Source organism: Nocardia sp. NPDC006630 (assembly GCF_040611495.1).
GTDB lineage: Bacteria > Actinomycetota > Actinomycetes > Mycobacteriales > Mycobacteriaceae > Nocardia.
Genome location: NZ_JBEXOK010000006.1, coordinates 1 through 230,686, shown reverse-complemented (window position 1 = coordinate 230,686; position 230,686 = coordinate 1). Strand labels below are relative to the sequence as shown.

General features: G+C 67.0%; 204 protein-coding genes, 1 tRNA gene and 1 pseudogene (1 of these 206 cut by a window edge). 89 read left to right on the top strand and 117 right to left on the bottom strand.

Features of this window, described 5'->3' with window-relative positions; translation table 11 throughout:
* Both lon and ABZX86_RS19310 read left to right on the top strand, forming a co-directional pair.
* Positions 1-2,054, top strand: partial view of an endopeptidase La gene (lon, locus tag ABZX86_RS19315; protein ID WP_355125216.1) — the 3' portion only. The gene continues 415 nt to the left of window position 1, outside the view; the window shows 2,054 of its 2,469 coding nt (coding positions 416-2,469); its start codon lies beyond the left edge, outside the window; its stop codon occupies positions 2,052-2,054.
* Positions 2,055-2,157: 103 nt separating this feature from the next.
* Positions 2,158-2,859 carry an endonuclease/exonuclease/phosphatase family protein gene (locus ABZX86_RS19310; RefSeq protein WP_355125214.1) on the top strand — a complete coding sequence of 234 codons (702 nt, stop codon included), beginning with the start codon at positions 2,158-2,160 and terminating at the stop codon, positions 2,857-2,859.
* Here ABZX86_RS19310 and ABZX86_RS19305 read toward each other — a convergent pair.
* Complete coding sequence (locus tag ABZX86_RS19305) at positions 2,856-3,848, bottom strand: acryloyl-CoA reductase (protein ID WP_355125212.1); 993 nt, start codon at positions 3,846-3,848, stop codon at positions 2,856-2,858. The genes ABZX86_RS19310 and ABZX86_RS19305 overlap by 4 nt on opposite strands.
* A gap of 154 nt (positions 3,849-4,002) precedes the next feature.
* Between ABZX86_RS19305 and ABZX86_RS19300 the strand changes: the two genes are divergently transcribed.
* The gene (locus ABZX86_RS19300; RefSeq protein WP_355125210.1) at positions 4,003-4,824 is read left to right on the top strand and encodes an alpha/beta hydrolase; all 822 of its coding nucleotides are present in this window, start codon (positions 4,003-4,005) and stop codon (positions 4,822-4,824) included.
* A gap of 19 nt (positions 4,825-4,843) precedes the next feature.
* On the opposite strand, the gene ABZX86_RS19295 is transcribed toward ABZX86_RS19300, so the two are convergent.
* From ABZX86_RS19295 to ABZX86_RS19275, 5 genes are all read right to left on the bottom strand, one after another.
* Positions 4,844-5,626 (bottom strand): enoyl-CoA hydratase-related protein, encoded by a 783-nt coding sequence (locus ABZX86_RS19295; protein WP_355125208.1) that lies wholly within the window; start codon positions 5,624-5,626, stop codon positions 4,844-4,846.
* A gap of 90 nt (positions 5,627-5,716) precedes the next feature.
* On the bottom strand, positions 5,717-6,787 hold the full coding sequence (locus ABZX86_RS19290; protein ID WP_355125206.1) for a DNA polymerase IV: 1,071 nt from the start codon (positions 6,785-6,787) through the stop codon (positions 5,717-5,719).
* A gap of 21 nt (positions 6,788-6,808) precedes the next feature.
* A complete protein-coding gene (locus tag ABZX86_RS19285; RefSeq protein WP_355125204.1) occupies positions 6,809-7,297 on the bottom strand; it encodes a hypothetical protein in 489 nt (162 codons plus the stop codon).
* Between the two features lie 257 nt (positions 7,298-7,554).
* Positions 7,555-8,538: a methyltransferase gene (locus tag ABZX86_RS19280; RefSeq protein ID WP_355125202.1), complete on the bottom strand. Its 984-nt coding sequence runs from the start codon at positions 8,536-8,538 to the stop codon at positions 7,555-7,557.
* Between the two features lie 124 nt (positions 8,539-8,662).
* Complete coding sequence (locus ABZX86_RS19275) at positions 8,663-10,543, bottom strand: ABC transporter ATP-binding protein (RefSeq protein ID WP_355125200.1); 1,881 nt, start codon at positions 10,541-10,543, stop codon at positions 8,663-8,665.
* A 438-nt stretch (positions 10,544-10,981) separates the two neighbouring features.
* Between ABZX86_RS19275 and ABZX86_RS19270 the strand changes: the two genes are divergently transcribed.
* Entirely contained in the window at positions 10,982-13,966 is a 2,985-nt protein-coding gene (locus tag ABZX86_RS19270; RefSeq protein ID WP_355125199.1) for an FAD-binding and (Fe-S)-binding domain-containing protein, read from the top strand.
* Entirely contained in the window at positions 13,963-15,003 is a 1,041-nt protein-coding gene (locus ABZX86_RS19265) for a DNA-3-methyladenine glycosylase 2 family protein (protein ID WP_355125197.1), read from the top strand. The genes ABZX86_RS19270 and ABZX86_RS19265 overlap by 4 nt, the downstream gene beginning before the upstream one ends.
* A 1-nt stretch (position 15,004) precedes the next feature.
* Here ABZX86_RS19265 and ABZX86_RS19260 read toward each other — a convergent pair whose 3' ends face one another.
* Genes ABZX86_RS19260 through ABZX86_RS19250 form a run of 3 tightly spaced genes read right to left on the bottom strand, consistent with a single transcriptional unit; the run spans position 15,005 to position 17,971 of the window.
* Complete coding sequence (locus ABZX86_RS19260) at positions 15,005-16,285, bottom strand: sugar ABC transporter substrate-binding protein (protein ID WP_355125195.1); 1,281 nt, start codon at positions 16,283-16,285, stop codon at positions 15,005-15,007.
* Entirely contained in the window at positions 16,282-17,115 is an 834-nt protein-coding gene (locus ABZX86_RS19255; RefSeq protein ID WP_355125193.1) for a carbohydrate ABC transporter permease, read from the bottom strand. The genes ABZX86_RS19260 and ABZX86_RS19255 overlap by 4 nt, the downstream gene beginning before the upstream one ends.
* Complete coding sequence (locus tag ABZX86_RS19250; protein ID WP_355125191.1) at positions 17,105-17,971, bottom strand: sugar ABC transporter permease; 867 nt, start codon at positions 17,969-17,971, stop codon at positions 17,105-17,107. Before ABZX86_RS19250 ends, ABZX86_RS19255 begins: the two co-directional genes overlap by 11 nt.
* A gap of 199 nt (positions 17,972-18,170) precedes the next feature.
* Between ABZX86_RS19250 and ABZX86_RS19245 the strand changes: the two genes are divergently transcribed.
* From ABZX86_RS19245 to ABZX86_RS19230, 4 genes are read left to right on the top strand one after another with little or no spacing between them, the layout of a single operon-like run.
* Positions 18,171-20,048 (top strand): SCO2524 family protein, encoded by a 1,878-nt coding sequence (locus ABZX86_RS19245; protein WP_355125189.1) that lies wholly within the window; start codon positions 18,171-18,173, stop codon positions 20,046-20,048.
* Between the two features lies 1 nt (position 20,049).
* Positions 20,050-20,973: an SCO2523 family variant P-loop protein gene (locus ABZX86_RS19240; protein WP_297610640.1), complete on the top strand. Its 924-nt coding sequence runs from the start codon at positions 20,050-20,052 to the stop codon at positions 20,971-20,973.
* On the top strand, positions 20,970-21,986 hold the full coding sequence (locus ABZX86_RS19235) for an SCO2522 family protein (protein ID WP_355125187.1): 1,017 nt from the start codon (positions 20,970-20,972) through the stop codon (positions 21,984-21,986). The genes ABZX86_RS19240 and ABZX86_RS19235 overlap by 4 nt, the downstream gene beginning before the upstream one ends.
* A gap of 10 nt (positions 21,987-21,996) precedes the next feature.
* Positions 21,997-22,980, top strand: coding sequence for an SCO2521 family protein (locus ABZX86_RS19230; RefSeq protein WP_355125185.1), 984 nt, complete (start codon positions 21,997-21,999; stop codon positions 22,978-22,980).
* A gap of 9 nt (positions 22,981-22,989) precedes the next feature.
* Here ABZX86_RS19230 and ABZX86_RS19225 read toward each other — a convergent pair whose 3' ends face one another.
* From ABZX86_RS19225 to ABZX86_RS19215, 3 genes are all read right to left on the bottom strand, one after another.
* A complete protein-coding gene (locus tag ABZX86_RS19225; RefSeq protein ID WP_355125183.1) occupies positions 22,990-23,856 on the bottom strand; it encodes a hypothetical protein in 867 nt (288 codons plus the stop codon).
* Complete coding sequence (locus ABZX86_RS19220) at positions 23,853-24,275, bottom strand: GNAT family N-acetyltransferase (protein WP_355125181.1); 423 nt, start codon at positions 24,273-24,275, stop codon at positions 23,853-23,855. Before ABZX86_RS19220 ends, ABZX86_RS19225 begins: the two co-directional genes overlap by 4 nt.
* A gap of 363 nt (positions 24,276-24,638) precedes the next feature.
* Positions 24,639-24,842, bottom strand: coding sequence for a hypothetical protein (locus tag ABZX86_RS19215; RefSeq protein ID WP_355125179.1), 204 nt, complete (start codon positions 24,840-24,842; stop codon positions 24,639-24,641).
* A gap of 391 nt (positions 24,843-25,233) precedes the next feature.
* Between ABZX86_RS19215 and ABZX86_RS19210 the strand changes: the two genes are divergently transcribed.
* The 3 genes from ABZX86_RS19210 (at position 25,234) to ABZX86_RS19200 (ending at position 26,640) form a co-directional block, all read left to right on the top strand.
* Positions 25,234-26,121 carry a helix-turn-helix transcriptional regulator gene (locus ABZX86_RS19210; RefSeq protein ID WP_355125177.1) on the top strand — a complete coding sequence of 296 codons (888 nt, stop codon included), beginning with the start codon at positions 25,234-25,236 and terminating at the stop codon, positions 26,119-26,121.
* Positions 26,118-26,324, top strand: a complete 207-nt coding sequence (locus ABZX86_RS19205; RefSeq protein WP_355125175.1) for a DUF397 domain-containing protein — start codon at positions 26,118-26,120, stop codon at positions 26,322-26,324. Before ABZX86_RS19210 ends, ABZX86_RS19205 begins: the two co-directional genes overlap by 4 nt.
* Before the next feature lie 178 nt (positions 26,325-26,502).
* Positions 26,503-26,640 carry a hypothetical protein gene (locus ABZX86_RS19200; RefSeq protein WP_355125173.1) on the top strand — a complete coding sequence of 46 codons (138 nt, stop codon included), beginning with the start codon at positions 26,503-26,505 and terminating at the stop codon, positions 26,638-26,640.
* Between the two features lie 105 nt (positions 26,641-26,745).
* Here the strand turns inward: ABZX86_RS19200 and ABZX86_RS19195 are convergent, their stop codons facing one another.
* From ABZX86_RS19195 to ABZX86_RS19185, 3 genes are read right to left on the bottom strand one after another with little or no spacing between them, the layout of a single operon-like run.
* The gene (locus ABZX86_RS19195; RefSeq protein WP_355125171.1) at positions 26,746-27,492 is read right to left on the bottom strand and encodes a succinate dehydrogenase/fumarate reductase iron-sulfur subunit; all 747 of its coding nucleotides are present in this window, start codon (positions 27,490-27,492) and stop codon (positions 26,746-26,748) included.
* 2 nt (positions 27,493-27,494) lie between these two features.
* Positions 27,495-29,423 (bottom strand): fumarate reductase/succinate dehydrogenase flavoprotein subunit, encoded by a 1,929-nt coding sequence (locus ABZX86_RS19190; RefSeq protein ID WP_355125169.1) that lies wholly within the window; start codon positions 29,421-29,423, stop codon positions 27,495-27,497.
* A 48-nt stretch (positions 29,424-29,471) separates the two neighbouring features.
* Positions 29,472-30,305, bottom strand: a complete 834-nt coding sequence (locus ABZX86_RS19185) for a hypothetical protein (RefSeq protein ID WP_355125165.1) — start codon at positions 30,303-30,305, stop codon at positions 29,472-29,474.
* A 245-nt stretch (positions 30,306-30,550) separates the two neighbouring features.
* Between ABZX86_RS19185 and ABZX86_RS19180 the strand changes: the two genes are divergently transcribed.
* Together ABZX86_RS19180 and ABZX86_RS19175 are read left to right on the top strand one after the other, a co-directional pair.
* Complete coding sequence (locus ABZX86_RS19180) at positions 30,551-31,990, top strand: acetyl-CoA acetyltransferase (protein WP_355125163.1); 1,440 nt, start codon at positions 30,551-30,553, stop codon at positions 31,988-31,990.
* A 744-nt stretch (positions 31,991-32,734) separates the two neighbouring features.
* On the top strand, positions 32,735-33,769 hold the full coding sequence (locus tag ABZX86_RS19175; protein WP_355125161.1) for an alpha/beta hydrolase family protein: 1,035 nt from the start codon (positions 32,735-32,737) through the stop codon (positions 33,767-33,769).
* Positions 33,770-33,817: 48 nt separating this feature from the next.
* On the opposite strand, the gene ABZX86_RS19170 is transcribed toward ABZX86_RS19175, so the two are convergent.
* The 5 genes from ABZX86_RS19170 to ABZX86_RS19150 all read right to left on the bottom strand — a co-directional run bounded on the left by ABZX86_RS19170 (position 33,818) and on the right by ABZX86_RS19150 (position 40,399).
* Positions 33,818-35,236 (bottom strand): wax ester/triacylglycerol synthase family O-acyltransferase, encoded by a 1,419-nt coding sequence (locus tag ABZX86_RS19170; protein WP_355125159.1) that lies wholly within the window; start codon positions 35,234-35,236, stop codon positions 33,818-33,820.
* Positions 35,237-35,398: 162 nt separating this feature from the next.
* Positions 35,399-35,689, bottom strand: coding sequence for a hypothetical protein (locus ABZX86_RS19165; RefSeq protein WP_327142866.1), 291 nt, complete (start codon positions 35,687-35,689; stop codon positions 35,399-35,401).
* Positions 35,690-35,813: 124 nt separating this feature from the next.
* Positions 35,814-36,809, bottom strand: a complete 996-nt coding sequence (locus ABZX86_RS19160; RefSeq protein WP_355125157.1) for an alpha/beta hydrolase — start codon at positions 36,807-36,809, stop codon at positions 35,814-35,816.
* A gap of 300 nt (positions 36,810-37,109) precedes the next feature.
* Positions 37,110-39,065, bottom strand: a complete 1,956-nt coding sequence (locus tag ABZX86_RS19155) for an acyl-CoA dehydrogenase family protein (protein WP_355125155.1) — start codon at positions 39,063-39,065, stop codon at positions 37,110-37,112.
* 149 nt (positions 39,066-39,214) lie between these two features.
* Positions 39,215-40,399, bottom strand: a complete 1,185-nt coding sequence (locus ABZX86_RS19150; protein WP_327142863.1) for an AAA family ATPase — start codon at positions 40,397-40,399, stop codon at positions 39,215-39,217.
* 188 nt (positions 40,400-40,587) lie between these two features.
* Here ABZX86_RS19150 and ABZX86_RS19145 point away from each other — a divergent pair, with 188 nt between their 5' ends.
* The 3 genes from ABZX86_RS19145 to ABZX86_RS19135 all read left to right on the top strand — a co-directional run bounded on the left by ABZX86_RS19145 (position 40,588) and on the right by ABZX86_RS19135 (position 42,217).
* A complete protein-coding gene (locus ABZX86_RS19145; RefSeq protein WP_327142862.1) occupies positions 40,588-40,839 on the top strand; it encodes a hypothetical protein in 252 nt (83 codons plus the stop codon).
* Between the two features lie 372 nt (positions 40,840-41,211).
* Positions 41,212-41,808 carry an NlpC/P60 family protein gene (locus ABZX86_RS19140; protein WP_327142861.1) on the top strand — a complete coding sequence of 199 codons (597 nt, stop codon included), beginning with the start codon at positions 41,212-41,214 and terminating at the stop codon, positions 41,806-41,808.
* A gap of 16 nt (positions 41,809-41,824) precedes the next feature.
* Positions 41,825-42,217 carry an RNA-binding S4 domain-containing protein gene (locus tag ABZX86_RS19135; RefSeq protein WP_355125152.1) on the top strand — a complete coding sequence of 131 codons (393 nt, stop codon included), beginning with the start codon at positions 41,825-41,827 and terminating at the stop codon, positions 42,215-42,217.
* Here the strand turns inward: ABZX86_RS19135 and ABZX86_RS19130 are convergent.
* From ABZX86_RS19130 to ABZX86_RS19120, 3 genes are read right to left on the bottom strand one after another with little or no spacing between them, the layout of a single operon-like run.
* Positions 42,214-43,437 (bottom strand): cation:proton antiporter, encoded by a 1,224-nt coding sequence (locus tag ABZX86_RS19130; RefSeq protein ID WP_355125150.1) that lies wholly within the window; start codon positions 43,435-43,437, stop codon positions 42,214-42,216. The two genes, ABZX86_RS19135 and ABZX86_RS19130, sit on opposite strands and share 4 nt — an antisense overlap.
* Positions 43,434-43,811: a hypothetical protein gene (locus ABZX86_RS19125; protein WP_355125844.1), complete on the bottom strand. Its 378-nt coding sequence runs from the start codon at positions 43,809-43,811 to the stop codon at positions 43,434-43,436. Before ABZX86_RS19125 ends, ABZX86_RS19130 begins: the two co-directional genes overlap by 4 nt.
* Positions 43,812-43,841: 30 nt before the next feature.
* Positions 43,842-46,661, bottom strand: a complete 2,820-nt coding sequence (locus tag ABZX86_RS19120; RefSeq protein WP_355125148.1) for an acyltransferase domain-containing protein — start codon at positions 46,659-46,661, stop codon at positions 43,842-43,844.
* A gap of 119 nt (positions 46,662-46,780) precedes the next feature.
* On the opposite strand from ABZX86_RS19120, the gene ABZX86_RS19115 reads away from it, so the two are divergent.
* A complete protein-coding gene (locus ABZX86_RS19115; protein WP_355125146.1) occupies positions 46,781-47,758 on the top strand; it encodes an MBL fold metallo-hydrolase in 978 nt (325 codons plus the stop codon).
* Here the strand turns inward: ABZX86_RS19115 and ABZX86_RS19110 are convergent.
* Positions 47,731-47,904: a type II toxin-antitoxin system VapB family antitoxin gene (locus ABZX86_RS19110; RefSeq protein ID WP_327142856.1), complete on the bottom strand. Its 174-nt coding sequence runs from the start codon at positions 47,902-47,904 to the stop codon at positions 47,731-47,733. The two genes, ABZX86_RS19115 and ABZX86_RS19110, sit on opposite strands and share 28 nt — an antisense overlap.
* 236 nt (positions 47,905-48,140) lie before the next feature.
* Positions 48,141-49,112, bottom strand: coding sequence for a nitronate monooxygenase family protein (locus ABZX86_RS19105; protein WP_355125144.1), 972 nt, complete (start codon positions 49,110-49,112; stop codon positions 48,141-48,143).
* 326 nt (positions 49,113-49,438) lie between these two features.
* On the opposite strand from ABZX86_RS19105, the gene fadD5 reads away from it, so the two are divergent.
* Positions 49,439-50,998, top strand: a complete 1,560-nt coding sequence (fadD5, locus tag ABZX86_RS19100) for a fatty-acid--CoA ligase FadD5 (protein ID WP_355125142.1) — start codon at positions 49,439-49,441, stop codon at positions 50,996-50,998.
* 3 nt (positions 50,999-51,001) lie between these two features.
* On the opposite strand, the gene ABZX86_RS19095 is transcribed toward fadD5, so the two are convergent.
* On the bottom strand, positions 51,002-53,500 hold the full coding sequence (locus ABZX86_RS19095; protein ID WP_355125140.1) for a lysylphosphatidylglycerol synthase transmembrane domain-containing protein: 2,499 nt from the start codon (positions 53,498-53,500) through the stop codon (positions 51,002-51,004).
* 194 nt (positions 53,501-53,694) lie between these two features.
* Between ABZX86_RS19095 and ABZX86_RS19090 the strand changes: the two genes are divergently transcribed.
* A complete protein-coding gene (locus ABZX86_RS19090) occupies positions 53,695-54,321 on the top strand; it encodes a GDSL-type esterase/lipase family protein (protein ID WP_355125138.1) in 627 nt (208 codons plus the stop codon).
* Here the strand turns inward: ABZX86_RS19090 and ABZX86_RS19085 are convergent.
* Positions 54,298-55,755 carry a threonine/serine exporter family protein gene (locus ABZX86_RS19085; RefSeq protein ID WP_355125136.1) on the bottom strand — a complete coding sequence of 486 codons (1,458 nt, stop codon included), beginning with the start codon at positions 55,753-55,755 and terminating at the stop codon, positions 54,298-54,300. The genes ABZX86_RS19090 and ABZX86_RS19085 overlap by 24 nt on opposite strands.
* A gap of 278 nt (positions 55,756-56,033) precedes the next feature.
* Here ABZX86_RS19085 and ABZX86_RS19080 point away from each other — a divergent pair, with 278 nt between their 5' ends.
* Together ABZX86_RS19080 and ABZX86_RS19075 are read left to right on the top strand one after the other, a co-directional pair.
* The gene (locus ABZX86_RS19080) at positions 56,034-56,954 is read left to right on the top strand and encodes a LysR family transcriptional regulator (protein WP_297614043.1); all 921 of its coding nucleotides are present in this window, start codon (positions 56,034-56,036) and stop codon (positions 56,952-56,954) included.
* Between the two features lie 15 nt (positions 56,955-56,969).
* On the top strand, positions 56,970-57,878 hold the full coding sequence (locus ABZX86_RS19075) for a LysR family transcriptional regulator (RefSeq protein ID WP_355125134.1): 909 nt from the start codon (positions 56,970-56,972) through the stop codon (positions 57,876-57,878).
* Positions 57,879-57,884: 6 nt separating this feature from the next.
* Here the strand turns inward: ABZX86_RS19075 and ABZX86_RS19070 are convergent, their stop codons facing one another.
* The 5 genes from ABZX86_RS19070 to ABZX86_RS19050 all read right to left on the bottom strand — a co-directional run bounded on the left by ABZX86_RS19070 (position 57,885) and on the right by ABZX86_RS19050 (position 64,748).
* Positions 57,885-59,480 carry an NAD(P)/FAD-dependent oxidoreductase gene (locus tag ABZX86_RS19070; RefSeq protein ID WP_355125132.1) on the bottom strand — a complete coding sequence of 532 codons (1,596 nt, stop codon included), beginning with the start codon at positions 59,478-59,480 and terminating at the stop codon, positions 57,885-57,887.
* Between the two features lie 106 nt (positions 59,481-59,586).
* Positions 59,587-61,122, bottom strand: coding sequence for an FAD-binding protein (locus tag ABZX86_RS19065; protein ID WP_355125130.1), 1,536 nt, complete (start codon positions 61,120-61,122; stop codon positions 59,587-59,589).
* Positions 61,123-61,209: 87 nt separating this feature from the next.
* The gene (locus tag ABZX86_RS19060) at positions 61,210-62,112 is read right to left on the bottom strand and encodes an NADP-dependent oxidoreductase (protein WP_355125128.1); all 903 of its coding nucleotides are present in this window, start codon (positions 62,110-62,112) and stop codon (positions 61,210-61,212) included.
* A gap of 67 nt (positions 62,113-62,179) precedes the next feature.
* Positions 62,180-62,818, bottom strand: a complete 639-nt coding sequence (locus ABZX86_RS19055; protein ID WP_355125126.1) for a class I SAM-dependent methyltransferase — start codon at positions 62,816-62,818, stop codon at positions 62,180-62,182.
* Positions 62,819-62,840: 22 nt separating this feature from the next.
* Positions 62,841-64,748 carry a DUF6301 family protein gene (locus ABZX86_RS19050; RefSeq protein ID WP_355125124.1) on the bottom strand — a complete coding sequence of 636 codons (1,908 nt, stop codon included), beginning with the start codon at positions 64,746-64,748 and terminating at the stop codon, positions 62,841-62,843.
* Between the two features lie 120 nt (positions 64,749-64,868).
* Here ABZX86_RS19050 and ABZX86_RS19045 point away from each other — a divergent pair, with 120 nt between their 5' ends.
* Both ABZX86_RS19045 and ABZX86_RS19040 read left to right on the top strand, forming a co-directional pair.
* On the top strand, positions 64,869-66,617 hold the full coding sequence (locus ABZX86_RS19045; protein ID WP_355125122.1) for a penicillin-binding transpeptidase domain-containing protein: 1,749 nt from the start codon (positions 64,869-64,871) through the stop codon (positions 66,615-66,617).
* A gap of 278 nt (positions 66,618-66,895) precedes the next feature.
* Entirely contained in the window at positions 66,896-67,885 is a 990-nt protein-coding gene (locus ABZX86_RS19040; RefSeq protein WP_355125120.1) for an alpha/beta hydrolase family protein, read from the top strand.
* Positions 67,886-67,891: 6 nt separating this feature from the next.
* Here ABZX86_RS19040 and ABZX86_RS19035 read toward each other — a convergent pair whose 3' ends face one another.
* From ABZX86_RS19035 to rpsF, 7 genes are all read right to left on the bottom strand, one after another.
* Positions 67,892-68,509: an isochorismatase family protein gene (locus tag ABZX86_RS19035; protein ID WP_355125118.1), complete on the bottom strand. Its 618-nt coding sequence runs from the start codon at positions 68,507-68,509 to the stop codon at positions 67,892-67,894.
* A gap of 85 nt (positions 68,510-68,594) precedes the next feature.
* Positions 68,595-69,587: a helix-turn-helix domain-containing protein gene (locus ABZX86_RS19030; protein ID WP_355125116.1), complete on the bottom strand. Its 993-nt coding sequence runs from the start codon at positions 69,585-69,587 to the stop codon at positions 68,595-68,597.
* A 127-nt stretch (positions 69,588-69,714) separates the two neighbouring features.
* Positions 69,715-71,109, bottom strand: a complete 1,395-nt coding sequence (gene dnaB, locus ABZX86_RS19025) for a replicative DNA helicase (protein WP_327142836.1) — start codon at positions 71,107-71,109, stop codon at positions 69,715-69,717.
* A gap of 621 nt (positions 71,110-71,730) precedes the next feature.
* On the bottom strand, positions 71,731-72,186 hold the full coding sequence (gene rplI, locus ABZX86_RS19020) for a 50S ribosomal protein L9 (RefSeq protein WP_327142835.1): 456 nt from the start codon (positions 72,184-72,186) through the stop codon (positions 71,731-71,733).
* A gap of 17 nt (positions 72,187-72,203) precedes the next feature.
* Positions 72,204-72,455, bottom strand: a complete 252-nt coding sequence (gene rpsR / locus ABZX86_RS19015) for a 30S ribosomal protein S18 (RefSeq protein ID WP_297614015.1) — start codon at positions 72,453-72,455, stop codon at positions 72,204-72,206.
* A gap of 54 nt (positions 72,456-72,509) precedes the next feature.
* Positions 72,510-73,091, bottom strand: coding sequence for a single-stranded DNA-binding protein (locus ABZX86_RS19010; protein ID WP_327142834.1), 582 nt, complete (start codon positions 73,089-73,091; stop codon positions 72,510-72,512).
* 107 nt (positions 73,092-73,198) lie between these two features.
* Positions 73,199-73,489 (bottom strand): 30S ribosomal protein S6, encoded by a 291-nt coding sequence (gene rpsF, locus ABZX86_RS19005; protein ID WP_297614012.1) that lies wholly within the window; start codon positions 73,487-73,489, stop codon positions 73,199-73,201.
* Between the two features lie 169 nt (positions 73,490-73,658).
* On the opposite strand from rpsF, the gene ABZX86_RS19000 reads away from it, so the two are divergent.
* On the top strand, positions 73,659-75,077 hold the full coding sequence (locus ABZX86_RS19000) for a hypothetical protein (RefSeq protein WP_355125113.1): 1,419 nt from the start codon (positions 73,659-73,661) through the stop codon (positions 75,075-75,077).
* Here the strand turns inward: ABZX86_RS19000 and ABZX86_RS18995 are convergent.
* Positions 75,074-75,631 carry an ABATE domain-containing protein gene (locus tag ABZX86_RS18995; RefSeq protein ID WP_355125111.1) on the bottom strand — a complete coding sequence of 186 codons (558 nt, stop codon included), beginning with the start codon at positions 75,629-75,631 and terminating at the stop codon, positions 75,074-75,076. The genes ABZX86_RS19000 and ABZX86_RS18995 overlap by 4 nt on opposite strands.
* A gap of 83 nt (positions 75,632-75,714) precedes the next feature.
* On the opposite strand from ABZX86_RS18995, the gene ABZX86_RS18990 reads away from it, so the two are divergent.
* On the top strand, positions 75,715-76,704 hold the full coding sequence (locus tag ABZX86_RS18990; protein ID WP_355125109.1) for a DMT family transporter: 990 nt from the start codon (positions 75,715-75,717) through the stop codon (positions 76,702-76,704).
* 97 nt (positions 76,705-76,801) lie between these two features.
* The gene (locus ABZX86_RS18985; RefSeq protein WP_355125107.1) at positions 76,802-77,764 is read left to right on the top strand and encodes a DUF389 domain-containing protein; all 963 of its coding nucleotides are present in this window, start codon (positions 76,802-76,804) and stop codon (positions 77,762-77,764) included.
* A 21-nt stretch (positions 77,765-77,785) separates the two neighbouring features.
* Here the strand turns inward: ABZX86_RS18985 and ABZX86_RS18980 are convergent, their stop codons facing one another.
* Both ABZX86_RS18980 and ABZX86_RS18975 read right to left on the bottom strand, forming a co-directional pair.
* A complete protein-coding gene (locus tag ABZX86_RS18980) occupies positions 77,786-78,895 on the bottom strand; it encodes a DUF475 domain-containing protein (RefSeq protein WP_355125105.1) in 1,110 nt (369 codons plus the stop codon).
* Between the two features lie 109 nt (positions 78,896-79,004).
* On the bottom strand, positions 79,005-79,580 hold the full coding sequence (locus ABZX86_RS18975) for a TerD family protein (protein WP_327142829.1): 576 nt from the start codon (positions 79,578-79,580) through the stop codon (positions 79,005-79,007).
* Positions 79,581-79,803: 223 nt separating this feature from the next.
* Here ABZX86_RS18975 and ABZX86_RS18970 point away from each other — a divergent pair, with 223 nt between their 5' ends.
* From ABZX86_RS18970 to ABZX86_RS18955, 4 genes are all read left to right on the top strand, one after another.
* Positions 79,804-81,006, top strand: coding sequence for a hypothetical protein (locus ABZX86_RS18970; protein ID WP_355125103.1), 1,203 nt, complete (start codon positions 79,804-79,806; stop codon positions 81,004-81,006).
* A 93-nt stretch (positions 81,007-81,099) separates the two neighbouring features.
* Positions 81,100-82,257 carry an HpcH/HpaI aldolase/citrate lyase family protein gene (locus ABZX86_RS18965; RefSeq protein WP_355125842.1) on the top strand — a complete coding sequence of 386 codons (1,158 nt, stop codon included), beginning with the start codon at positions 81,100-81,102 and terminating at the stop codon, positions 82,255-82,257.
* The gene (locus ABZX86_RS18960) at positions 82,254-84,977 is read left to right on the top strand and encodes a phosphoribosyltransferase domain-containing protein (protein ID WP_355125101.1); all 2,724 of its coding nucleotides are present in this window, start codon (positions 82,254-82,256) and stop codon (positions 84,975-84,977) included. Before ABZX86_RS18965 ends, ABZX86_RS18960 begins: the two co-directional genes overlap by 4 nt.
* A 59-nt stretch (positions 84,978-85,036) precedes the next feature.
* Positions 85,037-85,816, top strand: coding sequence for an HAD family hydrolase (locus ABZX86_RS18955; protein ID WP_355125840.1), 780 nt, complete (start codon positions 85,037-85,039; stop codon positions 85,814-85,816).
* 91 nt (positions 85,817-85,907) lie between these two features.
* Here ABZX86_RS18955 and ABZX86_RS18950 read toward each other — a convergent pair whose 3' ends face one another.
* Positions 85,908-86,399: an isoprenylcysteine carboxylmethyltransferase family protein gene (locus ABZX86_RS18950; protein WP_355125099.1), complete on the bottom strand. Its 492-nt coding sequence runs from the start codon at positions 86,397-86,399 to the stop codon at positions 85,908-85,910.
* A 98-nt stretch (positions 86,400-86,497) separates the two neighbouring features.
* On the opposite strand from ABZX86_RS18950, the gene ABZX86_RS18945 reads away from it, so the two are divergent.
* The gene (locus tag ABZX86_RS18945; protein WP_355125097.1) at positions 86,498-86,959 is read left to right on the top strand and encodes a MarR family winged helix-turn-helix transcriptional regulator; all 462 of its coding nucleotides are present in this window, start codon (positions 86,498-86,500) and stop codon (positions 86,957-86,959) included.
* A 65-nt stretch (positions 86,960-87,024) separates the two neighbouring features.
* On the opposite strand, the gene ABZX86_RS18940 is transcribed toward ABZX86_RS18945, so the two are convergent.
* From ABZX86_RS18940 to ABZX86_RS18920, 5 genes are all read right to left on the bottom strand, one after another.
* Positions 87,025-87,777 carry an isocitrate lyase/phosphoenolpyruvate mutase family protein gene (locus ABZX86_RS18940; RefSeq protein WP_355125095.1) on the bottom strand — a complete coding sequence of 251 codons (753 nt, stop codon included), beginning with the start codon at positions 87,775-87,777 and terminating at the stop codon, positions 87,025-87,027.
* A 131-nt stretch (positions 87,778-87,908) separates the two neighbouring features.
* A complete protein-coding gene (gene dhaM / locus ABZX86_RS18935) occupies positions 87,909-88,649 on the bottom strand; it encodes a dihydroxyacetone kinase phosphoryl donor subunit DhaM (RefSeq protein WP_355125093.1) in 741 nt (246 codons plus the stop codon).
* On the bottom strand, positions 88,646-89,263 hold the full coding sequence (gene dhaL, locus ABZX86_RS18930) for a dihydroxyacetone kinase subunit DhaL (protein WP_355125838.1): 618 nt from the start codon (positions 89,261-89,263) through the stop codon (positions 88,646-88,648). Before dhaL ends, dhaM begins: the two co-directional genes overlap by 4 nt.
* A complete protein-coding gene (dhaK, locus tag ABZX86_RS18925; RefSeq protein WP_355125091.1) occupies positions 89,263-90,264 on the bottom strand; it encodes a dihydroxyacetone kinase subunit DhaK in 1,002 nt (333 codons plus the stop codon). Before dhaK ends, dhaL begins: the two co-directional genes overlap by 1 nt.
* Positions 90,265-90,379: 115 nt before the next feature.
* Positions 90,380-91,114, bottom strand: a complete 735-nt coding sequence (locus ABZX86_RS18920; protein ID WP_355125089.1) for a hypothetical protein — start codon at positions 91,112-91,114, stop codon at positions 90,380-90,382.
* Positions 91,115-91,403: 289 nt separating this feature from the next.
* Between ABZX86_RS18920 and ABZX86_RS18915 the strand changes: the two genes are divergently transcribed.
* Entirely contained in the window at positions 91,404-91,568 is a 165-nt protein-coding gene (locus ABZX86_RS18915; RefSeq protein ID WP_355125087.1) for a hypothetical protein, read from the top strand.
* Between the two features lie 37 nt (positions 91,569-91,605).
* Positions 91,606-93,045, top strand: a complete 1,440-nt coding sequence (locus ABZX86_RS18910) for a TerD family protein (protein ID WP_355125085.1) — start codon at positions 91,606-91,608, stop codon at positions 93,043-93,045.
* Between the two features lie 67 nt (positions 93,046-93,112).
* On the opposite strand, the gene ABZX86_RS18905 is transcribed toward ABZX86_RS18910, so the two are convergent.
* From ABZX86_RS18905 to ABZX86_RS18895, 3 genes are all read right to left on the bottom strand, one after another.
* Complete coding sequence (locus ABZX86_RS18905) at positions 93,113-94,690, bottom strand: glycosyltransferase 87 family protein (protein WP_355125836.1); 1,578 nt, start codon at positions 94,688-94,690, stop codon at positions 93,113-93,115.
* Positions 94,691-94,762: 72 nt separating this feature from the next.
* A complete protein-coding gene (locus tag ABZX86_RS18900; RefSeq protein ID WP_355125834.1) occupies positions 94,763-96,955 on the bottom strand; it encodes a transglycosylase domain-containing protein in 2,193 nt (730 codons plus the stop codon).
* Between the two features lie 737 nt (positions 96,956-97,692).
* Positions 97,693-98,112 (bottom strand): DUF5318 domain-containing protein, encoded by a 420-nt coding sequence (locus ABZX86_RS18895; protein WP_327146323.1) that lies wholly within the window; start codon positions 98,110-98,112, stop codon positions 97,693-97,695.
* A 165-nt stretch (positions 98,113-98,277) separates the two neighbouring features.
* Here ABZX86_RS18895 and ABZX86_RS18890 point away from each other — a divergent pair, with 165 nt between their 5' ends.
* A complete protein-coding gene (locus ABZX86_RS18890; protein ID WP_327142815.1) occupies positions 98,278-98,835 on the top strand; it encodes a PadR family transcriptional regulator in 558 nt (185 codons plus the stop codon).
* Positions 98,828-99,928 carry an inositol-3-phosphate synthase gene (locus ABZX86_RS18885; protein WP_355125083.1) on the top strand — a complete coding sequence of 367 codons (1,101 nt, stop codon included), beginning with the start codon at positions 98,828-98,830 and terminating at the stop codon, positions 99,926-99,928. Before ABZX86_RS18890 ends, ABZX86_RS18885 begins: the two co-directional genes overlap by 8 nt.
* 251 nt (positions 99,929-100,179) lie before the next feature.
* On the opposite strand, the gene ABZX86_RS18880 is transcribed toward ABZX86_RS18885, so the two are convergent.
* The 6 genes from ABZX86_RS18880 to ABZX86_RS18855 all read right to left on the bottom strand — a co-directional run bounded on the left by ABZX86_RS18880 (position 100,180) and on the right by ABZX86_RS18855 (position 106,841).
* Positions 100,180-100,605: a GyrI-like domain-containing protein gene (locus tag ABZX86_RS18880; RefSeq protein ID WP_355125081.1), complete on the bottom strand. Its 426-nt coding sequence runs from the start codon at positions 100,603-100,605 to the stop codon at positions 100,180-100,182.
* Positions 100,606-100,610: 5 nt separating this feature from the next.
* The gene (locus ABZX86_RS18875) at positions 100,611-101,066 is read right to left on the bottom strand and encodes a GyrI-like domain-containing protein (RefSeq protein ID WP_355125079.1); all 456 of its coding nucleotides are present in this window, start codon (positions 101,064-101,066) and stop codon (positions 100,611-100,613) included.
* Between the two features lie 165 nt (positions 101,067-101,231).
* On the bottom strand, positions 101,232-103,451 hold the full coding sequence (locus tag ABZX86_RS18870; protein ID WP_355125077.1) for a transglycosylase domain-containing protein: 2,220 nt from the start codon (positions 103,449-103,451) through the stop codon (positions 101,232-101,234).
* 109 nt (positions 103,452-103,560) lie between these two features.
* Entirely contained in the window at positions 103,561-104,460 is a 900-nt protein-coding gene (locus ABZX86_RS18865) for a carbohydrate ABC transporter permease (protein ID WP_355125075.1), read from the bottom strand.
* Positions 104,460-105,395, bottom strand: coding sequence for a sugar ABC transporter permease (locus ABZX86_RS18860; RefSeq protein WP_355125832.1), 936 nt, complete (start codon positions 105,393-105,395; stop codon positions 104,460-104,462). Before ABZX86_RS18860 ends, ABZX86_RS18865 begins: the two co-directional genes overlap by 1 nt.
* A 144-nt stretch (positions 105,396-105,539) precedes the next feature.
* Positions 105,540-106,841 carry an ABC transporter substrate-binding protein gene (locus ABZX86_RS18855; RefSeq protein ID WP_355125073.1) on the bottom strand — a complete coding sequence of 434 codons (1,302 nt, stop codon included), beginning with the start codon at positions 106,839-106,841 and terminating at the stop codon, positions 105,540-105,542.
* A gap of 147 nt (positions 106,842-106,988) precedes the next feature.
* Here ABZX86_RS18855 and ABZX86_RS18850 point away from each other — a divergent pair, with 147 nt between their 5' ends.
* A complete protein-coding gene (locus ABZX86_RS18850) occupies positions 106,989-107,819 on the top strand; it encodes a DUF2786 domain-containing protein (RefSeq protein WP_355125072.1) in 831 nt (276 codons plus the stop codon).
* 111 nt (positions 107,820-107,930) lie between these two features.
* A complete protein-coding gene (locus tag ABZX86_RS18845; protein WP_355125070.1) occupies positions 107,931-108,437 on the top strand; it encodes a TIGR04338 family metallohydrolase in 507 nt (168 codons plus the stop codon).
* Positions 108,438-108,454: 17 nt separating this feature from the next.
* On the opposite strand, the gene ABZX86_RS18840 is transcribed toward ABZX86_RS18845, so the two are convergent.
* Positions 108,455-109,438 (bottom strand): o-succinylbenzoate synthase, encoded by a 984-nt coding sequence (locus ABZX86_RS18840; RefSeq protein ID WP_355125068.1) that lies wholly within the window; start codon positions 109,436-109,438, stop codon positions 108,455-108,457.
* A 558-nt stretch (positions 109,439-109,996) separates the two neighbouring features.
* On the opposite strand from ABZX86_RS18840, the gene ABZX86_RS18835 reads away from it, so the two are divergent.
* A complete protein-coding gene (locus ABZX86_RS18835; RefSeq protein WP_355125066.1) occupies positions 109,997-110,503 on the top strand; it encodes a hypothetical protein in 507 nt (168 codons plus the stop codon).
* A gap of 60 nt (positions 110,504-110,563) precedes the next feature.
* Positions 110,564-110,899 (top strand): hypothetical protein, encoded by a 336-nt coding sequence (locus ABZX86_RS18830; RefSeq protein ID WP_355125064.1) that lies wholly within the window; start codon positions 110,564-110,566, stop codon positions 110,897-110,899.
* A gap of 26 nt (positions 110,900-110,925) precedes the next feature.
* Here the strand turns inward: ABZX86_RS18830 and ABZX86_RS18825 are convergent, their stop codons facing one another.
* Positions 110,926-112,095 (bottom strand): thiolase family protein, encoded by a 1,170-nt coding sequence (locus tag ABZX86_RS18825; RefSeq protein ID WP_355125062.1) that lies wholly within the window; start codon positions 112,093-112,095, stop codon positions 110,926-110,928.
* Positions 112,096-112,191: 96 nt separating this feature from the next.
* Here ABZX86_RS18825 and ABZX86_RS18820 point away from each other — a divergent pair, with 96 nt between their 5' ends.
* Entirely contained in the window at positions 112,192-112,683 is a 492-nt protein-coding gene (locus ABZX86_RS18820; RefSeq protein WP_355125060.1) for a helix-turn-helix domain-containing protein, read from the top strand.
* Between the two features lie 31 nt (positions 112,684-112,714).
* Here the strand turns inward: ABZX86_RS18820 and ugpC are convergent, their stop codons facing one another.
* Complete coding sequence (gene ugpC / locus ABZX86_RS18815; RefSeq protein ID WP_355125058.1) at positions 112,715-113,785, bottom strand: sn-glycerol-3-phosphate ABC transporter ATP-binding protein UgpC; 1,071 nt, start codon at positions 113,783-113,785, stop codon at positions 112,715-112,717.
* Between the two features lie 242 nt (positions 113,786-114,027).
* On the opposite strand from ugpC, the gene ABZX86_RS18810 reads away from it, so the two are divergent.
* The 3 genes from ABZX86_RS18810 (at position 114,028) to ABZX86_RS18800 (ending at position 117,452) form a co-directional block, all read left to right on the top strand.
* The gene (locus tag ABZX86_RS18810; protein WP_355125056.1) at positions 114,028-114,801 is read left to right on the top strand and encodes an LLM class F420-dependent oxidoreductase; all 774 of its coding nucleotides are present in this window, start codon (positions 114,028-114,030) and stop codon (positions 114,799-114,801) included.
* Between the two features lie 147 nt (positions 114,802-114,948).
* Complete coding sequence (locus tag ABZX86_RS18805; protein WP_355125054.1) at positions 114,949-116,730, top strand: ABC transporter substrate-binding protein/permease; 1,782 nt, start codon at positions 114,949-114,951, stop codon at positions 116,728-116,730.
* On the top strand, positions 116,727-117,452 hold the full coding sequence (locus tag ABZX86_RS18800) for an amino acid ABC transporter ATP-binding protein (RefSeq protein ID WP_355125052.1): 726 nt from the start codon (positions 116,727-116,729) through the stop codon (positions 117,450-117,452). Before ABZX86_RS18805 ends, ABZX86_RS18800 begins: the two co-directional genes overlap by 4 nt.
* A gap of 4 nt (positions 117,453-117,456) precedes the next feature.
* Here the strand turns inward: ABZX86_RS18800 and ABZX86_RS18795 are convergent, their stop codons facing one another.
* Positions 117,457-118,125: a glycoside hydrolase family 25 protein gene (locus ABZX86_RS18795; RefSeq protein ID WP_327146320.1), complete on the bottom strand. Its 669-nt coding sequence runs from the start codon at positions 118,123-118,125 to the stop codon at positions 117,457-117,459.
* A 139-nt stretch (positions 118,126-118,264) separates the two neighbouring features.
* Entirely contained in the window at positions 118,265-119,605 is a 1,341-nt protein-coding gene (locus ABZX86_RS18790) for a glycogen debranching protein (RefSeq protein WP_355125050.1), read from the bottom strand.
* Positions 119,606-119,813: 208 nt separating this feature from the next.
* Between ABZX86_RS18790 and ABZX86_RS18785 the strand changes: the two genes are divergently transcribed.
* The 3 genes from ABZX86_RS18785 (at position 119,814) to ABZX86_RS18775 (ending at position 122,293) form a co-directional block, all read left to right on the top strand.
* Positions 119,814-120,518: an SDR family oxidoreductase gene (locus ABZX86_RS18785; RefSeq protein ID WP_355125048.1), complete on the top strand. Its 705-nt coding sequence runs from the start codon at positions 119,814-119,816 to the stop codon at positions 120,516-120,518.
* 135 nt (positions 120,519-120,653) lie between these two features.
* On the top strand, positions 120,654-121,460 hold the full coding sequence (locus tag ABZX86_RS18780; protein ID WP_355125830.1) for a polysaccharide deacetylase family protein: 807 nt from the start codon (positions 120,654-120,656) through the stop codon (positions 121,458-121,460).
* Between the two features lie 38 nt (positions 121,461-121,498).
* Positions 121,499-122,293, top strand: a complete 795-nt coding sequence (locus ABZX86_RS18775; protein WP_355125046.1) for a polysaccharide deacetylase family protein — start codon at positions 121,499-121,501, stop codon at positions 122,291-122,293.
* 110 nt (positions 122,294-122,403) lie between these two features.
* On the opposite strand, the gene leuS is transcribed toward ABZX86_RS18775, so the two are convergent.
* Positions 122,404-125,262 (bottom strand): leucine--tRNA ligase, encoded by a 2,859-nt coding sequence (leuS, locus tag ABZX86_RS18770; protein ID WP_355125828.1) that lies wholly within the window; start codon positions 125,260-125,262, stop codon positions 122,404-122,406.
* Between the two features lie 259 nt (positions 125,263-125,521).
* On the opposite strand from leuS, the gene ABZX86_RS18765 reads away from it, so the two are divergent.
* The gene (locus ABZX86_RS18765; protein WP_355125044.1) at positions 125,522-125,932 is read left to right on the top strand and encodes an SdpI family protein; all 411 of its coding nucleotides are present in this window, start codon (positions 125,522-125,524) and stop codon (positions 125,930-125,932) included.
* A 7-nt stretch (positions 125,933-125,939) separates the two neighbouring features.
* On the opposite strand, the gene ABZX86_RS18760 is transcribed toward ABZX86_RS18765, so the two are convergent.
* The 3 genes from ABZX86_RS18760 to ABZX86_RS18750 all read right to left on the bottom strand — a co-directional run bounded on the left by ABZX86_RS18760 (position 125,940) and on the right by ABZX86_RS18750 (position 127,148).
* Complete coding sequence (locus tag ABZX86_RS18760; RefSeq protein WP_355125042.1) at positions 125,940-126,368, bottom strand: GNAT family N-acetyltransferase; 429 nt, start codon at positions 126,366-126,368, stop codon at positions 125,940-125,942.
* 14 nt (positions 126,369-126,382) lie between these two features.
* Positions 126,383-126,679 carry a hypothetical protein gene (locus ABZX86_RS18755; protein WP_355125040.1) on the bottom strand — a complete coding sequence of 99 codons (297 nt, stop codon included), beginning with the start codon at positions 126,677-126,679 and terminating at the stop codon, positions 126,383-126,385.
* Between the two features lie 73 nt (positions 126,680-126,752).
* Complete coding sequence (locus ABZX86_RS18750; RefSeq protein ID WP_355125038.1) at positions 126,753-127,148, bottom strand: DUF4345 domain-containing protein; 396 nt, start codon at positions 127,146-127,148, stop codon at positions 126,753-126,755.
* Positions 127,149-127,235: 87 nt separating this feature from the next.
* On the opposite strand from ABZX86_RS18750, the gene ABZX86_RS18745 reads away from it, so the two are divergent.
* The gene (locus tag ABZX86_RS18745) at positions 127,236-127,844 is read left to right on the top strand and encodes a helix-turn-helix domain-containing protein (protein ID WP_355125036.1); all 609 of its coding nucleotides are present in this window, start codon (positions 127,236-127,238) and stop codon (positions 127,842-127,844) included.
* Here ABZX86_RS18745 and ABZX86_RS18740 read toward each other — a convergent pair.
* From ABZX86_RS18740 to ABZX86_RS18730, 3 genes are all read right to left on the bottom strand, one after another.
* Positions 127,841-128,113, bottom strand: a complete 273-nt coding sequence (locus tag ABZX86_RS18740) for a hypothetical protein (RefSeq protein WP_355125034.1) — start codon at positions 128,111-128,113, stop codon at positions 127,841-127,843. The genes ABZX86_RS18745 and ABZX86_RS18740 overlap by 4 nt on opposite strands.
* Before the next feature lie 200 nt (positions 128,114-128,313).
* The gene (locus tag ABZX86_RS18735) at positions 128,314-129,183 is read right to left on the bottom strand and encodes a DUF692 domain-containing protein (RefSeq protein WP_355125826.1); all 870 of its coding nucleotides are present in this window, start codon (positions 129,181-129,183) and stop codon (positions 128,314-128,316) included.
* A gap of 284 nt (positions 129,184-129,467) precedes the next feature.
* A complete protein-coding gene (locus tag ABZX86_RS18730) occupies positions 129,468-130,439 on the bottom strand; it encodes a TIGR04222 domain-containing membrane protein (RefSeq protein WP_355125032.1) in 972 nt (323 codons plus the stop codon).
* 121 nt (positions 130,440-130,560) lie between these two features.
* On the opposite strand from ABZX86_RS18730, the gene ABZX86_RS18725 reads away from it, so the two are divergent.
* Complete coding sequence (locus ABZX86_RS18725) at positions 130,561-131,529, top strand: bile acid:sodium symporter family protein (protein ID WP_355125030.1); 969 nt, start codon at positions 130,561-130,563, stop codon at positions 131,527-131,529.
* Here ABZX86_RS18725 and ABZX86_RS18720 read toward each other — a convergent pair.
* The 4 genes from ABZX86_RS18720 to ABZX86_RS18705 are packed head-to-tail and all read right to left on the bottom strand — an operon-like array spanning position 131,483 to position 136,123.
* Positions 131,483-132,583 carry an aminotransferase class I/II-fold pyridoxal phosphate-dependent enzyme gene (locus ABZX86_RS18720; RefSeq protein WP_355125028.1) on the bottom strand — a complete coding sequence of 367 codons (1,101 nt, stop codon included), beginning with the start codon at positions 132,581-132,583 and terminating at the stop codon, positions 131,483-131,485. The genes ABZX86_RS18725 and ABZX86_RS18720 overlap by 47 nt on opposite strands.
* The gene (locus ABZX86_RS18715) at positions 132,580-133,623 is read right to left on the bottom strand and encodes a 3-oxoacyl-[acyl-carrier-protein] synthase III C-terminal domain-containing protein (RefSeq protein ID WP_355125026.1); all 1,044 of its coding nucleotides are present in this window, start codon (positions 133,621-133,623) and stop codon (positions 132,580-132,582) included. The genes ABZX86_RS18720 and ABZX86_RS18715 overlap by 4 nt, the downstream gene beginning before the upstream one ends.
* Before the next feature lie 11 nt (positions 133,624-133,634).
* On the bottom strand, positions 133,635-134,294 hold the full coding sequence (locus ABZX86_RS18710) for an SRPBCC family protein (RefSeq protein ID WP_355125024.1): 660 nt from the start codon (positions 134,292-134,294) through the stop codon (positions 133,635-133,637).
* Positions 134,295-134,296: 2 nt separating this feature from the next.
* Entirely contained in the window at positions 134,297-136,123 is a 1,827-nt protein-coding gene (locus tag ABZX86_RS18705; protein WP_355125022.1) for a thiamine pyrophosphate-binding protein, read from the bottom strand.
* A gap of 187 nt (positions 136,124-136,310) precedes the next feature.
* Between ABZX86_RS18705 and ABZX86_RS18700 the strand changes: the two genes are divergently transcribed.
* The 3 genes from ABZX86_RS18700 to ABZX86_RS18690 all read left to right on the top strand — a co-directional run bounded on the left by ABZX86_RS18700 (position 136,311) and on the right by ABZX86_RS18690 (position 138,693).
* Positions 136,311-136,826 carry an EXLDI protein gene (locus tag ABZX86_RS18700; protein WP_355125020.1) on the top strand — a complete coding sequence of 172 codons (516 nt, stop codon included), beginning with the start codon at positions 136,311-136,313 and terminating at the stop codon, positions 136,824-136,826.
* Between the two features lie 140 nt (positions 136,827-136,966).
* Positions 136,967-137,926 carry an ATP-binding cassette domain-containing protein gene (locus ABZX86_RS18695; RefSeq protein WP_355125018.1) on the top strand — a complete coding sequence of 320 codons (960 nt, stop codon included), beginning with the start codon at positions 136,967-136,969 and terminating at the stop codon, positions 137,924-137,926.
* Complete coding sequence (locus ABZX86_RS18690) at positions 137,923-138,693, top strand: ABC transporter permease (protein WP_355125016.1); 771 nt, start codon at positions 137,923-137,925, stop codon at positions 138,691-138,693. Before ABZX86_RS18695 ends, ABZX86_RS18690 begins: the two co-directional genes overlap by 4 nt.
* A gap of 60 nt (positions 138,694-138,753) precedes the next feature.
* Here ABZX86_RS18690 and ABZX86_RS18685 read toward each other — a convergent pair whose 3' ends face one another.
* Genes ABZX86_RS18685 through ABZX86_RS18675 form a run of 3 tightly spaced genes read right to left on the bottom strand, consistent with a single transcriptional unit; the run spans position 138,754 to position 140,633 of the window.
* Complete coding sequence (locus tag ABZX86_RS18685) at positions 138,754-139,467, bottom strand: zf-HC2 domain-containing protein (protein WP_355125014.1); 714 nt, start codon at positions 139,465-139,467, stop codon at positions 138,754-138,756.
* Complete coding sequence (locus ABZX86_RS18680; RefSeq protein ID WP_327142776.1) at positions 139,464-139,970, bottom strand: sigma-70 family RNA polymerase sigma factor; 507 nt, start codon at positions 139,968-139,970, stop codon at positions 139,464-139,466. Before ABZX86_RS18680 ends, ABZX86_RS18685 begins: the two co-directional genes overlap by 4 nt.
* A 48-nt stretch (positions 139,971-140,018) precedes the next feature.
* On the bottom strand, positions 140,019-140,633 hold the full coding sequence (locus ABZX86_RS18675) for a YqgE/AlgH family protein (RefSeq protein WP_355125012.1): 615 nt from the start codon (positions 140,631-140,633) through the stop codon (positions 140,019-140,021).
* 85 nt (positions 140,634-140,718) lie between these two features.
* Here ABZX86_RS18675 and ABZX86_RS18670 point away from each other — a divergent pair, with 85 nt between their 5' ends.
* On the top strand, positions 140,719-141,480 hold the full coding sequence (locus tag ABZX86_RS18670; protein WP_355125010.1) for a lysophospholipid acyltransferase family protein: 762 nt from the start codon (positions 140,719-140,721) through the stop codon (positions 141,478-141,480).
* Positions 141,481-141,515: 35 nt separating this feature from the next.
* Here ABZX86_RS18670 and ABZX86_RS18665 read toward each other — a convergent pair whose 3' ends face one another.
* Positions 141,516-141,848 carry a GNAT family N-acetyltransferase gene (locus ABZX86_RS18665; protein WP_327142773.1) on the bottom strand — a complete coding sequence of 111 codons (333 nt, stop codon included), beginning with the start codon at positions 141,846-141,848 and terminating at the stop codon, positions 141,516-141,518.
* 97 nt (positions 141,849-141,945) lie between these two features.
* Between ABZX86_RS18665 and ABZX86_RS18660 the strand changes: the two genes are divergently transcribed.
* Complete coding sequence (locus ABZX86_RS18660; protein WP_355125008.1) at positions 141,946-143,070, top strand: glycerate kinase; 1,125 nt, start codon at positions 141,946-141,948, stop codon at positions 143,068-143,070.
* A gap of 22 nt (positions 143,071-143,092) precedes the next feature.
* Here ABZX86_RS18660 and ABZX86_RS18655 read toward each other — a convergent pair whose 3' ends face one another.
* Positions 143,093-143,437 carry a helix-turn-helix domain-containing protein gene (locus ABZX86_RS18655; RefSeq protein ID WP_355125006.1) on the bottom strand — a complete coding sequence of 115 codons (345 nt, stop codon included), beginning with the start codon at positions 143,435-143,437 and terminating at the stop codon, positions 143,093-143,095.
* 138 nt (positions 143,438-143,575) lie between these two features.
* Between ABZX86_RS18655 and ABZX86_RS18650 the strand changes: the two genes are divergently transcribed.
* Entirely contained in the window at positions 143,576-144,445 is an 870-nt protein-coding gene (locus ABZX86_RS18650; RefSeq protein WP_355125004.1) for an NAD(P)-binding domain-containing protein, read from the top strand.
* Positions 144,446-144,456: 11 nt separating this feature from the next.
* On the opposite strand, the gene ABZX86_RS18645 is transcribed toward ABZX86_RS18650, so the two are convergent.
* The 5 genes from ABZX86_RS18645 to ABZX86_RS18625 form a co-directional block, all read right to left on the bottom strand.
* Positions 144,457-144,693 (bottom strand): helix-turn-helix transcriptional regulator, encoded by a 237-nt coding sequence (locus ABZX86_RS18645; RefSeq protein ID WP_355125002.1) that lies wholly within the window; start codon positions 144,691-144,693, stop codon positions 144,457-144,459.
* Positions 144,683-145,534, bottom strand: a complete 852-nt coding sequence (locus ABZX86_RS18640) for an ABC transporter permease (RefSeq protein WP_355125000.1) — start codon at positions 145,532-145,534, stop codon at positions 144,683-144,685. Before ABZX86_RS18640 ends, ABZX86_RS18645 begins: the two co-directional genes overlap by 11 nt.
* Entirely contained in the window at positions 145,531-146,460 is a 930-nt protein-coding gene (locus tag ABZX86_RS18635; protein ID WP_355124997.1) for an ABC transporter ATP-binding protein, read from the bottom strand. Before ABZX86_RS18635 ends, ABZX86_RS18640 begins: the two co-directional genes overlap by 4 nt.
* Positions 146,461-146,599: 139 nt before the next feature.
* Positions 146,600-147,040: a type II 3-dehydroquinate dehydratase gene (aroQ, locus tag ABZX86_RS18630; protein WP_327142767.1), complete on the bottom strand. Its 441-nt coding sequence runs from the start codon at positions 147,038-147,040 to the stop codon at positions 146,600-146,602.
* 78 nt (positions 147,041-147,118) lie between these two features.
* Positions 147,119-147,703 (bottom strand): hypothetical protein, encoded by a 585-nt coding sequence (locus ABZX86_RS18625; protein ID WP_355124995.1) that lies wholly within the window; start codon positions 147,701-147,703, stop codon positions 147,119-147,121.
* A gap of 338 nt (positions 147,704-148,041) precedes the next feature.
* Here ABZX86_RS18625 and ABZX86_RS18620 point away from each other — a divergent pair, with 338 nt between their 5' ends.
* Positions 148,042-149,718, top strand: a complete 1,677-nt coding sequence (locus tag ABZX86_RS18620) for an NTF2-like N-terminal transpeptidase domain-containing protein (protein ID WP_355124993.1) — start codon at positions 148,042-148,044, stop codon at positions 149,716-149,718.
* Between the two features lie 34 nt (positions 149,719-149,752).
* Here ABZX86_RS18620 and ABZX86_RS18615 read toward each other — a convergent pair whose 3' ends face one another.
* The 3 genes from ABZX86_RS18615 to ABZX86_RS18605 form a co-directional block, all read right to left on the bottom strand.
* Positions 149,753-150,136 (bottom strand): DUF3054 domain-containing protein, encoded by a 384-nt coding sequence (locus ABZX86_RS18615; RefSeq protein WP_355124991.1) that lies wholly within the window; start codon positions 150,134-150,136, stop codon positions 149,753-149,755.
* A 76-nt stretch (positions 150,137-150,212) separates the two neighbouring features.
* Entirely contained in the window at positions 150,213-151,349 is a 1,137-nt protein-coding gene (locus ABZX86_RS18610; protein ID WP_355124989.1) for a YbhN family protein, read from the bottom strand.
* A 4-nt stretch (positions 151,350-151,353) separates the two neighbouring features.
* Positions 151,354-152,871 carry an adenylate/guanylate cyclase domain-containing protein gene (locus tag ABZX86_RS18605; protein WP_355125824.1) on the bottom strand — a complete coding sequence of 506 codons (1,518 nt, stop codon included), beginning with the start codon at positions 152,869-152,871 and terminating at the stop codon, positions 151,354-151,356.
* Between the two features lie 433 nt (positions 152,872-153,304).
* Here ABZX86_RS18605 and ABZX86_RS18600 point away from each other — a divergent pair, with 433 nt between their 5' ends.
* The 5 genes from ABZX86_RS18600 (at position 153,305) to ABZX86_RS18580 (ending at position 158,135) form a co-directional block, all read left to right on the top strand.
* Entirely contained in the window at positions 153,305-154,450 is a 1,146-nt protein-coding gene (locus ABZX86_RS18600) for an AI-2E family transporter (RefSeq protein ID WP_355125822.1), read from the top strand.
* Entirely contained in the window at positions 154,434-155,615 is a 1,182-nt protein-coding gene (locus ABZX86_RS18595; RefSeq protein ID WP_355124988.1) for a DUF5931 domain-containing protein, read from the top strand. Before ABZX86_RS18600 ends, ABZX86_RS18595 begins: the two co-directional genes overlap by 17 nt.
* Before the next feature lie 61 nt (positions 155,616-155,676).
* A complete protein-coding gene (locus tag ABZX86_RS18590) occupies positions 155,677-156,348 on the top strand; it encodes a response regulator transcription factor (protein ID WP_355125820.1) in 672 nt (223 codons plus the stop codon).
* A 245-nt stretch (positions 156,349-156,593) separates the two neighbouring features.
* A complete protein-coding gene (locus tag ABZX86_RS18585) occupies positions 156,594-157,256 on the top strand; it encodes a DUF1707 domain-containing protein (protein WP_355125818.1) in 663 nt (220 codons plus the stop codon).
* Positions 157,257-157,313: 57 nt separating this feature from the next.
* Complete coding sequence (locus ABZX86_RS18580) at positions 157,314-158,135, top strand: alpha/beta fold hydrolase (protein ID WP_355124986.1); 822 nt, start codon at positions 157,314-157,316, stop codon at positions 158,133-158,135.
* On the opposite strand, the gene ABZX86_RS18575 is transcribed toward ABZX86_RS18580, so the two are convergent.
* Together ABZX86_RS18575 and ABZX86_RS18570 are read right to left on the bottom strand one after the other, a co-directional pair.
* Positions 158,123-158,542 (bottom strand): PIN domain nuclease, encoded by a 420-nt coding sequence (locus ABZX86_RS18575; protein WP_355124984.1) that lies wholly within the window; start codon positions 158,540-158,542, stop codon positions 158,123-158,125. The genes ABZX86_RS18580 and ABZX86_RS18575 overlap by 13 nt on opposite strands.
* Positions 158,532-158,723 carry a type II toxin-antitoxin system VapB family antitoxin gene (locus ABZX86_RS18570; RefSeq protein WP_355125816.1) on the bottom strand — a complete coding sequence of 64 codons (192 nt, stop codon included), beginning with the start codon at positions 158,721-158,723 and terminating at the stop codon, positions 158,532-158,534. Before ABZX86_RS18570 ends, ABZX86_RS18575 begins: the two co-directional genes overlap by 11 nt.
* 756 nt (positions 158,724-159,479) lie before the next feature.
* On the opposite strand from ABZX86_RS18570, the gene ABZX86_RS18565 reads away from it, so the two are divergent.
* Entirely contained in the window at positions 159,480-161,114 is a 1,635-nt protein-coding gene (locus tag ABZX86_RS18565; protein WP_355124982.1) for a DUF2339 domain-containing protein, read from the top strand.
* A gap of 88 nt (positions 161,115-161,202) precedes the next feature.
* Here the strand turns inward: ABZX86_RS18565 and ABZX86_RS18560 are convergent, their stop codons facing one another.
* From ABZX86_RS18560 to ABZX86_RS18545, 4 genes are read right to left on the bottom strand one after another with little or no spacing between them, the layout of a single operon-like run.
* Entirely contained in the window at positions 161,203-164,310 is a 3,108-nt protein-coding gene (locus tag ABZX86_RS18560) for an MMPL family transporter (RefSeq protein WP_355124980.1), read from the bottom strand.
* Positions 164,310-165,056: an NYN domain-containing protein gene (locus ABZX86_RS18555; RefSeq protein WP_355124978.1), complete on the bottom strand. Its 747-nt coding sequence runs from the start codon at positions 165,054-165,056 to the stop codon at positions 164,310-164,312. The genes ABZX86_RS18560 and ABZX86_RS18555 overlap by 1 nt, the downstream gene beginning before the upstream one ends.
* Positions 165,053-165,907: a tRNA (guanosine(46)-N7)-methyltransferase TrmB gene (gene trmB, locus ABZX86_RS18550; protein WP_355124976.1), complete on the bottom strand. Its 855-nt coding sequence runs from the start codon at positions 165,905-165,907 to the stop codon at positions 165,053-165,055. The genes ABZX86_RS18555 and trmB overlap by 4 nt, the downstream gene beginning before the upstream one ends.
* Positions 165,908-165,966: 59 nt before the next feature.
* Positions 165,967-167,385: a lipase family protein gene (locus tag ABZX86_RS18545; RefSeq protein WP_355124974.1), complete on the bottom strand. Its 1,419-nt coding sequence runs from the start codon at positions 167,383-167,385 to the stop codon at positions 165,967-165,969.
* Between the two features lie 249 nt (positions 167,386-167,634).
* Between ABZX86_RS18545 and ABZX86_RS18540 the strand changes: the two genes are divergently transcribed.
* The 3 genes from ABZX86_RS18540 to ABZX86_RS18530 all read left to right on the top strand — a co-directional run bounded on the left by ABZX86_RS18540 (position 167,635) and on the right by ABZX86_RS18530 (position 172,059).
* Positions 167,635-168,345: a hypothetical protein gene (locus ABZX86_RS18540; RefSeq protein WP_355124972.1), complete on the top strand. Its 711-nt coding sequence runs from the start codon at positions 167,635-167,637 to the stop codon at positions 168,343-168,345.
* Positions 168,346-168,570: 225 nt separating this feature from the next.
* Positions 168,571-170,010, top strand: a complete 1,440-nt coding sequence (locus ABZX86_RS18535; protein WP_355125814.1) for a hypothetical protein — start codon at positions 168,571-168,573, stop codon at positions 170,008-170,010.
* Positions 170,011-170,232: 222 nt separating this feature from the next.
* Positions 170,233-172,059 carry a phosphoenolpyruvate carboxykinase (GTP) gene (locus ABZX86_RS18530; RefSeq protein WP_355124970.1) on the top strand — a complete coding sequence of 609 codons (1,827 nt, stop codon included), beginning with the start codon at positions 170,233-170,235 and terminating at the stop codon, positions 172,057-172,059.
* A 113-nt stretch (positions 172,060-172,172) separates the two neighbouring features.
* Here ABZX86_RS18530 and ABZX86_RS18525 read toward each other — a convergent pair whose 3' ends face one another.
* Positions 172,173-173,606 carry an aldehyde dehydrogenase gene (locus ABZX86_RS18525; RefSeq protein WP_355124968.1) on the bottom strand — a complete coding sequence of 478 codons (1,434 nt, stop codon included), beginning with the start codon at positions 173,604-173,606 and terminating at the stop codon, positions 172,173-172,175.
* Positions 173,607-173,955: 349 nt separating this feature from the next.
* Here ABZX86_RS18525 and ABZX86_RS18520 point away from each other — a divergent pair, with 349 nt between their 5' ends.
* A complete protein-coding gene (locus tag ABZX86_RS18520; protein WP_355124966.1) occupies positions 173,956-174,159 on the top strand; it encodes a hypothetical protein in 204 nt (67 codons plus the stop codon).
* A 203-nt stretch (positions 174,160-174,362) separates the two neighbouring features.
* On the top strand, positions 174,363-174,665 hold the full coding sequence (locus ABZX86_RS18515) for a hypothetical protein (protein ID WP_327142741.1): 303 nt from the start codon (positions 174,363-174,365) through the stop codon (positions 174,663-174,665).
* Here ABZX86_RS18515 and ABZX86_RS18510 read toward each other — a convergent pair.
* Complete coding sequence (locus ABZX86_RS18510) at positions 174,627-175,451, bottom strand: class I SAM-dependent methyltransferase (protein WP_355124964.1); 825 nt, start codon at positions 175,449-175,451, stop codon at positions 174,627-174,629. The genes ABZX86_RS18515 and ABZX86_RS18510 overlap by 39 nt on opposite strands.
* A 330-nt stretch (positions 175,452-175,781) precedes the next feature.
* On the opposite strand from ABZX86_RS18510, the gene ABZX86_RS18505 reads away from it, so the two are divergent.
* Entirely contained in the window at positions 175,782-176,960 is a 1,179-nt protein-coding gene (locus tag ABZX86_RS18505; protein WP_355124962.1) for a glycosyltransferase family 4 protein, read from the top strand.
* A gap of 61 nt (positions 176,961-177,021) precedes the next feature.
* Here the strand turns inward: ABZX86_RS18505 and ABZX86_RS18500 are convergent, their stop codons facing one another.
* The 3 genes from ABZX86_RS18500 to ABZX86_RS18490 all read right to left on the bottom strand — a co-directional run bounded on the left by ABZX86_RS18500 (position 177,022) and on the right by ABZX86_RS18490 (position 182,002).
* A complete protein-coding gene (locus ABZX86_RS18500) occupies positions 177,022-179,082 on the bottom strand; it encodes a hypothetical protein (protein WP_355124960.1) in 2,061 nt (686 codons plus the stop codon).
* A gap of 9 nt (positions 179,083-179,091) precedes the next feature.
* Entirely contained in the window at positions 179,092-180,477 is a 1,386-nt protein-coding gene (locus ABZX86_RS18495; protein WP_355124958.1) for a polysaccharide biosynthesis protein, read from the bottom strand.
* A 304-nt stretch (positions 180,478-180,781) separates the two neighbouring features.
* Positions 180,782-182,002: a DUF3068 domain-containing protein gene (locus ABZX86_RS18490; RefSeq protein ID WP_355124956.1), complete on the bottom strand. Its 1,221-nt coding sequence runs from the start codon at positions 182,000-182,002 to the stop codon at positions 180,782-180,784.
* Between the two features lie 187 nt (positions 182,003-182,189).
* Here ABZX86_RS18490 and ABZX86_RS18485 point away from each other — a divergent pair, with 187 nt between their 5' ends.
* Complete coding sequence (locus tag ABZX86_RS18485; RefSeq protein ID WP_355124954.1) at positions 182,190-183,383, top strand: acyltransferase; 1,194 nt, start codon at positions 182,190-182,192, stop codon at positions 183,381-183,383.
* Between the two features lie 2 nt (positions 183,384-183,385).
* Here the strand turns inward: ABZX86_RS18485 and ABZX86_RS18480 are convergent, their stop codons facing one another.
* From ABZX86_RS18480 to ABZX86_RS18465, 4 genes are all read right to left on the bottom strand, one after another.
* Positions 183,386-188,017 carry an alpha-(1->3)-arabinofuranosyltransferase gene (locus tag ABZX86_RS18480; protein WP_355125812.1) on the bottom strand — a complete coding sequence of 1,544 codons (4,632 nt, stop codon included), beginning with the start codon at positions 188,015-188,017 and terminating at the stop codon, positions 183,386-183,388.
* Positions 188,018-188,084: 67 nt separating this feature from the next.
* The gene (locus ABZX86_RS18475; protein WP_297628719.1) at positions 188,085-188,255 is read right to left on the bottom strand and encodes a DUF2613 domain-containing protein; all 171 of its coding nucleotides are present in this window, start codon (positions 188,253-188,255) and stop codon (positions 188,085-188,087) included.
* A gap of 190 nt (positions 188,256-188,445) precedes the next feature.
* The gene (locus ABZX86_RS18470; protein WP_355124952.1) at positions 188,446-189,537 is read right to left on the bottom strand and encodes an isochorismate synthase; all 1,092 of its coding nucleotides are present in this window, start codon (positions 189,535-189,537) and stop codon (positions 188,446-188,448) included.
* Positions 189,538-189,645: 108 nt separating this feature from the next.
* On the bottom strand, positions 189,646-190,131 hold the full coding sequence (locus ABZX86_RS18465; RefSeq protein ID WP_355124950.1) for a universal stress protein: 486 nt from the start codon (positions 190,129-190,131) through the stop codon (positions 189,646-189,648).
* A 214-nt stretch (positions 190,132-190,345) separates the two neighbouring features.
* On the opposite strand from ABZX86_RS18465, the gene ABZX86_RS18460 reads away from it, so the two are divergent.
* Positions 190,346-190,786, top strand: coding sequence for a hypothetical protein (locus ABZX86_RS18460; RefSeq protein WP_355124948.1), 441 nt, complete (start codon positions 190,346-190,348; stop codon positions 190,784-190,786).
* Between the two features lie 6 nt (positions 190,787-190,792).
* Positions 190,793-191,959: an ADP-ribosylglycohydrolase family protein gene (locus tag ABZX86_RS18455; RefSeq protein WP_355124946.1), complete on the top strand. Its 1,167-nt coding sequence runs from the start codon at positions 190,793-190,795 to the stop codon at positions 191,957-191,959.
* Between the two features lie 129 nt (positions 191,960-192,088).
* Here the strand turns inward: ABZX86_RS18455 and ABZX86_RS18450 are convergent, their stop codons facing one another.
* Entirely contained in the window at positions 192,089-193,432 is a 1,344-nt protein-coding gene (locus ABZX86_RS18450; RefSeq protein WP_355124944.1) for an acetyl-CoA C-acetyltransferase, read from the bottom strand.
* Between the two features lie 192 nt (positions 193,433-193,624).
* On the opposite strand from ABZX86_RS18450, the gene ABZX86_RS18445 reads away from it, so the two are divergent.
* Together ABZX86_RS18445 and ABZX86_RS18440 are read left to right on the top strand one after the other, a co-directional pair.
* On the top strand, positions 193,625-194,983 hold the full coding sequence (locus tag ABZX86_RS18445) for a 3-oxoacyl-ACP reductase (RefSeq protein WP_355124942.1): 1,359 nt from the start codon (positions 193,625-193,627) through the stop codon (positions 194,981-194,983).
* The gene (locus tag ABZX86_RS18440) at positions 194,980-195,849 is read left to right on the top strand and encodes a MaoC/PaaZ C-terminal domain-containing protein (RefSeq protein WP_355124941.1); all 870 of its coding nucleotides are present in this window, start codon (positions 194,980-194,982) and stop codon (positions 195,847-195,849) included. The genes ABZX86_RS18445 and ABZX86_RS18440 overlap by 4 nt, the downstream gene beginning before the upstream one ends.
* A 336-nt stretch (positions 195,850-196,185) precedes the next feature.
* Here the strand turns inward: ABZX86_RS18440 and ABZX86_RS18435 are convergent, their stop codons facing one another.
* The 3 genes from ABZX86_RS18435 to ABZX86_RS18425 form a co-directional block, all read right to left on the bottom strand.
* A complete protein-coding gene (locus tag ABZX86_RS18435) occupies positions 196,186-197,754 on the bottom strand; it encodes a DUF5685 family protein (RefSeq protein ID WP_355124939.1) in 1,569 nt (522 codons plus the stop codon).
* Positions 197,755-197,851: 97 nt separating this feature from the next.
* Positions 197,852-198,460, bottom strand: coding sequence for a TetR/AcrR family transcriptional regulator (locus ABZX86_RS18430; protein ID WP_297623742.1), 609 nt, complete (start codon positions 198,458-198,460; stop codon positions 197,852-197,854).
* Between the two features lie 98 nt (positions 198,461-198,558).
* A complete protein-coding gene (locus ABZX86_RS18425) occupies positions 198,559-199,722 on the bottom strand; it encodes a glycoside hydrolase family 3 N-terminal domain-containing protein (RefSeq protein WP_355124937.1) in 1,164 nt (387 codons plus the stop codon).
* A gap of 190 nt (positions 199,723-199,912) precedes the next feature.
* Between ABZX86_RS18425 and ABZX86_RS18420 the strand changes: the two genes are divergently transcribed.
* The 3 genes from ABZX86_RS18420 (at position 199,913) to ABZX86_RS18410 (ending at position 204,183) form a co-directional block, all read left to right on the top strand.
* Positions 199,913-201,250 carry a lipase family protein gene (locus ABZX86_RS18420; protein WP_355124935.1) on the top strand — a complete coding sequence of 446 codons (1,338 nt, stop codon included), beginning with the start codon at positions 199,913-199,915 and terminating at the stop codon, positions 201,248-201,250.
* Between the two features lie 300 nt (positions 201,251-201,550).
* Positions 201,551-202,855 carry a hypothetical protein gene (locus tag ABZX86_RS18415; RefSeq protein WP_355124933.1) on the top strand — a complete coding sequence of 435 codons (1,305 nt, stop codon included), beginning with the start codon at positions 201,551-201,553 and terminating at the stop codon, positions 202,853-202,855.
* A gap of 2 nt (positions 202,856-202,857) precedes the next feature.
* Positions 202,858-204,183, top strand: a complete 1,326-nt coding sequence (locus ABZX86_RS18410; RefSeq protein WP_355124932.1) for a lipase family protein — start codon at positions 202,858-202,860, stop codon at positions 204,181-204,183.
* Positions 204,184-204,356: 173 nt separating this feature from the next.
* On the opposite strand, the gene gnd is transcribed toward ABZX86_RS18410, so the two are convergent.
* The gene (gene gnd / locus ABZX86_RS18405) at positions 204,357-205,385 is read right to left on the bottom strand and encodes a phosphogluconate dehydrogenase (NAD(+)-dependent, decarboxylating) (protein ID WP_355124930.1); all 1,029 of its coding nucleotides are present in this window, start codon (positions 205,383-205,385) and stop codon (positions 204,357-204,359) included.
* 275 nt (positions 205,386-205,660) lie between these two features.
* Between gnd and ABZX86_RS18400 the strand changes: the two genes are divergently transcribed.
* Positions 205,661-207,325 carry a VanW family protein gene (locus ABZX86_RS18400; protein WP_355124928.1) on the top strand — a complete coding sequence of 555 codons (1,665 nt, stop codon included), beginning with the start codon at positions 205,661-205,663 and terminating at the stop codon, positions 207,323-207,325.
* Between the two features lie 135 nt (positions 207,326-207,460).
* Here the strand turns inward: ABZX86_RS18400 and ABZX86_RS18395 are convergent, their stop codons facing one another.
* On the bottom strand, positions 207,461-209,287 hold the full coding sequence (locus tag ABZX86_RS18395) for an acyl-CoA dehydrogenase (protein WP_355124926.1): 1,827 nt from the start codon (positions 209,285-209,287) through the stop codon (positions 207,461-207,463).
* A gap of 358 nt (positions 209,288-209,645) precedes the next feature.
* On the opposite strand from ABZX86_RS18395, the gene ABZX86_RS18390 reads away from it, so the two are divergent.
* On the top strand, positions 209,646-210,251 hold the full coding sequence (locus ABZX86_RS18390) for an alpha/beta family hydrolase (RefSeq protein WP_355124924.1): 606 nt from the start codon (positions 209,646-209,648) through the stop codon (positions 210,249-210,251).
* Positions 210,252-210,333: 82 nt separating this feature from the next.
* Here ABZX86_RS18390 and ABZX86_RS18385 read toward each other — a convergent pair whose 3' ends face one another.
* The 3 genes from ABZX86_RS18385 to ABZX86_RS18375 form a co-directional block, all read right to left on the bottom strand.
* Positions 210,334-211,035 carry a class I SAM-dependent methyltransferase gene (locus ABZX86_RS18385; RefSeq protein WP_355124922.1) on the bottom strand — a complete coding sequence of 234 codons (702 nt, stop codon included), beginning with the start codon at positions 211,033-211,035 and terminating at the stop codon, positions 210,334-210,336.
* 200 nt (positions 211,036-211,235) lie between these two features.
* Positions 211,236-212,345: a DUF4185 domain-containing protein gene (locus tag ABZX86_RS18380; protein WP_355124920.1), complete on the bottom strand. Its 1,110-nt coding sequence runs from the start codon at positions 212,343-212,345 to the stop codon at positions 211,236-211,238.
* Positions 212,346-212,621: 276 nt separating this feature from the next.
* On the bottom strand, positions 212,622-213,563 hold the full coding sequence (locus ABZX86_RS18375) for a helix-turn-helix domain-containing protein (RefSeq protein ID WP_355124918.1): 942 nt from the start codon (positions 213,561-213,563) through the stop codon (positions 212,622-212,624).
* A gap of 109 nt (positions 213,564-213,672) precedes the next feature.
* On the opposite strand from ABZX86_RS18375, the gene ABZX86_RS18370 reads away from it, so the two are divergent.
* Complete coding sequence (locus ABZX86_RS18370) at positions 213,673-214,596, top strand: NAD-dependent epimerase/dehydratase family protein (RefSeq protein ID WP_355124916.1); 924 nt, start codon at positions 213,673-213,675, stop codon at positions 214,594-214,596.
* A gap of 50 nt (positions 214,597-214,646) precedes the next feature.
* Here the strand turns inward: ABZX86_RS18370 and ABZX86_RS18365 are convergent, their stop codons facing one another.
* Entirely contained in the window at positions 214,647-215,405 is a 759-nt protein-coding gene (locus ABZX86_RS18365) for a crotonase/enoyl-CoA hydratase family protein (RefSeq protein ID WP_355124914.1), read from the bottom strand.
* 54 nt (positions 215,406-215,459) lie between these two features.
* Complete coding sequence (locus ABZX86_RS18360; protein WP_355124912.1) at positions 215,460-216,239, bottom strand: alpha/beta hydrolase; 780 nt, start codon at positions 216,237-216,239, stop codon at positions 215,460-215,462.
* A 123-nt stretch (positions 216,240-216,362) separates the two neighbouring features.
* On the opposite strand from ABZX86_RS18360, the gene ABZX86_RS18355 reads away from it, so the two are divergent.
* The 3 genes from ABZX86_RS18355 (at position 216,363) to ABZX86_RS18345 (ending at position 217,252) form a co-directional block, all read left to right on the top strand.
* Complete coding sequence (locus ABZX86_RS18355; protein WP_355124910.1) at positions 216,363-216,587, top strand: hypothetical protein; 225 nt, start codon at positions 216,363-216,365, stop codon at positions 216,585-216,587.
* The gene (locus ABZX86_RS18350; RefSeq protein ID WP_355124908.1) at positions 216,574-216,870 is read left to right on the top strand and encodes a hypothetical protein; all 297 of its coding nucleotides are present in this window, start codon (positions 216,574-216,576) and stop codon (positions 216,868-216,870) included. The genes ABZX86_RS18355 and ABZX86_RS18350 overlap by 14 nt, the downstream gene beginning before the upstream one ends.
* Positions 216,871-216,940: 70 nt before the next feature.
* Complete coding sequence (locus ABZX86_RS18345; protein WP_355124906.1) at positions 216,941-217,252, top strand: hypothetical protein; 312 nt, start codon at positions 216,941-216,943, stop codon at positions 217,250-217,252.
* A gap of 68 nt (positions 217,253-217,320) precedes the next feature.
* Here the strand turns inward: ABZX86_RS18345 and ABZX86_RS18340 are convergent.
* Positions 217,321-217,394, bottom strand: a tRNA-Gly gene (locus ABZX86_RS18340).
* A 332-nt stretch (positions 217,395-217,726) separates the two neighbouring features.
* Between ABZX86_RS18340 and ctaD the strand changes: the two genes are divergently transcribed.
* Both ctaD and dcd read left to right on the top strand, forming a co-directional pair.
* Positions 217,727-219,508, top strand: coding sequence for a cytochrome c oxidase subunit I (gene ctaD / locus ABZX86_RS18335; RefSeq protein WP_355124904.1), 1,782 nt, complete (start codon positions 217,727-217,729; stop codon positions 219,506-219,508).
* Between the two features lie 90 nt (positions 219,509-219,598).
* Positions 219,599-220,171: a dCTP deaminase gene (dcd, locus tag ABZX86_RS18330; protein WP_355124902.1), complete on the top strand. Its 573-nt coding sequence runs from the start codon at positions 219,599-219,601 to the stop codon at positions 220,169-220,171.
* A 10-nt stretch (positions 220,172-220,181) separates the two neighbouring features.
* Here the strand turns inward: dcd and ABZX86_RS18325 are convergent, their stop codons facing one another.
* On the bottom strand, positions 220,182-220,715 hold the full coding sequence (locus ABZX86_RS18325; RefSeq protein WP_355124900.1) for a YdcF family protein: 534 nt from the start codon (positions 220,713-220,715) through the stop codon (positions 220,182-220,184).
* Positions 220,716-221,054: 339 nt separating this feature from the next.
* Here ABZX86_RS18325 and ABZX86_RS18320 point away from each other — a divergent pair, with 339 nt between their 5' ends.
* Positions 221,055-222,422, top strand: coding sequence for an Hsp70 family protein (locus ABZX86_RS18320; RefSeq protein WP_355124898.1), 1,368 nt, complete (start codon positions 221,055-221,057; stop codon positions 222,420-222,422).
* A 93-nt stretch (positions 222,423-222,515) separates the two neighbouring features.
* Here ABZX86_RS18320 and ABZX86_RS18315 read toward each other — a convergent pair whose 3' ends face one another.
* Entirely contained in the window at positions 222,516-222,965 is a 450-nt protein-coding gene (locus ABZX86_RS18315) for a hypothetical protein (RefSeq protein WP_355124896.1), read from the bottom strand.
* A gap of 151 nt (positions 222,966-223,116) precedes the next feature.
* Here ABZX86_RS18315 and ABZX86_RS18310 point away from each other — a divergent pair, with 151 nt between their 5' ends.
* The 3 genes and pseudogenes from ABZX86_RS18310 to ABZX86_RS18300 form a co-directional block, all read left to right on the top strand.
* On the top strand, positions 223,117-224,619 hold the full coding sequence (locus ABZX86_RS18310; RefSeq protein WP_355125810.1) for a helix-turn-helix transcriptional regulator: 1,503 nt from the start codon (positions 223,117-223,119) through the stop codon (positions 224,617-224,619).
* A gap of 28 nt (positions 224,620-224,647) precedes the next feature.
* Complete coding sequence (locus ABZX86_RS18305; protein WP_327146311.1) at positions 224,648-225,907, top strand: pyridoxal phosphate-dependent aminotransferase; 1,260 nt, start codon at positions 224,648-224,650, stop codon at positions 225,905-225,907.
* Between the two features lie 412 nt (positions 225,908-226,319).
* Positions 226,320-227,567, top strand: a pseudogene (locus ABZX86_RS18300) (YibE/F family protein); the annotation flags it as partial.
* 400 nt (positions 227,568-227,967) lie between these two features.
* On the opposite strand, the gene ABZX86_RS18295 reads toward ABZX86_RS18300, so the two are convergent.
* Positions 227,968-228,732 carry a copper homeostasis protein CutC gene (locus ABZX86_RS18295; RefSeq protein ID WP_355124894.1) on the bottom strand — a complete coding sequence of 255 codons (765 nt, stop codon included), beginning with the start codon at positions 228,730-228,732 and terminating at the stop codon, positions 227,968-227,970.
* Positions 228,733-228,871: 139 nt separating this feature from the next.
* Positions 228,872-230,686 (bottom strand): (Fe-S)-binding protein (locus ABZX86_RS18290; RefSeq protein ID WP_355124892.1); only part of this gene is annotated, 1,815 nt, incomplete at its 5' end.

Here is a 230,686-nt window from a genome sequence, read left to right as displayed (position 1 = left end):
TCGACGCCGTCAATCAGCTGAACGATCCGTCGGCCATTGCCGATGCGGCCGGCTGGGCGACCTACCTGACCAATGAGGACAAGCGCGAACTGCTCGAGACCCTCGATACCGCAACACGTTTGACCAAGCTGATCGGCTGGACCAAGACGCATATCGCGGAGACCGAGGTCAGCGAGAAGATCAGCGAGGAAGTGCGCGAGGGCGTCGAGAAGAGCCAGCGCGAATTCCTGCTTCGCCAGCAGCTCAATGCGATTCGCAAGGAGCTGGGCGAGGGTGAGCCCGACGGCGCGGACGACTACCGCACCCGTGTGGAGACCGCCGACCTGCCGGACAATATCCGTGAGGCCGCGCTGCGCGAGGTGGATCGCCTGGAGCGTTCCAGCGATCAGAGCCCCGAATCGGGTTGGATCCGGACCTGGCTGGACACCGTCCTGGAGCTGCCGTTCAGCGTGAAAACCGCTGACAGCACCGATGTCTCGGCGGCCCGCGCGGTGCTGGACGCCGATCACCACGGCCTGGACGAGGTCAAGGACCGCATGGTCGAGTACCTGGCGGTGCGCGCCCGCCGGGCCGCGCGCGGCCTGGAGGTCGTGGGCGGTCGCGGTTCCGGCGCGGTGCTGGTGCTGGTCGGCCCGCCCGGTGTGGGTAAGACCTCGCTGGGTGAGTCCGTGGCGCGGGCCCTGGGCCGCAAGTTCGTCCGGGTCGCCCTGGGCGGCGTGCGCGACGAGGCCGAGATCCGCGGTCACCGGCGCACCTACGTCGGCGCGCTGCCGGGTCGCATCGTCCGGGCCATGAAGGAGGCGGGTTCGATGAATCCCGTTGTCCTGCTGGACGAGATCGACAAGGTCGGCTCCGATTTCCGCGGTGATCCGGCGGCGGCACTGCTCGAGGTCCTGGACCCCGCGCAGAACCACACCTTCCGCGATCACTACCTGGATCTGGATCTCGACCTGTCCGATGTGCTGTTCATCGCGACCGCGAATGTCATGGACACCATTCCCGGACCGCTGCTGGACCGCATGGAGATCATCACCGTCGACGGTTACACCGAGGACGACAAGGTGGCCATCGCCCGTGACTTCCTGATCCCGCGTCAGCTGGAGCGCAATGCTCTGACCGGCGAGGAGGTCGTGATCACGAACGAGGCGCTGCGTGAGGTCGCCGCCAACTACACCCGGGAAGCCGGTGTGCGGCAGATGGAGCGGCTGATCGCCAAGGCGCTGCGCAAGGCGGCGACCAAGCTGTCGGAGTCGGCTGACCTGAACGCTCCCGAAAGCATCGTCATCGCCGGAGATTTCGTGCCCGACGCGAAGTCGCTCAGCGAGAACGATGGGCTCACAGCAGATTTGGGCTACGGTTCCGAGCTCGGTTACGACAGTGGCCCCGCGCCGCTGGTGATCGGACTCGATGACCTGAAGGAGTACCTGGGCCGTCCGCGCTTCACCCCCGACGGGGTGGAACGCACCGCGGTCCCCGGTGTGGCAACGGGTCTGGCCGTGACCGGCGCCGGTGGCGATGTCCTCTACATCGAGGCCAATGCCGCCGAGGGCGAGCGCTCGCTCACCCTGACCGGTCAGCTGGGTGACGTCATGAAGGAGTCCGCGCAGATCGCCCTGACCTACGTCCGCTCCCACCTGGAGGAGATCGGCATCGAGCCGAAGATGCTGGATCGCAATATCCACATCCACTTCCCGGCGGGCGCGGTCCCGAAGGACGGTCCCTCCGCGGGTGTCACCATGGTCACCGCCCTGGTGTCGCTGGCCCTGGGCCGGCAGGTCCGTTCGGACGTCGGCATGACCGGTGAGGTCACCCTGAACGGCCGGGTGCTGCCCATCGGCGGCGTGAAGCAGAAGCTGCTCGCCGCCCAGCGTGCCGGTTTGAAGACCGTCTTCATCCCGGCACGCAATGAGCCGGACCTCGACGAAGTCCCCGCCGAGGTGCTGGCCGCCCTGGACGTCCGTCCCGTCGCCGACGTGGCAGACATCCTGGCCTACGCCATCGAACCGGTGCTCGAGCCGGCCCTGGACGGCAGGTCGCTGAGCGCCACGGCCTGACCGGCCTGGCCTCATAGTTCAACCGCATAACCGACGGACCGTGCGTGTTTCATGTGAAACGAAACTCGCACGGTCCGTTCGTATCTCGGTAACGTGACTATTCATGATCACTGTAGCTACCTGGAATGTGCTGCACAGGGTCCACGCCGACAACTACGCCAACGAGATTGCCGCGCAGTGGCCGGTGGAGGCCGATCGAATCGCCGCTGTCACCGGCGTGGTGGCCCGGCGATCCGAAAGGGTCATCGCATTGCAGGAGGTCAGTGGCGATCAGCTGGCGAGCCTACGGGCGGCTCTGCCCACCAGTACTTTTCATACCCTCCGCTATCCGCGGATACCGAATCCGCGCCGCATCGCGTCGGTGCTCGCCGAGCGCGCCGAGTACCTCGTACTCATCGTCGACGGCCCGGGTAAGGAGGTCGCCGCCGCGTCCTTCGCGACCGATCCGGGTAAGGGTGCGCTCGCGGTCGAGGTGGAGGGGGTGCTCGTGGTCGCGACCCACGTGACGGGCGATTTCCGCCGCGACGGGCAGTTCGCCGATCTGGCCGCGCTGGCGGCCACCGCACCGGCCGTGCTGCTGGGCGATTTCAATGCCGACCGGGCGACGGTGGGCGCCGCGCTCGGTGCGGCATTCACCGTCGCCGGCCTCGCGCCGGACTCCGAGCCCACGCGGCCGCGCACCGACGGCGCTAAATCCCAGTTCATCGATCACGTGGTGGTCCGCGGCATCGCCGCCCACGATGCGGTCGTCGAGGATGTGGCCGGTACCTCCGACCACAACCTCGTGCGAGCGATCGTCGGTTAGAACTCGCCCGCGACGCCGAGCACGGTGCGCCCGGAGTGGGTGCCCTCCAGCACGGAGTGCAGGACCGCTTCGGCCTCGGTGATCGGGGCATAGTTTTCCAGCAGCGAAAGGTGCTGGGGCTTCAGGTCTTTGGCGAGCCGCGCCCACAATTCGCGGCGGATCGAGATCGGCAGCTGCACGGAGTCGATGCCGAGCAGCGAGACGCCGCGCAGAATGAAGGGCAGTACCGTGGTGGGCAGGTCGCTGCCGCCGGTGAGGCCGGAAACCGCCACCGCGCCACCGTATTTCACGGCCGAGAGAATATGCGCGAGCGAGGATCCGCCGACACTGTCCACTGCGGCGGCCCACTGTGCCTTACCGAGCGGGCGCAGCTTTTCGCCCTCGGCGGGCAGCCGCCCGACCACGGACTTCGCACCGAGTGCGTTGAGCAGTTCCGTCGCCCCGATCTTGCCGGTGGAGGCGATGACCTCGAAGCCGAGCCCGCTCAGAATATCGACGGCCACGCTGCCGACACCGCCTGTCGCCCCGGTGACCAGCACCGGACCGCTTTCGGGGGTGAGACCGTGGTCGAGCAGCGCCTGCACGCTCAGGGCGGCGGTGAATCCGGCGGTGCCCAGGGTCGCCGCCTCGCGCGGGGTGAGACCGTCGAGTTTCACGACCCATTCGGCGGGCACCCGCGCGTATTCGGCGAAGCCGCCGTTGCGGGCGGTGCCGATCTCGTAGCCGTGTGCGACCACCAGGTCGCCGACCGCGAATTCGGGGCTGCCGGAGGCGAAAACCTCACCGGTGATATCGATGCCCGGGACGATCGGATAATCGCGCACCACGCCCCCACCGGGGGTGATGGCCAGTCCGTCCTTGTAGTTGGCACTCGTGAAGTGCACCTTGATCGTCACGTCCCCCGGCCCGAGGAAGTCGTCGCCGACCGTCTCGCGGAGCAGTGAGATCCCGCTGTCCGTCTTGTGTGCCACCATCGCCTGGAACTCCATGGTCCGAGCATAGGCTCCGGCGCTGGTCAGGGCGATCTTCCCGCAATAATCGGCGACTTTACCTCGCGCGTAATCGCTTTCGTTCCCGCAGCGGAGCATCGTTGATCTCAGCAAGCAACAGGCAGAGAGCGAAAGCCCAAGGAGCGCAGCAGATATGCCTTACTTCCAGACCACCACCGACGGCACCACCCTCGCCTACGAGGATTACGGCACCGGCGCGCCGATCGTCTTCGCCGCCGGCTGGGTCCTCAATGCGGATATGTGGGAATACCAGGTGCCGTTCCTCGTCCAGCACGGCTACCGCTGCATTCTGCTGGACCGCCGCGGCCACGGCCGCTCGGATCGCCCGTCCGGTGGCTACGACGTCGACACCCGCGCCGACGATATCGCCGCACTCATCGAGCACCTGGACCTGACCGATGTCACCCTGGTCGGTCACTCGGCCGGCGGCGCCGAGCTGGTGCGCTATCTGGCCAGGCACGGTGAGCGCCGGGTATCGCGAATTGCCCTGCTGGCCCCCGCGATTCCCTTTATGACGCAGACCGAGGACAACCCGGCGGGCGTACCGCCCGAGCTGCTCGAGGCGTCGATGGCGGAGCTGGACGCCGACCGCCCGAAGTGGTTCGCCGCCCGGGCCCAGGGCTACTTCGCCACCCACCTCGGCAACAATGTCTCCGCGGCCGTCATCGACTTCGAGGTACAGCGCTGCCTGTCGGCCTCCCCGTATGCCACCCGTCAGGTGCAACGGGACCTGCTGGCCTCCGATCACCGGCCGGATGTCGCCTGCCTGACCATCCCGTTCCTGCTGCTGCACGGACTGGTCGATCAGTCGATCCCGATCGAGGTCAGCAGCTACCAGGCGATCAAGCTCGCGCCGCATGCGGTGCTCAAGGAGTACCCGACAGCAGGGCACGGCCTCTACATTTCGCATGCGGCGCAGGTGAACTCCGACATCCTCGAGTTCATCGAGCAGTGATCGGCGAAAGCCGCGTTCCTCAGGCGAATTTCGGCGAACGCTTACCGAGGAACGCGGCAATGCCCTCGGCTCCGTCGGCTGATTCGGCCGCGTGCGTAATGAAATTGGCCTCGGTGGCCAGCTGCTCCTCGAGGGTGTGCTGCGACGAGACCAGCAGCAGCTTCTTCACATTCGCATTGGAACCCTTCGGCCCCTGTGCGAACTGCTGGGCCAGCTGCTCCACGGTGTCGGCGAGATCCGCGTCCGGCACCACCTGGTGCAGCAGCCCCCAATCGAGCGCCTCGGCGGCGCTGAGCACGCGGTTGGTGAGCATGAGGTCCTGGGTGCGGCGCACGCCGATCAGGCGCGGCAGGTAGTAGGACGCGCCGCCGTCCGGACTCAGTCCGACCTTGGTGTACGCCATGGTGAACGAGGCCGATTCGCTCGCGACCACCAGATCACCGGCCACCGCGAGACTGAAGCCGGCGCCCGCCGCGGTGCCGTTCACGGCGACGATCAGCAGGGCGTCCATGCGGGCCAGGGAGGACACCGCCTCGTGCAGTGTGCCCGCCAGCTTGGCGATGAACGCACCGGTGTCGTCGCTGCCCGCCATGGCCCGCAGATCGCCGCCCGCGGAGAAGAACTTCCCGGCGCCGGTGAGTACCACCACCTTGATGGCGGGATCCTCCGAGCAGTACAGGGCGGCCTGTGCCAATTCGTCGGCGAGCGCCTGGTCGATGCCGTTCGCGGCCTTCGGCCGGTTCAGCGTAATGCGGGCGATCGGGCCATTGTGCTCGAAGCTGATGTTCTCGTAATTGCTCATCGATGGGTGCCTTCCGTCCGTATGCCTGGTCCCAGCATTGCAAACGTGGTCTTCCCGCTCGACGCTCGGTCACTCACGCCCGGCGCTCGGTCACTCGGCAGGCGGGCCGAATTCCACGCGCACGCCCAGTAACCGGATGGGCCGGTCCAGTTCGAAGCCGTGCAGTACCCGCAGTGCGGTCTGCACGACCTCGTCCACATCGGTGGTGGCCTGCGCGAGTTTCCGCTGTTTGGTGCGGGTGAAGAAGGTGCTGGTGCGGACGGTGACGCCGATGCGCGCCACGCTGCGGCCGCCGGCGAGGGTCTCCTCGGCGACCTGGGTCGCCAGGCGGGTGACAGCGGCGTCGAATTCGGCGCGCTCGGTGAGATCGGCGGGAAAGGTCTCGGATCGACTGTGCCCCACCGGTTCCCGCGGCTCGGCCACCTCGGTATCGCCCGCGCCGTGGCCCAGGACCCACAGGTACGGTCCGGTATTGGGCCCGAATTCCTCGGCGAGCAGTTCCCGATCCGCGGCCGCCAGCTCGGCTATCGTCGTTATCCCCAAGGCGCTCATACGTTTCGCGATGCGCGCACCGACGCCCCACAGCGCGGTGGTGGGCCGGTGCGCCATCAGTTCGGTCCAATTGTCCGCCGTGAGCCGGAAGACGCCCGTTCCGGCATCCCGCTCGGCGGCGGCGTCACCGGACTTTCCGACCGCCTTGGCGAAGCCGGTGGCGAGTTTGGCCCGGGTCTTGTTGTCCCCGATGCCGACCGCGCATGTCAGGCCCAGTCCTTCTATGGCACTGCGGATTTCGCGCGCGAGCTGTTCCGGATCGTCGGTGTCCACCGCCAGAAAGGCCTCGTCGAACCCGAGCACTTCCACCCGTCCGGGGAAAGTGCGCAGCAGCGTCATGATTTCCTCGGACGCCTCCGCGTAGGTAGCCAGATCCTGCGGGAGAAAGACGCCGTTCGGACAAGCGCGCAGTGCCGCCCGCAGCGGCATTCCGGCTCGCACACCGTGTGCCCGTGCCGGGTACGACGCGCAGGAGACCACTTTCCGCGGCTCTTCCGGATCGCCGTTTCCGCCCACGATGACCGGACGGCCCCGCAGCTCCGGATGCCGCCGGAATTCGACCGCGGCCTGGAATTGGTCGAGGTCGACGTGCAGCAGCCAGCGCGTCACCTATCCGTCATACCGCAACTCTCAGCGCGAGCGCCGCAACCACTCCGCCGGAGAACGATGCGCATATCGGGCCCGCAGCACACCCGACTCCACGTGGCCCTGGATCCGAATCAGCGGAGCGCCCGGAAAACGCGGCAGATTGACGCGATTCACCACATGTCCGGTGCCGAACTCCACGGCTTCCAGATCGATCCGCCAGCCGCGCGGCACGATTACCACGATCGCGCCGGAACCCGCCCTGACCTGCATATCGATCTCGCGGCGGGAACAGTACGCCTGCGTGAAATCGACGACCACCTTACCGGTGGTGCACTCCGCCACCAGCTTTTCCGGGACCGTCCACTGTTCCTCGGTCCGGCGGAATTCGCTGGTCACCCGCAATTCCATGGGCGGTATCTCGCGGGCGCGGGACTCCCGTTTTTCCGCGCCTGCGCGCGCGACCTCAGCAAAGCGCTGAATATCATCGAAACCGATGGCGGTTGCCCGCCGCTGCTCCGTCGTACGACTCACCGAAACTCCTCCCCCGGCCTGAAAAAAGGTATGTGAAAGCTGTGCCAGGGAAGTCGAATTATGCCGTACAGCAGGACATTTGCGACCGCCTCGCGCTTAACGGAACGGTCACAGCACGGTGTCGCTCAGACACCGTGCTGCTGTGAATACCGGTGTACTTGCAGACGTGCACTGCGGCTGTGCAAACGCGGCCGCCGAACCGCATTCACCGAATACCGTTGGCGGCGTTGCGGATAGGTTGCCGGTACGGCAATCGGTCAGCGGCGGCCGAGATGAATTGTGGTGGCGCCGAGCATGAAAACGTCATTGCGAGCCGCTATGAAACTGTCGGCGTCAGGATCGAGCAGCGCGTCGATGGTGGCGCGATCCTCGGCGGTGATCTGCTCGTCGATATGACCGCGCAGCGCGTCCAGCCAGGCGGCGACACTGGCGCGGACCTCGGGGCCGGCGGGCGCCGGATGATCGGTGAGGACGCTGAACGAGGTGGCCGCGCTCAGCCCGGCGTTGGTCAGGGCGGTGCTCCAGCCGTAGGGCATGCGGACGGCGCCGGTGATCTCGGCGCGCATACGGCCGAATCCCGTTTCGCGGGCGGCGGCCAGCCGGTCCTGCAGCCCGGGGGCGCCGATACCGAGATCCCATGGGAGACAACGGGTGGTGAGGCCGCCCTCGGCCAGGGCCAGCCAGCCGCCGGGGCGGACCAGGCGGGCCAGGCGATCGGTGCCCGCCTGCTGATCGGGCAGGTGGTGCACCATGCGCGAGGCCCAGACCAGATCGGCGGGCGGGACCGCCGCGACCGCCGCATCATCGGCGGCATCCACCTGGACCGTCTCGATGGTCACCCGATCGTCGCCGCCCCGGGCTGCCTCCGCGGTGGCGCGCGCGGCTTCGATGAGTTCCGGTACCGCATCGGCGATCACCAGCCGGCCGCCGCCGCGGGCCGCGAGGGCCCGTGCGAATGCCGCGCTCTGCCCGCCCGCACCCGCGCCGATATCCAAGACGGTCGGCACGTCGCCGGTATCGGGCAGCAAGCCGATGAGCCGCTCGGCGATCGCCGCCTGCGCCGCGGCCGCCATCGCATCCTCCCGGCGCAGATTGGCGATCTGCGTGGTCCAGTCGATGCCGTCGTGGGTGTGCCCGTGCGAGTGACCGTGGCCGTGGGAGTGGCCGTGCGCGGATGCGGCGCCGTCCTCGGAGGCGGGGTTGCCGTGCTGATGCGCGTGCTCGTGCGTATGTGCTCCCATGGCTACGACGCTATCGACTTTTTCCGATACGCCAACTTTATTTGCCGGTTCGGCAACAGCTCGCCGAACCGGCAACAGCGGACAGTGCGGTCGATAGGCAGCGGCCGTGCGGGTCGATAGCGGATCAGGCGGCGGCCGTCTCGCTGTCGTCCGCGAACTGGGTGCGGTAGAGCTCGGAGTAGCGGCCGTCGGCGGCCAGCAGCTCGGTGTGGGTGCCGCGCTCCACAATGCGGCCGTGCTCCAGGACCAGAATCTGGTCGGCATTGCGGATGGTGGAGAGCCGGTGCGCGATCACCAGGGCGGTGCGGCCCTGCAGCGCCTCGGCGAGCGCCTCCTGCACCGCGGCCTCGGAGGTGGAGTCCAGCGAGGCGGTGGCCTCGTCGAGGATGACCACGCGCGGCTGCTTGAGCAGCAGCCGGGCAATGGTGAGGCGCTGGCGTTCGCCGCCGGAGAGCCGGTAGCCGCGTTCACCCACCACGGTGTCCAGACCGTCGGGCAGTGAGGCGATGAGATCACGTAAACGGGCGCGCTCCAAGGCATCCCACAGTTCCGCCTCGGTGCCCTCGGGACGGGCGAGCAGCAGATTGGTGCGAATGCTGTCGTGGAACAGGTGCCCGTCCTGGGTGACCAGGCCGACGGTGTCCTGAATGGAGCGCCCGGTCAGCTCGCGCACATCGGTGCCGCCCAGCCGCACCGATCCGGAATCCACGTCGTACAACCGCGAAACCAATTGCGCGATGGTGGATTTCCCGGCCCCGGAGGAGCCGACCAGTGCCACCAGCTGCCCGGGTTCCGCTCGCAGCGACACCTCGTGCAGCACCTCGTCCCCGCCCCGGTTGTCCAGCGTCGCCACATCCTCGAGCGAGGCCAGCGATACCTTGTCGGCGGACGGGTAGCCGAAGTTCACCCGGTCCAGCTCCACCGCGATCGGGCCGTCCGGCACCGCGACGGCGTCGGGCGCGTCCTCGATCAGCGGCTTCAGGTCCAGCACCTCGAAGACCCGCTCGAAGCTCACCAGCGCCGACATGACGTCCAACCGGGCACTGGCCAGCGCGGTCAGCGGTGAGTACAGCCGGGCCAGCAGCAGCGAAAGTGCCACCACCGCACCGGGTTCCAGGGTCCCCTTCAGTGCGAAGTACCCGCCCAGTCCGTACACCAGCGCCAGGGCCAGCGCCGACACCAGCGTGAGTGCGGTGACGAAGTAGGTCTGCAGCATGGCGGTCCGCACACCGATATCGCGTACCCGCCCCGCTCGCTCGCCGAATTCGGCGGACTCCTGATGCGGGCGTCCGAACAGCTTGACCAGCGTCGCGCCCGGCGCGGAGAACCGTTCCGTCATCTGCGTGCTCATGGACGCGTTCAGCCCCGCGGCCTCGCGCTGGATCCCGGCGAGCTTGTCGCCCATCCGGCGCGCGGGCAGGACGAACACCGGCAGCAGCACCAGCGCCAGCAGCGTGATCTGCCAGGACAACCGCAGCATGACCGCCAGCGTCAGCGCCAGTGTCACCACATTCGTGACAACTCCGGACAGTGTGGTGCTGAAGGCCCGCTGGGCCCCGATCACATCATTGTTGAGACGGCTGACCAGTGCGCCCGTCCGAGTGCGGGTGAAGAACGCGATCGGCATCTTCTGTACGTGATCGAAGACCGAGGTCCGAAGATCGAAGATCAACCCTTCGCCGATCCGCGCCGACAGCAGCCGAATGACCAGGCCCAAACCCGCGTCCAGCACCGCCACCAGCGCGATGATCGACGCGAGCATGATCACCGTCCGCGGGGCCGACCCCTTGACGATGTCGTTCACGACCTGCCCCGCCAGCACCGGTGTCGCGACGGCCAGCAGCGCCGATCCGACGCTGAACACCAGGAAGGCCACCAGCCGCCGGTGATGCGGACGCGCGAAAGCGAGAATCCGTCGCGCCGTCCCCGCGCGCAACGGCCGCTGCTCCGTGTGCGCGTTCATCCGCCGATACAGCTGATCCCGCGCTACGGCTTCCATACTCATCCCGCACTCCTCACCACACTGGACTTCATCGAACCCCAGACCACCGACAGTAAGACCTCAACAAAGGTTCAGGACAAGCCGATACCCCCGGTTGTCCGCTCACAGCGGAATCAGCCATCGCGTCGAAGCGGCGTCGCTCACCTCGCACCGAACAGCCCGCCGACCGATCGAACATGCCTGATCAGAGCTGTGCTGCTGAGACAAGTGTGTGGCCTCGATCTGGCATGCAGGGTGAACTGCCGGTCGGTGGGTGTTGCAGGTGGGGGTGTTGGCGGCCCGACTCTCACCGAACAGCCTTTCTACCGACTGAACATGCCCTGTGGAGTAATTCGGCTAGAGCATGCGCTGTGTGGTCTCGGGCGGCGTGGTGCGGGGCGGACTGCCGGTAGGTGCCGCGGGTAGGCGGTGCTGCGGAGCGGTGGCTCCTAGGCTGGCGGGGTGAGCGAATCGGTGGTGCGGGGGTTGCGCGGGCGGCTTGCCGGGGAGGTTGATGCCTCGGAGCGGCGGCGGGCCGAGTATTCGTCGGATGCGTCGAACTATCGGGTGGTGCCGGCGGCGGTGGTTTTTCCGCGGACCGAGGCGGATGTGGCCGAGGTGCTGGCGTTCGCGCGGGGCGAGGGACTGGGGGTTACCGCGCGAGGGGCGGGGACTTCGGTGGCGGGCAATGCCATCGGGGCCGGGGTGGTGCTGGATTTCAGCAGGCATATGAATGCGATCGTCGAGGTGGATGCCGAGCAGCGGTGGGCGCGGGTGCAGCCGGGGGTGGTGCTGGGGAATTTGCAGCGGGAGGTTGCGCCGCACGGGTTGCGGTTCGGGCCGGATCCGTCGACGCAGAATCGGTGCACGCTCGGCGGGATGATCGGCAACAATGCCTGCGGGCCGCGGGCGGTCGCCTGGGGGCGCACCTCGGATACCGTGCGAGAGCTGCGAATTCTCGATGGGACAGGTGCCCAGCGACGGCTCGGTAGTGAATTGGCGGTGGTGCCCGGCCTGGCCGAGTTCACCCGCTCGAACCTGGCGCTGATCCGCACCGAACTGGGGCGGTTCGAGCGGCAGGCGTCCGGATATGCGCTGGAACACCTGCTGCCGGAACAGGGTTCGTCGGTAGCGCAGGCTTTTGTCGGGACCGAAGGCACGTGCGGCCTGCTGCTGGAGGCGACGGTCGACCTGGTGCCGATACCCTCGGCCACCGTGCTCGTGGTGCTCGGTTATCCGGATATGCCCACGGCCGCAGACGATATCGCGGCAATCATGGCGGTCCGGCCGATCGCGGTCGAGGGCATGGACGCGCGACTGGTGAATGTGGTCCGCGCGCATACCGGCAGGGTGCCCGACCTGCCGCGTGGCGGCGGCTGGCTGTTCGTGGAGATTGCGGGCGATACCGCCGAGCAGGCCCGAGAACTGGCCGAGCTGCTGTGCGACTCCGCGCACGCACTCGATACCCGTGTGGTGCTCGATCAGCGAGAAGCGCAGGCGCTGTGGGCAATTCGCGCCGACGGCGCCGGTCTGTCGGGTCGTACGCCGGACGGCAATCCGGCCTGGCCGGGATGGGAGGACGCGGCGGTGCCTCCCGAGCGATTGGGTGCGTACCTGCGCGAATTCGAGCGGTTGATGCACGAGCACCGGGTAGATGGTCTGCTCTACGGACATATAGGTGACGGCTGTATCCATGTACGTCTGGATCTGCCGATCAAGGATGCCCCGCAACGGTTCCGGGCCTTCCTGGAGGATGCCGCCCGCCAGGTGGTGAGCTTCGGCGGTTCCCTCTCCGGTGAGCACGGCGACGGCCGCGCCCGCTCGGAACTGTTGCAGTACATGTACTCCCCCGCGGCCCTGGCGGCCTTCGCCGATTTCAAGGCGCTCTTCGACCCCGAAGACGTACTGAATCCCGGTGTCCTCGTCCGCCCGAACCCCCTCGACGCCGATCTGCGCCTCGCCGGTCTGCGCCCGGTCCCGGATGCGGGCGGCTTCGCCTTCCTTGCCGACGGTGATATCGGCACCGCCGTGCATCGCTGTGTCGGCGTCGGCAAATGCCGCGCCGATACCAGCCTCGCCGGCGGCTTCATGTGCCCGTCCTACCAGGCCACCGCCGACGAGAAGGACAGCACCCGAGCCCGCGCCCGAGTCCTGCAGGAGGTGGTGCGTGGCGCACTCGACTGGCGCTCCGACGCGGTAGCCGAATCCCTGGACCTCTGCCTCTCCTGCAAGGCCTGCGCATCCGACTGCCCCGCCGGCGTCGACATGGCCACCTATAAATCCGAAACCCTGCACCGCCGCTACCACCGCCGCCCCCGTCCCCTCGACCACTACTCCCTGGGCCGCCTCCCCCAGTGGCTCGCCATCGCCACCCGATTCCCCCGCGTACTCAACACCTTCGCCGCCACCGGTCCGCTACGCCGAATAGGGCTGCGCGCCGCCGGAATCGACTCCCGCCGACCCGTGCCACCCCTGGCGGCCCGCAGCTTTCGCCGCTCCTGGCGCGACCGTGCGCGATCCGGACCGCCGCCGAATGAAACTGCCCTGCGCGCCACCACCGACGTCACAATCGCGGCGCCGATCACAGAAGGTCACGCTGGCTCGCTCCCCACCGACAGTTCGGGCGCAGCCCGTGCTGTCCGCTCCGACTCCGCCGACGGGGCGGACGTGCAGCTGCCGATCGGCGCAGACGCTGTCTCGCATAGTGATTCGGCATCGGCTCCAGCCGTCCTGTCGACCGGTGTCATGCTGTGGATCGATAGTTTCACCGATGCGTTCGATCCGGAGATCGCTTGGGCTGCCGTGGAATTGATCGAATCACTGGGATATTCGGTCGGCATTCCGGAGCGGCGGGTGTGTTGCGGACTGACCTGGATCACCACGGGGCAATTGGACGGCGCACGGAAGCGGTTGCGGGACACCGTGGATGCGCTGGACGCGCATGTGCGCGGCGGCGGGGTGGTGGTCGGGCTCGAGCCGTCGTGCACTGCCGCGCTGCGCGAGGATCTGCCGCGTCTGCTGCCGGAGGATCCGCGGGCGAGCGCGGTCGCGGGGGCGGTGCGCACCCTGGCCGAGTTCCTCGAGGCGCAGCCGGGCTGGGAGCCGCCGGATCGGCGCGGGCAGACGGTGCTGGTGCAGCCGCACTGCCATGAGCACGCGGTCTCCGGGTTCGCGGCGGATCGGCGGATTCTGGAACGTACCGGTGCTTCGGTACAGGAGATCGCCGGCTGTTGCGGGCTCGCCGGAAACTTCGGAATGCAGCGCGGGCACTATGACGTATCGGTCGCCGTTGCCGAGAACGGACTGCTCCCGGCCGTGCGCGCGGCACAGCCCGATTCGATCTTGATTGCCGACGGATTCTCGTGCCGCACCCAGGCCGAGCAGCTCGCCGGCAAGTCCTTCCGGCACCTCGCCCAATTCCTGTCGGAGCCCAGCGACCAGCCATGACGGCCTTGCCGCCGGGGCAGGCTCCCCCGGCGGCGCCTATGGCCGGGGTCACCACCGGCATGGGCTGGCGGCGGCACGGCTGCGACGAGGCGCAGAATGTCCCGGTGACCACCGCGCCGATCGCCACCGCTCAGACGCGCACGGTGCGGTCCGAGCGTCCGATCGATCTCGCCGCCACCGTCTCGCCGCTGCGGCGCGGGCTCGGCGACCCCTGTCACCGTGAGACCCCGGACGGCGCGCACTGGCACGCCTCCCGCATGCCGGCCGGACCGGTCACCTACCGCCTGCGGCAGCTCGACCGCTGCGGCGTCGATGCCCAGGCGTGGGGGCCCGGCGCGGCGGAATTCCTCGAGCGACTCCCCCACATGCTGTGCCTGGACGAGGACCTCACCGGCTTCTCCCCCGAGCATCCGAAGGTCGCCGAGGCGCACCGTCGCAATCCGGGCCTGCGCATGCTGCGCACCGGCCTGGTGTTCGAGGCCGTGGTCCCGGCGGTGCTGGAGCAGAAGGTGCACACTCGCACCGCGCACGCCTCCTGGCGGAAACTGGTGTGGCGCTACGGGACTGCGGCGCCCGGCCCGGCCCCCGACGGCTTGCGGGTGATGCCGGATGCGGAGACCTGGCGGCACATTCCGTCCTGGGTCTACCACCGTGCGAATGTGGAGCCGCAGCGTTCGAAAACCATTGTGCTGGCAGCCCGTATCGCTCCCAAGCTGGAGGAAGCGGCGGCCTTGAGTCACGCCGATGCGGAAAAGCGACTGCGCACCGTACCGGGGATCGGCGTATGGACGGCGGCCGAAATCGCCCAGCGCGCCTTCGGTGATCCGGATGCCCTGTCGGTAGGGGATTTCCACCTCGCCGCCACGGTCGGCTGGACCCTGCTCGGCCGTCCCATCGACGATGACGCCATGGTCGAGTACCTGGAACCGCTTCGCCCGCACCGCTATCGGGCCGTCCGGCTACTCGGCCTCGCAGGTTTCGCGCACAAACCCAAATTCGGCCCGCGCACCCCGTACACCGACCACAGCCGCATCTGACCTACTGCTGCGCAACAGCGTCATTCGCCGCGGCCTGTGCCCGCTCCAGTCCAGCGCCCACCGGAATTCGACCCGAGAACATCTCGGCGAGAATCGGATCCATCGCTTTCAGCGCGGCCGGAAAACCCGGCCCTCCCCCCGCGGCGAACTGCCCATCGCGCAGCACATCGAAGAAGGCCGACACATCGACACCGTGCCGAGCCCAATAGTCCTGGTACACCTGCCGTTCGGAGACGACGGCCGGAATGGTGGCCCCGTCGACCCCCAGATACCGATCACCCGCCGGACTGCCCAGCCAGGCCAGCACCCGCCGCACCGCCTCCGGATGCTTCGACGCCGCATTGGCCGCGACTCCCACGGAATTATCGGTGCTCAGCCGCCCGACCGGCCCCTGCGGAATGAGTGCCAGCCCCCAGTGGAACCCGGCACTCTGCGCAATGGTCGCGAGATTGAAGCTGCCCGATTGAAACAGCGCCATCTTGCCTTGCAGGAAAGCATTTTTGGCGAAGTCGCCGCTATTGTTGGTATCCGCCGCCGAGGGCGACAACCCGTCGGCGATCAGCCGCACCAGATAACCGAACGCGTTCTGCCCCTGCGGACTTGCGAAGGCGAACTGCTCACCCTGCTGCAATTGCCCGCCGGCGGAACCCAGGTAGGGCAGTTCTATGGACTGGTAGTCCTTGGCGGCGTTGTACGGCCACTGCGACACCGCGTGCAGCCGTCGCAGCAGCGGCCGGAAAGTATCGGTGGCGTCATCGGGATTCCACCGCGCCCCCGCGATCTCGGCGGGATCGACTCCGGCCGCATGCAGCAGATCCCGGTTGTAGAACACCGCCGTCCCGCCGTCCACGAATTGCGGTACCGCCCAGAGCTTTCCATTGCGTGTGAACTGCGAGACAGCGGCCGGATCCCACACCCGCGCGGCATCCGCACCCAGCGCCGCCCCGATATCCACCAGGCGCCCGCTGTCGGCATAGTCCTCGTACAACCCCGTCCAGAACAGATCGTCGGCAGTCCCGCCCGCCACATCCAGCCGCAGCTTCTGCGGATAGGAATCCCACGGCACCAGCGTGATTCGCACCTCGATATCCGGATTGGCCCGCTCGAATTCGTCGAGCGAGGCCCGGTATGCGGCGACGAAGCTCTGATCCCAGATGCGCAGTCGCACCACGGTGCGTCCCGACCCGTCATTGTCGCGCCCCAGCCACAGCGCGGCCGCGATCAGCAGCAGCGCGGCCAGCACGATCCCGAGCAGTGCCCGGGTGGAGTCCTTGACCCTCATTTGAGCCCCGTCCACGCGATGGAGCGCAGCACCTGCCGCTGGAATATCAAGAACAGCACCACCAGTGGCGCGATGGCGAGCGTGGTCGCCGCCATGACGATCGGCCACTGCGAGTTGTACTGGGTCTGCATATTCGCGGTGGCCACGGTGAGCACCTGCCACTTCGTCCCGCTGGCGGCCACCAGCGGCCACATGAAGTTGTTCCACTGCGAGACAATGGTGATCACCGTGAGGGTGGCCAGAATCGGCCGGCTCATCGGCACCACGATATGCACCAGGATATCGAGGGTATTCGCCCCGTCCATCCGCGCCGCATCGACGAGCTCACCGGGTATGGACCGGAAGTACTGCCGCAGCAGGAAGATGGCGTACGGCGAACCGAACACGAACGGCAGCACCAGCGCCCAGAAGGTATTGAGCCAGCCGAGCTTCGCGAACATGAGATACAGCGGTATGAGGGTGACGGCGCCGGGCACCATCATGGTGCCGAGATACACCCAGAAGATCGCTTCCCGCCCGGGAAAACTGGTGCGCGCGAACGCGTATGCCGCCAGGATCGAGATTACGAGCTGTCCGAAGGTGATGCACACCGTCATGAGCGCCGTCACCGCGAGCGCCCGCCCGAGCCCCTGATCGAGCACCGCCCGGAAATTGTCCAGCGTCACCGGATGCGGTGGCGTCAGGGCGGATTCGTTCGTGAACTGCCCGGAGGTCTTCAGCGCGGTGAACGCGCTGAGCACCAGCGGTGCGACCGTCAGCAGCGCCCCCGCGATGAGCACGGCATACGCCGCGACGGAACGCCCTGCCGCCCTGCGGAGTTCAGTACTCATAGCTGGTCCGATCCCGGAAGTACCGATGCTGCGCCAGGGTGATCACGAACATGACCGCGAACACCACCACCGCCATGACCGCCGCCCGCCCGGGGCGCGCCGCGTCGAAGGCCTCCGAATACATGCGCATGGCCACCACATCCGTGTGATGGCCGGGCCCGCCCTTGGTGAGCGCGTACACGGTGTCGAAGGTCTGGAAGACGCTCAGCACTCCGGTGGCCAGTACGAAGAACATGGTCGGTCGCAGCAGCGGCAGGATCAGCCAGCGCACCCGCCGCCAGCCGGTGGCGCCGTCCAGCGCACCGGCGTCGAGGATTTCCGCTGGGATGGCACGTATTCCGGCAACGAAGAACAAAGCCACATAGCCGACATTCATCCAGACGATCACCATTGCCACCGCCGGCAGCGCGAGCGCGGTATCGCTGAGCCATTCGATGCGCCGCCCCAGCAGCGCGTTCAGCGCACCACCGGTGGGCGCGAAAATCCACTGCCACACCACTCCCACCGCCACCGGCGCGCACATCCACGGCAGCGCGTAGACCACCCGCAGCACCGCCGACCCGCGCCCGCGCCGCGCGAGCAGTGCCGCGACGCCGAACCCGAGAGCGGTCTGCGCGGGCACCACCAGCACCGTGAGCGCCAGCGTGACCAGCAGCGAATGTCCGAATTGCCGATCACCCAGCACCGACCGCCAGTTCGCCGATCCGGTGAATCGCATGGGCCCCAGCAGATTCCAGCTGTGCAGACTCAGCCACAGCACCACCCCGATCGGAAGCAGCAGAAAACAGCCGATGCCGAGCAGACTCGGCAGCAGCAGGGCATAACTGGTGGCGACGCGCCGAACCGTCCGGTTCATGATCGGGGACGCTACCGGTCGACCCGCACACGGTGTGCGACCACGCGCCGGATTACCCTTGGGCACTGTCCGATTCGCCCGATCGACCGTTCGAAATACGCATCGGTTCAGCGGGCTCTTTCACCAGGTGTACAGCGTCGGCGCATGATAGTTTTTGCGACCGGCGAGGCGGGCCACGAAACGGCAGGGGACGGCGTCGATGAGAATTCAGCCACGACAGCAGATTCTCGGTGTGTGGCGGTCGCTGCTCACCGCCTGCTACCGGGACGGCGAATGGGTGTGGGGCGGGCGCGACGGCTCCAATTCCATCAGTGATGCCGAACAGCTGCTGTGCCTGCTGTATCCGGCGACCGAGATCGACGGCTTCGGCCTGGACCGGCCGGACGATATCCCCGACGATATTCGCGCGGTGCTCTCACCGATGGGCAATCCGCAGCGCGTGGGAGCCACGCTGGTCCGGGTGCTCGAGGACTATATCGATCGCTACACCGAGGTCGTCGAGACCGAGACGGGGGAGCAGCAGGAGCTGGCGGTCTTCGCGGCGGGCAGCTATCTGACCAGCCTCGACGATATCGATCCCACGGACGAGCAGCGCGGTCTCGATATTGTCGACTCCTACTCCATGTCGCTGACCCTGTGCCTGGCCGCGCTGAAGTTCCTGCGCGGTTTCCAGGGCTTCTTGATGACGCAGACCCGCAGGGAAGCACGGGATCTCGCCGCCCGCATCGACCGGCTCGACACCCGGATCAATACCCGCCTGACCGCCGCCATGGTCGGCCTGGTGCGCAGCTTCGTGGTGAATACCGTGACCCCGGAGTCGCCGGAGGGCCGCGCCATGCTCTCCATGCTCAATCAGACCGGCGCGGCCGACCCGTCGGTGGTGGACGCGGTCTCCCGCCGCCTGGAGCGCGTGCGCATCCGGCTGCGCAATGACCTGACCCTCAGTCAGACGCCGGGTGTGGACCTCTACGACGAGGATCTGCTCTTCGAATGCGGCTGGAGCTGGAGTTTGGTGCGTGATGCCGCCTTCATCGATTTTGTCGATATGCCGATCGCCGGCGCACCGGGGTATGCCATCGCCCGCCCCTACCTGCACTTCACCGTGGTGGCGCTGGACGGAATCAATGACCTGACCTCTGCGCGCACCCGTGAGCTGGACCTGCTCGACAGTGAGCAGCGCCGCCTGGCCGAGGCGCTGCAATTGCGCTGGGATCTGGCGCAGCGCTACTGGTCCGCGGTGGCGCGCTTCGGCTCCGGCCGCTGGCCGCTCGAGGACATTCCCTGGCGCACCTCCGACGGCGAGGAGTCGGACTACTTCAGCCTCACGGTGTCGGCGGTCCTCATGCAGGATCTGCTCAACCGGGAAGCCGATGACGACGATCTCACCAGGGCCGCACCGATTTTCGACGAGCTGGCGCGGCGCGGCCGGATCACCAGCCGCATGACGGCGCACGATCCGGCCCGCGCCATGCACACCCCGGGTGTGCGGCTGCGACTCATCGGCAGCGATGAGGTGTACGGCGGCCCGCTCCTGGTCTGGACCGTATCCGACTACGCCACAGTGCTTTTGAAGCGCATCCTGCAGGCGGCCCGGCTCTCCGGGACCATGGAGGTGCGCGACAAACTGCTGCAGCTGGCCCAGGACACCATGGAGCATCTGGACCGCCGCGCCTTCCGCGAGGGCCGGGTCACCGGTCTCTGGGACGATCCGGGCCGGCTCTTCGGCGGCGACGAAAACCATGAGCCCTCCTGGTATCTCACCGAGCGCGTGGTCGAATGCCTGGTCGCCGCAGCGCGCATGTTCCGGGAGCCGCCGCTGCGCTTCCCCAGCATGGTGGCGCGCGCCATGGAATTGCTGATCGAGGCCGAGCATCTGCTCAACGGCCAGCTGCTGGAGCTCAGCGATACGGACAGTTCCGCACTGCGCACCGCCCTGGCCCTGGCGCAGCGCCGCTTGGAACGAGCGCGGATACTCATAGACGAACGCCCCGGCACCGCACTGAGTTTGGCTTCGCAGGCCCTGCTGGAGCTCGATGAACTCGCCTACGCCCGCTTCGACGCCACCAGGAGCGTGTGACGTGCTCGTTTTCTCCGCCTCCGACAAGGGTGGCACCGGTCGTTCGGTGACCAGCGCCAATATGGCCTACCAGCTGAGCATGGACGGCCTCAAGGTCGCGTATCTGGATTTCGATTTCGGTTCGCCGACCGTGGGCGCGATCTTCGAGATCAGCCGGGCGGACCGGGGTATCACCGGTGACGCCGGACTGCACTCGTACATGCTGGGCGACAATGGTTCCGCGGCCCGCCTGAGCGTGCGCTCGGAAACCGACCGCCCCGAACTGCGGCACTCCCGGCATCCCTCCGGTCGCCTGGTGCTCTTCCCCGGCGATGCCGGCGGCGCGGAATTCGCCTCCGCCGACGAGGCCATGGTGCGCCGCTGCGCCGAACTGCTCGCCACCTGTGAGCAGGAATTCGATGTCACCATCGTCGATTTGAGCGCCGGCCGCTCCATCGCCCTCACCCTGGTGCTGCGCGCCACCGCCATGCCGCAGCTGGCCCAGTCCACGGTGCGGTGGCTGGTGTTCCACCGCTGGACCCGCCAGCACCTGGTGGCCGCCAACGGTCTCGTGCACGGCGAGCACGGGCTGCTGGAGACCGGCGCGGCCTGTGGACACGACGGTGCGCGACTGATGGAATCGGTGCGCTACGTGCGGACCGCGGTGCCCGAATTGAACGAGTCCACCGGCCTGCAGGCGGCGCAGGCGGCGTGGCTGCAGGAACAGAACAACACCCTGAGCCGAGCGGCCGTACGCTATCGATTGGGCACTACCCTGATGCTCGGCGCGACGCCGGTCGAGCCGATGCTGCAGTGGCGCGAGCAGGTGATCCTGGATGTCGATGTTGCCGACCGGATCGCGAACGAGAAGACCGTGGCCGCTTTCCGCGAACTCGCCACCCGGGTCAACACTCAGGCTTTCTGGGAAAGGCTGGAGGGACAGTGAGTTCCATCGACTACAGCGAGGCCGGTGAACGCAACCGGGTGGCCGGTCAGCCGCTCTCGCATGTGTCCATCGAAGCCGGGCACTTCTACATGGACGATCTGGTCAATGGGGTGGACCGCATCAAGGCCCAGCTGCGGCGGGTCGCGCCGCTGGTCGAGGCGCACACCCAGGCGGCCCGGCTGGAATTCGGGCCGGGTGCGCGGGTGAGCACCTGCTTCCTGGTGGACGATTACTTCCGACACGACACCGATCCCCGGACCATTCTGGAGAAGCTGCTGCAGGCCGCCACCGAATGCGGTGTGCGCATCGACTATCTGGCGCGGGAGGCGGGCTGCGCCGAGGTCCCGGTCTTCATCGACGGCGAGGCCATCGGCGAACCCATCCGGCTGGCCGAGATGATGGCGGCCCGCATCGTGCCGGAGCCGGAGGATCTGGGGGCCACCGGCCGCCGCCCGGCCACCACCAGCTCCGGCTGGCTGTGCAATGGCCGCCGCTCCTCCGAACATGATGCGGCGCAGGCCATGCGGGTCGCCCCGTATCGGCCGCCGGTGGAATTCGCCGCGCGCAATCATTCGATCTTCCTGGATGTGCAGCTGTGGAGCCGCTACACCGAGCAGGTGTCGGGCGCCGCGGTCGAGCGCACCCAGTGGTCCTGTCCGTTCCTGGCCTCCATCTGGCAGCTGTTGCGGCTGGGCATGATCCGGCACGACGGCGCGGTGGTGGCCAAGCCGCAGACCTGGGCCGATCCGTGGCCCGCGGACTGGTGGAAGATGCCGACCGTGGTGCAGCTCAATCCGGCCGCCGCGCCCTTCGCCGCCTACCGCACGCTGTCGGTGCTGCCGCACAGCTACCTCGGCATCGAGCACGCCGTGCGGGTGATCCTGGACCATCTCCAGCTCGATGACGAGGTCTACGCCAAACTGGCCGAACGCGGTGCGGCCGAACGAATTCCCGTCGATGTGCCGGCGCGGGTCACGCACCGGGTCAACCATGTATTCCTCGGCGACGTCTGATGGGAACGCCATGACGGATCCGCTGGTTCTGCTGGGGGAGGTGCGCTCGGGGCTGCTGCCCGCCTCGATGGCGCTGCCGTCGGCGGAGGTGGCCGAACTACTCGCGCTGCTGCCCGGACAGCGTGTGCTCACGCGGGAACGCCCGCTGGCACTGGCGATTTCGCCGACCTCCGCGGTCGGCGTGGACTGTCAGCTCGCCACCGTCTCCCGTTCGGAGAGCCGCGTGGTCGGCACCGTCGCCTCGCACGCGGCGCTGGTCGGCGGCCGAGTGGCGCAGAGCTCGTCCGTGGTGCGGGTGGTGCGGGCCGCCGATTCGGCCCGGCGGCCGTGGTCGCACTATCTGACCCAGCTCGGCACCGTCGAACTGATTCCCCGGATCGGTGACGATACCGCTGCCGCGGTCGATCTCAGCGAGGGCTTTCTCGAGGCCTCCAGCTCGACCACCCTGGACCTCGGCTCGATCAGCGAGCGGCTGCTCACCCAGGTGCGCACCGATGCCCGGCTCGATCGCCGCCCGCAGCTGCGCACCACCGCGACCCGGTTGCGCTGGGCCGCGCGGGTGGCGCCGCGGCTGGAGGGCGAGGTGCGCAATCGCACCCTGTTCGCCTTCCGGCTGGAGGACGAGACGACCCGCTCGGTGCGGATCATGGTGCCGACCGTCCGGGATCTCGCAGGCGTGCAACGCTTCTGCGAGGATCTGGCGGTGCACGACTGGCTGCTCACCACACTCGATGCCGCGCTGGCCGACGCCGGTCGCCTCGGACCCGAGCGCGATGCGGTGGCGCTGCTGAGCCCGCTGCTGGAACAGCTTGTGCACCTGTGGATGCCGGGTGCGCACACCCCGCCGCGGCTGCGCGAACTGTGGACCCGCCTGGAGGCCGATCCCGGTTTCTCCCGGCAGTGGACGGCGCAGGTCGGGCAATTGCGCGACCGGCTGGCCGTGGCGACGCTGGAAGCGCTGCGCAGCTCCAAGATCAGTACCGCGCAGTGGTGAGCCGGCCTCTCACAGCCGGAACCAGCGGCGCACCAGCAGTGCGAAGAACACCGACAGCGTGACGGTGCCGAGATAGCACTCGATCACGAAGTAGGCGCGTCCCCCGGCACGCAGGCCCTCGGTGTCTCCGGGTCCGAGCGGATTCACGTAATTGACCATCACCTCGTACACGGTGACGGAGAGCGCCTGATTCGAGACCGTCGCAATCGCGACGACGAATACCAGCAGCTGCACGACGATCCAGCCCAGCATGCGGAACGGGCGATACCCGTAGCCGCACACCAGATCCGGGAAGAGCCCGCCGATGCGCCGCCACGCGACCGGCTGCGCCAGCCGCCGTGCGCGCGACAGGGCCAGACCGCAGCGGTCCTCGGCATCGGTGTCCTCGTCGCCGTGGTAGAGGCCGTTCGCCCGCCGGAAGGCCAGGGCGGCGTGCGCGGGCAGGCCCACCGCGACCAGGCGCCGGCCCAATCGTTCGTAGTTCTCGGCGAGCTGCCGCTTCTGCGTGCGGCTCAGCCGCAGCGGTCCCCGGAACTCCACCTCGGCGGCCAGCAGCGCGGCGAGCAGTTTCACCACCGGCACCGATTGCGCTGCGCCGTCGGGGGATTGGGTCAGGGCCTCGGCGTAGAGGTGCCCGAAGACCAGGCTGTCGCCGATGCGGCGGATGCCCGGCGGATCGTAGGTGCCGACCACCGCCTCCACATGGCGGGTGAAGGTATCGAGCAGGGGTCGTTCGGTCACGGTGCGCCGCAGCCGATGCGGCTGATCGAGGAAGCCGGTGATGTCCTCTGCATAGGCGGCGGCATGCCGCTCGACGCGAGTAGTCATGGCCGCGACGAACGGTGACGAGGGCGAGCTCTTTTCGAGCATGATCAATGGTAAAGCTTGCGCACCAGGACATCTCGCGGCTCGTCCGGTCCGAAGTAGTCCACTTCGTGATCGGCCCAGACGAATCCGACCTCTTTGTACAGGTGGTAGGCGGCGCGGTTGCCCGGGCGCACCGTCACGAATACCTGATCGATATGTTCCGCGCGGCAGCGTTCGAGCGCCGATTCCAGCAGTGCGCGACCGTATCCGCGCCCGCGGCAGTGACCGGCGACCGCGAATCCCATGAACCATGCGGAGCCCCCGCCGCCGAGGGCGGCGAGCACATATCCGCAGACTCGGCCCTCGTTCTCGGCGACGGTCCATTCCGGACCGTGCAGCTCGAAGAGTTGGCGCAGAATGAAATACGGATAGGCGAGGTGCGCGAATTCCGCGACCTCCAGGGCCGCAATGGCATCCAGATCCCCCATGGACGCAGACCGGAAAAGCGGTACCTGCGGTTGTCCGAAGGCTAACAACGATGTCCCCTCCACCGGCGTGGTGCGATGGATTCCAGGGTAGGCGTCGTTGGCGCGAATGGGTGCGGTCCGGCCGCCCGCCGTCTGTGAGCGGGTGGCCGGACCGCGCTGACGCAACGCGACGGGGCTACACCGGGCGCACCGGAGGAGGGTGCGACGGCGATCGAAAGGCGGTGCGGCAGCTGCTATTGCGACCAGGGGCCTTCCCCGAACGACCCTGGCCACGCGAACGCGACCGGTTGAGCGTGCGGCGGAGATCGAGCATCCACCACAGTGCGCGATGCACCGCACGTTCATACCGGCCGGCGCCGGTTGTCATGGCAGTGCGCGCTCGTCGAGCACGCACCGTCCCTCCTCGACCAGCGTCGCACGAGCGCGCCGCCGCACCTTGCAGGTCTGCACCGTGCAGTCGAGGTGCAATTGCATTGCGGCGTGTGCCTGTTCGATGCTCATGATGCCCGGATCCCTGCGACAACGCAGCAAACCGGCGACGTGCATATTGAGAGTTGTCAGTTGCATGTCCCGACCTCCGTGAGAGACCGGTGGTAAGGGGTGACGACTTCGGCCATGACTCCTCGTTCCGCATGGGATACCTGAAGTGCCCGGAGAATTCAGGAAACGAAAGGGGCCTAGCAACACCACTCCGGGCACATATCCAGCACACCATGAGCAGACGCCCGGCGGGCGTTTTTCGAAGATGAGAACGCAAAATTGCGCGAATTCCCAGCAGTGAATCCACTTGGGGGAGGAGGATTCCCCATAGTGGACGAACCCCCCCGCCGATGAACATGTGTCCGGGGAGTGGGTCCGGGCGGGAGCCGGTGTACCGCAAGCCTAACGCACGGTGTTTCAGACCCCTGTGCACCGCTGCCGCCGACCCGGTCCTCCCCGCCCGAGAACGGAGTGCGCTGTGTCCGAGAGCCCTGCGTCATCGACCCTGCCGCGCCGCCAGCTCGGCCGCTACCTGCGGGACTGGCGAATTCAGGCCGGGTTGACCATCGCCGAGGCCGCAAAACTCATGGAGTGGGGCGCGAGCACATTACAGCGCTTGGAGAAGGGCAATGCGGATCGCATCCGCACCATCGACATCCACGAGCTGTGCCGCATCTACGGCATACCGGGCGAAATCGCCGAGGGGCTCAAGGGTTTGGCGCAGCAGGCGGCCGTCAAGAGCTGGTGGCACTCCTACGGCGACCTCATCCCGGAGAATTTCGACATCTACGTGGGGCTGGAAGCATCCGCGCAGCAGTTGTCCTGCTACCAATCGGAATTGGTACCGGGCCTGCTGCAGATCGCCGACTACGCAAGGGCCCTGAACAGTCTCGGATACCCGAACGACGGTGCGGCGGAACTGGATCGGCGAGTTCAGCTGCGGTTGCAGCGGCAGGCGCTCATCACCCGGCGCATGCATCCGGCGACGGTCGCCATGGTGTTGCACGAATCGGTATTGCGGCGCTCCGTGGGAGGTGCAAAGGTGATGGCGGCGCAGGTGCGGCACTTGGCCGACCTGAGTACCCGGCCCAATGTCGTCCTGCGCATTCTGCCCTTCGCAGCCGGTGTCCCCCTGGGACTTTCGACCGGTCCGTTCGTGATTCTCGAGTTCGGGGCCGACAGCAAAGGGCAGCCGGTGGAACCCCCGGTGGTCTACGTGGAGGGGTTCACCGGCGATCTCTATCTCGAAAGACAGGGCGACGTTCAGCGTTATCGCCGGGCACTGGATGCTCTGGAGCGCTGTGCGCTGGATGTCCAGGACAGCAGAATCCTGCTGCGGCAGGTGGCGAAGGAGTATTCGGCATGAGCATCGAAGAATTCGCTGGGGCCCGCTGGTTCAAGAGCAGTCGCAGCGGCGCGGGCAAGGAGTGCGTCGAGGTGGCTTTTCTGACCGGTGATCGGGTCGGCGTGCGGGACAGCAAGAATCCGCACGGTCCCGCCCTGGTATTCGGTGCGGGGGAGTGGGCGGCGTTCACATCTGGTATCGATGGCGGCGCATTCGACAGTTGATCCGCGGCGGGCGGCGAAACTACTGTTCACCGCCCGCTTTCACGGAAGATCACGAATCGGTCGCCGTTATGTCTCGAAAACATGTTTGCCACGGCAAAGCTTGGGTATCCAATATTCCGTGGACCGAGGGCTCAGAAATTCCCGAACCCGGTACCGCAAAGTGGATCCCGGCGACTGGGTGGAACGACTGATCGTCGGGCTGCTCTTCGCGGTATCGGCGATCGGCGTGTACGTACTCACCGGAGCCCTGATCTCGGCGCTGGCGGTGGGCTTGCTCGTCGGCGCCGTTGCGCTCGGCGTCGTCGCAATGCTGTAGTACCGCTCCGAGCTTGTGGAACCGCTCCGTCCTCCCGGTACGTTTTTGGCCGGGACCCACACTGCAACTGTGGATCCCGACCAAAGACGTACGGGGTGACGAGCGCTATCGCCGGAAGAGCTTGTTGCCCAACCAGACCAGCGGATCGTACTTCTGATCGGCCACCCGCTCCTTGAGCGGAATGAGCGCATTGTCGGTGATCTTGATGTGCTCCGGGCAGACCTCGGTGCAGCACTTGGTGATATTGCAGAGCCCGAGCCCGGCCTCGTCCTGCGCGAGCTCGCGCCGATCGGCCACATCCAGCGGATGCATTTCCAATTCCGCGATCCGCATCAGATAGCGCGGTCCGGCGAAGGACTCCTTGTTCTCCTCGTGATCACGCACCACGTGACAGGTGTTCTGGCACAGGAAGCATTCGATGCACTTGCGGAATTCCTGCGACCGCTCCACATCCTGCTGCTGCATCCGGTACTCGCCCGGCTTCAGATCCACCGGAGGCGTGAAAGACGGTATTTCCCGGGCCTTCTGGTAGTTGAAGGACACATCGGTGACCAGATCGCGGATCACCGGGAAGGCGCGCAGCGGCGTCACCGTGATCACGTCCTCGGGCGTGAAGGTGTTCATGCGCGTCATGCACAGCAGTCGCGGGCGGCCGTTCACCTCCGCCGAACACGAACCGCACTTGCCGGCCTTGCAATTCCAGCGCACCGCCAGATCCGGGGTCTGCGTGGCCTGCAGCCGGTGGATGACATCGAGCACCACCTCGCCCTCGTTCACCTGCACGGTGAAGTCGGCCAGCGCGCCACCCTCGATATCGCCGCGCCAGACCTTGAACTTCGCGTCGTAAGCCATGGCTATTCCGCCTCTCCGGCGCCGTCGCGCACGGGCGCGAGGTCGGCAGTGCTGTAGTACTTTTCGAGTTCCGTCAGATCGAACAGCTTCAGGAGATCGACGCGCATGGGCAGCTGATCCTCCGGAGTCACCGTCACCGAGGGCACCGAGAATCCGACCTCGTCCGGATCGATGCGGCAGACCAGCAGCTTATTGCGCCACACCGGATCCATGCCGCGATGATCATCACGGGTGTGGCCGCCGCGGCTCTCGGTGCGCAGCAGTGCGGCCTGGGCGACACATTCGCTGATCAGCAACATATTTCGCAGATCCAGCGCCAGATGCCAGCCCGGATTGAACTGCCGATGCCCCTCGACGGTGACGCTGTCGAAGCGGTCGCGCATCTCCGAGAGCTTCTCGATGGCCTGCTTCAGCTCACCCTCCTTGCGGATGATGCCGACCAGATCGTTCATGGTCTGCTGCAGATCCAGGTGCATGGTGTACGGGTTCTCGCCGGTGCCGCTGGTGGGCGAATCGAACGGCGCCACAGTGGCTTTCGCCGCCGCGGCGATATCGGCGTCGGAAACCTTGGGCCGTCCCGGCAGCTGCTCCACATAGGTGGCCGCGCCCATACCCGCGCGCCGCCCGAACACCAGCAGATCCGAGAGCGAGTTGCCGCCGAGCCGGTTCGAGCCGTGCATACCGCCGGAACACTCACCGGCGGCGAACAATCCGGGCACCGTCGCCGCACCGGTATCGGGATCGACCTCGATACCGCCCATGACGTAGTGGCAGGTCGGGCCGACCTCCATGGGCTCCTTGGTGATATCCACATCCGCCAGTTCCAAGAACTGGTGGTGCATGGACGGCAGCCGCCTCTTGATCTCCGCGGCGGGCATGCGTGAGGCGATATCCAGGTACACGCCGCCGTGCTCGGTGCCGCGCCCGGCCTTGACCTCTTCGTTGATGGCGCGGGCGACCTCGTCGCGGGGGAGCAGATCAGGGGTGCGGCGCGCGGAGTCGTTGTCCTTCAACCACTGATCGGCCTCCTGCTCGGTTTCGGCGTACTGCCCCTTGAAGACCGGGGGTATGTAGTCGAACATGAAGCGCTGGCCGTCGGAGTTCTTGAGGATGCCGCCGTCACCGCGCACGCCCTCGGTGACCAGGATGCCCTTCACGCTGGGCGGCCAGACCATGCCGGTCGGATGGAACTGCAGGAACTCCATATTGATGAGCGTGGCGCCCGCCCGCAGTGCGAGTGCGTGGCCGTCGCCGGTGTACTCCCAGGAGTTCGAGGTCACCTTGTAGGACTTGCCGATACCGCCGGTCGCCAGCACCACCGCGGGCGTCTCGAAGAGGATGAACCGCCCCGATTCGCGCCAGTAGCCGAACGCCCCGGAGATCTTGTCGCCGTCCTTGAGCAGTTCGGTGATGGTGCACTCGGCGAAGATCTTGACGCGGGCCTCGTAATCACCCGTGGCCGCGAAATCTTCCTGCTGCAGCGAAACGATCTTCTGCTGCATGGTGCGGATGAGCTCGAGCCCGGTGCGGTCACCGACGTGTGCCAGGCGCGGGTAGGTGTGCCCGCCGAAGTTGCGCTGGCTGATCCGGCCGTCCTTGGTCCGATCGAACAGCGCCCCATAGGTTTCCAGCTCCCACACCCGGTCGGGGGCCTCCTGGGCGTGCAACTCGGCCATGCGCCAGTTGTTCAGGAACTTGCCGCCGCGCATGGTGTCCTTGAAATGGGTCTGCCAATTGTCCTTCTCATTGGCATTGCCCATGGCGGCCGCGCAGCCGCCCTCGGCCATGACGGTGTGCGCCTTGCCGAACAGCGACTTGCACACCACCGCCACCGACAGGCCGTGTTCGCGGGCTTCGATGACCGCGCGCAGTCCGGCGCCGCCCGCACCGATGACCACGACGTCGTACTTGTGCCGTTCGACTTCAGGCATGGAACCGAATACTCCTGACAGACTTGAGGATTGGAATCAACCGATCGATCAGCCGATGAGCCGCGGATCGGTGATGGTGCCGCTCGAGACCAACATGATGTAGAAATCGGTCAGGACGAGCGTGCCGAGGGTGGTCCAGGCCAGCAGCATGTGCCGGGTGTTCAATGCGGACACCTTGGTCCAGAACCAGTAGCGCACCGGGTGCTTCGAGAAATTCTTGAGCCGCCCGCCCGCAATGTGCCGGCAGGAGTGGCACGACAGCGTGTACGCCCACAGCAGCAGCGCGTTCGCGGTGATGATGAGGGTGCCCAGGCCGATGCCGAAGCCGCCGCCCTTGGCGTGGAAGGAGATCGCCGCGTCGTAGGTGTTGATCACCGCGATGATGGCCGCCACGAAGAAGAAGTAGCGATGTGCGTTCTGGATGATCAGCGGAAGCTTGGTCTCACCGGTGTATTTCGCATGCGGTTCGGCCACCGCGCACGCCGGCGGCGAGAACCACACGGCCCGGTAGTAGGCCTTGCGGTAGTAGTAGCAGGTGAGCCGGAACAGCAACAGGAAGGGCAACACCAGGAAGCCCAGCGGAATCCACATCGGCAGATGGCCGATGGGTGCGCCGAGGTGACTGGAGCCCGCGACGCAGGATGCGCTCAGGCAGGGTGAGTAGAACGGCGTCAGATAGTGGTAGTCGTTCACCCAATATGCTGCGCGCGCAAAGGATCTGATGGTTGCGTAGATGACGAAGGTACCGAGGCCCAGCACGGTGACCAGCGGTGGAACCCACCAGCGATCGGTCCGTAGGGTGCGCGCCGCGATGGCCGCGCGACCCTTGCTGAATACCCCGGTCGTGCTCGATTCAGGTGCCTTGACTGGTGCGGCGCTCACTGCTGGATGCCTCGCTGCTCTACCCCGTGGAACGTCATCGTTACCTCCGGCATCGAATGTGATGGTCAGCACCCTACGACAGGACAGCTATCACTCGAGCTCGCAACCGTGAATTCGTGATCGCGTGATTTGCGCCACAATTCAGAAATTCTGCGGCCTGTCGTTTGCTTAGTGAACAAACGGCAATCGTTGCGGGACGGGCTCGAACGGGTCCGATTCGGGGCGCGGGCACGCTGAGAGCCCGAATGACTCCCCGTTCCGTTCGCGGACCGTCACACGGCAGCAACAAGACTGTGGTGACCTTGCCCCTGAGCAGTACACCGAGCCGGTGCGAGCGTGAAGGGAGCCGGTTGATGAGGAGAGCCGCGATCGTGATGCCTATGCGCACACCCGTCGGCCTGCCGGGAGGTGCGTTGGCGGCGGTCGCGCCGCAGCGCCTGATCTCGACGATATTGGCGGCCGTGGTGGGCCGTTCGGGTATAGACCCCTATCGCATCGAGCAACTCGTCACGGCCGTTCCGGACCACGGTTCGGTGCGCGCGGCCGTCCCGCTGGCCGGATTGCCCTCCGATCTCGGCGAATTCCCCATCGGCAGCGGTCCGGGCGCGGGCCTGCGCGCCCTCATCACCGCCGCCATGATGGTGCAGACCGGTACGGCCGACGTGGTACTGACGCTCGGCGCCGAATATCCCTGCGGCCCAGCATCGACCGGCGGCCTGCGCGGTCCGCTCGGCGCCGGACCGCTGCCGCGCGGTCCCCGCACCTCCGTCCGGCTACCGGGTGGTGAAGCGGCGGGCGTCGACACCGGTGAGCAACTCGCGGTCTGGGGTGCGGCCGAAGCCGCCCGCGGGCCAATGGAATTGAAGGACGCCGAACTGCTCGCCCAGCACTACGGGGTCACCCGGGCGGCGGCGGACGAATACGCCGCGGGCAGTCATCGCCGCGCGGCGCGGGCCCGGCGCCAGGGGATCTTCGGCGCGGAAACCGCGCCCGTGGTGGTGAATGCCGTTCCGGACGACTCGAATTCCGGTGTGGTGCAACTGGTCGACCGCGATGAGGGCCTGCGCGACGATGTCTCGGCCCGCGCCTTCGCCGCCCTGGAACCGTTTGTGCCCGGCGGCGTCACCACCGTCGGCAACAGCAGCACCCGCACCCTCGCCGCCTCGGCCTGCCTGGTGGTGGCCGAGGACCGGCTGGTCGATCTGGGCCTGGCGCCCATGGGCTATCTGGTCGACTGGGCCTGTGCCACCGGCGATCCGGATATCGCGGTGCCCGCCGCCGGACTGGCGGTGGGTAAATCCCTGGCCCGCAGCGGTTTCGGCCTGGACGATCTGGATGTGGTCGAGATCGACGAGACCAGCGCCGCCGAGATCCTGGCGCTCACCCGGCTGTGGGAGCGCGAGGGCTGGACGTTCGATCCGGCCGCGAGCCTGAACGTGCACGGCGCCGCCATCGCGCTGGGTGATCCGGGCGGTGCCGCCGGCCTGCGCATGGTCACCACCCTGCTGCACGAACTGGCCCGCCGCGAAGGCGGTTACGGCCTCGCGGCCCTGCCCACCGGACCCTCGCAGGCCATGGCCGCGGTCTTCGAGAGCGCCTACACCGTCCAGGACGTGCCGACGCCGCGTGGCGCCCGCTTCCACGGCGCCCGCCCGCCTCGTCGTCTGGGCCGTCACCGCTCCTGAAGCGCGGTACGACACGCCGTTCGACACGCCGAGTGTTGCTGCCGAACGGAATCGCTTGGAGAGCTCCGCTAGCACATCGACGGTGGTAGCGGAAGCCACCGCTTTTGGTGAACGCCGCTCCGACGTCAAGTGCCCTGGTCAGGGTGCGCCCCGGAAATGGCTGCCCAGCAGGGGTTTCGATATGTGGTCGTCGGTTCATCCGACGTAAGTGCCGAAAATTTGCTCCATCGATAGTGCGCCTGGCGAAGAATTTTGGGCGATATGCCTTGATCATGAAATGGTCGCTTGCTATGTTGCGTGCGTCACGTTCGATAGGTGAACGTGATCATTCCTCTTTGCGGGCAGGCGCCGTTCGCACGGGGCAATGTCTAACGTGCACAAGGAGATTCACGATGGGTTCGTTGAGCGATCTGCTCGGCTCCATAATTCCGGCCCTCGGGTCCGCCGTCGCGGGCGATGGCCTCTTGGACACCTTCCTCGGCTCGCTGGCGAAATTCCGTCAGTAGCAGGCCATTCGCGACACCTCACACGTACGACTAAGGAGATACACATGGGATCGCTCTGGGATGTCCTCGGCAAGGGCAGCGGCAGTGTCGGCAGTGTCGGAACCACGATTGTGAACGCGCTGATCACGCTCAGCGGCGGCACTCCGGCGGCCGGTAAGTAATTCACCCGCAGTCGAATACGGGGGTGCACCATATCGGTGTGCCCCCTTGGCGATGTTCCAGGGACACAGGCGATTTCATGACTATGCAGCGGTTGCGCGGCACCGCGTTCCAGATGACGCTCCTACTGGCGGCGGCCCTGCTGTGGACCGTGTCCACCCCCGCGGCGCCGGCGGCGCACGCCGCACCGGCCCGGGTGGTGTCGCAGACCGCCGGTGCGGGACGGCTGGTGCAGATCAGCGTCTACTCACCTGCCATGGACCGGAATATCCCGCTCCAGGTGCTCCGGCCCGCGGACACCGGCACCCCGGCGCCCACCCTGTACCTGCTCAACGGTGCGGGCGGTGGCGAGGATGCCGCGAGCTGGGTCGCGCAGACCGATCTGAACGGGTTCTTCGCCGATAAACAGGTGAATATCGTTGTCCCCATGGAGGGGGCCTTCAGCTACTACACCGATTGGCAGCAGGACGACGCCGGTCTGGGCAAGAAGCTCGGCAACAACGGCCGGAACAAGTGGGCCACCTTCCTCACCGAGGAGCTGCCGCCGGTCATCGATCGCGCCTTCGGAACGAACGGCGTGAACGGCCTGGCGGGCATCTCCATGGCCGGCACCTCCGTGCTCGACCTGGCCATTCAGGCGCCCGAGCTGTATCGCGGCGTCGCCGCCTACAGCGGGTGCGCCATGACGAGTGATCCACTGGGACAGTCGGCAATCAATTTCGTCATCAGTCTCGGCGGCGGGCGGGCACAGAATATGTGGGGCCCGCTGGGCGGACCGGAGTGGCGCGAACACGATGTGCTGCTGCACGCGGACCGCCTGCCGAACATTCCCATGTACATCTCCAGCGGCACCGGAATGCCCGGCCCCCACGACGATCTCGCCGATCCGACCGTCCGGCAGAGCGTCACCACCCTCGCCAATCAGATGCTGATCGGCGGCGGCATCGAGGCCACCACGCACTACTGCACCACGCAGCTCGCCGCGCGCACGAATGCCCTGGGCCGCACCGATATCACCTACAGTCTCGACGGTTCCGGAACGCACTCCTGGGGCTACTGGCAGGACGAACTGCACAAATCCTGGCCGATTCTCGGACAGGCATTGGGCGTGTGAAATACTTTGCGCCGCAGCGATGATCGGCGGTAGGCCCGCCGATCACCTTTAGTCCCGGTGTGATTCGAGTGCCTGCCAGGTGTCGTCGAACGATTGCAACAGCAATTCCGCGTAGTGCGCGGTATCCGGCATCATCGCCTTATCGGCGCTGAAGCTGATGATCAGCTCTTCCCCCTGCGAGGTGGTCAGGTGCCGCAGGCCGTCCCCGTCCATGATGGGCAGCGCGCCGAACGCGCTGATCATCGGCGCACCCAGGAACTGCAGCCGCTCGGCAACGGGCGGCACATTGCTGATGGTGGTATTGGACAGCGGCACCGTCGCCACCTCGTCGAATCGCCGTTGCGCCCGGGCCCATCCGGCCAGCCGCAGCAGCCAGGCGGGCGAGGTGTGCACCCGCTCCTCGCGGCGCAGCACCGCGGTATCGGCCCCGCGCTGCTTCTCCCGCCGGATCGATTCGCGGATGGCCCGCAGCCGCTGCACCGGATCCGCGATATCGGTGTGCAGATCGACCGACATCTGGGTGAGCTGATTCGCCGAATTCCACTGGGCGAGACCGCGCATGGAACGGGGCACCATGGCGGCCAGTGCGCCCGCCGGCGTCTCACCGCGCTCGGTCAGATAGGCCGCCAGCGCACCGGACACCACCGTCAGCACCAGGTCGTTGACCGTAATCCGCTCCGGCGCTGCGGCTTTCGCCTGCTGTATCGACGCCATCGGAATGCGCACCAGATCGAAGCCGAAAAGCGGATCCACCTGCCGATTGAATCGGGTGGCGGGCCGCAGTGCGAGCGGTTCGTGAATGGCCTGTGCCGCCACCCGCTCGCGGGCCGTCGCGGCCGCCGCCCGGGTGCGCCGCAAGCCGATCGCGAAGCGCGTCAGTCGATAGGGCAGCACCGCCGCCGCCCGGCCGAAGGCCCGGCGCGCGGACCACTCCCGCGCATCGGCCGATTCCGTGATTGCGGGCAGCTCACTGCCGTCGAACAACTTCAGTTCCAGCTCGCGGGTCGCCACGCCGTCGCCCGCGCTGTGATGAAATCCGAGCAGTACCAGCGTGACCGGAGTATCGGGCGCGCCCGGAAAACCCGTCACCCGATCGAAGATATGTATCCGCCAGGGCGGTCGCGTGAGATCCATTCGGGTGGCGGCGATTTCCGCGATGCGGGGTCGCACGGCCGCCCATTCGCGGAGGGATTCCAGCACGACGTGCCGGTCGATATCGAAGTCCCGGTCCCACACCCAGTAGGGCAGATCCAGATCCAGCGGAACCCGCGCCAGCCGGCGCTGGAACAGGCGGAAATGGCCGAGACGCGCTCGTACCCAGGGGATCACATGCGCCGCATCGGGCGCCGCAGCGCCCGGCGCGGCGGCGTCGAAGGCGTATACCGCGACGATATTCGACGGGTGGCGTTCGAACTCGTCATAGATGAAGACGGCATCTCGCGCCGTCAATTGCTCTGCGGGGCTCACGCATACTCCTGCCCGGGACGGCGCTGTCGCGGCGATCGGTGCACGATCGCAAAAGATATGTGCACGACCGCAACAGATCGGTGCACGACCGCGACAGCGCGATCCCGGGCGGGAGCTTAGCGTCCCCGCACCTCGGCGCGGGGCAGAAGCTACTCGGTGGCGCTACTTGGTGCGCGGACGGGAGTGGAAGCCCAAGCCCTCGTCCTGCGCGCCCATCCACGCCGCTTCGTCCGACTTGCTGTCGGGAACGTAGATGACGTTCGGCTCGCCGGAGCGAGCCACCTGAGCGGGTGGGGCCTGCTCGAATTCATCGGCGTCGATGACGAGCCGTTCCAGATCGTTCTCCAGCCGGCGGACCTCACTGGCCTCACCGTAGTGCGAACGCAACGCGCCGACGCACTGCCGGAGCTGGCCGACCGCGTAGCGGAGTTCCGCAATCTCGCTGCGTGTCATCGAAACCTCCTCGAGCCGTGTGACAGACCACACATTATGATCTACAACACAGTACGTGAAGATATCCGATTGCGCTCGTCAGGTCGATATATGCGCAGGTCAGCGGCCTGTCCCGGCGGGGCGCTCAGCCCGCGATCGCGTACTCCGGACCACAATCCGGGTCGTGCCCGTACGGGCCCGCATCGGGGTCCGACAGGGCCGCGACGGCCCGATTCACCAGTGCCGCAATGGCTCCCGCTACTTCCTCGGCACGCTCCATGATGACGCTGTGCCCGGCGCCGTCCAGGCGCACCAGTTCGACGTCGTCCAGCTGGGAGGCCAGCACCACCGAATGCGCGAACGGGATCACCACGTCGGCCGAGCCGGCCAGCACCAGCGTCGGAATCGTGCCCAGCCGCTGCAGGGTGGCCATCTCGTCGAACCGCATGAGCGATTCCAGGAAGCTCGCCATGGTCAGCAGCGAGGTCTCGTTGAGCATGGCCGTGGCCACCGCCAGCATGCGCGGGCTCACCTTGCGGGTGCCCAGTGCGGCCTCCCGCAGCATCGGCTCGAAGAGATGCCGGGTGAAATGCTTCGACGCCTGCATGGCGCGCGGTGCGCGGCGTACCGCGACCCGCAGCGAGGTCACCGCCGGACCGTTCAGCAGGCGGCCCAGGCCCACCCGGGTGACGCTGTTGGCGGCCCCGGCGAGCAGTCCGACGCCCACGATGCGGGGGCCGATGGCGCCCGGGTGGAGCCGGGCATAGGCCAGGATGGTCATGGCGCCCATCGAATGCCCCACCAGCACAATCGGACCCGTGGGTGCGACGGTCCGCAGTACCGCGTCCAGATCCTGTGCCAGCTGATCGATGGTGTAGGTCGCCGGATCGGCCATGCCCGAATCCCCGTGTCCGCGATGGTCGTAGAAGACCATGTGCACGGCATCGCCCCAGAGCGGCAGCAACTGCTGCCGCAGCAGTGCCCACGATTCGGTGCGCAGGCAGTGACCGTGTGCGAATACCACGGTGAGCGGGGCATCGGCCGGGCCGAACTCGTGGACCGCGATGGGGACACCGTCGTCCGCGGGGACGGTGCGATGAAGGCTGTCGTTATCGGCGGCGCTGCAGATGACGAAGGACATGACGGCTCCTAAAGAGTTCGCCTTTTGCCCGGTTGTCGATGTGAATTGCCACCGCGTTAGCACTTCACACCCGACGTTATGGACAAGTTGTCCAACTGACGCAGGTGATCGACATCAATCGGTCTATCTACAGCAATCTAGTGTTGCTGCTAGAAAGCTATAGATAGCTATGCGAGGTCCTCGACAGCAATCTGCCTCTGTCTAGCTGAATAGCTAGACAGAGGCAGATTCGCCTCGCTTCGCCCCTGTCATCCCGGCATGCTTTTGGCCGGGATCCACGGCGAGGCGGACGACCGCGCTCTACGTGGCCGCCGACGCCTTGGTCGACGGCAGGAAGGTGCGCAGCAGGTTCTGCTCGGTCGAGGGTCCGAACTGCCATTCGGAGATCCACGGCCCCGTGCCTTCGCTCGGATCGAGCGCACCACCCTCCAGCCAGCGGTAGCGGCCGTCGAGAATGCCGCGACTGACGTCGGTATCGGCGTCATCGGTGTTGTCCCACAGGGCATCGAACAACTGCTGCACCCGGATGCGGGACTGCCGGCAGAACACATCGGCCAGCTCCTCGGCGGCCACGCCGTCGGGATCGCCTGCCACGCGCAGGGATTGGGCCTTCACGCAGGCCGCCGCCATGGCGAACAGCTCCGCGCCGATATCGACGATGCGGCCCAGGAAACCCTGCTTGTATTCGAGTTTCGCCTGCCAGCGCGCCATTCCGTACATCAGCGCCCGCGCCTGCTTGCGCGACATCCGCTCCACGAACCGCATATGCCTTGCGAGCGGGCCGAATTCGCCGAAGCCCGTCGGCGCGGTGCCGCTGCCCACGGTGAGCTGCGGGAACCACTTGGCATAGAACCCACCGGCGCCGACCGCCGCCTTGGCCTTGTCCTTGAGTTCGGCATTGCGATCGACCAGCGCCCCGGCCGCCGCCATATGCGCATCGGCCATCTCGCGTGCGACGAGCAGCCGCATGATCTCGCTGGAGCCCTCGAAGATGCGGTTGATGCGCAGATCTCGCACGAGTTGCTCTGCGCCAACGGCACGTTCGCCGCGCGCGGCCAGAGAGGCGGCGGTCTCGTAGCCGCGGCCGCCGCGGATCTGCACCAGTTCGTCCGCGATCTTGCAGGCCATCTCGGAGGCCCACAGCTTGGCCAGCGCCGCTTCGATGCGAATATCGTTGCGGTTCTCGTCGCACATGGTGGCCGACAGATCCAGTACCGCCTCCAGCGCGAATGTTGTTGCGGCGATGAAGGACAGCTTGGACCCCACCGCCGCGTGCTCTCCGACCGGACGACCCCACTGCACCCGGGTGGCGCTCCACTCCCGGGCGATCTTGAGCGACCACTTGGCAGCCCCGGTGCACATGGCCGGAATCGCGAGCCGGCCCGCGTTCAATGTGGTGAGGGCGATCTTGAGCCCGTCACCCTCGCGCCCGACCAGATTCCGCCTGGGCACCCGCACGTTGTACATGCGGGTGACGCCGTTCTCGATGCCGCGCAGGCCCATGAACGAATTGCGGCGCTCCACAGTGATACCCGGGCTGTCCGCCTCCACGATGAAGGCGGAGATGCCGCCGCGATGGCCTTCGCTCTTGGGCACCCGCGCCATCACCACGAGCAGTTCGGCGACCACGCCATTGGTGGTCCACAGCTTCACGCCGTTGATCTCGTACGCCTCGCCGTCCTCGGTGGGGGTGGCGGTGGAGGCCATGCGCGCCGGATCGGAACCCACATCGGGTTCGGTGAGCAGGAAGGCGCTCACCGCGCCTTTGGCGCAGCGCGGCAGGAACTCTCGCTTCTGCTCCGGGGTGCCCGCGAGCTTGAGCGGTTCCGGGACGCCGATGGACTGGTGCGCCGAGAGCAGTACGCCGAGGCTGGCGTGCGCCGAGCCGACCAGCATGAGCGCGCGGTTGTAACCGACCTGGGTGAGGCCGACGCCGCCGTACTCCTCCGGAATCTTGAGGCCGAAGCAGCCGAGTTCGGCCAGCCCGCGCACATATTCGTCCGGAATGCGGCCCTCGGCTTCGATGCGCTGGCCGTCGATGGTCTCGCAGAAGGCATGCAGCCGCGTCAGATAGGCGTCCATCTTGGCCTGATCCGCCGCGCCGGGGTGCGGGAACGGATGGATGAGGTCCAGGCGGAAGCGGCCGAGGAACATCTCCTTCGCGAAGGAGGGTTTGGCCCAGGTGGTTTCGCGAGACTCTTCGACGAGTGCCCGGGCCTGTTCTTCGGTGGCATCGACTTTCGCGGTAGTCGCCATGTGGTCCTCCTCGGACGTGATGGGAATCACATTCGAGTGTAGGAGCCTTTGTTACCCACCGGTAGTCATTGGCAAAGACCGAAACCGCTTGTCGGACAATGATCTTGGTTGAACAGCTAATGTCTCGCTACTGCACGCGTCCGCGATCTCTACTGCACGCCTCGGAGATATCGGCCGAAATGCGGCACCGTGAAACCGATCGTGCCGCGCTCGGCGGAGTAGATCAGGCCCTTCTTGATGAGGCCGTCGCGAGCAGGGGAGAGCGAGGCCGGCTTGCGATCGAGCTCCCGGGCGACGGCGGCCGTGGAGACCGGTCCGTCGTCTCCGGCCAGATCCGCCATGGCGCGCATGTACTCCCGTTCCGCCGGGGTTGCCCGCTCGTACCGGGAGCCGAAGAATCCGACCGCCAGCTCCTCCTCGGCGGTGGGGGCGGCCACGTCCACATCCTCCTCGGTGATCGGGCTCTGGGTGGCCGCGTCCCAGGTGGCCTTGCCGTAGGCCTGGACGAAGTACGGATAGCCGTCGGCCTTGTCGTAGAGCGCGTCCAGGGCGGCCTCGGTGTACTTCACATCCTCGCGCCCGGCCGGGGCGATGAGGGCCTGGTCGGCGGATTCCCGATCGAGGCGATCGATGCGGTGATACGAGAACAGGCGCTCCGAATACGATTTGGAGGCCGAGAGCACGGCCGGCAGATGCGGCAGCCCCGCGCCGACCACGATCAAAGGCGCGGCGTCCTGGCTCAATTCGTGGCAGGCCCCGCAGATGGCCGATATGTCCGCCGGGCCCAGATCCTGCAACTCGTCGATGAACAGCGCGATGCCCACACCGGCGTCGCGGGCGAGTTGCGCGGCCTCCATCAACAGCTCGACAAGATCGATCTCGATATCGCCGGAGTCGGCCCGCCCGGTCACCGCGGGCACGTCGATACCCGGATTCCAGCGCTCCCGCATGCCCTTGTCAGCGGTGGAGCGCAGCGCGAAAGCCTTGAGAATGCCGAGGAAATCGTCCACCTGATCCGGATTGCGATGTGCCACAGCGATCGAGCGCACCGCCATGTGCAGCGCCGAGGAGAGCGGCCGGCGCAGCTCCTGATCGGGTCGTGCCTCGAGTTTGCCGGTACCCCAGCCGCGCGTGCGCGCCGCCGAGCGAAGTTGATTGAGCAGCACGGTCTTCCCGACGCCGCGTAAACCGGTGAGCATGACGCTGCGCTCCGGGCGGGCGCGGGCAATGCGCTCCAGCACGATGTCGAAGGCGTCCAGCTGCCGATCGCGGCCCGCGAGTTCGGGCGGCCGCTGGCCGGCGCCGGGGGCGTACGGGTTTCTTACCGGGTCCACGCGACGACGGTAACGCCAAAATCAAGGATTATCCGGGCATCTACCGAAGCCCCTAGAGACAGCTATCGACCGGCATACGCGGGGGCGTGCGAGCGTGGCGCGACGGGTGTTCGCTTCACACCCCTTGTGGCTCTTCGTCCCTCGCTACCCTTATGACTGGTTCGCTGATGCCCAGGGCAGGAGGGTTCATGTCGGAGGAAGCCCCGTCCACCGTCTCCGAGGTGGTCGAGTCCTGGAACGTACCCGCCGAGGCGGTGGTGGCGGCACGTATTCGCAACAACATTCTGGTGGCCATCGAGCGCGGTTACGACGATCCGCAGTTGGTCGCGGACCTCGCGGTCGGGCCGCTGGTAATGGCGCTGGGGCAGTTGGAGGTCGAGCTCGCCGACGCGCGGCGCCGTATCGAGGACCTCGAGCGCACGATCGAGGCGCGCGGTTGAGAGGGCCCGGCAGACCATCTGGTTTGCAGTTCGGTAACGCTGATGTCGATCAGGTATATCGAGTCGTGATCCATTTTCAGGTACGCGATTTCGCGTGTCCGCCGGGCGTTTTGCGGTGCGTCGCGACACGCGCCGCGTGTGGGGTGGACAACAGGCGCTGGCCATCGTAATCTCTTCGTGACTTAGCGGAGTCTGTCGCTTCATCGGAGAGGCGGCCCGCGACGTTACCGGCTAGACGATGTCGAGCAACATATTCGTCCTCGAATCGGGATGCAGCACAAGATCGGAGATGCGAGCTCGGTGGGTAGACATAGTTTGCAGCGGGAATCTCGGGTACCGAATTCCGTGAAGGGCGCCATTGTGATGGGCGCCATGGCAGCAACGACAACCGGCGCGTTCCCGGCGATCACCGCCTCGGCCGCCACCATCGACGTCCCGGGTATCGGGAACTTCGATGTGCCGGACAATTTTGCACCGCAGGTTCAGCAGTTCAACCAGGCGGTCAAGGACTTTCAGGCGAACCCGGGCGCTGCCATCCAGCAGCTCGGCGCCAATCCCGCCCCGGGCGCCAATGGCTTCCAGCTGCCGGAGCTGTTCCCGCAGCAGCAGAAGCAGCCGAGCGCCCCGGCTCAGATCGCTCTCCAGGCCGCGCAGTCCAAGGTCGGCGCCCAGTACTCCTGGGGTGCCACCGGCCCGTACAGCTTCGACTGCTCGGGTCTGGTCCAGTGGGCCTACAAGCAGGCCGGAGTCGAACTGCCGCGCACCAGCTTCGAGCAGTCCAACGTCGGCGCGCCCGTAGCCTTCGAGGACCTGCAGCCCGGCGATATCGTTGTCACCAACGGCGGCGGCCACGTCGGCATGTACGCCGGTGACGGCAAGCTGCTCAATGCCGTGCAGACCGGTACGCCCGTCTCCTACACCACGCTGCGCCCCAATATGGTGGTCACCGCGCGTCGCATCAGCGCGTAAGCCGTATCGTCAACGCGTGACCTCTGCTCTACCGAGCGAACCAGCCCAGGCCCGAGTCGATTCTTGGGTATGGGCTGTTCGTCTTTTCAAGACCCGGTCGGCGGCGGCCACGGCTTGCCGCGCCGGGCATGTGCGGGTCAACGGTGTGCCGGTGAAGGCTGCCCACGCGCTCAAGCACGGTGATGAGATCCGGGTCCGCGTCGGCGGAGTGGAACGCATTGTCGTTGTCCAGCGCCTACTGACCAAGCGCGTCGGCGCGGCCGTTGCCGCGCTGTGCCTGATCGACAAGAGCCCGCCCCCGCCCGACCCGCTGGTGGTCGCCACCCTGCCGCAGCGCGATCGCGGCACCGGCCGCCCCACCAAACGTGAACGCCGCGAAACGGATCGGCTGCTCGGGCGCGAGCCCTAAGGGGCCGGGCTGCTCTTCTGATCGGGCGACCCGCCACTGTCGCCGTCGGCCGGCCTCGGGTCCTGTGATCCCGGCTGCGCGATCTGCCGGACCGCCGCCCGGTTGGCTGCCACCGCCGTGGCCGCGACCGAGACGAGCGCGCCCAGCATGAGCGCTGCCGGCTCTCCGGGTTTCAGCACATGCAATTGGGTGCCGACCGTGACCGCGGCGACCGGCACCCCGATCTGCGCGGCGGCCATGGTGCCGAAGATGATCGGCTGACCAGTGAGTCGCATGGCGATATGGGTCAGCACCGCCGCACCGCCGAGCGCCAGGCCGAGCAGGATCAGCCACGGATGCTGGTCGAACTCACGGAGATTCAGGCGCGCGCCCAGCCAGACGAAGAACATCGGCGTCAGGAATCCGTCGCCGAGTGCGAACAGCTGTTTGGCGACCCGGCGCGGTTCACCGACGGCGGCGACCGCGAGTCCGAGGGCGAAGCCCGCCAGCATGACCGATACGTGCGTGCTGGTGGCCAGAGCGCACAGCGCGAACAGCAAGGCCAGGCTCACCCGCAGCTCCAGCGCGAACTGCCGCTGCTCGGAGATCTTGTGATAGCGCCGCCGGATACCCGAGGCGCTCAGGTACCGGAGCACGAAGTACGCCGCGGCCGCGGCCGCGGAGACCGCCACCGCGCCGATCGCCGCTCGTCCGGCATTGGCGGGATCGATCACCAGTGGCAGTGCGACCACACATGCGGCGTCGGCGATGGCGACCTGAGCGGTCAACTCCAGCACAGATTTTTGAAAAGGACCCGGCCCGGTCAGGCCTTGCGAATCGAGGATGGGGAGCACCAGCGCGGCCGAGGAAGACGCGATCAGCACCGCGTAGAGCGCGCCGTGTCCGGTATCGAAGATCACGGCCACCGCCTGACCGGCGATCACCGCGAGCAGGCCGACCAGCACGGCGCGCAGCGCACCCTTGCCCAGGGCCGTGCGAATGGTCGCATCGCGCATGGGCACGTGCGTGCCCGCCACGAACATGACCACGGCGAATCCGACATTGGCGAGGAAGGTGAAGGTCGGATCGGCCGGGTTCAGTACCCCGAAACCGGTGGTGCCGAACAGGATTCCGGCCAGCAGCTCACCGAGGATGACCGGGAGGTGCCACTGCGAGCGCCAGGCCAGCACCGGCCCGGCCAGCCCGAGCACGATGATGAGTGCGAGAAGTCCGAATGTCACGGTAGCGCAGCGATTTTCACCGGGATCTCGATATTCTCATCGGTGTAGTGAATGGCGCACACCCGGTGATAGCCGTCGGCGATCTGCGTCGGCACGCCCTTCCGGAAGTCACCACGCACCAGCAGGATCGGGGAGAGGGTCTTGCCCGCCGCGATCTTCGCCAGGTCACGTCGCACATACGGGTTGGACGCGTCCACAAGGTCCAGGCCGGAGGCCCGCAGAATGTCCTTGGCCTTCTTGTGCGCGACCTTCGCGGACCGCAATTCCTCGATGACCGTCTGCACCACATCCGGCGCGCCCAGCAATTCGAGATAGTCGGCTGCTGCCGGATAGTCGTGTTCGTCCGGTTCGTCTTTCCACTTCACCTGCACAATCGGTTCGCCCATCCAGTCATCATGGCCGCATCACCGGCCGGTCGCACCCGACACGCGGGACAGCGGCTGCCAGCCGGAGGTGGAGAACCCGATCGTGAAGTCGGTCGGATCGCTCGCGGTCAGCTCCAGCAGATTCACCGCGGCCGTGCGATCGGGCTCCCGGCCCGCGTGCACCACCCCGCGAATCGGCGAACCGCACTCCCGAATATCGTGTAGCGCCGTCGCCAGATCCGTCCGATCGGCCGCATCGCAGCGCATCACCACGATCCAGTCGTCCATGCCGTCCAGCGGCGGCGGCAGGGCGCGCGGCATACGTGTCAGCACCACCACATCGCGCGCGCCCGCGTCCAGCAGCCACCGCACCGCCACCGCCCCCGAATTCCCGAGCCCGCCCGCCACCACGTACGTCCCCTCGGCCCGAATCGGCACCTCCGGCGGCTGCACCGCCGCACCGTCCACCGAAAGTGTTCGCCGCCAACGCCTTTGCGGCGGTGGTGCGGTCTGCGGTCCCAGTGCGGTCCAGTCGACAGCCCGCCCGTCGAGATGCAATCGCGCGATCGTCCGCAGAAAACTCGCGGCCTCATCCGCCCGCGAGGCCACCGAATACGTGGACTCCCGAAATGCCGCCTGCTCCCGCACGATCGCCGCCAGTACCGGATGCGGCCCGATCTCCACCACCGTCGAAAAACCGTCGGCGGCAGCCTGTTCCAGGGCCGCGCCCAATTCGACCGGCCCTGCCGCATTCTCGCCCCAATACGCGGCATCCATGCCCGCGTGGGTCTGCGAGTCTCTTGCATCGTCCCAGTGAGGTTCGGCCGCAACACGATTGCCGCCCACGCGGAGGCCGGGCCCGCCGATCACCGTGCCCCGCCGGGTAGTCGAGTAGACGGCGCATTCCGGCCGCCGCGGCGTGATTCCGGCGAGCTCCGTAATCAGCTGTGGCGCAACGGCTCGCACCTGGGGGATATGCGGCACCGCAATCGTTCCGGCCGCCGCGCTGTCGGCATTGATGCGCTGCGCGAAGATGGCCCGCCGATGTGCGCGGCGCACCAGCGCGTCGATATAGCGCGGTTCCCCGGAGACGATGACCGAGCGCGGCCCGTCGATCGCGGCCACCCCCACCGTCGCCCGCATGGGCTCCAGCAGCCGCAGCGCCTCGGCCGGCGTCGCCTCCAAAACCGCTGCCGCACCGTGATCCCCGATCTTCGACAGCAGCCGTCCCCGCGCCACCACGATCCGGGCCGCATCACCCAGCGATACCGCCCCGCTCACCGCCGCCGCCGCGATCTCACCCACCCCGTGCCCCGCAACACCCTCCGCCCGAACACCCCACGATTCGAGCAACTCAGCCAATGCCACCTGCAGCACGAACAACGCCGGCTGCGCGAAATCCTCGCCCACCTCCCCGTGCCCGAACCCGGTGCGCGGGGTCCACACTCGCGGCCCACCCGCCTCCGCCACCGCATCGGCCGCGTCCGTCAACGCCCCCGCGAACACCGGATACCGCCCCGCCAACCCCCGCCCCATCCGCGCATGCCCACCTCCACCCGAAAACAGCAGCAGCACCCCACCCTCCCGCCGCTGCTCCGAAACACCCACCACCGCACCGGTTCCGGCAGGCCGTGCTACCGCCGACACCACCGACCCGACAAAGCGCCGCACGACACCGGCGCCCGCCCCGCATGAATTGCCCTGTGCCGCTGTGACGCTCGACTCGGGGTGCCCGTCTGTTCCAGTGGAGCCGCGAGTCGTAGCAACGGCCGCACCGGGCCGCCGCACTGCGCCTGTCGTTGTGCCGGAGCCGTTCTGCGGCGACGGCTCCCTGTCGGCCGCGAGCGAATTGGCTGTGCTGTCCGCCCAGCGGGCTTCCCCTGGGCCGGGTGTGTTGTCGAGTCGAAGGTGTCCCGCTTCGGCTGTGTCGGGGTCGGACGGGGCAGGCGTGGTGGCGCGGTAGTTCGCGCTGTACACCGTGCTCGGGCTGATGGCCGCGGCGATGTGCTGAGCGAGGGCGCGGAGTTGGACTGCCGCGTCGGTGGTGTCGTGGGCGAGGAGGGCGGCTCGGACTTCGTCGGGTACGAGTCGGGCTACGGCGGTGGCGAATTCGCGGAGGGTGGGATAGGTGGTGACGATTTGTGCCAAGTCTTGGGCCAGGCTGTGGAGGGCGGCCGGGTCGGGGGCGGAGAGGGGGATGAGTATCGGTGGTTCTTCGCCCCGGGAGGTGGGGGAGTGGGGGGTGGGGTGGTTGCGGAGGGCGATGTGGGCATCGATGGCGCCGGATCCGGGGAAACCCAGGCCGGTTCCGGCGATTTCGGCGTAGCTGCGGGTTCCGGTGCGTGCCGCGTCCAGGGTCCGCTGGAGGACAAGGACCGTGCACACGCCGCTGTCCGGGGGCACGGTGAGGCCCGAAAGGTCCGGCAGCAGTGTCAGATCCGCACCACCGGCGATGACGAACGGGACCGCGTTGTCGGCCAGCAGTCGCACTGCCGTATCGACGGCCACCAGCGGGGAGGCGCGGTCACTGTCCACGGTGAGGCTGGGGCCGTGCAGGTCGAGCGCCCGGGACAGCTGGTGCGCACTATTGGTCGGACCGGCGGCGAATCCCGTTGCGCCGCCGAACACCACGGCGGCGCGGGAGCCGCGAGCCAGGCAGCCGAGGCCGGAATCGTCGAGCGCCTCGACCGCAAGTTCCAGATTCATCCGCCGGCGCGGGTCCATGGCGGCGGCCTCGCGTTCGGTGATCCCGAACCACTCGTGGTCGAAGGCGGTACGTGTCGCGCGGTACGCGACACCGACGATCGACACCCGGAGAAGGGGTGTGCGATCGGTGGATGCTGCCGTACTCTCCCGCACAGGAAATCCCTCCCGTGTCCGGCGTCGTCCGCGCCGAAGTACCTCCGGCGATTCTGCCAAGATTTCCCCCCGCCCAGAAGAGCTTTCGCGCAGGTAGCTTGTGACATACCGTGACGCGGGTGAGCGAGAACTCTGCAAACGAGGGGCAGCACGCCTCCGTGACCGAGGGTCGCCCCGGCGCCCTGTCCACCCTGGCGCGCTGCTGTGCGGCCGTCGCGGCGACGCCCGGCAGGCTAGTGCGGCCGCGGCAGCCCGATACCGCGTTTCTCGCGGGGCTGCATTCGGCGGAGCTGCCACCGGCGCGCAATACCGTGAAGTTCCGGTCGCTGATCCAGGGCCGGATGTCCGCGCCCGCCACCATTGTCGCCGAGGGTGTGCGCAGCCTGCGCGAACTGCCCATGGCCATGGGCGCGTTCCTGGTCGAACATCCGCGGGCGCGGTTCCTGGTCGATCCGGCGCTGTGCGCCGATGTGCACCGGCGGGTGCTGCCGGGGCTGCCCTTCCCGGTCGGGCTGCTCGTCTCGCCGGACAAGCCGGTGCTCGGGCTGGATGATGCTTTGGCCGCCCGTGATCTCACCGGTGCGCAACTCGACTTTGTTCTGGCCACGCATCTGCACTGGGATCATGTCTCCGGTCTGCTGGAACTTCCGGATTCGGTGGAATTGCGAATTCCGGCAATCGAATACGAGTGGGCGATGAGCGGCCCGCAGGCGCCGATCGGTGTGGTGCGCGCGCCATTGCGGAATCGCAGCACCGGCAATATCGAACTGGACGGTCCGCCGGTACTTACTTTTCCGCGCAGCCACGACCTGTTCGGCGACGGCGCGGTCATCCTGGTGGATCTCGCCGGTCATACGCCCGGCAGTATCGGCGTGCTGCTCGCCGTGGACGATGGCACGCGCGTACTGCTGGCCGGGGACGCCGTATGGAACACGTTGCAGATCAAGCTGATTCGGGAGAAAGCCCCCATGCCCGGCCAGCTCTTCGATGCCGACCGGGACGATGCCTTCCGCACGATTCAGCGCCTACACGCGCTCCCCGGCGGTATCGAGGTCATCGCCTCCCATGATTACGACGCCGTGGCTGCCCGCGGGTGAAACGGGTGTTCGTAATCCGCCGCTGTCGCATGCGAACTGAAGAAACGCAGTGCTAGGTTCACCGCGTCCTGTTCGGTGTGAACGCCCGAAATCGCCATTGCCCGACGCAGGGCGTCGTCATCGAGATAAATTCGAGTGATTGCCATATCGGCACCTCCGCCACACGTCCGTCGTGTCCTTAAAGCATGACGGATCAGCTGCTCGAAGGCACCCGAAATGACAAGAGCCCCCGGCAGATTTGCCAAGGGCCATACCGCCTCCCCGCCACTTCAGCGCCTAATTAAGAGCGCCGCAAGTCCCATTCGCGTGGTATCGGTGAGGTGCGGACCGGGTTCCGGGGGTACCCCAGAAGTTACCCGGCCCGCACGAAATCCGTTGTCACCTAGACAAGCATGCCCGCCAGGCGCGAGCCGATCAGTGCCTCGGCCTCGGACACCATGCGGGACACCAGGTCCGCGCAGGTCGGGATGTCGTTGATCAGGCCCTGAACCTGGCCGGCGGACCAGATGCCCGCATCCAGATCGCCCTCTTCGAACACGCGGCGGCCGCGCGCACCGGCGACCAGATCGCGCACATCCTCGAACTTGCCGCCGGCCTTCTCGATCTCGACGACCTTGCGGCTGATCTCGTTGTCCGCCACGCGGGCGGTGTTGTGCATGGTGCGGAAGATGAGCTGGGTGGCGCGCTCGGAATTGGCGACGATCTGCTCCTTGACCGTCTGGTGGATCGCCGACTCCTGGGTGCACATGAAGCGGGTGCCCATATTGACGCCGTCCGCGCCCAGCGCCAGCGCGGCGACCAGGCCGCGCGCATCGGCGATGCCGCCGGAGGCGATGACCGGGATGTCGAGCGCCGCGGTGGCGGCCGGAATCAGGATCAGGCCGGGGACGTCGTCCTCACCGGGATGCCCGGCGCATTCGAAGCCGTCGATGCTGACGCCGTCGACGCCGATCTTCTGTGCCTTCAGGGCGTGCCGGACGCTGGTGCACTTGTGCAGCACCTTGATCCCGGCCGCCTTGTAGTACGGCAGGAAGGGTTCGGGATTGGAGCCGGCGGTCTCGACGATCTTCACGCCGGAATCGATGATCGCCTGCATGTACTCCTGGTACGGCGGCGGATTGATCGACGGCAGGATCGTCACGTTCACGCCGAAGGGCTTGTCGGTGAGTGAGCGCGCCTTCTCGATCTCCTTCAGGAGATCCTCCGGCGTCGGCTGGGTCAGGGCGGTGATGATGCCGAGACCGCCCGCCTCGGAGACCGCGGCGGCGAGCTCGGCGCGGCCGACCCACATCATGCCGCCCTGCACGATCGGGTGCTCGACTCCGAAGGTCTCGGTGAACCTGGTACGCAGCATCGGCGCTGTCCTCTCTAGCCTCTCGCGAACCGCTTGATACTCGCATAGTTGCATATGGCGGTTCAACCCCGATGTGAGTGGGAGTTTGCACTTATGGCATCGGTTTCATCTCGAACCTGGGTATAACCCGGCGCAGTCTACGCCGCCTCAAAGATCAGTTCACATGCTCTGATCTGCTGATTGAAACGATGACAAAAAAGTGCCGGAACCTTCTCTGTAACCCTTGTCACGCTGAAAAGTTAGTTGGTATTCTCGCGAACGATCAGCCGTCGATGCCGCCGGAACAGCCGGCGGCGTCTCATGACGGTGCGAGAGGAGTACGTGGCATGACCACAGGTTTCCAGCCACTCGACGAGCCCATCCGGTCGCGGCGCAATCACTGGGTCAACCAGATCGCCACGCACGCCGCGATGCGACCGGCGAATGTCGCCTTCCGGTTCAAGGGTGTGGACACCACCTGGCTGCAGCTGCACGAGCGCTCGGAGCGGTTCGCCGACGCGCTGGCCCGTCGAGGGGTCGGGTTCGGCGATCGCGTACTTCTTCTCGCCCTGAACTACACCGAGTACCTCGAGGCGGTCATCGGCATCAATGCGCTCGGCGCCATCGCGGTGCCGGTGAACTTCCGGCTGACCCCGCCGGAGGTCGCCTACATCGTGGGCGACTCCGGTGCGAAGGCGATCGTCACCGATACGCTGCTGCAGCCGCTCGCCGCGGCGGTGCAGGCGCAGGCCCCGGACCTGGCGACCTGTGTGGTCATCAACGGCCAGAGCAGCGAGAGTGCCGTCGGCTACGACGATTTCCTCGCCGAGGCGGGCGAACCCCATGCGCCACTGGATATTCCGGAGGACACCCCGGCGCTGATCATGTACACCTCCGGCACCACCGGCACCCCCAAGGGCGCGGTGCTGTCGCACGCCAACCTGAACGCACAGGCGCTGACCTGCATCCGGGCCATGGAGATCACACCGGAGTCCATCGGCTTCTGCACCTCCCCGCTCTTCCACATCGCCGGATTGGGCAGTCTCACCCCGTATTTCATGCTCGGCGGCAAGACGGTGCTGCATCCCCTGGGCGCGTTCAACGCCACCGAGTACCTGGACGCCATCGAGGCCGAGCAGGCCACCACGGCGTTCTGCGTGCCCGTGCAGTGGCAGCTCATCTGTGAGGAGCCGACCGTCCGGGAGCGCAAGCTGGCCCTGCGCTCACTCTGCTGGGGTGCTGCCCCCGCGTCGAATACAGTGCTGCAGGCCATGTCCGACTGCTTCCCGGACGCCTTCAGCGTTGCGGTCTTCGGCCAGACCGAAATGTCGCCCATCACCTGCGTTCTCGAAGGCCGGGATGCGCTGACCAAGATCGGCTCGGTCGGTAAGCCCATTCCCACCATCCAGGCCCGGGTGGTCGACGACGAGATGAACGATGTCGAACCCGGCACGGTCGGCGAGATCGTCTACCGCGGCCCGACCATGATGCAGGGCTACTGGAACAAGCCCGAGGCGACGGCGGAAGCCTTCCACGGCGGCTGGTTCCACTCCGGTGACCTGGTCCGGGAGGACCCCGAGGGCTTCATCTACGTGGTCGACCGCAAGAAGGACATGATCATCTCCGGCGGTGAGAACATCTACTGCGCCGAGGTGGAGAACGTCCTGTTCGCCCATCCGAAGATCCACGAGGCCGCGGTCATCGGCCGTGCGCACGAGAAGTGGGGCGAGGTGCCGGTCGCGGTGGTCGCACTCGTCGAGGGCGTCGACGACCTCACCCTCGAGGAACTCACCCCGTTCCTCAACGAATCCCTGGCCCGCTACAAGCACCCCAAGGACCTGGTCATCGTCCCCGAACTGCCCCGCAACGCCAGCGGCAAGGTCCTCAAAGTAGAACTGCGCAAATAGAACTCAGATCATGTCGTTGGCGGTGAGCCAGCGCATGATCGGCCAGCCGCAGAACACCGGGAGCCAGCAGGTCAGGACCCGGTAGAGCAGGACGGCGGGAACCGCGATGGTGGCGGGGACGCCGAAGGCCGCCAGCCCACCGATGAGGGCCGCTTCGACCGCGCCGACGCCACCGGGTGTCGGCGCGGCGGAGGCGAGCGTGCCACCGATCATGGTGACGATGGTGACCGTCACGAATCCGGTGCTGCCGCCGAACGCCTCGATGCTCGCCCACAGCGCCAGCGCCCCGCCGAGAGTTGTTGTCGCGGAACCGCCCACGATCATCAGCAGCCGCGCCGGGCGCCGGGCCAGATCGCCCAGCTGTGCGACGACCTCCTTGAGCTGCGGCCGCACCTCGGTCCGAATCCAGCGCCGCACCGTCGGCACGAACATGGTCACGCCGAGCAGACCCAGCAGGGCGCCCGCCACGAAATACAGCACCGTGGCACTCGGCACGAAATGCGACAGATTTGTCGAAGCGCCCGCCGCCACACTGAAGAACACCAGCAGCACGAGGTGCACGATGACCTGCACCGTCTGCTGCAGCGCGACCGCCGCGGTCGCGCGCACCGCACCGAGCCCGCCCTTCTGCAGGAACCGCACACTCAGCGCCAGACCACCCACACCCGCCGGGGTGGTGGTCGCGGCAAAGGTGTTCGCGATCTGCATGAGCAGCAGCTTGCTGAACTTCACCGCCTCGGAGGCGCACGCCCACAGTGCCATTGCCGCACCGATATAGGTCAGCGCGGACACCGTGAGTCCCAGTGCGGCCCAGGCCCAATTGGCATTGCGCAGTTCGGAGAAGAAGGTCGGCGAGGCGCTGATGTACGGGTAGGCCACGTAGACCAGGCCGATGAGCAGCACCAGCTGGATGATCTGATTGCGCGAGAACCGGGTGATCTTCGCGGCCTCGATCTTGTCCTGACCGGTCTGCGACGCCACCTCCTCGCGGGTCGCCTTCATCAGCTCGCCCGCATCGGGCACCGCCTTGCGAACCTGCTCCGGCAGTGCGGTTTTGGTCAAACGCCGGGAGGCATTGAGCACCGGCTGCGTGCCCATGACCGCGAGGGCGGTGCGCACGGCGGGCTCGGTGCCGAACAGCGCCGCGGTGGACAGCAGCAGCTGCGCGATATCGGATTCGAATCGCACCTGATAGGCGCCGAATTCGGAGGCCATGAAACCGCCGAATCGCACCTGCCCCTCGACGATTCGAATATCCTCGGCCCGCAGATCACCGTGCGAGATCTGTGCCTGATGCAGGGTGTCGAGCGCCTGCCACACCTTGGTGAGCATCGGCTCGCCGTCCTCGGCGACCATGGGCCGCCCGCGAGGAACGGTGTGCGCGTACAGCATCCACTTGCGATCGAGCGCCGCCACCGTGAGCGGCTTATTGCTGCCCAGCCCCAGATCGCCGATGGCGATGCCCATGAGTGCCCGGTGTTCCACCGCGCGCCGCATGGAGGCGAACAGGGTCGGATATTCGCTGCTGCGGATGGTGAGCCAGCGGCGCAGCTGCCGTAATGCGCTGCGACTGCGCTGATTCTGTCCGTACAGCTCGACGGTCAGCGTCTGCGCGGGACCGTCGGCGGGCGGGTCGGCCAGTGCGGCAACGGCTTCGCGGGCCTTGGTCTTCGATCTGCCTGCCTTGGTTCTGGATGCGCCGCTCGCCGCGGTCTCCGATTCGTGCGGCGCCGGTTCGACCTGTGTGGTGGCGGCCGACAGCACCAGCGGACCACGCCCGGCGGGCCGCACGACCTTGAAGGCCGTCACCCGGAAACCGCGCTGCGCCAGCACCCGCACGGCCGCGTCGAGCGGGACTTCCAAGGCCGGAGTACCGACCACCAGCACGATGACCGCGCCCACCAGCCAGCCGACCGCCAAGCCGAGCAGTGCCCGCGCCGGCACCACGAGGCTGACCACCAGATGGATGGGCACAAACGCCAGCAGCAGCGTCCACCACCAGCGTCGCCAGGTCGGCGGCAGCCACGGGCTCGACACCGTCAGCCCGGCCGCCAGCATGGCGATCCAGCGCGGATCGTCGAGGAACTGCGAGAGGAACGTATTGACCTGCTGTGCTTCGGACAGATGCCAGCGCGGCGCGGTGAACCCGGTGCCGGTGATGGAGAACAGCAGGACGGCGATCAGACCCGCGGACAGGAAGCCCGCCAGCAGCTTCCACTGGCGATCCCATACCAACCGGACCAGAATGGCCTGCGGCAGCGCCAGAATCGCGATGCCGTACACGACATAGATCAGATTGGACTGTTCCGGCGTCAGGAATCCGATGATGTCGGAGACCGACCGTTCCAGGGCCTCCCACTGCGGCCGCGTGATGAGCGAGCCGGTAATGACAACAGCGGTCAGTAGCGCGGACAGCACGACGCGCAGAATGTCGCTGGTCCGCCGGATCCGCGGCTGCAGCAGGCTGCCGGAGACGGGGATATCCCGTCCGTCGACTCGCATGTCCTATACGCGCTTTCGGATCGTGGGAACGGCTGTGGTCCCATGGTCGGCTCGGGGTGGGTTGCGGCGGTCGGCCCTTCGGCCGACTTTCCAATCCGTCGGTTACCGTAACCCGTCGCGGGCCGGTCGCGGCACGACGCCGCCGCCGGTCCCCGTCCGGCGTGTCTGTTTTCCCTGCGTGCGAGTATTGACCTGTGGTATCCGATCTCCGTGTCTGCTTTATCGGCGAATCTTTCGTAGCGGGGGTCGGGGACCGAAAATGCTTGGGCTGGGCGGGCCGTCTGGCGGCCCGCGCCGTTGCCGCCGGGCAGCCGCTCACCTATTACAACCTGGGCATTCGCCGCGAGAACAGCACCGAGCTCCGGGCCCGCTGGGAAGCCGAGTGCGCGCCGCGACTACCCGCCGGTGCGGACTGCCGGCTGGTGATCTCCACCGGCGTCAACGACAGCCAGTACGAGAACGGCCGTCCGCGCGTCGATCCCGAGGATTCGGTGGACAATCTCGCGGCGATCCTGCGCCGGGCCCGGGAAAACGGCTGGACGACAATGGTGGTCGCACCGCCGCCGAATGTCGACGAGGACCACAACGACCGCCTGCTGGACCTCGACGCCCGCTTCACGGCGCTGTGCGACAGCGCCGGCGTCCTGTATCTGCGTGCGCATCAGCCGTTGCGGGACAATCGGATCTGGATGCGTGAGGTCGCCGCCGTCGACGGCTACCACCCCGACGCGCCCGGCTACGACGAATTCGCGGCCCTGCTCGCACCGCACTGGCTGCTGTGGCTGATCGATCCGGACTCAGGGCTCGCGATGGTTCGCTGAATGCTTCCCGGTATCGGGACCGAGGAACTGCTCCACCATCGGCGAGATCTGCGGCGGCCGCTTGGTGGCCAGACCGGAGCCGACCAGCACCCCCATGGCGATGGCCAGCACCGTGAGCGTGGTGGTGACCAGTACGTGCAGCCCGTTCGCATTGGATTGGGTCACCAGCTCCGACACCCCGGTGAGACCGATGCCGCCGGGCACCAGCATCCAGAAGGCGGGCAGGAATGCCACCTGGGTGGGCGGCGCATTCCGATTGCGCTGCACCAGATATGCGGCGGGCACCGCCACCATGCCGCCCAGGAACGAGCCGAGCAGTCCGCCGCCGAGCTGCACCCCGAGCTTCTGCGCGAGGAAGGCCGCGTACAGCACCACCAGTAGCCAGGGCAGCGATTTCGGGGGCGCGCTGGCTCGCCACGAATGTCCGAGGCCGATCAGCAGCACGCCGAGAAACGGTGCCCACCAGCCCAATTGGTGCATGGTCTCCGGGACGAGCGAGGGATTGGGTCCCAGCACCTGCAGGCCGATGAGTACGCCGAAGGCCAGCAGGATCAGTTTGTTCAGGCCGTAGATGGTGCGACTGGCGCCCGCCACCATCGATCCGGTGGCGAGCTCGATGGAACCATTGGTGAGCGTCGCGCCCGGCAGCAGTGAGGAGACGCCCGGCACCAGCAGCTGCTGTGGATTGCCGCCGCCGATCGCATGCGGAAAACCGAAGGCCAGCAGCGTGACCGAGGCGCCGGCGACCACCGGCAGGCCCAGCGACAGCAGCGGCATGCGGTCCGCGAGCATGATCAGCAACTGCACCACCAGGCCGATGACGATATATCCGGGCAGGGCATTGGCCGTCGGATTGAGCATCAGGCCCAGGCCCGTGGTCAGCACCACATTGCCCAGCAGCATGAGCCAGACCGCGGTGGGCGGCGGTGAGTCGAGGATCTTCGCGAGTTCGAGCGTGGCGTGGGCAGGCGGCGGCACGGTGTGCTTGATCTCGTCGATCAGCTTGTACAGCGCCGTGATCTGATCCAGCCGCAGCGTGTCCCCATTGGCCTCGAGCAGATCGACGGCGGTGCCCCGGGAATCGTGCACGCGCACGAAGATTCCGGTGGGCAGCACGAAGAAGTGCACCTCGTCGGCGTCGTAGCGCCGGGCCATATCGTCGAGAATGCGCTGCACCTGGTTGGTGGTCTCGCCGGAGGAGATGAGTGCGACGCCGAGATGCCGCAGCAGATCGAGCAGATCCGCGGAGACGGGCGGCTCCACGGGCTGGGGCGCGTCCTCGGCGGCCAGATCGAGGGGGCTGGCGCTGACGCGGCGCAGCCAGCGGTCCATGGATCCGGCGGCGCGGAGGGTCGCTCCGTAGAGGCGGCCGCTCATCGGGCGAGGGGCGAGCCGGTGCTGCGGTTGATGGTGTTCGGGTTCGGTCGGGTTCACACGCCTCCTGCCTCGCTCGGTGGCCGAATCAGCGTTCTGACAGACAGCAACTTCGTGGCAAATTCACCCTAGCGCGCACGCAACCAACCGGTCGGTGCTGCAATGGGATTTGCGCGAGTTCCGTCCGCGCCTCCGGATTTTCCCGACCGTGACGATCCCGACTTTCGGGTGAATCAGCCCTAACATCCGCACTTCACGGCACTCCTCGCAAAGGTCCCAACTGGGACTTCAGGGCCGCGAGCCCGCCCGGAGCGCGGTGGAGGGCAAAATAGAGACCGATGGATATCGACACGCGACTGCTGCGTTACTTCCTGGCGGTCGCGGAGACCGAGTCCCCTCCGCTGGCGGCGCAGCGCCTGCATGTCGCACAGCCCGCGCTGGCCACCCAGATCAAACAGCTGGAACAGCAGATGGGGGTGGAACTGTTCATCCGCTCCCGGGCCGGCTGGACGCTGACCGCCGCCGGAAAGGTGCTCGCCGCACAGGTGCCCGAACTGCTGGGCGCCTGGGATCGCATTCTGCGCGATACCAAGAGCGATGCCAGCCGCGCGGCCCGCGTGCTGCGCTTGGGCTGCGTGAACAGCGCGGCCGATGCGCACATTCCGGAGATCATCCAGGTCTTCCACCGGCTGCATCCGGACTGGCAGGTCGATATCCACCAGGGCGGCTGGACCGACCCCACCGCCGGACTGGATGAGGGTGATGTGGATGTCGCCCTGCTCCGACTACCCTTCCCGGGCCAGGACGGCTATCACGTGCGGGAGCTGTTCACCGAACCGCGCTGGATCGCACTGCCGGACAATCATCCGCTCGCCGAACGCGACGATATCGCCTTCCGGGAGCTGTGGGACGAGCCCTATGTCGCCTCGCCCGCGGAAACCGGCTGGTGGCGCGACTATTGGATGGGCCTGGACTCCCGTCCCGCGGACACCGCCATCATCGGCGCCATCGCCCGCAATACCGACGAATGGCTGCGGGCCATCGCCAGCGGATACGGCGTCAGTTTCACGCCCGCCTCCACCTCCCGCACCAATCCCTATCCGGGCGTGGTGTTCCGGCCGGTGCACGGCATCGCGCAGACCCGGGTGGCGGTGGTGTGGCCGGACGCCTCCGAGGCGGATCCCATTGTGCGGTACTTCATTAGGTGCTGCACCGACATCATGGGGCAGCAGGCGGGCGACGGCCGCCGTACCTCGTAGCCATAACCTTGAGGTATGGACATCGACACGCGGCTGCTGCGCTACTTCGTCGCCGTCGCGGAGGAAGGGCACGTCACCCGGGCTGCCCAGCGTTTGTATGTGTCCCAGCCCGCGGTGACCAAACAGATCAAACAGCTGGAGCAGCAGCTCGGCGTGCAACTGTTCGTCCGCACCCGCACCGGTATGACCCTCACCGAACCCGGCCGCGTGTTCGCCGAACACGCGCCGGTGCTACTGGCGGGCTGGGAGCAGATGCTGCACGCCACCAAGAGCGGCGCCAGCCGGGCCGGCAAGGTGCTGCGGGTCGGCTTCATCGCCAGTGCCGCAAACGAATTCACGCCGGAGATCGTCGCCGCCTTCCGGCGCGCGCATCCGGGCTGGCGGGTCGATATGCGGCAGTTCGGCTGGACCGACCCCAGCGCCGGTCTCGCCGAGGGTGATGTCGACGCCGCACTGGTCCGGCTGCCCTTCCCCGGCCACGACAACTACCGCAGGCAGGAGCTCTTCACCGAACCCCGCTGGCTGGCGCTGCCCGCCGACCATCCCCTCGCCGGGTCCGAGGAGATCGAATTCCGGGAGCTGTGGGAGGAGCCTTTTGTTGCTTCTCCGCCGGAAAATGGCTGGTGGCGCGACTTCTGGATCGGTGCCGACGCCCGCCCCGCCGCCACCGCCGTCATCGGGGCCATAGCCCGCAATACCGATGAATGGCTCACCGCCATCGCCAACGGCTTCGGCATCAGCTTCACCCCCGCCTCCTCGGCCCGCTACTACCCGCGCCCCGGCATCGTCTACCGCCCGGTGCGCGGCATCGGTCCCAGCCGGGTGGCGGTGGCCTGGCCCGCCGCCTCCGAGGGCAATCCCATGGTCCGCGACTTCATCCGCTGCTGCGCCGAGGTGTGCGCCGCGAACCCCCAGGAGGACTGAGCCGCTTCAGTTTCCGGTGGACTCGAGTACCGCCATGGCGGCATTGTGGCCGCCGATGCCGCTGACACCACCGCCGCGAATCGCGCCCGCGCCGCACAGCAGGATATTCCGGTGTGCGGTGGCGACGCCCCAGCGGGCGGCGGGGGAGTTGTCGGAATCTTCTGGCAGATAGGGGAATTCGAGATCACGGTGGAAGATGTGGCCGCCGGGTAGGCCGATATCGCGCTCCAGATCGACCGGGGACTTCGCCTCCAGGCAGGGGCGGCCGTCGGCGTCCAGGGCCAGACAGTCGCGAATGGGTTCGGCGAGAACCGAATCCAGTTGGGCGAGTGTGGCCTCGACGAGAGCGGCCTTGGTTCCGTCCGGATCGTAGGCGAAAAGCCTTGCGGGGGTATGTAAACCGAAGAGCGTGAGGGTGTGCATGCCCTGCGCGAGAAGCTCGGGGGACAGGATCGAGGGATCGGTCAGGGTGTGGCAGTAGATCTCCGCGGGCGGGGCGGACGGCAACCGGCCGGATGCGGCCTCGCGATAAGCCTTGTCGAGCTCGGAGCCGGATTCGGCGATATGGAAGGTGCCTGCGAAGGCGGCGGCGGGATCGACCCGGGTGTCCCGCAGGCGCGGTAGGCGGCGCAGCAGCATATTGATCTTGAGCTGGGAACCCTCCGGGCGTTCCGCGGTCTCGCCGAGCAGCCGCGCCAGTTCGTACGGTGCCGCATTCGCCAGTACCCGACCTGCCGCGACCGTACCGGTGTCGCCCGATGCCGTGGTGAAGTCCACCTGCGCTGTGCTGCCATCGGTTTCGATGCGCGTGACCGCGCAACCGGTCACGATCTCCGCCCCCGCCGCGCGGGCCGCGGCCGCGAGCGCATCCGTCAGCGCGCCCATACCGCCGATCGGCACATCCCAGTCGCCGGTGCCGCCGCCGATCACGTGATAGAGGAAGCAGCGGTTCTGCAGCAGCGACGGATCGTAGGCGTGGGTGAAGGTGCCGATCAGCGCATCGGTGAGGACTACGCCGCGCACGGTGTCGTCGGCGAAGGTCTTGTCGACCCATTCACCCAGGGGGCGTTCGAAGATCGCGCCCCAGAGCGCGGAATCGTCTACCGTGCGGCGCATTTCGTCCCGGGTCGGCAGCGGTGCCGTCAGAGTGGGAAAGACGCGCTGTGCAAGTCCGGCGGTCTGTGCGTAGAACCGTTGCCAGGCAAGGAAATCCGCCTCCGAGCCGGTGACCCGCGCGAAACTCTCCCGCGTCTCCGCCTCGGACCCGTTGTCCACCAGCAGCCCGCCCGTACCGACCGGGGTATAGGAGGAGATGCGCCGCCGCCGAGTCTCGAAGCGCAGCCCCAGATCTCGCACGATCTGCTGCGGCAGCAGACTCACCAGATACGAGTACCGGGACAGCCGCGCATCCACCCCGGGAAAAACCCGCGCCGACACCGCCGCACCACCGGTGTGATCCTCCCGCTCGAGAACCAGCACCGACCGCCCGGCCCGCGCCAGATAGGCGGCGGCGACCAAACCATTGTGGCCACCGCCCACCACGACCACGTCGTACCGCGCCCGCCCGGGCCCGCCCGCTGCTGCTCCGTCGCCCGCACTCATGGATCGACTCTAGCCAGTTCCGCATCCAGAACACGGCAGCCCGGCCCACCGCTCCCGGCCCGGAAGCCCCGCCGGCCCGGCGTGCTTTCGGCCTGGATCCATGGATCTAGCGGCTTGCCATATCCAGTGCTGCCAGATGGCTGAACAGCACCGATGCCCCGATCGGGTTGCCGCCGCCCGGATAGGTGGTGCCACTCGGCGCGGCCATGGTGTTGCCCGCCGCGTACAGCCCCGGGATGGTTTCACCGGCCTCGTTCAGGACGCGTCCCACCGTGTCGGTGCGCAACCCGCCCTTGGTGCCCAGATCGGAAATGCCGAAGGCGGCCGCGTGGAACGGTCCCTTCACAATGGGCGCGAGGGGGGACTCGCCATGGGAGAAGGCGCGGTCGTAGGCCTCGTCGCCGCGCCCGAAGTCGGCGTCGACACCGGCTGCGGCCTGCTCGTTGAAGCGGGCCACGCTCGCGCTCAGCGCATCCGCCGGCACGCCGATCTTCGCGGCAAGTTCCTCCAGCGTGTCGGCGGTGTGCCAGAGTCCCGCCTCGACGTACTTCTCGGTCTCCACCATCGGCACATTGCTGGCCTTGATCGGCGGGATCGCACCCTCGGTGTCGTCGTAGATCATCCAGAACGGCAGGGATACCGAGCCGTCGTTCATCCGGTCGATGATGTCGCGGCCCAGCCGGTCGTACGGCGCGGACTCGTTGACGAACCGCACTCCGGCCTGATTCACGAAAATGCCGCCGGTGAACCACAGCGCGAAGGCCGCGCGCCCGTCCGGATGGATCAGCCCCGGCGACCACCACGCCTGATCCATGAGATCGGTATCGGCGCCGGCGGCAATGCCCGCCTCGTGCGCCTTACCGACATTTCCCCACGGCCCCATGGTGTCCCGGGCCACGCCGGGCACTCCGTAGCGCCGGCGCAATTCGTCATTGCCCTCGAAACCGCCCGCCGCCAGCAGCACTCCCTTACGGGTGCGGATGGCGATCCGATTGCCCTCGCGCTCGACGATCGCGCCGACCACCGCACCGCCCTCGACCACCAGCTCCACCAGTGCGGTGTGCAGTTGCAGTGAAACGCGGGGGTACTTGGCCATTGCCAGCAGGAACCGCCCGACCAGGGCCCGGCCGCCGATGAGATAGTCCGGCTGCGGATCACCGTGCCGGTCGGTGGCGAGCGGTCCGCGGATCGATTCGCTCAGCTCACCCAGTTCGCTCGCGCGCAGCGGCGTGGGGATGATGTGCCGCTTACCGTCCAGCCGCGCCTTGGGCGCCTTACCGAAATAGTCCGGCCACGGGAACATCTGGAACGAGATGCTCTCATCGCTCTCGAAATATTCGATCGCCCCCGCACCGCCGCGTACATACGCTTCCTGCAGCGCGGCCGGAGTGCGATCGCCGACCACCGCGCGGTAGTAGGTGAGCGCATCCTCGAGGGTGTCGTCGACACCGGCCCGCCGCAGCACCGGATTGCAGGGGAACCACATTCCGCCGCCACCCGAATACGACGTGGTGCCACCGAATTTGTCGGTCGCCTCCACCAGCGTCACCGTCAAACCCTCGCGCGCGGCCGTATAGGCCCCGGCCACACCGCCGCCGGAACCGGCGACCAGCACATCGACTTCTTCGTCCCAGTACTCCACCACTTACTCCCTGCTATCGCCTCTGCTCGACGGTAAGCGCAGCGACGCGGCGATGCACCAGATGTCCCGATGGCCAGGAATCCGCGGTCAGGCGGCAGCCCAGGGCACCAGCACGATCTTGCCGCGCACCCGCCCGGAGGCGCTGAGCTCGTGTGCCGCGGCCACCTCGGCCAGCGGCATGACGCGCTCGACCGTGCTGCGCAGCTGCCCGCGGTCGACCAGCGCCGCCACCGCGCGCAGATCGGCGCCGGACGGCCGGAAGTAGAGGCGGTGATAGCGAGGGTCGTCCAGCGGCACCTCGCCCTGGGCATCGATCAGGCGGCCGGTGGGGTGCAGCATGGTCAGCGAGCGTTCGGTGTAATCACCGCCGACCAGGTCGATCACCCGGTCGACGGCGGCGATGGTGGTGAAATCGGTTGTCGTGTAATCGATTACCTCGTCCGCGCCGAGCTCGAGCAGGTATTCGTGATTGGCCGCGCGGGCGGTGCCGATCACGTGCGCACCCCGCGCCTTGGCGATCTGCACGGCCAGATGACCCACGCCGCCTGCTGCCGCATGCACCAGAACACGTTGTCCCGCTTGGACTTCGGTGAGTCCCTGCCAGGCGGTGAGCACCGCGGTCGGCAGGGCGGCGGCGTGCACATGGTCGAGCGTCGCGGGTTTGGGCGCGAGGAAATCCGCCGGGGTGACCACATATTCGGCGTAGGCCCCATTGCGGCTCAGCACCGCGCCGTACACCTCGTCGCCGGGCGCGAACTCGGTGACGTCCGCGCCGATCTCCTCGACCACGCCGGATACATCGAGTCCCAGGGTGAACGGCGGTGCGCCCAGTTTGGTGACAATGCCCGCGCGCAGCTTCCAATCGGCCGCGTTCACCGAGGTGGCGGCCACCCGGACCAGCACCTGGCCGGGGGCCGGGCTCGGCTTCTCGACCTCCACCGTCTCCAGCACTTCCGGACCGCCGAGGACTCGCTGACTGATCGCCTTCATACCCATGGGTCTTCGCAAGCCGGGGCAGCGGGTTTCTATTCCGGACGCGGTGCCGATCGGTGGCCGATCAATTCCGGACGGCGAGCACGTAGCCCTGCGGGCCGCGATCATCCGGCCGCGGTGCGCGCAGCATGCGAGCCGTCACCCGGAACCCGGTCTCCTCGAGCACCTCCGCCAAAGTATCCGGGGCCCAGCGGTATCCGGGGGCGACCTTGTGCTCGTAGGCCTGTACGCCCCGCGGTTCCTCGGAGGCCTGGAAGCCGAACAGGATATGACCCTCCGGCCGCAGGACGCGCGCGAACTCGGTCAGGACTGCGGGCACCCGCTCCGGCGGGGTGTGAATAATCGAGTACCAGGCGACGATTCCGCTCAACGCCGCATCGTCCAGGCTCATCCGCTCCATCGAGCCCTCCTCGAAATGGATATCGGGATGGGCGGCCCGCGCCTGGCGAATCATTTCGGGAGACAGGTCGATTCCGAAGACATTGAGCCCCGCGGCCTTCAGATACGTTGTCACCCGGCCCGGCCCGCAACCGATATCCGCGACCATCCCGGGCTCGGTCTCGCTCACCGACTCGGTGAAAACATCGAGCATGGCTCGATCGAACGGGTTCGAATCCAGTTGGCGCTTGAACATATTGGTGTAGAGCTCGGCGACGGCGTCGTAGGCAGCCCGGGTGACAAGGACATCATCGATCTCGGTCATCTCTCGACTCTAGGGGTGCCGGTCAGAAGCCGGTCGAGCCCGTCGACGGAGTGCGCAGGGCATGCTCTTCGCCCTGGGCGTGCACCCGCAACACGGTGTACGGGCCCATGCGGGTGCGCAGCGGCCACAGCGCGAATTCCACGAAACGGCGGAAATCCCGGAAGAGCGCGGGGCGGTAGAGACCGTGCCGCCAGACCGGGCGGCCGGTCGCGGGACGCTGCCAGCCGTTCGTGCGCATGAGCTCGGTGGTGCGCGGGTGCAGGCCCAGGCCCGCCTCCGCATCCAGGGTGACCCGCAGGCCGTCCGCATCACGAAGGAAGGTGGTGCAGCCGCGATCACCGGCATCGATGGTCACTTCCGCCTGCTCCGGCAGATCGGCGACTATGGCCGACAGATCGTCGAAGAACTGCCGCCACTCGCGCTCGGCGGCCCGGCGCGCGGTCTGCTGCTGTTCGAGGATCAACTGTCGTTCGCGCTCAGCGGGATTCACCAGATACAGCTCGACGGTATCGCCCACCGCCGCCACCCCGAGCGCCAGTCGACGGGTCGACCAGACCGGGCCGTGCGTATGCCACAGCGTGCCGTGCACGGGTGCGCCCAATTCGGTGCGCAGGCCGTCGACGGCCCGGGCGACGGCCGCGGTCAATTGGTCGCGCACCTCGGCGGGCGGGCCCTCCTCGTACAGCTGCGATTCGATGCTGTCGCTGAGGGTGATGCAGATCGACTCCAAACGGTCACCGTCACAGCAGAATCGGGCTCGGGCGCCATCGATGCGCAGTTCGGTCCGGACCCACACCACGCGATCCGCCGGGCGGGGTTCGCCCTCGAGCTTCCAGCCGAAGCGTTCGGCGAAACCGTCGATATCCGCGCGGGTCCAGGTCCAGGCGAATTCCCTTGCGGCACGGGCGATATCGATTCCACTCGGGATATCCACACGCAGTGGGCCGATATCGAAGCCGTAGGGGGCATTGCTGCGCAGGAATTCGGCGCGCTGCGATCGGGAGGTCGGGTGCGGTGGAATGCCCAGTGCCGCGAGGGGCAGATCCTCGCCGCCCTCCACCCAGGCGTCGACCACCAGATCAGTGACCGCCTGCACGTCCAAGGTGCGCAGCGCTTCGACGGTGCCTGCGGCGAAATGACTTATCGCGGTGCGACCGGCGTTTCGAGGAAGCTTGCGCCACCAGTTCGAATCCTCGGTGGGCGACCAGCCCTGTGCCGTAAGCAATTTCCCGACGTCATCGCCGTATCGCCAAGTGGGGTCGATGAATTCGCTGCGGCTCAACTCGCTGGTGAGTTCGCGCTCCTCGACCGCGAACTGCACGTACCGGCCGCCGGGCGCGGTGACAACCACTCGCGCATCGGTCGGCAGCGTCTCCAGATATCCGGCCAGGTCCTCCGAGAACCGTCCCCACCCGCCCATTGCCGTTCGCCGCCGGGCGCCGTCGTGCCGCCGGTCCATCCAGAACCGCTGATCCACCGGGTTCACCAGCATGAGATCCACGGTGTCGGGGCCGAGGGCCAGTCCCACCACCAGATTCGGCAGGATCCAGGCCGGTCCCTCCTCCGGTCCCGCGCCGTGCTCGGGTTCGCCGAGTTCCTTCGTGATGGCATCGCGCACCCGGATCATGGCCTCGGCGAGCAGTTCCGGGCTGGTGCGGCCGTCCGGCGCCGGGCAATCCGAGACCGGCACCCGCACATACTGCAGCCGCCGCCCGCTGCCCCAGAACATGGCGGAGTCCCACCACACCCGCAACCCGGTGCGCGAGAAGACCGCGCCACGCCGCATGGTTCCCACCGGTTCCGGTGTCTGCCAGCCCACCCGGCGCGCGAAACTGCGGACGTCCGTCGGATCCCAACTCCACCCGAACCCCACCGCTACCTTTACGATCCCGACCGCGCCCGCACTGTCCACCCGAACCTCGAAACCCACCCCGCGACCCTAGCTCTGCCCGTCGCGACGGGGTACCACGTTCACACGCCCAGTTCCGTGCCCGGGCCTGCCGCGGCGGGTAGCGTCGGGACGATGCGGACGGGAACGAGACTCCTCGGAATGGTTATCGCATCGGGACTGGCCCTGACGGCCTGCTCCAGCGGCGACTCGACGGCCGATCGAATGAAGCAGGCGGCGAACGGTTTCGCCGATGCGCTCACCCGCGATGATGTCGCCGCCGCGGCCGGAGCGACCACCGATGCGAAGCAGGCCACCGACAGTCTCGGCGGGCTCTACGACGCACTCGGCAAACAGGTTAAATACCAGGTCAGCAATGTTCAGAAGACCGACGCCGGTGGCACCTTCACCCTCGCCGCCGATTGGAAACTGGGCAAGGACGGCCACAACGAGTGGACGTACTCCACCACCGGCACGCTCGATGACACCGGTGACGGGTGGAAGGTGCACTGGAATCCGGCCACCGTCGCGCCCGGGCTCGATATCGGGCCGCTGTCCTACGGGCCCGTCGCCCCGGCGCCCGCGGCCCGGGTGCTCGACAGCACCGGCGGCGAATTCATGAGCCAGCAGATCGTCACGCTGGTGAATCTCGCGCCCGGCGCGGATACCGCGGCCGTGGCCGGACTGCTGCATACGGCCGCTCCCGATGTCACCGCTGCCTCGCTGACCTCGGAACTGGCTGGCGCGCAAGGTAAACCGATCACCGCCGTGACCCTGCGACCGGCTGATATCGCGCCCATTCAGGATGCGCTCGCCGCGCTGCCGAATGTCACGCTGGCGCCGCAGACGCGCCTGCTCACCACCGATAAATCTCTCTCCTCGCCGGTGTGGTCCGGGCTCTCCGACCTCTGGCAGCAGGATGCCGACGCCGCGGCCGGCTGGGCCGTGCGGGCCCGTGGCACCGACGGCAGCACCCAGCGCGTCGGCGGCCAGGATGCCAAGGCCGTCACCGATATTCACACCACGCTGGACCCGGCGCTGCAGCATGCCGCCGAGGCGGCGCTGGTGCCGATCCCGCAGGCCGCGGCGATCGTCGCGCTGCAGCCGTCCACCGGAAACGTGCTGGCCATCGCACAGAACGGCCCGGCCGACGATCAGGGGCCACTCGCTCTCACCGGGCTCTACCCGCCCGGGTCGACCTTCAAGACGGTCACTGTTTCCGCGGCCCTGCAATCGGGTGCGGTCACCCCGGATACCGTGCTCGCCTGCCCCGGCACCGAGAACATCGAGGGCCGGCAGATCCCCAATGACAACAACTTCGACCTCGGACAGGTCCCGCTGCACACCGCCTTCGCCAAATCCTGCAACACCACCATGGGGCGGCTGGCGGTGAATCTCGCTCCCGACGCGCTCACCACCGCGGCCATGCAGCTCGGCCTGGGCGTCGACTACACGACACCCGCGCTGACCACCGTCACCGGCAAGGTTCCCAGTGCCGATACCGCCGCGCTCCGCGTGGAGGAGGGCATCGGGCAGGGGCAGGTCACCGCGAGTCCCTTCGGTATGGCCATGGTCGCCGCCGCGCTGGCGCACGGGTCGCCGCCGAATCCGGCGCTCGTACAGGGGCGTCCAGGGGTACCCGGCAAGGTGCCGCCCGCGCTGCCGCCGACGATCGCGGATCAGGTGAAAACCATGATGCGAGAGACGATTACCGGCGGGACCGCGACTCAGCTGGCCGATATTCCGGGCCTGCTCGGCAAGACCGGCACCGCCGAATTCATCGATGACAAACATGCGCACGGCTGGTTCGTGGGGATCTCCGGCGATCTCGCCTTCGCCGTATTCATCAACGACGCAGGTAGTTCCACGCCTGCCGTCGATGCCGCAGGTCGCATGCTGCGCGCGCATTGAGTGTCCGCGGTGATCGGCTGGACGTGCGCCGCATCACATAATTGTGTGGCTATTTTCTAGCAACGAATTCTCGTTCGTGAGCGATAGGTACTTCGAGCGGGCGTGAGGACAGCAACTGCCGCTGTTCGCACGCCCGCTTGTACCGGTTCGGGGACCGGTTCCGGACAGTCCTGCGGTGTTGTGACCGCTCGAACGAGAGGAACCGATCGTTGAGATCGCTTCGCGGTAGATCGAATTCGTCCGAGTCCACCGGGAGCTGGCTCCGGCGGACGGTACTGATGATGGCATTGGCGCTGGTCGCGCCCCTGGGGATGGTCGCCCTCGGCGGCGCGAAGGCCTCAGCGGCATTCAATCCGGCCGCCTTCGACTTCTGGGTCGACTCACCCGCCATGGGGCCCATCAAGACTCGCGTATTGCGCGCCGCGGACGGCAATACCAACCGTGTCGTGTACGCGCTCGACGGTATGCGCGCCGGTGAAGGACTCAACGGCTGGGAGATCGAGACGAATGTCGCCGAAACCCTGGCGAGCTGGAATATCAATGTGGTCATGCCGGTGGGTGGTCAGTCCAGCTTCTACACCGACTGGAACGCGCCCAGCGAATTCTTCGGCATCCCAGCGGGAACCGGCTCGGCGAACACCGGATCCGGTGCCACCGACTCGCTTTCGGGCGGACCAGGTAAGAGCTACCGCTACACCTGGGAAACCTTCCTGACCCAGGACCTGCGCTCGGCCCTGCGAGATCGCCTGGGCTTCAATCCCACTCGCAACGGCATCTTCGGCCTGTCGATGGGTGGCAGTGCCGCCCTCACGCTCGCCGCCTACCACCCTGATCAATTCAGCTTCGCCGGTTCGTACTCCGGCTACCTCAATATCTCCGCACCCGGAATGCGCGAAGCCATCCGCCTGGCCATGATCGACGCCGGCGGCTACAACGTCGACTCCATGGCTCCGCCGTGGGGTCCGCAATGGCTGCGCATGGATCCCTTCGTCTTCGCCCCGCAGTTGGTCGCCAACAACACTCGCGTCTACGTGGCCGCGGCCAGCGGCCGCCCCACCGCCAACGACGGCCCGAATATGGGCACCGTGAACGGTATGGCCCTGGAAGCGCTGGCGCTGGCGAATACCCGCGCGTTCCAGGTCCGCATGGCCACCCTCGGCGCCGCCAATGTCACCTACTCGTTCCCCGAATACGGGATCCACGCGTGGAACAACTGGCAGGACGAGGCGTATCGGATGCTTCCCGATCTCTCCGCCAGTATCGGCTGACCGCAGTCAGTTCGGGATGGCATCGACCGTCGGGACGACCGTGCCGAACAGATCGGTGATCGTCGTCAGACTCGCGGCCTGCAGGGCGGAGGCGGGCAGGACGCTGCCATCCGGCGCGGTGAGCGCGCGCGTCGCCGTGGTCTCGGCGACGACGGTCGGCCGGTAGCCGAGGTTGAACGCGCCCTGGGCGGTGAACGTGACGCACATATGGGTCATGAAACCGGCGAGCAGCAGATCGCCGCCCGGGGCAATGTTCAAGTCCTGCAGTACTTTCCGAAGTTCGGTCGCGTGGAAGGAGTCGGGGAACTCCTTGATCACCACCGCTTCTCCGGGCAGCGGGGCGACCTCGTCGCTGATGGCGCCGATCCGGGCGCGAATGTCGTACGGGGTGTCCACGCCGCCGTCGTTGAGGATGTGGATAACCGGAATGCCCGCGGCCCGTGCGCGTTCCAGCAGCTTCGCGCCCGCCGCGAGCGCTTCCTCGGCGCCTTCCAGAGCCATCACGCCGGTGCGATAGGTGTTCTGATAATCGATCAGGATCAACGCCGACTCGCTCAGGCGCGGCGGCTGATTGTCCAGGCCGATCACATCGCGCAGGCTCGTGGACGGGGCGGTTGTGCTCATCAGGGGTCCTCTCCTAGGGAAATTGGGTACAGCGAATCCGCATCGCGCACGTATCCGTGCGAGATGCTCAGTGAGACAGGTAATTTCAGGCAGGCTGAGTTCGGAACCGGCGGCGATAGGCGGCCGGGGTGGTGGCAAGCTGCCGCTGGAAGGCGCGGTGCAGCGTCTCGGCAGCGCCGAAACCCGCAACCGCCGCAACCTGATCCAGCCGAAGGTCGGTGCTCTCCAGAAGCCGGCGCGCAGCCTCCACCCGCGCCGCTTCCACATAGTTGGTGGACGAAGTACCGGTCTCATGCTTGAACACCCGCGCAAAGTGCCTCTCGCTCAAGCACATTCGAGCAGCCAGCACAGGCGCAGCCAGGTCCTCGTCGAGATGCTCGGCAATCCACAGCCGCAGTTCATCGATGTCCCGCCGACCGGAGGCAGGCCGACTCATCGGCACCGAGAACTGACTCTGCCCACCCTGCCGCTTGAGATACATGACGAGCTGCCGGGCAACCCCCAACGCCAACTCCTCACCGTGATCCTCCGCAACCAGCGCCAACGCCAAATCCAAACAGGCACTGATCCCCGCCCCCGTCCACAACCGCCCCCGATCGGCCCGCACGAAAATCGGATCCGGATCAACAGTCACCGCCGGATGGTCGAAAGCCAGCTGAGCAGCCGTCGACCAATGCGTAGTAGCCGTCTTCCCATCCAGCAATCCCGCCGCTGCCAGCACATGCGCACCCACACACACCGAAGCCACCCGCCGAGCATGCGGCGCAGTAACCCGCACCCACTCCACAACGTCAGCATCGATCCGAGCGACAGGTCCATGCTCGGTCAGATCGACAGCTCCGGGCACCAGCATGGTGTCCACCCGCGCGCCGACCTCACCAAACGCCACATCGGTCAGCAGCCGCACCCCAGCCGAAGTCCGAACAACCCCCGCCACCGGCCCAGCCAACCGAACCTCATACAGCTCCCGCCCCCCACTCTCACTGTTGGCCAGCGCAAACACCTCAGCCGGACCAGTGACATCAAGCAGATCGACATCAGGAAAGACCGCGATGACAACACGATGCGGAGTGGGCATGCACCCATCCTCTCCAAGGCACCACATGTCCGCAATGACGATTCCCTGTCACATTCGGACACGGCGGTCTCGCGTCACCCGATGAGGTAACTCAGGAGTTCGTGGCACGCATGACTGGTGCGTGCGATCAGCCGCGAGCCATATCGACGAACCGGCTCAGGTGTAGCTGATGTGCCACGGTAATAGTGGCAGTAGGACCATTTCGATGTTTACCGACAATGAGGTCGGCTTCGCCGCCGCGGGGGTCATCTCTTTCGAATGCATCGGGGCGATGCAAGAGGATAACCATGTCCGCATCCTGTTCGAGCGAGCCCGATTCGCGAAGATCGGAAACCATCGGCCGCTTATCGGTTCGCTGTTCTGGACCACGGTTCAACTGACTGATGGCAATAACCGGAACTTCCAATTCCTTCGCCATCAGTTTAAGGCTTCGGGAGAATTCCGAGACTTCTTGCTGGCGGGATTCGACCTTCTTGCCCGAGCTCATGAGCTGCAGGTAGTCGACCACGATGAGGCGGATGTCATTGCGCTGTTTGAGGCGTCGGGCCTTGGCGCGGATCTCCATCATGGTGAGGTTCGGTGAATCATCCACGAAGAGCGGGGCCTCACTGATTTCGCTCATGCGCCGGGCCAGCCGTGTCCAATCGTCGTCGCTCATGCGACCCGAACGCATATCGGCGAGTTTGATTTTCGCCTCGGCCGATAGTAGGCGCATGACAATTTCCGTGCGGCTCATTTCCAGGGAGAAGATAACGCTCGCCAAGCCATTCTTGATCGAGCAACTCCGCATGAAATCCATTCCCAGGGTCGATTTGCCCACACCAGGTCGAGCCGCGACGATGATCATCTGGCCGGGGTGCAGGCCGTTCGTCAACTCGTCGAGTTCGGTGAAGCCGGTGGGGACGCCGAGGGAGATGCCGCCGCGGCTGGCGATGGAGTCGATTTCGTCCATCGTGGGCTGGAGGAGTTCTTCCAGGGGGAGGAAGTCTTCGCTGGAGCGGCGTTCGGTGACTTCGTAGAGTTCGGCTTGGGCGCGGTCTACGACTTCGGCCACGTCCTGGCCGTCGGCGCCGGCGTAGCCGTACTGGACGATGCGGGTGCCGGCTTCGACCAGGCGGCGCAGGATCGCCTTCTCCGCAACGATTTCGGCGTAGTAGCCGGCATTGGCCGCGGTGGGGACCGTTTGGGTCAGGGTGACGAGGTAGGGGGGTCCGCCGATGCGCTTGAGTTCGCCGCGACGGTCGAGGGTGGCGGAGACGGTCACCGGGTCGGCGGGTTCGCCGCGGCCGTAGAGATCCAGGATGGCGTCGTAGATGGCCTGGTGCGCGGGACGGTAGAAATCGCCGGGGCGGATGACCTCGATGACATCGGCAATGGCGTCCTTGGACAGCAGCATGCCGCCCAGCACCGACTGCTCCGCGGCCATATCGTGCGGAGGCTGGCGGCCGAAATCCTCACCGGGCGCTTCGCGGTACTCCGAAGGTCCGTGCTCATCGTGGCCGCGATCGTCGACGACTGCCATGTCGACCGTCCTCTCTCGTCCGGCCCGGATGCGACATCACCGTTTCTACGCCTGTGCACCGACACTTTCGGGCAGCGACGCGTCGCTACCGGCGGATATCGGCAAACCGGTGGTGCCGTGTGGTGGGTGTCGGGAATCGTGCCGTCCCCGGGGCTGTGGTCACGACAATGATGCGAACCTAGGCGACCGGACAGGCACCCGCCAAACCGAGCTGTGGATACACCTGTGGACAAAGTGGGTGTTGTTCACCAACCGTTGTGCACCCCCTGTGCATAACGTGGGGACAACAATCGGCCGGGTCCATCAACACCCAGGTAGTGGGCCATTTCTCAGTGAACGCAACTGTGGATCAAATTGGTCCGGCGTGTCGCTGGACGTCCACCTTCGGGCGTGTTGAGTGAACGGCATTCGTCAGGCATGTGACCTGCTACACAATGCGAATGGTTGGTTTGCTTTGTCATACACACCCCGGGCGAACACTCCGAAGCACGCATGGCGATGCCCCACGAGCACAACTCGCGAGGCGAAATAGGCAATACCTGGCAAACCTATACCGGACAGACAGAATCGGAGGCCACCCACGCACCTAGGTGCGAAGATGGCCTCCGCTCTCGGGCCGAATTACTCGGCGCCGTTGACCTGCAGGTCGAACTTGGCAGCCACATCGGGGTGCAGGTGCACCACGACATTGTGCTTGCCGGTGCTCTTGATGTGAGCCTTCGGCAGCTCGATGCTGCGCTTGTCGACGACCGGGCCGCCGGCAACCTTGATGGCTGCCGCGACGTCGGCGGTGGTGACCGAACCGAAGAGCTTGCCGGTGCCGGCGGTCTTCACCGACAGCGCCACGCCCGTCAGGCCTTCGATGGCCTGCTTCAGCTCGTTGGCGTGATCCAGGTCGCGCACCTTGCGCGCGTCCTGGGCACGACGGATGCCCGCAACCTGCTTCTCGGCACCGCGGGTGGCGGAAATCGCCAGTCCGCGGGGGAGCAGGAAGTTACGGCCGTAACCGTCCTTGACCTCAACGGTGTCGCCGGGCGCACCGAGGTTGTCAACATCAGCAGTCAGGATCAACTTCATTGCTGTGTCTTCCCTTCTCAGCGAGCCGTGGACACGTAAGGCAGCAGAGCCACCTCACGGGAGTTCTTGACGGCTACGGCAATGTCGCGCTGGTGCTGCACGCAGTTGCCGGTCACACGACGTGCGCGGATCTTGCCGCGATCGGACACGTACTTGCGCAGCAGCGCGGTGTCCTTGTAGTCGATGTTGACGCTGCCGGTCTTTGCTTCCTTGCAGAAGGCGCAAGCCTTCTTCTTCAGCACCTTCTCGCGTGCCGGTGCTTTGGCCATGGGTTTTACTCCGTAATCCTGGGGGAGCCGGTGGCTCCCTGCGAATGCCGTTGTCTAGAACGGCGGTTCATCGTCCATCTGCTGCCCGCCCCCGAAGGAGCCGGCCGCGGGCGCACTGCCCCACGGGTCGTCGCCGGCACTCTGGCCGCCACGACCTCCGCCACTGCCACTGTTTGCACCGCCGCCGGAGAAACCTCCGCCGCCGCCCTGACCGCCGCCCCCCTGGGGAGCGCCGCCGCCGCCCGCGAAACCTCCGCCGCCACCGCCACGGGTGGTTTTGTTGATCTTCGCGGTCGCGTACTTCAGGGACGGACCGACCTCTTCGACCTCGAGTTCGACGACTGTGCGCTTCTCACCCTCGCGGGTTTCATAGGAGCGCTGCTTCAGCCGTCCACTCACGATCACCCGAGATCCACGGGTCAGGCTCTCGGCGACATTTTCCGCAGCTTCTCGCCAGATGTTGCAGCGCAAGAAAAGCGCTTCGCCGTCTTTCCATTCATTGGTATTACGGTCGAACACACGGGGAGTCGACGCGACCGTGAAGTTCGCGACGGCCGCTCCCGCGGGCGTGAATCGAAGCTCGGGGTCAGCCGTCAAGTTTCCGATGACGGTGATGACCGTGTCGCCTGCTGCCATGGTTCCTCCTGCTATATCCGGTGCAGTCCGCAGTGCACTCGCCTGTTGGCAGTCAGCCTAGAGATACAGACCGACGCTGTGTGAGCGCACATGCGGGAGGACAGGACCTACTTCTTGCCGAGCCGCAGCACCTTGGTGCGCAGCACCGACTCGTTCAGTCCCAGCTGGCGATCGAGTTCGCTGACCGTGGCGGACTCGGCGGTCAGCTTGACCACCGCGTAGATGCCTTCGGCCTGCTTGGCGATCTCGTAAGCGAGACGACGCTTGCCCCAGATGTCGACGTTGTCGACCTTGCCGCCTTCCTGACCAACCACGCCGAGCATGGTGTTCAGGTTCGGGCCAACGGTGCGCTCGTCCAGGCTCGGATCGAGGATAACCATCACTTCATAATGACGCACGGACCTCATCACCTCCTATGGGCTTAAACGGCCATGGACGATCCATGGCAGGAGGGTTCGTTGCGTCAGCAACCCGCCAAGGCTACATGACCTGCTCTGAGCAGCGAAATCCACCTGCTCGCCGACCAAAGGAAGCCGCTGACCGGGCGTGGCCCCTAGGGTGGGGGCCATGTCGAACCGACCCGTCACCACTGTGCCGGTCGCCGGCCGCGGGGAGGACGCGGAGCGTTCTCAGCTGGCGATCATCTCGGTATTGGTGTGTGCCGTCACACTACTGGTCGCCTACTTCAACAAGGCGCGGTGTGCGGGAGCTCCGTTCGACGAGTCGGGTCGCAGCACGATCTTCGACACCATCAAGGATTCGCACGTCTGTTATTCGGATATCCAGTTCCTCTGGCTGGGCCGCGATATCAACGAGCACGTCTTCCCCTATCTCTCCGGCGGCATCACCCCGGACGGCGCGCTGACCGGCGGCGCCGTCGAATACCCGGTGCTCAGTGGGCTTTTCATGTGGCTGGGTGCCATCGGCGCCGACAATGACGCCGCCTTCCTGCTGCATTCGGCGCTGCTGCTGGCGCCTTTCGCGCTGCTGACCGCCTACATGCTGGGCAAGCTGGCCGGCCGGGCCGCACTGCTGTGGGCGGCCGGACCGCCGCTGATCCTGTACGCCTTCCACAATTGGGAGCTGCCGGTGGTGTGCACGGCGGTCGGCGCGGTCTACGTGGTGACCACCATGACCCGATATTCGTTGCGGGCGCGGGGAATTGCGGCCGCGGTGCTGCTCGGCATCGGTTTCTGCCTGAAGCTGTATCCGGGAATCTTCGTGCTGCCGCTACTACTTCACGTTCTCGTCGGTGAGCCGACCGTCGAGTGCCGTGGTGAGACGCCGCCGGGCGTGCACTCGCGGCACTTCGATGTGCGCGGCGCGCTGGCGGTGGCGGCGACGGCCGTGGTCACGGTGGTGCTGATCAATCTGCCGTTCGCGCTGGCGGGTTTCCAGGGCTGGCGGGCGTCGATCACCTTCCAGGAGCTGCGGCAGGCCGATATCACCACCAATTCCGTCTGGTACTGGGGTCTGCGCCCGCTGTTCGGCAACTCGCTGCAGAGTGAGGCCACCTTCCAGGACGTGGTGTCGGTCGCCTCGCCGCTGCTGATTCTGGCGGCCTTCGTTCTGGCGGCATGGCTGGGCTGGCGGCGCTATGTGCTGACCGGCGTATATCCGTGGGTCGGCGTGAGCGGGGCCATGCTGTGCGGATTCCTGTTGCTGCACAAGGTGCATTCGCCGCAGTACACGCTGTGGCTGATCCCGTTCCTGGTGCTGCTGGAGGTGCCGTGGTCGCTGATCGGGGTGTATCTGCTCGCCGATGCCGCGATCGGCATCGGGGTGTTCCGCTACTTCTATGCGCTCGGCTCCGGGCGTTCCGCTGATCTGCAGGAGAATGTCGTGCAGTTCGGGGTGTGGGGTCGCGCGCTACTGCTGGTCGTGTTCTTCTTCGTCTTTGTTCGTGCGAAATCGCGCGGAATCATCGATACGACAAGGGAATTGGAACAGCCTCCACAGCCGGTACTGGCGTACTCGGCGCTCTAATGCGCGGCGTGCGAGTCGGTTTCGGTGTTCCGGGCCCGGAATGCCGCACTCTTGGCCCGGTTTCCGCACACCGTCATATCGCACCAGCGCCGCGAACCCGCGCGTGAGGTGTCGACGTACAGGCGGGTGCAATCCGCGCGCCCGCACTCCTTGATCCGCCCTCGATCCGCGCCGCCGATCAGTTCGACGGCCGAGCGAGCGATGGCGGCGAGCGCGGTTTCGATTGTGCCGCTGCGTTTTACCGAGCCGTCGGCCTCGACCGTGAGCTCCGGAAGTGTGCCCCGCGCGAGGTCGTTCACGAGCTGCCGATCCGGTGCGCCGAAGGGTTCGCCATGGGTGACGGCCAGCGCCAGTCGGTAGGCGGCTTCCCGCAATCGTGTGGCATCGGCCAGTGCGGCGGGGCCGGCTGCGGGGGCGTTGTCGAGCAAGGTGGCCTCGACCGCCCATTCGGCCAGGTCGTCCGGGGTCTCGAGGAGATCGGTGAACTCGGCGCGCCGGGACTGCACCGTCCCGATGAAGTCCAGTGCGAGGTTGCCGCTGACGAAGGTGAACATACTTCCCACAATAACCCCCTTGACTGGTTACTGAAAGGAGTGGAAGGTAGTAACCACATCAAGGGGTTACTTGAGAGGTAGCGATGAAGAATCGACTCATGGAGGGTGTGGCACAGCCCGCCTTCGTTCTCATGTGGAGCAGCGCGTTCATCGTCGGAATCATCGGCGTCGGCGCGGCCCCGCCGATGGTGGTGCTGTTCGCCCGGTACGCCTTCGCCGGGCCGCTGCTGGTGCTGTACGGCCTTGCGGTGCACGCGGTCTGGCCGCGCGGCCGGGAACTGCGGCATGTGATCATCGCCGGACTGCTCATGCAGATCGTGCAGTTCGGGGCCTTCTACACCGCCATGGGCGAGCATGTCCCGGCCGTGGTGATCGCCCTGATGCAGGGCCTGAATCCCGTTGTCATCGCGCTCTTCTCGGGTGTCCTCGGTGAGCACATCACCCGCCGGCAGTGGATCGGCTTCGGCATCGGCGGCATCGGCGTCGCCCTCGCCGTCAGTGATCAGTCGGCCTTCTCCTGGATGGGCCTGCTGCTGTGCGTCATCGGCCTGCTCGGCCTGAGCCTCGGCACGGTGTACCAGAAGAAGTTCACCCCCACCGTGGACAGCCGCGCCGCCACCGCCGTGCACCAGCTGGCCAGTGCGCCCTTCGCCGCAGTGCTCGTCCTGCTGAGCGGCGACTTCCACATCAGCGATCCCGGCCGGTTCGGGGTTTCACTGACCTGGATGGTGCTGATGAATTCCATGGGCGCGTTCCTGCTGCTCAATGCCATGCTGCGGCGCTGGGACGCGACCCGGGTCGGCAAGCTCTTCTTCGCCACCCCCGTCACCACCGCGGTCCTGGCCTGGCTGGTCATCGCACAACCCCTGCACCCCTTGACCATTGCCGGACTCGGCGTTGGCGTGATCGGCATGGTGCTGGCCTCCCGCAAGGCCCCGGCCGCGCCGGCTCAGCCCGAACCTGCTGCGCAGCCTGAGGTCCCAGCGCAGCCCGGGGTCACAGCGCAGCCCGGACCCACGACGCAGCCCGCCCGCACGGTGCCCGGCGCGCTGCCACAGCTGGCGCGGGCCTGATCAACCGAGCGCGGCACCCCTTCGGGTGCCGCGTTCATTCATGCGCGGACCGTGTCGGTGGCCTCTCGCGCGGGTGACCGCACGGCAGACTGTGTGCATGCTGCACCTGCGGATTATGGCTCCCGGCACCATGACCGAGGGCGTGCTCGCCGCCCTGGAGAACGATGAGGCGGTCACCGGGCTCGCCGTTTTCCGCGGCGCCGCGATTCGGCCGCCGGGCGATGTGATCACCGCGCAGGTGGCGCGGGAGGCCGCCAATGATGTGGTGGACAAGCTGCGCGTCCTGAAGGTGCATCAGGAGGGCAGTATCGAGATCGAACAGGTCGGAACCTGGTTGTCGCGCAGCGGCTTCGAGGCCGAACTGCACACTCCGGGCAGTAGCGCCGATTCGGTGGTGTGGGCCGAGGTGACACAGCGGTCCTACGACGAGACCGAACTCAATTGGACGTTCCTGAGCTTCCTGACGCTGGCGACCGTCATCGCGAGCATTGCCATCGTGACGGATTCGCAGATTCTCACGGTCGGAGCCATGGTGCTCGGACCCGAATTCGGCCCCATCGCCGCATTGGGCGTGGCCCTGGTACGACGGCGTTTCGTCCTGCTGCAGCTGGCGATTCGCACTCTGGTGCTGGGTTTTGTGGTCGCCATCGCACTCACCATCGTGCTGGCGCTCATCGGCCGCGCCCTGGGCTGGATCACCCTGGACGATGTGATCGGCCCCCGCCCCGGCACCGCATTCATCTACACGCCCGACAAGTGGTCCTTCATCGTCGCGGTGGTCGCCGGCGCGGCCGGGGTGCTGTCCATGACCTCGTCGAAATCGGTTGGCCTGGCAGGCGTTTTCATCTCGGTGACCACCGTCCCCGCCGCGGGCAATATCGCGCTGGGCGTGGCCTTCGGCAATGGCTCGACCATCTGGGGGAGCGTGGCGCAGTTGCTGCTGAATGTGGCCGGGATGGCCTTGGCGGGCTGGGTCACGCTCGCGATTCAGCAGTCGGTGTGGTCGCGCATATCGGTGCGGCGGGCCAGGCATCTGGCCGCGCCGCGCCGCATGCTGTGAACCGGTGTCAGTGAACCGGTATCAGCCGACCGGTGTGGGCTCGTTGGTGCTCACACTTTTGGACTCGTCGTCATCGCCTTCCCGGCGATTGCGAATGATGCTGGTAATGAACGCCGCTCCGATGAACGCCACACCCACCAGACCGGTGACGACCTCGTTGACGTGCACGCCGATCGAGATCAGCAGGATGATCGACAGCGCGCCGATGGCCCAGTGCGCGCCGTGCTCCAGGTACACGTACTCCGACAGCGTGCCCTTGCGGACCAGGAATACGGTGATGGAGCGGACGAACATGGCGCCGATGAGGCCCAGGCCCAAGGCGATCAGGATCGGGTCGGAGGTGATGGCGAACGCGCCGATCACGCCGTCGAAGGAGAACGAGGCGTCGAGCACTTCCAGATAGAGGAACAGGAAGAAGCCAGCCTTGCCCGCCACCTTCACGGCTTCGGAAGGCCCGGAGGAGGATTCGCCCTCCTCCTCGGTGTGGAAGACCGAGCCGAGCCCGTCCACCAGGATGTAGGTGATCACACCCAGCACGCCCGACAGCAGGACGGTGCCCCGATCATCGCTGTCCGCAATGAATTCCGCGGCGATGATGATGGCGCCGAGGGTCAGGACCACCGAAAGCATGTCCAGCTTGCCGAGTTTGGCCAGTGGCCGCTCCAGCCAGCCGAGCCAGGTGACCTCGTGCTCCTCCAGAATGAAGTTCAGGAACAGCAGCAGCAGGAACGCGCCACCGAAGGCCGCGATCTGCGGATGCGCGTCGGTGAGCAGCTTCTCGTAGGAGGGGCTGCCGTCGGCGAAGGTGAGCGCGCCGTCGGCCGGCGGGTTCAGCGCCAGGTCGAAGGCCCGCTTCGGATCCAGGCCGGCGGTGACCCACACGATGCCCAGCGGGAACACCAGGCGCATGCCGAAGACGGCGATGAGCACGCCGACGGTCAGGAAGATCTTCTGCCAGAACTCGCTCATCCGTTGCAGGACACTGGCATTGATGACCGCATTGTCGAACGACAGCGACACTTCGAGGACACCCAGGATGGCGCACAGAGCCAGTCCTGTGACACCGCCGTATACGAATGCCGCTATGAGAGCCACCACCGAGACGATCATGGAGAGGCCGAAAATACGCACCGCAGAGGGCCTTTCGTAGTGCCGGTATCGATTCGATTTTCAGAGCAGTAAGCCGCACAGGGCAGGGGCTCGGGTGCCCGAGCCCCTGATGCGTGGAGACTTTGTTCGGTTAGACGTTCACGCCGAAGTCGCGCGCGATGCCCGACAGGCCGGAGGCGTAGCCCTGGCCGATGGCGCGGAACTTCCACTCGGCCCCGCTGCGGTACAGCTCACCGAAGACCATGGCGGTCTCGGTGGAGGCGTCCTCGCTGAGGTCGTAGCGGGCGAGCTCGGCATTGGTGGCCCGGTCGACGACCCGGATGTAGGCATTGCGGACCTGGCCGAAGCTCTGGGCGCGCGAATCGGCGTCGTAGATCGAGACCGGGAAGACGATGGACTCGATGGTCGGCGGGGTGTTCGCGAGATCGACATTGATGGTCTCGTCGTCACCCTCGCCCTCGCCGGTGAGGTTGTCGCCGGTGTGCACGATGGTGCCCTCCGGGGACTGCAGGTTGTTGAAGAAGATGAAGTGCTTGTCCGACAACACCTTCTTGTCGGCACCGGTCGCGATGGCGCTCGCGTCCAGATCGAAATCGGTCCCGGTGGTGGTCCGCACATCCCAGCCCAGCCCCACGGCCACGGCGGTCAGGTTCGGAGCCTGCTTGGTCAGCGAAACATTGCCGCCCTTGGACAAACTGACACCCATGCGGGAATCCCTTCCGTTCGAAAGCTTTCAAGCCTTGTGGTAGAGCTGCTTTACAGCGGCATGTCCGAATTGCCGGAGTCCGCAAGTACGACCCTAGTAGCTCACACCTGCCCTGCGCACGAACAAACCGAGGACATCGCGGGGGACAACCCTGTCTCACGACATGTCACCGGGTTCATCGTCACAGTCGCCCAGGATGTGAACGGCCACCTAACATCGGGGCGTGGCAGGCCGTAAGCGTGGATGGTTCCGGACCCCGGCGAGGGACACGGCGTGGGTGCAGCAGGCCCGGCAGGCGCTGACCGCTGCCTTCCTGGACATGGACACCCGGCAGAGCATTGCCGAGAATGCCGTCGCGGCCTCCGCGCAGATAGCGCCGGAGCGCGGTATGACCGCGCAGTGGGAGCGGGTGCGGGCGCGCTGCTATGACGCGGCGGGCGCCTATCTGGCCTTGAACGAGCGCTTGGACCAGGCCGAACGTGATGGAATCCCGGTGCCGCAGCCCGAGATCGACGCCCAGGTGCGGCGGCTCGCCGAGGCCGCGCGCGGGGTGGACGAGTTCTATCACGCCAATCAGGCGCACCTCGAGCACTCGGTGGCGCTGCTGTCGTCGGTGCCGCAGTTGGTCGCGCAGGTGCGGTCCGCGGCGCAGCAGGCCCGGCAGGCCGCCGATGCCTCGCCGTACGCCGGGTACCCCTCGGTGCGGCAGTATGCGGCGGCCGTGGATGAGGCTCTCGTCACACTCGAGGGAGCAGTTGCCGGTGGTGGGGCGGGGGTGGTGCGGCAGGCGGCGACCGAATTGGAGGCGCATACCCGATCGCTGTCAAGGGCCCTGGAAGAGGCTCCGGGCAAACAGCATTCGGCGAGCACCGCACTCGCCTCCGCGGGGACCCGGTTATCGGCCGTGCAGACCCGTACCGAACGCCTCGCGCCGGCGCGGTCCGCGCTGCTCCGAGAGTTCAACGCTGCAAGTTCCGCGGATTTGGCGAACAATGAGCGCCAAGCCCACCGAGCCATCGACGCCGCTGCTGCGGAACTGTCGAAAGCCCGGGCCGCCCTGCAGAACAACGACCCGGAGCAAACCCTTGAGTTGACCACATCCGCCCGCGGCCTCCTCGCCACCGCCGAGGAGCAGGCCGACGCCGTCACCGACCGGCTGAGCCTGCTGCGCGAGGTGCGAGCGCAGCCGCAGGAGAAGGCCAAAACCGTCCGGTTCAAACTGCGTGACGCGCAGATGCTGGCGGTGAACAGCGGACTTGTCGCCCAGTGGGGCTCGGTCCTGGATGCCCAGGCCGAACGCCTCGAACGGGCGGCGGGCGGACTGGTCGGACCACATCCGGACTACTGGGCCTACATCTCCGAACTGGATGCCATTTCCGGGTTTCTGACGGGTGTTGTCGACCGCATGCGCAAAACCGATAGATAGCCGACCGAACAGTAGGAGGAACGAGGGCCGATGACCGGAGTTATCACCACTTATCCGGGATTCGCGCCCATATCGCTCCGAAAACGGTTCCCGATGCGGCACTTCCGGCAGGTCCCCGGACCTGAGCTGCGACTGCTCTTCCATCAGCTGCCCGAACCCTTCGGCGGCTCCACCGACCGCGACCTGCTGTCCATGGCGCTCGGGGCGACGCTGTACGTGCCCGCGACCCGTCCCGATCTCACCGCCACCATCGTGCGGCGGGCCGAACGCGGTGTGTGCTCCATGGTCATCGATCTCGAGGACGCGGTCGCCGACCACGAACTGGAATTCGCGAAGAAGCAGGCCGCGCTCACCATCGAGGAGCTGGGCGCGGGTGTGGACCCGTATCCGCTGCTGTTCGTCCGGGTGCGCGATGCCGCCTCCGTCGGCGAGATCATCGATCAGCTCGGACCCGGGTCGGGAGCGCTCACCGGCTTCGTCTTCCCGAAATTCGACAGCGTTTCCGGCCTGGACTACCTCGCCGCACTCGATGCCGCGTCGGAACGCCTGGGTCGCACGCTCTTCGGCATGCCGGTGCTGGAATCACCCTCGCTGGTGCACCGGCAGACCCGCGATACCGAACTGCACCGCATCCAGTCGATGCTCTCCGCGCGCCGGGAACAGGTGCTCGCGGTGCGCATCGGAGCCACGGATATGTGCTCCACCTTCGGTATTCGCCGCGATCGCGATCTCACCATCTACGACGTGCGAGTGGTCGCCGACGTCATCGCCGATATCGTGAACTACCTCGGGCGTACGGACGGAACGGGATTCACCATCACCGGGCCGGTGTGGGAGTACTTCGCCGATCACGAGCGCATGTTCCGCCCGCTGCTGCGTACCTCGCCGTTCGCCGAGGTCGATGCGGTGCCGTTCCGGCAGTACCTGGTCAGCCGAGATCTCGACGGGCTGCTGCGGGAGATCACGCTGGACCGCGCCAACGGCATTCAGGGCAAGACGGTCATCCATCCCTCGCATGTGGCTGTGGTGCACGCACTTTCGGTCGTGACACACGAGGAGTACCTCGATGCGCTCGACATTCTGCGCGAGGACGTCGGCGGCGTCGCCGCCTCCGAATACCGCAACAAGATGAACGAGATGCGCCCGCATCGCAGCTGGGCCCGGCAAACGCTGCTGCGCGCCCGGGTATTCGGGGTCACCAATACCGGGGTGTCCTTCGTGGATCTATTGAAAGTGCTGGTGGCATCGTGACTTCCGCGCCCTGGGCGACCCGTGAACTCGGACTGGGAGTGCGCCACGGTGACTCCTATGTGCCCGCGGGCGACTGGAGTGTCCCGCTGCTCATCGAACCCGGACTGCGGCACAATAATCCGCGCCGGGCGCACCTGCTGATTTCGACCGTCCTGGGTAAGCACCTGCCCACCGATCCGCATCGGGTCATCGATGCCGGGAACCGGCTCGGCGATCTGGTGCGCGCCGCGCTCGGCGCGCACCAGATCGGCGAGGCGGGGGCGGGCGGAGAATCCGTGCCAGCCGTCGAGGTCGCTCGGGCAGGCGCTGAATCCGCTGCCTCGCAATCGAATCGGCCGGGCATCGGCGCGGTTGTTCTCGGGTTCGCTGAGACCGCGACCGGCCTGGGGCACATCGTCGCGGCGCGCATCGAAGCGCAGTGCTACCTGCACTCGACTCGGCGCGAGGTGCCGGAGGCCGAGACGCTCACCGGTTTCGAAGAGGGGCATTCGCACGCTACCTCGCATCTACTACAGCCCTCGCCCGCCGAGATCTTCCGCAACAACCTGCCGATGGTGCTGGTCGACGATGAGATCTCCACCGGCGCAACCGCTCTCGACGCCATACGCGCCCTGCACGCGTTCACCCCGCGCACCCATTACATCCTCGCGTCACTGGTCGATATGCGCACCGCGACGGACCGGCTCGCCTTCGAGGTGGCCGCCACCGAACTGGGCGCCCGCATCGACACCGTTTGCCTGGCCTCCGGCGAAACACTGCTGCCGGAGCACCTCGTCGAATCGGTTGCCGCCCTGCCCGACCCGGAACTGAACCCGATCGCCGCCACCCGCGGTCGCATCGCCCGGCTCGAACTCCCTTGGCCGTCAACTGTTCCCGAGGGCGGCAGACACGGCACGCTGCACACCGACACCCCTGCCTTCGATCTCGCGCTGTCCGGTGCGGTCGCCGCACTGCGCAACGGAATCTCCGACCTGCCATGGAGCAGCGTCGATTCCGATCATGCGCCCGCAGCGGCTGTTCACAGCGCGGATGACCGGAACCCTGCCGGGAGTGCGACGCTCGGTCGTGCCGATACGTCTGGACAGACTGATCTCGCGGCCGGACTTGTCGCAGGGCAGCCGGACGAGGAGGCATCGCCGCGTCCGGTGATCGTGCTCGCGCACGAGGAGTTCATGTATCTGCCTTTGCGGCTGGCAGCGGCGCTGGCCGACGGTGGCGTGCCGACCCGGTACCAGACGACGACGCGATCTCCGGCGTATGTGCTCGATGAACCCGGGTACCCGCTGCGGCGCGGATTCCGTTTCACCGCACCCGAACTCGGCGAGGACGCGCCGCGCTTCGTCTACAATGCGCAGTGGCCGGAGTCGGCCGCTGTCGACCCTGTGCTGCTGGTGGTCGTCGACGAGCCCGCCGATACCGAACGCCTCACCGGCGCGGGCGGTCTGATCGACGTGCTGACCGCCTCCGGCGCGGATGTCGTGCTGGCAGTGCTCTCCGGCGCTGACCCGCAGGCCCTGCACGCCGACCGCAGCCGACGTCCCGCGGTGGCAGGACACGCTCATCGTGATGCTGCCGCTCCGGATACGGCGCAGGCCAGGGCATTGCCGGAACCGTTGCGCGGGCCGGAGTTCGGGTCCTATGCGGCGGATGAGGTGTCCTGGCTGCTGAAAGATCTTTCCGAGGTGGACCTGGAAGCCGATGTGGCGGAACGGGAGCAGCGGATTCAGGCGGGGGACGCGCACTATGCGGAGTCGCTGCCTATCGAGTATCAGCCGGATGCCGCGTATCGGGAACTGTTCGAGCGGGTGCTGGACGAGAGTGCGGAGCGGCTGGCGCTGGCCGTGGCCACGGTTTCGGAGCTGGTGGTGGCGGAGCGCGGTGACGAGGTGGTGCTGGTTTCGCTGGCTCGGGCGGGTACCCCGGTGGGGGTGCTGATGCGGCGGTGGCTGCGGTCGCGGTCGCCGGGCCTGGAGATTCCGCACTATGCGGTGTCCATCGTGCGCGATCGCGGGATCGATGCGGTGGCGCTGGATTATCTTGCCCGGCATCATGATCCGGCGAATATCGTCTTCGTGGACGGCTGGACCGGCAAGGGTGCGATCACGCAGGAGCTCGCCGAGGCCTTGGACGCCTACCACGCGGCAGGTGGGGCGCGCTTCAATCCCGATCTGGCGGTGCTGGCCGACCCGGGGAGCTGTGTCAGCACCTACGGCACTCGCGACGACTTCCTCATCGCCTCCGCCTGCCTGAATTCCACTGTCTCCGGCCTGGTTTCGCGGACAGTGCTCAATGACACCCTCATCGGCCCGCGCGACTTCCACGGCGCGAAGTTCTATCGGGAACTGGCCGACGCCGATGTCTCCGGCCGACTACTGGATGCCGTCACCGCGGCCTTCGACACGGTGCGCCCGCAGGTGGCCGCGCAGCTGGAGTCCGTTCGAACCTCCGATCGCTCGCCCACCTGGGCGGGCTGGGCCTCGGTCGAGAAGGTCCGTGCCGCATACGGCATCTCCAGCGTGAATTTCGTGAAACCCGGTGTGGGAGAGACGACCCGGGTACTGCTGCGCCGGGTGCCGTGGCGGGTGCTGGTGCGGGAGGCCGACGCTCCCGAACACGCACACATCCGCATGCTCGCAGCCGCTCGCGACGTTCCCGTCGAGGTGGTTCCCGATCTCGCCTACGCGTGCATGGGCTTGATCAAGGATGTGCGCAACCAGTGACGGAGCGACGACGGCTGCTGCGCCGGGAAACACTGGTGGCGACCGACCTGGACCGCACCATGATCTACTCCCGCAATGCTTTCGGAGCCACCCCGGACCTGCCCGCACTCTGCGTCGAGCACTACGAGGGCGCACCCCTGTCGTATATGACCGATATCGCGGTCGACCGAATGGGCGCCCTCACCGGCGCGGCAGCGGTGGTGCCGACCACCACGCGAACCATCAAGCAGTTCAAGCGCATCGGCCTGCCTGGTGCGCCCTGGCGCTACGCCATCACCACCAATGGCGGCAATATCCTCGACAACGGCGTCCCCGATATGCGCTGGCGCACCGCCCTCGACGCCGAGGTCCGCACCACCGCCGCCACCCTCTCCCAGATCAGCGCCGAACTCCGCAGCCGCACAGCCGATTCCTGGGCTACGAGGTTCCGCATAGCCGACCACCTCTTCTGCTACCTGGTCGTCGACCTGGCGACTTTCCCCGCCGACTTCCTCGCCGAATGGGATGCCTGGTGCCGCCCCCGCGGCTGGTCCGCCTCCCAGCAGGGCCGCAAGATCTACACCATGCCCGCCGCCGTCTGCAAAAGCCGCGCAGTCGCCGAAGTCCGCCGCCGCCTTGTCGATTCGGGCGAACTATCCCCCGATTCCCGCCTACTCGCCGCCGGCGACGGCGCCCTCGACGCGGAAATGCTCCGCACCGCCGACGCCGCCATCCGCCCCCGCCACGGCGAACTCGAACAACTGAACTGGACCAGCCCCAACCTCACCGTCACCACCGCCACCGGCATCCGAGCCGGCGAAGAAATCCTCGACTGGTTCCTGAGCTCGAGCGCCCGCTGATTCCTTTTCGGCTACGGCCTGCGACGGGTGTCATTGCAGGAGTGGGCAATTGGACATCAATCCGCCTGAGCTACACGAGATGATTGCCCGATCACTCTGCGCGCCAAGGGTGTAGCCGGGGCAACCAGGCCGGGACTGCGGCGCGGTAGTGCTTGTATTGCGGGCCGTACCGCGCGGTGAGGGTGGGTTGTTCGTAGGTGAGGACGAACAGTGCGGTGGTGGCCCAGACGAGAGCGGCGTAGGCCAACAGGGGAAGCTGGCCCAACAGCAGCGATTGTCCGGCGATGATGGCGACGACGCCGAGGTACATGGGGTTGCGCACGTAGCGGTTGAAGCCGCTCACGACGAGAGTTTCGGTGGGCGCCAGCGGCGCGGGCGTGCCGGCCGCGCGGGCGAATTCGATGAAGGCGCTGAGCAGGGGGATCAGTCCGGCGACGATGACGACGGCGCCGGCGATCCGCGCGATGAGCCAGGGCTGATGGAATTCCCAGCGTGAGATCCACCAGGGAATGAGGCCGGTGACGGTACCGGGGGCGAGGACGAAGAAGGCGACGGTGCCGACGACGGCACTGGGTTTGCGCATGGCGACCACCTTGTTATGCAGGTTACCTGCCTAACTATAGGCAGGTAACCTGCATACTGTCGAGGTGTGAACCAGCATGATGTCGAGAGGTGTCAACAATGAACCAGCCGCTCATTGCGTTGCTGCGCGGCATCAGCGCGGCCATCGTCAGCGAACTCATCGTGACGCTGCATGCTGCCGGCTATCCCGATATCACCGCGGCCCACCATCCGGTGTTCTACAACCTCGACCTGGACGGCACGCGGCTTACCGCGCTGGCCGCCCGCGCCGGCATCACCCACCAATCGATGGGCGAACTCGTCACCGGTCTGATCGGGCTGGGTTACCTTGCGCGCCAGCCTGATCCGGCGGACGGGCGCGCGCGGCTGATCGTCCTGACCAGTAAAGGCCAGGGTGCTGTGCGCACCGCCCGCAAGGCTGTCGCCGACATCGACCAAGCCTGGTTTGCCCGGCTACGCGACGCTGGACTTCACGGTGATATCCAGGGCGCGTTCGCCGCCGCCCTTCAAGACGCACGAGCAACTCCGGCCTGGACCCCGGAAATCCCCGGCAAGAAGTGATCCCGAACCTTGTCGCCGGGGGCGGAGGGCCGAAGGTGCCGGGCCGTAGTGGGCCCGGCCGCAAATCAGCGCCAGGGGGTGAGGAGGGTGTTGGCTTGTTCGGTGAGGGCGTTTTGGAGGAAGGGGCCGAAACTTACTCGGGCTACGCCGGATTCGGCGAGGGCGGGGCGGTTGGCTTCGGCGGGGATGCCGATGGCGTTGATGGGGAGGGGGAGGTCGGTGCAGAGGGTGCGGAGGGTTTCGGGGTCGTGGCGGCCGACCGGGTAGAGAACGTCGGCGCCGGCTTCGGCGGCGAGACGTAAACGGGTGAGGGCGCTTTCGAGGCGTTCGGCGGGGGTGCCGGTGTCCTGACGCAGGAAGACGTCGGTGCGGGCATTGATCACGAAGTGGACGTCGGTGGTGTCGGCGGCCTGGCGGAGCTCCGCGACGAGGTCGGCGTGCTCTTGCGGGGTGCGGAGGCGGCCGCCCTCGCTGTGCACGGAATCCTCGATATTGAGGCCGACCGCGCCGGCGTCGAGCAGCCCGTTGATCAGGTCGGCGGGCTTCTGGGCGTAGCCGGATTCGATATCCACTGATACGGGGACGGTCACGGCGGCGGTGATCTCGCGAATGCGGGCGGTCACCTCGGTGAACGTCATCCCCTCCTTGTCCTCTTTGCCGAGGGAATTCGCGAGCGGGTGGCTACCGACGGTCAATGCCGAGAAACCGGCCTCCTGCACCAGTTTCGCCGACCAGGCATCCCAGACCGTCGGCAGAATCACCGGATTGCCGGGCTGGTGGAGTCCGAGGAATGTGACTGCTTGCTCCTTCAGGGTCATGCCCACGATCTTGCCCCTGTCCCTCGGCAGGCGAAAGGAGGTCAGGTCACCGGCCCTCGAGGCGGTCATCGGCCGGGCTCCGGGCGAGGCCCAGCGTTATCCAGGCGAATCCACCTGGACCGGCGCGTCCTTCAGTGTCCAGAGGTCGAAGCGCGCACGATCTCGATGGCCGCAGCCGCTTCCGGGCCGAGCGCCGATACCTCCAATTGGTGGCCGGACAGCAGGCCGAGGGTCAGCACTCGGGTCAGACTGTCCGCCGGGACCGGGCCCGCGCCGGTGGTCGCATTGCGGAGTTCGACATCGGCATCGATATCTCGCAGGGCCGCTACCAGTTCGGCGGCGGGGCGGGCGTGCAGGTCGTGCTCGTTCGTCACCTCGATCACGGCCACGGTGCGGGGTGCGGTGGTGGCCGGCGGTGCGATCGAATCGGAGGGCGCAGGGGATTCGCCTTCGGGATCATCCAGCCGTGTCAGCACACCGAGCTGTGTTCGCTTGGCGGTCAAGGCGTGTTCGGCCTCCTGCGCCACCTTCTCCAGGTCTGCGCCGCTGCCCGCCATTGCCAGGGCGGCGACCAGGCCCTCCACGAACGGCGCGGCGCACAGTCGGACCCGAACCGGGGTCTCCAGGAGATCGACCGCTGTTTCGGCGGAGAGCACCGCGCTGCCGAGATCCATGAGGACGAGGACGCCGTCACCGCTGTCGGCCGCGGTAATGGCCTCGGCCACGGCGACCGCATCCGTGCCGAGGCTGTTGTCGTATGAGCCGGCGGCGATTTCGATGTGCACCGCCTGCGCGGGCAACAGCTCGGTGGCCAGCGCAACCGCCGCTCTGGCGAGGGGACGGCTGTGCGAGACGACGACCAGGCCGATCATCGCAGGGCCTGCCGGGCGGCGAGCACCAGCAGCGCGGCGCTGGTCGCACCCGGATCCTGGTGTCCGACACTGCGTTCGCCGAGATAGGACGCGCGGCCCTTGCGAGCGAGCAGGGAAGTTGTTGCGTCCCTGCCGGATTCGGCGGCTGCGACCGCCGCATCCAGCGCTTCGGCCGGGGCGGCACCCGCCGCGACCTGCTTGTCGAGCGCATCCACGGCGGGGGAGAGGGCATCGATCATGGTCTTGTCGCCGAGTTCGGCTTTGCCCCGGGCAATCACGCCGTCGAGCCCGGCACGAAAGGCGCGCGCGAAATCGGCTGTCTCCGTATCGGGTTGAATCGCACCGGCGAACCGCAGGAAGAACGTGCCGTACAGCGGACCACTCGCGCCGCCGACGGTGCGAATGAGCACCATGGCGGTCTGCTTGCACACCTCGGCCGCTGTCCCGCCCACATCTGAATCATCCAGCGCCGCAACGGCCGCCGACATCCCGCGCTGCATATTCGTGCCGTGGTCGGCATCGCCGATGGCGGCGTCGAGCGCCGTCAGCTCGTCGGCGTGCGCATCGATCAGAGCCGCGAATCCGCGCACCCAGGCCCCCGCATCCACCGTCATCAGATCCCCCATCGCAGTGCTGGAGTGCGGACCGGTGCGTCCCACAGCGCGGTGAGCTCCTCGTCGAGCCGCGTCAGCGTCACCGAGCAGCCCGCCATATCCAGCGAGGTGATGTACGAACCCACCAGCGAGCGGACGACCTCGACGCCGTGGCCGCGCAGCAGGCGGGACACCTCGTCGAACATGAGGTACAGCTCGATGAGCGGGGTGCCGCCCATGCCGTTGACAAAGCAGAGCACCCGATCACCCTGGGCGAACGGCAGATCCGCGAGGATCGGCTCGACGAGCATGGCGGCGATCTCCCGCGCCGGAGCCAGCGGCACCCGCCGCCGTCCGGGCTCACCGTGAATGCCGACGCCGATCTCCATCTCGGTCTCGCCCAATTCGAAGGTCGGATGACCGACGGCGGGCACCGTGCCCGAGGTCAAGGCCATGCCCATGCTGCGCGATTCACTGTTCACCCGCTCGGCGATGCGCGCCACCTCGGTCAGCGGCCGGCGCTGTTCGGCGGCGGCCCCGGCCATTTTCTCCAGGATCACGGTGGCGCCGACACCGCGGCGACCTGCGGTGTACAGGCTGTCCTGCACGGCCACATCGTCGTTCACCACCACCGACGCCACCTGCGCGCCGGTCTCGGCCGCGGCGAGTTCGGCGGCCATCTCGAAATTGAGCACATCGCCCGTGTAGTTCTTGACGATGTGCAGCACCCCGGCCCCGGCATCCACGGCGGTGGTGGCCGCCAGAATCTGGTCCGGCACCGGGGAGGTGAAAATCTCCCCGGCACAGGCGGCGTCCAGCATGCCGTGGCCGACGAACCCGGCGTGCAGCGGTTCGTGCCCGGACCCGCCCCCGGAGACCAGGCCCACCTTGCCCGCGACGGGCGCGTCGGCGCGCACCACAACCCGTTGTTTCGCATCGACCCGCAGCTCGGGATGGGCGGCGGCCATACCCGCGAGGGCGGCGTCGACCACGTCGGCCGGATCATTGATCAGCTTCTTCACCGAATTCTCCCCTCGGAAGGCCCGGTTCGCACGGCTGCAGCCAGCCTCGCACCCCGGCGCGCCGACAGTGCCTGTTTCGGGCTATTCGGCAGTGGCGTCGCTATTCGGCGGTGTCCTATTCGGAAGTCTCGTGCTCCAGCGTGCGTGCCAGTTCGATATCGGTGACCAGCTGCACCATGAGTTCGCGTAGTTCGCAGTCCGGCAGATGGTGGGCGGCGAATTCGAACGGCTCCGACACATCGAGTCCGCCGCGCGTGGCCTCCAGAATCACCCACGGGATACCGACATCGGCCACTCCCAGTTGATCTCGCACCAGGTCCGCGGTGTCGTCGACCAATCCGGTACGGGCCGATACCGCCGCCGTCATCTGCTCGTCGAGTTCGACCCGCCGGGCCTCCAGCGCGCCCATATCCGCGCCGATCTCCTGCGTCACGGTGGTGCGGACGGACCCGTCGTCGAATACCTGGAAACCTTCATTGACTGCCGTTGTGCCCAGCGCGATCTCGGCCTCGGCAAGATCGGGCAGGGAGCGCAGGCAGTCCAGCACCGCGTCCAGGGCTACGACCAGGCGATCTCGAATCTCACGGCGGTGCAGCAATTCCCGCTCGGCCTGTTCCCGCTCGGTGAGGACCTGCTCGACCGCACGGCCGATCTGGAAGGCCATGGCCGTCGATTCCGGCGCCCAGCCGCCCTGCGGTACGAATTCCCCTTCACCGGGAGTAATGGTGTCGAGGAAGCCATTTACCGCATCGAGCAGATCCTCCAACTGGGCTCTGGACACGGCTGGATGCCGGAAGGCGCGCAGATACTTCTCGTGCCCTTCCGCCGGCTCGACCTCACCGCTACTCACGCGATCGATACTGCCATGGGCAGGCGGCGGACAGCCGTAATGTCAGCAAACTTTTGGCGTGCCCTGACTGGTGTAGGCACTCAGTCGATCTGAAGTCGAACTCGAGGGTCAGCAAATTCGCGGCATCAATGGTTTGGTTGCTATTCTGGAAGGAACGCGAATAACGGTTTGTGCAGATCGGTGCCGTGGGCATAATTCTTGCCCGGAACATTATCGCTCCCAACGAGATTCATCGGATTCGGAAATGGCCCTCATCGCAGACTCTCAGCTTCCTCACCGAGGCTCCCAGGTGCCCGGCGCTCCCGCCGGCACCGTGCGGCTCCACGGCCGGACCGGCTCGGCAGCCGAACGCATTGCGCCAGCTCAGCGCGGTTTCAAGTTCAGCGTGCACATTCCCCCGGGCAGTCGTGAGCGACTGCGCATCGACCACCACCGGGTCGGCGATTTCTCGTAGAGTGGCTCTGTCAGCACCGACGAGTGAAGGGTCGACCTTGGCCGCAGCATTGGTGAAGGGCCAGAACGGTCCTTTGAATGTCAACGATGTGGTGATCAGCGTGCAGATCGCCGCACCCGCGGATCTGTCCGCGCTCCTGGTCACCGAGCACGGCAAGGTTCGGTCCGATGCCGACTTCGTGTTCTTCAATCAGCCGAACGGGCCCGGGGTGAAGTTGCAGCCCGGTGCGTCCGGTCAGCCCGCCGCCCTGGTGATTTCGCTGGCCGCGGTGCCCGCCGATATCGAGCAGATTCGCGCGGTCGTCACCCTCGACGAGCCCGGGAGCAATTTCGGCGGCATCGCCCCGGCTGTCGCCAGGGTCGCCGATACCGGCGGAAACACCCTGTTCGAGTACCGGATCGAGGGACTGCAGGCCGAATCCATCGTCATTGCGCTGGAAGTCTATCGGCGGCAGGGCAGTTGGAAGGTGCGCGCGGTCGGCCAGGGCTATGCGGGCGGATTCGGTGCGCTGGTCACCGATCACGGTGTGCAGGTGAGCGAGTCGCAGTCCGCTGCGCCCGCCGCCGCGCCGGCCGCGCAATACGCGCCCGCGGCGGGCTATCCGCCGCCTCCGCCGAACCCGCAGTTCGCGCCGACCGGTGGTTATCCGCCGCCCGCCCCGGCCGAATTCTCGCCCACCGTCGGTTATCCGACGGCCGACCCCAACGAGGGCTATTCGGCGCCCGGCGCCTATCCGCCCCAGGGTCCGGGGTATCCGCCTCAGCCCCAGGGGTCGGGGTATCCCCCTCCGCCGCAGGGCTATCCACAGCAGGGCTATCCGCCCCCGCCCGGATACGGATCCGGCCCGGGGCAGTCCCCCGCACCGGCCGCCGATCGTGATCTGCCGAACAACCACGCCGTCAGCCTGGTCAAGGGTCAACGCATCAACCTGCGTAAAGAGGGCGGCGCGGCCCTCACCTACGTGAAGATGGGGCTCGGCTGGGACCCGGTCAAGCGTGGCGGCATGTTCGGAAACCGCGCTCCCGACGTCGATCTCGACGCCTCGGTGGTGATGTTCGCCGGTGCGAGTCCGGTGGATGTCGTCTACTACGGCAGCCTCGCCTCCAAGGATGGCTCCGTGCGCCACCAGGGCGACAATCTCACCGGTGAGGGCGATGGCGACGACGAGGTCATCCTGGTCGACCTCACCCGCCTTCCCGCGCAGGTCACCACCCTGGTGTTCATTGTGACCTCCTACAAGGGGCACACCTTCGAACAGCTGGCGAATGCCTTCTGCCGCTTGGTCGACGGCACCAACAATGCCGAACTGGCGCGCTTCACCCTGCCCGGCGGCGCGAACTTCACCGCCATGGCCATGGCCAAGGTCTACCGCCCGAACGGCAGTCAGGAATGGAAGCTCGAAGCGATCGGTGAGGGTTTCCAGGCCAAGCATCCGGGCGAGGCGGTACCCCAGCTCGGCCGCTTCCTGAAGATCTAGGTCCGGCAGACACCAGAGTCAACTCGGCCCCGCACTCGGAATGAGTGCGGGGCCGAGTCCTGCCGGGCTAAGTGGCGGTGACCAATGTTCTCGGCCGCAGCAGCGGCGGCAGCCACGGATGCTCCGGATCGGGTGCGCGATCCAGCAGCCCACCGCCGGGGTCGTCCGCGCCGTCCCGGCGCACCGGATCGTGTTCGGGCCGGTAGATCTGTCGAATCACCAAGAAGCACAGGGCGATCACCGTGAGATCGCGCAGCGCGACGGTGGTGGTGAACCACTGCTCGGGCAGGCCCTTACGGTCGGTGCCCAGGTAGTAGTACATGCGCGGTACCCACACCAGTGCGTCGATGGTCATCCACGCCAAGAGGATTCGCCGCTGCGGTAGCGCCAGCACGGCAATCGGCACCAGCCACAGCGAATACTGCGGGCTCCACACCTTATTGGTCAGCAGGAAGGCCGCGATCACCAGAAAAGCCAACTGCGCCAGGCGGGGTCGGCGGGCGGCGGTCAGACCGATCCAGCCGATGCCCGCGCACGCGATGACGAACAGCAGCAGCGACACCAGATTCAGAATCGTCGGTGTATCCGTGGATTTGAGCACCCCGTCGAAGCCCTGCCAGCCGGTGAACGAGCTGATCACGTTGTAGACCGAATCCGGGTCGGCATGGCGATCGGTATTGAGCCGGAAGAACTCTCGCCAGCCCTGGTCGTACAGGACGGCAATCGGCGCGTTCACCGCCAGCCAGGTGATCACCGCCGCAGCCGCCGCTGCACCGCCGGCCCGTAGCGGTCGCAGACCGCCCCAGCGCGAATCGTCCTCGCCCAGGCGCTCGGCCCGCAGGCACAGAATGAGAATCGGACCCAGCAGTAAGAGCGGATACAACTTGGTGGCGCCGCCGAGCCCGAGCAATATGCCCGCCAGCACCGGCCTGCGCCGCGCCCAGGCCAGCAGGCCGGCGGCCGCGAAAGCCGTTGCGAGCGTGTCGAAATTGGTGAACGCGTGCACCAGCACCAGGGGCGAGAGCGCCACCAGCCCGGCATCCCACACCCGCCGCCCCGCCAATTGCGCTGAGGCCCACACTGTCACCAGCCACGCCAGGGCCAGGCCGACCGCGACCACATTGAAGTAGATGACCACCTCGAGCGCGCCCGGGAGCGGAGATTGCTTCCACGCCTTGGCGATTCCCATGGCCGCGTACTGGTAGAGACCCGACAGCACCGGATACTCCATGTACCGGACCTGCGGCTTACCGTCCGCGCTGAAATCGGTCCACTGCTTCTTGTACGGGAACGCGCCCTCGTTCAAATGCTCTGCGCCGTAGAGCGGCACCGTGTCCGAGTAGCACATGGCCACGTACTGGCGGCCGTTGTTCCAATCCAGTCCCAGCACGCCGTCGGCATCGGGACGCTGCTGAATACAGCCCGCCTTCCCGAACCAGCTCAGCGCGAGGAACAGCACCGCGAAGGCCATGAGCACCCGCATGGGCGTCCAGAACCGGACCCGGCCGATCACCGCGTGATCGCCGACCGGGCCGCCGATCAGATCGCACAGCTGCGCGGTCAGGGTATCGGTGCGGCTCGGCTTGTCCCGGTCGTCCACCGACCGCAGATCCGCGGCGAGCGGCGAGGGGGAGACGTACGACAGCTGCGATGCGCCACCGGCCGACTCGCCACTCGCGGTCGGCCGGTGCTCCACTTCCTCGATCACGGCTCGAGGCTACCGACTACGCGGGGACCCGTTGCCGTTGCCGTTCCCATTTCCATTGCCGTAACCGCCGTTTCCGTAACCGTTCGCATTGGGCGTGGTGGTCACGGCGGCGCCGCCGTCGGCCGGTGCGACGGGCTGCCCGGGCAGCGGACCCGCGCCGGGATCCTGCGACTGCTGTTGCTGCGGCTGTGAGCGCTGCTGGTTCTGCGGATTCGGCGCCAGACCGGGCACCGGAATCGTGATACCGGGCAGGATCTCCACCTGACTCTGGGTGACCACCGGCGGCAGCACCGGCGCCTCCGTGGTCGAGGGCGCGGTGTACGGCGCGGACCACGAGGGCACACCCGCCTGCCCGTTGATCGGGGCCGGCTTGGGGAACTTGCTGTTCGGCACGCCCTTCAGCGCACCGTCCATGGTGCCCTTCCAGATATCGGCGGGCAGACCGGAACCGTAGATCTGAACACCGTTGGCATTGCGCAACTTCACGCCCTGTTCGGTGCCGACCCATACCGCCGTCGACAGCTCCGGGGTGAAGCCGACCATCCAGGCGTCGCGGTTCTCATCGGTGTCGCCGAGCTGGTTGGTACCGGTCTTGGTCGCGGATTCGCGGCCGTTGGCCAGGTTGTGATTGCGGGAGTACGCCGCGATGGGCTTCATGGCGTCGGTGACATTGTCGGCGACCGCCGCGGCGACACGCTGCTCGCCCGCGACATCGCCGCGATCCAGCAGCACCGTGCCGTCGGAGGTCACAACCTTCTGCACCAGGTGCGGTGCGTGATAGACGCCCGAGGCCGCGAAGGTGGCGTACGCGGACGCCATATCGAGGGCCCGCACCTGGTACTGCCCCAGCACGATGCCGTTGTTGGGGCCGCTGCCGTCCGCCTCGGTGAGCGACTTGCCCACGCCCGGAATGTTTTCCGGGATGCCCATCTTGTGCGCCATATCGGCGATCTTCTGCGGGCCGTTGCCCGGCATATCCAGCTCCATGCGGTAGAAGCTGGTGTTCAGCGATCGCTTGAGCGCCTCGGCGATGGTGCAGGTGCCGCAGGTCTCATTGGCGACGTTGCTGATCTTGATGCCGTTCACGGTGACGGCCGAGGAGTCGTACATCGTCGAGAGCGGCTTGCCCATCTCCAGGTTCTCGGCCAGGCCGAACACCTTGAACGAAGAGCCCGGCGGCAGACCGGCATTCGCGAAATCGAAGCCCTGACCGTCGGAGCCGCCGTAGTACGCGCGCACCGCGCCGGTCTTCGGATCCACCGAAACCACCGCGGTGCGGAGGATGTCGGGTTCGCCGTCCATGGTCTTGTTGACCGAGTCGATGGCCGCCTGCTGCGCCTTCGCATCGATGGTCGTGGTGACCTGCAGGCCTTCGGTATTCAGCTCCCGCGAGCTGATGCCGGCGGCCTCGAGCTCCTTGAGGACCTGCGTCTTGATCAAGCCCTCCGGGCCGCTGTCGAGCGTATTGTCACCCGCGGCCTTGGCGCCCGAAATCACCTGCGGATACTGCATACCCGCGCGATCGGAGGCCGAGAGATTGCCGCCGGACACCATGCCGTCGAGCACATAGTTCCAGCGCTGCTGCGCACCCTTGGGATTCTTCTCCGGATCCAGATTGGACGGCTGCTGAATCGTGGCGGCCAGCATGGCGCCCTCGGCGACATCCAGGTCCGAGACCTTCTTGTCGAAGTAGGCCTTGGCCGCCGCATTGATGCCGTACGCGCCGCGACCGAAATAGATGGTGTTCAGGTACGCGGTGAGAATGTCGTCCTTGGACCACTGCCGCGCCATCTTGGCCGAGATCACCAGCTCGTGCATCTTTCGGGTCAGCGAGTGTTCGTCACCGACCATCGAGTTCTTCACATACTGCTGGGTAATCGTGGAACCACCACCGGCACTGGCCTTGCCCATCACATTGTCGCGTGCGGCGCGGACGAAGCCGGAGATGGAGAAGCCCGGATTGGTGTAGAAGTCGCGATCCTCGGCGGCGATCACCGCATTGCGCAGGGTCGGCGGAATCTGATCGATGCTCACATCGGACCGGTTGCCGTCCGGCGGAACGACTTTGGACAGCACCGTGGTGCCGTCGGCATTGAAGATGGTGGCCACCTGATTGGTCTTCAGGTCACCGGGCTTCGGCACGTCCACGGTCGAATAGGCAACCAGGAACGCGGTACTCGGCGCCACGATGAACAGCGCCATGCAGATGTAGAGGACGCGCCGGACGATCTTCCACGTCGAACGCTTCTTCGGCCGGCGACTTCCGCCACCGCCGCCGGGACCCTCACCACCGGGACGCCGCGGCGGCGGACCCGACGGCGGGCCGCCCTGCACTCGCCGCGACGCGCCGGAGTCCGAACCCGGCAACTGGCGGGTGCGGTCGTCGGCAGGGCGCGGACGCGTTCCGGCGCCTGCACCTCCCGCCGCCCGATTCGCCACTCGCGGAGTGCGATCGGCGGCCCGCTCGGCGCGGTCGGAGGTGGCGGCGCGCTGAAGATGTTCCGGCACAGCCTGCCTGGAGCCGGTGTTCACCACCTGCGTGGCATCGGAGCCGGCGCGCGGCGGCGGCGGTCCGGGACGGCGCGGCTGTCCGCCCTGCGGCGGCAGGGGTGCGCGCGGCGGTTGCCCGCCCGGGGCGCGCGGCGGCAGTCCGCCCGGACCGGGCGCCGGTCCACGACCGGGAACAGGACCCTGCCCCTGACGCGGAGGCAGCGGCTGACGTGCCCCTGGCGGCGGCCCGCCCGGTCGAGGCGGCGGGTAGCCGCCGGGGCCGGGTTGCGAACCGCCACGCTGGGGGCGGCCGCCTTGCGGTCCGTCGTCATAGGGCGATGTCACAGCCTGGCTCTCCAATAACTACTCGGTACGGTCCTTGCTCGATGCGGCCGGAAAGGCCGCGCGGGCACACGTGTGCCCGCCAAGTCAGCAGTCGTCGTGGTCCTTCACTCGGCCGCGCGGCGGCGGTTGCCGGTACGGCGGCGCCCCGGCGCCGGGGTCTGGCCCACCACATAGGACTGCACCAGATGATTCCAGCTGCAGGTCCGGCATACCTCGACCACATGCACCGAGAACTCCTCGCGAGACTCGGCCAGCCGGATCAACTCCTCCGGCGTGCGGGCGGAGCCGGCTACCGGGCCCAGCCCGTCACCGTAGACCCACGATACGAGAGTCAGCTGCTCTTTCCGGCAGATAGGGCATGTGACCTCGCTCCCGCGTCCGTGGAACTTCGCCGCGCGCAGGAGATACGGGTTCGCGTCACAGACTTCGGACACGTCCACGCGTCCGGCATAGACGTCGGCCAGCAGCGACCGGCGCCGAAGCGCATAGTCCACTACCTGCCGCTGTATTCGCACGCGTCCCAGAGTACTTGCGGGGTAGCGGACCCCGCACGCCCCAGCGTGACTCTCAGGGTTCCGTCAGGCGCCGACTGCTCCGGGAGTGCACGAAAACTATATCGGCGCGATATAGTTTGGAACTGCATCCATCGGTTAGGTCTGAAAAGAACAGTCAGGAGGGGGTGAGGCCCGGTGCTCGAGTTGGCAATCCTCGGGCTGCTCCTCGAATCGCCCATGCACGGCTATGAGCTGCGCAAGCGATTGACCGGTCTGCTCGGCCCCTTCCGGGCTTTCTCCTACGGGTCGCTCTACCCGACCCTGCGGCGTATGCAGGCCGACGGTCTCATTGCGGAGGAGAGTCCGCAGGGGTTGGCAACACGCCGTGCGCGGCGGGTCTACCAGCTGACTGACACCGGCCGGGAGCGGTTCGCCGAGCTCCTGGCCGATACGGGACCACAGAACTACACCGACGACGGCTTCGGCGTTCATCTGGCTTTCTTCAGCCGCACCCCCGCGGAAGCGAGAATGCGGATCTTGGAGGGGCGCCGGAGGCAAGTCGAGGAGCGCCGAGAAGGACTGCGGGAGGCGATCAAACGAGCCAGCGGGCAACTGGATCGCTACACCCGCCAGCTCCATCAACTCGGTCTCGAATCAAGCGAGCGCGAAGTGCGCTGGCTCAACGAGTTGATTGCTGCGGAGCAATCGACGAAGGCGGCACCACAGAAAGAGGGAAATATCGGCCATGAGTGAAATCAACACGGCTGAGGGCGCCATCGAAGTTCGCGTGGCCATCGTAGGTGTGGGTAACTGCGCATCGTCCCTGGTTCAGGGCGTGCAGTACTACAAGGACGCGGATGAGACCGCGACTGTGCCCGGCCTGATGCACGTCAAGTTCGGTCGCTACCACGTTCGCGATGTGAAGTTCGTCGCCGCGTTCGATGTCGACGCCAAGAAGGTCGGTTTCGACCTCTCCGACGCGATCTTCGCCAGCGAGAACAACACCATCAAGATCTCCGATGTGCCGCCGTCCGATGTGACCGTGCTGCGCGGCCCGACCCTCGACGGCATCGGCAAGTACTACGCGGAGACCATCGAGCTCTCCGAGGCCGAGCCGGTCGATGTGGTTGCCGCACTGAAGGCCGCCAAGGTCGACGTGCTGGTTTCCTACCTGCCGGTGGGTTCGGAAGAGGCCGACAAGTTCTACGCGCAGTGCGCCATCGACGCGGGCGCTGCCTTCGTCAACGCGCTGCCGGTGTTCATCGCCTCGGATCCGGTGTGGGCCAAGAAGTTCACCGACGCGGGCATCCCGATCGTCGGCGACGACATCAAGTCCCAGGTCGGCGCGACCATTACGCATCGCGTGATGGCCAAGCTGTTCGAGGACCGCGGTGTGCAGCTCGACCGCACCATGCAGCTGAACGTCGGCGGCAATATGGACTTCAAGAACATGCTCGAGCGCGAGCGCCTGGAGTCCAAGAAGATCTCCAAGACCCAGGCTGTCACCAGCAACCTGAAGAAGGATCTGGGCGCGGGCAATGTGCACATCGGCCCGTCCGATCACGTCGGCTGGCTGGACGACCGCAAGTGGGCGTACGTGCGTCTCGAGGGTCGCGCCTTCGGTGACGTGCCGCTGAACCTGGAGTACAAGCTCGAGGTGTGGGACTCCCCGAACTCGGCCGGCATCATCATCGACGCCGTCCGCGCCGCCAAGATCGCCCTCGATCGCGGTATCGGCGGACCGGTCATCCCGGCTTCGGCGTACCTGATGAAGTCCCCGCCGAAGCAGCTGGCCGACGACATCGCCCGCGAGCAGCTCGAAGCGTTCATCATCGGCGCCGAATAAGCCGAACCCGAGGCAACTCGGAGCAGGTGAGGGAAGCCCGGTCGGGCCGACTCTCGGGAACTTTCAGGGCAGGCCCCGGAATCCCCGAAGTGGTTGGTGCGACCGGGCTTTGCCGTAGGCGACCCGCCCGGCCGTCGCGAGCAAGGGCCTGCCGCAATGCAATTGGGGCACGACCAGCTCCCCCAGCAGCAGTGCCGCCCCGCGATGTAATCGCGGGGCGGCACTTTGCTTTTCGACTGGTCGGTCTCGGGCTAGTCGAGGGAGACGTAGACCTCGACGGAGGTCGGCCCGGTGTAGCGCTCGATCTCCGCGGTGTGGGATCGGGTGATGGTTCCGGCGTTTTCGGCCTTGGCGACCTTGGCCCAGGCGGTGCGGAGCAGGTCGTAGGGCTTGTCGGAGACCACGAATTTGGCGTAGCGCCCGGTCGGGATTCGGGTGAGGACGTCGCCGATGTCGAGCTGGTCGAGTCCGGCCAGTTCGTAGCCGAGTACCGCTACGGCATGGTCGTTCTGGCCGATATACGCGGCGACGCGTTCCACCTTCTTCTCGCGGGCCAGGTAGCGGTCCCAGGTGAAGTTGACCAGATCGAGGTCGCGTGCGGTGACTTCCCGGCCGGTGAGGGGGATGGTGAGCCCGCCGATGAAGAACGCGTCTAGGGTGATGATCTCGAAATCCACGGCCTCTATCCCTCCGCGCCGGGGTGCAGCGCGACGAAAACCTCTACGGTCCGGGGGTCCGGATACCGTTCGAAATCCCCGGTATACGCGCGGACCAGCGTGCCCGAGGCCTCCAGATCCCACACCGTGCGCCAGACGGAGGCGATGGTGTCGCCCAGATTCTCGCCGGTGCGGGTGAACAGCGCGAAAGTACCCGCGGGGACGCGCGCCAGCACATCGCCGGGCAGCAGGTCGTCCAGGGTCTCGCACTTGTAGCCGACGATATGGGTCAGATACGAGCCGATCTCGGGCGCGTGATCGACATATGCGGTCGCGGGTGGTCCGGGCAGGCTGCGCGAGAGGTTCTGTTTCCAGGCTTCCTCTACTTTGGCGCGGCGCGGCCCTTCGACAGCCAGCGCCGGGCTGCGTAGCACCGTTCCGGCCACCAGCGTTTCGTGGCGTTCAACAACATTGAAATCCACCGGCGTCGCCCCTAAGTCTCGTGCTGTCTCCGACCCCACCCTGCTCCCAACCCGCATCCTGCCACCGATGTCCGGAGTCGATGGCACCGGTGGCCGATTCCACAATATCCGTGGCCGGGGGCGGATGGGTCCGGTAGTCGCGATTCATGATCAACAACTCTGTGGCTAACCGGGAACCGGGATGCTGAGGCCGGGGAAGATCTCCACCTGCCGTGGCGCCGGGGCGGGTGGAATCACCACCACCGGATCCTGTGCCGGCCCCGGAGCGGGGTTGAGAATGTCGTAATTTCCACTGGCGGGCGGCGCGCCGGGCAGCGGATTCGAATTCGGGAACTGCTCGATCGGGGTGCCGTCCAGCGCGCCGTCCATGGTCTGCTTCCAGATGTCCGAGGGCAGGCCGGAGCCGTAGATGGCCGATCCGCGCGCGGTGTGAATCGGTTGCGACTGTTCGGTTCCCACCCATACGGCGGTGGAGAGCGAGGGGGTGAATCCGACCATCCAGGCATCCTTGTTCTGTCCGGTGTCGCCCAGTTGGGTGGTCCCGGTCTTGGCGGCGGAGGGTCGCCCGGCCGCGAGATTGTGATTATTGGAGTAGGCGGCGATCGGCAGCATGGCCTGCGACACGGTATCGGCCACCGAGGCCTGGATGCGCTGTTCGCCCTGCTGCGGGTCGGCCCCGCGATCGAGCAGCACCCGGCCGTCGCCGGTGGTCACCTTCTGCACGAAGTAGGGCGCGCGGTACGTGCCGGACGCGCCGATGGTGGCGTAGGCCGAGGCCATATCGATCGGCCGCACCGAATACGCGCCCAGCACGATGGCGGGCAGCGGCGCGGCGCCGTCCTCGGACAGCGATTTACCGGCGACACCGGGAATCTGATCCGGAATGCCGGCCTGATGTGCCGCATTGGCAATGGCTTTCGGGCCCTCGAACAGGCTCTGGGTCAGCCGGTAGAAGCTGGTGTTGAGCGATCGCTTGAACGCCTCGCTGAGCGGGCAGGTGCCGCAGGATTCGCCGCCGACATTCTGGATCTTCTCGCCGTTGACGGTGACCGGCGCGCTGTCGAGCGGGTAGGACATGGTGATGCCCTGCTGCAGCGCCGCCAGCACCGCGAAAGTCTTGAAGGCGGAACCGGTTTGCAGCGGCGCCTGCGCGAAGTCCATGCCGATGCCGTCGGGGCCGCCGTAGTAGGCGCGCACCGCGCCCGATCGCGGATCGACCGACACCACGGCGGTGCGCAGTTCACCCGGCTGCCCGCCCATCACAGTGCCGACGGCATTGAGCGCGGCCTGCTGGGCGCGGGCGTCGATGGTGGTGATGATCTGCAGCGCACCGGTATTGAGTTCCTGCTCGCTGATGCCGGAGGAGCGCAGTTCGCGCAGCACCTGGGTGCGGATGAGTCCTTCCGGACCGCGCGGAATGCTGTCGTCCATCTGGGTGGCGGGGACGATGACCGGGAATTGGACTGCGGCGCGGTCGTTCTTGGTGAGCGCGCCCATGGTCACCATGCCGTCCAGCACATAGGTCCAGCGGGCGCGCAGCTGATCCAGATGGGTTTCCGGGTCCAGCAGCGAGGGGGTGCGCACCACGGAGGCGAGCACCGCACCCTCGGCGACGGTCAGTTCCGGTACCGGTTTGCCGAAGTAGGCCTTGGCGGCGGCGGAGATGCCGTACGCGCCGCGGCCGTAGTAGATGGTGTTGAGGTAGGCGGCGAGAATGTCGTCCTTGCTCCATTCGCGGGACATCTTCGCGGAGATGATGAGCTCGCGCATCTTGCGGCTCAGGGTCCGTTCGGAACTCAGGAAGGCGTTCTTCACATACTGCTGGGTAATCGTGGAGCCGCCGCCGGCGTCTTCCTTGCCGAGCAGATTGTCCCGGGCGGCGCGGGCGAAGGCCGCGGTGGAGAAGCCGGGATTGCTGTAGAAGTTGCGATCCTCGGCCGAGAGCATGGCCAGGCGCACCGATTCGGGGACGTCGGTCAGCGGTACCGGGATCCGATTGCCTTCCGGCGGAACGACCTTCGCGATGACGCTGGTGCCGTCGGCGGCGAGAATGGTGGCGATCTGATTGGTCTGCACCGCTGCCGGATCGGGGATCTCGGCGCTCCAGTACGCGAGTCCCAGCAGCAGCGTGGGTAGGACGAAGAAGATCACGAACAGTGCGGTGATCACCTGCCGAATGCGTTGAGCGCGCGTTCTGGGTGTGCGCGGCCGCGCCGGACGTGGTGTGGCCGTGGACTTTTCGGCTGGTTTGGGGCGTCGCCGCGGCTTGCTGCTCTGCCCGGTCTGCTTGGGGAGGGGGCTGGTCGGGAGCTCGTTCCACCCTGCCAGGGTGTCGTACGGCGCAGGTTGTTCACGGCGCCGCTTACGGGACGAGCTCACGAGCATCTCCTTCCGGAGCGTCGACAAAGCTTGCGTACTTCAGCGCCGCAGACGCGGCGCGACCCATGCTAATGGACGCATGGGCCGCGCTCTGTCATTCCGGGTGTACGCGGGATCAGCTCTTGACGCCGCCCGCGGTGAGACCGGAGATGATGCGGCGCTGGAACAGCAGCACCATGATCACCAGCGGAATCGAGACGATGGTGCCCGCGGCCATGATCGCCGCATAGGGCTGGACCAGCGGATCGTTACCGGAGAACCGGGCGACGGCGACCGTCACCGGTTCGGTCTTGTCGCTGGAGAGCAGGCTCGCCAGCAGGTATTCGTTGACCGCGGCGATGAAAGCCAGGATCGCCGTGGTGAATACGGCGGGCGCGGCCAGCGGCAGCATGACCAGCCGGAAGGCCTGGAATTTGGTGGCGCCGTCGATGCGCGCGGCTTCCTCCAGCTCCCAGGGCAGTTCGGTGAAGAACGAGGCCAGGATGTACACGGTCATGGGCAGCACGAACGAGATGTTCGGGATGATCATGGCCTGGTAGTGGCCGATCCAGCCGAGATCGGTGAACAGCTGGAACAGCGGCGTCACCAGCACCACGACCGGGAACATGGACGCGCTCAGAATGAGCCCGGAGACCACGTACTTGCCGCGGAAGGTGAGTCGCGCCAATGCGTAAGCGGCCATGACACCGATGAGCAGGGCGACCGCCGTGGTGATCGAGCCGATGACCACGCTGTTGAGCAGCGCGCGCCCGAAGTTGTTGCCGCGGCTGGTGTCGAAGGCATTGCTGAAGTTCTGGAAGGTGACGTGTGTCGGCCACGGCGTGTTGTCGAAGGTGTAGACCGGGTCGCGCAGTGCGGTGACGACCATCCAGTAGAACGGTCCCAGGCCCCAGACCAGGACGATCAGCGCGCCCAGGTAGACGCGGCCGGAGGCGAGTCGTTTGGTCCACGGAACTGCTTGCCCGGCAGGGGATTTCGGCTTCGACACGGCTTCGGTGGCCAGATCGGTGCTCATCAGTGCGCCTCCCGCTGTTCTTCCTGGGTGCGAACCGCATTGGCGCCCAATACCTTCACCAGCAGGAACGCCACGGCGAAGATGAGCAGGAAGGTGATGATGGACAGCGCCGACGCGCTGTTGGGGCCCTGGCGCACCTGATCCACCACCAGCATGGAGATGGTGCGGGTGTGCGGGCTGTTCTGCGTCATGATGGCCGGCAGGTCGTACAGGCGCAGGGCGTCCATGGTGCGGAACAGAACCGCCACCATCAGTGCCGGTTTCAGCAGCGGCAGCGTGATATTGGTGAAGCGCTGCCAGGCCGAGGCGCCGTCCACGCGGGCGGCCTCGTACACATCGCCCGGAATGACCTGCAGGCCCGCCAGAATCAGCAGTGCCATGAACGGGGTGGTCTTCCACACATCGGCGATGATGACCGCGAAACGTGAGGGCCATTCGTCGGCGGTCCACAGGATGTGGGTGCCGAGGACCCGGTTCACCACACCGTCGTACTGGAACATGAACTCCCACAGCCGCGCGGTGACGGCGGTGGGGATGGCCCACGGGATGAGGACGGCGGCGCGCAGCAGAGCGCGGCCCTTGAACGTCTTGCCCATGATGACGGCCATGCCGAGCCCGATGGTGGCCTCGAGCGTCACCGTGACCACGGTGAACAGCAAGGTGATGGCGATGGCCGACCAGAACGACGCGCCGAGATTGCCGGTCGGGCAGTCGACCGTCTGGCCGAGCGAGTCGGTGCACTGCTGCAAAATCCAGTGCGTGTAGTTGTCGAACCCGGCGCTGCCGCCCTCGGTGAACATACCGGTGGACTTGTCGAGACCCTGGTCCTTCTGGAAGGACATCCACAGCGCCCGGGCGACCGGATAGCCGATCACGACGGCCAGTGAGAGCAGCACCGGGGTGACGAACAGCCACGCCTTGGCCGATCCGCCCAGGGCGGATCGGCGCTTCGGTTGCGGCGGTGCGGATTTCACGGTCTTGCCGGGCAGGTCGGGCGTCGCGACATCGGTCGCTCCCGAAGGACGTGACACCTTTTTCTTCTCCTACGGGACTCGAGCGTTATCCGCACTGCGTCGAGACTACGAACCGGCGGTCTCGATGCCCTTCTGCATTCCGACAATGGCGTCGTCTACGGATTTGGTGCCGGTCAGAGCAGCATATGCGTTGTCCTGGATGGCCTTCGACACCGCCGGGTAGAACGGGGTGACCGGACGCGGCACGGCCGAGGCGATGGAATCCTTCAGCGCGGGCAGGTACGGCATCTTGGCGATGAGCGCCGGATCGTCGTAGACCGAAGCGCGAACCGACGGCAACCCGCCCTGGGCGACGATGTGCTGTGCGTCCTCGCTGATCAGGTAGCGCAGGAAGTCCAGTGCGGTGGCCTTGTTCTTGGAGAACGAGCTGATGGCCGCGTTGTAGCCACCGAGGGTGGAGGCGCCGATGCCGTCCTTGCCGGGCAGCGGCGCGACGCCGAACTTGTCCTTCACCGCGGAGGCGTCGGAGCCGACATCGCCGAAGCTGGAGGGCCAGTTGCGCATGAACAGGAGCTTGCCCGTGGCGAAGGCGTTCTGGCTCTCGGGCTCCTTGAAGGAAATCGCTTCCTTCGGGATGTCACCGTTCTTGTAGGCGTCGACGAGCACCTGCAGGCCGGCGCGGGCCTGCGGGCTGTTCACGGTGGGGGACTTGCCGTCCGGGCCGACGAAGCTGCCGCCGTAGGCGTTGATGAGCTCGGCGGTGTTCACGGTCAGACCCTCGTAGGGCGCGAACTGACCGGAGTAGCAGCCGATTCCGGCATCCTTGGCCTTGGTGCAGTCGCCCAGCAGCTCGGTCCAGGTCTTGGGCGGCTCGGGAACCAGGTCCTTGCGGTAGTACAGCAGGCCGCCATTGGTATTGCGCGGCGCGGCGTACAGCGTGCCGTTGTAGGTGGCGCTGGCGACCGGCGGCGACAGCAGCGTGGAGGTGTCGATGGCGAAGGAGTCCTTCAACGGCTGGATCCAGCCCTTGGCGGCGAACTCCGCGGTCCACGGCACGTCGAGCGCGACCACGTCGTAGTCCGACTGTTTGGCGCGCATGTGCTGCGCCAGATCGTCGTACTGCTGGGAAGCGTCGTTCGACTGCTCCTTGAACGTCACCTTCTCGTCCGGGTGCGAGCTGTTCCACCGGTCGATGAGCTGCTTGACCGCACCGGTTTCGGTGGTGTCCTTGCCCTCGACATAGGTGATCGGGCCACGCCCGGTGAGGTTCTGCGAGGTGGCGTTGGTGCTCGAGTCGCTCGAGCAGCCCGCGGCGAATGTCGCGGCCAGCAGCGCAGCGGAGGTGAAAGCCACCGCGGCGCGCGGAATCAGCGACGATCGTAGGGACGACACCTTCTTCAAAACCATCTTTGATACTCCAGGGTCGAGACGTGAGCGGCGGCACACTCAGCCGGTTGCACACAGGAAGATACATGGTGGATGTGCCCGGTGCCCGGACTACCTCGGTCTTCCGGCTCGGACGAGTAGTCATCGGCCCAGCTAGGCTGGGTGCCGATGTCTTCTCAGGACAAACTACTGACGCGTATCGGCGGACTGCTGCGGCAGGCCGAATCCACCGATAACGAGCATGAGGCGGAGGCGTTCCTCGCGGCCGCCCAGAAGCTCGCGACCAGGTCTTCGGTCGATCTGGCGGTGGCGCGCGCGCATATCGCGGGCCGCGAGCGGCGGCCGACGCCGATCCAGCGGGTGGTGCCCATAGGCGAGCCGGGCAAGCGGGGGTTGCGCACCTACGTGCAGCTTTTTGTGGCTATCGCCGCGGCGAACGATGTGCGCTGTGATGTGGCGCGGTCCTCGACGACGGTCTACGCCTACGGTTTCGACACCGATATCGACACCTGTGCCGCGCTCTACAGCAGCCTGCTGGTGCAGATGGTGCGGGCATCGGATCAGTACATCAAATCCGGGGCCTACCGGACCGCCACCACCGAGAAGGTGGTCGCCGAAACCCGGTGGGGCCGTACGGTGCAGCGCCGCGTACAGGCGCCGGTAGCCGCGGTGACCGCGCGCCTGAATTTCCAGATGGCCTTCGCCGCGCGCATCGGACGCCGGCTGGGCGAGATCAAGACCGAGGTCGAGGCCGAGGCGGTGCGCACCGAAACCGTTTCCACCGGAACGGCATTGGCATTGCGCAACAAAGAGCTGGAGCTCACCGACTTCTACACCAGCACCTCCGAGGCGCGCGGCACCTGGCGCGGTCCGCAGGCGTCGGCGGGCTATTCCGCGGCCGCACGCCGGGCCGGAGACCGCGCGGGCAAGGCGGCGCGCCTGGGCACGGCCCCCGAATTGGACGGCGCTCGCGGGCAATTGCCGCGCGGCGGGCAGTGAGCCGTCGGCCGGTGCTGGGTAGCGTGCCGTTCCCCCGGCCCGCATTATGCGGCGATCGTGCAGCAGGGTCTGCGAGGCATTGCGAACGGGAATCCGGGAACGAGTGCGGCGGTGCGTGATTCGCAACGGGCTCAGGTGTACGACGCGGAAATGCTGGTGCGCGGCGTATTCGAGCGCGCCGACGAATTCGGGGCGCGCACGGTGGAGGTGCTCGGCTCGCAGGTGACGCTGCCGATCGAGCGAAAGTTCGCCTCGGTGGAATCGGTGCAAAGTTATGTGGATCGGGTGCTCGCATTGAATTGGGTACGTGCCCAATGGGAACGGTCGCAGATCCCGATTCTGGTGCGTGCCCGGGCCGGTGCAAAGGCGGCGCACTACGAGGCCGAAGCGGCCGTTCTCGCTGTTCCGCTGCATGTGCACGGCCGGGCGTGGGCGTTGCGGGAATTGGTGATCCTGCACGAATTGGCGCATCACCTGGATCCCGATCACGGTGGAACCGCGGCGCACGGATCGGAATTCTGCGGCCGCTATGTGGAATTGGTGGACGGTGTCATAGGTCCCGAAGCCGCACTTCTTTTGCGCACGACCATGTACTCCTGCGGGGTCCGAATTACCTGAACCGCTTTGGGCCCGGGTTATTCCAAGTGGCGGCGAACGCGGGTGAGTCGGCTGTGCCACCATGCGGTCCGTTCCGCATCCGGGTGCCGATAGCGCTTCAGCAATTCCAGGCTGGGAGTCGGCGGGGCGGCCGGGACCGGAAGATAGCCGTCCACCGGGCGCAGGGATTCGGGGACCAGGTCGCCGGTGAAGAGGGAGAGGGTGTCCAGGCCGCAGGCGAAGTCGAGTTCGGGAAGTGTTGCGGCCAGGGCGATCTGGGCGGACAGCCCGACGCTGGTCTCCAGCGCGGAGGAGACGATGCAGGGCAGTCCCGCCGCCTCGGCGACCTGTAGCGCTCGCCGGACTCCGCCCAGCGGGGTGCATTTGAGCACCGCGACATCCGCGGCGCCCGCCACCACGACACGCATCGGGTCCTCCGCGCGCCGAATCGATTCGTCGGCGGCGATGCGCACATCCACCCGCCGGCGTACGGCGGCCAGCTCCTCTATGGTGCGGCAGGGCTGCTCGACGTACTCCAAACCTCCTGCGGCCCGGTCGATCTGCTTGATGTGCTCGACAGCGGTCTCCACATCCCACAGTCCGTTCGCGTCGATCCGCACCCCGCCGCCGGGTCCGAGCGCCTCCCGGGTGGCCGCCACCCGCTCGATATCCTCCGCCAGCGACCCCGGATGGTCGGCGACCTTCACCTTCGCAGTCCGGCACCCTGACGCGGCAACGATCTCTCGGGCCCGCTCCGGGCCGACCGCCGGAACAATGCAGTTGACCGGCACCCGATCCCGCACCGGCTCCGGCCACCCGACGGTCACCTGCTCCACGGCGGTAGCGAGCCAGGCGGCTGCCTCATGGTCGTCGTACTCGGGGAATGCGCAGAACTCCCCCCACCCGAGCGGCCCGGGTATCAACATCCCCTCCCGGACAGTGATCCCGCGAAACCGAGTCCGCATCGGAATCGCATAGACGATCGCAGCATCGAAGTCCGGGGCGCCCGCGCTCTCGTTCATCCCGAGCACCCTACTCAGCTATCCGGTATGCGCCCGGCCGACCGGAATCGGAGTGGCGGTGAGCTCGCGACACGGTCAGAATGCCGAGAGAAGACGATCGACCGGGGGAGTCCGCGTATGTATCCGCCCAATGAACCGCGACGGCCAGGGGCGGATGGCCCTCGCCCGAATCCCGCCCGCCCGCCGGCACCGCCGCAGCGACCGGCTGGTCCGGTGCCGCAACGGAATCCAGGCGTTCCCGGACGCCAGCAACCCCCGCCCGGTCCGGGACGTCCGCCGGGACCGAGCGGTCCGGCGCAGTCGCCGGGATCGGGCGGTCCGGGTCCGGGGCCGGGCGGTCCGAGGCAGTCGCCAGGACCAGGTGGTCCGGGGCCGAGCGGTCCGGGGCAGTCGCCGGGATCGGGCGGTCCGGGGCCGGGATCGGGCGGTCCGGGGCAGTCGCGTGGGCCGGGGGAGCCGGTGCCGCAACGGAATCCGGGCGGTCCGGGTCGTCCGCCGGGTCCCGGTGATTCACGAGGGTCCGGTGGCCCCACTCCGCCGCAGGAACCCGGCCGTGCGGTGCAGTCGTATGGGGCGGACGCGGCCGAAACGGTCAAGCACACCCTGCCACCCGGCGACTCCGGGGTGAATCAGAGTGTGCCGGAACAGCATCCCGTGGCTGCGGCACCCGACCGGTCGGTGTCGTCGCCCGCAGGGTCGTCACGGCCAGCGGTGGCGCGCAAGGATGTGCTGCTGGCGACCTTGTTGTTCGCGGTGGATGTGGCTATTGCAGCCCTGTTCGCCTACGACCTTTTCGGTAAGGCATTCGGGCTGATCCATAATCGCTGCACCGCGAAGAAGGACTTCTCGGTGCAGTGTGAGGCGATTCGGCCGGCGGGATCGGCCCTGTGGGGCTTGCTGATCGGCGGTGGCGGAATGGCATTGGCCCTGGGCGCGGGGCTGGTGCTGGCCGCGGTCGCGGCCATGACGGGGCGGCGCGCCTGGTGGTGGACGGCGGCGGCGCTCCCGCTGATCGCGGTGTGCGGCGGGATCGGGCACCTTCTGGTCGGTAACGCCGTCAGCTGAGGCGCGGGCGCCTTGTAGTCGGCGGCACCGTCAGCTGAGGCGCGGGCGCATCCTGGAGGGATGGCGGAGTGGTGGCGGCCGCCCATGCGCTGGGCCGATCTCGCGATCTCCACGCTGATCTATCTCGCGGCATGCGGATCAGCCTGGGTGATAGCGGGTTTCGTCCCGGACTACCAGCTGCTGGCCCGCGATTCGGGCGACCCGCGCTACCTCCCCGTCGCCTACGCCGTGGCCTGGTTCGGCATCGCCATCACCCTCATGCTGGTCCCCCTCTGGATCCTCCGCGCCGCCCAATGGCGCCAACGTTCCTGGACCACCGCGCTACTGGCCTTCCCCATGCTCGTCGAAGCCTGGGTCCTCGGCCTGCTCACCGCCGTAGTGGCGGTGTCGATCTGACCGAGAACCCAAGCCTGCGGCGTACCTCAGAGGCGTTCGTAGATAGTGGCGTTGGCGAGTCCGCCTGCCTCGCACATGGTTTGCAGGCCGTAGCGGGCGCCGCGGTCGTGCATGGCGTGGACGAGGGTGGTGGCGAGGCGGCTGCCGGAGGCGCCGAGGGGGTGGCCGATGGCTATGGCGCCGCCGTTGACGTTCACCTTGGACAGGTCGGCGCCGGTGTCGTGGGCCCAGGCCAGGACTACCGAGGAGAAGGCCTCGTTGACTTCGAAGAGGTCGATATCGGAGAGCTGGAGGCCGCTGCGCTGCAGGACCTTCCGGGTGGCGGGGATGACGGCGGTGAGCATGAGCAGCGGGTCGTCGCCGGCCACGGCGAAGCTGTGCACCCGGGCGAGCGGGGTCAGGCCGAGCTGGGCGGCGCGTTCGCTGGTCATGATGAGTACCGCGGAGCTGCCGTCATTGATCTGACTGGCATTGGCGGCTGTGATGTTCCAGCCGATCTGCGGGAAGCGGGCGGCCATGTCCTCGCTGTAGTACGCGGGTCGCAGTGCGCCGAGCGTCTCCAGTGTGCTGCCGAGGCGGATGCCCTCATCGGTGGTGAGTCCGTCGAGAGGTGCGAGCTGGGCTTCGAAGGCCCCGTCCTTTGTTGCGCGAGCGGCCTTTTCGTGGCTGGCGAGTGCGAACTCGTCCAGCTGTCCGCGCGAGAGCCCCCACTTCGCGGCAATGAGTTCGGCGCTGATGCCCTGGGGGACAAGGCCCTCGGGATACCGTTCGGCGAATCCGACGCCGGCGATATCCGCCGCGCCGATCATGTTCGCGCCCATCGGCACCCGGCTCATGGATTCGACGCCGCCCGCGACCACGATGTCGTAGGCCCCGGCGATCACGCCCTGCGCGGCGAAGTGGATGGCCTGCTGGCTGCTGCCGCACTGGCGGTCCACGGTGGTGGCGGGCACCGATTCCGGATAGCCGGCGGCGAGTGCGGCCCGCCGGGTGAGGTTGCTGCCCTGTTCGCCGACCGCGGTGACCACGCCGCCGATCACATCGTCGATGAGTTCGGGATCGATGCCGCTGCGCCGGACCACTTCGCGCAGGCTGTGCGCGAACAGGTCGGCGGGGTGTACGCCGTGCAGTGCGCCGTTGGGCTTGCCCTTGCCGACCGGTGTGCGTACCGCTTCGACGATGACTGCGTCTCTCATTGCTGATCCTTTTCGGAGTAGCTGGCTTCATTGCCCTAATGTCAGAGTACGAGCTGGCAATAGTTAGGGCAAGTCAGCCTGTGTATGATGTACGCCATGTCCGTAGTGATGGAAGGCAAGCTCGGTGATCTGAGCGCGTGGAAACCCGAGGGCTGCTCGATCGCCAAGGCCCTGGAGATCGTCGGCACCCGCTCGGCGATCCTCATCCTGCGCGAGGCGTACTACGGCACCACCCGGTTCGACGGCTTCGCCACCCGCGTGGGCATCACCGATGCCGCGGCCTCCAGCGCACTGCGCAAGCTGGTCGACGCCGGACTGCTGGAGAAGCGCCCCTACCAGGAGGAAGGCAAGCGGACCCGGCACGAATACGCGCTCACCACAATGGGTGTGGATCTGCTGCCGGTCGTGGTCGCGCTCTGGCAGTGGGGCGACACCTACCTGCAGGACGGTGTGCCGCCGCTGGAGCGCGTCGAGGATTCCACCGGAGAACCGGTGCGGGTCGAAATCCGCAGCGCCTCGGGACATGAAGTGCCACTGGAGAATCTGCGCGTGCGGATCAATAAGAACTGGCGCCGCCCCCGCAGGTGAGGGGCGACGCCGGACGGTATTGCGGGAGCCGTCAGTTCAGCCGGCGGCCGTCTTCCGGGCCGAAGAAGTAGATGTGCTCGGGATCGGTGGTGAGGCTCAGGCTCGCGCCCTTGACCGGTGGGTGGCGCCAATCAGCGCGCGCCACAATGGTTTCCCCGTCACCGTGGGTGCGGCCGTAGATGTAGGCGTCGGAGCCGAGCTCCTCCACCACATCGATCTCCATGCCGATGCCGCTGCCGTCGCCGACCGGTTCCAGGTGCTCGGGCCGCACCCCGACCACGACCTTCGGGCCGGCGGCATCGGCGACCGTGCGCGGCAGCTCGATCCGATGCCCGCCGACGGTCACGCCGCCGTTCTCGACCGGCAGCGTGAACAAGTTCATCGCGGGCGAGCCCATGAATCCGGCCACGAACAGATTGGCCGGATCGCGGTACAGATCGCGCGGAGCGGCACACTGCTGCAGCAGCCCGTCCTTGAGCACGGCCACCCGATCACCCATGGTCATGGCCTCGACCTGGTCGTGCGTGACATAAACGGTGGTGGTGCCGAGCCGGCGCTGCAGCTGGGCGATCTGGGTGCGGGTCTGCACCCGCAGTTTGGCGTCGAGATTGGACAGCGGCTCGTCCATGAGGAACACCTGCGGCTGGCGCACGATGGCGCGGCCCATGGCGACCCGCTGGCGCTGACCGCCGGAGAGCGCCTTGGGTTTCCGGTCCAGGTACGGCTCCAGATCCAGCAGTTTGGCCGCCTCCAGCACCCGCTGCTGGCGTTCCTCCTTGGCGACCTTGGCCATTTTCAGCGCGAAGCCCATGTTCTCGGCAACGCTCATATGCGGGTAGAGCGCGTAGTTCTGGAACACCATGGCGATATCGCGTTCCTTGGGCTCGGCATGGGTGACGTCCCGGTCGCCGATGAGAATGCGGCCGTCGCTCACCTCCTCCAGGCCCGCGAGCATGCGCAGCGAGGTGGATTTGCCACAGCCGGACGGGCCCACGAGAACCAGGAATTCGCCGTCGGCGATCTCCAGATTCAGTTCGTCCACAGCGGGTTTGGCCGAGCCCGGGTACACACGGGAGGCCTTGTCGAAAGTCACCGTAGCCACGGTGCACATCCCTTCACCGGCAGGAACGTGCCGGACGATCCGAGTAGAGGGGGTTGTCCCCGGGCGCCGGGCCCGGGTCCTGCGCACGATATCAGGATGTTTGCCAGCGTGTCGGGGGTGCGAAGCCGAGGCACGGCGCGACCGCACCGGCGGATCCCGGTAGCCTCGGAATCGGACTTCACCCGGGTCTGTCGGGCTACCTGATCTGTCCATGAATTTCAGCGTGAGACGAGGAGCGACCAATGAGTCGATCGGTTCGTATCGGAGTTCAACTGCAGCCGCAGCACGCGCCCAAGTACGGGCTCGTTCGGGACGCGGTGCGCCGGGCCGAGGACGCCGGGGTGGACATCGTCTTCAATTGGGACCACTTCTATCCGCTCTACGGTGATCCCGAGGGCGCGCACTTCGAGTGCTGGACCATGCTCGCCGCGGTCGCCGAGCAGACCGAACGGGTGCAGCTCGGTGCGCTGGTCACCGGTGGCGGCTATCGCAATCCGGATCTACTGGCCGATATGGCCCGCACCGTCGATCAGATCAGCGACGGCCGCTTGATTCTCGGCATCGGCGCGGGCTGGTTCGAGAAGGACTACGACCAGTACGGCTACGAATTCGGCACTGCCGGAAGCCGTCTCGAACTGCTCAAGGAATACCTGGCCCGCATTACCGACCGCCTGGCCAAGCTCAACCCGCAGCCAATCCGCGATATCCCCATTCTCATCGGCGGTGGCGGCGAGAAGAAGACGCTGCGCCTGGTCGCCCAGTACGCCGATATCTGGCACACCTTCGCCGATCTCGAAGTCCTGAAGCGCAAGTCCGGCATTCTGGCCGACCACTGCACCGCGGTCGGCACCGATGTGGCGACCATCGAGAAGTCGGTGGACTGGCCCGGCGCGGACAAGGCAGACGAATTCGTGGCGCAGGGCGCGACCCTGTTCACGGTCGGCACCGGCGGCCCGGACTACGACCTGACTGTGGTCAAGGAGGCCATCGCCTGGCGCGACAAGGTCACCGGCTAGATCTCGGTTATCAATTCATTCGGCCTGAACGCAACTCTCGACTCGAGCTGACCGCAACTCTGGAAATGCTCACTACCCCCACTAGGGTGGTTTGTCATGGTTTGCTTGCGCACGGCCAGGTCCCGACGGTACGGCCGTCGACCTCGCATGCTGTCGATCGCGGGGGTGTTGCTGGTTACCCTGGGCGCTGTCACCCTCGGTGCCGGGCCCAGCTCCGCGGCGCCCAGCGGCACCGATCTGTGCTCGCCGCCGGGCTTATCGGCGGCCAGCGCGGCGCCCACCAATCTGGCGAGCGGGCAGCAGTCCCCGTCCTCCGACAAATACACGACGGCCACCACCGAACCGCTGGACCGCATCGATGTGAAGAAGCTCGGGCTGCTCACACCGGGCAAGCTCAGCGTCGGCACGCTGTCGGACGCCCCGCCGAGCATCTGCGTCAATTCGCAGGGCGTCTACACCGGCTTCGACAATGAACTGCTGAAAGCGGCCGCCGCCAAGATCGGCCTGCAGGTGGAGTTCACCGGCACCGATTTCGCGGGGCTGCTGGCGCAGGTGGCCAATGGCCGCTTCGACGCGGCGTCCTCCAGCATCACCACCACCGATGCCCGCCGCCAGCTGGTCGATTTCACCAATGGTTACGACTTCGGCTACTTCTCCCTGGTCGCACCGAACGGCAGTGCCGTCAAAGCCTTCTCGGACCTGAGCGGTAAGACTCGCATCGGCGTGGTTCAGGGCACCGTGCAGGACGAGTACGTGGTGAACGAACTGCACCTGGACCCGGTGAAGTTCCCCGACTACAACACCGCCTACGCGAATCTGAAGACCGGGCAGATCGATGCCTGGGTGGCCCCATCGCAGCAGGCCATCGGCACCATCAAGCCCGGTGATCCGGTATCGATCGTGCAGAACACGTTCAGCCTCAACAACTTCACCGGCTGGGCGGTCCGCAAGGGCAATCAGCCGCTCACCGATGCGCTCAATGCCGGTCTGGACGCGGTGATCGCGGACGGCACCTACGCGAAGCTGTACGAGAACTGGGTGCCGCGCGAACTGCCGCCGGGCTGGAAGCCGGGCTCCAAAGCCGTTGCCGCCCCGCAGCTCCCGGATTTCGACAAGATCGCCGCCGAACACGCCGGTGATCACACCGGTCAGGCCGCGGTGGCGCCGAAGTCTACGCTCGCGCAATTGAAGGACACGTTCTTCGATTGGTCGCTGTACCGCAAGGCTTTTCCGGACCTGATCAAGACCGGTCTGCCGAATACCCTGATCCTGGCGCTGGTTTCGGGTGCGCTCGGCACCGTGATCGGCATGCTGCTGGCGGTCGCGGGCATTTCCCGCACCCGCTGGCTGCGCTGGCCCGCCCGCGTCTACACCGATATCTTCCGCGGCCTGCCGGCGGTGGTGATCATTCTGATCATCGGCCTGGGCGTGGGTCCTGTGGTGAAGAACCTCACCGGCAACAACCCGTACTGGCTGGGTGTGGTGGCGCTGGCGCTGCTGTCGTCCGCCTATATCGGCGAGATCTTCCGCTCCGGCATCCAATCGGTGGAGGCGGGTCAGCTGGAGGCGGCCCGCGCCATCGGCTTCGGCTACCGGCAGTCGATGTCGCTGGTGGTGATTCCGCAGGGTGTGCGCCGGGTGCTGCCCGCGCTCATGAACCAGTTCATCGCGCTCATCAAGGATTCCTCGCTCATCTACTTCCTGGGCCTGCTCGCCACCCAGCGGGAGCTGTTCGCGGTGGGCCGGGATCTCAACGCGCAGACCGGAAATCTGTCGCCGCTGATGGCCGCCGGTCTGATGTACCTGGTCCTGACGGTGCCGCTGACCCACCTGGTGAATTACATCGACCGCCGGTTGCGCACCGGCCGGGCCGAGAAGGCGATCGAACCGGTCGAGCAGACCGTGACCACGGAAGGGCGTGGAGCATGAGTGCCTCTCTCACCGGCAGCGACCTGCATGTGACGCTGGGCAGCAATGAGGTGCTGCGCGGTGTGGACGTGCATGTGGATGCGGGCAAGACCACCACGGTCATCGGTCCCTCGGGCTCCGGTAAATCGACGCTGCTGCGAGTGCTGAACCGCCTGCACGAGCCCAGCAGGGGCGACATCCTGCTCGACGGCAAGTCCGTGCTGAAGGACGATCCGGACAAGTTGCGCCGGCAGATCGGCATGGTGTTCCAGCACTTCAACCTGTTCCCGCACAAGACGGTCGCGGAGAATATCGAGCTCGGCCCGCGCAAACTGCACGGGCTCTCCAAGGAGCAGGCACGCACGCTGGCCATCGAGCAGTTGGAGGCCGTCGGCCTGGCGGGCAAGGCAGATGCCCGCCCCGCCAATCTCTCCGGCGGTCAGCAGCAGCGCGTGGCCATCGCGCGGGCGCTGGCCATGAAGCCGCAGGTCATGTTTTTCGACGAGGCCACCTCGGCGCTGGACCCCGAGCTGGTCAAGGGTGTGCTCGCGCTGATCGCAGACCTGGCCGCGGGCGGCATGTCGATGATTGTCGTGACACACGAAATGGGCTTCGCCCGTTCGGTATCCGACAAAGTGGTGTTCATGGACCACGGCAAGGTCGTCGAAACCGGAACGCCGGAAGCGCTTTTCGACAATGCCGAAACGCCGCGCCTCCGTCAGTTCCTGTCCCAGGTGCTGTAGCGGGTCAGCTGCTGCCGAGGTTGGGCATATTCGCGAAGCGGCTGAAATCGCCCTGGGCTCCGCTGTAGGAGTTCAGGTCGGTGCCGCCGTTGATGCCGGGGACATTGCCGGAGTCGGTGTACTGCCAGAACGTCCAGGCGGGCCAGCCGCCCGGCACCTCGGGACCGTCATTGCCGCGGTAATCGGCGATCCACAGTGGGTACCTGGTGAATTCATTGGAGTCGCCCATGGCGGTCTGCCAGAAGCGCGGATAGGTGTAGATGATCGGGGTGCGACCGGTCAGCGCCTGCACCGTGTTCAGGTACCGATGCGTCCAGTCGATGAGCCCGGCGGGCGAGAGTCCGCCCGCGTCCTCCATATCGAGCACGGGCGGCAGATCCAGCGGCCCGTTCTGGCCGAGCGCGACCGCGGCGTAGAGCGCGGCCTGCGGTTCCGGCGGCAGGGCCGGGCGCGCGAAGTGATAGGTGCCGCGTGCCACGCCCGCTGTGCGCATGAGCACGCTGTCCGGGATGAAGTAGGGGTTGACGTAGTTGAGCCCCTCGGTCGCCTTGACCATGGCGAAGTTATGGCCCGCGGCGCGCACCGCGAACCAGTTGATCATGGTGCCGTTCAGGTGCTGCCAGGACGATACGTCGGGACCGCCGGCATCGGCCGCTGCGGGAGCGGCCGACATTGCTGCAAGAATGCTGGCCGCTGCGAAGGCGGCCAGGCCCAGCCTGTTTCGTCGAACCATGCCAGGGGACGCTATGTGGGCTTTCCCTCATTGCCTATGGAATCGCCCGCGTGTTGTCCAAGTGTTAGCTGAATCTCAGCTAACCCAGCCAATCGAGCACCGAGGCCGCGGTCCAGGACTGCTGCATGCTGCCCAGCGGTGCGCCGGTGAAGGGTTCGAAATACTCGGCGAAGGTGCCGTCACTGGCCTGCCGCAGCCCTTCCGCCCGCAGCATGAACGAGCGTTCCGCCCAGCCGCGCCGGGCGAAGACCCAGGAGAACAGCCAGCTCATCACCGGCCAGACCGGGCCGCGCCAGTACTCGCGCGGGCGAAAGTCCTTGGAGACCGGCGACGTTGACGGCGGCAGCGCATAGCGCAGATCCGGATGGCCGCACCAGCGCGGGCCCTCGAACAGGCGCAGCAGGCGGCGTTCGGCATCGCGGGTCAGTCCGCCGCTGAGCAGGGGCGCGAAGCAGGCGAGGGTTTCGGTATCGATCCACCGATCGGCGCGCAGATCGAAATCGCGCGCGACGCCGGTGCGGGCGTCGGTGGTGGCGATCACCCCGGAGCGGAAGTAGTCGGCCCATTCGTAGAGCTCGCGCACATCGGCGTGCGGCTGCTTGTAGTCCTCGCCGATATTGGCGAGCACATCGCAGGCCAGCGCGAAGATGGCGGTGACGAAGACGTCCTCGACGGCGAAGCTCATGGTCGAGGCCAGTTGATAGTCGTCGTACCCGGCCCGGCGCATCTGTTCGACCAGCCACATGTACCGGTCGTACTCGCGGTCGGTGGGCCGCTGCGTCGGATCCTCCACCACGTGCAGATCGGCGCGCTCATAGGGCGGCAGGTCCGCACCGGGAATCACATTGGCGTAGGCGCGATCCCAGCGCGGCGAGTTGTCCATCCCGGATTCCCAGCCGTGGTACAGCGTGATTCGCCCGTGCTGCTTGGGATCTCGCGCATAGGCCAGCCAGCGGTGCCAGCGCATGAGATCCGGCCAGCGCCGCTGCAGGAACTCCTCGGCGGTCGCGCGCGTCGAGCGCCCGTGCCGGCGCGAATGGTCCAGAATCCGTTGCACCGCAATGGCATGCACCGGCGGCTGGGTGATGCCGGAGGTGTCCGGACCGTCGGGCGCGTCGGCCGCGAGCGTGCGGCACTCCCACCGCGCGGGACCCGGGAAGTAGCCGTCCACGCCATTGGCGAAGACGATGTGCGGAATCATGCCGTTGCGCCACTGCGACGACAGCAGGGTGTCGAGTTCGAGGGTCGCGCGCTCCACACTCAGCGGAGCCAGCCCGACCGCGACGAAGGCGGCGTCCCAGCTCCACATGTGCGGATACAGCTTGGGGGCCGCGCTGGTCATGGTGCCCAGATCGTTGCCGCGCAGCAGATAGGCCGCGCGGGCCGCGAGCTGTGTCGGCGTGAAACCCGGGTGCGTCATCGCCCTATTCTGCGACGGAACTTGCAGGTATGCGCGGGGGGCATCCCGGATCGAGGGATCGGGGGAGGCTGTGGGGTGGCCGGGGGACGCTATTTCCGGTACAGACACCGGATCGCCAGATTGCACTGTGTTCGCCTTCTCGTGATTCGAACGCTGCTGTCCCTAGCCGGAGCATCGCCGTTTCCCCTCGCCCGGTTACGGTGATCGCATGGCGACTTCCGCGAAGACCAGCAACGAGCGACCGACCGCGCTGATCACCGGAGCGAGCCGCGGCCTCGGCGCCGCCATCGCCCGGGAACTGGCGCCCACCCACCGATTGCTGCTCGGCGCACGCACGCCGGAGGCGCTGGAGCCGATCCTGAGCGAACTGCCCGATGCCACCGGCTGGCCCGTGGAACTGACCGACTATCCGGCGGTGGCCCGCGCGGCGGAATCGATCGAGCGGCTGGACGTACTGGTGCACAATGCCGGGGTCGCCGACCTGGGAACAATAGCCGATTCGTCCGTCGCCCAGTGGCGGAATACGTTGGAAGCCAACCTGATAGCGGTATCGGAGCTGACCCGGGTGCTGCTGCCCGCGCTGCGCACCGCCCACGGTCATGTGGTGCTGATCAATTCGGGAGCGGGACTGCGGGTGAGCCCCGGCTGGGGTGTGTACGCGGCCGGTAAGTTCGCGCTGCGCGCCTTCGGCGATGCGCTGCGCCAGGAGGAAACGGACCTGCGGGTCACCTCCGTGCACCCGGGCCGCATCGACACCGATATGCAGCGCGCTGTGGTCGCCGGTGAGGAGCGCGACTACGAGCCGAAGGAATTCCTCACTCCCGAAACGGTGGCGTGGGCGGTACGGAATGCGATCGAAACCCCCCGTGACGCCCACCCCACGGAAATCGTGCTGCGGCCGATTCCGCGTTGAAGATCGCATGAGCAGTGCTGAAGATCGTATGAGAGGTATCGCACACTGAGAACAGCCTGAACGTTTCGGCTGAATTCAGATCGTTTCGCACAGAATTAGTGCTCGGTTCATCGGAACTCGATATAACCGAACATGATGGACAGAAGACGGCTGCTCACCCTGCTCGCGGTGGGCACCGCGGTCGCGCTCACCGGCGGCAGCGAGGCTGAGGGTGATCCGCCGGAAAGCGGATCCGCAGGTGGCGGACCGGTTCAACTGCCCGGTGTGCCATCGCCGACGCCGCGGCTGCTGCTCCCTCCGCCCGGCGGGCCGAAAACTCCGATCGGCCGCGGCACAATTACCGCACTGCCCGGAAAAGGCAGCAGTATCGCGCTCACCGTCGACGACGGCGCGAGCCCCGAGGTGGTCGGCGCGTACATCGAATTCGCCCGGCGCACCGGCGCGCGTTTCACGTTCTTCGTGACCGCCTATTACGACTCCTGGTCCATTCACCGCGATGCCCTGCGGCCGCTCGTGGATTCGGGTCAGATCCAGCTCGGCAATCACACCTGGAATCACGCCGATCTGACAAAACTCTCCGCGAGCGGGGTCGCCGACCAGCTCGGGCGGGCGAAGACGTTCCTGCGCAATACCTTCGGCGTGGACGGGACGCCCTACTATCGGCCGCCGTACGGCTTTCACAATGCCGCCGTCGACAAGGTCGCCGCGGACCTCGGCTATACGGTTCCCGTGCTCTGGTACGGCTCGCTGTCGGACTCCGGTGTGATCACCGAGCAGTACCTGATCCAGTGTGCGCAGCAGTATTTCAATGCGCAGGCGATCGTCATCGGCCACGCCAATCATCCCGCGGTCACACACTGCTACGACCAGATGGTCGACATCATCCGCGAACGCAATCTCGCCATGGTCACCCTCGACGACGTCCTGGCGCCGCCCCCGTGAGCTCGTAGTTCTCTGTGTTGGATAAATGAAGAAGGTCGATGATGGACAGACGACGGCTGCTGACGCTGCTGGCGGCGGGAACTGCTGCCACCCTGCTGGGCGGTGGCGAAGCGCACGGTGACCCCTCTCCCCTCGATTCCGGTTCCGCCGGCCTGGTCCCGCCGGGGCTGGTGCCCGGCAATGCAATTCCGCCGCTCGCGCCCCGGACGGCGATCGGACCCGGCACCATCAGCGCACTGCCCGGCGCCGGCAACAATATCGCGCTCACCATCGATGACGGGGCCAGCGCCGAAACCGTCGGCGCCTTCATCGAATTCGCCCGGCGCACCGGTGTCCGGCTCACCTTCTTCGTGACGGCCTACTACGACTCCTGGTCGATCCACCGCGATGCCCTGCGGCCGCTGGTGGATTCGGGGCAGATCCAGCTGGGCAATCACACCTGGGATCACCCGGACCTGACCAAGCTGTCGGCCGGGGCGATCGCCGATCAGCTCGAGCGCACGAAGACGTTCCTGCGCAACAACTTCGGCACCGATGGCACACCGTACTACCGCCCGCCCTTCGGCTACCACAATGCCACCGTCGATCGCGTCGCCGCCGACTCCGGCTATGTGGTGCCGACCATGTGGTACGGCACCCTCGAGGACACCAACAAGGTGATCAACGAGGACATGCTGCTCAATGCCGCGCGCCAGTGGTTCCGCGCCCAGTCCATCGTCATCGGCCACGCCAACCGCCCGACCGTGACGCACATCTTCGATCAGCTGAACGACATCATCCGCGAACGCAATCTCTCGACGGTCACGCTGAACGACGTCCTGGTACTCAGCTAGCGCCTGCACTTGTCATCCCGGCGCGCTTGTGGCCGAGATCCACACCCACTGTGCTCCAGCGAGTTCCGTGGATCCGGCCAAGAGCATGCCGGGATGACGGCGTTGCGGTATCAGGCGACGATATTCACCAATCGGCCGGGCACCACGATGATCTTGCGAGGATCCTTGCCGCCCAGCAGTTCCGCAATCTTCTCGTCGGCCAGGGCGGCGGCCTGCACCGCCGCCTGATCGGCGTCCGCGGGGACGCTGATGCGGCTGCGGACCTTGCCGTTGACCTGAATCGGGTACTCCACCGAATCCGCCACCAGCAGTGCCGGATCCGCGATCGGGAACGGACCGTGCGCCAGGGAGGCAGTGTGGCCCAGGCGTTCCCACAGTTCTTCGGCGATGTGCGGGGACATCGGGGCCAGCATCAGGACCAGCGGCTCGACCAGGGCGCGCGGTGCGCCGTCGCCGTAGTTCTTGGTCAGATAGTTGGTCAGCTCGATCAGCTTCGCGCCGGCGGTATTGTCCCGCAGGTTGGCGTAGTCGTCGTCCACCCCGGCAATGGTCTTGTGCACCAGGCGCAGTGCCTCGTTCGAGGGCTCGGCGTCGGTGACGCGAACAGCGCCGGTCTCCTCGTCCACCACCAGTCGCCAGACGCGCTGCAGGAAGCGCTGCGCGCCGACAACATCCTTGGTGGACCACGGGCGCGAGGCGTCCAGCGGGCCCATGGACATTTCGTAGAAGCGGAAGGTATCCGCGCCGTACGCGTCGTACATCTCGTCCGGGGAGATGGCATTCTTCAGTGACTTGCCGATCTTGCCGAACTCCCGGAAGACCTCGATCTCTGTGCCGGATTCGTTGGTCCAGAAGAACTTTTCATCCCGCTCGACGATCTCGGTGGCGGGCACGTAGGTGCGACGCTCGTCGGCATAGGCGTAGTCCTGGACATAGCCCTGATTGAACAGGCGGCGGTACGGCTCGCTGCTGGACACATCGCCCAGATCGAACAGCACCTTCTGCCAGAAGCGCGCGTACAGCAGGTGCAGCACCGCATGCTCGACGCCGCCGATGTACAGATCGACGCCGCCGGGGTCCTTCGGACCGTGCTCGGCGGTGCGCGGACCCAGCCAGTACTGCTCGTTCTCCTTGGCGCAGAACGCCTCCGAGTTGGTCGGGTCGGCGTAGCGCAGCTGGTACCAGGAACTGCCCGCCCAGTTGGGCATGACATTGGTATCGCGGCGGTACTGCTTGGGACCGTCGCCCAGATCCAGGGTGACGTGCACCCATTCGGTGGCCTTGGCCAGCGGCGGCGACGGCTCGGAGTCGGCATCGTCCGGATCGAAGGTGACCGGTGCGAAGTCTTCCATCTCCGGCAGCTGTACGGGCAGCATGGATTCGGGCAGCGCGTGCGCCGCGCCGTCCTCGTCGTAGACGATGGGGAACGGTTCGCCCCAGTAGCGCTGGCGGGCGAACAGCCAGTCGCGCAGCTTGTACTGGATGGTGCCCTTACCGTGGCCGTTGGCCTCCAGCTCGGCGATCACCTTGGCCTTGGCGGCGTCGATCTCCAGCCCGTCCAGGTAGCCGGAGTTCACCAGCGTGCCCTCGCCGGAGTACGCACCCTCCGAGATATCGCCGCCCGCAACTACTTCCGTAATGGGCAGGCCGAAGGCGGTGGCGAACTCCCAGTCCCGCGGATCGTGGCCGGGCACGGCCATGATGGCGCCGGTGCCGTAACCGCTCAGCACGTAATCGGCGATGAAGACCGGCACGCGGGCGCCGTTCACCGGGTTGGTGGCGTAGGAGCCCAGGAAGACGCCGGTCTTCTCCTTGCTCTCCTGCCGCTCCAGATCGGATTTGGCCGCAATGGACTTGCGGTATGCCGCAACGGCTTCCGCTGGGGTCTCCGCATCGCCGAAGGTCCAGCGCACATCGGTGCCGGACGGCCAGGTGGCCTCGGTCAGCCGGTCGACCAGCTCGTGCTCGGGGGCCAGCACCACATAGGTGGCGCCGAACAGGGTGTCGGGGCGGGTGGTGAACACCTCCACGACGTCCGAGCCCGCCTCGAACTTGACCTGCGCGCCGCGCGAACGCCCGATCCAGTTGCGCTGCATGGACTTCACGTTCTCGGGCCAGTCCAGATCATCCAGGTCGTCGACCAGGCGATCGGAGTAGGCGGTGATGCGCATCATCCACTGCCACAGGCGCTTACGGAACACCGGGAAATTGCCGCGCTCACTGCGGCCGTCGGCGGTGACCTCTTCATTGGACAGTACGGTGCCCAGGCCGGGGCACCAGTTGACCATCGAATCGGTCTGGTAGACCAGGCGATACGAGTCGATCAGGGCATTGCGCTCGGACGGGGCCAGCTCGTTCCAGGCGCGGTCGTCATCGGCGGCGACGCGCCTGCCCTGCTCGAATTCGGTGATCAGCTCGGCGATCGGCCGGGCCTTGCCCAGCGTCTCGTCGTACCAGGCGTTGTAGATGCGCAGGAAGATCCACTGCGTCCACCTGTAGTACTCGGGATCGGTGGTGGCGAAGGAGCGGCGGCGGTCGTGGCCCAGGCCCAGCCGGTCCAGCTGGCGCTGCATATTCGCGATATTCGACTCGGTGGTCACCCGCGGATGCGCGCCGGTCTGCACCGCGTACTGCTCTGCGGGCAGGCCGAAGGCGTCATAACCCAGGGCGTGCAGCACATTCCGGCCGCGCATGCGGTGGAAGCGCGCGTAGACGTCGGTGGCGATATAGCCCAGCGGGTGGCCGACGTGCAGGCCCGCGCCCGAGGGGTACGGGAACATGTCCTGCACGAACAGCTTGTCGGCCGGGGTCTCGCCCTGCAGCGGGCCGACCGGATTGGGCGCGTAGAACGTGCCGCGCTCCTGCCAGGCTTGCTGCCACTTCTGCTCGACGCGTCCGGCCTGCTCCGCGTTGTAACGGTGTGCGGGCACATCGCTGGCCCCACCCACCGCCGCCGCGCTGCCTGCAATGCCGTCAGCGGTGGGTGTGTCGGTTGCGCGAGTGTCCTGCACGTCCTGCCCTCTTGTCCTAGCCGATCCTCTATAAGGTCGTTCACCAGGTTAAAGCGTGCAGGTCCCCGGCCCCAAAAAGGGTAGGAACCTCGCACCCCGGCACGCCGTGAGTTTCTTCGGGTCGGCGCGCCGCCGCCCGGACTGTATGACCGGATTCCCGGCGGTGACGGGCGGGCCGGGAACCGCGCCGCGGCGCGGCACAGGTAAATTGACCCCCGTGTTGGTTGTAGCGGTCATTCTGTTTGTCCTGTCGGCGGTGGCCGTGGTCACCGGAGTGCTCGGACTCACCGGCACCCTTCCGCCGAACCGCATCTTCGGTGTTCATACCGATGAAGCCGTGCGGACCGAGGAGAACTACCGCCTCGCGAACCGTGTGGCCGCACCGGCGTCCCTCGTGGCGGGCGTCCTGCTGGCCGCGGGTGGCGGAGTCGCCGTGGTCGCGGGTGGTCTGCCCGCCCTCATCATTTCGGTGCTGACGCTGGTCATCGCGGTCTTCACGCTCGGCGCCGGCGCCACCGCCGCGGCCAATGCGCTCGCGGCCAATGCGCCCGCTCCCGAGGTCGGCGGCTGCGGCAGCGCCTGCGGTTCGTGCTCGCTGCGCGATGCCTGCGCGCCCGCCGCCAACTGATTTCCGGCTACCCGAGGTCCTTGCGCATCCAGATGTGCGGGATACCCGCGTCATCACCGATATCGCCGTAGGCGTGATAGCCGAGTCGTTCGTAGAAGCCCTGTGCGTGGGTCTGCGCGTGTAGTTCGACCGCGATCAGCCCGCGTTCGCGCACCCGCTCCTCGATGGCTCGCACCAGCGCGACCCCGAGGCCGGAGCCCCGGGTTTCGGCCAGTACCGCCAGCCGGCCGAGCACGCCCACGTCCGCGCGGACGATCAGGCGGCCCGCGCCGACCGGCTGCCCGTCGAGGCGGGCGAGGAAGTGATCGGCCGTCTCATCGAGCTCGTCGAGTTCCAGTTCCTCCGGCACGCCCTGCTCCGCGACGAAGACCTTCATGCGGACGGCATAGGCGTCGGCCAGCTCCTGCTCGGTGCCGACGGTGATGACCTCGATCATGAGGCCAGCATGCCTCAGTGCTCGTCGTAGTGACCGTCGTGGGCCGCGTGCCGATGGCCGTCGTGGATGTAGTCGACGTGATCGCCGTGCGGCACCGACACATGCCCGCACCCGTCGCCGTGCTGATGGTCGTGGCTGTCGTGTGCGGTGTGCGCGGCGGGCTCGCACTCGTCGAAATGGCCGTCGTGCTCGCGGTGCAGATGGCCGTCGTGCACATAGTCGACATGGTCGCCGTGTGGAATGGCAACGTGTCCGCAACTCGCGCCGTGCTCATGATCGTGATCGGTGTGAGCAGCATGGGTCTGTGTCATGGAGCTTCCCTTCCGAGATGGTGGGTGCAATCCAGCAAACAGGTAGGGACATTAGCACCCATGCATTCGTGGGTTACACCCGCGCGATCTCGGCCGGGCGGCACACCGCGCGAACCAGGAGATAGTTCAGCACCGGGATGACGAGCTCCACCGGAGTCATCAAGACGTAGAACCAATTCGGCTCACCGCTCACGATCCAGGCCAGCGTTCGGGCCAGGCCTCCGGCGAAGAAGATCAGGCCCAGCAGGTTGATCGGAAGACCCTTGGTTTCGACGTCCCGTGCACACCACAGCAGTGCGAGACCGTAGGCGAGGAAAAGGATTGCGTAGAACCGCATATCGGAGTCGATGGTGGCATTGACCGACCCGCCGCCGATGATCGTGGACGTGCCGAAGAGCAGGTGCGCCACCGCGATTCCCACGCAGACCACCCCGAATACCACCAGCCACACCTGCAGAATTCGTCGCATGGGCACCCCTATTAGACGACTGTTGAATAGTGTGACGGTATGCGCCTCGCCCGTCGTGCGTCAACCCCCGCCACCTACGATGACCACGTGCCCAGCCGTCGCCGCCTGACCCCCGAGCAGCGCCGTGACGAGCTGATGGACGCCGGCGCACAGCTGTTCGGGGAACGCGGTTTCGAGGACATCGCGATGGAGGACATTGCCGCGCACGCGCAGGTTTCGCGGGCGCTGATGTACCACTACTTCCCCACGAAGGGTGAGTTCTTCGCCGCCATCTGGAAGCGGGCGCACGACCGGCTGCTCTCGGAGGCGACCATCGACCCCGCCCGGTCCGTACGTGCGGGTGTGGCCATCGCGCTCGCGGCGCACCTGGACTTCTACCAGGCACATGTACCGCTGGTATTCATCGCGAATCGCAGTGCGGTGGCGACCGATCCGGCGGTGCGCGGACCGGTCGCCGACGATCTGACCGCGATCTGCAATCGCATCCTCGACGCCTGTGCGGCCACGGGCCACACGCGGGATCTGGCTGCGGCGGCACTGGCGGGATGGATTGCGTTCATCCGCGAGGTCGCCATCGAATGGCTACTGCACCAGCGGATTTCGCGCGCCGAGGCGCTGCAGCTGTGCATGGACGCACTCGATGCCACCGCCGGCGCTCACCTCGACCTGAAAGCCGTTCCGGTGCAGGCGAATTAGCGCGATCGCTGCCGCCATTTGCGCCGGGGGAGTGGGATTCCGATGTCGTTCGCGAAAGCGGCCGCGTCCTGTGCGGTGGTGGTCTTGGGCCGGGTACGTGCCCACTCCAGGAAACGGGCGGTGAAATCCGGTCCACAGGCGTGCGCGAGCAGCGGGAAACGATGCGCCACTTCCCCGGCGCGCTTGTGCAGCAGCGCATGTGCGGTGGCCGAGAGGTCCGCCGCGTCGAAGCCCGGAGGAACCGCCGCCCCAGCAACCAGTGCGCGCACGACTGCCGCCTGCTGCTCCGCGAGGCTGGCTGACGCGGTTATGCCTGTCGGGCTAGCCGGCGCGGCCATGCCTACTGGGCTGGCTGATACGGCCACGTCTGCTGCGCTAGCCGACGGGGCCATGCCAATTGGGCTGGCTGACGCGGCCACGCCTGCTGCGCTGGCTGACGCGGCAATGCTTGCCGGGCTGGCTGATTTGGTCATGCTTGCGGCTCCGGCGAGCGAACCGTGATGGGCGGACGCTGGGCGGCGGTGGCGATGGTATTGAGCTCATCGAGCAATTCGGCTGCGGGCGGGTAGTTTCCGTCGCGCTCGAGCAGGAGCGGCACCGAGCGGCCGGCGGCGAATTCGGCGACCAGGGCCAGTACCTCCACGGGCACCGCATCGCTGTGCGTGTCGTGATAGCGCCCGCCGGTCTCCCGTCCGCCGGCCACATGGCAGTAGGCGAGTCGTTCGGTCGGCAGCCGCAGCAGCTCGGTGAGCGGATCGCGGGAGGCATTGCGGGCGTTGGCATAAACGTTCGCGATATCGAGCAGCAGGTGAACTCCGGTGCGCTCCACCAATTCCCGGAGGAATTCGGCCTCGGTGAACTCGGCGTCCGGCCACTCGAACAGGGCGGCGATATTCTCGACCGCGAGCGGCACCTCCAACTCCCGCTGAGTCCGGGAGATATTGCGTACCAAGGCATTCAGACCTTCGCGAGTGCGCGGTACCGGCAGCAGATGCCCCGCCTCCATCCCGCCCGCCCGAACGAACGCAATGTGCTCACTCACCAGCGGCGCCCCGAGCGCCCGCGCACACGCCGCCAAATGCGCGACCCGCCGCTCATCCACCGCCTCCGCACCCCCGAGCGACAGCGAAATCCCGTGCGGCACGGCAGGTATTCCGCGCGCGATCAGCGCAGCGAGCTCTTCGGGAACCGCAACCTCGGCTTGGGAATCACGCCGTCCAACCAGACCGGTGATCACGGCCGAAGCTCGGCCGACCAGATGATCAGACCGGGCCGGACCCGCGACCAGCGACTCCGCGATGACCTCACAGAATCCGATCCCGTCCAACGCGTCGATCATCCCGCAGATCTCGCGCCGCCACCCGATGCCGATCGCCCGGCCCGGGAGCAGGAGATCGGTGGAGCCTCCGAATGTGCTGCCGTCCAGTACTTTTCCGGACCTCTCCGGCACGTGACTTGCCCTTATCGCTGCCGCGACTCCCTCGGCCGCAGGCGCTGTCAGCTGGGCTTCATGCGCTGCAGGCTCCGCCGAGGACGCCGCTCTCTCGGTTCCACGCGCTGCCGGGTCCGCCGTAGCCGCTGCTATCTCCCCCGCGGGCGCTGTCGGCCGCGACTTCAGTCTCGTCATCCGCCGCATCCGCTCCCACATCCGCCGCCGCCGCAGCTACTGCCGCAACTGCTACTGCTGCAGCTACTTCCGCTACTTCCGCTGTCGCCGCTGGAGCAGTTGCTGCCGGAGTCGCCGCCGCCCGAGCCGGTGAATCCGCCGCCGGTCCAGAGGGCTCCGGTCGCGTGGGCGAGGGCCGGATCGAGGCTCACCAGCACTGTTGCGCCGAAGAGTGCGGTGGCCAGGGCGGCGCTGTCGGGGCCGTACGCGCTGTAGGCGGGGGCGTTGTGCGGGCGCAGATGTCCGTTGCGGCGGACGGATTCGTCGGCGGCCCGGCGTCCGAGGCGGGTCAGGCGCGGTGGCCGCAGGATCAGGAGCGTGCAGATCAGCACCGCGATCAGCACCAGAATCAGGTAGCCGACGCCGTGCCGATTGGCCACGCCCGCGATGACGCGCAGCACTCCGAGCAGGAACAGCGCACCGAGCGGAAAAGCGGCCAGCAGCAGGGAGTTCCGCTGTTCGGGGCCGATCAGATAGCCGCGGTCGGTCAGATTGCCGCGCAGGGTGGTGAGTGGTTCGCGCGCGACCGCGGCCAGGGACGGAATATTCCGGCGCCGGGTATCGGCGCTGATCAGATAGGCGTGCAGGGAGCGCGAAACCGGGTCCAGCGCACGTTCTTCGATGTCGGTCGGGTGCCGCGTCGTCGCGCCGGCGGAATTGATGAGCTGGTATCCGCGCAATTGGGCGAGACCGGTGACGACGGGCCGCTGGTCGTCGAAGAGCATGGCGGTTTCGGTCGGTAGGAGCGGCCGGACGGATTGGTCCGTGCCGTGCGCGTCCCGCAGGACCATGGCGCGCCTGCCGAATCCGTAGAGCGCGGCGAGGATTCCGGCCAGGGCGTAGAGGCTCAGAAAGGTCGGGCCTGAGATTCCCCAGGTATCGGCGGCGGCCGCGCGCGGTGCGCCGGCGAGGGCGGTCCAGGGGTCCATGGCGATTCCATCCTCGGAGTCGTCTGTTCGTACAGCGTCTGGAAACACAGATCAACATGAGTATCGCCGAGGTACGGGTGCGGTGTTAATCCAGGAAATATGGGGTGATTAGCCTGGTTCGGTGCGATTTCTCAGCAAGTTCTACATCGACGGCTTCATCCTGTCGATTCTCGCCACCGTCGCTGTGGCCAGCGTCTTCCCGGCGCGAGGTGAGGCCGCGACGGTGGTGACCTGGCTGACGAAGATTGCCATCGCATTGCTGTTTCTGCTGTACGGCGCGCGGCTGTCGTCACATGAGGCGGTCACCGGTCTCAAGCACTGGCGGTTGCACATCACCGTGCTCGCCTGCACCTTCGTGCTCTTCCCGATTCTCGGTGTTGCCGCGCGAGTGCTGGTGCCGCACGTACTGACCGACGATCTCTACACCGGACTGCTGTTCCTGTGCCTGGTGCCGTCCACGGTGCAGTCCTCGATCGCCTTCACCTCGATCGCCAAGGGCAATGTGGCGGGTGCGATCGTGAGCGCGACGCTCTCCAATCTGCTCGGCGTCTTCCTCACACCCGCCCTGGTGATCCTACTGATGAACACCACCGGTCAGGCGAAGGTCGATCTGTCCTCGATCGGCGATATCGTGCTGCAGCTGCTGGTCCCGTTCTTCCTCGGCCAGCTGATCCGCCCGAAGGTCAAGGGTTTCCTGGCCCGCTATGCGGAGCCGACCAAGCTGGTGGATCGCGGCTCCATCCTGCTGGTGGTCTACAGCGCCTTCAGCGCGGGCATGGTGGAGGGCATCTGGCATTCCATGTCCCCGTGGCGGATTCTGCTGCTGGTCCTGGTGTGCTGCGTGCTGCTGGCACTGGTGATCGCCGCGACCTCGGCGCTCGGCAAGGCCGTGCACTTCGATCGCGGCGATCGGATCGTGGTGGTGTTCTGCGGATCGAAGAAGAGTCTGGCCACCGGGCTACCGATGGCGACCGTCCTGTTCGCCGGCCATCCCATCGGCCTGATCGTGCTGCCGCTCATGGTCTTCCATCAGATCCAGCTGATCACCTGTGCGGCGCTCGCACAACGCTGGGCTCGGAGCGCACCGTGAGCGACAGCACCCGGCTGTCGTCCCGGCGCAGTGGCCGCGCACCTGTGGCCGGCCGGGCGGCCAGGGCCTTCAGTACCGCGCGTCCGGCGGTCGGATCGCCGACCGCGATGCGCGCGCTGCCGTCCGGATAGCGTTTGGCCACGATCCCGGCGCGTGCGAGTGCCGGTGCGACCTCGCGGCCGGGCAGGTAGAGGAAGTTCGCGCTGCTACGCGGCACCCGAATGCCATTGCGCCGCAGTGCTGTCCGCAGTAGTTCCCGCTCGGTGGTGATGCGCAGGATGCGCTCCCCGAGTTCGGCCTCCGCCGCATAGGAGGCGGTCACCGCCGCGACGGCGGCCGACGGCGTCCCGAACGGCAGTTGCAGCCGGTGCACGCGCCGCACCAGTTCCGGTGCGCCGAAGGCATATCCGATGCGCAGTCCGGCGAGCCCGTACGCCTTCGAGAAGGTGCGCAGCACCAGCACATTCGGGTGCCGCCGCACCAACTCCACGGTGTCGAGCGTGTCTGTCGCGCCGAGGAATTCGATATACGCCTCGTCGAGAATGACCGGCACCGTGGCCGGTACCGAGTACAGGAACGCCTTCAACTCGCTGGCCGGAACGACGGTGCCCGTCGGATTGTGCGGCCGGCACACCGCTACCAGCCCGGTGTTCTGGTCCACCGCCCGCGCCATCGCCCACAGATCCTGCCGCCCCGACGAGTCCAGCGCCACCGGATGCGAGCGCAGCCCGACCATCCCGCTCATGATCGGGTAGCCGTCGAAAGTCGGTGTGGCGAAGACGAATCGAGCACCGGGCGCGGGCAGCGTCTGCATGATCTGCATGGCCACCCCCGTCGCGCCCGATCCGACCACCACCTGGTCCGGGTCCACGCCGATATGGTCCGCGATGATCCGGGGCAGGGCGCGCGGCAGGAATTCCGGATAGCGATTGGCCTTCGCCAGACTGTCGTCGAGGGCGCGCATGACCGAAGGCAGTGGCGGAAAAGGGTTCTCGCTCAGACTGAGATCGAAGCGCACCGTCTCGAAGCGATAGGCCTCCAGCGACGCACTCATCGTGCCGCGCCCCAGCGCACGGCCGCCGCGCCCGCGAAATCTCCCGCATGCGCGAAGGCCGACATGAGCACGACCGAACCATTGCGCAGCCGTCCCGCCTGGTTCTCGGTGTCGAGGGTGACGGGAATGCCTGCGGCGAACAGATTTCCGCACTGGTCGAAGGTATCGGGATGTCGTTCGGCGGGCAGTTCCAGCGCATCGTGCCAATTGCGCAGGAAGAGCCGGTTGGGCTGATTGGTCACCAGCGTGTCGATATCGCTGCTCTTCACACCGATGCGCTTGCACACCTCGTGCGCCACCTCGGGCACCAGCCGGTTGCCGCGCGCGAACACCTTGGCCACCTTGGATTCGGTGAAGCTCACGCAACCCTGACCCTCGCCGGGCTCCCAGTACTTGCGGTCGGAACCGGTGGAGAACTCCATATCCCCGGCGAATTCCGGATAGGTGCGGCATTCGATATCGAGAATCGGTGCGGTGTTGTTCTTCACGAGAAATCCGACGCCGCAACCGTCCCCGGGCACCGGGGCCTGTGCGAGCTTACGGATCTCGGACTGGGTGAAGACCGGCCCCGCGCAGTTCTGCGTGGCGACGATGAGCGCGGTGCGCGCATCGGAACTCTGCATGATGGTGCGGGCCAGCCACATCATGTGTACGAAGGCGGCGCATCCGCCGTTGTGCACATCGAAGACGTAGCGGGGGTTCATATTCAGGCGGCGCGCCACCTCGCCACCCGCGCCGAGCACCGGATTCTCCGGCAGCTGGGTATGGGTGATGAGAATATCGATCTTCGAAAGTTCTTGTGCACCATGGCGTTCGATGAGGGGCGCGACCGCCTGCTCGGCCATCTCGTGCACCCGTGTATCGCGGTGGACGTGGTGGCGGCCCTTGGGTGCGCGGAACATGACGTTCTTGGCCATGCGCTCGGAGCGGGAGAACTGGGTGAAGTATTCCGTGCCGACCGACTCGCCGGGCAGATAGCTGGCCACATCGACCAGGCTGACCGGGGGCGGGATCCGGTGGGTGGGGTCCGTGAAATCCATGGTGCGCCTGCCTACTTCATCCAGTCGGGGGTGAGCGGGAGCCCGTGTGCGGCGCGGTACTCGGCGATCGCCTTGAGGTTGTCCATTTCCAGCTGGTGCCCGGCGGAGAACATCTCCCAGAAGTCGCCGACCCACACCTTGCGGCCCTCGGGTGCGGCGTCCGGGTAGGGATTCCGGTCGTAGAACGGGTGATGACAGTTGGTCCACAGCACCACCGAACCGGGCTTGTCGAACACCACCTGCGCGTCCACCACCCGCATCAGGTAGATCATCCACAGGTGCTTGCTCTGATCCCACGCACAGTGGTAATCCACCGTCATGGCATCGGGATTGGCGACCGTGCGGGTGTAGATGCGGGTATTGGGGCCCAGCCGGTCGAACGACTCCCACAAACCCGGCTCCGCGGTTTCGGTGAAGCCGCGCAGGCTGTAGGTCCACTCCTCCAATGAGCGGGTGTCCGAAAGATATTCGTACAGCTCGCGCGGAGGCGCCTCGATATAGGCCTGGACCGGGCAGTAGTCGCCGAAGATCTGATCGTGCGGGTACACCGACCGGAGCATTTCGAGGATGACGGGCGTGGTGGCCTCGCGATCGGAGTTCTCGATACGCAAGAGTCCGGGCACCACCCCCTCGGGGATATCGCTGAGTGCTGGCAGGGCGCTGGTGGTCACGATTACCTCCGCGGTGCCGTCAGGAACGGCGTGAAAGGTGGGATTTCGTCGGGATCGCAGTCGACGGCGATGAACGACGGACCTGGACTGCCGACGCAGTGCCGAAGTGATTCGGCGAGATCGGCGCTGGTGATGGGTGCGTGTGTGCACAGATCCGGGAACATGGCCGCGAGACCGGCGCCCGGATACGCCGGTCGAAATCTGTTGAAGCTGTACCGATCCCCGTAGTACAGCTGTTCGCGAGTTATGCACATGGCATGTGCGTTGTTGTTGAAGACGATGAAGGTGATCGGCAGGTTGTGTTCGATCGCGGTGTGAATCTCCATGCCGTGCATGAAGAACGCACCGTCACCGGCGATGACGAAGGTGCGCCGCATACTCCCGTCCGGGCGCTCCGACCGTGCGAAGGCCGAGCCGATACCGGCCCCGAACGCATACCCCATCCCGCCCATCCCCAGGGCGACCGTGAACCGGCCGTCCCGCGGCAGCCGCAGGTGATGCACCACCGCCGCACCGGTATTCCCGGCATCGGCGAAGACATCAGACCCCTCGGGCAGCGCGTTGTTGATGGTCTCGACCACCTCGCGGTACCGCAGTCCGGGACCTTCCGGGGGCGCCTCGCCGGAGCGGTCGCCGTGCTCGGCCCGGACGGTGGTGATCGTGGCGCCGGAACTGCCGGACGCTGTGGATAGACCTGTGGCAGTTGTGGATAGATCTGCGACCCCACCCTCGTCCGGCACCAGTTGCAGACTGAACCGGATGTGCCGCGGACCGTCCGAGGCCGCCTCATCGCCCGTGCCGCGCAGGTGAACTGTTGTGGCAGCGGTCAATTCACCGATCAGCTCGGCGAGCGTGAGCGCCAGATCGGTACTGCGCGCGTGGATCGAGCCCAGGAACGGGATCTCGCCGCCGATGCTGGCGAGCGGCACCTCCGCCAGCGCCTCCTCCAGCCCGGCGCGGGCGGTGACGGGCATGCGGGTGCCGATGAGCAGGCAGAGGCTGGCCCGGTGCAGCGCCTCGATGAGTCCCGGATGCCCCATGCTGCCCGCCACGCCGCAGAATCCGGGATCGGCGTGGTGATAGACATCCTTGGCGTCCGGGGCCACGCCGACGGCGGCATCGAGCACCGCGGCGAGCTGTGCCAGTTCGCCGCGTGCGCTGTCCCGCGCGACCTGATCACCGGCGATGATCACCACCTTGCCGATGACCCGGGCGGCCTGCAAGGTATGCACAACCCTCCACAGGCTCTCGGTATCGCGGCGATAGGCGCGCGGCGGCGGGACGAATGCGGGCGCGACGAGTTCCGCCTGCTGAACGTCCTTGGGCAGCAATAACACCGCCGGACCGCCGTACTGGGCGGCATGGACGGCGCGGGTGAGGTGAGCGGGCAGGTCGGCGGGGGCCTCGACGCGGGCGCAGTAATGCGAGATCGGCGTGAACAGCCGAACCGCGTCGAAGGCGCCGGCCCGCCCGCTCGTGTCCTGGAAGGCGCCCTTGCCCTCCAGAACGGTCGGTGGCTGCCCGACCAGCGCGAGTACGGGCACGCGGGAGGTGAAGGATTCGGCCAGTCCGGCGACCAGATTCATGGCCCCGCCGCCGGAGGTGGCCGCGACCACGCCGAGGCCGGCGGTGGAGCGGGCGTAGCCGTCTGCCATGGTGGCGGCGGAGAATTCGTGCTTGGCGACCACGGCGGTGACCAGCTCGCGATGATCGAAAGCCGCGTCGTAGAGATCCTCGATATTCGCGCCGTCGACGCCGAATATATGCCGCACGCCCAGCTCGGAGACGGCTTTGACCAGGTGATCCACCACGCGTGTGCGAGTGTGCATGGAGGCGGCTCCCTTCGGTGCCTGACACCGGACTCCCGAGTCTGTACTCGGGATACGAATGCGAGCGGTTGCCGGTTCAATTCGACGGCCCGGCGCGAGTCCTCCTGATCGCCTTTCCCCCGTGGCGGCGAAGCAAACCGGACCGGCCCTCTTGCTATGTATGTATACGTCTACGTATAGTTGGGTCATGCCGAACAAGACGATCTACGTATCCGATGAGGACCTCAAGCTGTTTCAGCGCGCGCAGGAGCTGGTCGGGGGCAATCTGTCGGGCGCGATCGTGACGGCACTGCGGCGCTTCATCGAGCTCGAGGAGGACCGCGTCGAGGGCTACGACGAGGTGGTCCTGAAGGTCGGCAAGGACGGGGTGCGGCAGATCCGCTTCTCCGGCGTACTGCTGACCGAGTGGCACCAGGTCGGCGACAAGCGCGTCGAGGACATTCGGGTGTACCGCACACGCAAAGGCGCGTACGCGGTGCACAGCCACTTCTCCTACTGGAGTGAATTCCCGACCGATACCAACATTCTCAAGGACTGGAAGCAGTGGCGGCGCTTTCTCGGTGTGGGCGAACAGGATTGGGGTGACTACCTCTTCGAGGTCGTCGACACCGTGGGCGAGCTGGAGGGCAAGATCCCCGATCGGCTCTTCGCCCGCGTAGTCGATATCACCGAGCATCGCGTCATCGAAGTGCTCGACATCTGAGCCCTGGCGGCCCGGACGGCCTGTCGCACAAGGTAACTCCGTCGAATAACTGAACACGTAGCAGCTTTGATCGCAGCCCAGCGGTCACGGCTCGGGTAAGCCATGCATTCATGCGTACCTATTGATGAGAAAGGGACCCCATGACCACCGCCCATCGCCCGGCAGCCATCGCGGCTGCGGGTCTGTGCAAATCGTTCGGGGAGCACATCGTGCTCGACCGGATCGACTTCACCGTTCCCGAAGGCAGCATCTACTCGCTGCTCGGTCCGAACGGCGCGGGCAAGACCACCACCGTGCAGATCCTGTCCACGCTGATCAAGGCGGACGGCGGCGACATGCGGGTCGGCGGTTACGATCTCGCGACCCAGCAGGACGACGTTCGCTCGGTCATCGGCGTCACCGGACAGTTCTCCGCCGTCGACGAACTGCTCACCGGCCGCGAGAACCTGCTGCTCATGGGCGACCTGCACCATCTGCCGGGTAGTGAAAGCCGCCGTCGCGCAGCGGATCTGCTGGAGAAGTTCGATCTGGTAGACGCGGGCGACAAGGTGGCGTCCGGATATTCCGGCGGTATGACCCGCCGCCTCGATCTGGCCATGACCCTGGTCGGCGAGCCGCGCATCATCTTCCTCGATGAGCCCACCACCGGCCTCGACCCGCGCAGCCGCCGGGTCATGTGGGACATCATTCGGGATCTGGTCGCGGGCGGTGTGACCGTCTTCCTCACCACGCAGTACCTGGAGGAGGCCGATCAGCTGGCCGATCGCATCGCGGTGCTGCACCAGGGCCGGCTGGTCGCGGAGGGCACGCCCGATCAGCTCAAGCGGCTGGTGCCGGGCGGCTATGTCCGGCTGGATTTCAACGATCGGGCCGAACTCGATGATGCCGCACGGGCTTTGGGCAACGCCGCCCAGGTCAACGGCGATCTCACCCTGGCCGTGCCGAGCGACGGCGGCGTGCGCTCGGTGCGCGAGGTGATCGACCGCCTCGACGCCGCCGGTATCGAACCCGCCGGACTGTCCGTGCACACCCCAGATCTCGACGACGTCTTCCTGGCCCTCACCGGTGGCCACGCTCCCGAAAAGGAAAACTCCCGATGAGTAGCACTGCGTTCGCCGATTCGAAAACCATGCTGCGCCGGAATCTGGTGCACGCCAAGCGGTATCCGGGCATGACCATCGGCGTGCTGGTCATGCCGATCGTCATGCTGCTCATGTTCAACTACATCTTCGGCGGCGCACTGCGGGGCGCGACCGGCGGCGCCAAGTACATCCAATACCTGACACCCGGCATGATGCTCATGATTCCGTCGTACATGATCGCGGGCATCGCGGTGTCGATCAATTCGGATATGACCAAGGGCATCGTCAATCGCTTTCGCACCATGCATATTTCGCAGTCGTCGGTGCTGACGGGTCAGGTGGTCGGCACGTGGATCCAGGGCATGGCGGGCGTGGGCCTGATGACACTGGTGGCCGTGCTCATCGGCTTCCGGTCGCACGATGCGGGGGTGCTGGGCTGGCTGGCCGCCTTCGGCCTCATCGGCCTGACCGTCTACGCGCTGAACTGGCTCGGCGCGGGTTTCGGCCTGGTCGCGCAGAATCCGGAGAGCGCGAGCAATCTGGCCACGCCGATCCTGCTGCTGCCCTTCCTCGGCAGCGGTCTGGTGCCCACCGACACCATGCCCGCCGGTGTGAAGCAGTTCGCCGAATACCAGCCGTTCACCCCCATCACCGAAACCCTGCGCGGACTGCTGATGGGCACCGAAATCGGCCACAACGGCATTCTCGCCATCGCCTGGTGCCTGGTGCTCGGCGGTGTCGGATACTTCTGGTCCACCTCGACTTTCAAGCGTAAGACGAGCTGATCGCACACCCTGCGCGACGCGAAAACGACGCACCCCCTCGGGTGCGTCGTTCTCGTGCGTTCAGAGTCCGGCCGCCAGCAGCACCTTGCCGGTGGCATTGCGGATCTCCACCGATTTCACATCGCCCGGCGTGGCCGAGGTGGTGCCGTCCGGGGTGAACACCTGGCCCGGCTTCGCCGTCCACTCCGCCAGTTTCGACTGGGTCCCGTCGGCGCGCACCACCCACAGCGACAGCTGCCACGCGTAGATCTCGTTGGACGGCGGGTAGTTGCAGATCATGTCCACGCGCGTCTGCCCGTTCACCGAGAGCAGTTTGTAGGTGGCGACGATCGGGGTTTCCGCCTGAGCCTGCAGCGGCCCCTGGGCCACCACCTGCTCGATGGCCGGAACGTCACGCTCGGCGAGGGTGGCCGTCACCGGCACCGCGATCAGGGCGGTGGCCGCGGCCGCCATCACCGCGCCGCCCACCGACCAAAATCGCTTGCGGCGCTCCCTCTTCCGGGCCTGCTCCGCCAGCTGCGGCAGCATGCGCTCGGGCGGCGGAGGCACCGCGGTCGGCGGATCCTCCTGCGCCGCAATGGAAAGCGCCGTGTCCTCGTCCACCAGCGCCAGCAGTCCGGGTAGCCCGGCCAGCTTCGACACGGCCGTCCGGCAGTGGTCGCAGGTCGCCAGGTGGTCCTCGTACTCGCGGCGTTCGTCGCGGGCCAGGGCGCCGAGCACGTACGACCCGTCCCACGTGGTGTAGCCGTCACAGAGGTCGTGGCCCTCCGTCATCTCGTCACCCCCATCTCCTGTAGCACCAAACGCAGTGCCCGCATGCCGTAGTGCATACGGGACTTCACCGTCCCCTCCGGGATATCCAATTCCGCCGAGATCTGGTGGGTGGACAGGCCCCGGTAGTAGGCGCGGACGATGACCTCACGATGATCGATGGTCAATCGCGCCAGTGCGTCGGCTACCAGCCAACCGTCCAGTGCCCTATCCGATTGATCCGGCGTCGGCACCTCCGGCGGATTGTCCGTACGGAATTCGCGCCGGCTTCTGGCGCTGCGATGCTCGTCCACCGCCAGATTACGGGCCACCGTGAACAACCAGGCCCGGGCCGAGTTCGTGGACTGGTCGAGCACATTCGGCCGCTGCCAGGCCCGCAGTAGCGTTTCCTGCACAATGTCCTCCGCGCGGCCGGGATCTCCCACCAGGCCGTACGTGTATCGCCACAATGCGGCCGCATGCTCCTCGTAGAGCACCCGGAGCAATGCCGCCTGGTCGTCGGGCATCGGTCACCTCCGTACCCTCCACGACACAGACCGTGCCGACGGTTCAGTTCAGTTTCGTTCCACTTCGATCGGATGCGTGGCGAGCAGGGACAACGGCAGCGGCTGCCGGCGCAGGACCTGCGCCCACAGATCGGCGCGGCCCGCCAGCGGGTCGGTCGGCAGTGCGGACAGGACGATCCAGTCCCCGCGATCCAATTCACCTTCGAGCTGCCCGAAGGTCCAACCGGCATAACCGGCGAAAATGCGGATGCCCTCGACGAGTGGGGCAATGCGATCCGGGTCGGAGTCGAGGTCGACCAGGGCGACCCGGCCGTCCACCCGGCGCAGACCCGGGATGCCGGCGAACGAGGTGCCGACCTTCACCGTGGCCAGGCACAGCGCGGCATCACGTTTCACCGGTCCGCCGAGAAAGAGTTTGCGGGGCGGCGCCGCGAGTTCGGCCCAATTGGGGAGCACATCGTGCACGGCGGTATCGCTCGGCCGGTTCAGGACCACGCCCAGGCTGCCCGCGTCATTGTGCTCGATGATGTACACAATGGTGCGCCGGAAGGAGGGTTCCACCAGGTCCGTCGCCGACACCAGCAGAGTCCCAGGGCGTACCACCTGGTCCTCATGCCGGAATTCGCGTCGAGAACGGTCACCGTGTTCTTCTGCGCGTGCCACTCAGTCATCATTCCACCGCGACAGGCTCTTTGCCTTGTTAAATTCCGTCTCTGCTCAATTGCGCCGCCCCCGCTAGGGTGACGGCATGGAACGTCCCGAGGTAATCCTCGAGAACAATGACGCGGTGTACGACTTCTATCTCGATCATCAACAGAATCTGTTGAAGGCGCGTGCGGCCTACTGGCTGCTGGGCCGGCGGTATCGACCGCGGATCTCGTACGCACCGGGGGCGCGGGATCGGCTGCGTGAGTTGATCTCCCAGCGCCGGCCGCTGCTCATCGCGGTCAATCATCTCTCGCAGCTGGACCCCTATACAGTCGCTGCCGCGGCCTGGGGGAGCGTGCTGCGACCGGTCATCGGGCGAACCCGGGTGCTGGCCAAGGACGAGCTGTTCCTGGAACCGGAACTGCGCCGGCGCATCGACATGATGGGCGGGATTCCCGTTTTCCGCGGTAAGGACCACGGACTCCGCGCGGTGAACGCGGCCGGACAGCGCATGATCGATATCTGTGCCGAGCGCATGGCGCGCGGCGACGGGGTGGCGGTCTTCCCCGAGGGCACCTGCAATGACGTGGACCCGGCCCACGTGCAGACCGTCGGAACCGGCATCGGGCACATCGCCTTCCGGGCCAAGAAGCTCGGGGCCGATCCGGTGCTGGTGAGCCTGGGCCTGAGCTACGGGCCGCGCCCGGATCCGAAGGTGGAGCCCACCAAGGAGGAGGCCAAATCGGCCAGCTTCTATTTCGGGGCGCCGGTGCCGGAGCTGCCCACCAAACCCGCCGAGATCACCCGCATCGTGCGTGATGAACTGCAGACTGCGCTCGACGGAGCGGTCGCCGCCTACTGACGGACTGTCCGGCCGCCCATTGCCGCGGCAGATACCTATTGCTGCGGCAGATTCAGGCGCTCCCGCGACCACTGCGGCACCAATGCCAGGTACTCCGGCCGGGATTCGACAAAATGGTGCACCATCGGGCACATCGGCAGAATGCCGAAGCCCGCGTCCCGGGTCTGATCGAGCGCACCCTGTACGAGTTTGCGGCCGTACCCCAGACCTTCGAACTGCGGATAGATCTCGGTGTGCACGAAGGCGCGCTCGTTGGCGGTGTCCTGATAGGCGGCGACGCCCGCGAGGTATCCGTCCACGTACAGCTCGAAGCGATCCAGTTCGACATTCTTGCGAATTTCGACCGGCACATGCGGCTCACTCGGCATGCTGCGACGCTAACCGGTTTGCCCAGGCAATTTGTCCGTATCTGGTTTCCGGCGTTCCGGGCGTGTCGCATGGGCGGAAATCGGTGAGACTGAGCGGGTGACACATGCCGGACCACACCGGGTGATCCTCGCCCCGGACAAATTCAAAGGCTCGCTGACCGCCGCCGAAGTCGCGGCCGCGCTCGCCCGGGGCATCGTGCGCGCCGCACCCGGCGCCGAGGTGCGACAGCTGCCCGTCGCGGACGGCGGGGACGGAACGGTCGACGCCTTCCTCGCGGCGGGCTGGGAGCGGGTGCCGGTGCAGGCTCTCGGCCCGACCGGCAGGAAGGCCGACACCGCCTACGCTCGCCGGGGCGATACCGCCGTGATCGAACTCGCGGCAGTGGTCGGCGTGGTGAAACTCCCTGGCGGAGTACTCGATCCGCTGGGCGCGAGCACCTACGGACTCGGTCTGGTCATCGCGGACGCCCTGGATCGCGGGGTCCGCGACATCGTGCTCGGCCTCGGCGGCAGTGCGTCCACCGACGGTGGAGCGGGCATGCTGCACGCTCTGGGGCTCCGCATTCGCGATGCCTCCGGCACCGAATTGTCTTGGCCTGAAATAGTTCTCGGTCACGGTGACCGGGTCGATCGTACCGGCCTGCATCCGGCACTGGCACACACCCGCATCACTCTCGCAAGCGATGTCGACAATCCGCTGCTCGGCCCCACCGGAGCGGCCGCCGTCTATGCGCCGCAGAAGGGTGCGGGTCCCGCCGAGATCGCGACTCTCGAAGCAGCCCTGACGATCTGGGCGCACCTCATCGGCCCCGAATGGGCGGACAAACCCGGCGCGGGCGCCGCGGGCGGCACCGGCTTCGGCGCCATGGCGGTGCTCGGCGCGGTCCCGCGCTCCGGCATCGACGTCGTCCTCGACCTCGTCGACTTCCCCGCCCACCTCACCGGAGCCGACCTGGTCATCACCGGCGAGGGCTCCCTGGACCTGCAAAGCCTGCACGGCAAAGCACCCATGGGCGTAGCCACCGCCGCCCGCCGCGCGGGTATCCCGGTCGTAGCGGTGTCCGGTCGCCTGCAACTGACCCCCGATCAGTGGCGCGCCGCCGGATTCGCTGCCGCCTACGCGCTCACCGATTTGGAACCAGACCCGGTGCGCTGCATGGCCGATGCCGCGACCCTCGTGGCGCGCGTCGGCGAACGCCTTGCCGAGCAATTCATGATGTGAGGTCAGTGCGGAGAGGTTCGGATCAAGGGGTGGGGGCCAGGAGTCGGGTGCGGTTTCGGTCGCCCCAGTTTTCCAGGGGGCGGAGGGCCTGGTTGAGGTCTTCGCCGAGGGGAGTGAGGGAGTACTCCACCCGGGGTGGGATTTCGGGGTAGATCTCGCGGTGGACCACACCGCTGGATTCCAGGTGGCGCAGGTTCTCGGTGAGGACCTTCTCGCTGACACCCGTGAGCAGGCGGCGGATTTCGCCGAAGCGTTTCGGGCCGTCGCCCAGCACCCACATGAGGTGCAGTTTCCATTTCCCGCCGACCACGTCGATGGCGACGGACATGCCGCACACGTCGTGATCCGCGTCACCGCCGGTATTCATCGCGGACCTCCTGACCGTATTTCGAACCTGCAGGTAAGCAACCGCACATGCAGGTGCGGTCTTCCCGAGGCTACCGATCAGGGCCACCATCGAATCGGCGCCGACACCATTCCAGCGACAATTCGAAGGGGACACACCATGTCTCAGCAGCCGCGTTCCGTCACCGTTCTGGGTCTGGGCCCGATGGGGCAGGCCATGGTCCGGGCCTTCCTGGAGGCCGGCGTCGAGGTCACCGTGTGGAACCGCAGCGCCGAAAAGGCCGACGCCCTGGTCGAACTCGGTGCGAAGCGGGCCGCCACTGTGGCGGAGGCCCTGGATGCGAACGAGGTGGCGGTGCTCAGCCTCACCCACTACGCCGCCATGTACGACGTGCTCGGTCAGGCGCCGGAACACCTGGCGGGCAAGGTGATAGCCAATCTCTCCTCGGATTCACCGGAGCAGACGCGCCGGGGTGGGGCCTGGGTGCGTGCGCACGGTGCGGAATTCCTGTCCGGCGGCGTCATGTCGGCGGGCGACAATATCGCGCATCCGGCCTCGTACATCTTCTACAGCGGTCCGCGCGAGGTCTTCGACGTGCACGCCGAGTTGCTGCGCCCGCTCAGCCCGCAGGAGTACCTGGGTGTGGATGACGGTCTGGCGCAGGTCTTCTACCAGGCGTTGCTCACCATCTTCCATCCGTGGATGCTGGCCTTCGATCAGGCCCTGGCACTGATCACGAACTCCGGCAACGAGATCGACCGCTTTCTGCCGTTCGCATTGCGCTCCAACGAGGCGTTTCCCTACTTCATGACCGATTTCGCCGCTGCCGCGAAAGCCGGCGGCTGGGGTGATCGGGCCCAGCTGACCATGATGGATGCCGGAGCACAGCACGTGGTCGACGCCAGTGTGGAAGCGGGCGTGGACGCTTCGCTCTCCCGCAGCGCACAGGCGCTGTGGCGCAAGGCGATTGCCGCATCGGAGAGCGCAGGTACGCCGGTACCGGTGTATGCGGTCATGCGCGGCGCCTGACCCACAGCGGACTAGGCCGTTTCGGAGCCGATGCGGGGGAAGGGGTCGGTGGAGAAGACCACCTCGACCGGAACCTCGAAGTACCGCGAAACCCGCAGTGCCAGATGCAGGCTGGGGCTGTATTCACCGCGCTCGAGGTAGCCGATGGTCTGATAGTGCACGCCGAGCGCTTCCGCCAGCTCCCGCCGGGAGATGCCGCGCTCGGCGCGCAGCATCGCGATCCGATTGAAAATGACCTCAGTAGGCACGTGCCATGGCCTTCTCGCGCCGGGCCGCCACGCTCGACCCGGATTCCCGTCGCGCCATGCGGCGCAGCACCACCGGTGCCAGCAGCAGTCCGGCGATCGACCAGACGCCCAGTACCGCAACGGTTTCCAGATGCCGCCAGGAGTGGCCGAGCTCAACGGCCACCGCGCTGTCCGGCAGCAGGGCCGAGCGCATGCCCAGGCCCAGCCAGTAGATCGGGAAGACCTGACCCACGCCCTGCAGCCAGCCGGGCAGGGCTGTCATCGGGTAGAAGATTCCGGAGATCGCCACCAGACCCATGATGGGGAACGAGAGGAAACCGATGGCGCGCGGGCTCTCGAAGATCGATCCCAGGACCGCGCCGATCGGCAGCACGGCCAGCAGGCCCAGCACCAGTACCCAGATCAGGGTGATCCAGGAGCCGGCGGTGTCCAGCCGCACACCGCCGATGATGAACGCGCCCACCGCCAGCACCATGATCAGCTGGGAGAGCACGATTCCGGACACCATGACGATCTTGCCGATCAGATAGCCGACCATGCCGTTCGGAGTCGCCTTGGCGCGCAACAGCGTGCCGTCCTCGCGATCCGTGGTCAGGCCCTGGCAGATGCCGAACATGCCGTTGAAGGCGATCAGCATGCCGAGTACGCCCGGCAGCGCCAGCGCACCCAGCTTCAGCCCGCTGGCCGCGAAGCTGCCATTGCGCATGAGGAACAGCGCGACCAAAGTCATGACGGGCCAGAAGAATTGGATGAACAGGTCCTGGCCGCTGGTGAGCGTCTGGCGCAGCTCGATCCAGCCGCGCCGGAACCCGGCCTTGACCGCGATGCTGATGGGATTCATCGGACTACCTCCTCCAGCGTGTGCACATCGTTGTCCTCCTGGCCGGACTCGAAGCGCTGCACCAGTGTCATATACGTGTCCTCGAGCGAGGCGCGCCGCACCTCCAGCTCCTCGATCTCCGCGCCGTGCTGCTGGAACAGCTCGTAGACGAACTTGGTGGACTCGGTGGTGGTGTGCACGAAGCGCTGACCGTCCCGCGTCCACTTCACCTCGGCCTCACCGGCAATGCGCCGGGAGAGCTGATCGGCGGATCCGTCGGCGATGATCCGCCCGCCCGCCAGCACCAGAATGCGGTCGGCCAGCTTCTCCGCCTCATCCAGATCGTGGGTGGTGAGCAGGATGGTGGTGTGCTCGTTATCGGCGAGCCGGTGCACCAGATCGTGGAATTCGCGCCGAGCCTGCGGATCGAAGCCCGCGGTCGGCTCGTCCAGGAACAGCAGCTCCGGCCGCCCGACAATGCCGATGGCCACATCCAGCCGCCGGCGCTGCCCGCCCGACAGCGTCATGACCTTCGCATCGGCATGTGCGGTGAGACCGACCGCCGCGATGAGTTCATCGGTGTCCCACGGCCGCCGAATGCTGCCGGAGGAGTAGGGCGCATAGAACATGCCCAGGTAGTCGAGTAGTTCGCGGATCCGCCACTTGCCGTGATCGCGCCAGGACTGCAGCACCACCCCGATCCGGGCGCGCCAGGCCTCGTCCCCGTGGGCGGGGTCGGCGCCCAGCACCGATACCCGTCCCGCCGAGCGCATGCGGAAGCCCTCGAGAATTTCGATGGTCGTGGTCTTGCCCGCCCCGTTCGGGCCGAGCAGCACGAGCACCTCGCCCGCGTGTGCCTGAAAGGTGACGTCGTGCAGCACATCTCGCGTGCCATATCGCATTCGCAGCTGTTCGACGTCCAAAACAACATCTTCGCCGACGGTCATACCATCCTCCGTAGTAGAAGCCGGATGATATGTAGCATACCTACTACATCTCGTGGTGCGGAAGCGATATTCGGCTGCCCCGGAAAAGACCGAAAAAGGCCCGGCTCGAGGTGAGCCGGGCCTGATCGGAGAGGTGTTGTCAGCGGGTCGCGAGGAACTCGATCGCCGCCGCGTAGCCCTGGATCCCCATACCGGCGATGACCGCGGTGGCGATGGGGGAGACGAAGGAGTGGTGCCGGAACTCTTCGCGCGCATGCACATTGCTGATGTGCACCTCCACGATCGGCACCTCCGGAATCACCAGCGCATCGCGCAGCGCCACCGAGGTGTGCGTGAAGCCGCCCGGATTGATGACGATCCCGGATTCGACGCCGCGCGCCGCATGGATCCGGTCGATCAGCGCGCCTTCATGATTGGACTGGAACGCCTCGACCTCGCGGCCGAATCGCGCCGCCGTCTTGCGGCACAGCTCGATCACATCGTCGAGGGTGTCGGACCCGTACACCTCGGGCTGTCGGGTGCCGAGCATATTCAGGTTCGGACCGTTGAGCACCAGGATCGGACCGGCGGAAGCAGCCATGCGCTCACTGTATCGGCTGAACCGCCGGCGGCCCGGGTCCAGGCCCCTCGCCGTGGACCCGAGCCGCGGGCGCGGGTTTCAGAGCCCGCGCGGTCCTTCGGAGCGCAGGTCGTCGACCTTGCGCATGGCGCCGCGCAGTTCGTCGAGCCACTCCTCGGCGTGCTTGCCCGCGAGTTTCACGGTCCAGGCGAGCGCATCGGAGCGGGACCGGGCGACACCCGCGTCGATGAGGGTGTCGAGAACCTTGCGTTCGGGCTGGCGGAGCCGGGTCATGACCGGAACTGCCAGGTGGGTGAACAGGATTCGGTCCTCGCCGGCCGATACGCCCCAGGCGACATTGCGGCCGTAGCGGGCCTGGGCCTCCTGGGCGATCTGCATGCGGGCCGCACGGGTGGATTCCCGGAAGCGGGAAACCAGGCCTTCGCGGGTGGCCTGCGGCACTTCGGCCGCATCCTCACCCTCGGCGGATTCGGGAGTGGGCAGGGGAAGTTCGCCGACTACGACGATTTCGTCGCGGTCGATCTCGAGGGTCGGGGGTCCGGTGAACCAGTCGGCTGGCAATCTTCCAGCGAACCAATCGGAAGCGTCTGCGGCGTCGGGCAGGTCGGCTTGCTGCCAGCCTCCGGGGCGTCCGAACTCACGTCCACGATGTCCGTGTCTCATGGCGGTCACTCTCACTTGCTGTGTCGAGTTGTAATTCTGATTACAACGTTACGTTCATTCCGGGCGAATGGATTCCGCTCTCGGAGAACGGGGTTCGGGCGGGTGATCACGACGGTTGCGCAAGCACGCCACGGGGTACGTACTGAGCGGTTGGCGGAGGCGTGAATACGCCAGGTCCGTAACCGACCGGTGATCATGTAACTGGTCCTTGCGGGCCGAAATCGGCACTATGGTGGATCTCGGTACATACACGCCTGGTGGAAAGGTGGCACCGCGAGTGATTTGAACGCGGTACCGTGGTCCTGTTGCTGATGTGGCAAGAGTGAAGAGTGGGCGATATGGATGTGTGGGGATCCCGCCGCTTCCGGATCCGTGGCGCGATCGTGCTCGCGGGGGTGCTCGCCCTCGCGATTGCGATGGGGTCGTGTGCTTTCCGGGAGCGAGCGACCGGTGCGGAGGCTGTTGTCGAGCGATTCTCCAGCTTGCTCGACAAACAGAACTACGAGGACGCAGCTGAGCTGACGTCCTACCCGAATGGTGCGTCCGCAACGTTGAAGCAAGTCTTCAGCGGGCTGAACCCGGGCAAACCCGACTACCAGGTGACCCAGTTCATCGGCCTCGACGGCAATACCGGTCTGTTCAGCATGAGTGCGGCCTGGAACTTCGGGGACAATAGGAACTGGAAGTACGACCTGCAGGGCACCGTGCGCAAACTCAGTGTGGGCTGGCGCATCTCATGGGATCCGGCGCTGATCATCCCGCAGCTGGACAGCAAACGCACCGTGAAGCTGGTCCGCACCTATGCCACGCCGGCGCCGCACGTCAATGACATCGTCGGTGCGCCGCTCATGACCGAGCAGACCATCAATGTGGTCAAACTCGACCCCACCAAAACCGGTGATCCGGTCGCCTCCAGCAATGCGCTGGCCGATGCCATCGCCCCGGTCGCGCCGCTCATCACCGGACCGTCACTGCTGCAACAGCTGTCGGCCTCGCAGGGCAAACCCGTGGTCGCGGTGAACCTGCGCGACGGCGACTTCGCCATCCTGCAACCCAAGATGGCGGCCATCCCCGGCGTGGTCATGGAACAGCAGCCGAGGTTGATCTCCGCCGACCGCCGAGTGTGGTCGCCGATGCTCGACTCGCTGAACAAGGTGTGGCAGAACAATAACGATCAGCGCTCAGGTTGGGGTGTACAGCTCTTCGATCCGGACGGCGCCTTCGTCACCCAGCTCGCCGGCGAACAGGGCCCGCCCGGACCGGATATCCCCGGCACCATGGACCAGCATCTGCAGCGCGCCGCCGAGGACGCGGTGGTGAGCGTCGGCACGCCCGCCTCCATCGTGGCCATCCAGCCCTCCAGTGGCGCGATCGTCGCCGCCGCTCAGAACAGCCAGGCCAGTGAGCACGGTTCGGTGGCTTTCACCGGGCTGTACCCGGTCGGCGGCATGATCGAGCTGTTCAAGAACATGGCGGCCATCACCAAGAAGAAAGCGCCGCAGGACGTCTCGGTCGGCGATGCGGCCGATGCCGCGAGCATGCTCGGCGTCGGCATCGACTTCAAGATCCCCGGCCTGGACGAGACCACCGGCCGCCTGCCCACCGGCAAGAACGCGGCCGAACAGGTCGGCCGCGGTAATGCCGCCGACTCACTGCTGGCCAGCCCCTGGGGTATGGCCATCGCGGCGGCCGCCATCGCCAATGGCCAGGTGCCCAAGCCGATGATCCAGATCGGCGTCCCGGCCACCACCGAAGCTGACCTGCCCGCGCTCCCCGGTGATGTCACCGATCGCCTGCGCGGCATGCTCCGCGACGGCACGGCGGCCCCGGAGTTGGCCAGCCTCAATCGCTATCAGGGCGTGCAGGCGTTCGCCGCTCAGGCGGGCACCAATGGCTGGATCATCGCCACCATGGGTGATCTCGCCTTCGCCATTCACATCGACGATGTGGACAGCGGGGATTCCACCGCTCGGATGGCTGCGCGATTGCTGCAGTCGCTCGCGGTCCCGGACTAGTTCCGACTGCCGGGTCTTCGCTGCGTGCTCCGAACTAGTTCCAGCGCAGCGCTTTCAGGCCGGCCCGCCAGCCGAGCAGGAACAGCGCGAGCGCGGTCGCGGCGACCAGGACGAAGCTGAAGGCGATGCCCTGACCGCTCACCACGCGCAGCAGCATGCCGCCGACGAGCGTGCTCAGCCAGATGACGACACCGGTCGGCCACACCGGCCGGCCGTCGAAACGCTTTGCCGCGCTGGCTCCTTCACCTCCGGCGGCGATCGCGATGGCGATCACCCAGCCCAGTAGCAGGCCGGTGGCGAAAGGCCAGACCGTGCGGGCCATTCCGGCGAGCACCGGCTCATCGTGATTGTGCCGGCCGATTGCGCAGAACACGATCACCAGTACGGCATCTGCGACGAACGGCGCGAGTTTCTTCACGGGCCACAGGTTATCGGGCGTCCTACATCCCGCTGCGAGGGACACTCGTCTCACCGCGGGAGGGAGCTTTCGAAGGTCAGGAATCCTCGCCGGGCGGGGCATTCGGCCGCCGGGGTTCGGCGATCAGGGGAGTGCCGCGCTCCTCGAATTCCTTCTCGTACGCCGCGTCGTCGTCATGCGGTTTGCGGAAGAGGAAGAGGAAGACGATCCAGCCGATGATCGCCACCAGAATGAAGCTGATCAGGCGGTAGAGGAAGGCCGCGGCCACGGCCTGGGCGGCGGGCAGACCGGCGGCCGCCGTGAGCGAGTAGATCAGGGTGGCGTCCACATAGACGATGCCGCCCGGGGCGAAGGGGATGGTGCCCACCGCTTTTCCGGCCGCGAAGGCCAGCATTAGCCCCGCCAGGCGGGGGTCCGCGCCCACCGCATAGCAGGCGAAACCGAGGCAGGCGACGTCGGCGAGCCGGTGCACCAGGGCCCACAGCACCACCCAGGCGCCGTCCTTGCGGCCCAGATCCACCGACTCCAACTGGTTCAGGACCTCGCCGATCTTCTCGGCGCCGGTCTCCGCGGGTCTATGTCGAATTCTGTTGACCAGGCGCAGAATTCGATGCACCACCGCTTCGACGGTGCCCGGGTGCCGGGCCACATAGTTCAGGGCCCACACCAGCAGCGCCACCGCGCCCAGCGAGAAGATCACCTTGGCGGGCCCGACCCGATCCCCGGCCAGCACCGCGCCGAACAGGCCCAGCAGCGTCAGGCCGGCGGCCGCCACCACCCCGGACATGACCAGCTGCCAGGACGCCACGATCGGACTCGCGCCCCAGCGCCGCATCTGCCGATAGGTGAAGGCGGTCGAGAACACCTGCCCGGCGGGCAGTGTCAGCGACATGCCGGTGGAGCCGTACACCACCGATACCGACTTCCGGTGGCTGACCTCCACGCCCCCCGCATGCAGCAGCTGCTTCTGGATGGCGCCGAAGCCACTCATGGAAATCGCCTGCATCACGATGCAGGCGGCGACCCATTCCCAATGGATTTCGGTGAGGTTCTTCCAGGATTCGTGCAGGCGGGGATATAGATAAAAGCCTTCTGAAATCAACAGACTCAGCAGCGCGGCCCCGAGCACCCATTTGGCCCACCAGAACCTGCCGCGGCGCGAGTTCTCCGCGGGCGGCGCAGGTTCGCCGGCCAGCTCACCATGGGCCGTCACATGCTCACCCTAACGAACTGGCTACCGCCTCGTCTGCATCCGTCGGGTCGGTACTTTCTTTGGGCCAGGCCAACCGGGTTTTCCGCCGGCGGCCGCGCAGTTGGACCTCTTCGCCCGTTTCCCAATGCCGCTGTTCGTTCTCATCGGCGAAATACAGCGCACTCGACGAGGTCAGGACGCGGCCCGGGCGATCCTTCGCGAGTTCGGTGAGACGGGAGGCCTCGTTGACCGGATCACCGATCACGGTGTACTCGAATCGATTTGCGCCACCGATATTTCCGGCCACCGCCAAGCCCGCCGAAACGCCCATGCCGATATCCAATCCGGGCACCTCACGCAGGGCTTCGCGCAGTTCGCGGGCGGCGGCGAGGGCGGCGGTCGGGGCATCCGGGCGATCCAGGGGCGCACCGAAAATGGCCAGCGCGGCATCACCCATGAATTTATTGATCAGGCCGTGATGGCGGTCGATCACATCGACCACGATGCGGAAGAACTCGTTGAGCAGACTGACCACTTCGGTCGGCGGACGTTCCGCCGCGGTGGCGGTGGAGCCGACCATATCGACGAACAGCACCGCCACGAATCGGGTTTCACCACCGAGTTCGGTGCCGTACTCCAGCGCCCGCCGCGCCACCTCCTCGCCGACATGCTGACCGAACAATTCCTGCAGTTCTCGACGTTTTGCGGCCTCACCCATCATTCGGTTGAAGCCAACCTGCAGCAGCCCGATTTCGGAACCGTCGAACACTTCCACCTGCACATCCCGCGCGCCTTCCTGCACGCGATCGATGGCCTGGCTGAGCTGCCGAATCGGATCGGAAATACTGGCCGCGGTGAGCATGGAAAGGGCCAGCGCCTGCATGATCACCACACCGCACAGCAGCAGAATCGATACCGCCAGCGACTGCGCGGAGAACTGCACGCGCGAGGAGATCTGGGTGACGCACAGCAGCACAATGGCGATCACCGGGGCGAAGGTCCCCATGCCCCACGTCATGGCCATGCGGGTGCCGACACCGGCGGTCAGGGTGTGATCGAACGCGCCGACGGTCAGCGCCTCGGCCGCGACCGGTCGCAGAATCCGCTCGCCCAGCATGTAGGTGAAGCCGAAAACGATGGTGGCGGCCATACATTCGGTGACGATCACCGCGGCCGCCAGCTCCGGGGCCCGCACAATGATCAGCGATGCCAGCACCGCGCCGCCCACCAGCCACAGCACCAGGTGCACGATGGACTGCCGCAGCGGTGCGTGCAGCGCGGCCATCTGCTCCTGGCGGCTCGGCGGCCCGCCGCGCACCTGCCAGCGCATCACCGGCCGCAACATGAGCGCCGAAGCGGTCAGGCTCAGCAGCCCGCCGATGAGAAACACGAGCGCGGGCAGCAGGAACCCGGTCTGCCGGGTCGCATTGGACCCCCGCTCCGGCACGGGCAGTCCGTACTGGATGAACGCCCACACCAGGACAGCACCGAACGCATTGGCCGCGAGCATCGATGCGAGGTACAGCGGCCAGCGTGTTCTCATGGTCTGTTTGACCGCTTCCAAGGGCGCTGACACAGACACCAATCTAGCGGCTCGTCACTCCTGGAGTCTGCGCACACCAGCGCGGTGGCGGTGGTCGGGCGCGAGGGCCGGCGATTGGAATGGGTTCCTTTTCACGGTTCCCGAAATGGGCCGCCCCTACATTGCTGGTACTCGTCCCCTCAACCTCGCATAGCAGGTCAGCCGTGTGCTGAGTTTCCGGGGAGGCGGGGCGGAGGGCAGCGGAGGCAATTTGTGGGTCTCACAGGTTAGGCTCGAGATCGTGAGCGAGGCGGAGGCAGAGCCCGGTAGATCGCAGGCAGCGCCCAATAAGGCCGGGAAGAGTGGTACCGGGAAGGGCGGTTCGGCGCGCCGGCGGGACGCTGCGGATGCGGTGCACCCGCTGGTGCGGGAGACCGCCGAGTGGTGCTGGCGGATGCTCATCATCTTCGCGGCGGTGCTGGCGCTGGCCTATCTCGCACACCGGCTGGCGACCGTCATGATTCCGCTGTCCATCGCACTGCTCGGGGCGGCACTGCTGTCGCCGCTGGTGGATTGGATGCAGCGGCTCGGGGTTCCGCGATCGCTCGGAGTGTTCGTGGCGCTGGCCGGATGTCTCGGACTGCTGGCCGGGATCATGACCTTTGTCGTGGAACAGTTCGTCACCGGTGTGCCGCAGCTGTCCGACCAGTTCAAGACCAGCGTGCACGATATTCAGGACTGGCTCATCAACGGTCCGCTGCATATGAGCAATGAGCAGATTCGCAATGCGGGCGACACCATCGTCAAGACCGTCGAATCGAATCAGAACGCGCTCACCAGCGGTGCGCTGACCACCGCCACCGTGATCGGCGAATTCTTCACCGGCGCGTTCCTGACGCTGTTCATCCTCATCTTCTTCGTCTACGGCGGCGACCAGATCTGGCAGTTCATCACCAAGGTCATCCCGGCACGGAACCGGGAGCGGGTGCGCACGGCGGGGCGGCTCGGGTTCGGCAGCCTCACCGGATTCGTGCGCGCCACCGTCATGGTCGCGGGTGTCGACGCGCTCGGCATCGGGTCCGGTCTGGCGATTTTGAATGTCCCGCTGGCGCTTCCGCTGGCATCGCTGGTGTTCATCGGCGCGTTCATTCCGATCATCGGCTCGTTCCTGGCCGGTTCGGTCGCGGTGTTCATCGCGCTCATGACCAAGGGTTTTGTCACCGCGCTCATCGTTCTCGGCATCACCATCGCGGTCATGCAGCTGGAAGGGCATGTGCTGCAGCCCTTGCTGATGGGCCGCGCGGTGCGCATTCATCCGCTCGCGGTGGTGCTGGCGATCGCCGTCGGCATCGTGCTCGCCGGGATTGCCGGCGGTCTGCTCGCGGTGCCGTTCGTGGCGGTGCTCAATACCGCCATCCGATCGCTGCTGGCCGATTCGCCGGATGAGCTGTATCAGGAACTGCACCCGCACGATCCACATAAATCCATGTACAGCGCCGATCCGGATGCCCCCGATCCGGACCGGTGGGATCTGCCGGAACCAGCGAGCTCCTCCGATGGATCGAAGCCCGCCGCGAGCTCCGGTGATACCGCGGACTGAACCCGATCCCCGCGACGCCGCCACCGGCCCACTGTGGCGGGCGGCGCAGGCATTCCGGCTGGTTACCCTGCTGTACGCGGCGGGGCAGCAGATCGCGTCCGCACCGCACTACACGAATCAGCGGCTCAGCTGGGTGCTGATCGCGGTGATGGCCGTGTGGTCGGGGGTCTCGGCGGTGCTGTTGTCGCAGTGGCGTGTTCACAATGTGCGGCGGGTGCGGATCGCGGTCGTGGTGGGCGATCACCTGATCGTCATCGCGCTGATCTTCGCGACCCGGCTGGTCGCGAATTACGACTGGTATCACAACCATCAGGCGCTGCCGACCACGCTGTGGGCCGCCAATGCCGTGATGTCCGCGGCCATTCTGTGGGGTCCGCTCGGCGGTATCGCCTCCGGACTGCTCATCGCGGCGGTCATGGTCACCGCCCGCGCGCAGTGGGATCTGGACCTGTGGCGCGATGCCACCACGCCGGTGCTGGTGTCGGTGGGCCTGGCAATCGGGCTGGCCGCCAACACCGCTCGCCGCGCGCAGGAGCAATTGCAACGCGCCGTACGGCTGACCGCGGCGGCGCAGGAGCGCGAGCGGCTGGCGCGGGAAGTCCACGACGGCGTGCTGCAGGTACTCAGCTATATCAAACGCCGGGGCGGCGAAATCGGCGGTCCCACTGCCGAATTAGCGCAGCGCGCCGGTGAGCAGGAGGTCGCGCTGCGGGTCCTCATCTCCGAGCAGGGGGTCGGCGCGGACATCGGGGGTGTCGAACAGGATCTGCGTCCGCTGCTGACCGCCCAGTCCACCCCGTCGGTGCTCATCTCGACACCCGGTGAGCCCGTGCCCATCGGCCGGTTCGAAGCCCGGGAGATCTCCGCGGCCGTCGCGGCCGCGCTGGCCAATGTGGCTCAGCATGCCGGACCGGGCGCGAAAGCGTATGTGCTGCTGGAGGATACCGGCGACGAGGTCATTGTCAGCGTGCGCGATGACGGTCCCGGTATTCCGTCCGGACGTCTCGCCGAGGCGGAAGAGCAAGGGCGCATGGGAGTTTCACGATCCATAATCGGCCGTATCGCGGCCCTCGACGGTACCGCGCATCTACTCTTCGAAGCCGTGGGCGACGACGGCTCCGGGGCCGAGTGGGAATTCCGGGTGCCGCGGCGGCCCCGGCGATGACGCTTTTCTCTCGTCATCCCGGCATGCCTGTGGCCGGGATCCACCAGAATCGGAGGCGATGATGTCCGAAGGTGATGCGGGAAACCCGGTTTCGGTCATGGTGGTCGACGACCACCCCATCTGGCGTGAGGGTGTGGCCCGCGATCTGGCCGAGGCCGGATTCGATGTGGTGGCCACCGCAGACGGCGTCGGCACCGCCGCGCGCCGGGCCGCCGCCGTACAACCGGCGGTCGTGCTGATGGATATGCAGCTCCCCGACGGCAACGGCGCCGACGCCACCGCCGAGGTGCTGCGCGTTTCCCCGCACACCCGGGTCCTGGTGCTGTCGGCCTCCGCCGAACGCGATGACGTGCTGGACGCCATCAAGGCCGGCGCCATCGGCTACCTGGTGAAGAGCGCCTCCGCCACCGAACTCGTCGATGCCGTCCGGGCAACCGCCGCCGGCCAGGCCGTATTCACGCCGGGCCTGGCGGGTCTGGTGCTCGGCGAATACCGGCGCATCGCCAACACCCCGCCCGATCGTGACGAACCCCACCGCCCCGCCCTCAGCGACCGCGAAACCGAGGTCCTGCGCATGGTCGCGAAGGGCCTGTCCGCCAAGCAGATCGCCACCCGCCTCAACCTCAGCCACCGCACCGTGGAAAACCACGTGCAATCCACGCTCCGCAAACTGCAACTCGGCAACCGCGTGGAGCTCACCCGCTACGCCATAGAACAGGGGCTGGACGAGTAGTGCATCGTCCCAACGCAACAACTGATTTCGCAAGGTCGGGGTAACTCCCCGGGTACCCCCAAAATCGGGTCGGCTCCCAACCGCGCCACGCGTCCCCAACCGTCAACGGCTCCCAGGCCGTGCGCCAAAGTTCCGGGGAGGCGGGACAGCAGATCAGGGATTGCCCTGATGTGCGGAGCGCTCTCGGCTCGTAATCTCGAATTATGGGAGGTCCTGAATCGATTTCCAGCGTTGAGGCCGCCGTTATCGGCGACCGTGACCTGCGGGTATCGGATATCGAACGCGAACACGTCGGACGGCTGCTGCAGCGCGCGGTCGGTCTCGGCATGCTGTCACTGGGGGAATTCACCGAGCGTATGGACACCGCGCTCGCGGCCAAGACCCGTGGTGAACTGAATACGGTGCTGGTCGACCTGCCGGGTATCCGGCTCGCCGGGCAGCCCGCGCCCAAAGCGCCGCAATTCGTCTACACGCCCCGCCCGCAGTACGGGTTCGCCCGGCCGCAGTACGGGGCCCGGCTCGCGCATCCGGTCGGCGCCGGGAATGTGATTCGCTCGCGGATGTCGGGTGTCAAACGCACCGGCAATTGGCAGGTCCCGGGCACGCTGCTGGTCAACAGCTTCATGTCCGGTGTCAGCCTGGACTTCACCCAGGCGGCGATGGCGACGCAGGTGGTGGAGATCCGGGTCGACGACTTCTTCAGTTCGCTCGAACTGATCGTGCCGTCCGAGGCCACCGTCGATATGAACGGTCTCGACCTGGTCGGATCCAGTGCCAACAATAAGGTGCGCACCGGACCGCCGATGGGACCGCTGCACATCGTCGTGCACGGCAGCATCCGTTTCGGGTCGGTCACCGCCAAGCACCCCTTCGGCACACACTGGAAGCGTTTCCTCAACGGAGCCTGAGCCACGGCGGCGAATCCGCCGCCGGGGCAAGTGGTTCCGGCAGGTATCGTCACGCCCATGGCGGAAGGCGGTACAGCAGACTCGGTTCCGGACCCACTACTACGGACCGGCCGCGGTGCGCCCCTGCTGCTCCTGCACGGCGTGCTGCTCACCTGGCAGTCCTGGTTACCCGTTATCGACGATCTGCGCGCCGACCACGACATTCTGGCGCCCACCCTGCCCGGTCACTGGGGTGGCCCGCAGGCGCAGCGCCCCGCCACCGTCGCCTCCCTCGCCGATTGGGCGGAAGCCCTGCTGGACGAAAATGGTTGGCGCACAGCGCATATCGCAGGCAACTCACTCGGCGGCTGGATCGCCCTGGAACTGGCGGCCCGCGGCCGCGCCCGCAGTGTCACCGCCATCTCCCCGGCCGGCCTGTGGCGCGATTCCGCCGCCTCCAACACCCTGGTCCGCAAATTCCGCGGTATGAGCCCGCTCATCGGCTTCGGCGCAGGCTCCCCGCCCGCCATGCCGAACATGATCCGCAGCCTCCTGCTACCCCTGCTGGCACATCGCCCCGAAACCGTCCCCGCCCACCTCGCCCGAGCCATGGCCGCCGCCCCCACCCACTGCGCCATTCTCGACGACCTGGCCGAAGACCCCGCCCTCCCAACAGGTTTCACCACCCTCTCGACCCTCCCCGTCCCCACCTCGATCCTCCTCCCCGAATTCGACCGAGTCCTCCCACCCCACCTCTACCCACCCCTGACCCCCACCCCCGCCCTGGAAATCCACCCCCTCCCCGGCGTAGGCCACGTCCCCATGCTCGAGGCCCCCACCCGCATCACCACCGAAATCCGCGCCACCATCACCCGCGCCGAAAAAGCTCAATCCGCCTGACCGGCGGGAACTACCCATCGAACAGGTTGTCCGGTGATCTTCGCGATCATGTCGAAGTCCCCGTCGTAGTGCAGCACGGCGCGCCGATGCCTCTCGGCTACTGCGGCCACGATCAGATCCGGCAATGATATGGCGCGGTGATTCCCTGCATGGATCAGCTGAACCTGTACCTCGCTGACCCGATCCCACACCTCATCGGGCATGGGCAGCCAGTCGAAACCACGCAGCAGCTGCCGAATACTCTCGAGCTCCGAGGCGCGTCGCACGCTGAAGAGCACCTCGTACTCGACTGCTCCGCAGATCGATAACAGACCCCGTGCCGAGAGATCGTCGAGGATCGGTGCGACAGTCGGCTTTCCCCACCGTGCCAACGCGGACTTGTCGATCAGATATGAATCAGCGCTCATCAGGCGCGGTGTCGTCCGCGAGCCCGCCAGCCTTCACCCACTCGGCGAATTCTTCACGCTGCCGTCGCCGTACAACATCAGCCAGCGCCGCATTGACGGTGGCGACCTTCTTCGAGGTGCCTAGGATCTTTGCTGCCTGAGCCAGCAGATCATCATCGACATCGAGAACAGTCCGCGACATGGTCACCTCCAAACGATATCTTTTTCGAGGTTATCAGATATCAAAACGAACGACCGTCCTGAGAACAGGTAGGAACCAGACCCGAACCGGGTGTTTCTACTCATCCTGACGAAGCTGCCGGTCGCAAGCATTGCTGACATGAATACCGCCATCGATCCGCGATTGATCGCACGGTTGTCGACTGAGTTCACCTCGCTCAGCGAGCATATGGGCACCCTCGGCCGCGACCTCGAGGCCCTGCGCTGCCAGCTCGTCGCCAACCCCGGCGCCCCACGCGCTTCTCACCTATCCACCCCGCCCGCCCCGGAGACACCGGTGGCGGGCGGTGTCATGCCCGACTCACGCACCACGGGGCTGCCGTCATCCCGTCCTAGTGCGGAGGTCCCGGGCCCGCCGGTGCGAGCTGCGGATCTCTTCGCGACGCGGGGAGGTTCGAGTCCGATGCCGAGCGGGAGCGTGCCGACCGGCGCAGTTCCGCCACCGGGTGCGGGTTCGGCGGCGCAGACTGCGGCGTTCGCCCAGGCTGCGCAGACCTCGGTGCCGCCGATGTCGCAGGCCAGAGCTGGAGTGCCGGTTCCGCCGGCTGCCGGTGGTGTGTGGGGTCCTCCGGCTGTCGGGATGCAGGCTCCGCCGCCTGCGGGGGCGATGCCTGGGTATATGCCTTCGATGCCGGGAGCGCCATTGGGGGCGCACGGGTTTGGGGCTGCGGGGGCCGGGTGGATGGGTGGGCGGCCTGTTTATTCGCCTATGCCGCCTATGGCGCAGCAGCGGCGGCGGGTGGAGGCGGTGCGGGGACCGAAGGTGCCGTGGTGGCAGCGGGAAGGGGTGATCAGTCGGGTGTTGGCGGTGGCGGGGGTGGGGGTCACGCTGATCGGGGTGGTGATGTTGCTGGTGTTGGCGGCGCAGGCGGGGTTTTTCGGGCCGGTGCCGAGAGTTGCTGCGGGGGCGGTGTTCTCGGGGGTGCTGGTGGGGTTGGGGATGCGGGTGCACGGGCGGGCCGGGGGACACGTGGGGGCTATTGCGTTGGCGGCCACGGGTATTGCCGGGGGATATCTGGATATTGTCGCCATGACGACCATGTACGGGTGGTTGCCGCCGGTGGTGGGTTATGTGGTTGCGCTGGGGATTGCGGCGGGTGGGGTGGGGCTCGCCATGCGGTGGCGGTCGCAGGCGCTGGCGGTGCTGGTGGTGCTGGGGGCGGCGCTGCTTTCGCCGGTGGTGACCACCGAGTTGGCGTTGCTCGCCTTCCTGATCGTGTTGCAGATTGCCGCTCTACCAGTGCAATTGGTGCGTGACTGGCCTTATCTGCATGTGGTGCGGACACTTCCGGCGGTGCTGGCCACCTTGATCGCGGTGGCCGCGGCCGAGCTGGGGGATGCCACGCGCGGGCATCGCTACGAGGTGCTCGCCGCTGCGATCGCGGTGGCGGCGGTGGGTCTGGTGGGTTCGGTGCTCGCGGTACGCCGCCGGGCCGGAGATATCACCGCGAGCCTGACATTCGCGGTGGCCACGGTGCCGCTGCTCGCGACGCCGACCATGTTCGAGCGCCGTACCGGGGTGCTGGTGTCCGCTGTTTTCGCGGCGGTATTGCTGACGGTCGCCGCGCTGCCGTGGATGTCGAAACTGGCTGGGCGGGTGCGCATTCCGGGACATCTGGCGGCGGTTTCCGCGGTGTCGGGCGCGTTCGCGCTGCTCGAGGTGTGCTTCGGCGCGACCCGGGTGCAGACCGTACCGGTGGCGCTCTACCTCGTCGCGCTCGGATTCCTGGCGGTGGCCGGGCAGCAGCGCTCGCGAATGGCCGCGGGTATCGCCGGCGTCTTCGGGCTGATCGGCACCCTGGGCTTCCTGGCCGATGCGGGCCCGTCCACTCTGGCGCACCAGTCGTATGCCGAAGCGCACCTGGGGATTTCGACCGCACTGGGCGCCGTGTCGGCGCTGGCTGTGCTCGCGGTCGGGTTCTGGTGCGCACGCCGGCTGGGATTCGTGGACCGGGAAAGCGATGCGACAGCGGTCATGGTGGTCGGCGGTTTGGCCGGCCTGTACATGGTCACCGCGCTGTCGGTATCGCTCGGCATCATCACCGGCGGTGCCGATGGTTTCCTCGCGGGCCACGGCATTGCCACCATGGTGTGGATGGCCGCCGCCACGGCGGCCCTGCTCTTCGGCCTGCGCCGCCTGTCCCGGACGCCGCAGCAGGCGAAGGTCGCCCTGGCCGCCGGTCTGCTGGTCACCGCCGCCGCCCTGGCCAAACTGTTCCTCTTCGACCTGGCGACACTCGACGGTCTGCTGCGCGCGGCGGCCTTCCTGGTGGTCGGCGTGCTGTTGCTGCTGGTGGGCACCCGCTACGCCCGTGCCTTCGCGGACGCGGGCGGCCGAGCACAACCCAACTAGCCCGAGGGGTCATCCCGCACAAACGAAACCGCCCGGTCGAGTGGATAACTCGGCCGGGCGGCTCTGTGTCGATATCAGGCTGTGGATATCAGTCGCGGTTCTGGCGCCGGAGCAGTTCGTTCACACTGACCGTGCGACCGTCACCACCTCGATGCTTGCCCTCGTCGTCCTCCACACTGTCCTGGTCCTTATCGGTGCGGCGGCGAGCCGAGCGCAGATCCGACATCCACTGCTCGATGCTGCTGCGCCCGCCGGCCTTCGGCGGATCCTCGGCGGAGTGATGGGTCGGATGCGGTTGTTCGGCAGTTTCGGCGGTGGGATCGGCCGCAGGCTGCTCCTCCTCGGGAGCATGCGGCTGATACAGCTGCGCCCGGGTCGCCGGATGCGGCGGCATTTTCGCCTCCGGCGGCGGCAGTACCCGCTCCGCGCCGACCACCCGCGGGGCGGGCGCGGCCGGAGGCTCCGGATCCGATTGCGGCGCAACCGGCTCGGCCTCCGGCGCCGGCTTCGACACCACGGGGACGGCGGCCTGCACCGGGAGATCGGTCGGCAGCCCACCGCCGAGCTCGGCACCCGAACGGCGTTCCGTCACACTGAAATCGGTGGTCTCGGGTTCCGCGCCGGCATCGTTGCCGGCGGACCGGCCGCTCGCCGAATCGGCATCGGCTCGCGCCGGCACACCCGCGGGCGCGCTGAAATCGGCAGGACCGCTGCGACCGCCGGACGAACCGAGATTGGTCAGCGAGACATTCAGCCCCGCGCCCGCCGCACCACCGAGCAGGGATTGCGGAGGGCTGGAAGGCTTTCCACTGCCCGACGGTGCACCGGCATCCTTCGCCGTGGCTTCGGCATCCGGCGCCACGGTCTTGTTGATGCGCTGTGTCGGCGCCTCACTGTCGATCAGCCTGGCGGGCCGCGGTTTCCGCGGGAACCGGCTGGTGGCGTCCTCGGACAGCGCCGGCATCTGCATGGTCACCGGATCGGTGATGGGCGTGGTCTTGACCAGGTCGACCACCTCGCCGCCGCCGGGCCGCTCATCGTCCAGAATCGGCTCGCCCAGGCCGATCTTCTGCTGAATCCGCTTCATCCAGGCCGGAGCCCACCAGCAGTCGTCGCCGAGCAGCTTCATGATGGCGGGCACCAGCAGCATGCGCAGCAGGGTGGCGTCGATGAACAGCGCCGCGATCATGCCGTACGCGATGTACTGCATCATCACCACGTCGGAGAACGCGAACGCGCCGGTCACGGTGAGCAGGATCAGCGCGGCGGCCGTAATGATGCGCCCGGTCTGCGCGGTACCGGCCCGCACCGCCTCGGTGGTGGACGCACCCATGGTGCGCGCCTCCACCATTCGCGACAGCAGGAAGACCTCGTAGTCGGTGGAGAGGCCGTAGATCACCGCGATGATCAGCACCAGCACCGGCGACATGATCGGCTGTGGCGTGAAATTGAGCAGACCCGCGCCGTGACCGTCGACGAAGATCCAGGTCAGAATGCCGAGTGTGGAGCCGAGACCCAGGGCGCTCATGAGCGCCGCCTTGATCGGCAGCACCAGTGATCCGAAGGTCAGGAACATCAGGATCGTGGTGATCAGCACGACCAGGCCGATCATCAGCGGCATGCGATCGAGCAGCGCGCTGATCGAGTCCTGCTGGATGGCGGGCTGTCCGCCGACCAGTACTTGAGCGTCGTCCGGCACATCCATGGACCGCAGATAGTCGATGGTCGGCCCGGCGTCGTTGACGCTCTCCAATTGCGCGTCCGTGGTCCACACATCGGAACCGTTGGGCGGCGTCGCCGGAATCGAGAACGTGCTCTTCTTGACCAGACCCGGAGCCTTGTTGGCCTGGGTCAGGATATTGCCGATGTCCTTGGGATTGCTGGTGACGATGATCAGCTGCACCGGTGCGGACTTGCGCAGCGGGAAGTACTCGTCGAAGTGCTGCTGCGCCAGACGGGTCGGATTGTCCGGCGGCAGATAGGTTTCGCTGATGCCGCCGAAGGCCAGGTTCTTCACCGGAATGATGAGCAGCAGCAGGCCGACGCAGATCGGAATGGCGACCTTCAGCGGATGCTTCATCACCCACGCGGTGAGCTTGCCCCAGAAACCGGCCTCGATCTCCTCATTGCTCTTGGTCTTGTTGAACCACTTGAGCCCGAACGCATCCACCCGCGGCCCCAGAATGGCGAGCAGCGCGGGCAGGATGGTGATCGAGGAGAGCGCCGCCAGCGCGACCGTCGCAATGGTCGCGTAGGCAATCGATTTCAGGAAGCCCTGCGGGAACAGCAGCATGCCGCCGAGGCTCGCCACGATCATGGTCGCGGAGAACATGACGGTGCGGCCGGCGGTCATGACCGTGCGGCGCACGGCCGCCTTGGTGTCATAGCCCTCCGCCAATTCCTCGCGGAATCGGCTGACTATGAAGAGCCCGTAGTCGATGGCCAGGCCGAGGCCGATCATCGACACCACGCCGCTGACAAAGGAATTGACGTCGGTCACCTTCGTCAGAGCCATGATGATGCCGTTGGCGCCGAGCACCGTGAGACCACCGACGATCAGCGGCAGCGCGGCGGCGACCACACCGCCGAAGATGAAGAACAGCAGGATCGCGACCGCCGGAATGGCGATGAGCTCCATACGTTTCTGGTCGGCCTGCATGGTGTCGTTCAGCGTGCCCGCGACCGGCTGCAGGCCCGCGACCTCGACCTTCACACCCGGAATGGCGAAGGCGTCCTTCACCTTCCGGTAGTTGCGCAGCATATCGGTGTCGTTATCGCCCTTGATGGCGATGGCCGCGAAGGCGTGCTTCTTATCCGCGGTACCGGCCTGGGACGGAATCCACTGGCCGGTATCGGTTTTCCAGTACGCGCCGTTGACCTTGTCGATCTCCGGATACTTCGCGGTCAGGCCGTTCAGGCTGCTGACGACCTCCTGGCTGAACGCCGGATCGTCGATCGTCTTGCCGTCGGGCGCGGTGTACAGCACGAGCACATCCGCGCTGTGGTCACGCCCGTAGACGGAATCACGCAGCACCGCAGCCTGTGACGACGAGGAGGTCGGATCGTCCCATCCGCTGGAGCTGAGATGGTCTTCCAACCCGAACCCGAAAGCACCGAGCGAGAGCAGCGCAGCCACCACTATGCCGAGAACGGAATAGCGCAGCCGATAGACCAGGTCGCCCCAGCGGGTGAACACTAAGCGACTCCTTGAGCGGGGCGGGAGGTGAGCAGTGCTGTCAGCGGCCGGAACGGCTGCAGCCATGCACCCTCGTCGGGCAGCGAATCGAGGCTGACCCTGGGCAGTGGTTCACGGAACACGCCCGGGATGTCCTCGAGATCGATGAACTCGAGAATATCCGACGTGACCGCCCAGCTCGCGTGCTCGCGGAATCCCAGCACTTGAACGGGCACGCCGCTGGCGGCGATTTCTTCGAGCGGTGCGCGAAATGCCTGGCCGTCGGCGGAAGCGACCATGATTCCGGCCAGTCCCGCGCCGCGACGGCGGAGCTGGATATGGCCGAGCATATCGCTGTCGACATCGGAGTCTTCATCAATTTTGGGCTTTGCGAAGACGGCGTAGCCGACATTGCGCAATGCCTCCACCCACGGTCGCACCACATCCGCGGTGCCCGGGGCGATATTGGTGAAAACGGTCGCTTCGGGTTCGACGCGCTGGCGACTGCCCACGGATAGTTCCGCGGTGCGGGCCAGCAGCCAGCGGCCGAGGGCGTCGAAACGTGGTCGGTACGCGGCGGTCGGGCGGCCGCCGAGAATTGCGCCGAGACCCATATCCAGGTTGGGCGCATCCCAGACGAGCAGCACGCGCCGTAAATCGGTGCTGGTGCCACCCACGCCCACGGCGCCCGTTAGTTCGGACGATGCAGTGCCGTGCATTATTTCGGCAACATCCGCGACCTCCGGGGCCATCTCACTGACGCTCATGATTCGATCTTCCCCCAGATGAACTCCGTGATGGCGCTACCCGCGCGGAGTCCTTTTCCTTCGAACTTGGTAATCGGACGTTCAAAACCGATCGGTGCGGTTTCAAGGTACCTTGCGGAATCCCCACCCGTTGCCTCATTCATGCCAATGAGCTGGGATTCTCCCTTTCCCACCTCGGCAATCCATTCGGCATAATCCGCGTGATCGGTGGCGACGTGCAACACGCCGCCGGGACGCAGGCGACTCGCGATGAGTGTGAAGGTCGCGGCCTGCAGCAGCCGGCGCTTGTGGTGGCGCGCCTTCGGCCACGGGTCCGGGAAGAACACTCGGACACCTGTCAGCGACTCCGGAGCAACCATATGCTCGAGCACATCCACGGCATCGCCGCGCAGGATGCGAATGTTCTCGATCTGCTCGCGCTCGACGCGCTGCACCAGCTGTGCCACGCCGGGCTTGTAGACCTCGACGCCGATCAGGTTGAACTCCGGCTCGGCCTGCGCCATGGCCGCGGTGGCTGTGCCGGTGCCGCAACCGATCTCGACGATCAGCGGTGCGCTGCGGCCGAACCAGGCGTCGGCGTCCAGCTTCTCGTCGGAGACGTCGCGGCCGATGCGCGGCCACATCCGCTCCCAGGATTGCTGCTGCTGCGGGGTGAGTGCACCGCGGCGCGAGCGGAAGCTGGTGACCCGGGGGTAGAGGCGGTTGCCGCGGGCGGCACGGTCGATACCGTCGCCGGTGGTGCGGTCGATACCGTCGCGGGCGGCGTGATCGCCGTCACCGGCAAGGTCGGCGGACCGCGGCCCGGGGACTGACTCGGCAGTGTGGTTCGCGGCGTCGTTCACGGCGTCCATTGTCCAGTATCAGGTGATTAGCGCGGCAATCGACTAGGCGTTCGGGCGTGTGCCATCACTCAGGCTGCCAGGCCCGACGCCTCGGCGGCGACCGGCTCGGACTCCTGCCGGAGAGCCCATCCGAACGTGACACGCATTGCGGTAGTTGCCAATTCCACCAATCCGCGCCAGTGCGACGGCTCGAGGGCTACCGACCAGACGGTCTTGGTTGTGGGTTCCGTGAGAGTTTTCCCGGCGATGCGATCGGCCAGCCAATCCAGGCTCAACGGGGTGGAGAGCGGCAGCATCGAGAAGTGCTCGCTCAGGCGATCCCGGATGTACCAGACCGCCGCGCCCGCTTCCCGGTAGCGCTGCACCTGACCATCGATGCCGTCGACCCCGATGACCTGATCGTGAATCGGCTGCACCACCAGTACGGGGCAGGCCGGAGCCGCGCTGCCGAGGCGGATGTCGTCGAACATCTCCGCGAGCTGGGGCAGTACGTCGTCGAGCGGGCGATTGAGGTAGTTCTCCAGGCGGCGGCCCACCAGCAGCGGAAGTGCGGCGAGCGGGCCGAGCCTCTGCACACGCTCGAGCAGGCGGCGGCCCTCTTCGGTGAAGTCGTCGCGGACCACCTCGGCCATGGCCGGATACACCCGATGCAGTGCGGCTATGACGATTGCCGGGAATCCCGCGAACGCGCCACCGTTCAAACGCAGGAACACCTCGCCCGGATCACCCACCGGTGCGCCGAGCGCGGCGCCGACGATATTCAGCTCGGGGGCGTACTCGGGAGCCATCTCGATGGTCCAGGCGCTGGCCATACCGCCGCCCGAATAACCCCACACCGCGATCTTGGTATCGGGGCGCAATCCCAGCGGAGCGAACCGCAATGCCGCGCGCACACCGTCCAGCGAGCGGTAGCCGGGCTCGCGGGGCACTCCGAAACCGCCGTGCGGGCCTTCGTGATCGGCGATTGTCACCGCCCAGCCGCGCCGCACCGCATTCGCGACCAGCAGCCACTCCAGCTGAGTGATCGACCCGGGCGACAGCGCGCCCTTGCGCAGCGCGTACGAGGGCGCACAGCGATCGGTCACCGCATCCATGGCCGACCCGAAGACCAGCAGCGGCCGATTCGCATCCGGCGCCGCGCCCTTCGGCAGCAGCACCGTGGTGATCGCGACCTCCGGGCGGCCGTGCATATCGCTGCTGCGGTACAGCAGCTGCCATGCCGTCACCTGCTGGGATACCAGTCCGAACAGCGCCAATTCCACCGGGCGACTGCGCAGCAGGGTGCCGGGGGCGTGCGCGGCGAAGCCGCTGGGCGGGCGGAGGAACGGATCCCGGCTCGGCGGCAGCGGGCGCTGCGAAGCGCTCCGGCGTACGGGTGTCCGAGGCTGTCGCGCGGTCGGCCGGTCGGCGGCGCGCGTGGGGGCTGGATCGAACTGTCCCGCAGGTGAATCGGTCATACCTAGGTCATCGTCGGCAGTCGTGGTCATCGCAACCTCCCAGAGTGAGTCCGGCTGTCGGACCCGAGGGAGCCGTCGTGTGCCGCTGTCGAATGAACAGTCGATCGGTTCGAACAGTAGGGGAGTTTGCGGTATCTGTGAAGAGCAGTTGCATCGAATTGTGCTGTCGCACAGATAGACCCGCAGCTCACCACTGCTATCCCACAGTGCGTGATTCGCGCCCCGACCGGCTCCGCCGAAATCTCCGCGCCCGCAAGGCGCGCCGACTAAGCTGCCCCCGTGTCGGCCGGGCGACCACCGCGCATCCAGGTGACCGGCCGCTCCCGCGCCGGTAAATCCACCGTGCGAAATGCGTTGTCGCTCATATCTGCCGAAGAAACGGCGCCGCTCGACGTCCCCGGGCAACCGGACCCGGTCCTCGACGGCGACCTCCTCCTCTACATCCTCCCCGGCGTCCTCGGCCCCGCCGATCGCCGCGTCCTCGCCACCCTGCCCCCGGACCGCACCCTTGTGGTCCTGAACAAGGCCGACACCATCGGCACCCGCTGGTCCGACGCCGCCCTGACCGCCGACCGCCACACCACAGCCCTCGGCATCCCGACCTTCCCCGTCGTCGCCTCCCTCGCCGTCCACACCCGCGCAGGCACTTTCACCGAGTCCGACCTCCGCACCCTGCATCGCCACCGCACCCGGACCGACCCCGCCTTCACCCTCACCCCCGACCTCTTCACCGACCCCGCCGTCGCCGAAGACACCCCCGCCCGCCGCACCCTCCTGACCCGCTGGGACCTCTACGGCATCTCCTGCGCCCTCACCGCCCTCCGCCACAACCCAACCCTCCACCCCCACCCCCTCCTCCAAATCCTCCACTCCGCCAGCGGCATAGACCCCCTCCACCAAGCCCTCCACCGCCACTACCAACAAGCCACAACCCGCCTGACCCGCGAATCCCCCACCCACCAAGCCGATCCGGCCCCCGACAACGAATAACGGATGTTGGACCGCCAGCCCGCTCAGACCTCGGTCGAATTCGACCCACCCGGCCACGCCGAACTGCCCGGGCCAAATGTGGTGCCTCCCTGCGGATTGGATCTGCCTCCGGTCCAGCGAATGCCGCCGCTCCCGATCGCAGTGCGTGAGTCGCCGCCCCCAGTCGAAGCCGTTACCAGGCCGCCGCAGAAACCGAAGCTGCCTGATGCCGCGGAAGCGGTGGTGATGCGCTGGAATCCGCACGGGTTGGCGCTGCTGCTGGCGGTACAGAGCGACATGCTTGCGGCATCGGCGGCATCGGTGGCTCTGATCGGTGCCGACGAGTCGAATTCACTGCTGCTGCGCGCGGAATTGGCTCGGTTCGTGCCGCGGATCGAGCTACTCCCGACCGAGTCGCGACCGGTACCGGTGGCCTGCGTTCTGTTGGAAGCGGGTGCCCCGATCGGGCGGGAGGGCTTGGGGACGGTCCAGCGACTGCGAGCCGACGGGACCCGGATTGTGTTCGCCCTGGACGGGTTTCACGCGCACCGCGAGTGGCGGGAGGTGCTGGAACGGGATGTATCACTCCTATCGACCGAGGATCGCGTCGAAATCGTTCCTGTTTCCGCGCGGATGGAGACCGCGGCACGGGTGAGTGGAGATGCGGCGCTGGCTGATCGATCGGGTGTCGGGTTGCTGCATGCGCGGCTGGTGGCGGCCGCAGGGGCCGGGCCGTCGGCGGATCAGGCGGAAATCGTGCGCGAAAGGGTGTTGGCAGAAACGCGGCGGCGCATCGGAATCGAGCTGGAGAAGTTGCGCGGTGGTGGGGATGTTGCCGGGTTGCGGGCTGAACGGGCGACATTGTTGGCGGTGAATGATGGTGGGCGCGGGGCTGCGATGGGGGTGCTGCGGAATCGGTTGCATTTGGCTCGGGTGGATCTGCTGCATGAGGTCGGGGTGCGGATTCGGGGGTTGAATGCGGTGGCTCGGGCGGATATCGAGCGGTTGCCGCGTAGCGGGCTGGGGGGCTTTCCGCAGGGTTTGCAGAATTCGGTGGAAAAGATCACACGGGAGGTTGATCGTGTGAGGTGTCAGCGGCTCGCCGAATTGGACGAGCTGATCGAGAAGGCTGTTCGCGCATCGGAACTGGCGGGAAATCCCGGGGCGGCACTGTCGGCGCAGGTGGGGGCGTTGTCCGCGGAGTCGGAGCGGCGGCCGCGGGTGGGTTCGGGGCCCGAACCGCGGTGCGGGGGTGTCGAAGATCATCTGATGATCGCGTTAGGGGCCTCGGCAGGGTTCGGGCTGGGACGGCTGGTGGTGCTGCCGCTGGCGCTGTGGGAGGCGGTGGATTACGCGCTGGCGCCGGTCAGTCTGCTGCTCGGCGCGGCCGCGGCGGGGTGGGTGGTGCGGGCGCGCAGGCAGCTCGCTGATCGCGCTCATTTGCGGCAGTGGGTGGCGGATGCGCTGGTCAACGTGAAGGCGCAATTGGAGCAGCGGGTGGTGACGGCACTGGTGGAGGCGGAGGAGCGGCTCACCGATCACGTGGTGCGCACCGCGACGGCACACCTGGTCGAAACAGACCGTCGGGTAGGGGAATTGGAGGCGCAATTGCGGCAGGCGGCGCAACGGCGACCTGCGCTTCTGGCGGCATGCGAACGTGACATTGGCGCACTCGATTTCGCATAGTCGCTGGTTGAAGGTTTCGACCCGGTACCGACTGGACAACCCGATTCCATGCGCCGCGATATATGGCGTTAACCTCTATGACAGGAACCTGGGCGTCCGCTTGGTCCTTGTACGCCGTCCAGCCGGGACGTGCTATCGGCAAGACTGGTGGGTGCCTTGCCGCAATTGGTGGCACTCGGTGTCGCGAGCACCCCGGGCCACCCATCTCAGGAGAGTTGTTTCATGACCTCAGCGACCATTCCTGGTCTACACGATGGCACCGCGCCCACCGAGCACAAGGAACTGCTTGCCTGGGTACAGGAGGTCGCAGAACTCACCCAGCCAGACCGCGTGGTCTGGTCGGATGGTTCCGAGGCGGAGGCGGTGCGGCTCTCCGAGCAGCTCGTCGCCGCGGGCACCTTCAAGAAGCTGAACGAGGCGAAGAAGCCCAACTCGTACCTCGCTCTCTCCGATCCCTCCGACGTCGCCCGCGTCGAATCTCGCACCTACATCTGTTCGCGCAACGAAGCAGACGCCGGTCCGACCAACAACTGGGTCGACCCCGCCGAGATGCGCGCCACCATGACCGAGCTGTACCGCGGCTCGATGAAGGGCCGCACCATGTACGTGGTGCCCTTCTGCATGGGCCCGCTCGGCGCCGAGGACCCCAAGCTCGGCGTGGAGCTCACCGACTCCGAGTACGTCGTGGTGTCGATGCGCGTCATGACCCGCGCCGGCACCGCCGCGCTGGAGAAGCTCGGCACCGACAAGCCCTTCGTGAAGGCGCTGCACTCGGTCGGCGCCCCGCTCGCCGAGGGCCAGGCCGATGTGCCGTGGCCGTGCAATGACACCAAGTACATCACCCACTTCCCCGAGGACCGCGAGATCTGGTCCTACGGTTCGGGTTACGGCGGCAATGCGCTGCTGGGCAAGAAGTGCTACTCGCTGCGCATCGCCTCCGCGATGGCGCACGACGAGGGCTGGCTGGCCGAGCACATGCTGATCCTCAAGCTGATCTCGCCGGAGGACAAGGCGTACTACATCGCCGCCGCCTTCCCGTCGGCCTGTGGCAAGACCAACCTCGCCATGCTGCAGCCCACCATCCCGGGCTGGCGCGCCGAGACCCTCGGTGACGACATCGCGTGGATGCGCTTCGGCCCGGACGGTCAGCTGTACGCCGTCAACCCGGAGTTCGGTTTCTTCGGCGTCGCGCCGGGCACCAACCACAGCTCCAACCCGAACGCGATGGCCACCATCGACGCCGGCAATACCGTCTACACCAATGTCGCGCTCACCGATGACGGCGATGTGTGGTGGGAGGGCCTGGAGGGCTCGCCCGATCACCTCATCGACTGGAAGGGCAACGACTGGTACGAGCGGGAGTCGGAGACGCTTGCCGCGCACCCGAACTCGCGCTACTGCACCCCGATGTCGCAGTGCCCCACCCTCGCTCCCGAATGGGACGACCCGCAGGGCGTGCCGATCTCGGCCATCCTCTTCGGCGGTCGCCGCAAGACGACCGTCCCGCTGGTGACCGAGTCCTTCGACTGGCAGCACGGCGTGTTCATGGGCGCGACGCTCTCCTCCGAGCAGACCGCCGCCGCCGAGGGCAAGGTCGGCACCGTCCGCCGCGACCCGATGGCCATGATCCCGTTCCTCGGCTACCACGTCGGCGACTACCTGAACCACTGGATCAATATCGGCAAGAACGCCGACGCGAACAAGCTGCCGAAGATCTTCTACGTCAACTGGTTCCGCCGCGGCGCGGACGGTCGCTTCCTGTGGCCCGGATTCGGCGAGAACTCCCGCGTGCTGGAGTGGATCGTCGGCCGCATCGAGGGCAGCTCGCAGGCCGAGCCCACCCCGATCGGCAATGTCCCCACCGCCGCGCACCTCGACCTCGAGGGCCTGGACGTGGTGGCCGCCGATGTCGACGAGGCGCTGCTGGTCAACCCCGAGGAGTGGAAGAAGGAAATTCCGCTCATCGAGGAGTGGTTCGAATTCATCGGCGACAAGCTGCCCTCCGGCATCCGCGACGAGTTCGAGGCCCTCAAGGAGCGTCTGGGCTGATCCAGCCTCCCCCGGAACCTTGGCGCACGGCTGAGTGCCGTGCCCGCAGATTCTGAAAACGGCCCGCCCACACCGAAACGGTGTGGGCGGGCCGCTTTTTGTAGCGGGGTCGTCTACATGCCCATGGGCATGAGGACGGACTTCTGCTCGCAATAGGCGTCCAGGCCCTCGGGGCCGTTCTCGCGGCCGATTCCGGAGGTCTTGTAGCCGCCGAAGGGTGCGCAGGGGTCGAAGGCGTACCAGTTGATGGCGTAGGTGCCGGTGCGGACTCGGGAGGCGATGGAGACGCCGTGTTCGATATCGGTGGTCCAGACCGAGCCGGCGAGGCCGTAGTCGGAGTCGTTGGCGATGGCGACCGCCTCGTCCTCGGTGTCGTAGGGCAGGACCGAGAGCACGGGGCCGAAGATTTCCTCGCGGGCGATGGTCATCGAATTCGTGACATCCGCGAAGACGGTCGGCTGGACGTAGTAGCCGGGGAGGTCGTCGGGGCGGCCGCCGCCGAGCAGCAGGCGCGCGCCCTCGTCCTTGCCCTTGGCGATATAGCCTTCGACGCGTTCGCGCTGCGCCTTCGAGATCAGCGGGCCCAGTTGGGCATTCGGATCGGTGGGCAGTCCGAGCGGGAAGGCGCGGGTGGATTCGGCGAGCGCGTCGAGGATCTCCTCGTACCGGCTGCGCGGCGCCAGAATGCGGGTCTGTGCCACGCAGGCCTGGCCGCTGTTCATCAGGCCCGCGAAGGCGAGCTTGGGCATATCGGCGATATCCATGTCCGGCAACAGAATTGCGGCCGATTTGCCGCCCAGCTCGAGGGAGCAGCGCTTGAGCTGACTGCCCGCCATGGCCGCGATTTTCCGGCCGACCGCGGAGCTGCCCGTGAAGGTGACCTTGTCGACGCTGGGATGGGAGACCAGGTACTCGGAGACCTCGGCGTCGGCGGGCAGCACCGAGAGCACGCCCTCGGGCAGTCCGGCCTCGGCGAAGATATCGGCGAGCAGATTCGCGGTGAGCGGTGTCAGCGGCGCCGGCTTGAGAATGACCGTGCAGCCTGCGAGCAGCGCGGGGGCGAGTTTGTTCATGGCCAGGAACAGCGGCACGTTCCAGGCGATCACGGCCGCGACGACGCCGACGGGTTCGCGCATCACCCGGGTGGTGCCGAAGATGCCGGTGCGGGATTCGTTCCAGGGGAAGACTTTTCCGAGCCCGGCATAGAAATCGAGCGTGCCCTTGGCGGGGAAGGTGTTGAGCGTGACCGCGGCCATGGTCGGGGCGCCGGTCTCGGCCGAGAGCGCCGCGGCGAGGGCCTCCGACCGCTGATCGAGCAGCTGGGAGGCGCGGGCGAGGACTTCGGCGCGCTCCTCGGGCGGGGTGGTCGGCCAGGGGCCGTGATCGAAGGCGTGCCGGGCGGCCCCGACCGCGGCGTCGACGTCGGCGTGGGTGGGCTTGGGGACGCTGCCGACGGTTTCGAGGGTGGCCGGGGATACGACGGGGATGGTCTCGGTGCCGGCGGGTGCGGTCCAGCGGCCGCCGATGAACAGACTCTGGTACTCCATGAGAACACGTTACAGTTTTGCTCCCCATTGTCCGGAAGATTGTTCGGGCCTGCGTCCCACTGAGCGGGATGGAACTGAAATTCGACTCTTCGGTTTATTTGTCGGCACGTGAACTCGTTCCTGAAACGCGGTTCGCAATTCGGTTTGCCTATTGGTGTCCTATGCTCTGCATGGCTCCGCTCGACCGACCGTTCTGGCCGGTTGCTATTAATTAGCTGCTGCTATTCTGGTTGCCGTGCCTCTCTTTTGTTTTCCTCTCTAGGCCGGTTACTCGCTCGACGCGCACTGGGTTCACTACGCACTGGTTCAAGACGTCCTGGGTTCCATTGGTGAGAGGTAGGCGAACGGCATGACCGCTGTGGACATCGACTCTTTCATTTTTCCCGAGTTCACCGAAAGTCCTGTGGTGCCCGCGAGTACGCCGATGCAGCGGGCTGCCGGCCAGTTGCAGCGGGTGTTGCCGCCGGGCTGGCAGGTGGAGGTCGTCGAAAGTACGCGCGGTGCGGCGCGCAAGGGTCAGCCGGTGCTGCGACTGGTCGCCGCCGACCTCTGAGCGGTACCGGAGGGCAAGGCGCGCAACCGCTTCCGCATACCTGGGGCTAACTCTTGGCATAGGGGAAAATCGAATCCCAACCTGTCGGTTCGCTTTTCGTGAAACGCACTATTGCATTCGGCACCTGTAGCGAGCATGCTTTATAGCTATTGCAGATAGCTCGCTCGATTCATGAACCGTTACCGCACAGGGGAGTCCGAGTCATGGCGGTGCAAGTGGTCGACAGATCGTTGATGACAAGTGATCTCACCCCTCATCAGGCGAAAAGCGTTGGGGTCGGCGGCTGGGTGGTGTCTTTCCTGCCGGGCCGCACCCTCACCACCGAGCAGGCTGCTGCGGCGTTGCAGGCAGCGGAAGCCGTTGCCGCAGTGAATGAGCTGGCCGGCCGGGTCGGGCTCACCGCCATGGAGACGGTCGGGCTCGCAACCCAGGAGTCACCCTGGAGCGAACCGGAATGCACCGGTGGATTAGGGAGAATCTGGCGACGCGGCAGACTGCAGCGCTGAGTCCTGTTTCGTCGCAATCACCACCAGGTTGCTGACCAGTAGTTCACGCACCGCCGGAACATGCACCACCCACCAGGCCCACCGTGGGTGATAGCGCGGGAAAACGGCCAGCACCTGCACGTCGTCCGGTGTCTGGCGTGCCCAGCGCAGCCCCTCGGCCGCGCTCACCGCGAACAATGAGGTGCCGAATCGGTTCTTCGGCTCCCGCCCCTGCTTCCGCCGGTACCGACGTGCCGCGAACTCTCCGCCCAGATAGTGCCACGGCCCGGTCTCGTGCCCGCCGAACGGGCCGAACCACACGGTGTACGAAAAGACCATCAGCCCACCGGGTTTGATGACACGCAGCATTTCCTCGGCCATCACCCACGGCTGCGGTACATGTTCGGCCACATTCGAAGAAATGCAGACATCTACGGCATTGTCGCGAAACGGCAGCGCCATTCCCGACCCGCGCACCGCACCGGCCACACGCAGCCCCGCCGCATGCATCTCCGACGGATCCGGTTCCACCGGCAGATACCGCGCCCCCGCGCGCTCGAATTCGTCCGCGAAATAGCCGGGCCCGCCGCCCACGTCCAGCACAATGGTGCCGCGCAGCGACCGTCCCGTCAGATCCCGATAGAAATCGGCCACCAGATCGGCCGTATCGGTGGCCACACCGCCGTAGAACAGCCCGGGATCGGTCTGTTCGAACCGGAAACTCCCCAGCAGCCGTAGCGACCGCCGCAACGTGGCCCTACGGGCGAAACGCGGTCTTCCGGAATGGGTCCCCTCGGCTCGAAGCACGCCGAGCAGTCTCGCACAGTGACACGTGTAGCGACCGGGTCACCTGAACCTCGCACCCCGACACGCAGGCTCAGACCCAGAGCTGGGTTTGCCGAACGAATGATCGCGCGCGCGCGACGGCGCCGACTTCGCGATGCATCGTCCGGCGCATCCCGAACGTGATGACCCGGTCGTGCAGGGCGTGTGGGCCGCGGAGGCGTGCGATCTGATGCCCTGGCGTCGGGTCGGTACAAAGTCGGTTGACCGGTGCCGGGGTCGCGGGCCGGGGTCTCGCTATATGGTGGAGCGCATTGTTCGCTGTCCCCTGCCATTGACCCTGGAGATCGTCCCGTGCGTGAAGTGCTGCTGCTGTGCTGGCGCGACACCGGGCATCCGCAGGGCGGGGGGAGTGAGCGGTATCTGGAGCAGGTGGGGGCGCAGCTGGCGGCCCGGGGCGTGAAGGTGACGCTGCGGACCGCACGGTATGCGGGGGCGGCTCGGCGGGAGCATGTCGAGGGGATCGATATCAGCCGGGGCGGCGGGCGGTACACCGTGTATCCGCGGGCGCTGGCCGCGATCGCCCTGGGCCGGCTCGGGGTCGGGCCGTTGCGCGGGGTGCGACCGGATGCGGTGATCGACACCCAGAACGGGATTCCCTTCTTCGCGCAGGCCGCGGCGGCCGCGCCGACGGTGGTGCTGGTGCATCACGGGCATCGGGAGCAGTGGCCGGTCGCGGGACGACTGGTCGGGCGGATCGGCTGGTGGATCGAGTCCCGATTGTCGCCGCGTGTGCACCGGGCCAATCAGTACTTGACGGTGTCACTGCCGTCGGCGGAGGAATTGACCGCGCTGGGCGTCGAGGGAACTCGAATCGCGGTGGTGCGCAATGGCGCCGAGGCCGTGCCCGCGCAGGTCACCGCCGGAGACGACAGCACCCGCACCGAGCATCCGAGCATTGTCGTGCTGTCCCGGCTGGTGCCGCACAAGCAGATCGAAGACGCCATGGCGGTGGTCGCGGGATTGCGCGGGCGCATTCCCGGACTGCACCTCGATGTAATCGGCGGGGGCTGGTGGGCCGGAAACCTCCGCGCGCATGCCGATGAACTGGGCATAGCCGACGCCGTCACCTTCCATGGGCACGTCGATGAGCACCGCAAACACGAACTGCTGTCCCGCGCCTGGGTGCATGTGCTGCCCTCGCGCAAGGAGGGCTGGGGCCTGGCGGTGATCGAGGCGGCGCAGCACGGTGTGCCTACGGTCGGCTACCGCAGTTCTCGCGGGCTCACCGATTCCATCGTGGACGGCGTGACCGGGGTGCTCGTGGACGATGCGACGCAGCTGACCGAGGCCGTGGGGGATCTGCTCGGCAATGCCGAGGCCCGGACGGTGCTGGGGGAGAAGGCGCGGGCGCGGGCGCGCGAATTCTCCTGGGAGCAAACCGGAAACGGGGTCTTCGACGTGCTGTCGGCGGTGGCGCGCGGGGAGCGGATGTCCGGACTTGTCGCCGGAAGCGCTGTCCTGCAGCCATAGCAATGCACTACTGCGGGTCGTAGCCTCGTAGATATGTGGATTATTCCCATCATCGTCGTGATCAGCGTGGTCGTGATTCTCGTCGGATTCGTTGTGGGATTCCCGAAAGACTGACCATATGTGCTGCCGCGGAAAGGATTCCGCCGCAGAGCAGGGCGGCCCACAGCAGATGCGCCGCCCCGGCAATACGCCGCGAAGAAGCTGACGCATCATGATCGGCAATGCTGCCAGGCACCCGATACAGCTGTAGATCCGCATCGCTGTAGACCGAATTGAGTTCGGCCAGTGTGGTTTTCGATTCGCCCAGCGGACCGGGCGTGCGGTGCTCGACCAGCACCCACCCCACACCCAGATCGGCCAGCTCACGTGCCGATCCACCGCGCAGCAGCAATTGCTCGACCGTATGCGCCCGCACACCCTCCCCGGACACCGTCGCACCCCGCACCGGAAGTTCGCCCGTCTGCAACACATCTCGCGGCAGCAGGCGCGGCGCCGGATCCAAAACCGGTGCGCTGCCCGAATATCGGAACTTCCGGAACATTCCGCCGGGCAGTACCGCCACGTCCCCCGGCGCCTCGACCATCCCGGCCACCCGCTCCCACCCACCCGGATACTGCACCGGACGCAACGCCCCACCCACACCCCAGGCCAGATCAGGCAGCGCCACCAGCATGAGCACAATGAAAACCGCCGCGACCCCGCCGATTCGAGCACCCGCATCCCGGCCGCGCGTCACCGCGCTGTCCTCGGTGATCGCGCCGTGCGCCATTGCGCTGTGCTCGGCGATCGGGTCTGAAGTGTCGGCCCGGCCCGCTGAAATCCGTTCGGACACCGCCCGGCATCCGGCCGCCGCGCACAGCGCGAATCCGGGCATGGCCAGCGCCACGAATTTCTGCGTATCCCGCAGCAGCCCCGCCCCCGGCACCTTCGTCACCAGGAATTCCCCGGCCGAAAGTCCCCACCCCGTCGCCCCGAGCGCCGGTAGCACCACGGCCGCCACCGCTAGTGCGATCAGTACCCGACACGTATGCGGACCCGCGGCCTCCGAGCTGTACTCGCCGGTACTCACCTCCGCGCCGGAGCCGAATGTGCCTGTGTGCGAACCACCATTGCCGCTCTGGCTGATCCTCGCTTTTGCGCCGGCCGAGAGCGGGCGCCTGCCGATGACAGCGTGTACGCCGGTCGCGACCAGTCCGAGCAGCAGCACCGTGCCGATCAGCGCGAAAAAGGTTGTGCGGGAGTCGGGTACAGCGGTGCTGTTCCAGATCCCGCCCAATCCCGCCACGCTGCCCAGTGTCCCGAGCCAAGGCTCCGCCCGCGCCGCGAAGGCAGCCACGCCCGCCGGATCCGATGGCTCGGCCCCCGTAACCGCGAGTGCGGTAGCCGCCAGCCACGGCGCCGCCGCCACGATCCAAAGCCCCACTGCGCCAGCCAAATTCCTCCGCCCGACCAGCAGGAATGCCACACACCCGGCCAACAGTGAGCCGGTCGGCGTCAGTCCCGCAGCCGCCAGCCATCCCCCGAGCGCAGCCCAGGTGATGCATCGGCGAGAAGAGAGACCGCAGAGCCGCGCCGCACCTGCCACCACAACCGGCGGGTCGGCAGGCATGGCTGCGTCGATTGCCGCCCCGACCGCCGCGGGTACGACCGCGGCGGCGCGTAATCGGTTGGCCAGGAGGGCTATCCAGGGGAGGGCGGCGTAGCCGGTGAGGAGGCTCCAGTGGCCCTGCAGGAGGCGTTCGGCGACGTAGGGGTTCCAGATGGCGAGGGTGGCGGCCACCAGCTGGGGGGCGGTGGAGACGCGGAGCAGATCGCGGGCGAGAGTGGCGGCGCCCCAGCCGGCGAGCCAAAGTGCCGCCAGCAGGATGACTTTGACGATCAGGCCGCCGTCGATGAACGGGGAGAGGATGGCGATGAGCGCGTCCTGGGGGACGGCGCGCGGCGCGGCGTCACCGAGTCCCAGCGCCGAATCGGTGAGGTATGAGCGCGGGGTGCTGACGGCATCGCGGAGCAGCAGGTATCCCGGGCCCAGCAGCGGCCCGAGTACCAGCAGCGCCAGCACCAGGCTGTACCCGGCGGGCACCAGCCCGGCCCATCGCCGCTCGCGGCCCCGCACACTCACACCGGCACCCTATGCGCCGCTCGCACCGAAACCGGGGACGCTCGAAGCCCTTTCGCCCGCTTCCCGCGCGGTGCGCAAGGCGAGGATCGTAATGACGAGGGTGGTGACCGCGGACGCGGCTGTCGCGACCATGATCAAGCTCGGCACCGAATGCGTGCAGGTCAGCATGACGCCCACGCCCACCGCCAGACCCAGCCAGGTGATGGCGGCCGGAGCCGTCCGATCCGCCGCGATGGCGGACAGCAGCGCACCCTGCAGCACCGCGAGCAGTGCACCATTGAGCGCGAACATCCACAGCAGTCCCTGCACCGGCGCGTAGTCGTGCCCGGCGAGCATCGGCGCGAGCGGCGCCGCCACCGCCGCACCCGCCACCGCCACCGCCCCGACCCCCACCAATACAGCCAGCGCCGACCGCACAGCCCGCGCGGAATGCTGCGGCTGCGCCATCCGTGGATAAAGCACCACCCCCACCGCCTGCGGCAGCCAGAACGCGATCTTCGCGGCAATGGCACCCAGCGCGTACCGCCCAGCATCGCTCTCGCTGAGCACGATTCGCGAAACAATCAAATCCGCCGACGACAGCGCCATCAGCGCCGCCTGCACCTGCACCGCCCGGAACACCGGGCTGACCCCACCCACGTACCCGCGCACCCGCCCCGCAAGACCCACCCCACCCCGAGCCGCAGCCGGATCGAGAACGGCTGCGCCACCATCGAGACCCGCCACACCAGTAGCTCCCGCACCCTCGAGGACGGGGGAGTTGGAGGCCGGCACACTTTCGCGAACTGGTGAGCCGGAGGCACCCGCAGTGCGAGTCTCGGTGAGGTCCGTCATCCGGCGGGCACCGAGTGCCGCGACGGCGATTCCGGCCGCTGCGGCCCAGAGTGCGGCCGTGGTTGCCCCGCCCGCCGCGAGCACCACCAGCGCCGGTGTCACCCGCGCCATTCCGGCGCCGCCGAGCACAATGGCCAACTCGCGGAATCGGCTGCGCCCCTGCAATATCCCCTGCTCACCGGAGAGCAGTACCAGCACGGGCGCGGCGCACAGCGCGGCGGCCGAGGCCGCGAAGCTCACCGACAGCACCGCACTCACCAGGGGAACCAGCGGCACGGCCACCACCGCGACCAGTCCCGCACACCGCAGCGCCAGCCCCCGCACCGCCGCCACACTCGCCCCGCGCACGATCTCGCGCGCCACCACGTTCTGTAAAGCCAAGGCCGGCACCGCGCACAGCAGCTGCACCGCGAGCAGACTCGCGAACGAGCTGTAGCCCGTAACCCCCAGCCACCGACTGGCCAGCAACTGCAGCAGATACCCCGCCACATTCGCCGTCATCGCCCCTGCCGTCACCAACGTCAGGTCCGCGACCACGGGTAGACGACGTACAACGGACACGCCCGCAATGCTCCCACCCCCCTCCCGCCGCTCCCCTCCCACCCCGTTCCACATCCACCTCGCGCCCGAAAGGCCCTGCCTCGCCGGAGTCGCAACACCGCACCCGATCCGCCGGAACCTCACCCTCGGGTAACCGCACAGCCCGCGTCCGTGCCGCACACCTGGTAGCGGCTGTGAGGTTCGGATGCGGGTCGTGCGGTCGGTCGGGACCTCCGGCAGCGGAGTGCGGGGATGCGCGCCGAGGTCGGAAACGGGAGCGGCCCCGCACCTTTCGCAGGTGCGGGGCCGCTGGGACGAAATCCGATCAGGGATTCTTGTCCATGTCGATCTGTTGTGTCTTGCTGATGTCGATCTGCTGGGTGGGGGCGTCGGCGAAATGGTCCACGCGGCCCTGCGGCGGGCTCGAGGGGAACGTGGCGCCGGGCGCCGGACCACCGGGAGCGGGACCACCGGCAGCGGGGGAGACGCGGCGGACGGGGGTGCCGCCGTTGCCATTGCCGCCGAGCAGGCCGATGACCAGGCCGGCGATCAGGGCGATGGCGCCGAGGATGCCGAACACGATCGGCAGGGTGCGGCCGTAGAGCGACAGCTTGTCGATATTCGTCTTGGCCACGGAGATCTGCGATTCGATGGTGTTCTCATCGAAGACCAGGTGCGCGTTGAGGACGGTGACCTCGGGCTTGGCGGCATCGCGGGCGTAGAACTGGTGGATCTGCTCGCCACCCTTGATGACCGTGCCGGTCTTCGGCTCCACCCACACGTCACGCGTATTGGTGTAGAAGCGGGTCATGGTGATCGGGGTGTCGCCGCCGTCCACGCCCCACTTCTCGGCGGGCAGCGCGAGCTTGTTGGTGGGGGAGTTGACGACGGTGGAGAGATCGGTGACGGGGATGGTCTGCTGGAAGTGGTAGACCTTCATGTCATTGATCTCGGTCTCTTCGACGAAATTGATGTCGAAGGTCTTGCGCACATTGACGTCGAAGTACGGGTACGTCTTCTTGTCGGTGCCGATCGGGAAGCGGTACTGCAGTCCGGTGTGCTGCACCGGTTCCATGACTGCCGCACCCTTCTTGTCGACAGTCGCGGCGATCGAGCCGTTGGGGCCGCCGTCGACGGCATCGACGGGCATGCCGTTCTTGCGGTCGATGGTGACGCGGTCGACGAGGGCGGTCAGCAGGCCGGTGTCGCCCTGCTTGTCCGTGCGCCGCAGGGTCTGACCGGCCTGAATGGTCATTTCCGAGGCGTCCGACGGATCTTCGACGGTGAGGAAGCGCTGTGAGAACAGCGGAACGTTGGTGTCGACCTTGGCCGCGCCGGTCGGTGAGGTCAGCGACTTGGAGTCGAGGACTTCGCTGGGCGCTCCTGGGACATTGGTCGCGACGGTCGTGATCTCCAGGTCAAGCGGTGTTTTCGCGAGACGGCTCACCGTGTAGGTGGGGATCATGATCGCGGCGACGAGCAGCAATGCACCCAGCCCCACGAGCAGGCAGGCCACCGTCCTTCTGGTACCGGCACTCAGTGCCATGCAGGTTCTCCTCGTCGTCGAACAGGTCATTCCGATTAGTACTGTGGTCGCCGCACAGCACTCGTGAGCCCCGACACTAACAGTCCAGGGCCCGGAAGAGTCTCGCCGAGGCGGGAAAATATCGCGAAACGGCCGGAAGTCAAACACGGGTGATCACACATCCATGCGACAAGGCAAACTGGACACGATGACCGCGACTCTGCACCCGCCCTCCGAACCGGTTCCGCCGGTCCGGGCGGCCGCCTCACCCGAGGCGAGTGCGGACCTCGAGGCCCGATCCGTCCGCCGCCCCGGCATTTTCGTGCCCGCGCTGGAAGGCATGCGGGCGCTCGCGGCCCTCGGCGTCATGCTCACCCATGTGGCGTTCCAGACCGGCGCCGCCGGCTATCCGGTGATCGGACGGGTCCTCGAGCGGTTCGATATGGCGGTCGCCGTCTTCTTCGTGCTCTCCGGATTCCTGCTGTGGCGTCCGCATGCCGCGGCGGCCCGCGGGCTCGGCGCTTCGCCTCCGGCGGGTCGATATCTCCTGCATCGCGCCGCTCGCATCCTGCCCGCCTACTGGGTCGTGGTGTGCACGGTGCTGATTCTGCTGCCGAACGCGGCGCATACCGCGGGACTGCGGGTGTGGCTGTCCAACCTCGCATTGACGCAGGTGTTCGTGCCCTACACCCTCACCGACGGGCTCACTCAGATGTGGAGTCTGTCGGTGGAGGTGGCCTTCTATGTCGTGCTGCCGCTGCTGGCCTTCGCCATGGTGTGGATGCGCGGGACGCGCGCGCGGTGGCGGGTGCCCGCGGTGCTGGGGCTGGCCTTCGTCTTCCTCGGCTGGAATTTCATACCGGTCCCGACACCGGATGCCATTCACGCCGACAACTGGCTGCCGGGATATCTGCCGTGGTTCGCCATGGGGATGCTGCTGGCCGAGCTCACCGATCTCGAGGCGCCGCGCTGGCGGCGGATCGCCGGTAATCGCCGGCTGATGTGGCCGCTGGCGGTGGCCGCCATGCTGCTGGCCGCGACCGATCTGGGTGGTCCGGAGGGGTTGAAGCACGGGGAACCCTGGCAGTACGTCATGAAGACGCTGCTGGGCGCGGTCATCGGATTCAGCCTGCTGGCGCCGCTGGTGCTGCGGCCCGATATTCGGCATCGCCGGCTGGAGAGCCGCACCGCCGCCACCCTCGGCCGCTGGTCGTACGGCATCTTCATCTGGCACCTGGCCGTACTGTCGATCGTCTTCCCGGTCTTCGGCATCATTCCGTTCCGCGGGCATTTCGTGCTGGTCTATCTGCTGACCCTGGCATTCACCCTGCCCCTGGCCGCCGCCAGTTTCGCGCTCGTCGAGGAGCCGGTGCGGCAGTGGATGCGCCGCCGCGTCGGCTGAATTCAGTCGCGGCGCGACGGCAGCGCGGAAAGACCCAGGGCCACAATCGCTACGAGTGCGGGGAACTGCACCCACAGCGAGGCGCCCATGTACCCCTCGGGTGAACGCCACGGACCGGTGGAGAGCGCGGCAGCGGAAATCGCCGTCCCCGCAAAGGCGATCGCGACGAGTGCGCGCGACCAGTCGCGCGGCCGGAAGTACGCCGCGACCAATCCCAGTGCGGTGAGCACGATTCCGGTCGGACCGGCGATCAGCCCCGCCGCGACGGCCAGCCCGGCCGCGCCCACGGTACGACTGCGCCACGTCCGCGGCGCGGGCCCGTCGTCACGGACCGGCCTGCGGGCGCTCCGAAATGCCAGCACCACAAGGGGAATCAAGAGCAGCAATCCGCCGAAGATCGCAACCCGATACCACCGATCGGCCGGGAACTCGACGGTGAACGGCCCCTTGGTTCCCGGCGGCACCAGCCACGCCTGCTGCCACCCGTCGATCACCACCGGCTTCAACTCGTGCCCATCGGCCGTCACCGCCCGCCAGCCGACATTCGTGCTCAGCGGCAGCACCAGCAGCTGAGTCCCCGCAGGCGCATGCACTCCAGCCGATGCGGTACCCGCGATGCCGCCTGCCGATGCGGTATTCGCCTCGCGGCTCGATGGTGCTCCACCGGCGGCTGGATCTGCCTGGGCCGCAGGGCTGCCGGGAGCCGCTGTACCGCCGGCAGTCGCCTGGGTGTCCGCAGCTGAGGCGGTTCGGTTCAAGCGCAGCTCATCGACACTGAACAGATCGGTCGGGGCGACGGTGACGTCGATGCGGCCGTTCGGCAGATCGAATGTGGTTGCGGCGCCGCTCGAGTCGCCATTGGGATCGGTGGAGTCGCCGTTCGGAACGTGATTGCCGTGTGGTCCGGTGCTGCTGTCGCCGGGTGCGGTGCTGTCGGTGGCGCAGACCTTGGCGGGAATCGGTGCGCCGGAGCGTAATTCGGCGGCGGTGCCGGTGATCGTGGTGTGCAGGAGGCGGCCGGCGGCGGCGAGGGTCGGGCCGTGGTCGCAGTCGATGGTGATGAGGCGGTCGGGGGGTGCGGGGGCGGGGTAGTCGGGGCCCAGGACGGTCACTTCGGCTAGGCCGGGGGGTTGTTCCTGCGCGAAACCCAGTGCGGTCTGGTCGAGTACGGGGTCCCAGGACTGGATGCTGAGTTCGATGCGGTCGGTGACGTGCGGGTGCAGTTCTATGCGGGTGGGGACGCCGGAGGCGGGGTCGACGGTGCGGACCTGGGGACCGTCGCCGAGGTTCACCGAGAGGGCGGTCGGGTGGGCGGGCAGGTCGCCCAGGGCGGGCGCCACTTCCAGACCCGTCACCAGGGTGGGCTCGGGCAGATCGATGGTGAGTGTGGGTTTGCCGCCGGTTTTTTCGCGGACCGTGGTTTCCGGCGCGGTCCAGCTGGTGCGCGGGTCGCCGTCGGTGGCGGCGAGGGCGGAGCCGCGCGGGTCGGCGACATCGGCCTGACCGTGCGCGGCGGGACGGTCGTGATCGGTGAGCAGGTTTTCCAGGGCCGGTCCGGGGCGTGCGCGCACGAGCAGATCCGGTGCCACGGTGAGGGGTTGCGGCACATTCAGCGTGCGCTCGAACACGCCCGGCTCCTCGGCGGACAGTGCCAGTGCCTTACTGCAGCGCACCCGGTCGGGGGAGTCGAAACAGGAACTGCGGCCGGGGAATTCCTGGCCCAGATCCCAGCCCCGCACCTGCGTACCGGCGGGTGTGGCCGGCAGGACGGTGCGATGCCGGATATCCACGGTGGCCGGATCATCCCGGTCGGCGTAATCGTCGAGACTCAGTTCGCTGATGCCGAATTGCCCACCGCTGCTGCCGTTCTCGGTGCTGGCAGCGGTGATCTTGACCCAGTCGGTCTTGCCGGGCGGCAGTGCGACCGGCACCGACACCCCGGGTTCGCTGATGCGCGCGGCGACGGTGCCCTTGGCGGTGGCCACCTCCAGCCACTTCACGGGGCTGCCGATGGCGGCGCCGCTGGTGGTCACATGCAGTACGGCCGAGTTGACGGGCTTGTCGAGATCCAGTCGAAGCCATTGGCCCAGTGCATGTTCGGTGCCATTGCTGATCCAGGCCGTGGACGGATCGCCGTCCACCACCGCGGCGGTGGAACTGCCGGGCGCGGCCCCGCCCAGCTGGGTGGCATCGGCTGCGGAACTGGAGACGGTGACGGTCGCGCCGGACCATTCGCCCTCCACCAGCGGCGCACCGGGCACCGGATAGTCGGGCACCAGATTGTGGGTGCGCCGGGGATCTCCCGGCGCGCGCAATGCCGAATTGTGGTTGTCGACGCGCCCGAAGTCGGTTTCCCGATCCATCGGAGTGTCGGTGATCGTGACCGCATCCGCCGGCAGGCCCGCCCGCGCCGCATCGGCGGCCAGCAGGGTCGGCCCGCTGGGCGTTGCGGGATTGCGGCGCAATCGTTCCAGCGCCTCCGGCCCGCCCTGCACCACCGGCACACTGTCCAGCGGAACCGTGTACGCGCCCGGGAACGATCCGGGCGCGCCGACTCCGCTGCGCAGTTCGGCCGGCGTGCCGAGTGCCTTACCCGCGACGCGGTAGATCTCGATGGCCGGATAGCCGGGCCGCAGATCCGCGTCCGCGACCAGCCCGTCCACATGCCCGGTCTCGATCGGATCGCCGAATTCCGCGATCTTGCTCAGTCCCGGTGAGCCTTCGATGGCACGGTGCGCGAGCATGGGACGGGTGGAACGCGAGGTCTCCGGGTCGAGATCATTGCGCAGCACCAGGATTCCGATGCCCTGATCGGTGAGCGTCGCCGCCAGCCCCGCCGACGGCCGTCCGTCGGCAATGAGCCGCTGCACCGAATCCATCGCCCGAATCGCGCCGGGTGGGTTGAGCGGCACCGAATCTCGGATTGCCCAGGGCGTGCTCGCCAGGGCCTGCAGCGGTTCGTCGCGTGTCAGGCCCCATATCTGGCTGGCGAATGGCGCTCCCGGCACCACCAGCGCACGGGTGCCGGAGGCGTTGTGCGCCAGCCAATCCGCCGTCTGCTGCCAGTAGCCCGGCACCGTCTCGTACGCGCCGCTGGGCGCCAGTTTCCCGGTCCAGGCCAGTGACGTCGACAGTGCCAGCGCTGTCAGGATCAGCGCGCCGACCGCCACCATCCGGTCGCGTTCGGGATGCGCGAATGCCCTGCGCCACACCGGCATCGGCACCGAGGCGGGCAGTGGCACCCGGCTCAGCAGATGCGCCAGCCCGAGCACGAGCGGCAGCCGGATGAGCGGCTCCAGCTTGTGCACATTGCGCAGCGGCGCCCCGCCGGAGTCGAGGAAGGTCCGCACCTGCTCCGCGAACGGCCCGCCCAGATCCCCGGCGTAACCGGCGCAGATACCCACCAGTCCCACACCCAGAATCAGTACGAGCCGCCCTCGGCTGGGCATGGACCGCATGGCCAGCCCCGCGATCCCCGCGGCCGCCAGCAGCCCGGTGGCCAGCACCGCGGCCGGCTGCGTCACCAGCACCGCACCCGCGATTCGCTCCGGTGAAACGAACGGCGTCCAACTGTCGGTCCCCCGCAGCACCTCCCCGAGCGACGCCCACTGCGTAGTCACCCCGGACGATTCGATGAAGTCCAGGAACGGCGGACTCACCTTGCCCAGCAACAGCAGTGGCACCACCCACCAGAACGTCGCCAGCACCAACATCGGAATCCACACCCGCGTGAACCGCCACCACGCCCTATTGGGCCGATACGACACCCACCACAGCGCCGCGGGCAAGAACGCGGCCGCCGTGGCCACCGCATTCACAGACCCCATGAGCGCCAGCGCCATTGCGCTCCCGGCAGGAGTAGCCGCCCCCCGCAATCCCTGACCCCCGCCGGCCAGGAACCTGCGCCACCACCGCACTACCCGGCCACCATCGGACACAGAGACATCCGCGCCGGCTGCCGGAGCAGCTGCGGAAGCGTGGGCCCGCGCGCCGTTCGCCTCGGCCGCCCTCAGCTTCGCTGCCGCCGAGGCCGGGTCGCCCGGCCGCCGATGGATGATGCCGTGCCATATCCGGCGAGCCCCTGCTGCGAGGCCGCTTGGCGCTGAGGCGCTTTCGCGGGTCGCGGGGTTGTCGCCGGCGGTGCGCCGGCGGGTTATCGCGGCTCCGAGGGCGGCCGGGGCGAGCAAGACCCAGGGCGCGAGCATCATCGGGAGGGTTTCGGAGGAGATGGAGCCGAGGGTGGTGAGGACGCGGGGGGAGAGGGCGAAGGCGATGGCGGCGATGAGGCGGGAGCCGCGGCTGCCGATGCCGAGGGCCTCGCAGAGGCGGATGATGCCCCAGAAGCCGGCGAGCAGCAGCAGGGCCCACCAGATGCGCTGGGTGATCCAGGCGGGCAGGCCGAGCAGATGGCCGAGGGAGAAGAAGGCGCCGTGCGGGAAGAAGTATCCGTAGGCCTGGTTCTGCACCTGACCCATCGGGGCCTGGCTACTCCACAGGTGCGCGGCGCGGGTGAGGAAGCCGAGCGGATTCTGGGCCAGGTCGTATTTGGTATCGGCGACGGTGCGGCCCGGCGCCTGCAGGAAGGTCAGCAGGAAGGCGGCGACAATGGTGCCGAGCAGCCAGCGGCGGCCCAGCGGTTCGATATTCGGCGACCGGTCTCCGAACGGACCGGTCGCGGCGGCAGGATCGGAGGTCAGCCGGTCAGCGCGCGCCGTAATCAACGTTGTTGAGCAGCGATGAGCCGGCGTCGCCGCTCCGGTCGATGTCCGGGCGCTTGTCCTGCGACGCAGCCATCGTGATGACCAGGACCGCAGCCAGCCCGATCAAGGCTCCGCCGGCAGCGCTCGCTACACCAGGGACGGCAAACTTCATCGCGGTACTCCCATACATCGACGCATGCGTAACTCGAGCAAACCTAGCAGGTGGATCGCACTGAGGCTGCTAGGTCCGTACCGTCCGCCCCGCTCGATACCGGAACTCGGGCATTGTGCCCGTCCCTCTCGGGCACTGTGCACTGCTGCGGGGCGCGGCTCGCAGCGCCGGATGCGGCGCTGCACACCGCCTATTCAGGCACCGCGCACTGCAAACCGTTGAGGAAGGTGCGCAGTTTGGCGGTGGTTTCCACCAGTTCGGTGTGCGGGTCGGAGGCCGCGACGATGCCGCCGCCGCCGAACGCGCGCAGCGAGCGGCCGTCGGCGGAGAGTTCGGCGCAGCGGATGGCGACCACCCATTCACCGTCGCCGCGGGCATCGCACCAGCCGACCGCGCCGCCGTAGAAACCGCGGTCGCCTTCGAGGTCTGCGATGGCGTCGAGCGCGAGATCGGTGGGGGTACCGCAGACGGCGGGGGTGGGGTGCAGCAGGACGGCCAGATCGAGGGCGGTGATCTCGGGATCGCGCAGTTCCGCCGTGATGGGTGTGGCCAGATGCCATACCTCGGGCGTCTGCAGCAGTTCGGGCCCGTCGGGGATGTCGAGTTCACCGCATACCGGCGTGAGCTGTTCCCGGATCCAGTCGATGACATAGGCGTGCTCATCGCGATTCTTGCTGCTGGCCAGCAGTTCTCGCGCCTGTGCGGCGTCGGCGTCGGGATCGGCGAGCCGCGGCAGCGTGCCGGCCAGCGGTTTCAGGGTGACGGTGCGGCCGTGCCGTGCCACCAGCACCTCGGGCGTGGCGCCGAGCAGCGTATCGCCGGGCCGTCCGGCGGGTGTGAGGTCGACGGCGTAGACATTCGCACGCGGATGCCGGGTCACCAGGTGTGCGGCGACCACCTCCGCCTCCAGCGGCGCATCGGCCTCGGCGAGCAGCGAGCGTGCCAGTACCACCTTGCGCAGCGGCTGTCCGGGATCGTTGAGCTGTTCGACGAGTTTCGTCACTCGTGCCACATGTTCTGCGGCACTGGGCATTTCGGAGACGACCCGCACCTGCGGCAGTACGGGCAGCGCGGCCGGTCGCCACGGCCCCGCGGTGTGGACGGCCTGCACGGGTGCGCTCAGCGCGGCCCGGCGACGCGGATCGAACGGCAGCGCGCCGACGATCAGCTCCACGTCACCGGCCCGCAGCGCCGCCGCCGCGGCGCCCGCGTCGTCGAAGGCGATGCGGGTTCCGGTGGCGCGTACCACGCCGGCGGGCGTCGCGAGCAGAAATCCGTCCATGGCTTCCGACCATAGTCCGCGCCGCCGGAGCCGAAACCGCAGAGCGACGCAGATCTCAGACTCGCGGCATGGTCTTCGCCACACCGTCTGACCAGTGTTGTTGTGCGCTCAAGGTTTTGGTTCCGGCTCACGTCCCGGTGGCACCATCAGCACCGGTCGATGGCAATGTTTGAGCACCGAGTCGGCCACGCTGGAGTGCAGCAGCGCCCGGATTCCGGTAGCTCCGCGGGTGCCCGCCACAATGATGTCCACATCGAGCTCGTCGGCCACCTCGACAATGCCGTTCCAGATGGTGGTGGTGCACTCGACGGTCCGCGCCTCGGCATTGAGTCCGGCGAGTTTCGCCAGCCGCACGCCCTCGGAGTTGATGTGCTTGGCGTCCGCGAAGGCGATGTCCTCGATCTCGTCGTCGGGCATCCACTCGGGCTGCACCACCCCCGACAGTCCGGAGAGCCGGGCGGCCTGGCGCGCCATGGGCTCCCAGGCGGTGAGCACCACGGCTCGGTCGGCGGCGAGGAAGCGACCGGCGTATTCGACCGCGCGGCGCGCATTCTCGGATCCGTCGTAGGCGATCAGCATCAAATCGCAGGGCATGACAAACCTCCTGGTGGGAATGCCTGTCTCTACTGGGAGGCTACCCGGTGATTCTGCTCGTACACTGACTTGGCGACGCCGGGCACGTCGCGAGTACTCCACAGTTTGCGAACGATTCACCCAAATCGGTGGTGGGACGCACGGGCTCGGTTTTGACTGATAACCGACATCGCCGTCGTTGGAGCAGAGCCCGGACGAGGGGTGGATTGTGCGGTTGGACGAGCTGACGACCCCACAGGAATGGGCGAGTGTGTATCGCTCCCTGTTCGGGTTGCCGCATGTGCACGTGACCACACCCGGGTTCGTGGTACTGCCGCTGGTGGATACGATCGCGGCCCTCAATACCCCGGAACCGTTGGGCGCCTTGCTACTCGACGAATTGATGCTGCGCGGCGTGCCCGGCCCGGTGCTGGTGCGCGACCGTCCGCCGCGCCGCACCTTCCTGGCGATGTTCGATGGTTACCCCTCCGAAGAATGCCTCGAACAGTTGGAGCGCAACAGCGTGGATATCGGACCGCACCGCAGTAATGTCATCCTGCCCACGGGATTGGGCCGTCACACCCATGAGGGGCGCTGGTGGGCGCGCGCACCTGAGCGCGATGAATCGCTACCGCTGCTATCGGAGGTGCTGGACGCCGCCCGAGCGGTGCTGTGACCTGCGGTGCCTGCCATCGAAGCGTTCGGTCACCATGAGGCCGATCCCCGCGCCCTGCTCTACTACGAATGGTGTCAGCGCATCGAATCCGGTTATGCGGTAGCGGAGTTCGACGAGGAGGTGCACGACCTCGCGCAGTCGGACCGGCCGCTGGAAGCCGCGTGCTGGCGATTGCTCGACCGCATCGAATCCGCACCGCGACTGGCCGATTGGCCGTTCACCGAATGGGACGATCAGCCGGCCGCCGCCGATGGTCCGGGCGCACAGCGTGATTCGGCAGCGCACCTCCCGCTCGCCGACCTGGCCCACGCCGAACTGTTCGACCGGATTCACGGCGGCTGGCTGGGCCGCTGCGCCGTCGGCGCGCAGACCAAGCCCCTGGACTACACCGTGCTGGGCCTGCACCTGCTGGAGCAGTACGGCGCGGATTTCATGGCCGACGACGTCTGCGCGCTCTGGCTCGAACGCCTGCCCTTCCTGCGGACCTATACCGCCGAACGGGTCGCCTACCGCAATCTCATAGACGGTTTCGCCCCGCCGGAGACCGCGACACATCGAAATCCCTACCGCGAGTGGGCAGGTGCGCTCATGCGTGGCGATATCTACGGTTACACCAGTCCGGGCGCACCGATTCGCGCGGCCGCGCTGGCCGCGCGTGATGCCTCGGTATCGCACACCGGCAACGGCCTGTGGGCCGCCATGTGGGCGGCGGCCCTGATCGCGGCGGCCTTCACCGCCGGTGATCCCGGCGAGGCGCTGGCGCGGGCGGGTGCGGTGATTCCCGCGAAGTCCCGTCTCGCGGTGGAGCTTTCGAAGGTCGTCGAGGACCGTGCCCAGGGTCGCACCTGGGAGCAGGCGGTGGACCGGATTCGCACCCGCGACGGCCACTACAACCCGTTCCATGCGATCGGGAACGCCTGCCTCATCGCCGCCGGATTGCTCTGGGGTGCCGGTGATTTCACCAGCACCGTCACGCTGACCCTGGAATCGGGCTGGGACGCCGACTCGAACGGCGCGACGGCGGGCTCGGTGGCCGGAATCCTCACCGGCGCCGCCCGTATCCCGGAGCAGTGGACCGCACCGCTGGGGGACACTCTGCGAAGTGCGGTGGCCGGTCATACCGCCACCCGCATCTCCGAACTGGCCACCCGCACCCTGCACCTGCTCCCGTGAAACACGAGGGCAGCATCCCCTGAAACACGAGGGCGGTGCACCGGTTCGTCGTCCTGAACCGGGCACCGCCCTCGATACCCACACCGGTCTAGCGGCGCGAAAGCTCCTGTACAGGAGCCGAAGTGGTGTCTAGCGCTCCACGATGGCGACAACGCCCTGGCCGCCGGCGGCACAGATGGAGACCAGCGCGCGGCCGCCACCCTTCTCGGCCAGCTGCTTGGCGGTGGCGGCGATGATGCGGCCGCCGGTCGCGGCGAACGGGTGGCCCGCCGCGAGCGAGGAGCCGTTCACGTTCAGCTTGCTGCGGTCGATGGAACCCAGCGCGCCGTCCAGGCCCAGCCGCTCCTTGCAGTACTGATCCGACTCCCAGCCCTGCAGGGTGGCGAGCACCACGGAGGCGAAGGCCTCGTGGATCTCGTAGTAGTCGAAGTCCTGCAGCGTCAGGCCGTTACGGGCCAGCATGCGCGGCACGGCGTAGGTCGGGGCCATCAGCAGCCCGTCCGGTCCGTGGATGTAATCGACCGCGGCGACCTCGGAGTCGACCAGGTAGGCCAGCGGCGACAGCTTGTGCGCGGCGGCCCACTCGTCGCTGGAGAGCAGCACCGCGGAGGCGCCATCGGTCAGCGGCGTGGAGTTGCCCGCGGTCATGGTGGCATCGCCCGCCTTGACGCCGAAGACCGGCTTCAGGGTCGACAGCTTCTCGATGGTCGAGCCGGGACGCAGGTTGTCGTCGCGGGTCAGTCCGAGGAACGGGGTGATGAGATCGTCGAAGAAGCCACGGTCGTAGGCGGCGGCCATATTCCGGTGCGACAGGTAGGCCAGCTCGTCCTGGGCCTCCCGGGCGATACCGAATTCCTTGGCGGTGATGGCGGCGTGCTCGCCCATCGACAGCCCGGTGCGCGGTTCGGCATTGCGCGGGATCTCGATGCCGACCATGGACGGGCGCAGGCGGCCGACCAGCTTGGCGTAGTCCTTGTTGTTCTTGGCGCGGTTGGCGTCGAGCATCCACTCGCGCATGCTCTCGCTCACGCCGATGGGCGCATCGGAGGTGGTGTCGGTGCCGCCGCCGATGCCGGCCTCGAAGCGGCCCAGCGCGATTCCGTCGGCCACGGTCTGGATGGCCTGCAGGCCGGTGCCGCAGGCGAGCTGCAGATCGTGGGCCGGGGTGTACGGAGACAGGGTGGAGCCGAGCACGCTCTCGCGGATCATGCCGTGCTCGCCGACGCGCTTGAGGACGGCGCCGCCGACCACCATGCCGAGGCGTTCGCCCTGCAGCCCGAACCGGCTGACCAGGCCGTTCAGCGCGGCGGTGAACATGTCCTGGTTGGAGGCGTGTGCGTACTTGCCGTCGGAACGGGCGAACGGAATCCGGTTGCCGCCGAGGATTGCAACAGGCTTGGCCTGCTTGGCGGTCTTGGCTGTCCTGTCCGCGGGCTGCGCCGCGGGCTTCGCCGAACGGGCTTTGGTGGTCACTCGAGTCTCCAGTGTCTCGTCGGGTGGATTTCCGTACTCGCATCGATCCCGCGGGACCGGCGTCGGTCGGTTTACATTAAACTTACTCTGGAGTAAGTTCATTTGTCGACACCGTACCCCCGTCTGTGGCCAAAACCGCTCCGGGCCGGGACGTACGAGACGGACAATCCCGAGACAGAGAAGGTAGGAACAGTGGCAGCCAGCAAGAGCAAGGGCGCTCCCAACCTGTACGGATCGTTCATCCACTCCGCGCCCGGCGCGTTCCTCGCGGGCAAGCTGGGCCTGCCGCAGCCGGAGAACCTGCGCCGCTACGTCGCCGGTCAGCCCGCGCTCGCCGGTGCGGTGCTGCTGGGCGGTAAGGGCCGCGTCGCCGACGCCGCGCGAAACCTGCTGTCGGACTACGACTTCGCCGATTCCGTCACCCCGGGCGTCAAGCTCGGCGCGCTCGTCTTCGACGCCACCGGCATTCGCAGCATCGAAGAACTGCAGCAGCTGTTCGAGTTCTACCAGCCCGCCCTGCGCAGCCTCGGCGCGTCCGGCCGCGTCCTGGTCATCGGCACCACGCCCGAGCTGACCGCGACCGTCGACGAGCAGATCGCGCAGCGCGCCCTCGAGGGCTTCAGCCGCTCGATCGCCAAGGAACTGCTGCGCGGCTCCACCGGCAACCTGGTGTACCTGCACCCGGAGGCCGCGGCCACCGCCACCGGCCTGGAATCGACGCTGCGCTTTATTCTTTCGGCCAAGTCGGCCTTCGTCGACGGCCAGGTCTTCCGCGTCGGCAAGGACGACTCCACCGCCCCGGCCAGCTGGGACAAGCCCCTCGCGGGCAAGGTCGCCGTGGTCACCGGCGCCGCGCGCGGCATCGGCGCGACCATCGCGGAGGTGTTCGCTCGCGACGGCGCCACCGTCATCGTCGCCGATATCCCGGCCGCCGGAGAAGCGCTGTCCGACACCGCCAACAAGGTCGGCGGCACCGCCCTCGCGCTCGACGTCACCTCCCCCGACGCCGCCGAGAAGCTGGCCGCCTTCGCCACCGAGCGCTTCGGCGGCATCGACATCATCGTGCACAATGCCGGCATCACCCGCGACAAGCTGCTCGCGAATATGGACGAGGGCCGCTGGAACTCGGTCATCAATGTGAACCTGGCTGCGCCGCACCGCATTACCGAGGGCCTGGTGGCCGCGGGCGCGCTCAAGTCCGGTGGCCGCGTCATCGATGTGTCCTCCATCGCCGGTGTCGCGGGCAACCGCGGCCAGACCAACTACGGCACCTCCAAGGCCGGTGTCATCGGCATGGTGAACGCCGAGGCGCCGAAGCTGGCGGAGAAGGGCATCACCATCAACGCCGTGGCGCCGGGCTTCATCGAGACCGCCATGACCGCCGCCATCCCGCTCGCCACCCGTGAGGCCGGCCGCCTGATGAGCTCGCTGCTGCAGGGCGGCCAGACCGTCGACGTCGCCGAGACCATCGCCTACTTCGCCTCCCCGGCGTCGAATGCGGTGAGCGGCAATATCGTTCGCGTCTGCGGCCAGAGCCTGATCGGAGCATGATGAGCCAGACCATCAAGCTCACCGAGGCGCCGAAGAACACCAGTCTGTTCGTGAAGGCCGCGCTCGGCGCGGTGCCGGTGCCCGGGCTGTCGGCCCGCAAGTCCACCGTGCCCGACCGGACTGTCCGGCTCGAGGGCTTCAAGGTCGATCCCGATCACCTGGCGGCGTACTGCCGGGCGACCGGGCTGCGGTTCAGCGATTCGCTGCCGCTGACCTACCCGTTCGTGCTCAGCTTCCCGCTCGCCATGCAGCTGGTCGTCGCTCGCGACTTCCCGTTCGTGGCGGTCGGCGCGGTGCACGCGGAGAACGTGATCGAGCGGACCCGGGAGATCTCGGTCGCCGAGCCGCTGGATTTCGAGACCCATATCGAGAACCTGCGCGAGCACCCCAAGGGCCTGCTCGTGGACGCGGTCACCGAGGTGAATGTGGGCCGGGAGCTGGTGTGGCGGCAGGTCACCACCTTCCTGCACCAGCAGCGCACCTCGCTCTCGGGCGGCCCCAAGCCGGAGCCCAAGCCGGACGAGGTGCCGCCGGCGCCGTTCCGCACCATCCGGGTCGATCAGAAGACGATCACCCGGTACGCGGCGGCCTCCGGTGACCACAATCCGATCCACACCTCCGCCCTGGGCGCCAAGGCCTTCGGATTCCCGAAGCCTATTGCGCACGGCATGTGGTCGGCGGCGAACATCCTCGGCAATATCGAGGGCCGGATCCCCGAAAAGACCACCTACGCGGTGAAATTCGGTAAGCCGATCTTCCTGCCGTCGACGGTCAACGTCTACACCGACCAGGTGGCAGGCGGCTGGGATCTGGCGCTCAAGAACCCGAAGAAGGGTTTCCCGCACCTCACCGCCACCATCCGCTGAGCCGCGGCCCGGCCGGCGGCGACCACCCGCTGCCGGCCGGGCTCGGCGTAGCATGGCGTCACCGCCGCGACGGTGGCGCATCGAGGCCACACGGGTCCGCAGGTCGTGGCAAGTTCGAGACAGTACAACTGAAGGCCAGGGGTCGCGCTGATCCGGTGGTTCCCGAACCACCACAGCGCCCGGCAACCACAGGTAATGTCGGGCCGTTCGACAGCGTGGCCCCCACGGGAGGGGCGAGAGCCGCGCACCGATTCGCAACCGTATGTCGCCACGCAGGGGTTTCTACATCCGGTCCGCGAATCGGCGCGCGGCTTTTACGTTCGGCGGCCGCTGCGTTCAGCAGCCGCAATCGCAGTCGCAGCAGTCGCAGTCGCAATCACAGCAGTTGCAGCAGTCGCAGCAACCAGGGTCGCAATCGTCGCAGCACCCGCGATCGACCCAGCTCTTCTTACGCTCGCCGCTGCACGGGCTCGTGTGCTCCGCGCAGCAGGCATAGCAGGTGCAGTACTGCAGGCAGACAACCCCGAGCCCGAGCCACAGCCCGTTCCGCTGTGGCGGCTGTGGCGGCTGGTAGCCAGGACTGCCGGGACCTCCGGGACCTTGCGGGCCCCCGGGGCCACCCGGACCCCAAGGGCCTCCGGGACCGCCCCGACCGTTGGGACCACCCGGACCGTTGGGCGTACCGGACTCTTCCTGGTCACCGGGATACACGGAGCCGCCGAAATACGCGGGGTCGGAGTAGCCAGGTGCCGGGTGAACCGGATTCGGGTATGGGGGGCTCTCATAGCCGGGGGCGGGGTAGCCGGGGTTCGGGTCGACGGGTCTTTGTGGATAACCGGGTTGTTGGGGATAGCCAGGTCCGGGTTGACCAGGGCTTTGGGGGTAGGCGGGGCCCTGTGGATAGTTTGGGTCCTGTGGATAACTCAGGGTGGGTGAATAGTGTGGATAGGGGAGGGGCGCAGCGGATTTCGCGGTGTGGGTGGTGCGGCAGGTGTGGGTGGTGCAGGTGTGGATTACGCCGGAATCCTTGCCCAGCTTGCGAATTACGCTGCTGAGCGGGTCGAGCAGCATCCAGCGGACGGTGGCTACACGTTCCAGCGCGGCCCGCTTCAGCGCCGCCTTCAGGAGTGAATTCGATTCGCGCAGTAGGGTATGCGCTTCATCCACAGTTGTACCGGTGGCTGTGAGTGGATTGAATCTGCCTGCCGCGCGGTCCGCCTCGATGTCCTCGATGGCATCGGCGAGGTGCGCGATGCGGCCGAAGTGCAGACCGGCCTCGCGCAGTGCCTCGGCGTTCTCGGGCCGCCCCGCCAGAATCGCCGTGTGCGCGAACAGTTCTCCCGCGCACAGCTGAGTCGGCGCGGTCAGGCTGTCCAGCCGTTCCCGGCGCTCGGCGGCTGTGGACGATTGTGGACAACTTGCGGCGGCGGCTTCCAGCCGACCCTGGGATTCGATTGCGGCGATGAGGGATTCGATATCCAAGCCGATCGGCGCCGCCGCGGCCCGGGCTCGGCTGCGCCACCGATCGGAGACGCGGGCGAGCGGTCGCCCCGGCATGCGGCCGGTATCGCCATCGTCGAGATGATCGCGAATCTTGGCCGCGCCCAACAGCAGTGAGGCGGTGGCGGCGAGCTGGACGCCGGGGGAATCGGCCGGGGCGACGCTCGCGCGCCGCATACCGCGCAGTGGGCACGGACCCGCCGTGGTGCGGGCGGCGGGCTGCGGCTGCTGCGCCTCGGTGAGCATGCCGAGCACGATGGCATCGGTATTGGTCGCGGCCCGCGCCAGCTGACCGTGCCCGTCCCGCAATCCCAGGCAGAGCCCGCACATCTGGGTTTGCCAGCCGGTGGATTCGATGCCGTACTTCGCCGCACCGTGCGCACACGGTTTGAGTAACCCGAACAACCTGCGTCCCCGTCCCCGGTCGTTTCGAACCGACCGTCCTACAACACAATCCGAGTGACTGTGGCAGGCGTTAACAAGGGTTGCAAGGCGAGGCGGGTTACGCCTCCTGAATTTCCTTCTTCTTACCGGACAGACCACGCCAGGCCAGCGTGTCGAGTAGGTCCACGGCCTGGGCCATATCGACGGTGCCGCTGGCGACCCGGTCGGCGATGGCCTCGCCCGCGCCGATGACCGCCACCGAGACGACCTCGAAGTCGGTGCCGGGTTCGGCGTACTTGGCGCTGGACTCGAGCAGTTTCGCGGTGAGCTCTATGACCCGGTCCCGGCTGTTGGAGATCTCCGAGGCGAAGGGTTGCTGGCCGAGTGCCTGCCGGTAGAGGACCTGCCAGGACAGGCGATTCTGGTCGACATAGGACAGGAAGGCCTCCAGGCCTGCCCGCAGCTGCTCGTGCGGCGTGAGCTTGGGGTTGCCCGCTACCGCCACCGCCTCGATGAACCGCATGCTCTCCCGGTGGATGCACGCCCGGAAGAGCTCGTCCTTGGAGCCGTAGTACAGGTACAGCATGGGCTTGGAGATCTTCGCCTCGGCGGCGATGGCATCCATGGAGGTGTCGTGGTAACCCTTGCGCGAGAAGACCTCCACGGCGGCGTCGAGCATCTGTTGCTCACGTACCGCGCGTGGAAGCCGCTTCGTTCCGCCTGCCATCCACTCTCCTAGACCGTGCTAATACACGTCGAAGCTCCTATCTTACTCCAAGGTAAGTTCCGCGAGTGCGAATTGCCGGTGATTCGCCACTGTGGCGCTCAGCAGTGTGGAGCGGTGCCCTTGAACTTTGCCATGCGAAGCACCGATGCATCCACCTGGCTTCCCGGCAGGCGGCCACTCTGTACCGCGTCAACCAGCCGGTCCAGCACCTTCGATACCGCGTCCGTGGTGATCCACAGGGCATTGTCTGCCCCCGCGACCAGCGCGGCCTCGACCGCGTCCTCGATGCTCATCCGGGCCGTGATGGCCGCCATGCCGCCCAGATCATCGGTGAAGATCACCCCGTCGAAGGGGTCCGCGCCGTAACCGGTGCCCTGGCGCAGCAGCGCCATCGCCTCCTTGCTGATGCTGGCGGGGACATTCGGCTCGGTCAGCCCGGGCACATCCAGGTGCCCGACCATGACCGCTGACCCGGAGTCGATCAGCTTGCGGAACGGCACCAGATCCGAGGTCTGCATCTGATCCAGCGGCGGGGTGCGCACCGCGCCGGTGTGCGAGTCGCCGGAGCCCGAACCGTGTCCCGGGAAATGCTTCATGACGGTGCCCACGCCGGCATCGTGCAGCGCGCGAATGAACGTTCCCGCGTACTGCACCACCACATTCGGATCATCGGAGAAGGAGCGGTCGCCGATCACCGAATCATCGGGCTGGCTGCTCACATCGGTATCGGGCGCGAAATCCACGGTGACGCCCAGTGCCTTCAGCTTTTTCGCGCGGTCGAGGCTGAAGGTGTAGAAATCGTCCACGCTCATGGTCTTCGCGATCTCGCGCGCGGAGGGCGCCGCGCCGATCAGGTCCTTCACCCGCGAAACCCGGCCGCCCTCTTCGTCGATGGTGACCATCACCGGGATGCGCGAGGCGGCCTGCACCTTCGCGATCTGGTCCTGGGCCAGCAGCGCCTTATCGGTCCAGCCGCCGACGAAGACGCCGCCGACCTGCTCGGTGCGCACCACATTCTCGGCATCGGCCTCGCCGGTGACACCCACGGTGAGCAGCTGTGCGAGCTTCTGGCGCTGCGTGAACTGCCCCAGATACGCGGCATTGCAGTCCTGCGGCGCCGGCGTGGTGGACGGCGGTGTGGTGCCGCCGCTGGATCCCGTTGTGGTCGATGACGATTGGGTCGAGGGGGCGGAGCTGCCGCCCGAACATGCGGTCAGCACGACGGCGGACATAGCCAGTACGAGAACCGGAAGGTTGCGCATGACCCCCGACGGTAGCGACCGTCGCGGCCACTGCCTATCGCGGACACGTGTTGCGACTGTCTGCGGCGCGTCGCGTGCCCCGCGTGGGCGGCCTGTCGCCGACACTGTTGACATTGCAGCTATGTTCTAGCAATCATCCTGCCCGCTCGAAAGATTGAGGAAGGCTGAATTCACGATGCGCTTTGGTGGAATGTCGCGCACGCGTTGGACAGGCGCCGCTCCGATCGTCGCGGCGGCCGCGCTGGTCCTCGGAATCCCTTCTGCCGCAGCAGAACCCCCGCCGCCGCAGACGCCGGGACTCGGCCAGGTCTTCAACGGCTTCGTTGTCGGCTCGCTCCGGGACGGCGGCTTCGGCTCGCCGGGCGAGATTTTCGAGGGGTTGCGCGCGGACGATCCGTTCTATCAGGAACCGTCGCTGACCGGTAGCGAAAAGCCCGGCACCGTGGTCAAGGCCAAACAGGTCAGTGTGCTGTACACGGGCTTCAAGCCCGCGCATGTCGAAGCCTACAAACTCATGTACGTGACCACCGGGATCGACGGCGTCACCCCGGTCCTCAGCACCGGCATCCTGATGATCCCGCAGGACGGAAAGCCCAACGCGGACAAGAAATTGATCTCTTACCAGGAGGCCAATGACAGCGTCGGCGGGTCCTGCCACCCCAGCACCCAGTGGACCGGCGGGGATCCGATCGACGGCGCCTCGCAGTCGGCGCTGGGGCCGCTGGCGCTGATGTTCGGCAAGGGCCACGCGGTGATGATCTCCGATGTCGGCAATGACGCCGACCCGAATCCGCACGGCGTCTTCGCCGGTAGGTTCGCCGCGCACGCACAGCTCGACGGCGCCCGCGCCGCACTGTCCTACGCTCCGGCGCAATTGAATCCGCAGGCTCCCACCGCGCTGTTCGGCATTGCCGGTGGTGGTGTGGGTGCCGCCATGGCCGCGGAGTTGCAGCCGGTCTACGCACCGGAACTCGATATTCGCTCGACCGTGCTCGAGGGCATGGTGGTGCAGCCGCGCAACTTCATTCGGGTCGCCGACGGTTCGGTCGGCTCCGGATTCGCGCTGGCCACTCTGCTCGGTCTGGAGCCCTGGTATCCGGAGATGAACATCAATGCGAAGTTGAATCCGGCCGGCCGCGCCCTCGCCGACTTCTTCCGCACCCAGTGCCAGTCGCCGGCCTACTTCGGAACGCCGATGCTGCCGCTGTCCGCCCTGTTCACCAGCGGTAAGAGCCCGGCGGACGAGCCGGATTTCCAGCGCGCCTTCGACGACAACATCCTGGGTGTCTCCGGAGCGCCGAAATCGAAGGTGCTCATCACCTCCTGCGTCGCGGACGATTCGTTCATGTCCCTGGTACCGGCGCAGGATTCGCGGGATCTGGTGGCGTCCTATCGATCTCAGGGCACCGACGTGACCTATGCACCGACCGATTGCAGCATGGTCAAGATGCTCACCGACCTCTACGGCTGGGGCACCGACCTGATGGGGATGCAGACCGTCGACTGGCTCGACAGCCACTTCGACTGACGCCCCGGTGTTTTTCAGGTAAACCCCAGGTAAACAGCTATTTCTAGCAAACGTGTGGCGATCAACACATCTGAGAATTTCCTTCACACCCCCGACTGCTAGTAGCGTGCCGTCCATACGTCTGACAGGTGGTGTCAGCTGCGTATGTCTGCCTGTTGGTCGATCGGAGCGGTGGGGCGCTGTCCGGTACCGGCGGGTGTGAAGGCACCGAAAACCGTCGTGCCTCGGCATCGAGCATCGTTTTGGCTACCCATGGTGGTCGATCCGGTCCGGCGAAAAACGAGGGAGAACCGGATCAAAATGCGAATGAGTGCGTTGTTGCGCACGGCCGCGCTGGGCGTGGCCGTGGCGATCGGGCTCGGGCTCGCGAGTGCCGGGCCCGCCACCGCGAGCGAGGTCGACCGCTATCTGGACCTGCCGCTGACCAACCGGGATGCGTCCCAGGCGCCGGGCGGCGTCAATGCGGCCCTGCCCTATGACCACGACGAGCTCGGCCGATTGCTGGACGAGGCTCGCGCCCAAGGCATTTCGCCGGCGCGGTATGCCGCCCTGCTGTACCAGTACTGGCTGGTCGACGCGACCGGCAAGGCCGGAATCGATTTGGCCGCTTGGAATCCGCGCACCGGCGTGCAGGCCAATCGCGAGAATCTGATCAAGTCCTACCGCTATTACGAGGACCTGCAGCTCGCGCATCGCGAATTGCAGTGGGCCGGAATGGGCGGCCAGGTCGGCGCCGACTTCGGTGGCGGGCTCATCGATTTCGAGCTCATGGGCTCCGATATCTATGGCCTGCCGGGACTTTCCGAATCGGCCCGCTCGGTCATGGGTGCGGTGCAGCAGGCCGCCGGACCGGCCGCGGTGGCCCAGCTGCCCAGCGGTCTGCGCGCACTGGCCGCCGCCGGTCCGAACATCACGCCCGACGATGTGCGCTACATCATCGGGATGATCCTGGTGATGCAGAAGAACATCTTCTCGGACCTGATGCCCATGCACGACGCCTACGTCACCGCGGGGCTGCCGGCGCTGGAGGAGTTCCGCGCCGCCGGCCTGTTCGGCGACGACATTCTGGGCGCCTGGCGTGATGTCGCCTCCGGCGACGGCGACCGCATTGCCACCGGCAACGGTGTGCTGCTGCGCCGCGAACAGCAGTGGGCCATCGGCCGCCAGTGGGACGAAGTGCGTTCCTACAAGGGCGATGTCGGCGAGGCGATCACCTATGTCAGCGGTGCGGCCGGTTCGCCGTCCGTCGCCGGCGTCACTCCGCCGCGTGAATTCCACCCGGTGCGCATCCCGTTCACCGGGGCCGACGGCCGCGGCGCCCTGCTGACACTGCCACTGCCTGACTGGAATTGGGCGGTCCTGGACTCACGCTGGGACTACATCACCACCGAGCTGCTGCCCAAGTACCGGTACCAGGTCGAGAACAATTGGCCCGCACTGGAGGCCACCATGAACACGCCGTACGAGGTGCAGATGGAATCGCATCGCCCGCTGCTGAACATTCCGCAGCTGCTCGAGTCCGCGGCGCGGGACCTGCAGGTGACCCCGTTGGATGCGGCCCCCTCGAACACCAACTCGACGAATGTGGAAGCGGCGGTACGTTAGTCATGCGTTTCAAATTGCCCGCGCCGCTGCTGGCCGTGGCGCTCATGCTCACCGGGATCGCCACCGCGGCGGCCGATCCCGTCAATCCGGTGCCCGGACCCGACCGGATCTTCAACGGTTTCGTGGTCGGCACCCTCGACACCGCCGAAAATGCCTCGCCGGAAGAGAAATTCGAGGCACTGCTCGCGAATGATCCCTTCTACCAGGAGCCTTCGCTCACCGGTGCGGAGCAACCCGGCACGATTCTGAAGTCCAAGCCGGTGGACGTGATGTTCCTCGGGGTGAAGCCGCGCACCGTCGACGCCCACAAGCTGATGTACGTGACCACGGCGCCCGACGGTGTCACCCCGGTCATCAGCACCGGCATCCTGATGATCCCGAAGGACGGCAAGCCCGCCTCGGAACGCCGCCTGATCTCCTATCAGGAGGCCAATGACAGCGTCGGCTGGTCGTGCCATCCGAGCACCCAGTGGACCGGTGGCGCGCCGCTGGACGGTTCGTCATGGTCCGCGCTGGGCCCGCTGGCGCTCATGTTCGACAAGGGCTACGCGGTGATGATCTCCGATGTCGGCAATGACGCGGATCGCAATCCGCACGGCGTCTTTGTCGGCAGCTATGCCGGGCACGCCCAATTGGACGGCGCGCGTGCGGCTTTGCGCCTGCCCGAGGCGGGTCTGAGCGACAACACCCAGATCGGCATGTTCGGAATCGCCGGAGGCGGTGTCGGAGCGGCCTTCTCGGCCGAGATGGCCCCGAAGTACGCGCCGGAACTGGACATCAAATCGACCGTGCTCGAGGGCATGGTGGTCGATCCGGCCAACTTCATGCGCGTCACCAGCGGTTCGGTCGGATCCGGTTTCGCCCTGGCGACCCTGCTCGGACTCGAGCCGTGGTACCCGGAGATGCAGGTGAACGCCAAGCTCAATCCGGCCGGACAGGCGCTCGCGAATTTCTATCGCACGCAGTGCCAGGTTCCGGCCTACTTCGGCCTGCCCTTCGTGCCGATGGAGGCGCTGTTCAACTCGGGGCGCAATCCGGCCGACGAACCGGATTTCCAGCGCGCCTTCCAGAACAATGTGCTGGGGCGCAATGGAACTCCGAAGTCGAAGATCATGATCTCCTCCTGCGCCAAGGATGATTCGCCCATGTCGCTGGTGCCTGCCAAGGACTCTCGCGATCTGGCCGATACCTATCGCTCGCAGGGCGCCGATGTCACCTATGCGCCCACGGACTGCAGCATGGAGCGCTTCATCACCGATATGTACGGATGGGGTGTCGACCTGTTCGGCATGCAGACCATCGACTGGATCGACAGCAATTTCAACTGAGAGTGGTGCACCGATGATGGCAATCGTGGATGGCGTGGTCTACCTGCTCACCTTCGGACCGCTCGCGGTCGCGAAAATGGCAGCGCAGGCCCTCGGCTTCTGACGCCGAGCGCGAACCGAATAGCGAATAGACAGTGGCTCCCGGTCTCAGGCCGGGAGCCACTGCTCGTGAACTACTGCTTCGGCAGTTCGTGGTGCCCGCCGAAGGCCTGGCGCATGGCCGAGAGCACCTTGTCGGAGTAGAGCGATTCACCGCGCGAGGAGAAGCGCTGGAACAGCGCCGCCGACAGCACCGGCGCGGGCACGCCCTCGTCGATGGCGGCGTCGACCGTCCAGCGGCCCTCACCGGAATCGGAGACCCGGCCGCCGAACGAATCCAGGTTGGGATCGGCGTAGAGGGCGGCGGCGGTGAGGTCGAGCAGCCAGGAGGCGACCACCGAACCGCGCCGCCACACCTCGGTGACCTCGGGGATATCGATGTCGTACCGATAGAACTCGGGGTTCTCCAGCGGCGTGACCTCGGCCGAATGCTCCAGGTCCTGCTGATTGCCGACATTCGCCTTGTGCAGGATGTTCATACCCTCGGAATACGCGGCCATGGCGCCGTATTCGATGCCGTTGTGCACCATCTTCACGAAGTGACCCGCACCGGCCGGGCCGCAGTGCAGGTAGCCCTCCTCGGCGGTGGACGGTGCGCCGGTGCGGCCGGGGGTGCGCGGCGCGGCGGCCACACCGGGGGCGATGGACTGCAGCAGCGGTTCGAGGTGGGCGACGATGGTGTCCTCACCGCCGATCATCAGGCAGAAGCCGCGCTCCAGGCCGAAGACACCGCCCGAGGTGCCGATATCGACATAGTGAATGCCCTTGGGCTGCAATGCCTTCGCGCGCTTGATGTCCTCGTGGTACCGGCTGTTGCCGCCGTCGATGATGATATCGCCGGGTTCCAGCAGATCGGCGAGCTGATCGATGACCGCACCGGTCGCCCCCGCCGGGATCATCACCCATACGACGCGCGGGGCCTCCAGCATGGCGATGAACTTCGGCAGCTCCGTGGTGCCGGCGAAGCTGTCGCCGAGCTCGGCGGTGAGTCCGTCGATCTGCGCGCTGTGGCGCTCGAAGCCGACGGCCGTGTGTCCGTCCCGGACGATGCGGCGGACGATATTGCCACCCATCCGGCCGAGCCCGATCATTCCGAGTTGCATCTCGTCTCCTGGAGTCGTCCCGAGCCCCGGTCTGCCCCGAGCTCTGCGTGGCTGTGTCATGGCGCTGTGGCTATGTCTCGATTGTCCCAGTCGGGGTTGCCGAGAATTTTTTCCGGTCTTGTGGGTCGGGTATGTAACGCCTATGAGCAGGCGTCGATAGACGGGGTGGCTCCGTGCTGTTGCCAGACCCCCGACCCGGCAACCGCACGGAGCTTCTTTTTGTCCTTATTCTAGGTTGCGAGAAAGTAGCTATTCCCTCATCTGGAAGGATCTTCGTGTTCACAGCCCGCCGGGTCGGTATTGCTGCAGGTGTGCTGATTGCCGCAGGCGGTATCGCCTTCGCTGTGGACTGGTCGCTGTCGTCCGGACATGTGCCGCGCGGGGTGCAGGTTGCCGGAGTCGATATCGGCGGACAGGATCGGTCGCAGGCGCAGACCCGGCTGGAAACGATCTTGAATCCGCGTGCCGTACAACCACTCACGGTCACGATCGGTGACTTCCGGACCGATCTGGTGCCGCACGACGCCGGTCTGACGCTGGACTGGGACGAGACCTGGGATCGCATCGGCGGCCAGCCCGTGAACCCCTTCATCCGCGTGTGGTCGTTCTTCGGTACCCGAAAGGTGGAGCCCGCCACCATGATCGGGTACGGCGCCCTGAACCGGCAGTTGAACGCCCTGCGCGCACACGACCGGCAGCCCGTCGAAGGCGGCATCGTCTTCGATCAGGGCAGACCGGCGCCGGTGCGGCCCGTGCCCGGGCGCGTACTCGATGTGCCCGCCGCTCGCACCGCGCTGGTGGACCATTGGGCCGACGGTTCGGTCCTGGATCTGCCCGTCACCGAGACCCACGCGCGAGTGCGCGCGGAGGCCGTCGACCAGGCGATGCGCGAGATCGCGCAGCCCGCAGTGCGCGCTCCGGTCACCTTCACCGGCAAAGGCGGCAATGCCGTGCTGGAGCCGGCGCAGCTCGCCGCCGTGCTCTCCTTCCATCCGAACGACCAAGGCGGACTGGCCCTCTCGTACGACGGGGCGGCCCTGACCGGCGCGCTCGCTCCGCAGTTGAAATCCACCGAGGTGGAGCCGAAGGACGCGACCTTCGCGCTGTCCGGCAGCCGCGCGTCGGTTGTGCCCGCGGTGGTCGGCGAAACCATCAACTGGGACAAGACCTTCGAAGGGCTGCCCACACTGCTGGCTGCGCCCGGCGACCGGTCGAAAGCTGTCGTTTACCAACCGGCGCAACCCGGGCTGACCACTGCGGATGCCGAGAAGCTCGGCGTCGCCCAGGTGATCGGTTCCTTCACCACCGGCGGCTTCAGCGGCCCCTCGGGTGTGAATATCCGCACGGTGGCGCGCAAGGTGGACGGTGCGCTGGTGCGGCCCGGAGATACCTTCTCGCTCAATGACTTCACCGGTACCCGCGGCGTCGCACAGGGCTATGTGGAATCCGGCATCATCAATAACGGCCGGCCCGATGTGGCGGTCGGCGGCGGTATCAGCCAGTTCGCCACCACGCTCTACAACGCCGCGTATTTCGCCGGTCTCGAGGATGCGGGCCACACCGAGCACAGCTACTACATCTCGCGCTATCCGGCCGCCCGCGAGGCCACCGTCTTCGACGGCGCCATCGACCTGAAATTCCGCAACAACACCCCCTACGGTGTCTACATCGAAACCGTCGCGGGCGACTCCGAGCTGACGGTCCGCATATGGAGCACCAAAACCGTTGAGGTCGAATCGATCACCGGTAAGCGCACCAAACCGACCGAACCCGAGACGGTCACCCTCCCCAAGGGCAAGAACTGCATCCCCTCCGACGGCGCACCAGGGTTCACCACGTCGGACACCCGCGTGATCCGTGCCGCCGACACCGGCAAGGAAATCTCCCGCCACACCCGCACCGTGAAATACGACCCGATCCCGATCGTCAACTGCGAGTAGCAACTCCCCGTCATCCCGGCGCGTTTTCGGCCGGGATCCACAGCGGCTCACGCAAAGCAGTGCGCCCCGGGATTTCTCCCGGGGCGCACTGAGTCTTGCTATGGAGCCGATTCTGCTATCGAGCCGCGGGCTCGATCAGAACGCGGCCTCGTCCAGCTCCATGATGTCGTTGTCGAGATTCGACAGCACGGTGCGGGTCGCGGTCAGCTCCGGCAGGATATTGCGCGCGAAGAACTGCGCGGTCGCGATCTTGCCGGTGTAGAACGCCTCGGTGGAGCCGTTGTCGAGGGCCCTGATGGCGACCTCGGCCTGCTGCAGCAGCTGCCAGCCGATGAGCAGATCGCCGACCGACATCAGGAAGCGGACGCTGCCCAGGCCGACCTTGTAGAGCTCCTTCGGGTCCTGCTGGGCGCCCATCAGGTGCCCGGTCAGGGTGGCGGCCATGGCCTGCACATCCTCGAGGGCGGTGGCGAGCAGCTTGCGCTCGGCCTTCAGGCGGCCGTTGCCACCCTCACGCTCGATGAACTTCTGCACCTGGCCGGCCACGTGCGCCAGCGCCACACCGCGATCGCGGGCGATCTTGCGGAAGAAGAAGTCCTGCGCCTGGATGGCGGTGGTGCCCTCGTACAGCGAATCGATCTTGGCGTCGCGGATGTACTGCTCGATCGGGTAGTCCTGCAGGAAGCCGGAGCCACCGAAGGTCTGCAGCGATTCGGTCAGGTACTGGTAGGCCCGCTCGGAGCCGACGCCCTTGACGATCGGCAGCAGCAGATCGTTGACGCGGAACGCCAGTTCCTTGTCGGCGCCCGAAACCAGCTGCGCGACATCCTCGTTCTGGTGCGCGGCGGTGTAGAGGTAGATGGCGCGCAGGCCCTCGGCGTACGCCTTCTGGGTGGCCAGCGAGCGGCGCACATCCGGGTGGTGCGTGATGGTGACGCGCGGGGCGGCCTTATCGGTCATCTGGGTCAGGTCGGCGCCCTGGACGCGGATCTTGGCGTACTCCAGCGCATTCAGGTAACCGGTCGACAGGGTGGCGATGGCCTTGGTGCCCACCATCATTCGAGCGTTCTCGATGACGTCGAACATCTGCGCGATGCCATTGTGGACCTCGCCCACCAGCCAGCCCTTGGCGGGCACGCCGTGGCCGCCGAAGGTGACCTCACAGGTGGCCGAAACCTTGATGCCCATCTTGTGCTCGACATTGGTGACGAACACGCCGTTGCGCTCACCGAGAGTGTCGGTGTCGAAATCGAAGTGGAACTTCGGCACGTAGAACAGCGACAGGCCCTTGGTGCCCGGTCCGGCGCCCTCGGGGCGAGCCAGCACCAGGTGCATGATGTTCTCGAACAGGTCGTCGGAGTCGCCCGAGGTGATGAAGCGCTTGACGCCCTCGATGTGCCAGGTGCCGTCTTCCTGCTGCACGGCCTTGGTGCGACCGGCGCCGACATCGGAGCCCGCGTCGGGCTCGGTCAGCACCATGGTGGCGCCCCAGTTGCGGTCGGCGATCTTCTGAGCCCACTTCTTCTGCTCATCGGTGCCGTTGTTGTAGAAGACCTGCGCGAAACCCGCACCGGCGGCGTACATCTGAGCCGGCGGGTTGGCGCCGAGGATCATTTCGCCGAGTGCCCAGGTGAGGGCGCTGGGGGCGCCGAGGCCACCGAGCTCCTCGCGGACGCCGACCTTGGCCCACTCGCCGTCTTCGAGGGCGCGGTAGGACTTCTTGAAGGAGTCGGGAAGGGTGACGGTGTGCGTCTCGGGATCGAAGGTCGGCGGGTTGCGGTCGCCGTCGACGAACGAGTCAGCGAGCGGGCCCTCGGCCAGACGCTTGACCTCGGCGAGCATCTCGCGCGCGGTATCGGTGTCGAGGTCGCCGTAGGCGCCGCTGTCCAGCAGGCTGCCCAGGCCGAGTACCTCGAAGAGGTTGAACTCGAGGTCGCGCACGTTGGCTTTGTAGTGACCCATGGTCGTCGACTCACTCTCCGTTGAGATGGGTGCGGTTCGGTTTGCCCGTTCCCGCCCGTTAGGCCCTCGATAGACACCGTAAAACAGCAGTTCTACTGACGGGTAACTTAAGTGCCATGTTACCCACGGGTAAGGGTCCCGCCAAGATGATCTCGCGCAATGTGACCAGAAGCACCCGCGCCGCTCATGCGCACATTCGGGGTGGATCGGCGGTGAGCATACAAGTGCTCGCCAGGGGTGTGCTTTACAGCGTCCAACAGGCGCAGATATCGAGCCCGCCGGACGACGGTGGTCTCGAACGGAACCATGCGGCGGTGTGCCGCACGGGTGTGGGCCGGATCGCTGGTTAGCGTGTGCTGTGCGCATCGAGACGAGTGCCGGACCGGCGGAGGTCGATATCGCGCGGCCGAGCCGGAAGCCGCCCGCGTTCCTGCTGGTGCTGACCCACGGATCCGGTGGCGGAACCGATGCGAAAGATCTGCTCGTGGTGCGTGATTCGGCGCTGGAGCTGGGCGGCGCGGTGATCCTGGTGACGCAGCCGTACCGGGTGGCGGGTCGCCGGGCGCCGGGCAGAGCCGATGTTCAGGACACGGCCTGGGTGGAGATCATCGCCCTGCTGCGCAAGAAGTTTCGCGGTGTACCGCTCATTCAGGGCGGGCGCAGCAATGGCGCCCGTGTCGCCTGCCGGACGGCGCGCACGGTCGAGGCGCGCGGGGTGGTCGCGCTGTCGTTTCCACTGCATCCCCCCGGCAAGCCGGAGAAGTCGCGGCGCGAGGAACTGCTCGCCCCCAGCCCGATCGAGGTAGTCGTAATCAACGGCGCCCGAGACCCTTTCGGCATCCCCGATCCCGCCGACGCCGCGGAGGTCCACATCATCCCCGGGCAAACGCACTCCTACCGCTCCGGCTTCGAAGAAATCGCCGCCACCGTCACTCCCTGGCTCGAACGCTGGTCCGCTCCCTGACCCGTCGAACAGCGCGAGTCCGAATCGAACAGCTCACGAGGGTTGTGCGATCGGGATATCGGCTGCCCGGTCGAGCGGGTGGTCAGGCTTCGATCGCGGGCTGTTCCTCGGGCGGGACGGGTGCGGTTTTGTGGGCTACGACCAGGGCGTTGATGGCGTCGCGCTCCTCGGTGGGCTGGTGCACGCGGTCGGCCACGCGGATGCGGATATCGTCGCCGGCCGGGCCGAGTTCGGCGGCGATATCGTTCGGGGTGAAGAGCAGGGCCGGATTCTGTTCCCCGCCATACCCTTCCGTGAGATTGAGACTGTCATTGCCCAGGACGAGCAGGGTGCCCTCGGGCGCGAGCAGTTCGGCGGCGCGCAGCAGCAGGGCCCGGCGATCGTCCGCGGGCAGGTGCAGGAAGGCCATCAGAACGAGCTCGTAGGGGCCGGGGAATTCGGTCGGATCCAATTCGGTCACGTCGGCGTGGCGCCAGCGGATGCGGCCGCGCACCGAACGGGACAGGCGGGCGGCCACCGTGCGGCCCTTGTCGATACCGGCCTGCGAATAGTCGACGGCATCCACCTGCCAGCCGTGCGTGGCCAGCCAGAGGGCGTTGCGGCCCTCCCCGCAGCCGAGGTCCAGCACACGCGGCAATTCCGGCCGCTGCTCACCGACGCCGAAGGGGCCGGGCGGCAGTCGCCGCTCCAGGCCGAACACCTGCTCGACGACCGTATCGTCGGGCGGTGCGCCCCACACCAATTCGGTGCGGCTGTAGTACTCGTCCCACGCGGCGGCATCCATGCCATCGAGTCTATGAGCAGCCGCCGCCACCCGATTCGGCCGCGACGTGAGCTTTGCGCCCGGATGCCCGCGCATCCCGCACCGGCCCGGCGGTGGGCAGGGTCGTCGGTGCGGGATGCGCGGGAGCGTTCGCCCCCTACATACTTCGGCCCCGAACACGCTTGCGTGTTCGGGGCCGAGCTTCTGCGCCAGAGGCGGCGCTACAGCGTGGTGTGCATCAGAATCACGTTGTACTGGCTGTGCACTGTCGTGAGGAAGTACAGGTCACGCCCGGTCTGGTACGGGAAGATCGAGGGCGCGTACGCGGTCGGGAGTTCGCGCGTATCGATGAGCACCTCGGGCGGGCTCCACGGGCCTTCCGGACTGGGCGCCCGGTACATGACGACCGAATTCCACGGATCCGTGGTGAGCATGATGTATTGCCCGAGATAGTCGTTCCACTGCACCGACATTTCGGCGACACCGCCGCCGATCACCGGGGTGGCGCCGTCGACGTCGCCCTTCTTCCACTGGTCGCCACACCAGTATTCGTAGGCGCCGAGATCGCCGATCTGGGCCTCCGGCACGCGCGCGACATATGCCGCGTGGTTGCGCCCGGACGGGGTGCCGTACTCGTAGACGAATCCGCCGTTCTTCACGAACGAGTTCATCTGGAAGTTGCCATTGCCGCCGTCGTCGGGACGGCGCGTCGCGGGCAGTTCGGCCCAGGTCTCGCCATTGTCGCCGGAGGCGGCGAGGCCGGAGTAGTTGGTGGTCCACTGGCCCACGTCATCCCAGCTCTTCACCGACATGAGGCTCATGAACTGGGTATTGCCGACCGAGATCGCGGCGGTGGGAATGCGGCTGATCTCCAGGAACGGAATCTTGGGGCTGGGAATGAGATCCCGGGCCTGGCCGAAGACATCGCGCACCACGCTGTCGAAGAAGATGCCGTTGGCCGGGTTCTGGGTGTGCGAGCGCACCAGAATATTGGAACGCCAGGCCCACATGCTGCCGGCCAATAGGTTGGGGAATCCGAGTCCGGCCGTGTCACCGAAGGTGGTGAGCATTTCGCCGTTGCCGTTGTCCCACATGATGCCGAGATCGGTGCCCAACACGTTGTAGTTCTCCGTGTTGTTGGGGCTCTGCATCCCGGTCACCTGGAAGACGGCCTTGGTGCGCCCGGGGAGATTGGGCAGGCCGTTGGTGCCGTTGAGCACCGGGATCGGGTTGATGGCATTGGGGTTGGCCGCGGCTGGTCCGGTCACGGTAAGGATCAAGGCCGTAGCACCTGCGATGGCGGACAGCAGGAGGGGGGCGGTCTTGTTCAAAGCGTGGGTCCTCCGGTTCTCGCCGAAGATGAGCGGACCACAACATATGTGACGGGCCGCACAATGCGTTCGACTCGCTGGCAAAGTGTGAAAATGCTAACAGCGGAACTGGGGCTTGCGGGGCGCCCGATCGAATTGTTTGCCGTGAATTGGCTTACGTTCATAAATAGGTACCACGATTCGGGGGTCGGCCGCACGATCAGGGACACTGTGTCGCACATTCGAGGCCACCCTACGTCCTGTGCCCGGTCTTCGGGACAGCCACTCGACAATCGGTTACCGGCGACTGAAGGAAGTCCGATAGGCGCTGGGCGAAAGTCCATTGCGCCGCGCCAGGTGCAGCCGCAGCGATTCGGCGGTGCCCAAACCCGCGCGCCGCGCCACCTCCTCGACGGGCAGTCCGGTCGCCTCCAGCAGCTCCCGGGCGCGATCGATGCGCTGGTGCAGCAGCCACTGCAGCGGGCTGGCGCCCGTCTCCTCGCGGAAACGACGGGTGAGGGTGCGGGTGCTCACATGGGCGTGGGCGGCCAAGTCGCGCAGGGCAAGTCGCTGGTCGAGGCGCTGCAGCGCCCAATCCCGGGTCGCCGCAAGTGAAGTGCCGGTCTCGGGCGGGAGCGGTGTTTCGATGAACTGCGCCTGGCCGCCCGGCCGGATCGGTGCGACGACGGCCAGCCGCGCCACCGCATTCGCGGCGATCGCACCGTAGTCGGCGCGAATCATATGCAGGCACAGGTCGATTCCCGCGGCCAGACCGGCGGAGGTGAGAATCCGGCCGTCGTCGACGAAGAGCACATCGGGTTGCAGGTCGACGGCGGGGAAGCGCTCCCGCATCTCCTGGGAGAACTGCCAGTAGGTGGTGGCCGGGCGGCCGTCCAGCAAACCGGCCTGTGCGAGCACGAACGCGCCGGTACAGATCGATGCGATCCGTTTGCCGTGCGCGGCAGCGGCACGCAGGGCCGCGAGCACCCGCGGATCACCGAATTCGCGGGCGCCCGTGCCGGTCACGATGACCGTATCGGCCGCCGCGATCGCGTCCAGTCCGTGCTCGATCACGACCGCGGTACCGCTGTAGCCGGGCACGATCCCCGGGTCGGCGGTGCAGAGCACCACCTCGTAGCCGGGCCGCCCGTCGATTACCGCGGCGGGAAAGACCACCTCCGGAATCGACAGGTCGAAATTGGTCACCGGCGGTACTGCGACAACCGCGATCCTGTGCATGGCTCGATCCTTGGGGTATATGGCATTCCGGCCACTACTCTACGGCGCTCCGGCTCGGCAGAGTTGATTCCAGGCCGCCATCGGGTGGCCCGCGAAGGAGTGAATCACGATGTCTCTGCACGTAATTGCCGGTGCCGGCGGTACCGGGAGCCGCACCGCGCTGATCCTCGCCGCCGCCGGCGAACAGGTTCGACTGGTCAGCCGGCGCGGGCTCGGGCCGGACCATCCCGGTATCGAACTGGCCGTCGGTGACACCACCGACTCCGAGCGCATGACCGAATTGGCGCGCGGGGCCGCGAGTCTCATCAACACCACCTGGCCGCCCTACAACCGGTGGCCCGCCGAATTTCCGCCGATCGGCGCGGCCCTGGTCACCGCCGCCGAGCGGACCGGCGCGGGGTATGTCTCGCTCAGCAATACGTACGGGTACGGGCAGGTGGACGGGGTCTTCACCGAGGATCTGCCGATGGCGCCGATCGCGGTGAAAGGCGCTGTGCGCGCGCGGATGTGGCTCGACGCGCTGGCCGCGCACGCGGCGGGCCGGGCCCGGGTCACCGAGGTGCGGGCGTCCGCCTTCCTCGGGCGGGACGCGCTGACCTCGGTGTACAACATGTTCGTACTGCCGAAACTGCTTGCCGGTGAACCGGTCTCGTATCCCGGCGATATGGATGTCGACAAGTCCTGGTCATATATCGGAGATGTGGCGCGGACGCTGGCCGCGGTGGCCCGCGACGATCGTTCCTGGGGCCGGGCGTGGCATGCGCCGTCGAGCCGTATCTCGGTGCGCGACTTGACGAACCGCATTGCCGCGGCGGCCGGTGTCCCGGAGCCCGATTTCCTTCGGATGACCCGCAATGAGCTGGCCTGGGCCGGGGCGGTGGATCCGATCGTCGCGGAGATGATCGAGATGTACTACTCCCTCGAACATCCCGATGTCCTGGACTCGACGCTGACCGAGCGCACCTTCGGACTGTCCGCCACCCCGATCGATGCGGTGATCGCCGAGACCGTCACCGCCGTCGCCGCGGTCTGACATGCGCCGGAGTCGAGTGGCGCCTCAGTCCGTGGCCGAAAACCTGTGGCCTACTCGGACTTCGAGCCTCTGTTCAGCGCCTGCCGGATGATCAGCGGCAGCTGGGTGGCGCGTTCGACGGCGAGCGTGCGGCGCACCGATGCCGTCCAGGTGCGGTCGAAGAGCTTCTTGGCGCTCGCGACCGCGTGCGCCGGGCGGGCGGCAATGCGATCGGCGAGCTTTTCGGCGGCGGCCAGCGGGTCGGCGCTCACCTCGGTGACCAGGCCGATGCGCTCGGCGTAGGCGGCGTCGACCGGATCGGCGGTCATGGTGAGCAGGAGCGCCTGATCGATGCCGATGAGACGGGACAGGGTGGCCGCGCCGGTCATATCCGGGATGAGGCCGTGCTTGGCCTCCATCACCGAGAATTCGGAACCCGGTGTGACAAAACGGAAGTCGGCGGCGAGCGCCAATTGCAGGCCACCGCCGTAGCAGCGGCCGTGCACCACGGCGATCACCGGCTGCGGCAGCCGCCGCCACGCCCAGCACGCCTCCTGGAAGACATTGGTGCCGGTCCACGGCAGCGGCACGAACGCGCGGATGATGGCGAGCGGATCGCCCATGGCCTTGGCGATATCCAGCCCGGAGGAGAAGCTGGGACCGTTGCCCGACAGGATGACCGCGCGAATATCCTTGCGGCGCTCGATGATTCGTGCGACCTGTGCCAGCTCGCGGAGCATCTCGATGGTGAGGCCGTTGTGCTTGTCCGGCCGATCGAGGGCGACGTAGGCGCGGTTGCCTTCGAAACGCAGGGAGACGTTATTGCTCACGGTCTTTCCTCACGGGCCTATCGGGGGTTCGGGGCGCGGCCCCGAACCCGGTTCTCATGCCAGCTGGTCCAGCAGCAGCCGGGCGCAGCCGGCCGGATCGTCGTAGAACGGCGTGTGGCCGCTGCCGTGCAGCGTGACATGCCGAGCTCCGGGCAGTACCTCCCGGGCGCGTCGTGCCTGGGTGGCGTACGTGAGCAGAATGTCACGGCTACCCCACGCGATGGTGATCGGGATGCTCCCCAGCGCCGTCCGGTCGGGGAGGCGGAAGCCGGTGAACGAGGCCAGCGCGGCATCGAAGCCCTGCGCGCCGAGCATGCCCTCGACGGTATCGACGCAGACCTGCGGGTCCACCGCCCACGGCTTGCCGAAGATCAGGCTCAGAAAGGTGGTGCGGCCGGCCGGATTGCCGAGGATGGCCGGGACCGCCGAACCCAGCACCTTGGTGAGCGTCTTGGCGCGGCCCAGCGACTGCTGGCACCAGATTCGGCCGGCGGTATCCCAGAAGGCGATGGGGGAGTAGGCGGTGACCGAGCGGGCCAGTCCGCGCGCGGCGAGGTCCAGGACAATGCCGCCGCCCATGGAATTGCCTGCCAGGTGCGGGTTTTCGATGCCCTCGGCAGCGAGGAAGTCGACGAGCGCGTCGGCGAGGGTGGAGACGGTGGTGTTGGGCAGAGGCTCGCTGCCGCCGAAGCCGGGGAGATCCACCGCGATCACGTCGAAGGATTCGGCGAGCGTGCCGATGATCGGCTCCCATACCTGCCAGCGACTGCCGACGCCGTGGACGAGGACCAGCGGGTCGCCGCTACCGGACCGGTGATGGTTCAACTTGGTCATGACCGACTCCCCGCCGAGATGCTGTTGCCGACCTCACCCTAACAGTCGTTGACGGGTTGCCAACACGGGTACGGGCTGGTGGAACCAGGGAAATCACCGAATTCCGGGGGTACGATAAAAGGTATGGCAACCCGTAAGGTGACTCTCTCTCTGGATGAGGCGTCCTGGGCTTATGCCGAGCAGGCCGCGGCCCGCGCGGGTATATCGCCCTCCGCCTGGATATCCCGCGCCGCGCGCCGCGAAGCAGTGCGCACCGGCTGCGGTCCGGTCATGGATCCGATACAGCTCGCCGCCGCCGACGAAAGCGAACTGGCCACCGCCGAGAAGGAGTTGCGTGCGCAGGGGTGAACTCTGGGTCTATCACCCGCACGGCTCCGCGCGGGTGCGCAATATTCTTCTCATCAGCAGTGACGGCATCAATGAGTCCGCGCGCCCGTGGCTGATCGCCGCGGAGGTGATGGACGCCGATCCGCTCGACATTCTCGCGGTGCCGATTCCCGGCCACGGCTGGGTGCACGCGGGCAATCTCGGTCGTATCTACCGGGATTGGCTCGCCGAGCGGATCGACGCGGTGGACAGCGAGACCGCGGAGCGAATCGACACAGCGCTGCGCGCGGCCATGGATCTGTGAGATCGTTCCGGCCGAACCGTCCTTCGTGAGACGTCCTTCGTGAGAATTGAGGAATTCAGTGCGTATTTCGATGATCGCCGCCGCGCTTATCGCGCTGCCACTGCTGGCCGCGTGTAGCAGCGGCGGCGACAGTGCGCCGGCAGTCACCCACGATCAGCTCGCCGCCTCGCTGCAGAAGGGCGGCCTGGATGCGAAGGCGGCCGACTGCGCCGCGAAGATGTTTATCGACCAGGGGATTTCGCAGGACGGGCTGCGCCTGATGATGAAGACCGACAGCAAGAGCGGGGCCGGGACCGATGCCGAATCGCTCGGTATGAGCACCGCCGACGCCGACAAGGCCCGCACCGCCGCGAACAATATCGTCGCCAGCTGCATGAAGTAGGGAAACCGCCTGCGGCACAACGAAAAAGGCCCCCCACAGCATTTCGCTGACCGGAGGGCCTCTTCGTATGGAGCCGATGACGGGAATCGAACCCGCGCCATCTGCTTGGGAAGCAGAAGTTCTACCATTGAACTACATCGGCAATGCTCGAACACTACCTGAGCAGTGCTCCTCAACGCGATCGCGACTCTATCAGACCGGGGCTGACGCGACGCAACTCTTTCACCATTACGCCTGGTCCCGGGGCTGTGCGGCGTATGTCGAGGAGTCGGGCCGGGAATCTTCCCTGTGAGTCCTCCGCCGTGTCGGGGGCGGCGCGCCGATCTTCGTGAGTTCTTTCCGCGAACCGTGAGGTTTTGTACGGAGCCGGTCGTAGACTGTCCCGAGGGTCGAAAGCCTGTCCACCACAGGAACTTTGGTTGCGCCGACCGTTTGCTGACTCGTGCGTCGGTGCTTCCTGCTCGGGGGTGACGCATGACCACGGTGCCGTCGCGGGATATCCCGCAAGTCGAAGCCGCGCGGGCGTATCCGCGCCGAATGGGGCCCAAGGGGTCCTTCCTGTGGAAGGCGATCACGACCACCGATCCCAAGGTGCTCGGGATCATGTACCTGTTCACGGCCCTGTCGTTCTTCCTGATCGGCGGCCTGATGGCGCTGCTCATGCGGGCGGAGCTGGCGCGGCCGGGGCTGCAGTTCCTCTCACCCGAGCAGTTCAATCAGCTGTTCACCATGCACGGCACCATCATGTTGCTGTTCTATGCGACGCCGATCGTATTCGGATTCGCCAATGCGGTGCTGCCGCTGCAGATCGGCGCACCGGATGTGGCCTTCCCGCGCCTGAACGCACTGAGCTACTGGCTGTATCTGTTCGGCGCGACCATGGCCACGGCCGGATTCATCACGCCGGGTGGGGCCGCCGATTTCGGCTGGACCGCGTACACCCCGCTGAGCGACATCATCCACTCGCCGGGCGTCGGCGCCGATCTGTGGATCATGGGTGTGGCGCTCTCGGGCGTCGGCACCATTCTCGGCGCCGTCAATATGATCACCACGGTGATCTGCCTGCGCTGCCCGGGCATGACCATGTTCCGGATGCCCATCTTCACCTGGAACATCCTGGTGACGAGTGTGCTTGTGCTGCTGGCCTTTCCGATTCTGACCGCGGCGGTGCTGGCGCTGGCCGTGGACAGGCATCTGGGTGCGCACATCTACGATCCGGCCAATGGTGGGGCCATTCTGTATCAGCATTTGTTCTGGTACTTCGGCCATCCCGAGGTGTACATCGTCGCGCTGCCGTTCTTCGGAATCGTGACGGAGATCTTCCCGGTGTTCAGCCGCAAGCCGCTGTTCGGTTATACGACGCTGATCTACGCGACACTGTCGATCGGCGCGCTGTCGGTGGCGGTGTGGGCGCATCACATGTACGCGACGGGATCGGTTCTGCTGCCGTTCTTTTCGTTCATGACGTTCCTGATCGCGGTGCCCACCGGTGTGAAGTTCTTCAACTGGATCGGCACCATGTGGCGCGGTCAGCTGACCTTCGAGACGCCCATGCTCTGGTCGCTCGGCTTCCTGGTGACCTTCCTGTTCGGCGGTCTGTCCGGTGTCATCCTGGCCAGCCCGCCGGTCGACTTCCATGTCTCCGACACCTATTTCGTGGTCGCGCACTTCCACTACGTGCTGTTCGGGACCATCGTGTTCGCCACCTTCGCGGGCATCTACTTCTGGTTCCCGAAGATCACCGGCCGCATGATGGACGAGCGGCTGGGCAAGCTGCATTTCTGGACCACGTTCTTCGGCTTCCACCTCACCTTCCTGGTGCAGCACTGGCTGGGCAACGAGGGCATGCCGCGCCGGTACGCGGACTATCTGCCGAGTGACGGATTCACCACCCTGAACACCATTTCCACGGTCGGCTCGTTTGTGCTCGGGCTGTCGATGATCACGTTCGTGTGGAACGTCTTCAAGAGCTACCGCTACGGCGAAGTGGTCACCGTGGACGATCCCTGGGGTTACGGCAATTCGCTGGAGTGGGCCACCACCTGCCCGCCACCGCGGCACAACTTCTACGAGCTGCCCCGAATCCGTTCGGAGCGTCCGGCATTCGAGCTGCACTATCCGCACATGGTCGAGCGCATGCGTGCCGAGGCGCACGCGGGCTGGTCGCTGCGTAAACACGAGGTGGTGGCGGTGGCGGCGGCCCCCGCGATCGAGGACGGCGGCTCGGGCCCCGCGGACGTGGTGACCGACAGCTGATGACGCGGTGACCGACCACTGATCGGGTGCTCCACGCCCGGGGAGCGGCCGGGCGTCGGGGCGCGATCGGGGACCCACTACGCTCTTGGCGTGCTGCTTTCCGATCGCGACATCCGCAAGGAACTCGCCAATGGGCGTCTCGGGCTCGACCCGTTCGACGACAAGCTGGTGCAGCCGTCGAGTATCGACGTGCGACTGGACGGCATGTTCCGGGTCTTCAACAACACCCGCTACACCCATATCGATCCGGCGCAGCGGCAGGACGAGCTGACCACGCTGGTCGAACCCGGCAAGGATGAGCCGTTCGTGCTGCATCCGGGTGAGTTCGTGCTCGGCTCCACCCTCGAGGTGGTCAGCCTGCCCGACGATCTGGCCGGCCGCCTGGAGGGCAAGTCCAGCCTCGGCCGCCTCGGCCTGCTCACCCACTCCACCGCCGGATTCATCGATCCGGGCTTCACCGGGCACATCACCCTCGAACTCTCGAATGTGGCGAATCTGCCGATCACCCTGTGGCCGGGTATGAAGATCGGCCAGCTCTGCCTGTTCCGGCTGAGCAGCCCGGCCGAGAACCCGTACGGCAGTGCGGCAGCCGGCTCCAAGTACCAGAACCAGCGCGGTCCGACCCCGTCGCGCGCCTACCTGAACTTCCCGCTGGAGCGCTGAGTTCAGGCCGTCAGCAGTCCTCGAAGACGGCCTTCGCATAGCCCGCGGATTGGTATACGTACTGGTAGGACCACCGCAGCACACCGATCGACGGATGCGAGTCCAGCATCAGAACCTCGCCGCCCCAGCACTTTCCGAGGATGTAGCGGGCCCGGGAGATATGCGGCGTGAAGGTCACCACAATGACACGATGCCAGCCTTCTTGACGGGCCCGCAGCGCCAGATACCGGCCTTCACCGCGGGTGGTGCGCGGATTCGGGTCGAAGCATTCGACCCGGAAGCTGTAGCCGCCGTGGCAGATCCGATTGATCAGGCCGCTGTTCCGATACGGATCGGAGATGAGCACCCGGGGCGCGAAACCCTCGTGTGCCAGGCGCAGGCCCAGCTCTTCGCGGCCGTCGTGCGCCCCGCCGAGCACCAGAATGGCGTCGGCCCGCATCGGCGTATCGAGTTGCGGGCGCACGTAAACCGGCCACAGCGCGGCGACCACCGCCACCACGGTCAGCAGGACCGCGACTGCCACTGCCCGGCGGCGTGTGCGCACTCCGCCGATGCTAGGCGGCGCTGGGGAATGTCATAGTCAACCGTTGTGCCCGGCCCGTCGCCCACGGCGCTGATTCCGAATGGAAGACCTGGTCATCCACCCTATTGCCGGACCGTGTCAGCGTGACTGGGCCACACCGGGATTCGGACGTGGCGTGATGATGCCGCCCAGTGTCCGGGCTAGTGGGTGTACGTACGGCTCGCTATCTCGTAAGGTGGCGACGACAGGTACAGTGACCCAACCGTAATGTATCGCGACGCCGGCAGGCGGCAGGGTGGGCCCGCTCGCAGGTCGGTGAGCGTGGAAACTCCGTGCGGGTGGAAACGAGATGGGCAGCAGATGAGTTCGGTACTGGGAGTGTCGGTGGGGGCCGGCGCAGTGCGCGTCGCACGCCCACATGCCGGGAATTCCGCCGAGCGCGGCGCGCTGCGCCCGAATCCGGTCGATGCCTTCGATGTCCAGGCCATTCCGGTCGGCGAACGGCGCACCGAGGAGCTGGTCGCCGACGCCATCGGCGCTGTGCTGGCGGCGGATCCGCGCGTCAGCGCCACCGCCGTGGCCTATCGCGACGAGCAGACCGCCCGCGCGATTCGCGCCGAGCTGGCGCGCCGCCAATTCACCAATTACGAGCTGGTCCCGGATGTCGTTGCGGCACTGGAGTTTCTCGAATACTCCGGTGACCTGCAGGGTTTCGGCACCGTCGCGATCTACGATCTCGGCGCCTCCGGCCTGTCGGTCACCGTGGTCGACACCGCCACCCGCCAGGTGTGCTTCAGCGAGCGCACCAGCGATATCAGTGGCGACTACCTGGATTCGCTGATCCGCGAACAGCAGATCGCCTCCGGGCGCATTGCGCATCCGCCGGACGCCTCGGGTCTGGCCGCGCTGGATGCGCTCTGCCGCACCGCCAAAGAGCAGCTCTCCGAGAACAGCGCGGTCGCACTGCCTTCCACCGAAGGTCTGGTGCTGCTGTCCCAGGAGAACTTCGAAGCCCTGATCATGCTGGCCGTCGAATCCTCGGCGCGCATGACCCGGGATGTCATCCAGCGCTCCGAGCAGCAGGTGCAGGCCGTCGCCGTCATCGGTGGTTGCGCCCAGATTCCGCTGGTGGCACGGGTTTTGCGGCGTTGGCTCGGCGTGCCGGTGCTGGTGCCCGCCAATCCGGGCACGGTCGCCTCCCGGGGCGCGGCCATCATGGCCCGCCCGGTGCAGCCGCGGCCCGCGCCCGCGCCGTTCGCGGCCGCGTTCGAGAATTCGCCCACCCTGCCGCCGGATGCGACCACGGCACTGCTCACCAGTACCGGTGCGGTGGAGAAGATCAGCCGTCGCCGGGAGATCAGCATGGCCGGCGTAGCGGTCGGCGCGCTCGTGGTGGTCTCCGCCATCGGCGTCTCCCTGGGCTGGGGGCCGCAAGTCCTGGAACATGATTCGCAGAGTTCGGACGCCGCGACCAGTTCCTCCGCGCCCACCACCACCCAATCGTCGGCGAGCGTGCCGACCAGCGTGGCGCCCACCACCGATGCGACCAATGAACAACTGGCCGCGCCGCCGCAGCGTCAGGAAACGACCACCACCGATGCGCCCCCGCCGGCGCCGGGCCCCAATACCTTCACGATCATCCCCGGCCTGCCGCCAGTCGTGGTGCCCACGCTGCCGCCGCTGTTCCCCGCGCCTGCCGCCGCGCAACCGGGCGTCATCCCGAAATAGAACTACCCCCCGAGTCCGCCCCGTCGACTGCCAGGAAAGGGGCGGACTCGGTGGGTCCGGCGCCGCCAGCGCCGGTGCGAGGACCGGCTGCGTTCAGTCCTCGCTTCCATTTCCCACCGCCAGAGCTGTCGTGATGAGCATCGACAGGGGTGGGAGTTGAAGGTCTTTGGCGGGCGGCACCACCCAGTGACAGCCCTCGCGCGTCCAGCGGCCGAGTCCGGTGGGGAGCATGACGGCGCTGCCGATGGCGGGTATGCCGATATCGAGGCGATCGAGCACATTCATGACCTGATCGCCGGGGCGGGAATCGGGTTCGGTGAGAAAGCTCCAGCGAATCTGCCGGGCCAGCATCGGACCGGTGTGGCGGTGCTGTTGCAGTGCGCCGCGCAGCTTTTCGGCCCGCGTGAGGGGGACGTGCACAATGCCGACCTTGGCGGTGACGGGCAGCATGACGAACCCGCCGCGCTCGGCGACCGGTAGCCCGAACTCGTGCCGGTAATACGCTACCCAGTCCTGCACCGTTCTCAGTTTGTCGGCGTTCACCACCTGTCTCCTTGCCTTCCATTACAGGGTCGCGGGCGCCCGGCGGGGTGGGAATGCCCGCACACCCTCCTTGCGCTGCCCTACTACTGCCACTGCTACCAGCGCGTAAGCGACTGATACCAGCTAGATCTCGCATGTGGCCGAGGTCACGATGCGCTCGTACCCTGGAGATCGGAGTTCGTTCGGAAGGGATGACACCGTGGTCCGGCAGTGGTCAGGTAGAGAGGCCCGTGCGCTCCGCGATGCCAAACGGATGAGTATCCGGGAATTCGCGGCGCATCTGGGTGTGCACGAACGCCTGATCTCCAAGTGGGAGGCCGGGGGGGATCGGGTGCATCCCCGTCCCGTCAATCAGGCTGCCCTCGATACATCTCTTGCCAGGTCCGACGATGTGGTGCGGGCACGGTTCGCGGATCTGATCGACCAGCCCTCGACCGACCGCCCCGGACCCGGTTTCGATGCGCGCCAGGGCAGTGCCCATGTCGGGCAGGGCGGTGCCCAAGCAGGGCAGGGCAGTGCCCAAGCAGGGCAGGGCATTCCGGCGCAAGCCAGTTATTCCAGCGACGCGGATTTGCTGGCACTCGTCGATGCGGGTGCGATGAGAGGCGATGCGTTAGCGGCGATTTCGGAGAGGGATCTGATCATGGCGGCTGCCCACGAAGCAAGCGAGCATGCCGGGAGGGCGGAGGGCACCAATGTGGGAGCAACCGTGCTGGAGCAGCTCGACGCCGACGTCACGCGCATAGCCAATGAGTACGTGCATGTACCGCCGGTGCCGATGATGGTGGAGATGCTGCGGGTGCGCCGCCGCGTCTACCGCCTGCTGGAAGGCCATCAGCGACCGTCCGATACCGGTCACCTGTATCTGCTCGCGGGCACGCTGTCCGGTCTGCTCGCCAATGCCAGTACCGATCTCGGCTATGTCGATGCCGCCGGTGAACAGGCCAGGGCCGCTTGGGCTTACGCGGAGTTGTGTGAGCACAACGGATTACGGGCGTGGACCCGCGGCATGCAGGCGCTCATCGAATACTGGTCGGAGCGGCCGCGGCGGGCGGTGCTGCTGGCGCAGAGCGGGCAGCAGTACGCCGAATCGGCGACCTCGCGGGTGCGGCTGCACAACATCGAGGCGCGCATCTGGTCGCGGCTGGGCAGCGTCGCGGACGCGGAACGCTGCATTCGCGCGGCGGACACTGCCCGCGACGGCAGTTCCAGTGACACGCTGCACGACGAGGTCGGCGGGGTGTTCGGTTTCAATCAGCCCAAGAGCCACTACTACGCCGGGGCGACCTATATCCACCTCGGTCAGGCCCAGCCCGCGCTGGAGGCCACCCACCGCGCCATTGAGCTGTACTCGAACGGTCCCACCGAACAGCGCTCCTACGGCGCGGAATCGCTGGCCCGGGTGGACAGCGCCGCCGCGCATCTGATCAACGGCAGTCTCGACGGCGCCGCCGACGCACTGCGGCCGGTGCTGCGGCTCGAGGAGGACAAGCGCATCGCGCAATTGGAGGAGCGGCTCACCGGGCTGCGGCAGCGGCTCACCCGCCCGGAGTTCCGAGAGGCTGTCCAGGCCCGCGACCTGGACGAGAGCATCGAGGAGTTCTGCGGGACCACCGCCGCCAAGGGCATGCTGCCGCCCGATAGCGCGCGGTGAAAAAAGCTGGTTGCGCACGGATGGCACCATTGGACGGGTGAGTCCTTCCAGTCACCTACCGCATCGGTCCCCGCGCGTCCTGGAGCAGTCCACCAAGCTGCAGAACGTGGTCTACGAGATCCGGGGTCCGGTCCACGCGCACGCGGCCCGGCTGGAAGCGGAGGGTCACCGCATCCTGAAGCTGAATATCGGCAATCCCGCGCCCTTCGGATTCGAGGCGCCGGATGTGATCATGCGCGACATGATCGCCGCGCTGCCGCACGCGCAGGGATATTCGGAGTCCAAGGGCATACTGCCGGCCCGGCGGGCCATCGTGACCCGCTACGAGCTGGTGCCCGGCTTCCCGGAATTCGACGTCGACGATGTGTACCTGGGCAACGGCGTCTCCGAGCTGATCACCATCACCATGCAGGCGCTGCTCGACAATGGCGACGAGGTGCTGCTGCCCGCGCCGGACTATCCGCTGTGGACGGCCATGACCAGCCTCGCGGGCGGCACGCCGGTGCACTATCTGTGCGACGAATCCAATGGCTGGCAGCCGGATATCGCCGATATGGAAGCCAAGATCACCGATAAGACCAAGGCCATCGTGGTGATCAACCCGAACAATCCGACGGGTGCGGTGTACTCGGCGGAGGTGCTGCAGCAGATCGTGGATCTGGCGCGCAAGCATCAACTGCTGCTGCTGGCCGACGAGATCTACGACAAGATCCTCTACGACGATGCCAAGCACATCTCGCTGGCCTCGCTGGCGCCCGATCTGCTGTGCCTGACCTTCAACGGCTTGTCGAAGGCGTACCGGGTGGCGGGTTATCGCTCCGGCTGGCTGGTGATCACCGGGCCGACCGATCATGCCGCCGGCTTCCTGGAGGGCATCTCGCTGCTGGCCTCGTCCCGGCTGTGCCCGAATGTGCCCGCGCAGCATGCCATTCAGGTGGCCCTCGGCGGACATCAGAGCATCGAGGATCTCATCCTGCCCGGCGGGCGACTGCTGGAGCAGCGTGATGTGGCGTGGGAGAAGCTCAATACGATTCCGGGTGTCTCATGTGTGAAGCCCCAGGGCGCGCTGTACGCGTTCCCGCGGCTGGATCCGGAAGTGCATGCCATCCGCGATGATTCGAAGCTGGTGCTGGATCTGCTGCTGCAGGAGAAGATCCTCATGGTGCAGGGCACCGGGTTCAACTGGCCGCATCACGACCACCTGCGGATCGTGACTTTGCCGTGGGCGCGGGATCTGTCCGTGGCGATCGAGCGCTTCGGCAATTTCCTCGCGAGTTATCGGCAGTAGTAGGGGATTCGGGGGTCGCGCCCCCGGTTTCCGGGCGTGGAATCCGGCTGAACTGGGCGTTTGTCCAATGGCGCGGGTGTGGCACGGTCGAAAACAAACCGCTAGTACGAAAAAGTTGGGTTTTTAGAGACTTAGCTAGCGCAAAGAACGGTCTTTTGTGTACAGTAGGCCTTGGCACTCAGGTGCCCCGGCTGGACCTCCTACCCCCCCTGGGACGTCCAGCCCTGGATTGGCCGGCCTACCCCCCCTGGGCCGCCGATCCCCGGGCGGCGGAGACATCCCCCTGCTCTCCGCCGCCCCCTCAAACTTTCGGTCCGAGCGCGCGCATGCGCGCTCGGACCTCTTTTTATTCAGGTGAGGCTATGAGACTCCGTTCGCGCTTCGGAAACGGTTCTCGTTTAGGCTCGCGCGGGTGAGCGATCACCATCATCATCACCATCACGACCACTCCGGACCCATCGCCATCGGCGCCAGCGCCGCGCGTGTGGTCATCGGGCTGCTGACGTTCATCGGCATTGTGGTCGTGGCCGGGGCATTCTGGCTGTGGCCCAGCAGTCAGCATGTGGATATCCCGCTGCCGATGCAGAATCAGGGCGGCGGGGCGCTGCAGACCGAAGCGGGTACCGTCATCTCGCAGAATCTCGGGGCGTGCGGCAGTCCGTCGCAGGGCAAGCCGTTCGATGAGAAGCCGCTGGCGCCCATCACCACCGGGTACACCTGCCAGCGCAGCATTGTCACCATCGACTCCGGGCCGGACAAGGGCAGTCTCACGCTCTTCGAAATCGCCCCCGGCCCAGGGCAACCGGATCTGCGGGTCGGCGATCACATGCGCATTGTGCGGCAGAGCCCGAAGCCGGGCGATGCCAAGCCGAGCGATCCTCCGCAGACGAATATGTACTCGTTCGACGACTACTCGCGCGGGTTGCCGCTCAGTATCATCGTCGGGGCCTTTGCGCTGGTGATCATTGTGGTCGCGCGCTGGCGGGGGCTGCGCGCGCTGATCGGATTGATCTTCGCGTTCGCCGTCCTGGTGATCTTCATGCTGCCCGCGCTGCTGGACGGGAAGCCGGCCATTCCGGTGGCGCTGGTGGCGGGCGCGCTCATTTTGTATTCGGTGCTGTATCTCGCGCACGGGGTGAATCTGCGGACCAGTTCCGCGCTGCTGGGCACCCTCACCTCGATGGTGCTGGCGGCCGTACTGTCTTGGCTCGCACTGAAGATGACACATCTGACGGGCCTGTCCGAGGAACAGAACACCAATGTCGCCACCTATTTGCAGCATGTCAGCATTACCGGGCTGCTGCTGGCGGGCTTCATCATCGGCTCGCTCGGTGTGCTCAACGATGTGACCATCACCCAGGCCTCGGCCGCTTTCGAGTTGGCGGCGCTCGATGAGAAGGCCACCCGGCGCGGCATTTTCGCGGCCGCCATGCGGGTGGGCCGGGATCACATCGCCAGTACCGTCTACACCCTGGTGCTCGCCTACGCCGGTGGCGCGCTGCCGCTGCTGCTGCTGTTCAGTGTCGCCGGGCGCTCCATTCGGGACGTGCTCACAGGTGACGCCGTCGGCATCGAGATCGCGCGTTCCGCGGTCGGCGGTATCGCGCTCGCGCTGTCCGTGCCGTTGACCACGGCCATCGCGGTGATCCTGGCTCGGCCGTTCGGTGGCAGGCAGCCCGCGCGCCCGCGCGCCGGGGGTCCGAATCCTCCGCGCCGATCCGCGCGCCCACCCCGCCCGGAGCGGACCGGCGCAGCCCGGCAGATGCCGGTAGCCGAAGACTCACAACCGATTCCGGCCGCCCGGGGTGCGCGACAAGCGCCCGCGGTGAGTCCACCGCCGTACCGAGGTGAGCAGCCGCCGACGCAGACATTCCGTCCGGTGACGGGACCGGTCGATCGAGTGCAGGAGCAGGCCGACCCGCCCGCGCCGTGGTCGCTGAGAGCCGCTGCGGAACAGGCGAATACGCCGCCACACCAGGCAGAGCCCAATTCCCCGTGGCCCACCAAGCCGCAGCAACCACCGCGAGGCCGGCACTCCAAGCCGTGAGGGTTGGGCGCGTTCACACAGTCAGGCGCGCCGCTTCGCAGAGCGCCGCGACACCGTCGGCGTCGGTGGCGAAGTGATCGGAGCCACGCGGCACGCCGATCTCCTCGAACGACACCTCGGTGCTGTCCGGCTGCGGCAGGGCGGGCACCGGAATCCGCACGGCCGCATGCAGATCCCGGACCCCGGTCAGCTCGATCACCCGGCGGGCATTGTCGGCGCGCAGGCCACCGCAGGCCATCACCTCGATGCGACCGTCGGCCAGGGTGACCAGCCGGGTGATGAGCGCCGCGCCGTCGAGCACCGACACCTGGCGGCCCGAAGTCAGTAGCCGGGTGAAGCCGAGTTCCAGCAGTTGGTCGAATCCGTCGTACGGATCCGCGCACACATCGAAGGCGCGATGACAGGTGACCTCCATGCCCTCGGCCGCGGCCAGTAGCCCGGCATTCGCCTCGGCATCCACATGCCCGTGCTCGTCCAGCACGCCGATGACCACCCCGTGCGCCCCCAGCCGGCGCACCAGCTCGATATCAGCGCGCATGAGCGCCACCTCCTCCGCCGAATACCGGAAGTCGCCCGGCCGCGGCCGAATCAGCACATGCACCTGGACATTCTCCGCGGCCCCCACCGCAGCCTCCACCAATGCCGCATTGGGCGTCAGCCCACCCACCGACAATCCGGTGCACAATTCGACCCGCGCCGCTCCCGCCGCGTCCGCGATACGCACCCCCGCGAGCGACTCCACCCCGATCTCGACCCGAACCGCCCGCGCTTCCGTCATACCTCGAAGTATGGTCGAAGATCGTCCCCAATGTTTGCTAAGCATTAGCAGATTCGATCTTCGCAACCCGCTATTCATCTGAAACAACGCGGGCGCGCTACCCGGTGGGTAGCGCGCCCGCATCAGGGCTGTTCGGTTGTCAGCTCTTCTTGCCCGGGGCTTTCAGACCGGACTTGAAGCCGAGGCCGCCCGGCTTGGCGGCCGGCGGGGTGGCTGCGCCACTGTCCTTGCTGCCATTGCCCTCGGAGCCGTTCTCCTTGGTGCCGTTGGTCTCCGGTGCTGTCGACTCGGTGGGAGCCGGAGCTTCGGAGGCCGCGGGTGCTTCGGCGGCGGGAGCTGCCGGTTCGACCGGAGCGGCAGCCGGTTCGGCCGGAGCTGCGGCCGGGGCCTTGGCGCCGGGGGCCTTCGGGCCGGGGCGCTTGAGGCCGGACTTCATGGCCAGGCCCTTGGGCGCGATGGACGGCTTGGCCTCGGCGGTCGCTGCCGGAGCAGCGGCGGCCGGAGCCGATTCCGCCGGAGTGGCCGGAGCGGATTCTGCCGGTGCCGCAGTGGCTTCCGCCGGAGCGGTTGCCGCTGCGGAGGCTTCCGCGGCGGCCGGGGTGGCGGCGGGCTTGGCGCCCGGAGCCTTGCCGGCGCCCTTCATGGCGAGGCCCTTGCCGGGAGCCTTGGCCGGACCCTTCATTGCCAGGCCCTTGACGGGCGCGGCGGGCGCGGCGGTGGCCTCGGTGGAAGCCTCTGCGGGAGCAGCGGTTTCAGCGGCGGGTGCGGCCGGAGCGGCAGCCTTGGCGCCGGGAGCCTTCGCGGGGCCCTTCATAGCGAGGCCCTTGCCACCGGGAGCCTTGGCCGGGCCCTTCATGGCGAGGCCCTTGGCGGGTGCGGCCGGGGCGGCAGTGGCTTCGGTGGAAGCCTCTGCCGCAGCAGTGGTTTCGGCTGCCGGAGCGGCGGCCTTGGCGCCGGGGGCCTTGAGGCCGCCCTTCATACCCAGACCCTTACCACCGGGCGCCTTCGCCGGACCCTTCATCCCCAGGCCCTTGCCCGCGGCCGGAGCAGCCTTGGGCTCGGCCGCAGCCTCTTCGACCACAGCCTCGGCGACCGGCTCGGGCTCGGAAACCGGTTCCGGCTCCTGCACCTTCGGTTGCTGCACCACCTTCAGGTTCTCCGTCAGCACAGAACCCTCGACCCGGGTGATCGAGTCCAGCATCAACTGCGCGACATCCACGACCTCGACACCCTGACCGACCTCGCCACCGTCCTTACGAGCGGTCACACCATCGGTCAGCATGACCCGGCAGAACGGGCAACCGGTCGCGATCAACGACGGCTCGTTCCCACCCTGCAACGTATCCAGGGCCTCATCGACCCGGTCGACGTTGATGCGCTTGCCCAGATTCTCTTCCATCCACATCCGCGCACCACCGGCACCACAGCACATCGAACGCTCACCGTGGCGCGGCATCTCGACCAAGGTCGAGCCGGAAGCTTCCATCAACTCACGCGGGGCGTCGTAGATCTTGTTGTGCCGACCCAGATAGCACGGGTCGTGATAGGTGACGTTCTTCGCGACCGGCGACACCGGCACCAGATTCTTGCTGCGCACCAACCGGTTCAGCAACTGCGTGTGGTGCACCACCTCATAGGAGCCACCCACCTGCGGGTACTCGTTGTTCAAAGCGTTGAAGCAATGCGCACAGGTCACGACGATCTTCTTCTTCGACGCCTCCACACCCTCGAACACCCCATCCAGCACCGCGATGTTCTGCATCGCCAACTGCTGGAACAAGAACTCGTTACCCGCCCGCCGCGCCGAGTCACCGGTGCAGGTCTCCTCCTGACCCAGCACCATGAACTTCACCCCCGCCGTCGCGAGCAGTTCCGCGACGGCCTTGGTGGTCTTCTTGGCGCGGTCTTCATACGCACCGGCGCAACCGACCCAGAACAGGTACTCGTACCCGTC

Excerpts from the sequence above, each read along its gene's own strand:
- ABZX86_RS19000 (WP_355125113.1), top strand. The coding sequence starts at position 73,659 with ATGTCGAACCGACCCGTCACCACTGTGCCGGTCGCCGGCCGCGGGGAG.
- ABZX86_RS18635 (WP_355124997.1), bottom strand. The coding sequence starts at position 146,460 with ATGACCGTCGGCGAAGATGTTGTTTTGGACGTCGAACAGCTGCGAATG.
- ABZX86_RS18535 (WP_355125814.1), top strand. The coding sequence starts at position 168,571 with ATGCGCTGGAATCCGCACGGGTTGGCGCTGCTGCTGGCGGTACAGAGC.
- ABZX86_RS19165 (WP_327142866.1), bottom strand. The coding sequence starts at position 35,689 with ATGACACGCAGCGAGATTGCGGAACTCCGCTACGCGGTCGGCCAGCTC.
- ABZX86_RS18665 (WP_327142773.1), bottom strand. The coding sequence starts at position 141,848 with ATGCCGAGTGAGCCGCATGTGCCGGTCGAAATTCGCAAGAATGTCGAA.
- ABZX86_RS18415 (WP_355124933.1), top strand. The coding sequence starts at position 201,551 with ATGCGAATGAGTGCGTTGTTGCGCACGGCCGCGCTGGGCGTGGCCGTG.
- ABZX86_RS18395 (WP_355124926.1), bottom strand. The coding sequence starts at position 209,287 with ATGGGTCACTACAAAGCCAACGTGCGCGACCTCGAGTTCAACCTCTTC.
- ABZX86_RS18475 (WP_297628719.1), bottom strand. The coding sequence starts at position 188,255 with ATGAAGTTTGCCGTCCCTGGTGTAGCGAGCGCTGCCGGCGGAGCCTTG.
- ABZX86_RS18975 (WP_327142829.1), bottom strand. The coding sequence starts at position 79,580 with ATGGGTGTCAGTTTGTCCAAGGGCGGCAATGTTTCGCTGACCAAGCAG.
- ABZX86_RS18810 (WP_355125056.1), top strand. The coding sequence starts at position 114,028 with ATGAGTCGATCGGTTCGTATCGGAGTTCAACTGCAGCCGCAGCACGCG.
- ABZX86_RS18985 (WP_355125107.1), top strand. The coding sequence starts at position 76,802 with ATGCTGCACCTGCGGATTATGGCTCCCGGCACCATGACCGAGGGCGTG.
- ABZX86_RS18465 (WP_355124950.1), bottom strand. The coding sequence starts at position 190,131 with ATGCCCTGCGATTTGATGCTGATCGCCTACGACGGATCCGAGAATGCG.
- ABZX86_RS19280 (WP_355125202.1), bottom strand. The coding sequence starts at position 8,538 with ATGGGAGCACATACGCACGAGCACGCGCATCAGCACGGCAACCCCGCC.
- ABZX86_RS18780 (WP_355125830.1), top strand. The coding sequence starts at position 120,654 with ATGGACAGAAGACGGCTGCTCACCCTGCTCGCGGTGGGCACCGCGGTC.
- ABZX86_RS19205 (WP_355125175.1), top strand. The coding sequence starts at position 26,118 with ATGAGCATCGAAGAATTCGCTGGGGCCCGCTGGTTCAAGAGCAGTCGC.
- gnd (WP_355124930.1), bottom strand. The coding sequence starts at position 205,385 with ATGCAACTCGGAATGATCGGGCTCGGCCGGATGGGTGGCAATATCGTC.
- ABZX86_RS19295 (WP_355125208.1), bottom strand. The coding sequence starts at position 5,626 with ATGAGCAATTACGAGAACATCAGCTTCGAGCACAATGGCCCGATCGCC.
- ABZX86_RS19110 (WP_327142856.1), bottom strand. The coding sequence starts at position 47,904 with ATGGCAATCACTCGAATTTATCTCGATGACGACGCCCTGCGTCGGGCA.
- ABZX86_RS18385 (WP_355124922.1), bottom strand. The coding sequence starts at position 211,035 with ATGGATGCCGCCGCGTGGGACGAGTACTACAGCCGCACCGAATTGGTG.
- ABZX86_RS18425 (WP_355124937.1), bottom strand. The coding sequence starts at position 199,722 with ATGCGCAACCTTCCGGTTCTCGTACTGGCTATGTCCGCCGTCGTGCTG.
- ABZX86_RS18440 (WP_355124941.1), top strand. The coding sequence starts at position 194,980 with ATGATGAGCCAGACCATCAAGCTCACCGAGGCGCCGAAGAACACCAGT.
- ABZX86_RS18795 (WP_327146320.1), bottom strand. The coding sequence starts at position 118,125 with ATGTCGGCCGCTCCCGCAGCGGCCGATGCCGGCGGTCCCGACGTATCG.
- ABZX86_RS18565 (WP_355124982.1), top strand. The coding sequence starts at position 159,480 with ATGGCGCAGCAGCGGCGGCGGGTGGAGGCGGTGCGGGGACCGAAGGTG.
- ABZX86_RS18680 (WP_327142776.1), bottom strand. The coding sequence starts at position 139,970 with ATGCCCGACGACCAGGCGGCATTGCTCCGGGTGCTCTACGAGGAGCAT.
- ABZX86_RS18605 (WP_355125824.1), bottom strand. The coding sequence starts at position 152,871 with ATGAGAACACGCTGGCCGCTGTACCTCGCATCGATGCTCGCGGCCAAT.
- ABZX86_RS18775 (WP_355125046.1), top strand. The coding sequence starts at position 121,499 with ATGATGGACAGACGACGGCTGCTGACGCTGCTGGCGGCGGGAACTGCT.
- ABZX86_RS18555 (WP_355124978.1), bottom strand. The coding sequence starts at position 165,056 with ATGAGCGTCAGTGAGATGGCCCCGGAGGTCGCGGATGTTGCCGAAATA.
- ABZX86_RS19035 (WP_355125118.1), bottom strand. The coding sequence starts at position 68,509 with ATGAGCACAACCGCCCCGTCCACGAGCCTGCGCGATGTGATCGGCCTG.
- ABZX86_RS18360 (WP_355124912.1), bottom strand. The coding sequence starts at position 216,239 with ATGACCAAGTTGAACCATCACCGGTCCGGTAGCGGCGACCCGCTGGTC.
- ABZX86_RS18940 (WP_355125095.1), bottom strand. The coding sequence starts at position 87,777 with ATGACCCTGAAGGAGCAAGCAGTCACATTCCTCGGACTCCACCAGCCC.
- ABZX86_RS19045 (WP_355125122.1), top strand. The coding sequence starts at position 64,869 with ATGGTTATCGCATCGGGACTGGCCCTGACGGCCTGCTCCAGCGGCGAC.
- ABZX86_RS18320 (WP_355124898.1), top strand. The coding sequence starts at position 221,055 with ATGAGTTCGGTACTGGGAGTGTCGGTGGGGGCCGGCGCAGTGCGCGTC.
- ABZX86_RS18800 (WP_355125052.1), top strand. The coding sequence starts at position 116,727 with ATGAGTGCCTCTCTCACCGGCAGCGACCTGCATGTGACGCTGGGCAGC.
- dhaM (WP_355125093.1), bottom strand. The coding sequence starts at position 88,649 with ATGATCGGCCTGGTCGTCGTCTCGCACAGCCGTCCCCTCGCCAGAGCG.
- ABZX86_RS18590 (WP_355125820.1), top strand. The coding sequence starts at position 155,677 with ATGTCCGAAGGTGATGCGGGAAACCCGGTTTCGGTCATGGTGGTCGAC.
- ABZX86_RS19190 (WP_355125169.1), bottom strand. The coding sequence starts at position 29,423 with ATGCCTGAAGTCGAACGGCACAAGTACGACGTCGTGGTCATCGGTGCG.
- ABZX86_RS18755 (WP_355125040.1), bottom strand. The coding sequence starts at position 126,679 with ATGACACAGACCCATGCTGCTCACACCGATCACGATCATGAGCACGGC.
- ABZX86_RS18375 (WP_355124918.1), bottom strand. The coding sequence starts at position 213,563 with ATGCACAGGATCGCGGTTGTCGCAGTACCGCCGGTGACCAATTTCGAC.
- ABZX86_RS19195 (WP_355125171.1), bottom strand. The coding sequence starts at position 27,492 with ATGGCTTACGACGCGAAGTTCAAGGTCTGGCGCGGCGATATCGAGGGT.
- ABZX86_RS19075 (WP_355125134.1), top strand. The coding sequence starts at position 56,970 with ATGGACATCGACACGCGGCTGCTGCGCTACTTCGTCGCCGTCGCGGAG.
- ABZX86_RS18355 (WP_355124910.1), top strand. The coding sequence starts at position 216,363 with ATGGCAACCCGTAAGGTGACTCTCTCTCTGGATGAGGCGTCCTGGGCT.
- ABZX86_RS19230 (WP_355125185.1), top strand. The coding sequence starts at position 21,997 with ATGACGGATCCGCTGGTTCTGCTGGGGGAGGTGCGCTCGGGGCTGCTG.
- ABZX86_RS18955 (WP_355125840.1), top strand. The coding sequence starts at position 85,037 with ATGATCTACTCCCGCAATGCTTTCGGAGCCACCCCGGACCTGCCCGCA.
- rplI (WP_327142835.1), bottom strand. The coding sequence starts at position 72,186 with ATGAAGTTGATCCTGACTGCTGATGTTGACAACCTCGGTGCGCCCGGC.
- ABZX86_RS18705 (WP_355125022.1), bottom strand. The coding sequence starts at position 136,123 with ATGCACACTCGCACACGCGTGGTGGATCACCTGGTCAAAGCCGTCTCC.
- ABZX86_RS18965 (WP_355125842.1), top strand. The coding sequence starts at position 81,100 with ATGCGGCACTTCCGGCAGGTCCCCGGACCTGAGCTGCGACTGCTCTTC.
- ABZX86_RS18625 (WP_355124995.1), bottom strand. The coding sequence starts at position 147,703 with ATGAGACACGGACATCGTGGACGTGAGTTCGGACGCCCCGGAGGCTGG.
- ABZX86_RS18720 (WP_355125028.1), bottom strand. The coding sequence starts at position 132,583 with ATGAGTGCGTCGCTGGAGGCCTATCGCTTCGAGACGGTGCGCTTCGAT.
- ABZX86_RS18885 (WP_355125083.1), top strand. The coding sequence starts at position 98,828 with ATGAGTGAAATCAACACGGCTGAGGGCGCCATCGAAGTTCGCGTGGCC.
- aroQ (WP_327142767.1), bottom strand. The coding sequence starts at position 147,040 with ATGGCTGCTTCCGCCGGTCCGATCCTGGTGCTCAACGGTCCGAACCTG.
- ABZX86_RS18945 (WP_355125097.1), top strand. The coding sequence starts at position 86,498 with ATGAACCAGCCGCTCATTGCGTTGCTGCGCGGCATCAGCGCGGCCATC.
- ABZX86_RS19175 (WP_355125161.1), top strand. The coding sequence starts at position 32,735 with ATGACTATGCAGCGGTTGCGCGGCACCGCGTTCCAGATGACGCTCCTA.
- ABZX86_RS19010 (WP_327142834.1), bottom strand. The coding sequence starts at position 73,091 with ATGGCAGCAGGCGACACGGTCATCACCGTCATCGGAAACTTGACGGCT.
- ABZX86_RS18410 (WP_355124932.1), top strand. The coding sequence starts at position 202,858 with ATGCGTTTCAAATTGCCCGCGCCGCTGCTGGCCGTGGCGCTCATGCTC.
- ABZX86_RS18470 (WP_355124952.1), bottom strand. The coding sequence starts at position 189,537 with ATGGACGGATTTCTGCTCGCGACGCCCGCCGGCGTGGTACGCGCCACC.
- ABZX86_RS19095 (WP_355125140.1), bottom strand. The coding sequence starts at position 53,500 with ATGCGAGTCGACGGACGGGATATCCCCGTCTCCGGCAGCCTGCTGCAG.
- ABZX86_RS18420 (WP_355124935.1), top strand. The coding sequence starts at position 199,913 with ATGTCGCGCACGCGTTGGACAGGCGCCGCTCCGATCGTCGCGGCGGCC.
- ABZX86_RS18430 (WP_297623742.1), bottom strand. The coding sequence starts at position 198,460 with ATGGCAGGCGGAACGAAGCGGCTTCCACGCGCGGTACGTGAGCAACAG.
- ABZX86_RS19080 (WP_297614043.1), top strand. The coding sequence starts at position 56,034 with ATGGATATCGACACGCGACTGCTGCGTTACTTCCTGGCGGTCGCGGAG.
- ABZX86_RS18715 (WP_355125026.1), bottom strand. The coding sequence starts at position 133,623 with ATGGATTTCACGGACCCCACCCACCGGATCCCGCCCCCGGTCAGCCTG.
- ABZX86_RS19105 (WP_355125144.1), bottom strand. The coding sequence starts at position 49,112 with ATGCTGCGTACCAGGTTCACCGAGACCTTCGGAGTCGAGCACCCGATC.
- ABZX86_RS18695 (WP_355125018.1), top strand. The coding sequence starts at position 136,967 with ATGACCACCGCCCATCGCCCGGCAGCCATCGCGGCTGCGGGTCTGTGC.
- ABZX86_RS18655 (WP_355125006.1), bottom strand. The coding sequence starts at position 143,437 with ATGAATACCGGCGGTGACGCGGATCACGACGTGTGCGGCATGTCCGTC.
- fadD5 (WP_355125142.1), top strand. The coding sequence starts at position 49,439 with ATGACCACAGGTTTCCAGCCACTCGACGAGCCCATCCGGTCGCGGCGC.
- ABZX86_RS18310 (WP_355125810.1), top strand. The coding sequence starts at position 223,117 with ATGCGCTCGTACCCTGGAGATCGGAGTTCGTTCGGAAGGGATGACACC.
- trmB (WP_355124976.1), bottom strand. The coding sequence starts at position 165,907 with ATGGACGCCGTGAACGACGCCGCGAACCACACTGCCGAGTCAGTCCCC.
- ABZX86_RS18670 (WP_355125010.1), top strand. The coding sequence starts at position 140,719 with ATGGAACGTCCCGAGGTAATCCTCGAGAACAATGACGCGGTGTACGAC.
- ABZX86_RS18950 (WP_355125099.1), bottom strand. The coding sequence starts at position 86,399 with ATGCGCAAACCCAGTGCCGTCGTCGGCACCGTCGCCTTCTTCGTCCTC.
- ABZX86_RS18580 (WP_355124986.1), top strand. The coding sequence starts at position 157,314 with ATGGCGGAAGGCGGTACAGCAGACTCGGTTCCGGACCCACTACTACGG.
- ABZX86_RS19255 (WP_355125193.1), bottom strand. The coding sequence starts at position 17,115 with ATGAGTACTGAACTCCGCAGGGCGGCAGGGCGTTCCGTCGCGGCGTAT.
- ABZX86_RS18900 (WP_355125834.1), bottom strand. The coding sequence starts at position 96,955 with ATGGCGCTGTTCATCGTGGCGCCGAGTACCGCGTTCCTGGTTGCCTAT.
- ABZX86_RS18830 (WP_355125064.1), top strand. The coding sequence starts at position 110,564 with ATGGCGGAGTGGTGGCGGCCGCCCATGCGCTGGGCCGATCTCGCGATC.
- ABZX86_RS18995 (WP_355125111.1), bottom strand. The coding sequence starts at position 75,631 with ATGTTCACCTTCGTCAGCGGCAACCTCGCACTGGACTTCATCGGGACG.
- ABZX86_RS19305 (WP_355125212.1), bottom strand. The coding sequence starts at position 3,848 with ATGGAGTTCCAGGCGATGGTGGCACACAAGACGGACAGCGGGATCTCA.
- ABZX86_RS18790 (WP_355125050.1), bottom strand. The coding sequence starts at position 119,605 with ATGACGCACCCGGGTTTCACGCCGACACAGCTCGCGGCCCGCGCGGCC.
- ABZX86_RS18735 (WP_355125826.1), bottom strand. The coding sequence starts at position 129,183 with ATGATCGACGCGTTGGACGGGATCGGATTCTGTGAGGTCATCGCGGAG.
- ABZX86_RS19220 (WP_355125181.1), bottom strand. The coding sequence starts at position 24,275 with ATGGGGGATCTGGATGCCATTGCGGCCCTGGAGGTCGCGGAATTCGCG.
- ABZX86_RS19215 (WP_355125179.1), bottom strand. The coding sequence starts at position 24,842 with ATGCAACTGACAACTCTCAATATGCACGTCGCCGGTTTGCTGCGTTGT.
- dhaL (WP_355125838.1), bottom strand. The coding sequence starts at position 89,263 with ATGACGGTGGATGCGGGGGCCTGGGTGCGCGGATTCGCGGCTCTGATC.
- ABZX86_RS18640 (WP_355125000.1), bottom strand. The coding sequence starts at position 145,534 with ATGAATCCCATCAGCATCGCGGTCAAGGCCGGGTTCCGGCGCGGCTGG.
- ABZX86_RS18825 (WP_355125062.1), bottom strand. The coding sequence starts at position 112,095 with ATGAGAGACGCAGTCATCGTCGAAGCGGTACGCACACCGGTCGGCAAG.
- ABZX86_RS18570 (WP_355125816.1), bottom strand. The coding sequence starts at position 158,723 with ATGTCGCGGACTGTTCTCGATGTCGATGATGATCTGCTGGCTCAGGCA.
- ABZX86_RS18855 (WP_355125073.1), bottom strand. The coding sequence starts at position 106,841 with ATGGTTTTGAAGAAGGTGTCGTCCCTACGATCGTCGCTGATTCCGCGC.
- ABZX86_RS19250 (WP_355125191.1), bottom strand. The coding sequence starts at position 17,971 with ATGAACCGGACGGTTCGGCGCGTCGCCACCAGTTATGCCCTGCTGCTG.
- ABZX86_RS18760 (WP_355125042.1), bottom strand. The coding sequence starts at position 126,368 with ATGATCGAGGTCATCACCGTCGGCACCGAGCAGGAGCTGGCCGACGCC.
- ABZX86_RS18545 (WP_355124974.1), bottom strand. The coding sequence starts at position 167,385 with ATGACCACGACTGCCGACGATGACCTAGGTATGACCGATTCACCTGCG.
- ABZX86_RS18525 (WP_355124968.1), bottom strand. The coding sequence starts at position 173,606 with ATGGAGTACCAGAGTCTGTTCATCGGCGGCCGCTGGACCGCACCCGCC.
- ABZX86_RS19300 (WP_355125210.1), top strand. The coding sequence starts at position 4,003 with ATGCCTTACTTCCAGACCACCACCGACGGCACCACCCTCGCCTACGAG.
- ABZX86_RS18530 (WP_355124970.1), top strand. The coding sequence starts at position 170,233 with ATGACCTCAGCGACCATTCCTGGTCTACACGATGGCACCGCGCCCACC.
- ABZX86_RS19145 (WP_327142862.1), top strand. The coding sequence starts at position 40,588 with ATGTCGGAGGAAGCCCCGTCCACCGTCTCCGAGGTGGTCGAGTCCTGG.
- rpsR (WP_297614015.1), bottom strand. The coding sequence starts at position 72,455 with ATGGCCAAAGCACCGGCACGCGAGAAGGTGCTGAAGAAGAAGGCTTGC.
- ABZX86_RS18370 (WP_355124916.1), top strand. The coding sequence starts at position 213,673 with ATGTCTCTGCACGTAATTGCCGGTGCCGGCGGTACCGGGAGCCGCACC.
- ABZX86_RS19310 (WP_355125214.1), top strand. The coding sequence starts at position 2,158 with ATGATCACTGTAGCTACCTGGAATGTGCTGCACAGGGTCCACGCCGAC.
- ABZX86_RS18820 (WP_355125060.1), top strand. The coding sequence starts at position 112,192 with ATGTCCGTAGTGATGGAAGGCAAGCTCGGTGATCTGAGCGCGTGGAAA.
- ABZX86_RS18870 (WP_355125077.1), bottom strand. The coding sequence starts at position 103,451 with ATGCTCGTGAGCTCGTCCCGTAAGCGGCGCCGTGAACAACCTGCGCCG.
- ABZX86_RS19030 (WP_355125116.1), bottom strand. The coding sequence starts at position 69,587 with ATGCCCACTCCGCATCGTGTTGTCATCGCGGTCTTTCCTGATGTCGAT.
- ABZX86_RS18805 (WP_355125054.1), top strand. The coding sequence starts at position 114,949 with ATGCTGTCGATCGCGGGGGTGTTGCTGGTTACCCTGGGCGCTGTCACC.
- ABZX86_RS18840 (WP_355125068.1), bottom strand. The coding sequence starts at position 109,438 with ATGAACGAGAGCGCGGGCGCCCCGGACTTCGATGCTGCGATCGTCTAT.
- ABZX86_RS19275 (WP_355125200.1), bottom strand. The coding sequence starts at position 10,543 with ATGAGTATGGAAGCCGTAGCGCGGGATCAGCTGTATCGGCGGATGAAC.
- ABZX86_RS19140 (WP_327142861.1), top strand. The coding sequence starts at position 41,212 with ATGGCAGCAACGACAACCGGCGCGTTCCCGGCGATCACCGCCTCGGCC.
- ABZX86_RS18295 (WP_355124894.1), bottom strand. The coding sequence starts at position 228,732 with ATGACGGAAGCGCGGGCGGTTCGGGTCGAGATCGGGGTGGAGTCGCTC.
- ABZX86_RS19055 (WP_355125126.1), bottom strand. The coding sequence starts at position 62,818 with ATGACCGAGATCGATGATGTCCTTGTCACCCGGGCTGCCTACGACGCC.
- ABZX86_RS18345 (WP_355124906.1), top strand. The coding sequence starts at position 216,941 with ATGATCGCCGCCGCGCTTATCGCGCTGCCACTGCTGGCCGCGTGTAGC.
- ABZX86_RS18520 (WP_355124966.1), top strand. The coding sequence starts at position 173,956 with ATGACCGCTGTGGACATCGACTCTTTCATTTTTCCCGAGTTCACCGAA.
- ABZX86_RS18730 (WP_355125032.1), bottom strand. The coding sequence starts at position 130,439 with ATGGACCCCTGGACCGCCCTCGCCGGCGCACCGCGCGCGGCCGCCGCC.
- ABZX86_RS18600 (WP_355125822.1), top strand. The coding sequence starts at position 153,305 with ATGCTCATCATCTTCGCGGCGGTGCTGGCGCTGGCCTATCTCGCACAC.
- ABZX86_RS18850 (WP_355125072.1), top strand. The coding sequence starts at position 106,989 with ATGTCTTCTCAGGACAAACTACTGACGCGTATCGGCGGACTGCTGCGG.
- ctaD (WP_355124904.1), top strand. The coding sequence starts at position 217,727 with ATGACCACGGTGCCGTCGCGGGATATCCCGCAAGTCGAAGCCGCGCGG.
- ABZX86_RS18690 (WP_355125016.1), top strand. The coding sequence starts at position 137,923 with ATGAGTAGCACTGCGTTCGCCGATTCGAAAACCATGCTGCGCCGGAAT.
- ABZX86_RS19260 (WP_355125195.1), bottom strand. The coding sequence starts at position 16,285 with ATGAGGGTCAAGGACTCCACCCGGGCACTGCTCGGGATCGTGCTGGCC.
- ABZX86_RS18990 (WP_355125109.1), top strand. The coding sequence starts at position 75,715 with ATGAAGAATCGACTCATGGAGGGTGTGGCACAGCCCGCCTTCGTTCTC.
- ABZX86_RS19265 (WP_355125197.1), top strand. The coding sequence starts at position 13,963 with ATGACGGCCTTGCCGCCGGGGCAGGCTCCCCCGGCGGCGCCTATGGCC.
- ABZX86_RS19040 (WP_355125120.1), top strand. The coding sequence starts at position 66,896 with ATGATGGCATTGGCGCTGGTCGCGCCCCTGGGGATGGTCGCCCTCGGC.
- ABZX86_RS18490 (WP_355124956.1), bottom strand. The coding sequence starts at position 182,002 with ATGGCACTGAGTGCCGGTACCAGAAGGACGGTGGCCTGCCTGCTCGTG.
- ABZX86_RS18785 (WP_355125048.1), top strand. The coding sequence starts at position 119,814 with ATGGCGACTTCCGCGAAGACCAGCAACGAGCGACCGACCGCGCTGATC.
- ABZX86_RS19155 (WP_355125155.1), bottom strand. The coding sequence starts at position 39,065 with ATGGCGACTACCGCGAAAGTCGATGCCACCGAAGAACAGGCCCGGGCA.
- ABZX86_RS18485 (WP_355124954.1), top strand. The coding sequence starts at position 182,190 with ATGACCGCGACTCTGCACCCGCCCTCCGAACCGGTTCCGCCGGTCCGG.
- ABZX86_RS18620 (WP_355124993.1), top strand. The coding sequence starts at position 148,042 with ATGGATGTGTGGGGATCCCGCCGCTTCCGGATCCGTGGCGCGATCGTG.
- ABZX86_RS18515 (WP_327142741.1), top strand. The coding sequence starts at position 174,363 with ATGGCGGTGCAAGTGGTCGACAGATCGTTGATGACAAGTGATCTCACC.
- ABZX86_RS19060 (WP_355125128.1), bottom strand. The coding sequence starts at position 62,112 with ATGAAGGCGATCAGTCAGCGAGTCCTCGGCGGTCCGGAAGTGCTGGAG.
- ABZX86_RS18685 (WP_355125014.1), bottom strand. The coding sequence starts at position 139,467 with ATGACGGAGGGCCACGACCTCTGTGACGGCTACACCACGTGGGACGGG.
- ABZX86_RS19070 (WP_355125132.1), bottom strand. The coding sequence starts at position 59,480 with ATGAGTGCGGGCGACGGAGCAGCAGCGGGCGGGCCCGGGCGGGCGCGG.
- dnaB (WP_327142836.1), bottom strand. The coding sequence starts at position 71,109 with ATGGCAGTCGTCGACGATCGCGGCCACGATGAGCACGGACCTTCGGAG.
- ABZX86_RS19245 (WP_355125189.1), top strand. The coding sequence starts at position 18,171 with ATGAGAATTCAGCCACGACAGCAGATTCTCGGTGTGTGGCGGTCGCTG.
- ABZX86_RS18650 (WP_355125004.1), top strand. The coding sequence starts at position 143,576 with ATGTCTCAGCAGCCGCGTTCCGTCACCGTTCTGGGTCTGGGCCCGATG.
- ABZX86_RS18575 (WP_355124984.1), bottom strand. The coding sequence starts at position 158,542 with ATGAGCGCTGATTCATATCTGATCGACAAGTCCGCGTTGGCACGGTGG.
- ABZX86_RS18750 (WP_355125038.1), bottom strand. The coding sequence starts at position 127,148 with ATGCGACGAATTCTGCAGGTGTGGCTGGTGGTATTCGGGGTGGTCTGC.
- ABZX86_RS18700 (WP_355125020.1), top strand. The coding sequence starts at position 136,311 with ATGCCGAACAAGACGATCTACGTATCCGATGAGGACCTCAAGCTGTTT.
- ABZX86_RS18865 (WP_355125075.1), bottom strand. The coding sequence starts at position 104,460 with ATGAGCACCGATCTGGCCACCGAAGCCGTGTCGAAGCCGAAATCCCCT.
- ABZX86_RS19160 (WP_355125157.1), bottom strand. The coding sequence starts at position 36,809 with ATGTCCTTCGTCATCTGCAGCGCCGCCGATAACGACAGCCTTCATCGC.
- ABZX86_RS19180 (WP_355125163.1), top strand. The coding sequence starts at position 30,551 with ATGACTCCCCGTTCCGTTCGCGGACCGTCACACGGCAGCAACAAGACT.